Annotated in this window: 205 protein-coding genes, 2 tRNA genes, 1 pseudogene and 1 CRISPR repeat array (2 of these 209 cut by a window edge); of the genes and pseudogenes, 126 read left to right on the top strand and 82 right to left on the bottom strand. The window is 56.2% G+C overall.

Annotation, left to right across the window (positions count from 1 at the left end; translation table 11 throughout):
• From ACAW74_RS18855 to ACAW74_RS18820, 8 genes are all read left to right on the top strand, one after another.
• Nucleotides 1–1,179, top strand: partial view of a hypothetical protein gene (locus ACAW74_RS18855; protein WP_370699772.1) — the 3' portion only. It extends 576 nt beyond the left edge of the window; the window shows 1,179 of its 1,755 coding nt (coding positions 577–1,755); the start codon falls outside the window, past its left edge; it ends in the stop codon at nt 1,177–1,179.
• A gap of 73 nt (nt 1,180–1,252) precedes the next feature.
• Complete coding sequence (locus ACAW74_RS18850) at nt 1,253–9,508, top strand: hypothetical protein (RefSeq protein WP_370699771.1); 8,256 nt, start codon at nt 1,253–1,255, stop codon at nt 9,506–9,508.
• Between the two features lie 2 nt (nt 9,509–9,510).
• Nucleotides 9,511–11,652 (top strand): fibronectin type III domain-containing protein, encoded by a 2,142-nt coding sequence (locus ACAW74_RS18845; RefSeq protein ID WP_370699770.1) that lies wholly within the window; start codon nt 9,511–9,513, stop codon nt 11,650–11,652.
• Between the two features lie 23 nt (nt 11,653–11,675).
• Nucleotides 11,676–14,624, top strand: a complete 2,949-nt coding sequence (locus ACAW74_RS18840) for a fibronectin type III domain-containing protein (RefSeq protein ID WP_370699769.1) — start codon at nt 11,676–11,678, stop codon at nt 14,622–14,624.
• Nucleotides 14,625–14,737: 113 nt separating this feature from the next.
• Nucleotides 14,738–15,151: a hypothetical protein gene (locus ACAW74_RS18835; protein ID WP_370699768.1), complete on the top strand. Its 414-nt coding sequence runs from the start codon at nt 14,738–14,740 to the stop codon at nt 15,149–15,151.
• Nucleotides 15,152–15,312: 161 nt separating this feature from the next.
• Nucleotides 15,313–17,490 carry a prolyl oligopeptidase family serine peptidase gene (locus ACAW74_RS18830; protein WP_370699767.1) on the top strand — a complete coding sequence of 726 codons (2,178 nt, stop codon included), beginning with the start codon at nt 15,313–15,315 and terminating at the stop codon, nt 17,488–17,490.
• 27 nt (nt 17,491–17,517) lie between these two features.
• The gene (locus ACAW74_RS18825; RefSeq protein WP_370699766.1) at nt 17,518–18,159 is read left to right on the top strand and encodes a hypothetical protein; all 642 of its coding nucleotides are present in this window, start codon (nt 17,518–17,520) and stop codon (nt 18,157–18,159) included.
• Nucleotides 18,160–18,434: 275 nt separating this feature from the next.
• Nucleotides 18,435–20,178: a CRISPR direct-repeat array (repeat unit 37 nt; unit sequence CTTCGAAAGCTAATCCACTAGTAAGGAGGATTGAAAC).
• Nucleotides 20,179–20,408: 230 nt separating this feature from the next.
• Nucleotides 20,409–22,805, top strand: coding sequence for a TonB-dependent receptor domain-containing protein (locus ACAW74_RS18820; protein WP_370699765.1), 2,397 nt, complete (start codon nt 20,409–20,411; stop codon nt 22,803–22,805).
• Nucleotides 22,806–22,872: 67 nt separating this feature from the next.
• Here the strand turns inward: ACAW74_RS18820 and ACAW74_RS18815 are convergent, their stop codons facing one another.
• A complete protein-coding gene (locus ACAW74_RS18815; RefSeq protein WP_370699764.1) occupies nt 22,873–23,430 on the bottom strand; it encodes a pentapeptide repeat-containing protein in 558 nt (185 codons plus the stop codon).
• A 76-nt stretch (nt 23,431–23,506) separates the two neighbouring features.
• Here ACAW74_RS18815 and ACAW74_RS18810 point away from each other — a divergent pair, with 76 nt between their 5' ends.
• The 3 genes from ACAW74_RS18810 (at nt 23,507) to ACAW74_RS18800 (ending at nt 27,169) form a co-directional block, all read left to right on the top strand.
• Complete coding sequence (locus ACAW74_RS18810) at nt 23,507–25,702, top strand: TonB-dependent receptor plug domain-containing protein (protein WP_370699763.1); 2,196 nt, start codon at nt 23,507–23,509, stop codon at nt 25,700–25,702.
• A gap of 233 nt (nt 25,703–25,935) precedes the next feature.
• Nucleotides 25,936–26,892, top strand: coding sequence for an endonuclease/exonuclease/phosphatase family protein (locus ACAW74_RS18805; protein ID WP_370699762.1), 957 nt, complete (start codon nt 25,936–25,938; stop codon nt 26,890–26,892).
• A 70-nt stretch (nt 26,893–26,962) separates the two neighbouring features.
• The gene (locus ACAW74_RS18800; protein WP_370699761.1) at nt 26,963–27,169 is read left to right on the top strand and encodes a hypothetical protein; all 207 of its coding nucleotides are present in this window, start codon (nt 26,963–26,965) and stop codon (nt 27,167–27,169) included.
• 112 nt (nt 27,170–27,281) lie between these two features.
• On the opposite strand, the gene ACAW74_RS18795 is transcribed toward ACAW74_RS18800, so the two are convergent.
• A complete protein-coding gene (locus ACAW74_RS18795; RefSeq protein ID WP_370699760.1) occupies nt 27,282–28,319 on the bottom strand; it encodes a spore photoproduct lyase family protein in 1,038 nt (345 codons plus the stop codon).
• Nucleotides 28,320–28,662: 343 nt separating this feature from the next.
• Here ACAW74_RS18795 and ACAW74_RS18790 point away from each other — a divergent pair, with 343 nt between their 5' ends.
• The 5 genes from ACAW74_RS18790 to ACAW74_RS18770 all read left to right on the top strand — a co-directional run bounded on the left by ACAW74_RS18790 (nt 28,663) and on the right by ACAW74_RS18770 (nt 33,534).
• On the top strand, nt 28,663–29,394 hold the full coding sequence (locus tag ACAW74_RS18790) for a hypothetical protein (protein ID WP_370699759.1): 732 nt from the start codon (nt 28,663–28,665) through the stop codon (nt 29,392–29,394).
• Nucleotides 29,395–29,538: 144 nt separating this feature from the next.
• Nucleotides 29,539–30,402 (top strand): bifunctional helix-turn-helix domain-containing protein/methylated-DNA--[protein]-cysteine S-methyltransferase, encoded by an 864-nt coding sequence (locus tag ACAW74_RS18785; protein ID WP_370699758.1) that lies wholly within the window; start codon nt 29,539–29,541, stop codon nt 30,400–30,402.
• Nucleotides 30,403–30,420: 18 nt separating this feature from the next.
• Nucleotides 30,421–30,699 carry an Ada metal-binding domain-containing protein gene (locus ACAW74_RS18780; protein ID WP_370699757.1) on the top strand — a complete coding sequence of 93 codons (279 nt, stop codon included), beginning with the start codon at nt 30,421–30,423 and terminating at the stop codon, nt 30,697–30,699.
• A gap of 120 nt (nt 30,700–30,819) precedes the next feature.
• Nucleotides 30,820–32,547 carry a glutamine--tRNA ligase/YqeY domain fusion protein gene (locus ACAW74_RS18775; RefSeq protein ID WP_370699756.1) on the top strand — a complete coding sequence of 576 codons (1,728 nt, stop codon included), beginning with the start codon at nt 30,820–30,822 and terminating at the stop codon, nt 32,545–32,547.
• A gap of 201 nt (nt 32,548–32,748) precedes the next feature.
• Nucleotides 32,749–33,534, top strand: a complete 786-nt coding sequence (locus ACAW74_RS18770) for a hypothetical protein (RefSeq protein WP_370699755.1) — start codon at nt 32,749–32,751, stop codon at nt 33,532–33,534.
• A 100-nt stretch (nt 33,535–33,634) separates the two neighbouring features.
• On the opposite strand, the gene ACAW74_RS18765 is transcribed toward ACAW74_RS18770, so the two are convergent.
• The 4 genes from ACAW74_RS18765 to ACAW74_RS18750 form a co-directional block, all read right to left on the bottom strand.
• Nucleotides 33,635–35,011 (bottom strand): cystathionine beta-synthase, encoded by a 1,377-nt coding sequence (locus ACAW74_RS18765; RefSeq protein WP_370699753.1) that lies wholly within the window; start codon nt 35,009–35,011, stop codon nt 33,635–33,637.
• A 77-nt stretch (nt 35,012–35,088) separates the two neighbouring features.
• Entirely contained in the window at nt 35,089–36,831 is a 1,743-nt protein-coding gene (locus ACAW74_RS18760) for an alkaline phosphatase D family protein (protein ID WP_370699752.1), read from the bottom strand.
• A gap of 130 nt (nt 36,832–36,961) precedes the next feature.
• Nucleotides 36,962–39,268, bottom strand: coding sequence for a B12-binding domain-containing radical SAM protein (locus tag ACAW74_RS18755; protein WP_370699751.1), 2,307 nt, complete (start codon nt 39,266–39,268; stop codon nt 36,962–36,964).
• A gap of 134 nt (nt 39,269–39,402) precedes the next feature.
• Nucleotides 39,403–39,546: a hypothetical protein gene (locus tag ACAW74_RS18750; protein ID WP_370699750.1), complete on the bottom strand. Its 144-nt coding sequence runs from the start codon at nt 39,544–39,546 to the stop codon at nt 39,403–39,405.
• Nucleotides 39,547–39,736: 190 nt separating this feature from the next.
• On the opposite strand from ACAW74_RS18750, the gene ACAW74_RS18745 reads away from it, so the two are divergent.
• The 3 genes from ACAW74_RS18745 to ACAW74_RS18735 all read left to right on the top strand — a co-directional run bounded on the left by ACAW74_RS18745 (nt 39,737) and on the right by ACAW74_RS18735 (nt 43,088).
• Nucleotides 39,737–40,837 carry a carboxylate-amine ligase gene (locus ACAW74_RS18745; protein ID WP_370699749.1) on the top strand — a complete coding sequence of 367 codons (1,101 nt, stop codon included), beginning with the start codon at nt 39,737–39,739 and terminating at the stop codon, nt 40,835–40,837.
• A gap of 112 nt (nt 40,838–40,949) precedes the next feature.
• Complete coding sequence (locus ACAW74_RS18740; protein WP_370699748.1) at nt 40,950–41,771, top strand: type 1 glutamine amidotransferase; 822 nt, start codon at nt 40,950–40,952, stop codon at nt 41,769–41,771.
• A 90-nt stretch (nt 41,772–41,861) separates the two neighbouring features.
• Nucleotides 41,862–43,088, top strand: coding sequence for a hypothetical protein (locus ACAW74_RS18735; RefSeq protein ID WP_370699747.1), 1,227 nt, complete (start codon nt 41,862–41,864; stop codon nt 43,086–43,088).
• A gap of 4 nt (nt 43,089–43,092) precedes the next feature.
• On the opposite strand, the gene ACAW74_RS18730 is transcribed toward ACAW74_RS18735, so the two are convergent.
• Complete coding sequence (locus ACAW74_RS18730) at nt 43,093–44,208, bottom strand: hypothetical protein (protein WP_370699746.1); 1,116 nt, start codon at nt 44,206–44,208, stop codon at nt 43,093–43,095.
• 100 nt (nt 44,209–44,308) lie between these two features.
• Here ACAW74_RS18730 and ACAW74_RS18725 point away from each other — a divergent pair, with 100 nt between their 5' ends.
• On the top strand, nt 44,309–45,562 hold the full coding sequence (locus tag ACAW74_RS18725) for an aspartate aminotransferase family protein (protein ID WP_370699745.1): 1,254 nt from the start codon (nt 44,309–44,311) through the stop codon (nt 45,560–45,562).
• Between the two features lie 107 nt (nt 45,563–45,669).
• Here the strand turns inward: ACAW74_RS18725 and ACAW74_RS18720 are convergent, their stop codons facing one another.
• Together ACAW74_RS18720 and fbaA are read right to left on the bottom strand one after the other, a co-directional pair.
• Nucleotides 45,670–46,062 carry a hypothetical protein gene (locus tag ACAW74_RS18720; RefSeq protein WP_370699744.1) on the bottom strand — a complete coding sequence of 131 codons (393 nt, stop codon included), beginning with the start codon at nt 46,060–46,062 and terminating at the stop codon, nt 45,670–45,672.
• 302 nt (nt 46,063–46,364) lie between these two features.
• Nucleotides 46,365–47,444, bottom strand: a complete 1,080-nt coding sequence (gene fbaA, locus ACAW74_RS18715; RefSeq protein ID WP_370699743.1) for a class II fructose-bisphosphate aldolase — start codon at nt 47,442–47,444, stop codon at nt 46,365–46,367.
• Between the two features lie 129 nt (nt 47,445–47,573).
• Here fbaA and ACAW74_RS18710 point away from each other — a divergent pair, with 129 nt between their 5' ends.
• A complete protein-coding gene (locus tag ACAW74_RS18710) occupies nt 47,574–48,239 on the top strand; it encodes a hypothetical protein (protein ID WP_370699742.1) in 666 nt (221 codons plus the stop codon).
• Between the two features lie 25 nt (nt 48,240–48,264).
• On the opposite strand, the gene ACAW74_RS18705 is transcribed toward ACAW74_RS18710, so the two are convergent.
• The gene (locus ACAW74_RS18705) at nt 48,265–49,695 is read right to left on the bottom strand and encodes an aldehyde dehydrogenase family protein (RefSeq protein ID WP_370699741.1); all 1,431 of its coding nucleotides are present in this window, start codon (nt 49,693–49,695) and stop codon (nt 48,265–48,267) included.
• A 179-nt stretch (nt 49,696–49,874) separates the two neighbouring features.
• On the opposite strand from ACAW74_RS18705, the gene ACAW74_RS18700 reads away from it, so the two are divergent.
• Complete coding sequence (locus tag ACAW74_RS18700; protein ID WP_370699740.1) at nt 49,875–51,038, top strand: helix-turn-helix domain-containing protein; 1,164 nt, start codon at nt 49,875–49,877, stop codon at nt 51,036–51,038.
• Between the two features lie 180 nt (nt 51,039–51,218).
• On the opposite strand, the gene ACAW74_RS18695 is transcribed toward ACAW74_RS18700, so the two are convergent.
• Nucleotides 51,219–51,881, bottom strand: a complete 663-nt coding sequence (locus ACAW74_RS18695) for a thiamine diphosphokinase (RefSeq protein ID WP_370699739.1) — start codon at nt 51,879–51,881, stop codon at nt 51,219–51,221.
• Nucleotides 51,882–52,032: 151 nt separating this feature from the next.
• On the opposite strand from ACAW74_RS18695, the gene ACAW74_RS18690 reads away from it, so the two are divergent.
• The gene (locus tag ACAW74_RS18690) at nt 52,033–52,500 is read left to right on the top strand and encodes an FKBP-type peptidyl-prolyl cis-trans isomerase (RefSeq protein WP_370699738.1); all 468 of its coding nucleotides are present in this window, start codon (nt 52,033–52,035) and stop codon (nt 52,498–52,500) included.
• A gap of 102 nt (nt 52,501–52,602) precedes the next feature.
• Here the strand turns inward: ACAW74_RS18690 and ACAW74_RS18685 are convergent, their stop codons facing one another.
• Nucleotides 52,603–53,088, bottom strand: a complete 486-nt coding sequence (locus ACAW74_RS18685; protein WP_370699737.1) for a nucleoside deaminase — start codon at nt 53,086–53,088, stop codon at nt 52,603–52,605.
• Nucleotides 53,089–53,220: 132 nt separating this feature from the next.
• Here ACAW74_RS18685 and ACAW74_RS18680 point away from each other — a divergent pair, with 132 nt between their 5' ends.
• From ACAW74_RS18680 to ACAW74_RS18655, 6 genes are all read left to right on the top strand, one after another.
• Complete coding sequence (locus tag ACAW74_RS18680) at nt 53,221–53,520, top strand: hypothetical protein (RefSeq protein WP_370699736.1); 300 nt, start codon at nt 53,221–53,223, stop codon at nt 53,518–53,520.
• A 181-nt stretch (nt 53,521–53,701) separates the two neighbouring features.
• On the top strand, nt 53,702–54,547 hold the full coding sequence (locus tag ACAW74_RS18675; RefSeq protein WP_370699735.1) for a hypothetical protein: 846 nt from the start codon (nt 53,702–53,704) through the stop codon (nt 54,545–54,547).
• Nucleotides 54,548–54,644: 97 nt separating this feature from the next.
• On the top strand, nt 54,645–55,091 hold the full coding sequence (locus tag ACAW74_RS18670) for an HYC_CC_PP family protein (RefSeq protein ID WP_370699734.1): 447 nt from the start codon (nt 54,645–54,647) through the stop codon (nt 55,089–55,091).
• A 72-nt stretch (nt 55,092–55,163) separates the two neighbouring features.
• The gene (locus ACAW74_RS18665; protein WP_370699733.1) at nt 55,164–57,386 is read left to right on the top strand and encodes a TonB-dependent receptor; all 2,223 of its coding nucleotides are present in this window, start codon (nt 55,164–55,166) and stop codon (nt 57,384–57,386) included.
• Between the two features lie 150 nt (nt 57,387–57,536).
• Nucleotides 57,537–58,097, top strand: a complete 561-nt coding sequence (locus tag ACAW74_RS18660; RefSeq protein ID WP_370699732.1) for a helix-turn-helix domain-containing protein — start codon at nt 57,537–57,539, stop codon at nt 58,095–58,097.
• Nucleotides 58,098–58,186: 89 nt separating this feature from the next.
• Nucleotides 58,187–59,425, top strand: coding sequence for a hypothetical protein (locus ACAW74_RS18655; RefSeq protein WP_370699731.1), 1,239 nt, complete (start codon nt 58,187–58,189; stop codon nt 59,423–59,425).
• Nucleotides 59,426–59,427: 2 nt separating this feature from the next.
• Here ACAW74_RS18655 and ACAW74_RS18650 read toward each other — a convergent pair whose 3' ends face one another.
• Nucleotides 59,428–60,024, bottom strand: coding sequence for a SanA/YdcF family protein (locus ACAW74_RS18650; RefSeq protein ID WP_370699902.1), 597 nt, complete (start codon nt 60,022–60,024; stop codon nt 59,428–59,430).
• A gap of 190 nt (nt 60,025–60,214) precedes the next feature.
• Complete coding sequence (locus ACAW74_RS18645; RefSeq protein ID WP_370699730.1) at nt 60,215–62,869, bottom strand: DNA gyrase/topoisomerase IV subunit A; 2,655 nt, start codon at nt 62,867–62,869, stop codon at nt 60,215–60,217.
• 301 nt (nt 62,870–63,170) lie between these two features.
• Here ACAW74_RS18645 and ACAW74_RS18640 point away from each other — a divergent pair, with 301 nt between their 5' ends.
• Nucleotides 63,171–64,991: an ABC transporter ATP-binding protein gene (locus ACAW74_RS18640; RefSeq protein ID WP_370699729.1), complete on the top strand. Its 1,821-nt coding sequence runs from the start codon at nt 63,171–63,173 to the stop codon at nt 64,989–64,991.
• Nucleotides 64,992–65,094: 103 nt separating this feature from the next.
• On the opposite strand, the gene ACAW74_RS18635 is transcribed toward ACAW74_RS18640, so the two are convergent.
• Nucleotides 65,095–66,219, bottom strand: a complete 1,125-nt coding sequence (locus ACAW74_RS18635; protein ID WP_370699728.1) for a spore photoproduct lyase family protein — start codon at nt 66,217–66,219, stop codon at nt 65,095–65,097.
• 325 nt (nt 66,220–66,544) lie between these two features.
• On the opposite strand from ACAW74_RS18635, the gene ACAW74_RS18630 reads away from it, so the two are divergent.
• The 3 genes from ACAW74_RS18630 to ACAW74_RS18620 all read left to right on the top strand — a co-directional run bounded on the left by ACAW74_RS18630 (nt 66,545) and on the right by ACAW74_RS18620 (nt 71,210).
• On the top strand, nt 66,545–68,602 hold the full coding sequence (locus tag ACAW74_RS18630) for a TonB-dependent receptor (RefSeq protein ID WP_370699727.1): 2,058 nt from the start codon (nt 66,545–66,547) through the stop codon (nt 68,600–68,602).
• 141 nt (nt 68,603–68,743) lie between these two features.
• Complete coding sequence (locus ACAW74_RS18625; RefSeq protein ID WP_370699726.1) at nt 68,744–69,739, top strand: DUF2027 domain-containing protein; 996 nt, start codon at nt 68,744–68,746, stop codon at nt 69,737–69,739.
• A 163-nt stretch (nt 69,740–69,902) separates the two neighbouring features.
• The gene (locus ACAW74_RS18620) at nt 69,903–71,210 is read left to right on the top strand and encodes a DUF4403 family protein (RefSeq protein WP_370699725.1); all 1,308 of its coding nucleotides are present in this window, start codon (nt 69,903–69,905) and stop codon (nt 71,208–71,210) included.
• A gap of 6 nt (nt 71,211–71,216) precedes the next feature.
• On the opposite strand, the gene ACAW74_RS18615 is transcribed toward ACAW74_RS18620, so the two are convergent.
• Nucleotides 71,217–73,157, bottom strand: a complete 1,941-nt coding sequence (locus ACAW74_RS18615) for a tetratricopeptide repeat protein (protein WP_370699724.1) — start codon at nt 73,155–73,157, stop codon at nt 71,217–71,219.
• A gap of 135 nt (nt 73,158–73,292) precedes the next feature.
• Here ACAW74_RS18615 and ACAW74_RS18610 point away from each other — a divergent pair, with 135 nt between their 5' ends.
• Nucleotides 73,293–74,033, top strand: coding sequence for a universal stress protein (locus ACAW74_RS18610; protein WP_370699723.1), 741 nt, complete (start codon nt 73,293–73,295; stop codon nt 74,031–74,033).
• Nucleotides 74,034–74,158: 125 nt separating this feature from the next.
• Here the strand turns inward: ACAW74_RS18610 and ACAW74_RS18605 are convergent, their stop codons facing one another.
• The 3 genes from ACAW74_RS18605 to ACAW74_RS18595 form a co-directional block, all read right to left on the bottom strand.
• The gene (locus ACAW74_RS18605) at nt 74,159–74,689 is read right to left on the bottom strand and encodes a DUF4494 domain-containing protein (RefSeq protein ID WP_370699722.1); all 531 of its coding nucleotides are present in this window, start codon (nt 74,687–74,689) and stop codon (nt 74,159–74,161) included.
• A 134-nt stretch (nt 74,690–74,823) separates the two neighbouring features.
• The gene (locus tag ACAW74_RS18600) at nt 74,824–77,355 is read right to left on the bottom strand and encodes a PspC domain-containing protein (RefSeq protein ID WP_370699721.1); all 2,532 of its coding nucleotides are present in this window, start codon (nt 77,353–77,355) and stop codon (nt 74,824–74,826) included.
• 14 nt (nt 77,356–77,369) lie between these two features.
• Complete coding sequence (locus tag ACAW74_RS18595; RefSeq protein WP_370699720.1) at nt 77,370–77,828, bottom strand: PadR family transcriptional regulator; 459 nt, start codon at nt 77,826–77,828, stop codon at nt 77,370–77,372.
• Between the two features lie 227 nt (nt 77,829–78,055).
• On the opposite strand from ACAW74_RS18595, the gene ACAW74_RS18590 reads away from it, so the two are divergent.
• A complete protein-coding gene (locus ACAW74_RS18590) occupies nt 78,056–78,400 on the top strand; it encodes an ArsC family reductase (RefSeq protein WP_370699719.1) in 345 nt (114 codons plus the stop codon).
• Between the two features lie 136 nt (nt 78,401–78,536).
• Nucleotides 78,537–79,178: a hypothetical protein gene (locus ACAW74_RS18585; protein ID WP_370699718.1), complete on the top strand. Its 642-nt coding sequence runs from the start codon at nt 78,537–78,539 to the stop codon at nt 79,176–79,178.
• A gap of 426 nt (nt 79,179–79,604) precedes the next feature.
• Here ACAW74_RS18585 and ACAW74_RS18580 read toward each other — a convergent pair whose 3' ends face one another.
• Both ACAW74_RS18580 and ACAW74_RS18575 read right to left on the bottom strand, forming a co-directional pair.
• Nucleotides 79,605–80,054, bottom strand: a complete 450-nt coding sequence (locus tag ACAW74_RS18580) for a hypothetical protein (RefSeq protein WP_370699717.1) — start codon at nt 80,052–80,054, stop codon at nt 79,605–79,607.
• A 264-nt stretch (nt 80,055–80,318) separates the two neighbouring features.
• A complete protein-coding gene (locus ACAW74_RS18575; RefSeq protein ID WP_370699716.1) occupies nt 80,319–83,021 on the bottom strand; it encodes a sodium-translocating pyrophosphatase in 2,703 nt (900 codons plus the stop codon).
• Between the two features lie 170 nt (nt 83,022–83,191).
• Here ACAW74_RS18575 and ACAW74_RS18570 point away from each other — a divergent pair, with 170 nt between their 5' ends.
• Nucleotides 83,192–84,469 (top strand): N-acetylmuramoyl-L-alanine amidase, encoded by a 1,278-nt coding sequence (locus ACAW74_RS18570; protein WP_370699715.1) that lies wholly within the window; start codon nt 83,192–83,194, stop codon nt 84,467–84,469.
• 159 nt (nt 84,470–84,628) lie between these two features.
• Nucleotides 84,629–87,109 carry a PIG-L family deacetylase gene (locus tag ACAW74_RS18565; RefSeq protein WP_370699901.1) on the top strand — a complete coding sequence of 827 codons (2,481 nt, stop codon included), beginning with the start codon at nt 84,629–84,631 and terminating at the stop codon, nt 87,107–87,109.
• A gap of 122 nt (nt 87,110–87,231) precedes the next feature.
• Here ACAW74_RS18565 and ACAW74_RS18560 read toward each other — a convergent pair whose 3' ends face one another.
• The gene (locus tag ACAW74_RS18560; protein WP_370699714.1) at nt 87,232–87,930 is read right to left on the bottom strand and encodes a DUF2461 domain-containing protein; all 699 of its coding nucleotides are present in this window, start codon (nt 87,928–87,930) and stop codon (nt 87,232–87,234) included.
• A 29-nt stretch (nt 87,931–87,959) separates the two neighbouring features.
• Nucleotides 87,960–88,112, bottom strand: coding sequence for a hypothetical protein (locus tag ACAW74_RS18555; protein WP_370699713.1), 153 nt, complete (start codon nt 88,110–88,112; stop codon nt 87,960–87,962).
• A 189-nt stretch (nt 88,113–88,301) separates the two neighbouring features.
• On the opposite strand from ACAW74_RS18555, the gene ACAW74_RS18550 reads away from it, so the two are divergent.
• Together ACAW74_RS18550 and trpF are read left to right on the top strand one after the other, a co-directional pair.
• Nucleotides 88,302–89,480: a cysteine desulfurase family protein gene (locus ACAW74_RS18550; protein WP_370699712.1), complete on the top strand. Its 1,179-nt coding sequence runs from the start codon at nt 88,302–88,304 to the stop codon at nt 89,478–89,480.
• Between the two features lie 53 nt (nt 89,481–89,533).
• Entirely contained in the window at nt 89,534–90,154 is a 621-nt protein-coding gene (trpF, locus tag ACAW74_RS18545; protein WP_370699711.1) for a phosphoribosylanthranilate isomerase, read from the top strand.
• A gap of 142 nt (nt 90,155–90,296) precedes the next feature.
• Here trpF and ACAW74_RS18540 read toward each other — a convergent pair whose 3' ends face one another.
• The 15 genes from ACAW74_RS18540 to ACAW74_RS18470 all read right to left on the bottom strand — a co-directional run bounded on the left by ACAW74_RS18540 (nt 90,297) and on the right by ACAW74_RS18470 (nt 107,714).
• The gene (locus tag ACAW74_RS18540; protein WP_370699710.1) at nt 90,297–91,625 is read right to left on the bottom strand and encodes a Gfo/Idh/MocA family protein; all 1,329 of its coding nucleotides are present in this window, start codon (nt 91,623–91,625) and stop codon (nt 90,297–90,299) included.
• Nucleotides 91,626–91,690: 65 nt separating this feature from the next.
• On the bottom strand, nt 91,691–92,449 hold the full coding sequence (locus ACAW74_RS18535; protein ID WP_370699709.1) for a 3-keto-disaccharide hydrolase: 759 nt from the start codon (nt 92,447–92,449) through the stop codon (nt 91,691–91,693).
• Between the two features lie 2 nt (nt 92,450–92,451).
• Entirely contained in the window at nt 92,452–93,330 is an 879-nt protein-coding gene (locus tag ACAW74_RS18530) for a sugar phosphate isomerase/epimerase family protein (RefSeq protein WP_370699900.1), read from the bottom strand.
• Between the two features lie 252 nt (nt 93,331–93,582).
• Nucleotides 93,583–94,929: a DUF937 domain-containing protein gene (locus ACAW74_RS18525; protein WP_370699708.1), complete on the bottom strand. Its 1,347-nt coding sequence runs from the start codon at nt 94,927–94,929 to the stop codon at nt 93,583–93,585.
• A 262-nt stretch (nt 94,930–95,191) separates the two neighbouring features.
• On the bottom strand, nt 95,192–95,380 hold the full coding sequence (gene xseB, locus ACAW74_RS18520) for an exodeoxyribonuclease VII small subunit (protein ID WP_041258143.1): 189 nt from the start codon (nt 95,378–95,380) through the stop codon (nt 95,192–95,194).
• A 123-nt stretch (nt 95,381–95,503) separates the two neighbouring features.
• On the bottom strand, nt 95,504–96,049 hold the full coding sequence (locus ACAW74_RS18515) for a DinB family protein (protein ID WP_370699707.1): 546 nt from the start codon (nt 96,047–96,049) through the stop codon (nt 95,504–95,506).
• A gap of 86 nt (nt 96,050–96,135) precedes the next feature.
• On the bottom strand, nt 96,136–97,347 hold the full coding sequence (locus tag ACAW74_RS18510) for an exodeoxyribonuclease VII large subunit (protein WP_370699706.1): 1,212 nt from the start codon (nt 97,345–97,347) through the stop codon (nt 96,136–96,138).
• Nucleotides 97,348–97,445: 98 nt separating this feature from the next.
• A complete protein-coding gene (arsM, locus tag ACAW74_RS18505) occupies nt 97,446–98,414 on the bottom strand; it encodes an arsenosugar biosynthesis arsenite methyltransferase ArsM (protein WP_370699705.1) in 969 nt (322 codons plus the stop codon).
• Nucleotides 98,415–98,434: 20 nt separating this feature from the next.
• Entirely contained in the window at nt 98,435–99,481 is a 1,047-nt protein-coding gene (arsS, locus tag ACAW74_RS18500) for an arsenosugar biosynthesis radical SAM (seleno)protein ArsS (protein WP_370699704.1), read from the bottom strand.
• A 73-nt stretch (nt 99,482–99,554) separates the two neighbouring features.
• Complete coding sequence (locus ACAW74_RS18495; RefSeq protein WP_370699703.1) at nt 99,555–99,887, bottom strand: arsenosugar biosynthesis-associated peroxidase-like protein; 333 nt, start codon at nt 99,885–99,887, stop codon at nt 99,555–99,557.
• Nucleotides 99,888–100,025: 138 nt separating this feature from the next.
• Nucleotides 100,026–101,084 carry a phenylalanine--tRNA ligase subunit alpha gene (gene pheS, locus ACAW74_RS18490; RefSeq protein ID WP_370699702.1) on the bottom strand — a complete coding sequence of 353 codons (1,059 nt, stop codon included), beginning with the start codon at nt 101,082–101,084 and terminating at the stop codon, nt 100,026–100,028.
• A 137-nt stretch (nt 101,085–101,221) separates the two neighbouring features.
• Nucleotides 101,222–103,423 carry an ATP-binding protein gene (locus ACAW74_RS18485; RefSeq protein ID WP_370699701.1) on the bottom strand — a complete coding sequence of 734 codons (2,202 nt, stop codon included), beginning with the start codon at nt 103,421–103,423 and terminating at the stop codon, nt 101,222–101,224.
• 84 nt (nt 103,424–103,507) lie between these two features.
• Nucleotides 103,508–104,521: a threonine aldolase family protein gene (locus tag ACAW74_RS18480; protein WP_370699700.1), complete on the bottom strand. Its 1,014-nt coding sequence runs from the start codon at nt 104,519–104,521 to the stop codon at nt 103,508–103,510.
• A gap of 241 nt (nt 104,522–104,762) precedes the next feature.
• Nucleotides 104,763–105,476: an MBL fold metallo-hydrolase gene (locus tag ACAW74_RS18475; protein ID WP_370699699.1), complete on the bottom strand. Its 714-nt coding sequence runs from the start codon at nt 105,474–105,476 to the stop codon at nt 104,763–104,765.
• 12 nt (nt 105,477–105,488) lie between these two features.
• Nucleotides 105,489–107,714, bottom strand: coding sequence for a PAS domain-containing sensor histidine kinase (locus tag ACAW74_RS18470; RefSeq protein WP_370699698.1), 2,226 nt, complete (start codon nt 107,712–107,714; stop codon nt 105,489–105,491).
• 664 nt (nt 107,715–108,378) lie between these two features.
• Here ACAW74_RS18470 and ACAW74_RS18465 point away from each other — a divergent pair.
• Nucleotides 108,379–109,716, top strand: a complete 1,338-nt coding sequence (locus tag ACAW74_RS18465) for a serine hydrolase (protein WP_370699697.1) — start codon at nt 108,379–108,381, stop codon at nt 109,714–109,716.
• Nucleotides 109,717–109,804: 88 nt separating this feature from the next.
• Here the strand turns inward: ACAW74_RS18465 and ACAW74_RS18460 are convergent, their stop codons facing one another.
• Complete coding sequence (locus ACAW74_RS18460) at nt 109,805–111,193, bottom strand: GntP family permease (RefSeq protein WP_370699696.1); 1,389 nt, start codon at nt 111,191–111,193, stop codon at nt 109,805–109,807.
• Nucleotides 111,194–111,413: 220 nt separating this feature from the next.
• Between ACAW74_RS18460 and ACAW74_RS18455 the strand changes: the two genes are divergently transcribed.
• The 6 genes from ACAW74_RS18455 (at nt 111,414) to ACAW74_RS18430 (ending at nt 119,606) form a co-directional block, all read left to right on the top strand.
• On the top strand, nt 111,414–114,245 hold the full coding sequence (locus ACAW74_RS18455; RefSeq protein WP_370699695.1) for a M16 family metallopeptidase: 2,832 nt from the start codon (nt 111,414–111,416) through the stop codon (nt 114,243–114,245).
• A gap of 42 nt (nt 114,246–114,287) precedes the next feature.
• Nucleotides 114,288–115,022, top strand: a complete 735-nt coding sequence (locus ACAW74_RS18450; RefSeq protein WP_370699694.1) for a cytochrome b/b6 domain-containing protein — start codon at nt 114,288–114,290, stop codon at nt 115,020–115,022.
• A 5-nt stretch (nt 115,023–115,027) separates the two neighbouring features.
• Nucleotides 115,028–115,837, top strand: a complete 810-nt coding sequence (locus ACAW74_RS18445; RefSeq protein WP_370699693.1) for a molybdopterin-dependent oxidoreductase — start codon at nt 115,028–115,030, stop codon at nt 115,835–115,837.
• Between the two features lie 70 nt (nt 115,838–115,907).
• On the top strand, nt 115,908–117,359 hold the full coding sequence (locus ACAW74_RS18440) for a leucine-rich repeat domain-containing protein (RefSeq protein WP_370699692.1): 1,452 nt from the start codon (nt 115,908–115,910) through the stop codon (nt 117,357–117,359).
• A 133-nt stretch (nt 117,360–117,492) separates the two neighbouring features.
• On the top strand, nt 117,493–118,464 hold the full coding sequence (locus ACAW74_RS18435) for an aldose 1-epimerase (RefSeq protein WP_370699691.1): 972 nt from the start codon (nt 117,493–117,495) through the stop codon (nt 118,462–118,464).
• Between the two features lie 44 nt (nt 118,465–118,508).
• Nucleotides 118,509–119,606 carry a sensor histidine kinase gene (locus ACAW74_RS18430; RefSeq protein WP_370699690.1) on the top strand — a complete coding sequence of 366 codons (1,098 nt, stop codon included), beginning with the start codon at nt 118,509–118,511 and terminating at the stop codon, nt 119,604–119,606.
• Nucleotides 119,607–119,623: 17 nt separating this feature from the next.
• Here the strand turns inward: ACAW74_RS18430 and ACAW74_RS18425 are convergent, their stop codons facing one another.
• Nucleotides 119,624–120,742, bottom strand: coding sequence for a L,D-transpeptidase family protein (locus ACAW74_RS18425; RefSeq protein ID WP_370699689.1), 1,119 nt, complete (start codon nt 120,740–120,742; stop codon nt 119,624–119,626).
• Nucleotides 120,743–120,924: 182 nt separating this feature from the next.
• Between ACAW74_RS18425 and ACAW74_RS18420 the strand changes: the two genes are divergently transcribed.
• Together ACAW74_RS18420 and ACAW74_RS18415 are read left to right on the top strand one after the other, a co-directional pair.
• A complete protein-coding gene (locus ACAW74_RS18420; protein ID WP_370699688.1) occupies nt 120,925–121,794 on the top strand; it encodes a universal stress protein in 870 nt (289 codons plus the stop codon).
• Nucleotides 121,795–121,805: 11 nt separating this feature from the next.
• Entirely contained in the window at nt 121,806–122,681 is an 876-nt protein-coding gene (locus tag ACAW74_RS18415; RefSeq protein WP_370699687.1) for a universal stress protein, read from the top strand.
• A 47-nt stretch (nt 122,682–122,728) separates the two neighbouring features.
• Here the strand turns inward: ACAW74_RS18415 and mtaB are convergent, their stop codons facing one another.
• The 3 genes from mtaB to ACAW74_RS18400 form a co-directional block, all read right to left on the bottom strand.
• Complete coding sequence (gene mtaB / locus ACAW74_RS18410; protein WP_370699686.1) at nt 122,729–124,075, bottom strand: tRNA (N(6)-L-threonylcarbamoyladenosine(37)-C(2))-methylthiotransferase MtaB; 1,347 nt, start codon at nt 124,073–124,075, stop codon at nt 122,729–122,731.
• Between the two features lie 174 nt (nt 124,076–124,249).
• Nucleotides 124,250–124,777 (bottom strand): hypothetical protein, encoded by a 528-nt coding sequence (locus tag ACAW74_RS18405; protein ID WP_370699685.1) that lies wholly within the window; start codon nt 124,775–124,777, stop codon nt 124,250–124,252.
• 146 nt (nt 124,778–124,923) lie between these two features.
• Entirely contained in the window at nt 124,924–125,913 is a 990-nt protein-coding gene (locus tag ACAW74_RS18400; protein WP_370699684.1) for a phytanoyl-CoA dioxygenase family protein, read from the bottom strand.
• 141 nt (nt 125,914–126,054) lie between these two features.
• Between ACAW74_RS18400 and ACAW74_RS18395 the strand changes: the two genes are divergently transcribed.
• Together ACAW74_RS18395 and ACAW74_RS18390 are read left to right on the top strand one after the other, a co-directional pair.
• A complete protein-coding gene (locus ACAW74_RS18395; protein ID WP_370699683.1) occupies nt 126,055–126,897 on the top strand; it encodes an AraC family transcriptional regulator in 843 nt (280 codons plus the stop codon).
• 350 nt (nt 126,898–127,247) lie between these two features.
• Nucleotides 127,248–128,270 carry a glutamine synthetase beta-grasp domain-containing protein gene (locus ACAW74_RS18390; protein ID WP_370699682.1) on the top strand — a complete coding sequence of 341 codons (1,023 nt, stop codon included), beginning with the start codon at nt 127,248–127,250 and terminating at the stop codon, nt 128,268–128,270.
• A gap of 161 nt (nt 128,271–128,431) precedes the next feature.
• Here the strand turns inward: ACAW74_RS18390 and ACAW74_RS18385 are convergent, their stop codons facing one another.
• Nucleotides 128,432–128,764 carry a PIN domain-containing protein gene (locus tag ACAW74_RS18385; RefSeq protein WP_370699681.1) on the bottom strand — a complete coding sequence of 111 codons (333 nt, stop codon included), beginning with the start codon at nt 128,762–128,764 and terminating at the stop codon, nt 128,432–128,434.
• Nucleotides 128,764–128,982 (bottom strand): DUF8507 family protein, encoded by a 219-nt coding sequence (locus ACAW74_RS18380; protein WP_370699680.1) that lies wholly within the window; start codon nt 128,980–128,982, stop codon nt 128,764–128,766. Before ACAW74_RS18380 ends, ACAW74_RS18385 begins: the two co-directional genes overlap by 1 nt.
• A 205-nt stretch (nt 128,983–129,187) precedes the next feature.
• Between ACAW74_RS18380 and ACAW74_RS18375 the strand changes: the two genes are divergently transcribed.
• Both ACAW74_RS18375 and ACAW74_RS18370 read left to right on the top strand, forming a co-directional pair.
• The gene (locus tag ACAW74_RS18375) at nt 129,188–131,377 is read left to right on the top strand and encodes a glutamine synthetase III family protein (RefSeq protein ID WP_370699679.1); all 2,190 of its coding nucleotides are present in this window, start codon (nt 129,188–129,190) and stop codon (nt 131,375–131,377) included.
• A 336-nt stretch (nt 131,378–131,713) separates the two neighbouring features.
• Nucleotides 131,714–132,205, top strand: a complete 492-nt coding sequence (locus ACAW74_RS18370) for a hypothetical protein (RefSeq protein ID WP_370699678.1) — start codon at nt 131,714–131,716, stop codon at nt 132,203–132,205.
• Between the two features lie 225 nt (nt 132,206–132,430).
• Here the strand turns inward: ACAW74_RS18370 and ACAW74_RS18365 are convergent, their stop codons facing one another.
• Complete coding sequence (locus ACAW74_RS18365; RefSeq protein WP_370699677.1) at nt 132,431–132,847, bottom strand: hypothetical protein; 417 nt, start codon at nt 132,845–132,847, stop codon at nt 132,431–132,433.
• 470 nt (nt 132,848–133,317) lie between these two features.
• Here ACAW74_RS18365 and ACAW74_RS18360 point away from each other — a divergent pair, with 470 nt between their 5' ends.
• From ACAW74_RS18360 to ACAW74_RS18350, 3 genes are all read left to right on the top strand, one after another.
• Nucleotides 133,318–133,701, top strand: coding sequence for a DUF4260 domain-containing protein (locus ACAW74_RS18360; RefSeq protein ID WP_370699676.1), 384 nt, complete (start codon nt 133,318–133,320; stop codon nt 133,699–133,701).
• Between the two features lie 108 nt (nt 133,702–133,809).
• The gene (locus ACAW74_RS18355) at nt 133,810–134,103 is read left to right on the top strand and encodes an SIR2 family protein (RefSeq protein ID WP_370699675.1); all 294 of its coding nucleotides are present in this window, start codon (nt 133,810–133,812) and stop codon (nt 134,101–134,103) included.
• Between the two features lie 84 nt (nt 134,104–134,187).
• Nucleotides 134,188–134,559 (top strand): hypothetical protein, encoded by a 372-nt coding sequence (locus ACAW74_RS18350; protein WP_370699674.1) that lies wholly within the window; start codon nt 134,188–134,190, stop codon nt 134,557–134,559.
• A gap of 801 nt (nt 134,560–135,360) precedes the next feature.
• Here ACAW74_RS18350 and ACAW74_RS18345 read toward each other — a convergent pair.
• Nucleotides 135,361–136,647 carry a hypothetical protein gene (locus tag ACAW74_RS18345; RefSeq protein ID WP_370699673.1) on the bottom strand — a complete coding sequence of 429 codons (1,287 nt, stop codon included), beginning with the start codon at nt 136,645–136,647 and terminating at the stop codon, nt 135,361–135,363.
• Nucleotides 136,648–136,864: 217 nt separating this feature from the next.
• Here ACAW74_RS18345 and ACAW74_RS18340 point away from each other — a divergent pair, with 217 nt between their 5' ends.
• Nucleotides 136,865–137,377: an ATP-grasp domain-containing protein gene (locus ACAW74_RS18340; RefSeq protein ID WP_370699672.1), complete on the top strand. Its 513-nt coding sequence runs from the start codon at nt 136,865–136,867 to the stop codon at nt 137,375–137,377.
• A gap of 368 nt (nt 137,378–137,745) precedes the next feature.
• A complete protein-coding gene (locus ACAW74_RS18335; protein ID WP_370699671.1) occupies nt 137,746–138,552 on the top strand; it encodes an alpha/beta fold hydrolase in 807 nt (268 codons plus the stop codon).
• 98 nt (nt 138,553–138,650) lie between these two features.
• Here the strand turns inward: ACAW74_RS18335 and ACAW74_RS18330 are convergent, their stop codons facing one another.
• From ACAW74_RS18330 to ACAW74_RS18320, 3 genes are all read right to left on the bottom strand, one after another.
• Complete coding sequence (locus tag ACAW74_RS18330) at nt 138,651–139,814, bottom strand: TlpA family protein disulfide reductase (protein ID WP_370699670.1); 1,164 nt, start codon at nt 139,812–139,814, stop codon at nt 138,651–138,653.
• Nucleotides 139,815–140,341: 527 nt separating this feature from the next.
• A complete protein-coding gene (locus ACAW74_RS18325) occupies nt 140,342–141,613 on the bottom strand; it encodes a site-specific integrase (protein ID WP_370699669.1) in 1,272 nt (423 codons plus the stop codon).
• 330 nt (nt 141,614–141,943) lie between these two features.
• Nucleotides 141,944–142,387, bottom strand: coding sequence for a helix-turn-helix domain-containing protein (locus ACAW74_RS18320; protein ID WP_370699668.1), 444 nt, complete (start codon nt 142,385–142,387; stop codon nt 141,944–141,946).
• A 431-nt stretch (nt 142,388–142,818) separates the two neighbouring features.
• On the opposite strand from ACAW74_RS18320, the gene ACAW74_RS18315 reads away from it, so the two are divergent.
• From ACAW74_RS18315 to ACAW74_RS18270, 10 genes are all read left to right on the top strand, one after another.
• Nucleotides 142,819–143,187, top strand: a complete 369-nt coding sequence (locus tag ACAW74_RS18315; RefSeq protein WP_370699667.1) for a hypothetical protein — start codon at nt 142,819–142,821, stop codon at nt 143,185–143,187.
• 2 nt (nt 143,188–143,189) lie between these two features.
• Nucleotides 143,190–143,414, top strand: a complete 225-nt coding sequence (locus ACAW74_RS18310; RefSeq protein WP_370699666.1) for a hypothetical protein — start codon at nt 143,190–143,192, stop codon at nt 143,412–143,414.
• Nucleotides 143,389–143,622, top strand: coding sequence for a hypothetical protein (locus ACAW74_RS18305; RefSeq protein ID WP_370699665.1), 234 nt, complete (start codon nt 143,389–143,391; stop codon nt 143,620–143,622). Before ACAW74_RS18310 ends, ACAW74_RS18305 begins: the two co-directional genes overlap by 26 nt.
• 7 nt (nt 143,623–143,629) lie before the next feature.
• Nucleotides 143,630–144,016 carry a hypothetical protein gene (locus ACAW74_RS18300; protein WP_370699664.1) on the top strand — a complete coding sequence of 129 codons (387 nt, stop codon included), beginning with the start codon at nt 143,630–143,632 and terminating at the stop codon, nt 144,014–144,016.
• Nucleotides 144,017–144,255: 239 nt separating this feature from the next.
• Nucleotides 144,256–144,323, top strand: a tRNA-OTHER gene (locus tag ACAW74_RS18295).
• Between the two features lie 453 nt (nt 144,324–144,776).
• Nucleotides 144,777–145,502, top strand: a complete 726-nt coding sequence (locus ACAW74_RS18290) for a hypothetical protein (RefSeq protein ID WP_370699663.1) — start codon at nt 144,777–144,779, stop codon at nt 145,500–145,502.
• A gap of 119 nt (nt 145,503–145,621) precedes the next feature.
• The gene (locus tag ACAW74_RS18285) at nt 145,622–145,756 is read left to right on the top strand and encodes a hypothetical protein (protein ID WP_370699662.1); all 135 of its coding nucleotides are present in this window, start codon (nt 145,622–145,624) and stop codon (nt 145,754–145,756) included.
• A gap of 5 nt (nt 145,757–145,761) precedes the next feature.
• Complete coding sequence (locus ACAW74_RS18280; protein ID WP_370699661.1) at nt 145,762–146,130, top strand: hypothetical protein; 369 nt, start codon at nt 145,762–145,764, stop codon at nt 146,128–146,130.
• An 86-nt stretch (nt 146,131–146,216) separates the two neighbouring features.
• Nucleotides 146,217–146,444, top strand: coding sequence for a hypothetical protein (locus ACAW74_RS18275; protein WP_370699660.1), 228 nt, complete (start codon nt 146,217–146,219; stop codon nt 146,442–146,444).
• Nucleotides 146,445–146,643: 199 nt separating this feature from the next.
• Nucleotides 146,644–147,051: a hypothetical protein gene (locus ACAW74_RS18270; RefSeq protein WP_370699659.1), complete on the top strand. Its 408-nt coding sequence runs from the start codon at nt 146,644–146,646 to the stop codon at nt 147,049–147,051.
• 134 nt (nt 147,052–147,185) lie between these two features.
• Here ACAW74_RS18270 and ACAW74_RS18265 read toward each other — a convergent pair whose 3' ends face one another.
• Both ACAW74_RS18265 and ACAW74_RS18260 read right to left on the bottom strand, forming a co-directional pair.
• The gene (locus ACAW74_RS18265) at nt 147,186–147,545 is read right to left on the bottom strand and encodes a hypothetical protein (RefSeq protein ID WP_370699658.1); all 360 of its coding nucleotides are present in this window, start codon (nt 147,543–147,545) and stop codon (nt 147,186–147,188) included.
• A gap of 189 nt (nt 147,546–147,734) precedes the next feature.
• Entirely contained in the window at nt 147,735–148,103 is a 369-nt protein-coding gene (locus ACAW74_RS18260) for a hypothetical protein (protein ID WP_370699657.1), read from the bottom strand.
• 109 nt (nt 148,104–148,212) lie between these two features.
• Here ACAW74_RS18260 and ACAW74_RS18255 point away from each other — a divergent pair, with 109 nt between their 5' ends.
• The 7 genes from ACAW74_RS18255 (at nt 148,213) to ACAW74_RS18225 (ending at nt 151,609) form a co-directional block, all read left to right on the top strand.
• Nucleotides 148,213–148,584, top strand: coding sequence for a hypothetical protein (locus tag ACAW74_RS18255; protein ID WP_370699656.1), 372 nt, complete (start codon nt 148,213–148,215; stop codon nt 148,582–148,584).
• Between the two features lie 88 nt (nt 148,585–148,672).
• The gene (locus tag ACAW74_RS18250; RefSeq protein ID WP_370699655.1) at nt 148,673–148,846 is read left to right on the top strand and encodes a hypothetical protein; all 174 of its coding nucleotides are present in this window, start codon (nt 148,673–148,675) and stop codon (nt 148,844–148,846) included.
• 211 nt (nt 148,847–149,057) lie between these two features.
• Nucleotides 149,058–149,546 (top strand): hypothetical protein, encoded by a 489-nt coding sequence (locus ACAW74_RS18245; protein ID WP_370699654.1) that lies wholly within the window; start codon nt 149,058–149,060, stop codon nt 149,544–149,546.
• A complete protein-coding gene (locus ACAW74_RS18240) occupies nt 149,547–149,918 on the top strand; it encodes a hypothetical protein (RefSeq protein ID WP_370699653.1) in 372 nt (123 codons plus the stop codon).
• Entirely contained in the window at nt 149,893–150,531 is a 639-nt protein-coding gene (locus ACAW74_RS18235; protein WP_370699652.1) for a hypothetical protein, read from the top strand. The genes ACAW74_RS18240 and ACAW74_RS18235 overlap by 26 nt, the downstream gene beginning before the upstream one ends.
• A gap of 6 nt (nt 150,532–150,537) precedes the next feature.
• Nucleotides 150,538–151,110, top strand: coding sequence for a hypothetical protein (locus tag ACAW74_RS18230; protein WP_370699651.1), 573 nt, complete (start codon nt 150,538–150,540; stop codon nt 151,108–151,110).
• Nucleotides 151,111–151,345: 235 nt separating this feature from the next.
• Complete coding sequence (locus ACAW74_RS18225) at nt 151,346–151,609, top strand: hypothetical protein (RefSeq protein WP_370699650.1); 264 nt, start codon at nt 151,346–151,348, stop codon at nt 151,607–151,609.
• A gap of 193 nt (nt 151,610–151,802) precedes the next feature.
• On the opposite strand, the gene ACAW74_RS18220 is transcribed toward ACAW74_RS18225, so the two are convergent.
• Both ACAW74_RS18220 and ACAW74_RS18215 read right to left on the bottom strand, forming a co-directional pair.
• Nucleotides 151,803–152,459, bottom strand: coding sequence for a hypothetical protein (locus tag ACAW74_RS18220; protein ID WP_370699649.1), 657 nt, complete (start codon nt 152,457–152,459; stop codon nt 151,803–151,805).
• On the bottom strand, nt 152,456–153,514 hold the full coding sequence (locus tag ACAW74_RS18215) for a GmrSD restriction endonuclease domain-containing protein (protein ID WP_370699648.1): 1,059 nt from the start codon (nt 153,512–153,514) through the stop codon (nt 152,456–152,458). The genes ACAW74_RS18220 and ACAW74_RS18215 overlap by 4 nt, the downstream gene beginning before the upstream one ends.
• 384 nt (nt 153,515–153,898) lie before the next feature.
• Between ACAW74_RS18215 and ACAW74_RS18210 the strand changes: the two genes are divergently transcribed.
• The 28 genes from ACAW74_RS18210 to ACAW74_RS18075 all read left to right on the top strand — a co-directional run bounded on the left by ACAW74_RS18210 (nt 153,899) and on the right by ACAW74_RS18075 (nt 170,473).
• Nucleotides 153,899–154,120 carry a hypothetical protein gene (locus tag ACAW74_RS18210; RefSeq protein WP_370699647.1) on the top strand — a complete coding sequence of 74 codons (222 nt, stop codon included), beginning with the start codon at nt 153,899–153,901 and terminating at the stop codon, nt 154,118–154,120.
• Between the two features lie 94 nt (nt 154,121–154,214).
• Entirely contained in the window at nt 154,215–154,925 is a 711-nt protein-coding gene (locus ACAW74_RS18205) for a hypothetical protein (RefSeq protein ID WP_370699646.1), read from the top strand.
• A 75-nt stretch (nt 154,926–155,000) separates the two neighbouring features.
• The gene (locus ACAW74_RS18200) at nt 155,001–155,333 is read left to right on the top strand and encodes a hypothetical protein (RefSeq protein WP_370699645.1); all 333 of its coding nucleotides are present in this window, start codon (nt 155,001–155,003) and stop codon (nt 155,331–155,333) included.
• Nucleotides 155,327–155,731: a hypothetical protein gene (locus ACAW74_RS18195; protein WP_370699644.1), complete on the top strand. Its 405-nt coding sequence runs from the start codon at nt 155,327–155,329 to the stop codon at nt 155,729–155,731. The genes ACAW74_RS18200 and ACAW74_RS18195 overlap by 7 nt, the downstream gene beginning before the upstream one ends.
• Before the next feature lie 7 nt (nt 155,732–155,738).
• Nucleotides 155,739–156,323 (top strand): hypothetical protein, encoded by a 585-nt coding sequence (locus tag ACAW74_RS18190; protein WP_370699643.1) that lies wholly within the window; start codon nt 155,739–155,741, stop codon nt 156,321–156,323.
• A gap of 5 nt (nt 156,324–156,328) precedes the next feature.
• Nucleotides 156,329–156,826 carry a hypothetical protein gene (locus ACAW74_RS18185; RefSeq protein ID WP_370699642.1) on the top strand — a complete coding sequence of 166 codons (498 nt, stop codon included), beginning with the start codon at nt 156,329–156,331 and terminating at the stop codon, nt 156,824–156,826.
• A 6-nt stretch (nt 156,827–156,832) separates the two neighbouring features.
• Nucleotides 156,833–156,982: a hypothetical protein gene (locus tag ACAW74_RS18180; protein ID WP_370699641.1), complete on the top strand. Its 150-nt coding sequence runs from the start codon at nt 156,833–156,835 to the stop codon at nt 156,980–156,982.
• Between the two features lie 2 nt (nt 156,983–156,984).
• Nucleotides 156,985–157,419, top strand: a complete 435-nt coding sequence (locus ACAW74_RS18175) for a hypothetical protein (RefSeq protein ID WP_370699640.1) — start codon at nt 156,985–156,987, stop codon at nt 157,417–157,419.
• On the top strand, nt 157,419–157,571 hold the full coding sequence (locus ACAW74_RS18170; RefSeq protein WP_370699639.1) for a hypothetical protein: 153 nt from the start codon (nt 157,419–157,421) through the stop codon (nt 157,569–157,571). Before ACAW74_RS18175 ends, ACAW74_RS18170 begins: the two co-directional genes overlap by 1 nt.
• 2 nt (nt 157,572–157,573) lie before the next feature.
• A complete protein-coding gene (locus tag ACAW74_RS18165) occupies nt 157,574–158,071 on the top strand; it encodes a transglycosylase SLT domain-containing protein (RefSeq protein WP_370699638.1) in 498 nt (165 codons plus the stop codon).
• Between the two features lie 89 nt (nt 158,072–158,160).
• Nucleotides 158,161–158,307, top strand: a complete 147-nt coding sequence (locus ACAW74_RS18160) for a hypothetical protein (protein WP_370699637.1) — start codon at nt 158,161–158,163, stop codon at nt 158,305–158,307.
• A gap of 62 nt (nt 158,308–158,369) precedes the next feature.
• Nucleotides 158,370–159,026: a phage tail tip lysozyme gene (locus tag ACAW74_RS18155; protein WP_370699636.1), complete on the top strand. Its 657-nt coding sequence runs from the start codon at nt 158,370–158,372 to the stop codon at nt 159,024–159,026.
• Nucleotides 159,023–160,093, top strand: a complete 1,071-nt coding sequence (locus ACAW74_RS18150) for a hypothetical protein (RefSeq protein WP_370699635.1) — start codon at nt 159,023–159,025, stop codon at nt 160,091–160,093. The genes ACAW74_RS18155 and ACAW74_RS18150 overlap by 4 nt, the downstream gene beginning before the upstream one ends.
• Nucleotides 160,094–160,096: 3 nt before the next feature.
• A complete protein-coding gene (locus ACAW74_RS18145) occupies nt 160,097–160,360 on the top strand; it encodes a hypothetical protein (protein WP_370699634.1) in 264 nt (87 codons plus the stop codon).
• A gap of 103 nt (nt 160,361–160,463) precedes the next feature.
• Complete coding sequence (locus ACAW74_RS18140) at nt 160,464–160,700, top strand: hypothetical protein (protein ID WP_370699633.1); 237 nt, start codon at nt 160,464–160,466, stop codon at nt 160,698–160,700.
• The gene (locus ACAW74_RS18135; protein ID WP_370699632.1) at nt 160,697–160,825 is read left to right on the top strand and encodes a hypothetical protein; all 129 of its coding nucleotides are present in this window, start codon (nt 160,697–160,699) and stop codon (nt 160,823–160,825) included. The genes ACAW74_RS18140 and ACAW74_RS18135 overlap by 4 nt, the downstream gene beginning before the upstream one ends.
• A gap of 13 nt (nt 160,826–160,838) precedes the next feature.
• Nucleotides 160,839–161,492 (top strand): hypothetical protein, encoded by a 654-nt coding sequence (locus tag ACAW74_RS18130; RefSeq protein WP_370699631.1) that lies wholly within the window; start codon nt 160,839–160,841, stop codon nt 161,490–161,492.
• A 2-nt stretch (nt 161,493–161,494) separates the two neighbouring features.
• Nucleotides 161,495–162,028 (top strand): hypothetical protein, encoded by a 534-nt coding sequence (locus ACAW74_RS18125; protein ID WP_370699630.1) that lies wholly within the window; start codon nt 161,495–161,497, stop codon nt 162,026–162,028.
• A complete protein-coding gene (locus tag ACAW74_RS18120) occupies nt 162,028–162,606 on the top strand; it encodes a hypothetical protein (protein ID WP_370699629.1) in 579 nt (192 codons plus the stop codon). Before ACAW74_RS18125 ends, ACAW74_RS18120 begins: the two co-directional genes overlap by 1 nt.
• Before the next feature lie 20 nt (nt 162,607–162,626).
• Nucleotides 162,627–163,949, top strand: coding sequence for an SGNH/GDSL hydrolase family protein (locus ACAW74_RS18115; RefSeq protein ID WP_370699628.1), 1,323 nt, complete (start codon nt 162,627–162,629; stop codon nt 163,947–163,949).
• A 274-nt stretch (nt 163,950–164,223) separates the two neighbouring features.
• Nucleotides 164,224–164,430 carry a hypothetical protein gene (locus ACAW74_RS18110; RefSeq protein ID WP_370699627.1) on the top strand — a complete coding sequence of 69 codons (207 nt, stop codon included), beginning with the start codon at nt 164,224–164,226 and terminating at the stop codon, nt 164,428–164,430.
• Nucleotides 164,431–164,455: 25 nt separating this feature from the next.
• Nucleotides 164,456–164,590, top strand: a complete 135-nt coding sequence (locus tag ACAW74_RS18105) for a hypothetical protein (protein WP_370699626.1) — start codon at nt 164,456–164,458, stop codon at nt 164,588–164,590.
• A gap of 1 nt (nt 164,591) precedes the next feature.
• On the top strand, nt 164,592–165,200 hold the full coding sequence (locus tag ACAW74_RS18100) for a hypothetical protein (RefSeq protein WP_370699625.1): 609 nt from the start codon (nt 164,592–164,594) through the stop codon (nt 165,198–165,200).
• Nucleotides 165,201–165,259: 59 nt separating this feature from the next.
• Nucleotides 165,260–166,249 (top strand): LPD1 domain-containing protein, encoded by a 990-nt coding sequence (locus ACAW74_RS18095; protein WP_370699624.1) that lies wholly within the window; start codon nt 165,260–165,262, stop codon nt 166,247–166,249.
• A gap of 1 nt (nt 166,250) precedes the next feature.
• A complete protein-coding gene (locus tag ACAW74_RS18090; protein WP_370699623.1) occupies nt 166,251–166,646 on the top strand; it encodes a hypothetical protein in 396 nt (131 codons plus the stop codon).
• Complete coding sequence (locus ACAW74_RS18085) at nt 166,647–169,418, top strand: DUF2793 domain-containing protein (RefSeq protein WP_370699622.1); 2,772 nt, start codon at nt 166,647–166,649, stop codon at nt 169,416–169,418.
• A gap of 107 nt (nt 169,419–169,525) precedes the next feature.
• Nucleotides 169,526–170,023 carry a hypothetical protein gene (locus ACAW74_RS18080; protein ID WP_370699621.1) on the top strand — a complete coding sequence of 166 codons (498 nt, stop codon included), beginning with the start codon at nt 169,526–169,528 and terminating at the stop codon, nt 170,021–170,023.
• A gap of 78 nt (nt 170,024–170,101) precedes the next feature.
• On the top strand, nt 170,102–170,473 hold the full coding sequence (locus ACAW74_RS18075; protein WP_370699620.1) for a hypothetical protein: 372 nt from the start codon (nt 170,102–170,104) through the stop codon (nt 170,471–170,473).
• A gap of 60 nt (nt 170,474–170,533) precedes the next feature.
• Here the strand turns inward: ACAW74_RS18075 and ACAW74_RS18070 are convergent, their stop codons facing one another.
• From ACAW74_RS18070 to ACAW74_RS18055, 4 genes are all read right to left on the bottom strand, one after another.
• A complete protein-coding gene (locus ACAW74_RS18070; RefSeq protein ID WP_370699619.1) occupies nt 170,534–170,944 on the bottom strand; it encodes a type II toxin-antitoxin system VapC family toxin in 411 nt (136 codons plus the stop codon).
• Nucleotides 170,941–171,111 carry a hypothetical protein gene (locus ACAW74_RS18065; protein WP_370699618.1) on the bottom strand — a complete coding sequence of 57 codons (171 nt, stop codon included), beginning with the start codon at nt 171,109–171,111 and terminating at the stop codon, nt 170,941–170,943. Before ACAW74_RS18065 ends, ACAW74_RS18070 begins: the two co-directional genes overlap by 4 nt.
• A 55-nt stretch (nt 171,112–171,166) precedes the next feature.
• Nucleotides 171,167–172,366, bottom strand: a complete 1,200-nt coding sequence (locus ACAW74_RS18060; protein ID WP_370699617.1) for a hypothetical protein — start codon at nt 172,364–172,366, stop codon at nt 171,167–171,169.
• A gap of 224 nt (nt 172,367–172,590) precedes the next feature.
• Nucleotides 172,591–172,675: transfer RNA gene (locus ACAW74_RS18055), tRNA-Ser, on the bottom strand.
• A 183-nt stretch (nt 172,676–172,858) separates the two neighbouring features.
• Between ACAW74_RS18055 and purL the strand changes: the two genes are divergently transcribed.
• The 3 genes from purL (at nt 172,859) to ACAW74_RS18040 (ending at nt 176,582) form a co-directional block, all read left to right on the top strand.
• Complete coding sequence (gene purL, locus ACAW74_RS18050; protein ID WP_370699616.1) at nt 172,859–175,150, top strand: phosphoribosylformylglycinamidine synthase subunit PurL; 2,292 nt, start codon at nt 172,859–172,861, stop codon at nt 175,148–175,150.
• A gap of 77 nt (nt 175,151–175,227) precedes the next feature.
• Entirely contained in the window at nt 175,228–175,989 is a 762-nt protein-coding gene (gene truA / locus ACAW74_RS18045; protein ID WP_370699615.1) for a tRNA pseudouridine(38-40) synthase TruA, read from the top strand.
• Entirely contained in the window at nt 175,986–176,582 is a 597-nt protein-coding gene (locus tag ACAW74_RS18040) for a nucleotidyltransferase family protein (protein WP_370699614.1), read from the top strand. The genes truA and ACAW74_RS18040 overlap by 4 nt, the downstream gene beginning before the upstream one ends.
• Nucleotides 176,583–176,681: 99 nt before the next feature.
• Here ACAW74_RS18040 and ACAW74_RS18035 read toward each other — a convergent pair whose 3' ends face one another.
• From ACAW74_RS18035 to ACAW74_RS18020, 4 genes are all read right to left on the bottom strand, one after another.
• The gene (locus tag ACAW74_RS18035; protein WP_370699613.1) at nt 176,682–177,644 is read right to left on the bottom strand and encodes an AAA family ATPase; all 963 of its coding nucleotides are present in this window, start codon (nt 177,642–177,644) and stop codon (nt 176,682–176,684) included.
• Between the two features lie 127 nt (nt 177,645–177,771).
• Entirely contained in the window at nt 177,772–179,235 is a 1,464-nt protein-coding gene (locus ACAW74_RS18030) for a peptidylprolyl isomerase (RefSeq protein WP_370699612.1), read from the bottom strand.
• 99 nt (nt 179,236–179,334) lie between these two features.
• Nucleotides 179,335–181,662 (bottom strand): peptidylprolyl isomerase, encoded by a 2,328-nt coding sequence (locus ACAW74_RS18025; RefSeq protein WP_370699611.1) that lies wholly within the window; start codon nt 181,660–181,662, stop codon nt 179,335–179,337.
• 124 nt (nt 181,663–181,786) lie between these two features.
• Complete coding sequence (locus tag ACAW74_RS18020; protein WP_370699610.1) at nt 181,787–182,464, bottom strand: hypothetical protein; 678 nt, start codon at nt 182,462–182,464, stop codon at nt 181,787–181,789.
• 122 nt (nt 182,465–182,586) lie between these two features.
• Here ACAW74_RS18020 and ACAW74_RS18015 point away from each other — a divergent pair, with 122 nt between their 5' ends.
• From ACAW74_RS18015 to ACAW74_RS18005, 3 genes are all read left to right on the top strand, one after another.
• The gene (locus ACAW74_RS18015) at nt 182,587–183,351 is read left to right on the top strand and encodes an exodeoxyribonuclease III (protein ID WP_370699609.1); all 765 of its coding nucleotides are present in this window, start codon (nt 182,587–182,589) and stop codon (nt 183,349–183,351) included.
• A 120-nt stretch (nt 183,352–183,471) separates the two neighbouring features.
• Nucleotides 183,472–184,131: a pseudouridine synthase gene (locus ACAW74_RS18010; RefSeq protein ID WP_370699608.1), complete on the top strand. Its 660-nt coding sequence runs from the start codon at nt 183,472–183,474 to the stop codon at nt 184,129–184,131.
• On the top strand, nt 184,082–184,642 hold the full coding sequence (locus tag ACAW74_RS18005) for an AAA family ATPase (RefSeq protein WP_370699607.1): 561 nt from the start codon (nt 184,082–184,084) through the stop codon (nt 184,640–184,642). The genes ACAW74_RS18010 and ACAW74_RS18005 overlap by 50 nt, the downstream gene beginning before the upstream one ends.
• On the opposite strand, the gene ACAW74_RS18000 is transcribed toward ACAW74_RS18005, so the two are convergent.
• The 6 genes from ACAW74_RS18000 to ACAW74_RS17975 all read right to left on the bottom strand — a co-directional run bounded on the left by ACAW74_RS18000 (nt 184,604) and on the right by ACAW74_RS17975 (nt 190,776).
• Complete coding sequence (locus ACAW74_RS18000) at nt 184,604–185,194, bottom strand: hypothetical protein (RefSeq protein WP_370699606.1); 591 nt, start codon at nt 185,192–185,194, stop codon at nt 184,604–184,606. The genes ACAW74_RS18005 and ACAW74_RS18000 overlap by 39 nt on opposite strands.
• Before the next feature lie 36 nt (nt 185,195–185,230).
• Complete coding sequence (locus ACAW74_RS17995) at nt 185,231–185,659, bottom strand: nuclear transport factor 2 family protein (protein ID WP_370699605.1); 429 nt, start codon at nt 185,657–185,659, stop codon at nt 185,231–185,233.
• A 6-nt stretch (nt 185,660–185,665) separates the two neighbouring features.
• A complete protein-coding gene (locus ACAW74_RS17990; protein WP_370699604.1) occupies nt 185,666–187,630 on the bottom strand; it encodes a DUF4350 domain-containing protein in 1,965 nt (654 codons plus the stop codon).
• Nucleotides 187,631–187,685: 55 nt separating this feature from the next.
• Nucleotides 187,686–188,450, bottom strand: coding sequence for an SDR family oxidoreductase (locus tag ACAW74_RS17985; RefSeq protein WP_370699603.1), 765 nt, complete (start codon nt 188,448–188,450; stop codon nt 187,686–187,688).
• Between the two features lie 158 nt (nt 188,451–188,608).
• Nucleotides 188,609–189,448, bottom strand: a complete 840-nt coding sequence (gene kduI, locus ACAW74_RS17980; RefSeq protein WP_370699602.1) for a 5-dehydro-4-deoxy-D-glucuronate isomerase — start codon at nt 189,446–189,448, stop codon at nt 188,609–188,611.
• 14 nt (nt 189,449–189,462) lie between these two features.
• Nucleotides 189,463–190,776: an MFS transporter gene (locus ACAW74_RS17975; RefSeq protein WP_370699601.1), complete on the bottom strand. Its 1,314-nt coding sequence runs from the start codon at nt 190,774–190,776 to the stop codon at nt 189,463–189,465.
• 410 nt (nt 190,777–191,186) lie between these two features.
• Between ACAW74_RS17975 and ACAW74_RS17970 the strand changes: the two genes are divergently transcribed.
• Entirely contained in the window at nt 191,187–191,441 is a 255-nt protein-coding gene (locus ACAW74_RS17970; RefSeq protein WP_370699600.1) for a hypothetical protein, read from the top strand.
• A gap of 74 nt (nt 191,442–191,515) precedes the next feature.
• Here the strand turns inward: ACAW74_RS17970 and ACAW74_RS17965 are convergent, their stop codons facing one another.
• From ACAW74_RS17965 to ACAW74_RS17940, 6 genes are all read right to left on the bottom strand, one after another.
• Nucleotides 191,516–193,381 carry an alkaline phosphatase gene (locus tag ACAW74_RS17965; protein WP_370699599.1) on the bottom strand — a complete coding sequence of 622 codons (1,866 nt, stop codon included), beginning with the start codon at nt 193,379–193,381 and terminating at the stop codon, nt 191,516–191,518.
• A complete protein-coding gene (locus ACAW74_RS17960; RefSeq protein WP_370699598.1) occupies nt 193,378–194,367 on the bottom strand; it encodes a purple acid phosphatase family protein in 990 nt (329 codons plus the stop codon). The genes ACAW74_RS17965 and ACAW74_RS17960 overlap by 4 nt, the downstream gene beginning before the upstream one ends.
• A gap of 31 nt (nt 194,368–194,398) precedes the next feature.
• Nucleotides 194,399–194,653: a hypothetical protein gene (locus tag ACAW74_RS17955; protein ID WP_370699597.1), complete on the bottom strand. Its 255-nt coding sequence runs from the start codon at nt 194,651–194,653 to the stop codon at nt 194,399–194,401.
• A gap of 471 nt (nt 194,654–195,124) precedes the next feature.
• Nucleotides 195,125–195,868: an LCIB family protein gene (locus ACAW74_RS17950; RefSeq protein WP_370699596.1), complete on the bottom strand. Its 744-nt coding sequence runs from the start codon at nt 195,866–195,868 to the stop codon at nt 195,125–195,127.
• A 20-nt stretch (nt 195,869–195,888) separates the two neighbouring features.
• On the bottom strand, nt 195,889–196,896 hold the full coding sequence (locus ACAW74_RS17945; RefSeq protein ID WP_370699595.1) for a bestrophin family protein: 1,008 nt from the start codon (nt 196,894–196,896) through the stop codon (nt 195,889–195,891).
• Nucleotides 196,897–196,902: 6 nt separating this feature from the next.
• Nucleotides 196,903–197,571 (bottom strand): potassium channel family protein, encoded by a 669-nt coding sequence (locus tag ACAW74_RS17940; RefSeq protein ID WP_370699594.1) that lies wholly within the window; start codon nt 197,569–197,571, stop codon nt 196,903–196,905.
• Nucleotides 197,572–198,332: 761 nt separating this feature from the next.
• Here ACAW74_RS17940 and ACAW74_RS17935 point away from each other — a divergent pair.
• The 5 genes from ACAW74_RS17935 to ACAW74_RS17915 all read left to right on the top strand — a co-directional run bounded on the left by ACAW74_RS17935 (nt 198,333) and on the right by ACAW74_RS17915 (nt 207,804).
• Nucleotides 198,333–202,379, top strand: a complete 4,047-nt coding sequence (locus ACAW74_RS17935) for a hybrid sensor histidine kinase/response regulator transcription factor (protein ID WP_370699593.1) — start codon at nt 198,333–198,335, stop codon at nt 202,377–202,379.
• A 204-nt stretch (nt 202,380–202,583) separates the two neighbouring features.
• Nucleotides 202,584–204,662: a tetratricopeptide repeat-containing sensor histidine kinase gene (locus ACAW74_RS17930; protein WP_370699592.1), complete on the top strand. Its 2,079-nt coding sequence runs from the start codon at nt 202,584–202,586 to the stop codon at nt 204,660–204,662.
• A 78-nt stretch (nt 204,663–204,740) separates the two neighbouring features.
• Nucleotides 204,741–205,478: a response regulator gene (locus ACAW74_RS17925; RefSeq protein ID WP_370699591.1), complete on the top strand. Its 738-nt coding sequence runs from the start codon at nt 204,741–204,743 to the stop codon at nt 205,476–205,478.
• A 477-nt stretch (nt 205,479–205,955) separates the two neighbouring features.
• Nucleotides 205,956–206,357 (top strand): curlin repeat-containing protein, encoded by a 402-nt coding sequence (locus ACAW74_RS17920; protein WP_370699590.1) that lies wholly within the window; start codon nt 205,956–205,958, stop codon nt 206,355–206,357.
• A 67-nt stretch (nt 206,358–206,424) separates the two neighbouring features.
• Nucleotides 206,425–207,804 (top strand): hypothetical protein, encoded by a 1,380-nt coding sequence (locus tag ACAW74_RS17915; protein ID WP_370699589.1) that lies wholly within the window; start codon nt 206,425–206,427, stop codon nt 207,802–207,804.
• A gap of 76 nt (nt 207,805–207,880) precedes the next feature.
• On the opposite strand, the gene ACAW74_RS17910 is transcribed toward ACAW74_RS17915, so the two are convergent.
• The 6 genes from ACAW74_RS17910 to hisC form a co-directional block, all read right to left on the bottom strand.
• A complete protein-coding gene (locus ACAW74_RS17910; RefSeq protein WP_370699588.1) occupies nt 207,881–208,840 on the bottom strand; it encodes a methylenetetrahydrofolate reductase in 960 nt (319 codons plus the stop codon).
• A 27-nt stretch (nt 208,841–208,867) separates the two neighbouring features.
• A complete protein-coding gene (locus ACAW74_RS17905) occupies nt 208,868–210,943 on the bottom strand; it encodes a glycoside hydrolase family 97 protein (protein WP_370699587.1) in 2,076 nt (691 codons plus the stop codon).
• Nucleotides 210,944–210,958: 15 nt separating this feature from the next.
• Nucleotides 210,959–211,819: a phosphatase PAP2 family protein gene (locus ACAW74_RS17900; protein WP_370699586.1), complete on the bottom strand. Its 861-nt coding sequence runs from the start codon at nt 211,817–211,819 to the stop codon at nt 210,959–210,961.
• 47 nt (nt 211,820–211,866) lie between these two features.
• Nucleotides 211,867–215,319, bottom strand: coding sequence for a UvrD-helicase domain-containing protein (locus ACAW74_RS17895; RefSeq protein ID WP_370699585.1), 3,453 nt, complete (start codon nt 215,317–215,319; stop codon nt 211,867–211,869).
• Nucleotides 215,320–215,434: 115 nt separating this feature from the next.
• Nucleotides 215,435–215,968 (bottom strand): hypothetical protein, encoded by a 534-nt coding sequence (locus ACAW74_RS17890; protein ID WP_370699584.1) that lies wholly within the window; start codon nt 215,966–215,968, stop codon nt 215,435–215,437.
• A gap of 93 nt (nt 215,969–216,061) precedes the next feature.
• Nucleotides 216,062–217,132 carry a histidinol-phosphate transaminase gene (gene hisC / locus ACAW74_RS17885; RefSeq protein WP_370699583.1) on the bottom strand — a complete coding sequence of 357 codons (1,071 nt, stop codon included), beginning with the start codon at nt 217,130–217,132 and terminating at the stop codon, nt 216,062–216,064.
• A gap of 107 nt (nt 217,133–217,239) precedes the next feature.
• Between hisC and moaC the strand changes: the two genes are divergently transcribed.
• Nucleotides 217,240–217,722, top strand: coding sequence for a cyclic pyranopterin monophosphate synthase MoaC (gene moaC, locus ACAW74_RS17880; protein ID WP_370699582.1), 483 nt, complete (start codon nt 217,240–217,242; stop codon nt 217,720–217,722).
• Nucleotides 217,712–218,137 (top strand): annotated as a pseudogene (locus ACAW74_RS17875) (NTP transferase domain-containing protein); the annotation flags it as partial. The gene moaC and the pseudogene ACAW74_RS17875, both read left to right, overlap by 11 nt.
• A gap of 6 nt (nt 218,138–218,143) precedes the next feature.
• Here the strand turns inward: ACAW74_RS17875 and ACAW74_RS17870 are convergent.
• Both ACAW74_RS17870 and ACAW74_RS17865 read right to left on the bottom strand, forming a co-directional pair.
• The gene (locus ACAW74_RS17870) at nt 218,144–219,643 is read right to left on the bottom strand and encodes a hypothetical protein (RefSeq protein ID WP_370699581.1); all 1,500 of its coding nucleotides are present in this window, start codon (nt 219,641–219,643) and stop codon (nt 218,144–218,146) included.
• 15 nt (nt 219,644–219,658) lie between these two features.
• The gene (locus tag ACAW74_RS17865; RefSeq protein WP_370699580.1) at nt 219,659–220,468 is read right to left on the bottom strand and encodes an SDR family oxidoreductase; all 810 of its coding nucleotides are present in this window, start codon (nt 220,466–220,468) and stop codon (nt 219,659–219,661) included.
• Nucleotides 220,469–220,591: 123 nt separating this feature from the next.
• Here ACAW74_RS17865 and ACAW74_RS17860 point away from each other — a divergent pair, with 123 nt between their 5' ends.
• The 9 genes from ACAW74_RS17860 to ACAW74_RS17820 all read left to right on the top strand — a co-directional run.
• Nucleotides 220,592–221,134, top strand: coding sequence for a hypothetical protein (locus tag ACAW74_RS17860; protein WP_370699579.1), 543 nt, complete (start codon nt 220,592–220,594; stop codon nt 221,132–221,134).
• A 293-nt stretch (nt 221,135–221,427) separates the two neighbouring features.
• A complete protein-coding gene (locus tag ACAW74_RS17855; protein WP_370699578.1) occupies nt 221,428–222,552 on the top strand; it encodes a hypothetical protein in 1,125 nt (374 codons plus the stop codon).
• Between the two features lie 117 nt (nt 222,553–222,669).
• Nucleotides 222,670–223,560, top strand: a complete 891-nt coding sequence (locus ACAW74_RS17850; protein WP_370699577.1) for a hypothetical protein — start codon at nt 222,670–222,672, stop codon at nt 223,558–223,560.
• A 79-nt stretch (nt 223,561–223,639) separates the two neighbouring features.
• Entirely contained in the window at nt 223,640–225,175 is a 1,536-nt protein-coding gene (locus tag ACAW74_RS17845) for a phosphatase PAP2 family protein (protein ID WP_370699576.1), read from the top strand.
• 85 nt (nt 225,176–225,260) lie between these two features.
• A complete protein-coding gene (locus ACAW74_RS17840; RefSeq protein ID WP_370699575.1) occupies nt 225,261–227,441 on the top strand; it encodes a TonB-dependent receptor family protein in 2,181 nt (726 codons plus the stop codon).
• A gap of 45 nt (nt 227,442–227,486) precedes the next feature.
• Nucleotides 227,487–228,701, top strand: a complete 1,215-nt coding sequence (locus tag ACAW74_RS17835) for a DUF3179 domain-containing (seleno)protein (protein ID WP_370699574.1) — start codon at nt 227,487–227,489, stop codon at nt 228,699–228,701.
• A 59-nt stretch (nt 228,702–228,760) separates the two neighbouring features.
• Nucleotides 228,761–229,183 carry a type II 3-dehydroquinate dehydratase gene (gene aroQ, locus ACAW74_RS17830; RefSeq protein WP_370699573.1) on the top strand — a complete coding sequence of 141 codons (423 nt, stop codon included), beginning with the start codon at nt 228,761–228,763 and terminating at the stop codon, nt 229,181–229,183.
• Between the two features lie 119 nt (nt 229,184–229,302).
• Entirely contained in the window at nt 229,303–230,319 is a 1,017-nt protein-coding gene (locus ACAW74_RS17825; RefSeq protein ID WP_370699572.1) for an aminotransferase class V-fold PLP-dependent enzyme, read from the top strand.
• A gap of 186 nt (nt 230,320–230,505) precedes the next feature.
• Nucleotides 230,506–230,686 carry the 5' portion of a MarC family protein gene (locus ACAW74_RS17820; protein WP_015332793.1) on the top strand. The gene runs 401 nt beyond the window's last position, so 181 of the gene's 582 nt are visible here — the first part of the coding sequence; it begins with the start codon at nt 230,506–230,508; its stop codon lies beyond the right edge, outside the window.

The raw sequence follows: 230,686 nt of genomic DNA, 5'->3' as shown, positions 1-230,686 counted from the left end.
ATGCTGCGCGCCAAAGACGATTCGTCGTCGATACCCTCGGTACCACAGTCAGCTACGCAGATCGTGACGCCCGCCGAAAACCTGGTAGTTGGCGTTACGTCGCGACTGCTGATACTAAAGGCCTTTACGGTAGAACTCGACGCCGCCCTGAGTGCCTACACACGGGATGTCCGGGCCGGTATGGTGTCGGCCGAGGGGCGCAACCCGGTGGTGCGATTATTCGGGAACTTCTACACGCCGCGCCTTAGCACGCAGCTCACGCAGGCGGTACAGGCGTCGGTGGGATACCGGGCCGACTGGGGTGGACTGAAACTGCAATACAAGCGCATCGACCCGAATTTCCAGACGATGGGGGCCTATTATTTCCAGTCCGACATCGAGAGCTACGCGATTGCGCCGTCGCTGAATCTGCTCGACAATACGCTCCGGCTGTCGGGAAGCTACGGGGTACAGTTCGACAACCTGGCCAACTCGCGCAGCGTCCGCACGGGTCGGAGCATTGGCTCGCTGATCGTCAGCTACAACCCGGCCACGAAATTTGGTGCCGACCTGCAACTAAGCAACTACGGCATTAGCCAGCAGGCGGGTTTGCGGCCTGTCATCGACACGTTGCGGCTGGCGCAAAACAACCTGTCGGCTACTCTGAATCTGCGCTACCTACGGCAACGCGAAGAGATCATGCAGAGCTACCTCCTGACGACCACCTACCAGCAGCTCAGCGATCTGAACGCCCGCACGGCAGCCCAGACGGAGAATAAGAACCTCAACGTCAACCTGACGTACCTGTACCAGCAAACCGTAACGGGCTGGGGCGCCACCGCCATGCTGACCTACACGCAAACCAACCTGCCCGTGGCGGCCACGCTCGGCCTGCGCGATAGCACAGGTACGTTGCTGCCTACCAACGATGGCATCGTCCGGTTTTATGGCCCTACTGTGGGGATGAATCAGGCGTTTTTCGACAAAAAACTGACGACGGCTTTCAACGCCAGCTACCTGGTGAACCAGCAGATGGGCGTAACGGGCAAGGTGATCACGGCTTCGGTGACGGGAAACTACCAACTCGCCAAACGCCAGACGCTCAATGTGTCGCTCTATTACCTCAACACGGATACCGGCGTGGCCGAACAACGATTCAATGAACTCAGAGGCAACCTTGGCTATGGCATCTCTTTCTAATTTTTCAAACGCAAAGACGCGAAGGAAGGGCGCAAAGGACGCGAAGATTTCCTTACGCTTATCGGTCAACTTCTTGACTAAACCCTTAGCGGTCTTCGCGCTTTTCTTCGCGCCCTTTGCGTTGAAAGAAGCCGCCGCGCAGAACGATGTGCAGATCACCATCAGCGTGTTGCCGCCCTACAGCGCCTACTTGCAGGATTACGCAGGCGCTGGTAAGCAGGTGCAAGTGTTCGTGCGAAACACTACCGCCAACCGCTTGCAGGTACGTTTGCAGGGAAGCGTGACCGGCGACAACGGCGTGCTGATTCAGACCTTACCCAACTACCGCCCGCCGGTTCCGCTCGCGCTGGAGCCGTTTCAGAACCGGCTGCTCACCTACGCCGATCTCTCGGGGCTGTTCGACCTGAATCAGATCGACGTGCAGGGTGTTGATCGGAACAACCTCTACAAAGGCCTACCGCTGCCAGAAGGAAGCTATCAGCTCTGTATCCGAGCGTTTGATAATGCCACGAGCCGACCCCTCTCGCCCGAGAACCCGCTGGGTTGTTCGCCGCCGTTTCAGGTCCGGGCCGTTGAGCCGCCCATCCTGATTGCGCCCCTCTGCGATGCCGAGGTGCAACCCCTGATGCCGCAGAACATCGTCTTCACCTGGACGCCGCCTATAGGTGTGTCGCCCGCTACGGTCGATTATACGCTGCGTATCGTTGAACTGCCGCTCGAAACCGCCGACCCCAACGTGTTTATCGACGCCGTGGTGCTGCCCAAATCGGGTATCGAAGTAAAAGGCCTGAAAACCAGTACGTTTCTGTATACAGTGGTGCATCCGCAACTGATACCGGGTAAGAAATACGCCTGGCGGGTGCAGGCGCGCGACCTGAGTGGCAAAACCAATTTCCTGAACGACGGCAAAAGTCCGGTTTGTGCCTTTCAGTACGGTCCGCTGCTGTCGGCGGGCCTTGATTCGCTCAAAAGCGCGCCTATCGTGGTCCGGAGTGGGAAAATCAGCCGGGCCGTGCTGGTGGCCTGCGACGACCTGAAAGCAACCGCTCCGGCTACGCTCACGGCCGGCAACGGCAGTAGTATCGCCCTGTCGTGGAAGCCTGATCCTACGTTTCGCAAACGGCTGGCACAGCAGATGGGCTACGGCGCCGATAGCGCCAGTGTACGCGGGGCCATCCAGAAAGCGGGCGGCCAGTATAAGCTGACGGTATTTGATCACGAAGGGGGCAAGATCGCCTGGGCACCCACACCGACCAGCAAGGAATTCATCGCGGGTAATCCCGATCTGCCCGGTTTCGCGCTGGCCTACGACAAGCAATACGACTATCAGGTTGAGCTGGTCTTACCCAACGCCGTTCGGAAAGCGCTAGGCGACGATGAGTTGAAAAAGTGGCCGCTGACCTCGAAAATGTGCTCATTCCGCCTCAAAAAGCAGGTTAGTGCGGGCTTTATCGTGCGCGGACAGATCCGCTACAAGTTTACTGGCGACGGGATGACGGGCGATTACCCGGCCAACAACACCGACGTTAAGATCAGTTTTTCAACCCAGTATGTTAAACAGGGCGTGGCCGATTTGCTGGCCGACAACAGCAAGAATGGCGGTATCAAGCCGTCGGCTAATACGGGTAAGTCGCTCTCGCCCCAAGAGAAATTAGCGGCAGTGGGCAACTCGAAACCAAAGACGCCTACGGCTGGCACTGGTTCGGGCAGCAACGTACCCAAAGGGAGTAAATCCAGCCCGCCGCCTGCCTCGGGCGATCTACCCTATACCTACTACGGTAAAACCGACGCCAACGGGATTTATGAAATTCCCATCGCCTGGAGCGATCTGCCCGCTCTATTGCAAATGGGCTCGATGGTAGGCCAGACAACCATCCAGAAGGCCACTGCCGGTGAAAACGGTGGCTCGACCGAAACGACGGTGGTGCCTCAAACGGCCCTCAACTACACGCTCAACCTGCCAAGCGGTTACTACCAGAATACCACCGAGGTACGTTCGCTGACCTATACGCCCGGCAGCACCAGCACCGTCGTGGGCCTGACGAAGGTGAATGTTTACGCCTATTCGGCAAAAGTGCAGGTGACCAAGGATTTTAACCTGTCGTATACCCTCACCACCGCCGACGGTAAACCGACGACAGCACAGGTGGGATACGAAAACGGTAAAACGAAGGTGCAGATGGAGCAGTCGATCAATCAGGCGCTCGACGGCATCGTCATCGACGTGTACCGCAAGGGTAAAGACGTCAGCATCCCGGCCGTCGAGGGTGATATTGACGGCGGGGCGGTGCAGGCGCAGCAGAAAGAGCTTAACAAAGCCAGCAGCGGACTGGTGCTGATTGCAACGGGCAAAACGGTCATCGAGACGATCAACGGCAAACCACAGGGCGTGGTGGTATTCGACCGCCTGCTCTGCAACGCCAACACCGGCGATGAGTATTACCTCTCGGCCCGCCCCGATCCGGCCAAAGGGATCGCTACCGCCAAACAGGTCATCGGGAAATACAATAACAAACCTACCGGCGACCTGACCACCGCCGAAGCGAATTCGACGTTTGCCGCTCCCGAAGACACGCTCTTCTTCGAGGTGCCTAAGCCCACACTAGCCAACGGATATGGGCTGCAAAACGGCTCGAAAAGCTATTTCAGCCACAAGGTCAATTACAAACTGCGTTCATTGCTGCCGCCCACCTCGACGCTGTCGGGCCGGATGCTGTATAGCTGGCCCAACCAGCCCGAGAAGTTCGTGATGGCGAATATGCCCTTCGTGGTGAAGGTCGGGTACGCGATCAACAACAACTACGAGTCGACGGTGACGGGCGGTGGCACGGGACAGAAAATCAAGCAGACGTTCTACAAGTTCGACAACGTGACCTATACCGGCGCGGACGGGCAAAAACATGCCTACTCCACCGCCGATCAGGGGATCGTCATGGGGACGGGCAAGACCGACAAAAACGGCAACTTCAGCATAAACGTGGTGAACCTCAATTACAAGGGGACGATCACGGTTACCGGCAAAGTGAGTGAATACTCGACCGAATACGATGATCCGGGGGCGAATGGTTTAGCCGAAAATAAGGGGACTGACCTCGGCGGATTGAAAGCGAAGAAAGACCAGGTTACTGACCCTGATTTTGACGGGACGGGTATGTTGAATTACGGTGTCCTGGAGCAGATGCAGATGGACAACGGCATTAGTGGGCAGCTAAACACCAGTCCGGGGGGGATGCAGGGGGCCTACCAGCAGGCTTCGCTCGATGCCGCTGCTGCCTTTGGCGTACAGGCTGCGGGTACTCAGGCCGGGAGCAAGGCGACGAAGCAGGTTGGAGCGAAAGCTGGGGGGGGACCGGCGGAGGCCGATGAAGCCCTGCGGCAGGTGTTGTTCAGTGAAGACCTGCCTATACTTGCCCAGACAACCAGCCCCGACGACGTCACGACCATCAGCACGATCACCCGGTTCTATTACTTTGAGTTGCAGCAGGGAGCGGGTTATTACAACACAGCACCCGCCTCCAACACCGTGCTGGTGCAGGCCTTCGGTAACCTCGACATGGGCGAAATTGTGCATGCCGTCAATAAATACCCCTTCAAGGTTCGGGTGACGAAAGCCGATCCGGTAAAAAAAGGAGCCTCGGTGGGGGTGATGGGGGCACGGGTCATCATTTACCGGGAAAGCAGCAAAGGGCTGGTTCAGCTTCCCGAGAAAGAAGGCAACGGCAAAAACAAGTTCGAAACCCTGCCTACCTCATCGTATAATAAACTCTGGACGCCTTACGGTAAACCGTTTCCTGGGCCTGACGCCGTTGAATACTACGCCGAGGGCGAAACCGACAGTGAGGGATACCTGACGAAATGGACACCCGGCAAAGACCCTAACCTGCTTTTCTTCGGCCAGTATTATTTCTACGTGCTGCCCAGGGAAGACGCCACGGATTATTTCGAAGCCAGGGTGGTTACGCGCGCCACCAACTTCGGCACCGATCCGAACGACGTTTACTTCTCGGCGCTGGGCAAAATCGATGACAAGTCTAACCTCATCTACGACGAGATTACAGTGAAGGCGGGGCCGTCGCGGCTCATCGTCAAGTTTGTCGACAAGTCGTCGGATAAGAAGCTCAAAGGAACCCTGTCGCTGTTCGAACTGGATGCGAAAGGTGTCCCCAAACCGATCTATACGGTTGACGCCAAGGGCAATAAAACGACTGTCAACGCGGGCCTGACGTTCCTGCCGACGCCCGCTTCGGGGTATTACGAACTGCCGGTGGGGAATTACTTTGCCAAGGGCGAGGGCGCCAAACGCTTTTACCTCATGGCCGACGTACCTGGCTATCGCCTCGATGGGCAGAAAGGAGGCGGCTATGCCGAGTTTAAGACGCAACCCGTAAACCCGACGGGTACGTCGTATAACATCCCGCTTCAGTTTGTCCCCGGTGCCACCGTAACGGGCATCGTGAAAGGGCCTGAAGTGGTACCCGATCCTCAATTTGGTTATAAGAAAACGGGGAAGACGGTGGGTATACCGGCATTCATCCGGCGCATGGCCGACAGTTCGGTGGTGGAAACCAAAGCCGATGGGTCGTTCACCATTGCTGTCGCGTCTGGTGGCGATCAGCAACTGATCGTGGAACCAATCGACATCGGTTACTGGGCCGACACGTTGCTGCTGAAAGGACTGAAGCTGGACGAGAACCGAAACCTGAACACGATCTCGGTTGAGCGTGTACAGCACCGGATGCGGTTTCTGGTCAAAAATGCCGCTACCAACCAGCCTATTCCCGACATCTGGGTGACGGTAAACGGCGATCTCGACAAGAAAGAGAAAACCGGCAAGGAAGGTATTGCCAGCATCGAATTCGAGAACGTGTCGGTCGATAACTACACGGTGAAAATCAACGGCGGAGCCAACAGCGATTTTATCCCGCAACTGGTTGAGGTCAAAAATAAAGAGTCGAAAAACTGGACGGTCTACACCGTGCTGATGAAAGCCGGAGGGCGCATCGACGGCCTGGTGACGCTCGACGGTGAGCCGGTGAAAGGAGCGAAGGTGTACCTCGATTACGCGCAGAGCCTGAACGAGACTGAACCGGCATCTGTATCGGCGGGGAATGTGGGCGGTGACAACACCGGCGAAACGCTCATCCGCACCTATTCGGCCAACGGGCAGTTTGGCACCACGCTGGGTACGTTCAGCCTGCGCGGCCTGCCCCTTACCGACGGCCCCGTGAAAATCAGGGCTACTCTCGACGGGCAGGCCAGCACCATCGTAGGGGCCGTAGCGACCGTAACGCTCAAGAACGGGCTGGCTACGGGCGTAACCCTGAAACTGACGACCTACAAAGGGATGCTCGTGCAGAGCGCCTACGGTTTCCCGCTGACGGTCGAGAAGCTTGACCCGCAGGCCGATGGTACCGTGAAGGTGACCGGGCAACTGGACCTCCGCAAGAGTCAGACGGCCTTTACCTGGCTGGCTACTGGCGACGTGGCCCGGCTGCGTGAGGTGGTATTCAAAGCAACCGACGGTGCCGGAGGGCAGCCAGTGGGGACGCCCGCCGCCGAACAGGTAGCCCTCGACGGCGTGGCTGACCTCAAATTCCAATACGCTAAACGGTATAACGTGCTGGTACGTCACCCCGACCACAAACCCGGCGACGCGCCCAAGGCGCTGACCATCAGCCGCAGTACCGATGGCCGGGGGATAATGGCAGGCAAGGTGCAGATCGTCGATAACTCGTTCGATTACCCCAGCACGTACCTGAGCTTTGCCAACAAAGGCGACGAGAATTTCTACCTCGCCAGCACCAATGGTAAAACGCAGATGCAGCAGCAGGAGGTGGTTATCAACGGAAAGAAAACGATCACCAACGTACCGGTTACGATCACCGACAGCCGCATTGAGGTGCTCAAAGCGCTCTCGGCGGACGCGGCTTTCAACAAAAAAGCGGAAACCCCCGCTCCGACGCCGACGAAGTACGCCCTTTCCGATGAAAAAGGCGGGCGCATCCGGTTCAGTCTTCTCCAGTTCCCAGCCGATGCCGATCCAGGTACGTCGTACATCGACCCCGCGGATGCCAAAATTCACCTCTCGGTCGATCTGAACTGCCACATCGACAATATGCAGCCAGCAGACTTCAAGGTGCATATCGATGATCTGGTGCTCGACGACAAGCTGATTTACCCCAAGAAAGGCAGCAAGCCGCTCGAACTGACGTTTGAAGACTGGACGCTAACCGTGCGCGACTGGACCATCGACCCGCAGGAGGGCGGCATCGTCAGAGAGCGGCCACTCGCAATGGCTCAGATGGGGCCGTCGGCCAACGACCCAATTTTGATGAAAACGGGGGTAGCTGATATCGCCTTCAAGAAATTCGTGCTCCGCCATGACCTGTTCCTGCTCGAAAAACCGATGCTCAAAGCCCTGCCCATCGGTGATGGCATCGCTGAACTGGCGATCACAAACCCGCAGGATGCGTTCTTCAGTTTCGACACGGGCTTTGATGGGAAAGGCCACTGGAAGCTTGGTGCATTTGGAAAAGATGATGGGCCCGCGGGTGTACTGACCCTCACCAACCCCGGCTCAGCGGGCGACCTGCTACTGTCGAACCAGGGAAACAAAAAAGACAAAACGGCCATTCGTTTCGACTACGTACAGTTGCTCAGCAATAACGTCAACATCCTGACGGTCAGTCAAAATCAGTCGTTCCGGGTGCGGGGCAATAGCCTGACCGAATTTACGCCGGGGGGCTTCACGAGCGGCAAAGGGTTCTTGAGCCTCAAGGGTGGTTTCAAACTCCTCGGGGTACCGCGTGCGGCCCCGCTGGAAATGAGCATCAACTACACGAAAGAGGCGCAGGGCGTGACCGGTACGTACTCGGACATTACAGCGCCCTGGGGCGTTGATCTGCTCGGCAAAACCAGGTTCACCACCACGCTGGGTAAGCCTAACCTCAGCATTACGCCTACCGATGTGGTCATCGACGGCACGTCGGTGGAAGAAGGTGCCATGCCGGTGTTGAAAACGCTGCTCTGTGCCCGGTCGGGTAGCGCGTCGCCCGTCTGGTTGCAGGTGGTACCACAAACCGTGTCGATGACCGGCAAGCACAAACTCGATGTGCTGGGCATCGTGGGCGCGCAGGTTAAAAAAGGAGCCGCCGACTGGGAGGCGCCGCTGACGTTCTACGGTGAACTCTATGACAATGAGGGGATGAAAAAATCGCCCGACCCAGCCAAAGCCTGGTACACGCAGTATACCGTCTACGGCGATATGCACGTGAAAGAGCTGGATACGAAAGGGCTGGCTATCGACAGCCTGACCAGCAAAGGAGGTAACCTGAAAATTGACGATAAAGGCAAGTTCAAGCTGGACAAGCTATCGCTGCTGGGTTCGGGGAAAGATGCCAACGGCACGGTATCCATCACCAACACGGGCATCCGGATTGATAACCTGACCACACCGCTGGGTGAAGTGAAACTGCTGGTGGACTTCACAAAGCCGGCGATCATCGGCTCGATTGACATCAGCGCGCCGGTAGAAGCGGGCTACGATGACCTGAGCGACCCCGATATTTTCCCCGGCACCAACGGGGGATTCCGCAAGCCCATCGGGATTGGGCCCTTCAAGTGCCGGGGGCAGGGCAGTATGCTGATTGATAAGCACGGGTTCTACCTGGTTGCGTCGTTGCAGGCAAAAGGTGAGCTGCCGCCGCCCATTCAGGGCCTGCAAATGGGCATCGCCATTGGCTACCGGAACATGTATGAATCGGACGCCGTGACCATCCTCCGAGGCTCGTCAAAAGACCCCTTGCTGCCCTGCAAAATCACCGAAACGACAGGTATTCACGGCTTCTTCATGGGCGGGGGCATTACGGTGCTCCACAAGGAACTCAAGATCGATGTCGTGGTGGCCGAGGCCTGGGCCAAAGCCGATGTGTCGTTGTTTGCGTCGAGCGAGCTGAACATCAAAAAAGGCCTCAGTGTCACGTTTGGGGCTGGTGCCGTTGCGTCGGGCGATATCGGTGTCCGCATTGTCTGCGCTAGCGCCTCCGCCGATGTGCTGGTGCTGGGCGACATGGTCGGGACCCTATCAACCACCGACCCGAAAATCTGCATGGGAGCCACCGTAGCGACGAGCTTCGAGGCCAAAGTAAGTGCCTGCGGTGTGTTTGACGACGTAAGCGTATCTAAAACGCTGGGCGTCAAGGCAGAGGTACACTGGCCCGGTTCGCCCGTTTTCTCCTTTGATTTCATCGAGGCCAACGGCTTCCCCGGTAAAGATTGCAGCATCCCCATCCAATGCAACTGCGGTACGCCGCTTCCCCCCGCTCAATAGCCATGACCCGAATACACACGTACCTGCTCGGCGGTATGGCGCTACTGAGCAGCCTGCTAACCCAGGCCGTCCTAGCACAGTCGAGCCCGAATGGGTGGCGGACCGCCAGACCAACGGCCCGACCAGCACAGGCAACGCCGAACCGGCCTGCCACGGCACCAGCGAAAGCGGCCCTGACGGAGCAGTTTACGGCGCAGCCCGGCGTAGGCGGCATTTTTCTGTCCTTCGGTCGTGAGCTACCCAAAACGTTCCGGTACCGCCTGGAGCGCAGCCCGGCCGGTGGCGCAGCTTATGAGCCCATCGCCGAGCCGGCATTTCCAACCCTGCCCGAGGGTTTCGCGGGTCGGCTCAACGAAGCCATCGCGCAGATGCCCCCCGTGTACCTGAAGCTGCCTGATCGGGCCATCGTCGATGCCCGCTACCAGGTGCTACGCCGCCACGCCACCGCCGACTCGCTCGCCAACTTGATGGTGACGCCGCAGTACCGGATAGCCGCCGGTCTCGGCCACTGGGATGCCACTGCACAGCCTAACCTGCTCTACGATTACCGCCTGAGCCGCCTCAGCGCCGACGGCAGCACGACGCTGGTAGGTGACGTGCGGGGCGTGTCGGTGTCGGTCGCATCCATGCCGGGAACGTACCCACCTACGGTTCTGCGCATCGACACGGCTTATGCCAAAGGCCCCACGGCAACCATCGAATGTGAGGTCGTCAGTGGTCCCGCGCCAGAGGTACTGCACCTGTACCGCGCCTATTACCTGCGCGGTGAATTCGAGCCGGTCGTCGCCTCATACTACCCCGTCCGGTCGAAAAACGGACGTATCCGCTACCAGCTTAATGATGCTACGGTGGTGGATAAATTAAGCTACGCCTACTATGTGGTACCGGGCGACTATGTGGGCAACCGGGGCACGGCGTCGGCGGTTTACAATGTCTATAATGCCCGCCCCAACGAGATCACGTTCATACCCAATCAGTTTCGGGTGAACAGCATACGGGCCGAAAAAAGGCTCCGCCTGAGCTGGCGCGTAGCCCCGTCGCGGGAAATCACGTCGATCGATATTTTCCGGGGCAACGAGTTCGACAAAACGTTTGTGCGGATCGGCAGCGTGAGCCCCGCGGATACGGTTTTCCACGACGCCAACGTGCGGCCCGTGCAAACGTACTTCTACACGCTCGTCGTCAATACAGCCTACGGCAAAACGTACCCCTCAGCCCGTGTTCCGGCGCTGCTGGAAGGGGCTGAGACCAACTACGCCCGCCCCGAAAACGTGCGGGGTCAACAAAACGGACGCACGGTAACGCTGACGTGGGATCGCCCCGCCGGACCGGTAACGGGCTACTACCTCTACCGCGCCCGCGACTATGATCAAAAACCCGAGCAGGTGGGTCGCCTCATCGCCAACGCTGCCACGACCGTCACGGTCACCGACACCTTGCCCGACCGCGACTCGGAGGTGTGGGTGTATTTGGTGGCCTCGGTAAACACATCGTATAACATCAGTCCGCTGTCGGCTCCCGTAACGGTCGTGGGCAAAACCACCGTGCGCCCCCCGGCCCAGCTCACGGCTCGCCTGCGCGACAATACGCCCCAGCGCCGGGTTGTGAACCTCTACTGGACCAACCTGGTTGAAGCCCGGCAGCGCGCGGGCGGCTTTCGGGTGTACCGCCGCCTGGTCAATGCCGACAATACGCCCACCGACTGGCAACTGCTTACCCCCGGTACGTTGCGGGCCGAAACGAATTTCTGGGCAGACACGACCATCCGCGAGGGGAATTCCTACGCGTATATGGTCAGGACGGTAGGGGCGGGTGAACAACTCAGCGCTCCCAGCGTGGAAGCTCGTTGCACCGTTACCGAAACCTTCCCGGCGGGCGTCCGGAACGTGCGCCTGCTGCAAAGCGGGCCGGGCGTGGTGGTGCAGTGGGATGCCCCGCTGGACCCAACCGTTGAACGCTACGTGATCTACCGGGCGGAAGCTGGAAAGCCGCTGCAAAAACTGACGACGCTCCCCCGGACTACCGCTCAGTTTGTCGACAAAACTCCCTTGCTGAAAAAGACCAACTATTACCAGATTCTGGCCGAAGACAGCCGGGGACACGCCAGCCGTAACCCCGACACCGTTGGCCTGTATGTGGAATGATCAGCCCGCTAAACGCCACACCCATGAATCGGATTCGCTTTTTTTTCGCGCTAACGTACCTACTGCTCCTGCTGGGCGGAATCGGCCCGTTGCTGGCACAATCCAATGCCCCAACCAACCTGAACGCCAACGTCAGCTACGGCGGGTCGATCTGCCTGCAATGGACGCCCAACGTACCCAGCTCGATCCCCTACGAGATCGAACGGTCAGACGACGGGCGTACCGGCTGGAACAAGGTAGGCGAGTCGCAGCCGGTGGCCTCCGGTGCGCTGGCGACCGGCAACTACTGCGACCAGAATCTGGCGTCGTCACGTACCTATTACTACCGGGTACGTGGGTCGTTGGGCCGAAACACGTATACCAACTATTCAAATACCACACCCGGTACGACTAAGGCTGCGCCGCCTACGCCGCCTGCTCCCACACTGTCGGAGGTGGAAACAAACGCGATCCGGGTGACCTGGACGACGCAGCTGTCGACCACCTACGAGCTGGAAATGCAACCGGCTGGTGGGGCCTGGCAGGTGGTCAACACGCAGGCGTCGGGCCGGAGCAACAGCCTGAGCTACAAGATCAATACCTTATCGGGCGGCGTCAATTACTGCTTCCGCGTCCGGGCCAAAGACCCCGAACAGGGCACCTCGGGCTATTCGCCCAACGCCTGCCAGACCACACCGCTGGCGGCGTCCAACGTCCGGAATTTCAACGCCACCGCCACAGGTACCACCTCGATCAGGCTAAACTGGACGGGCTACGGCAAAGAATCGGGCATTACCATCGAACGCAGCGACGACGGCCAACGTACCTGGAACAAGCTCAAAGACTGGCTCGCCGATGGGGGTGAGTATACCGATACGGGTCTGCAACCCGACAAGCAATATTGCTACCGCATCCAGGAAAGCGGCCATCAGGTATCGGAAAGTAAGTGCGCCACCACGCAGGCTGCCCGGCCCAATGCTCCAGCCCGCCTGTCGCTGGCCGTGCGGTCCGATACGCAGATCGACCTGCAATGGGCCGATCTGAGCGACAACGAAACCGGCTTCGAGGTGCAGCGCAGCGAAGACGGCGGCGCTACCTGGACCAACCTCCCGAACTACCCGCCCAACAACACCGGCACCGTGACGTATGGTAGTACCAACCTGAAACCCGGCACCCGCTACTGTTACCGCGTCCGGGCCATCAACAATGCCGGTGCCAGCGACTGGACGCCGGGCTTAGTCTGTGAAAGCACACAGGCTGCGCCATTGGCTGCTCCTGCCAACTTTGTCGCAACGCCGCTCTCAGACACGCAGATCAAACTCACCTGGACAAGTGTAGCCGGCGCGGCGAGTTACGAACTCGATCGCAGCCTCAACAACACCGATCCCTGGGAGCGCGTTGCGAACCCCGCCGCGGCCGCCACCGAAGTCACCGACGGCGGCCGCGCCCCATCTACGCGTTACTACTACCGCCTCCGGGCCGTGGGGCATACGGGGGCAGCCGGGCCATATAGTACCGCCAACAATAGCACCAATGCCCCGCCCGTAACGGGCCCGGAGAAACCGTTCGAGTTTGCCGCCTCGGCCCAATCGAGCACCGACATCCGGCTGACGTGGAAACAGAATGGCAGCAATGTCACTCGGTTCGAGTTGCAACGGTCGTCCACCAGCAATGGCCCCTGGGAGAACGTCGACACGAACATACCGGCGGCCAGCCGCGAGAAAACGGATGGTGGCCGTGCACCGTCGACGCGCTATTTCTACCGAATCAGGGCGGTGCTGGTCACCACGGCGGGAGCGGTGTTGAACAGCGACTGGTCGGATGTGAAAGAGGCCACCACGCAGGCTCCGCCGCTGACACCCCCGCGTCCGCCATCGAACCTGACCACCACGCCGCAGTCGCACACGGCGATCCGGCTGACATGGGTTGATAACAGCGACAACGAATCGCGCTTTGAAATCTGGTGGGCCACGAGCCAGACGGCCGTGTTCGTCAAGCTCACCGACGTCGAGGCCAATCAGCGCGAATACGTTCATTCGGGGCTTAATCCCAGCAGCCAGTACTGCTACAAGGTGTTGGCCGCCAACGATGCGGGATTATCGGCGTTTGCCGGGCCGGAATGTGCCACCACCAACCCACCACCCCTAACCGCGCCGCCCCCGCCAACCGGTTTTGTAGCCAACGGCACCACCGGCCGTATCGACCTGGTCTGGACTGACGTCGCGACCAACGAAACGGGCTACGAGTTGCAGTGGAGCTTTAGCAGCGCGGGCCCCTGGCAGTCATTAACCTTGCCTAATCAGGGCCTGAACGCGACCGGCTTTGCACACACGGGCCTCACCGCCAACACCCGCTACTACTATCAGCTCCGGGCGTTCAACAGCGCTGGGCCATCGGCCTGGGTAACGGCCAACGCGCTCGTGCCCGCCCTGCCCGTGCCCTCGACAACCACCGACCTGAAAGCCGAACTGGTCGACTATGACCGGGTGAAGCTGTCGTGGAGCGCCATCACCAACGGACCCACCAGCACAACCATCGAACGTTCGACCAGCCCGACGGGCGGTTTCCAGCAAGTAGAGCAGGTGACGGGTAGTACCACCACGTACCTGGACCAGAATCTGACCGCCAATACCACCTACTACTACCGCATCCGTAGCAGTAACGCCAATGGCTCATCGGGCAACAGCAACGTGGTGCCAGTCACAACCGGCGAAGCCATCATTGCTGTGCGCCCGCTGCCCCTGCCCGAAGGCATGTATGCCCACGTGGACGAACGTACCCAGACACTCGTCGTGACCCTCAACTGGACGCAGTTTCAGGAGGCCAACCTGATGCTTGTAAGCCTGAGCGGCCGCACGATACTCACCGACCACTGCCGCATCAACGGCGGAACGCGCTTCCCCTACGACGTGGCTCAACTGCCCGCCGGTCTCTACATCCTCAGCATCGACACCGACCAACACCGTTATACGAAGAAGATATGGATACCCTGAAGAGGAATGTACAATGGACAATGAATACTGTACAATGGATGATGGAGAATGTAAAATGGGTGATATGGTGCATCTGGCGTGCGGTACGGCGGAGCCATTGTGCATTATTCATTGTGCATTGTACATTAATCCTTTCCTGCCAACCCAAGCCGGTGGCGCCGCTCAACATCAACCGGGTGTGGCAGGCGCAGACGGTGAAAGAAGGTACCGCCTTGGTCTATACGCAGGGTGGCACGGCCAACGTGAAGCCGGGGTACGTTAATTTCCGGCTCGACCTCACCGACCCCGCCGTGGTGAAGCTCATCGACATCGACAACCGTACGCTCACGGGTACGTGGTCGGTGTCTCCCGATAACAAACGGCTGATTTTGGAGAACCTGAAGCCGCAGCCGACCAATACCATCGGTACGATCGAATACTACATCGTAGAGCCCCCCACGACCAACAGCCTGTCGTTGCAGCGGACGGCCGAAAGCCGCAAAACCGGTAACACAGTTAATGACTATCGGTTGATTCCAGTTGACTAATTTATGATCTGTAACCCGCTGATCGTGAGTGCGTCAGTGTAAGGCTTTAGGGCGAATAAGCGATGCATGGCTCCGGCCGGAACCCCATCATCATGGGATAGTGCGAGGCTGGTAAACCCGGCAATTTTGCGTAATCAACTCGTTAAAACCTCTCCTTTATCATGAAAACGAATCTCCTGGTGGTATGCCTGCTCGCGTCGTTGCGGGCGCTAGCCCAACCCGCCCCGCTACCGGCTACGCCCAAACGGCCTGTCACGGATACATACTTTGGCAAAACCGTCGTCGATAATTACCGCTGGCTCGAAGACATGAACAGCGACGAAACCAAAGCCTGGTTTAAAACGCAGGGTGACTATACCAACGCCCTGCTCGATCGGATACCGGGCCGCGACAAGCTGATCCAAACCTTTGTCGACTATGATAAACTGCTGGCCGTGCGCTACGGGGAGATCAAACGGCGGGGCAACACCTATTTCTACCGCAAGACGATGCCCAGCGAAAAAGCGGGTAAGCTCTACATGCGGCAGGGCAAGACGGGCCCTGAAACGCTGCTGTTCGATCCTGAGGCCTACGAAAAAGGCAAAACGTACATGATGACGGCCTTCAACCCGTCGTCTGATGGGAAGAAACTGATCGTCGGGATGCAGGAGGGGGGAGCCGAGCTGTCTACTATTCGCACGATGGACGTACCCACGGAAAGCGGAATGCCGACCGCCTTCAGGCCAGAGAGCATTACGGCGGTGTTTGGCGGAGAAGTCACCTGGTTGCCCGATAACAGCGGGTTTCTCTACACGCCCAACAACTCGATGGATACTAAAGACCCCAATGGTAACCTGAACACGAAAGGACGGCTGCACAAACTGGGTACCGATCCCGCCACCGACCCCGAGCTGTTCTCGATCGCCAAAAATCCCGATTTCGGCATCCAGCCCGATCAGTACCCGGTCATGTTTTACTCCGACGATCAGACGCAGGTCTACGGCTATCTGGGCACGGTCGACCGGCGGGCCACGGCCTGGGTGGCGCCGGCCTCGGAAGTCGGTAAACCAACCATTGCCTGGAAACGGGTTTGTGCCGTCACCGACAGCGTCAATAGCTTTCTGAAGCTGGGCAACCGGCTGTTTATGCAGAGTGTAAAAGGTGCACCGAACGGGCAGATTCTGGTAACTGATGCCAACAATCCCAACGTAGCATCGGCCACCGTGCTCCTGCCTGAGAGCAAGCTGAACATCACCCGCATCGCCTCGTCGAAAGATTATCTGTTCGTGATCCTCAGCGATGGCATCAACGAGAAAATTCGGCAGTTCGACTCGCGCACCAACCAGTGGGCCGACGTACCCATGCCCGGCACCGGCACGATGGGCATTGAGTTTTACGATGCCCCCCATTCCAACGAGGCGCTGGTGTATTCGACCTCGTGGAACGACCCAGGTACGTTATATGATTACAATCCGGAAACCCGCAAGCTGGTCGTCAGCCCGTTCCACGTACCCATGAATTACCCCGGCGTGGCCGATCTGGTGGTCGAGGAAGTGGAGCTGCCCAGCCATGACGGCACGATGGTGCCGCTGTCGATTGTCTATAAAAAAGGCCTGAAACGCGATGGCAGCGCGGCTTGCCTGATGAGCGGGTATGGTGCCTATGGCATATCGGGAACGCCCTACTTTAGCCGCCGCAATCTGGCCCTGCTCAACATGGGCGTAGTGCTGGCCGAAACCCACCCGCGCGGCGGTTCCGAGAAAGGGCAGGCGTGGTATAAAGCGGGTTATAAAACCACCAAATCCAACACCTGGAAAGACTTCATCGCCAGCGGTGAGTACCTGATTAAAAGCGGCTACACCAGCGCCAGCAAGCTTATTGGCATGGGTACGTCGGCGGGTGGCGTGCTTATTGGCCGGGCCATCACCGAGCGCCCCGATCTGTTTGCGGCGGCCATCAGCAATGTAAGCTGCTCCAACGCCCTGCGCATGGAGAACTCGCCCAACGGCCCCATCAACGCCGCCGAATTTGGTACCGTGAAAGACTCTACCGAGTGCATGGCGCTCTACGAAATGGACGCGTTTCAGCACGTGAAAGAAGGCACCAAATACCCTGCCGTGCTGTGCGTGGGCGGCATGAACGACCCCCGGGTCATCGCCTGGCAACCGGGTAAACTGGCCGCCGCTCTGCAAGCCGCCAGCACATCGGGTCGCCCGGTGCTGATGCAGGTCAATTACGACAACGGCCACTTCACCGAAGACAAGCAGGTGACGTTCCGCAACTTCGCCAACATGTTCGCGTTTGGCCTCTGGCAGGCGGGCCACCCCGATTTTCAATCGACTGGCGTAGCGAAGAAATAAGCCGTTTCCTAAACCTTCGATCGAACCATGAAATACATCCTCGCTCTGCTGTTGTTCGTGGGCCTGCTGGCATCGCGACCCAATCCAGCGCCGCGCGTCGCCACCGACGACATTATCACGAACCCCTGCAAAACCATCGACGGCAAAGACCGCCCGTATCCCTGCGAATTTCAGTTGCATACCATCTGGTTTATGGGCAAAAACAACGAAGTGCTGGCCCAAAGCAGTGCTCAGACCCAGGTCGTCAAGCTGCCCAAAAGCAAAGCGGTAAGCAGTACGAGCAGCCCGCAAGGGGGAACGCTCTACTACAACGTGTCGGTCGATTTTAGCCGGATTAACAAGCCGTCATTTCCGACCACGACCTATACGCTCAGCCAGGCGACGCTTTCGACCACGCCCATGACGGCGGGCGAAAAGTCGTCGTTGCTCACGGATATTGTGGTAAGCCCCAGCCTGCCGCCGCCGTTTGCCCGGCCCAACCGGGTGACGTTCAAGCTACAGCTCAATTACGCCGGTTCGGGCAGCGCGACAACTCTCGTTGCCCCTGTGCCGAAGTTGCTCATGCTCGAAAACCCGGTCACCTACGCTAAACTGTCGAACCTGCCCCAGTACCGCGACCGTACCGAAGTCTGGCGGATCCTACAGGTATCGGTCGATTTTCTGCACTAAAGTCGCCCGGTTATTCGTCGTTGTGTGGGTACGAAAAAAAGCCAATGCCTGTGTAACTTAGCAAACCGAATGACCGGCGGCTCCTGCCGATCGCCAACCTATTACGAGCCAGGCAAAAACAGCTTTTATGTGGTTGATAGATAAGGAGTTCGCTTTACGGAAAATGTTGTCAATAGCGTGTTGTATAGTTCTTTGATCGACCGGAAATTGCCAAAACGAGTATTCGTTTTAATGGGGTACGACTCTGATTGCCAGCGATATGTGTTAATAGACGTCTTCGAAAGCTAATCCACTAGTAAGGAGGATTGAAACTTTCATGCGTTCGAGCTGTTCGGCCTGTTGCGCCAGCCTTCGAAAGCTAATCCACTAGTAAGGAGGATTGAAACGGATAACCTGAAAAGCTGGCAGCGCGCGGCCCAGAACTTCGAAAGCTAATCCACTAGTAAGGAGGATTGAAACGAGCAGACAGCAAAAGAGGGTGAATTGGATAAGTGGTCTTCGAAAGCTAATCCACTAGTAAGGAGGATTGAAACGAGCTACAACACCATCAAGGCGTTCAACGAGCAGTACTTCGAAAGCTAATCCACTAGTAAGGAGGATTGAAACAAAACACAACCCCACGAAACAACAGATTGACCGTTCCTTCGAAAGCTAATCCACTAGTAAGGAGGATTGAAACTGACCCGTCGACGGATAGCTGGTCGCCAATGGCCTGCCTTCGAAAGCTAATCCACTAGTAAGGAGGATTGAAACCAGGACACCCAGAACCGTTCCCAGCGTATCACGCACCCTTCGAAAGCTAATCCACTAGTAAGGAGGATTGAAACTCGCTGGTGTAAAATACCCGCGTGACGCTGACGGGCCTTCGAAAGCTAATCCACTAGTAAGGAGGATTGAAACACTTTCTGCACGGCCGATGAAGGAAGGGGCACCGGCCTTCGAAAGCTAATCCACTAGTAAGGAGGATTGAAACATGCTGTGGCGATACTCCCACCAGTGTCCTGCACTGACTTCGAAAGCTAATCCACTAGTAAGGAGGATTGAAACATGGTGCCCGCCGCGTACTGGGTAGCCACCTGGCGTCTTCGAAAGCTAATCCACTAGTAAGGAGGATTGAAACACAAATTGCCCTGCTTTTCGCGCACAATTAGCGAATCCTTCGAAAGCTAATCCACTAGTAAGGAGGATTGAAACTTCTTTGTCGGAAGGCTGATCTGTACAGCGAACCCTCTTCGAAAGCTAATCCACTAGTAAGGAGGATTGAAACATCGTATAGGTTTCGAGCAGGTCAGGCGCGTAACGGGCGCGGTCAGCCTTCGAAAGCTAATCCACTAGTAAGGAGGATTGAAACCGGTTATAGTCCGGTTTGTCGGCGAAGTGCCGAGTGACTTCGAAAGCTAATCCACTAGTAAGGAGGATTGAAACTTGCCCACCTTGCGCCCATATGCATTGTAAAATGTCCTTCGAAAGCTAATCCACTAGTAAGGAGGATTGAAACTCGGGTGGGGTCATTAACTGAAGGCATCAAGAGTGGCTTCGAAAGCTAATCCACTAGTAAGGAGGATTGAAACAAGACGATCGCCCGCCCCTTGATGACGGTAGCGGTACCACTTCGAAAGCTAATCCACTAGTAAGGAGGATTGAAACCTGTTACCGTCCAAATGTCAATCAGGCACCCATTGCCATCTTCGAAAGCTAATCCACTAGTAAGGAGGATTGAAACCGTATCTTATAGGAGGATAAAGACAGGGAATTATGACTTCGAAAGCTAATCCACTAGTAAGGAGGATTGAAACAAGCCCAGCGTAGTAGCCGAGCTGAGGCCGACATGGCTTCGAAAGCTAATCCACTAGTAAGGAGGATTGAAACTAGGTCGCCCATGCCGCCGCAATGCTGTCTTTGCCGCCCTTCGAAGACTAATCCACTAGTAAGGAGGATTGAAACGAAAACTTTCGCAATATTTGCCTCTGCCCTCACTTAGGCTTCGAAGGCTAATCCACTAGTAAGGAGGATTGAAAAGGAACGTACCTGAGCGATTGACTTTATCGCCTTCCTGGTGACGTAAACCAGGTTTTTCAGCCGGTTTGTGTCGTGGGTTTTCGAGGCGCAACATGGCGTTATATCCCCTTCGTTCTCCGTTCAACGACTATTCTGCGGTGTTCAGCCCAATTTAGTTGGATACAAGAGGCAACGTACCTGAGGTTTACCGTATCAATGTTGGGTCACTACCCACGTTTGCGACACCTCTTATGCGTTTACTACTACTCACCTCACTGCTTCTACTTGCCTTTCTGCGGCCGGTTATGGCCCAACAACTGCGGCCCGTGCGTATCTGGCTGACCGATGCCAATCGGCAGGCTCTGCCCGGCGCGGCTGTCCGGCTCGTCAACCGGGCCGATTCAACCCAACGGGTCAACGCCATCGCCGATACGGCTGGGATCGTTGCCGTATCGCTGCGGATGAGCACGCCCTACGACCTGCTCGTAACGGCCGTGGGTATGAAATCACTGCAACGGGTCGCGCGCTTCACACCGGAACAACCCACGCTGCGCCTGACGCTCGACACCGACACCAAAAGCCTCGACGCCGTGACCGTCACGGCGAAAAAACCACTATTGCGGCAAGAGGACGACAAGCTCATCGTAGACCCTACACCCATTGCCGACATCAGTACGAATGCGTTTGAACTGCTCGAACGAACCCCCGGCCTGTTTCTCGATCAGGATGGCAACGTGTACCTCAGCAGCGCCACGCCGGCCACGATTTACATCAACGGCCGCGAGCAGAAAATGAGCACGGCCGACATTGCTTCGCTGCTCAAAAGCCTGCCGCCGGGTAGCATCGAGCGGCTGGAAGTGATGCGCACCCCCTCGGCCCGTTACGATGCGTCGGGCAGTGGCGGGGCAGTCAACATTGTGTTGAAAAAAGGCGTGAAGCTGGGTCGGACGGGTGCCATTACGGCGTCGGCCAATCAGGGCCGGTTTGGTAATCAGGGCGTGGGTATTAACCTCAACGAAAGCGACGGTGGGCGTACCAAATACCTGAACCTCAACTACAACCGCCGCCAGACCTACGAACTACTCACGACCACGCGGCAGCTTACGGGCGGGCGCACCATCGGGCAGGAAGCCTACACTCGTTTCCCCGGCGAGGGGCTTTTTGCGGGCTACGGACTGGGTTACGAGCTATCGCCCAAATGGAACCTGAACTTCGACGGGCGGCTGTCGTATGGCCTGAATAACTCGACGGCAACCAATCAGACGGCGATTCGGCAGGTGGAAACGGCCGCTACGGTGTCGGCCAATAGCAATGACCTCCAAAACCGCAACACGGCCTTCAACCTGTCGCAGGATGTGTCGGCCAGGCGCAAAATCGACTCGCTGGGCAGCGAATGGACCATCGACGCCTCGTATACGTACCTGCGCGGCAACGGCTCGCAAACGTACCTGACGCAGTACCAGCTCCCCGTTGCCAACCCCATTGCGGGCGACGGTGACATCGATACGCGCCGCCACATGGCTCAGTTCCAGACCGACCTGCGGCTAAAATGGCCTTACCGCATTACGTTCGAAGCGGGCCTGAAATCGGCCCTTCAGCAGTTTACGAGCCAGACGGCTTTCAGCACCACCACTAACGGCCAAACCCGCCCCGACCCGTTCCGTACCAATACCTTCGACTACAACGAGGCTATCCACGCCGCCTATGCGCAGGCCTCGAAGGGGCTGCCGGGCGGTTTTCTGCTCAAAGCGGGCCTGCGGGCCGAAAACACCAATATGGACGGTCATCAGCGCGTACCCAGCGATACCACCTTCCGGGTACGTCGTACCGACCTGTTTCCCTACGTGTACCTGACCCGGCCGTTGATGAAAATTTCGGGCTTCGAGCTGAAAGGGTCGCTCATTTACCGCCGCTCGATCGCCCGGCCTACCTACGATAACCTCAATCCCTTTGCCCGTTATATTGACCCGTATCTATACGAAACGGGTAACCCCGGCCTGCAACCGCAGTTCACCGAAACCTACGAAGCCAATATCAGTGTCGACGACTTTCCGCTTTTCGCGATCGGGCGCAACCATATTCAGAATATCTTCACGAATGTGCTCTACCAGGACCCGCGCAACCCGGCGGTCTCGTACCGTACTTTCGATAACCTCGGCCAGAATCGCGAAACTTACTTCCGCATGGTAGCCGGGATGCCGCCCGTGGGCAAGTACTTCTTTGTGCTGGTGGCGCAGTATAACCTTACCGACTACGACGGGCGCTACGAAAACCAGCCGCTGATGTTCAGCCGGGCATCGTGGCGGTTTTTTACGTACCAGCAACTGCGCCTCGGAACCCGTTCGACGCTCACGCTCAACGCCTTTTACCTGCGCGGCGGGCAGCAGCAGTTCTACGCCCTCGGCGATTTCGGCAACCTGAACCTGAGCATCAACCGGCTGTTCCTGAACCGCAAACTCACCGTCGCGCTGAACGTCACCGACCTTTTTTACACCAACCGCAACACCTTTACCCTCAATCAGGGTAACATTGCGGCCGTGGGTGACCGCCGCGCCGATACCCGCCGCGTGGGCCTCAACCTCCGCTACAACTTCGGCATTCGCAAACGCGAAGAACGCAGCAACCCCTTTAACGTACCTACGGAGTAGAACACAGGTCTGTTCACGACAAGCAGGAAGAATCAACAGCCTCTGGAACGTACCTGAGCGGCTACACTCACCCCACCTCGATGCCGTATTTGACCAGCAATCCCACTAAGCCCGGCCACGCAAACCGGGCTTTTTTCAGGCGGTTCCGTTCGGGGTCGAGGGCATAGTGGCGCGCCGTGCGGAAGTCGGCGCGTTCCAGCACGGTATAGTCAAACCGCGCCCCGTCGAGGTCGCATTCATCGAAAACGGCTTCAGTCAGGTCGGTTTGGGTAAAATCGACGCGGTGCATCACCGACTGGCCGAAGTACGTTTCTTTGAGGCTTAGTTTTTCAAAACTGGCCTTTGTTAGCGTGCAGCGTTTGAACCGCAGGGCCAGCAAAAACGGGTCGCAGTGGTCGAAGCGCAGGCCGGTCAGGTCGCAGCCCACAAAGGTCACCTCGCGCAGGGCCGTCCGGTTCAGCTTGGCCCCAACGAAAGTGCAGTCGGTAAAGGTACAGTCGTAGAACGCGCGCTTCGAGAGGTCGGCGTTGGTGAAGGTGCAGCGAGTGAAGGTGCACAGCTCGTATTCGTCGTTGGGCAGGGGTTGGCCCGAGAAATCGATACCTTCAACTAAATTCGGGGTCATTTGTCGCCTATTTTCGGGCCAGTTTCTTCCTGATTGCCAAAATAAGGGCCATTTTCCGGGAAGATCGACCTGCCTGATGAAATACCTCTCCCTGTTACTGCTGCTGCCCTTCGGAGCAAAGGCCCAGTCTGACACCATTCAGCTCAACCAACTGACGGTGGCCGCCACCCGATTCGAGCAGCCTGCCCGCCGCTCGCCGTTTCAGATTCAGCCCATCACCCGCGAGCAGATCGCCTTCCGGAACAACCAGAACACCGCCGATCTGCTTCAGCAAACCGGCAACGTGTTTGTGCAGAAAAGTCAGGGCGGCGGGGGTAGCCCGGTGCTGCGCGGTTTCGAGGCGAGCCGGGTGCTGATCGTGATCGACGGGGTTCGGATGAACAACGCCATTTACCGGGCGGGTCACCTTCAGAATGTCCTGCGCATCGACCCGGCTATGCTCGACCGCGCCGAAGTGTTGTTTGGCCCCGGCTCTACGCTCTACGGCTCCGATGCCCTCGGCGGGGTTATGTATTTCCAGAGCCGCAACCCCGATCTGTCCAACTCGGCTAAAGTCAGCATACGCCCGTCGGCCTACGTGCGCATTGGCTCGGCTACGGGCGAACGTACCGCCCACGCCGACGTGAGTATCGGTACGCGCCGACTGGGTTTCCTGACCAGCATCACCGGGGCCAGTTTTGGCGATGTGGTGCAGGGAAACAACCGCCGCGCCGACTACCCCGACTTTGGTAAGCTGACGCAGTACGTAGACGTGTCGCCGTCGAATCCCGTCGGGCTGGTCGTGACGAACCCCGACCCCAACAAGCAGATCGGCTCGGCCTATCAGCAACTCGATCTGTTGCAGAAAGTGCTGTTTCAGCCGTCGGAAGGCGTTCGGCACATACTCAACGTGCAGTATTCGACCAGCAGCAACGTACCCCGCTACGACCGGCTAAGCGAAGTCGCCAGCGGCAAACCGCGTTTCGCCGAGTGGTATTATGGTCCCGAACGCCGCCTGCTGACGTCGTACCGGCTGGAGGTAGCCCGCCCCACGGCCCTGTTCGACCGGCTGAACCTGACGGCGGCCTACCAGAACCTGGAAGAAAGCCGCAACAGCCGCCGCCTCGATGCCGCCAGCCTTAAACGGCAGGTCGAGCGGGTAGGGGTGTGGTCGCTCAACGCCGATCTGCAAAAACGGCTGGGTGAGCATACGCTGCAATACGGCCTCGAACTGACCCACAACGACGTGACGAGCACGGCCACCTTCCTGGACGTACGGACGAAGGCCGTTACGCCCGCTGACACCCGCTACCCCGACGGCGGCAACACGCTCAGCACCACCGCCTTTTACCTGACCGATCAGCTGACCCTGTCGCCGCTCGTGACCATCAACGGGGGGCTGCGCTACACCCTCACCAACCTGAAAGCCATCTTCCGCGACAAGACGTTTTTCCCGTTCCCCTTCGATGACATCAACCAGTCGCCTTCGGGGCTGTCGGGCAATCTGGGACTGGTGCTGACGCCCACCGAACGCAGCAAAATCAGCCTGTTGGGCTCAACGGGCTTCCGCGCGCCCAACATCGACGACCTGACTAAGGTCTTTGAATCGAGAGCGGGGTCGCTGATTGTACCGAACCCCAACATCCGCCCCGAGCAGACCTACAACCTCGAACTGTCGGTCAATCAGTGGGTGGGCAACCGGCTCCGGCTCGATGCCACCGTTTATAACACCTGGTTCAACAACGCGATCGTCGTTGATGCGTTTACGCTCAACGGGCAGTCGACGGTCAACTACGGCGGGCAGCTAAGTCAGGTGACGGCGGCGCAAAATAAGCGGCGCGCGGTGTTGCGGGGTTATAGCCTCGGGGCGTTGGTGCGCCTTACCAACCGGCTGTCGTTCAGCGGCACCATCAACGACGTGGCCGGGCGCATTCTGGCGGTGGGTGGTTTCGATACCAAGGAACTCCCCCTCGACCACGTACCGCCCACCTTTGGTCGGTTGTCGCTGCTCTATCAGTCGCCGCGCTTCACGGTCGAAGCCTATAGTTTGTTTAACGGCTGGAAACGCATCGCCGATTACAATCCCGAAGGGGAAGACAACGCCCAGTATGCCACGCCCGCCGGTATGCCTGCCTGGATGACGGCCAACCTGCGCGGCAGCCTGCGCGTAAGCCGCGTCCTGACCGTCCAGGCCGCCTGCGAAAACATCACCGACCTGAACTACCGCACCTTTGCCAGCGGTTTCAGCGCCCCCGGCCGGAATTTTATGCTCACCCTGCGGGCGGGCCTGTAAGGCTGGTTGACGGTCTCGATGGATGCTGTGGATAGGCTTCCGAACAACCGTCTTTTTTGTCATTCCGACGAGAGGAGGAATCTTGACATACCCTTGCTCGTGGGTTGGAAAAGTCAGGATTCTTTCTGTCGTCGGAATGACAAAAATGATCTAATCGCTTTAATCAGTGGCTTATACGTACCCGTAAGCACATTAATCAGACGTGACGCTTACATCGCGTCGTTCTCAACGTAATGCCTTCAATCCGTCAACGGTTTAAATCGATCCTTTCCTGGCTGCTGCCGCTTGCCTCACTCGGTTTGCTGGCGGCTGTTGTGGTTGGGCAGCTGGCGGGGCCTTATTTCTTTCTGTTCGATCTGGCGGGGCAGTTTGCGGTGCAATATGTTGGGCTGGGTACGTTGCTGCTGGCGTGGAGCATGCTTGCGGGGCGATGGCGCTGGGCACTGGTCAACGGCCTCAGTGTCGGGTGGCAGGCGGCGCTGGTGCTTCCGTGGCTCACGGCCCAACCGCCCCTGCTGACGCCCGGTCGACCCGGTTTTCGGGTGATGCACGCCAATGTGCTGTTTACGCGGCCAGACATCCAGAATACGCTCGACCTGGTAGCGCAGCAGCAGGCCGATCTGATCGTCTTGCAGGAAATGACGGTGGAGCAAATTCCGCGCGCCGCCGCCTACTTCCAGGCAACGTACCCACACACCGACACCGTTCGGGCCAAGGGCCTGAGCCACATTATGGTACTGAGCCGGACGCCCTTCCGGGTCGACGCGGCCGCGAAACAAAGCCATCAGGTCATTCACCTGACGACGAACATCCGGGGGCATGCCGTCGAGCTGATGACGGTGCACCCCCGCCCGCCCATTTTCCCCGGCTGGTTTGCCGACCGAAATCGGAAACTCGCCTTCGTGTCGGAGCGCTTCCAACGTACCCGGCAACCGGCGCTGCTGATCGGCGATTTTAATATCAGCCCGTTTGCGCCTTTATACCGGCGCTGGTTTCAGCAGCCGGGTGTGCACGCCTGCCGATATGGGTTTGGGCTACAACCCACCTGGCCGCGCTTTCTGCCCGTGGCCTATCTGCCTATCGATCACGCCTTTGTCAATGATCGGCTCAGCACCCGGCAATTTACCGTACTGACGCAGCGCGGCTCCGACCATCAGGCCGTGCGGGTCGATCTACAGTTTCGCCCCTGAAAACAGACGAATTGGTTAAAACACCCTACTCAGTTAATGGGTTTAGTGGGTAGTTAAACCAACCAACGTTATGGCAACGAAGAACGACAAGGCCCTCGATCAGGTCGAGCACGAATACGACGAACAGAAAGCAGGTGGCAAAGCCGACAACGGCGTTGGTCACGGCAGCAGCGGTGCTGGCCGGAATAGTACCTCACACAAAAGCGCCAAGCATTCAAAAGGGGGTAGTAGCGCCGGCAAAGCGAGCGGCGGCACCAAAGGCGGGCATAGTAACTAAAGGCAAGGAATGGCGAGGTAGCTGCGTGCAGGGAATGGCAGGGACGTACCCAGCTATCCCCTGCGCGTAGCCACCCTGCCGTTCCCTGCACGCAGCTGCCCCGCAGCGAAGCCTAAAAAATATACCGAATACCACACCAGGGGATTTCTTCCTGCACCAGCCGCTCGAAAATGGCGATCATCTTGCTCTTGAGCTTATGATCGTAGCGGATGTTCCAGCCCCCAAACTGACTGCGCTTATTCTCCTGCAACTCGGGCACCCATAGCAGTTCTTCGGCCTTCGGGTTGATCTGCAAATTGGCCTGGTGCTGAAACTGATTGTGCGTCAGAAAAATCACCTCGCAGTGTAGCTGCGCTTTCACCTCCGGCCGCAGCGCTTCGTCGAGCTGTCGAAACAAGGCTCGGTAGTCGTCGCGCCACTGTTTGCCTCCATACACAATCACCGGCGAGAAGTTTACGTGAACTTCATAGCCCGCGTCGTAAAAATCGTTGATAGCTGCCAGCCGCTTCTCGATGCTGTCGGTGCGCACGTCCACAAGCTTGCTCACATGCGCGGGCATCAGGCTGAACCGAATGCGGATCTTGCGTTTCGGGTCGAAATCGAGTAGGTCGGGGTTGACAAACTTGGTGGCAAACGTCGCCTTGGCTCGCGGATGATCACGGTAAAACGCAAAGACGTCGCGCAAGCCCGCGTTCAGGCTATAATCAACGGCAATGTCGGAGTTGCAGCCGATGTCATACGTCCAGTAGACGGGGTCGGTCTGATTGGCGGGTTTAGGCCAGTCGAGCGTGTGCACGTGCCGGTCGACCGTCGCCGTGATCTCGTCGGTATTGGTGAAGAGCGTAATGGGGTTGACCGCCTTATGCCGATCGACGTAACAATAAGCACAGCCTGCAAAACAACCGTTGGCCAGACTCGGCGCAATATAGTCGGAGCTACGCCCGCTCCATTTACAGTCCTGCGTCTTCAGCTTCCCCAGCACCAGCACATCCGACTTCACTTTATAATGATTCATGCCCAACTCGGGCAGGCGGTTATGCTGCGTGATCTGTAGCGTTTCGGCGTTGGGGTATTGGGCTAGAATGGCCTCGCCCTGCTCGTTCATGGCATCGGCTGTATAAAGCACCACAGAGGGCTTGAAATCGGGCATGCAAGGGTGTTGAGTGGTCTATTAAAACAACAGCTTCAGCGCCCGATTGGTTCTTTATGTTATCTGGTTAACTTATTGATATTTAGGAATTTACATATAAAATGGACGTGGTTTTACGAATGTATTATACATATATGGTGATAATAGCATAAGTCATGCCGACCCAATTGAAAACAGGTTGAAAATTAATTGAGCGAGCCATCCTGAAGCAAGTAATTGATTGAACGACAAAGTTTTATCAGCTCATAAAAAAATTGTACTTTAACAATATAGATACCACGAGTGGGTTGGCATAGCTCGTGCATTATTGAGCACTGAACTGCTTTATCCAACTTTTTTCCTTATGCGAAAACTTGTACTTAGCCTATGTGTAGGAGCAGGGCTATTAACGGCCTGTCAGCGCACGGCTGACGATCCTTTGCCCGCAACGTTGCCAAGTGAGGCGGCCCGGGTCGCGGCTAAACCAACCAAGTGTTCGACCCCGTTGTCGGTGAAAATTAAGAGTAGCGTCAAAGACATGGATCGGCTGTATCTGTTCGAGGCCATGTATGTGGGGCGCAACGGCAAAGATTCGGCGGTGGCCGGATCAACGTACCAGGATCTGATCAACGGCGACCAGCTTGACTTCAGCGGGTTGGCCTACGATAAACCGGTACGACTACGGCTGTACGAAAACGAACAGGACAAAACGAAATTTGTCTCGTCAGGTACGTTCTCATCCTGCGGGCAGGGTGGGGCCGAGTTTGATCTGCGGTCGTTCAAACTGTCGACGACACCCACGCCCGTGACGTTCCAGGTCAAATTCCCCTGCGCCGATGTCGAGCAGAAAAAACTGCCCGCTACGGTAGCCGTCGAATTCCGGGCCGCAGGCACCAGTCAGTGGTTTCCGCTGCTGACGCTGAAGCGCGAAGATGTGAAGAAAAACATGCTGGTGGCGAGCACCTACCGTGTGGTGAAAGGCAAAGCCTACGATGTGCGTATGAATGTCTTCTTCCTGCCGTTGTCGCAGAACAACACCCTGGTTAGTAAAGACGTCCTTGAAGTACCCGTCAATACGTCGATTTTCTGCAAGTAGTACGTTTGCAACCCGATCCCATCCCTCGCCCCCGGCCACAACCGGGGGCTTTTTTATGGTCTGTCGTTTGGCGATTCCGCAAGAATCGGGTTGAGGGTGGCGGGCGTGTTGTCGACCTTTGTGTGAGTCAACCAACAAGCCGACATGAACACGCAACCGCCGCATACGTACCTGCAGATAGCTGACGCCATCGAACACCTGATCGCGCATCAGCACGCGCAGCCGACCCTGGCTGAACTCGCCGAGCGGGCCAACCTGAGCTCCTTTCATTTTCAGCGGCTGTTCACCGAATGGGCGGGGGTTAGTCCGAAGAAATTCGGGCAGTACCTGACGCTTGATTATGCCAAGACGCAACTACGCAACGGGGCCGTGCTGAGTGCCGTGGCCGATGAAGCGGGCCTGTCGGGGGCGGGGCGGCTGCACGACCTGTTTGTCAGCATCGAAGGTGTTACGCCGGGTCAGTTCAAGCAGGGGGGGCTAGGGCTGCTGTTGCACTACGGCGTATTCGACAGCCCGTTTGGCCCGTTTGTGCTGGGCAGTATTGGCGGCAAAGTGGCGCTGCTACACTTCCTGACCGACGACAACGTACCTGAAACGCTGCTAACCCAGGCGTGGCCCGAAGCGACGCTCGTTTGGGAGCCAGCGGTGGTGCGCCCGCTGGCCGAGCAGATTTTTCCACCCGTCGGCGTAATGGGTACGTCTGCGCAACCCCGCCGGCTTTCCGTACTGATGCGTGGTACGGCGTTTCAGCTAAAAGTGTGGGAGGCATTACTCACTATCCCAGAAGGCCATCTGGCGAGTTATGACCAGATCGCGGCCACCATTGGGCAACCAACGGCCACGCGGGCGGTAGGCACGGCCATCGGGGCCAACCCGGTCGGTTATCTGATTCCCTGCCATCGGGTGATTAAAAAGACGGGCCTCTTTGGCGGGTATCGGTGGGGCACGAGCCGCAAGCAGGCTATCCTCGGCTGGGAAGCAGCCCGGCGGGAAGCTGTGTTGGTATAGATAGTCCTCTCAGCAGCCATGATTCGTCAGATCGACCTGGGAACAACGCGAATGGCACAGCTGCGGCAGTTAGTCGTTCTGGTCCGGCAGGGGAGGCTGACGCTGGGAGGGTATGGCCCCGGCAACATCTACGGGCGACTTAATTGCCGGGCGGGCAAGCGGATGTTGTCACGCAATCGGGTCTTTTTTCGGGATAGTCAGGAGGCAATTAAAGCGGGTTTTCGGCCCTGTGCCGTCTGTATGCCAACGGATTACAAAGCCTGGAAAGCTAATCGTGTCGCCCCGGTGCGGGGCTAAGTGCCGTGGCAAGGCCACCTGTTGCCTGCCTGTAGCGTAACCACCGCCCCGCTTCTGTTTGCCAAACCCGGCCGGGTACCGTATTTTTGAGGTTTACGGACGCGACAACCTGACCGTCACATGACACCAGCAGCCAACGAATCGCCCGCCGAGAGTAACCACGCGGGCGGTCTGAATTTTATCGAACAAATCGTCGAGGAAGATATCTCGGCCGGCCTCCACGACGGGCGCGTGCTGACCCGTTTTCCGCCCGAACCCAACGGATACCTACACCTCGGGCACGCCAAATCGATTTGCCTCAACTTCGGGCTGGCGCAGAAATACGGCGGCCAGACCAACCTGCGTTTCGACGACACGAACCCCGTTACGGAAGACACCGAATACGTGGATTCGATCAAGGCCGACGTGCGGTGGCTGGGCTTCGACTGGGCGCAGGAACTCTACGCGTCTGACTATTTCGAGCAGCTCTATCAATTTGCCGAAACGCTGATCGAGAAAGGGTTAGCCTACGTGGACGACTCGACCTCGGCCGAGATTGCGGCCCTGAAAGGCTCGCCCACAGTGCCGGGCCAAAACAGCCCGTACCGCGACCGGTCGGTGGCCGAAAACCTCGACCTGTTCCGGCAGATGCGGGCGGGAACGTACCCAGACGGTGCCAAAGTGCTGCGGGCCAAAATCGACATGGCCTCGCCCAACATGCACTTCCGCGACCCGATCATCTACCGCATCAAACACGCGCATCACCACCGCACGGGCGATACCTGGTGTATCTACCCGATGTATGATTTCGCGCACGGACAGTCCGATTCGATCGAGAAAATTACGCACTCGATCTGCACGCTGGAATTCATTCCGCACCGCCCGCTCTACGACTGGTTTATCGAACAACTCGACATTTTTCCGTCGAAACAGTACGAGTTTGCCCGGCTGAACCTGACCTACACGGTCATGAGCAAGCGGAAGCTGAAAAAACTGGTGGAAGGCGGCCACGTAAGTGGTTGGGACGACCCCCGCATGCCGACGCTGGCGGGGATTCGTCGGCGCGGCTATACGCCCGACAGCCTGCGCGAGTTTTGCGACCGCATCGGCGTGGCCAAGCGCGACAACCTCATCGACGTAGGCCTGCTGGAATTCTGCATCCGCGAGGAACTGAACCGCACCACCGACCGCGTCATGGCCGTGGTGGACGAAAAGCCCATCAAGCTGGTGCTGACCAACTACCCCGAGGGGCAGGAGGAGACGCTGCACATTGAAAACAACCCCGAAGATGCCGACGGCGGCACTCGCGAAGTGCCCTTTAGCCGGGAGGTGTACGTCGAGCGCGACGACTTTATGGAGAATCCGCCGAAGAAGTATTTCCGGTTGGCGCCGGGTCAGATGGTGCGTCTCAAAGGCGCGTACATCGTGCGTTGCGACGAGGTCGTGAAAAACGAGGTGGGCGAGGTAACCGAACTGCACTGCACCTACGTACCTGAAAGCAAAAGCGGGCAGGATACGTCGGGTATCAACGTTAAAGGCACAATCCATTGGGTATCGGTGGCCCACGCAGTGCCGGCTCAGGTACGTCTTTACGACCGCCTGTTTGCCTCGGAAAACCCCGCCGCCGACGAAAAAGAACTGGATTCCGACGAAACCGACGCGTTTTTGTCGTTGCTGAACCCCAACTCACTCGTAACGGTGCAGGCGTTAGTCGAGCCGAATCTGGCGCATCGCGCTGTGGGCGACCGGGTGCAGTTCATGCGCAAAGGCTACTTCTGCGTCGATGCCGATTCAACCGACGAACAACTGGTCTTCAACCGCATCGTAACGCTCAAAGACGCCTGGGCCAAAGAGGTGAAGAAAAATTAGTGATAAGCCAAGGTCGATAAACGATACGTGGTGCATGATTCGCTTGGTGATCATGCACCACGTATCGTTTATTACTCAGTACTTTACGCCGTTTACCACATTTAATACACTTGTTACAACCTGCGCTGCATTTTTGTAGTCATCTGGTCATTAAACCAGTACCCGCTTCGTGACTCAAAGGGGAAACCAATCGGATGGATTATGAAAACAGGAGCTTTACGTGTCATTGGTAGTCTGTTGCCTGCGCTGTGGCTGCTTAGCAGTTGTGCCACGCAGTATTACCAACTACAGCCCGTTTCGGGCGATGTCGCGCAGATCGACGGTCGGCGCGTGACTAAAACTATAGCCGATAGCGTAGAAGTCGTGGCTTCGTTTGAGCGCGAAGACATGGACTACATCGCCCTCGACGTGGAGGTGAAAAACCGCACCAACCGCACGCTCGACATTGATCCGTCGGCCTTTCGGATGACGTTGCTCGACGCCAATCGGCAACCGCTGGCGCAACCCGGCACGGTGGATTTCAAGCAGGCCGCCGACCCGGATTATGAACTCGAACGGGTACCCCAGAAAATCAGGCAGGAAGAAGCCCGCCTCAAGCGGAACAAGATTCTGAACACGGTGCTGATGGTAGCGATTGTTGCGGCCGACGTGGCCTCAACGACAGCTCCGAAACGCAACGGTCGGGAGTTTAGCCAGTACATCAACACGCAAAATAACCTGGCTGTCGCCTACACGGCCCTTCAGGCCAAACGGGTGATCGACCACGGCACCTTCGCCGACAAAATGCAGCGGTTTCGGTTTGAAGAATACCGTTGGCGCGAACTGGCCATGAAACGATCGCAGGTTGAACCCGGTCAGTCGGTGCGTGGGTACGTCTACCTGCCCAAGGCCCGCGCGGCAACGTACCTGAACATCACGTACCCCACCGGCACCAACACCCTCGAACTCCTCTTCGAACAACGCCTGACCAAGGTGAGGCCGCGGTAAGTGAATGCACAATGAATAATGTACGATGTACAATGGGCTGGCGCAAGCATTCTACCGCGCCAGCCCATTGTACATCGTACATTATTCATTGTGCATTCACTTACCGGCTCACGGCTGCTAGCAGATCGGCTTGGGTGATGACGTGGATGTGATCCTGTTCGTCGCGGACGAGCAGGGCTTTGTTGTCGCGGTCGATGAGCGACGAGAGCACGTCGAGCGTATTGTCTAACCCCACAAATTTGAAGGGCTTGTCCATCACCGTTTCCACCGCCTGATCTTTGATCGTCGGGTCGTCGATAAGGCGCGTCAGGATCGATGAGTCGGTGAGGCTGCCGACAATGTGGCCGCTCGTGTCGGTGACCGGCATCTGCGAAATACCCTGTTGGTTCAGCAACTGAATGGCCTTGCTCACCGGCATCTGCTGCTCCACGGTCGTCAGGCTGCTGCGTCCGTTTTTCGATCGGACGATGTCGCGGGCCGTTGCAAACTGGCGCGACTCCAGGAAGCCGTGGTCCTTCATCCAGGTATCGTTGTAGATTTTGCCGAGGTAGCGCGTGCCGTGGTCGGGGAGGATAATCACCAGCACGTCGTCGTCCTGCAGGTGCTCACGAGCCCATTCCAGCGCCCCGTGCGCCGCCGACCCGCACGACCAGCCCACAAACAGGCCTTCTTCGCGGGCCAGCCGCCGGGCCATGATCGCCGCGTCTTTGTCGGTGACTTTCACAAAGTGGTCGATCACGCTGAAGTCGACGTTTTGCGGCAAAATGTCTTCGCCAATGCCTTCGGTAAGGTAGGGGTAGATCTCGCCCTCGTCGAATACGCCGGTTTCCTTATACTTCTTGAACACCGAACCGTAGGTGTCGATACCCACCGACACGATGCCGGGATTTTGTTCTTTCAGAAATTTGCTGGTGCCGCAGATGGTGCCGCCCGTGCCTACGCCCGCCGCAAAGTGGGTGATGCGCCCGTCGGTATCGCGCCAGATTTCCGGGCCGGTGGTTTCGTAGTGCGCCGCCGTGTTCGACAGGTTGTCGTACTGGTTGGGATAGAGCGAATTGGGAATCTCCTGATTCAACCGTTTGGCCACCGAATAATACGAGCGGGGGTCGTCGGGCGTCACGTTGGTGGGGCACACGACCACTTCGGCACCCACCGCCCGCAGAATGTCGATCTTCTCCTGCGACTGCTTGTCGGCCATCGTGAAGATGCATTTGTAGCCTTTGCCGATTGCCGCCAGCGCCAAACCCATACCCGTATTGCCGCTCGTGCCTTCGATGATGGTGCCGCCGGGCCGGATAAGTCCCGCTGCTTCGGCGTCTTCGATCATCTTGATGGCGATGCGGTCCTTTACCGAGTTGCCGGGGTTGAAGTATTCGACCTTCGCCAGTACCGTGCCCCGGATGCCTTTCGTGACTTTGTTCAGTTTCACCAGGGGCGTGTCGCCAATGGTGTCGATGATGGAATTGTAGTAGTTCATGTTGATGAGGTATTATTAAACCTATAAGGTCTGAGAGACCTTATAGGTTTTGAAAAGTACTAACTTTTCGATTGCCTTTACCCCGTAATGGTTTCGGTACGGCCCACCGTCGTGGTCGTTGTTGGCGACGTGATGCTGTCGACATACCGCCATTCCGAAACGGCCCGGCTCGGGCTGAAGGTCATCATCGAATATCCTTTCTTCGAAATATTGGCGTATTGCAGATCGTCGATCAGCAGCATCAATGCCTGTTCAAAGAAGCCCAGGATCGTCGCGTTATTACCGACGATGCCTTCAAAGCCAGGTGAGGTAACCGAGGGCGTAGCCACTTCTTTACCAACGAGTGACCCGCCGTTGGCCAGCAGATCAGAATACCAGGCGTTGTGCGTGTCGCCGGCCAGCGCAATCAGTTTTTTTCCTTTTGCCAGCGCGTAGACCGCCTCGCGTTCGGCCGGGTAGCCATCCCAGGCGTCCAGGTTGTAAGGCAGGACAGTATTCACCCGGGCCAGTTCCTGCGGGGTCAGGGTCGGGTCTTTCGCCAGTGCCCGCTGCTTAAGGGCCGACAATTCCAGTACCTGACTCTGCACGCGCTGAATCGTAGCGGGGGTGACAGAGCCCTGCGTACTTTCGGCTTCGGCCTGCGTGATGCTCAAGAGCAGTTCGATGGGCAGGTACATTTTGGCCATCAGCACCTGTTGACCCAGCACCTGCCACGCCGCCGTGCCCGACCCCAGTGCCTGCCCCAGCCAGCTCAGCTGCTCACTGCCGAGCATGGTGCGCTGCGGATTGAGCCAGTCGCGCTGGAAGGCGGTCGCATCGAGTTGGCCCGCGCTGTTCAGGTACGTGGTATAGTCGAGTTGCTTATCCCGCCCGATCAGGCGCGTATCCAGCATGTGCAGGTCCAGGATGTTGCCAAACGTGAAGCTGCGGTAGATTTTGGCGTCGACCAGCGTACGGATGCCGATGTATTCGTGGTAGGCTTTCAGCGCGTTGGCCTTGCGGGTACTGAAGGGCCCCTCATTGGCCTGATGGTTCTGCGCACCGTCTTTCCAGGCGTCGTTGGCTACCTCATGGTCGTCCCAGACGCAGATAAATGGCTTTTTCTGGTGCGCCAGCTGTAGCTGCGCATCGGTGCGGTATTGTTTGAAGCGCGTCCGGTAATCGTCTAGCGTCAGAATCTCGTTGGCGGGCAGGTGCGCCCGGTTTAGCCCCGCTGTGCTGGTGTTGGAGCCATACTGACCCGCGCCGTATTCGTAGATGTAATCGCCCAGGTGCAGCACCACGTCGGCATCAGAAGCGGCAATGGCACCGTAGACGTTGAACAGGCCGGCCGGGTAGTTGGAACACGAGCAGAAGGCAATTTTTACCTCGTTGCGCTCGGCACCTTTGGGCAGCGTTCGGGTTTCGCCCACCACCGAAGTCGTATTGGTGCCGGTGATGGTAAAACGGTAGAAATAAGCCGTGTTGGACGACAAACCGCTCAGGTCGATGCTGACGGTAAAATCATCATCGGCCAGTGCATCCACCGTTTCGGTCTTAACGACCGTCCGAAAACCGCTGTCGGTAGCCAGCTGGTACGTCAGTGAGACTTTGGTAGACGAGGCATTGGCGGGCGAAACGCGTGTCCAGAGGATGATCTGCTTGTCGGTCGGGTCGAAACTGGCGACACCGTGGGCAAAGCTGCCCTGCTGATTGGGGTCGGTGGGGCCGGGGTCCGGATCTTTAGTGCAACTGCCTACCAGTACGGTAGACAGAATGAGGCTACCCAGGGCCGATTTTTCAATGAAGTCGCGGCGGTTAATTGTCTGCTTACTGGCCATCAGAACATGGATTTTAGAGCGGATTGCTAACCTACGAAGGTACATCCGACGGCGATTCGACCGGCGCTAGGTACGTTATCTGTGCGTTAAGGCCGCGAGTAAATTGATTCGCCGGTGGGCTGTTTGTTGGCTAAACGACCAGCAACCCCGCTTCGCGCCAGTCGGCCCAAACCTCTGATTGGATGAAGGCCTCGAACGTACCCGCCGATTCGGGTCGTAAGGACGTACCCAGGTCCGCAGCCTCAAACTCGGCTTTGAATTGGGCGTAAGTGAGTGGAGCCAGCGCCTGAGTACTTAGTTTGGGCCACATCGACAGTAGCCATTCCCCCAGTTCGGCGGGCATGTCGACCACCAAGTCGTCCTGCCGCCGGGCGAGCAGCAACTCGGCCTGCCTGATTAAGCGTTTGCCCTGTCGCTGAGTCAGTATAGCCAGATCGGGTTTGCGACCGGGCCAGACAACCAGCGCATTGGCGCGGGGTTTGGGCACGTCGGGCTCGGCGATGGCCTTTTCAATGAATCGCTTCGGCACCGACGTACCTGGAATTGGGAACTCGAACCAGCTTTTGAGCGGAAAATCGAGCCCCACGCCGTGCATGAAATTGAACAGCGATTTCCGAAGTCCTTCGGCAAACTGATCGTGGTCGGCACCCAGCGGGTCGAGGTGGTCGAGGTCGTTGTTGGCAAAGGGGCCAAGGCCATCTACCGCCCCTGGTGGGTCGATGCGTGTCACGTCGAAATCGGCGGGGTGCAGGCCCACGGGGCTGTGGGCGGTCATGGCAAACCGATGCCAGAAACCCGACTGCACAACGCCCGCCGCAAACAGTTGCCGCACCATTTCGAGCGAATCGACAGTTTCCTGGGCAGTCTGCGTCGGGAAACCGTACATCAGGTAGGCATGAACCATGATGCCCGCCTGCGTGAAATGGTCGGCCACGAGGGCCACCTGCGCCACGGTAACGCCCTTTTTCATCTTAGCCAGCAGCCGATCGGAAGCCACTTCCAGCCCGCCCGATACGGCAATGCAGCCCGACAGTTTCAACAGCTGGCAGAGATCGGCCGTAAACGCCGACTCAAACCGAATGTTGGTCCACCAGACGACCGTGAGGCGGCGGCGCAGAATCTCGAGCGCTACGTCGCGCATGAGGGCGGGCGGGGCGGCTTCGTCAACAAAGTGAAACCCGTTCTGCCCCGTCTGAGCAATCAACTCCTCCATGCGGTCGCAGAGGAGGGCCGCCGTGACGGGTTCGTAGCGGGCGATGTAATCGAGCGAGATGTCGCAGAACGAGCATTTACCCCAGTAGCAGCCGTGGGCCAGCGTGAGCTTATTCCAGCGGCCATCGCTCCAGAGGCGGTGCATGGGGTTGGTGACTTCAATTACCGAGAGGTAGTCGTTCAGCGGCAGGCCGGTGTAGTCGGGCGTGCCCACTTCGCGCTGCGGTATATCCTTTTCAATGGCGCCATTGCAGAAGATCACCCGCCCATCGGCATTGCGCACGAACGTCCGCTTCAAATCGGTTTGGGGGGAGCTTGCCCCGCCGTGGCGGGGTTGCCCCAGCAGGTGTTCGATCAGCGATCGCAGCGGCGCCTCACCATCGTCGAGGCTGACGAAATCAACGTAGTCGAACAGGCGGGGTTCGGCCAACGTGCGGAGTTCGGTGTTGGCGTAGCCGCCGCCCAGCACCACCTTCACGGCTGGGTACGTTGCCCGGATGTGCTGCCCGCACAGCAGCGCCCCAAACAGATTGCCCGGAAATGGCACTGATAGACAAACCAGATCGGGCGCAAACGTGGTCATATGCCGGTCGAGCTGTTGCAGCAGCAGGTGCCCAATCAGCGACTTGGGGGTTTGCAGGGCCTCATGCAGTTCGTCAAAATGAGCCGCCGACCGACCCAGCCGTTCGGCGTAGCGGCTAAACCCGAAATGCGGGTCGAGCGCTTCGACGATCAGGTCGCTGAGGTCTTCCAGATACAGCGTAGCCAGGTGGCGGGCTTTGTCTTGCAGGCCCATCGTGCCGAACGCCCATTCAAGATCGTCGACTTCGGCAAAGCGGGCGGCTTCGGGCAAGTAGCTCCGTCCGGCGATGGCGTGGGCGAGCGTAGGGTTGCGGTGCTGCAAAAACCGGATAGTGGGGCCGATGGTGGCGAGATAGTCATCGCGCAGCCGTACAATTCGCTCACTGTTTTCAGACAAAGAAAGCGCCTGCTGAACCGCCTCGTCCACGGCGTCGAACACCTGTGCCAGGCCGGTGGGAGAGAAGAGCGCCAGAATCGTTTCGATACCCAAATCGGCCTGTGCCGTGCTGATGGGCAGGGTCGGTACGTCGCCCGTCGCCACGGATGGCCGTCCCAACGTGTTCAGGTAGCCTTTCAGGTACGCTGTGGCGGGGTAAGGCGTGTTGAGTTGCGTAAACGGCGGCGTAAGCAGGAGGAGGCGCAAAATGGGTTCACAGTTTAACGTTTGGTGTTTAGCGTTTAAAGTTGGTTGACGCACGATTACTGACGCGTCAGCCAACTTTAAACGCTAAACACCAAACGTTAAACTGCGAATTCACTGGCTTAATTCCGTATTTGCTATCGATCCGGGGTCGTGATGACGGCGGATTGGGCAGGCGTTTCGCTCGATTTATCCGCGTTGCAACTGACCACAGCACCCGTGGCCGCCAGCGCCAGCAGCACGCAAAACCGGACACCATTCATTTTCGGATAGTTTGTCATAACGTTTTTTCGGTAACCAATACACCTGTAACTGTATCGACCTGCCGACTGTTAATCGAAATCTACTGTTTTGGTAGTTTTATGCAAAAAACCGTGACGATCGTTGCGACTCTTGTGCCAATGACATAGTTTCAACTTTTGCAACGAAAGTTGGTAACCCAAAGCTTGTTCGTATTCAACGCGCACCTATATGCCTGTATTCACCCTCGGTATTGAAGAAGAATTCCAGACAATTGATCCCGTAACTCGTGAACTGCGCTCCCACATGTCGAAATTGGTCGACGGGGGGCAGATAATCCTTCAGGAGCGCGTAAAGGCCGAAATGCACCAGGCGGTGGTCGAAGTGGGCACCAACATTTGCCACAATATTCAGGAGGCCCGGCAGGAGGTTACTTTTCTGCGGCGCGAGATTATGGAACTGGCCGACCGCCAGAATTTGCACATTGCCTCGGCCGGCACACACCCCTTCTCCGACTGGCAGGCGCAGCTGATCACCCCCAACGAGCGCTACGACCGGCTGATCGAAGAAATGCGCGACGTAGCCCGCTCCAACCTGATTTTCGGGATGCACGTGCACGTAGGCATCGCCAGCCGCAACGAAGGCATCCAGATCATGAACGCAGTGCGCTACTTTCTGCCGCATATCTACGCCCTGTCGACCAACTCGCCATTCTGGTGCGGGCGCAACACCGGCTTCAAATCGTATCGGTCGAAGGTGTTTGATAAATTTCCGCGCACGGGCATTCCTGATTTCTTCAGCAGTGCCGCCGAGTACGACGAGTACATTGCGCTGCTGGTGAAAACGGGCTGTATCGACAACGGGAAGAAAATCTGGTGGGACATCCGCCTGCACCCGTTCTTCGACACCATCGAATTCCGGATCTGCGACGTACCTATGCGTGTCGATGAGACGGTTTGTCTGGCGGCGATCATGCAGGCGCTGGTGGCCAAAATTTATAAACTCCAGAAGCAGAACCTCAATTTTCGGCCATATCGCCGGGTGCTCATAGCCGAGAACAAATGGCGGGCGGCCCGCTACGGCATCGAAGGCAAACTGATCGATTTCGGGAAGCAGGAAGAGGTACCCACGCCCAACCTGATCCTCGAACTGCTCGATTTTGTGGATGACGTGGTCGACGAACTGGGGAGCCGCGAAGAATGCGAATACGTGCTGCAAATCCTCAAAAACGGCACCGGAGCCGACCGTCAGCTGGCCGTTTTCAACGAGACCAATGACCTCAAAGCGGTGGTCGATTACATCGTCAAGGAAACTTCATACGGTATCAGGTAGTTGATAGAGTAATGCACAATGTATAGTGTACGATGTACAATGGGTCTGTTAATGAGCCATTTACTATGCTTCGTAAAATCATTGTTCATTGTACATTATACATTAATTAGAGATGAGAATTGCAATCCTTGATATGTATGACAACCATGCCAATGAAGGTATGCGTTGTATTTGGCAGGCGATCCAGCTAGTCGAACAGACCGAAGGCCTAACGTTTGAAGCCGATGTGTTTAATGTACGGGCCAATAACCACGTACCTGATCTGTCGTACGATGCCTATATCTCGACGGGTGGGCCGGGTAGTCCGTTGCCGTCCGACGAGCCGTGGGAAGTGCCCTATTTCGCCTTCATCGACGCCCTGTTTGCCCACAACCGGATGCATGAGCAGAAAAAACATCTGTTTCTGATCTGCCACTCGTTTCAGTTGGTGTCGCGGCATTTTAACCTCGGTACCCTGAGCAAACGCAAATCGACGTCGTTTGGCATTTTTCCGGTTCACTCGACCTGCGGCGACCTCGCGGAACCGTTGTTCGAGGGGCTGCCCAATCCGTTCTACGCTGTCGACTCGCGCGATTATCAACTGACCGAACCCAACGACGAGGCGTTTGAGGCAATGGGTGCCAAACTGCTCTGCCTCGAAAAAATTCGGCCGCACGTGAACCTCGAACGGGCCATTATGGCGATTCGGTTTTCCGACGAAGCCTTCGGCACGCAGTTTCACCCCGAGGCCGACGACGAAGGGATGCTCCGGTATTTTTTGCAGGACGAAAAACGCCGACAGATCATCGACAACTATAGTCAGGCGAAGTACGACGAAATGGTCGCCTACCTGCGCGATCCCGACAAGATTGCGCTGACGGAAGCCGTCATTCTGCCCACATTCCTGCGCACGGCGCTGGCGGCCCAGACTCCCAACGTACTGGAAACCGCGTAACATCGTATTCAGGCCCCAGTATACCTATAAGGTTTCCAAAACTTTATTGGTCTACTGGGGCCTTTGTAGATCTTCATTACCCAAACCGTTATGATCGAAACCCTCCGTAAGCAATACAATCAGGCCTTTACCACTGATCGGTATCAGGCCATGCTTGGTCAGATTCAGACCGATTGGCCCGATCAGCTTGATTTCCGGATTGCCGAAACCCCCGTGTTCGTCGGGCGTGACCTGACCCGGAAAATGCAGCAGGCCTGCGCCGATATTGTCCGGACGATTACCGCGCCTGATTTTAAACAGAAAACCGAAGCGGCTATTCCGGCGGGGCAGCGGGTGCCCAATGAAGACGCCCACACGACCTTCATGGCCGTGGATTTTGCCGTCTGCCGCAATCCGGAAACGGGCGAACTGGAACCCCAACTGATCGAGTTGCAGGGTTTTCCGTCGCTGTATGGGTTTCAGCCGTATCTGACGGAGACATTTCGTACGCATTTCCCGATCAGCGACAGCGTTAGCCACCTGTTTGGTTTATCATCCAACGCCGAATATGTACAGCAACTGCGCGAACTCGTGGTGGGCGACTGCCAGCCCGAAGAGGTGATTTTGCTTGAGATTTACCCCGAAAAGCAGAAAACCCGCATCGACTTTGCGCTGACGAAACACTACCTCGGTATCGACGCGGTCTGCCTGACGAAAATCAAAAAAGAAGGCCGGACGCTGTACTACGAGAAAGACGGTCGTCAGGTACGTATCCGGCGGATTTATAACCGGCTGATTTTCGACGAATTGGCGGCTATACCCGATCTGAAGACCGATTTTCACCTGACCGACGACGTCGATGTGAAGTGGGTAGGGCACCCCAACTGGTTCTTCCGCATCAGCAAATTCACGCTGCCCCTGCTCGACAGCCCCTACGTACCCAAGAGCTATTACCTGAACGCGCTGCCGGGCGGCGACAGCCCCGACGGTAACGTACCCGGCGCTACTGATCTGGACAACTACGTGCTGAAGCCGCTGTTCTCCTTCGCCGGTAGCGGGGTGAAGATTCACGTCACGGCCGCCGACATCGACGCCATTCCGGTCGATGAGCGGGGTAATTACCTGCTACAGCGCAAGGTGCAGTATGAACCCATCGTTCAATCGCCCGACGGGCCTGTGAAGTGCGAAATCCGGCTGCTGTTTATCTGGCCGAAAGACGCCGCCGAGCCGCAGTTGGTCATCAACTTGGCCCGTCTGAGCCGGGGCGAGATGATCGGCGTGCGGTTCAACAAGGATTTCGACTGGGTTGGCGGTACGGTGGCACTGTTTGAGCAGTAGGGCGTTACTGCCCGAGCCGCAGTTGATAGGAGGCGGTGGGGAAAAAGATAAAGATATTGCCTACCCGATTGCCCAGATAAAGGGGTACGTTGCCCGTAAGGTCGAAGGAATGGCGGCGACGATCGAAACGGACACCACCACTTAGTTTGAGCAACGTACCCCCAGAGACATTCACGAAAAGCTGATTTTCGCTGATAAACGTAACCAGCGGCCCAACCTTCCGCACAATGCCCACCGTCAGCAGTTGGGCCGCTATACCGCCTTCAGTGCTCATGCCTATCCCCAGCGTAACGTTGTTTTGCGGCTCGCCCAGCGAGAGCAGCCCCTGAAGGTAAGCGGTGCCAAACTGAGCATCGGCGAACGTAAAACCGCCAAAAAAGTATTGTGCCTGTGCGCCAATGCGGGCGCGTGGTCCCAGCGGTACCGATAGCTTGGTCGACAACCAGCCGACACCCACGAACGGATACAGGAAGAAACCCGCCCCAACACTCCAGTTGTCGGTGAGGCCCGCGTCGAGTTGGTTGCCATATACCATCGTATTTCGGTAATAAACGCGGCCACGTTCGGCCTGATAGGCTGTAGGCGTGAAATTCAGGTACTGCGGAAACAGGTTGGGGTAGCCTTCGGCCGGGTGCAGGCCCGGTCTGGTTTGCCGAACATTGCCACGTTCCATGCGAACCACTTGCGCGGCAGGTACGTAGACCGTGCCAATATTGGTCGTCTTTACGAACACCCGATCGGTATCCTGGCTCAGTACTTCACCTCGTAAAACAGTGCCATCAACCAGCGTAATGACATACTGACCTGGCGAAACGGTCGCCGACATTACGCGGGTCGACTGTGCGTTGTTGATGTAGTAAACAGTCGAGTCGGCCGAGACGGGTGCAATGCCACTGACGGCCTTGAACAGCTCCTGCTCCACGTAGGTAAGTTGCCCGCTGCGCATCTTCACGGTGTACATAGTGCTGTCGCGCCGCACAATACGCCCGAAAATATGGCTGCCATCGTTAAGCAGAATGTAATACGGTTTACCGGTCGTGGTATCCACGGGCGTCACCTGCGCCTGAGCACCTGCCCAACTCATCAGCAGAAGCAGGGTACTGAATAGAACTGATTTCATAAACGGAGCGGTTAAGGATAAAAGACAAGCGAAGTCATTCAGTTTAGTGCCAACAAGTAACAAAGAATGGCCACGAATGACAACCAATATTGTATAAAGAGTGACACATCGACAACTATTCTTTCAGCACCTGGCCCAAACGTCTGACTTCCCCTTGGCGCTGGAAATCGACCGGGCCGAGGGCGTTTTTCTATACGATACGGCGGGGCGGCGCTACATCGACCTGATCTCGGGCATTGGTGTCAGCAACGTGGGGCATCGGCATCCGGCAGTGCTGGCGGCGGTGCAGGCGCAGCTCGACAAATACATGCACCTGATGGTGTATGGCGAGTATGTGCAGGGACCCCAGGCGCAACTGGCCCACGCCCTCATCGAGAGTCTTGAGGGTGCCACCACGCCCTACGGTCCCATCAGTAATGTGTATTTCACTAACTCAGGCACCGAGGCCGTGGAAGGGGCCATGAAAGTAGCTAAACGTTTTACGGGCCGTACCGAACTGATTGCCTGCCATAACGCTTACCACGGCTCCACGCAGGGCGCGCTGTCGCTCAGCGGCGACGAGAATTTTAAACGAAACTACCGTCCGTTGCTACCCGACGTGCGCCACATCTGGCATGGCAACCACGACGATCTGGCGCAGATCACGACGCGTACGGCGGCGGTGATCATGGAAGTGGTGCAGGGCGAGGCAGGTGTGCGCGTGCCCGATCCGGCTTATCTGCGGGCGGTTCAGGTACGTTGCCGCGAAGTAGGCGCGCTGCTGGTTTTCGACGAAATCCAGACGGGTTTCGGTCGCACAGGTACGTTCTGGGCATTCCAGGGCTTTCACCATAGCATCGACCCGGCGGGCCCCATTGTGCCGGATATTCTGTTGAGCGCGAAGGGAATGGGGGGCGGCATGCCCATCGGCGCATTCATGGCACCGGAGCCTATTATGGCGGTTTTTAAGAATAACCCCATTCTGGGCCATATCACCACGTTTGGCGGGCACCCGGTTTCGTGCGCGGCTTCACTGGCAACGCTCCAGACTATACGCAACGAACGGCTCTACGCCGACGCCCAGCGAAAAGGGGATCTGATCCGGTCGCTGCTGGTGCACCCGGCGATCCGGCAGGTACGTGGTAAAGGGCTGATGATGGCCGTTGAGTTCGACTCCTTTGCGTTATTGAAACCCATTATCGACCGGGCAATGGGCCTCACCGCCAACGGCCCATTGGCTCAGACACACGTCATCACCGACTGGTTTCTATTCTGCGACAACTCCATGCGCATAGCGCCCCCGCTCACCATCACCGACGACGAAATCCGGCTTGCCTGTGACATACTAATTCATAGTCTGGAAAGTCGGTTGTAAAAGGAAGTACGGAGTCTGGAAAGTCGGTTCGTGTTGCTTGCGCACACCTACAAAACTGACTTTCCAGACTCCGTACTTCCTTTTATAACCGACTTTCCAGACTTAACTCACTGCACATACGGCGTGATGAAGGCGTAGAACTGCTGCCTGACTGTGATGAATTGTTGTTCGAGCATCTGATAACCGCTGCGCATACGGCGGTGGCGCTCGTCGATCTCCTGGCGGCGTTGCCAGTTGGGCATACCTTGCTGCGACGCTTCTTTCTCCTGCTCGATTAGTTCGCACAACTGCGCCATCTGCGAGCGCAGTCCGACGAACCACTGCCGGAATGACCCCGACCGGCTGACCACTTCGTAGTCGGCGGTGGTGTCGCAGACTCGTGACAGGAGCGACTCGAAGTAGCTCTCCTGATCAGTATAAAAAGCAAGGGCGTTGAGCCATTGCTGATGTTCGTGCTCATACAGCGCGAACCGTTCGGTCGGAAGTTGAGTAGGAGCCATGACACACACCAGTCAAGACGATAAAAGAGGAAGGTTACCGAAAAGTGAAAAAGCTTAACGGATTAGTAAAAATACATATCTTCCCCTGAAATCCTATTAACTCCACAGATTATCCTTATGTTATTTGATGGAGTGGCATTGTTACCTAGCGGTACGAAATAAGTTGGCCGAATTGGTACAAAAGCGCAGGGGAAAGTCCTTCGATCTGTATAAAAAGAAAAGCGTCCTGTCGCTGATAAGTAGCGCCAACGGGGCAACTACAAACCAATGACAGGACGCTTCCTGCTGCCGAGTCGGTTAAATTAACCCAGCCGGTTGATGCAATTGAGGTCTTCGAAAGCGGTTTTCAAACGAGCAACCATGCTTTCTTCGCCTTTACGCAGCCACACACGGGGATCGTAATATTTTTTGTTGGGCGAATCGGGGCCTTCGGGGTTGCCAAGCTGGCTTTGCAGGTAGCCTTCTTTCGCTTTGTAGTAGCTCAGCACACCTTCCCAAGTCGACCACTGCATATCCGTATCGATGTTCATTTTGATGGCACCGTATTGGATGGCCTCGCGGATCTCTTCGCGGCTTGAGCCTGACCCACCGTGGAACACGAAATTCACCGGCAGCGGACCCGTGCCGAAGTTCTGCTGAATGTAGTCCTGCGAATTTTTCAGGATGATCGGCGACAGCTTCACGTTACCCGGCTTGTAGACGCCGTGTACGTTACCGAACGCCGCTGCGATGGTGAAGTTGGGCGAAATCTTGCTCAGGTGCTCATACGCGTAGGCCACTTCCGAGGGCTGCGTGTAGAGTTTCGAGTCGTCGACGTCGGAGTTGTCGACGCCGTCTTCTTCGCCGCCGGTTACGCCCAGCTCAATTTCAAGCGTCATGCCCATTTTGGCCATCCGCTCGAAGTATTTGCACGAGATTTCGATGTTTTCCTCGATCGGCTCTTCCGACAGGTCGAGCATGTGCGACGAGTACAGGGGTTTGCCCGTCTGGTCGAAGTGCTTCTCCGAAGCGTCGAGCAGGCCGTCGATCCAAGGCAGGAGTTTCTTGGCGCAGTGGTCGGTGTGCAGGATTACGGGAACGCCATACAGAGCGGCCATCTGATGCACGTGCAGGGCACCCGAGATCGAGCCGGCAATAGCGGCTTTCTGACCTTCGTTCGACAGGGCTTTGCCCGCGTAAAAGATGCCACCCCCGTTTGAGAACTGGATGATCACCGGCGAGTTTACGGCCTTCGCGGTTTCCAATACGGCGTTTACCGAACTGGTGCCTACTACGTTGACTGCCGGAAGGGCGTAATCGTTTTCGTTCGCGTGGCGAAAGATCTCAGAGACTTGATCGCCCGTGACAACGCCGGGCGCAAAACGGGTGGCTACTTCACTCATGGAAGAGGATTGTTTAATTATGCCTGGAAAAACTTTTATTTAAGAAAGTTTTGACGAAGCGCATTGCTAACTAGTTTTCAAAAGTACGGTTTTTCACGGAATGACGGGCGAAACTCAGGTGAAGGCCGTTTGGAAGGAATGGATATGCGAAAATGGGTTAGTGTTCTTAGTCTGATACTGAGCGCTATTCAGACGTTGTTGGGTCAACCGGCACCAGCGGTTGTCCCTTTGCCGGATTACGAGGTGTATGCCACACTAATTAATCAGTTGGCCTTCAACAGACTAGAGCGGCTGCCTATTCTGTCTAATCGGACAGCGCGTCCAATCTTCATCGATGAATACACTACAGCACTATCATCGCCCGGTTTCAACGTTGATTTTAACGATCTCCGCTCAAGATCTTTTCCGCATTCGAAAATAGACAGCCTGCTCAAACACACGGAATGGACCACTTTTATTGCATCGGCTGATCAGGCGCAGTTCTCCCGGTGTCGGTTGGAAAAAATACCCTCGCTACCCAGCTACGAAGCCAGGCTATGGACGGCAGCGTTCGAAGAGCGTTACTTCGGAAAAAAGGCTACACGGCCTGGCTTTTTTGGCTTACGGGCTGATTATCCCGAGTTTGCTGGTATTATTTCTTTATCAAGGGTCGCTTACTCGCCCGATGGACAAAAAGCTATATGCTATTTTTCAAAGGTAACTGATGGTGAGGCCGGGGAGGGGTCGCTCGTTTTTGTGGAAAGGATTGCAGGGCGTTGGAAGGTAGTTGGCCTGCTTACACTTTGGATATCGTAGAGGAAAACGAACGTACCTGAACGAGCTAAAAATACTTTACGGCCCAGCCAATGAGTTTTTTGACGCGGTCGGTGTAGGGCGGGAAGATGAATTTCATGGTGCCAAAGTCGCGGCGAAGTACCCCCCGGCGGTGCGACAGTTCCTGAAAACCAAAGTAGCCGTGGTAGCTGCCGATGCCGCTGTTATTGACCCCGCCAAACGGTAATTCGGGGTTCGAGAAGTGCAGCAGAGCGTCGTTGATCACCGTATCACCCGCCGATGTCTGGTTTAGCACCTGGTTGATTGTCTTTTGATTACGGCTATGGATGTAGAGCGCCAGCGGTTTGTCGCGGCTGTTGATCTGCGCCAGCGCCTCGTCCAGATTCCGCACGCTCACGATGGGCAGCACGGGTCCGAAAATCTCTTCCTGCATAATCCGCATGTCGTCGGTGACGCCGTCGATGAGCGTAGGCTCCACGTAGTTGTCGGCGGCGTTGGTGCGGCCACCGAGCCGGATGGTCGCGCCTTGCTGCACGGCATCGTCGATCAGGCTCTTGACGCGCTCAAAATGTCGATTATTCACGATTCGGGCGTAACTGTCAGACGCAGCGCGGGCGTTGGCGTCGGCTCCATACATCCGCTCGACCGCCTTCTGTACCTCGTTGATGAGCGGCGTTTTTACCGACTCCTGCACCAGCACGTAATCGGGCGCAATGCAGGTTTGGCCGTTATTAAAGTACTTCGACCAGGCCAGAATTTCGGCTGTTTTGGCGAGGTCGGCGGTTTCGTCGACCAGAAACGGCGATTTACCACCCAATTCAAGCGTGACCGAAGCCAGGTGTTTGGCGGCCGCTGCCATCACCACTTTGCCCAGCGCGGGGCTACCCGTGAAGAAGATATGGTTGAACGGCAGGGCGAGCATCGCCTGCGCTACGTCGGGTCCGCCTTCAAAGAGGGCGACCTCATCGGGTGAGAAGAGGTCGGCGATCATCCGATTCATCAGCGCCGCCGTGTGGGGCGTCAGTTCCGACGGTTTTAGCATGCAGACATTGCCCGCCGACAGGGCCGTGGCCAGGGGTCCCACCAGCAGATTGAACGGGTAATTCCACGGCGCCATCACCAGCACCACGCCTTTGGGTTCGTATTTCAGATACCCGCTTGTGCCAACCATCGATAGGGGCGTGGGCACGCGTTGCGGCTTCATCCATTGCTTCAGGTGCTTGATCGTGTACCGCAGTTCGCCCATCAGCGCGGCCAGTTCGCCCAGATCGACCTCAGCGGTTGGCTTGCGGTAGTCGGCATACATCGCCTCGTAAATGGCAGGTTTGTTGGTGTCTATCCATTGCATCAGGCGTTTCAGCCGGTCGATGCGCTCGCGGGCGGTGGTTTGCGCCATGGTTGGGGCATATCGCCGTAGACGGTCAAAGGCCGTCTGTAGGGTAGCCGATAGGTCGGTGAGAGGCTCCTGCGCGATCATAAGGATAGGATTATGTTTGGATGAAGTTACGAAAAAAGGGCGTGGGGCAAGAGGGTGGAGGCACGGGGCAAACCGGCCGACGCTTACCCCAGGCCCTTAGCCCCGTGCCCTCTGCCAGTTTGCTCGTTTCGAAAAAAAGGGTTGTTTTACTAAAAATTTTGTCAAACCCGATACCGGTCATGTCGCTCGTCAGCAACAACATCAAGTATCTCCGCAAATTGAATGGCTTAACGCAGGAGCAGTTTTCGCAACGAATAGGCATTAAACGCTCGTTGTTGGGTGCCTACGAAGAAGCCCGCGCCAACCCAAACTGGAATACGCTCATCACCATTGCTAAACTCTTCAACACCTCGGTCGATCAGTTGTTGAAGCAGGACCTGCGGAAGATTCGTGAAACGCCCGACCTGAGTCTGCCCATCGGCCGCAACACGGCCCCGACGCGCCCATCGACACCGCCCATTTTTGATGGCGACGACAGCGACGATGATTTCATTTCGTCGCCCCCGCAAATCAGCGATCCGGTGCTGCCCCACGCCCCCGCCGAGCCTTCGCTGCAACCGCAGCCATTGGTCAATGTGCTGGAAAAATACTACAAACCGCCAACGGAACGCCCTGATCGCCAGCCCAGCCCTTCGGAACGTACCCAGCCCGACCGCGCTGCTCAGCAAGCGGCTCCGGTTGGGGTGTTGTATGAAGAAGTGCGGACTCGGGCCGGCCATGCGCCGGGCTCGGCACCCGCGTTTACCGTAAGTCGGGGGCAGGACGACTTTGCCGCGTCCGGCGAAACACTGCCGACCTTCAATAATCATTTTGAGAAAGCACCGAACGTACCTGCGGCGGCTCCGTCGGCTTCGGCAAGCACCGACAATTCGGCGCAGGCGATTCACTACGTCGGGTTGGGTCAGTTTGGTGAGTATCAGCAGCGATTCCAGCAACTCGATTACCTGAACCGCCTACCTACCATGCGCCTGCCCATGTTGGCTACGGGTCAGTACCGGGCGTTTGAGGCCGACGGTGACTTCACGTTTCCCGGCGCGTGGCTCATCGGGCAGTTTGTCCGAAACTGGTTCGATATCACCGACGGGCAGTTTTACTTGCTCTTGGTGCAGCACCAGGGCATTTTGGCGCGGCGGGTCGTGAATCAGGTGAGCCAGAAAGGCACGTTGCTGCTTACGGCCGACAAACCGAACGTACCCAACCGCGAAGTCGCCCTCAAAGACGTACTCGAAGTGTGGGCCGTGCGGGCCTTCGTCAGTCAGCAGATGCCGCCGCCCCCGCCTAGCTATGACCGCATCCGCCAGCTCGCCGACGAATTACGGTTCGAAGTCGACAGGCTAAAGTAGAGCCGCAATCCCTTGCGGCTCACAGGCGTCAGCAATACACCTTATGCAACACGTGAACGGAAAGGCTGACGCATACAACCCCTTGCGGCTCACAGGCGTCAGCAATACACCTTATATAACAGGTGAATGAAAAGGCTGACGCTCATGAGCCGCAAGGGGTTGCGGCTCTACGGATACGCATCAATCATGGCACTCCATAATCAGTAACGCGCCTGATTCGGCCGTGATCCGGACAAAGCCGTCGGCGGCGGCTTCGTTGCTGCTGCCCGAACGTACCCCCAGCGTGAGCGATTCATTGTCGAGCGGATACAGCAGCCCCTCCGTGCGGATGCCGTCGACCGTACCGACCGGGATCAGCGAGAGCGGTGTGCCCTTGGCAAACCACTTTTCGTAGCGCCCCACCAGCGGGTAAATGACCGAATAATCGTCGATGAGCGTGATTTTGATCTGATGCCGGTAGCGAACAATGTTCGTTAGGTTAGTAATGGTATGGTCCATTCGTCGGCCTGTTGCCCAGACAATATTGACGGCCGGAAAGCCGCGTTCGATCAGAAATTCGATGCCTTTGTCGAGGTCGGTTTTGTTCTGATCGGGCGTATGCACGATCTCGATCGGGTACTGGGCCGCCCGGATGGCATCGACATCAACGTCTCGGTCAAAGTCGCCCAGCAGCACATCCACCTTCAGGCCCATATCCATCACCCGGTGAATGGCATGGTCGAGCACCACCACATAGGGCGACCATTCGAGTAACTGACCCAGTAAATCGGGCTGACAGGCTTCGCCATTGGCAATCAGCAAGGCGGGTTCCTGTTTATCGCGGACAATATGATGAGAAGACAAGAGGCAGTTTCCAGTTTAAGGTTTACGCGTTTCTGGTTCACAGTTTGGCGAACAAACCGTTCACGGATGCGCCCGCGAACTGAAAACTGGAAACGCACAAACTCTAAACTCATTTTCGAGGTTGGTAGAAAACACAAGTAAGAAAAAAGACATGCACATCACAAAACACAAGGTGGCGGCTATCCACTACACCCTGCGCGACGATGCAGGTAAGGTTATTGATTCAAGTGACGGCCGTGAGCCGCTCTACTACCTGCACGGTGAAGGTAACCTGATTCCGGGTATGGAAGAAGGACTGGAAGGCCGCCAGCCAGGCGATAAAATTCACCTTGATGTTGGTCCCGAAAAAGGCTACGGCCTGCGTCGCGACGATATGATCGAGGCCGTACCCCGTTCTGCATTTGGCGGGCAGCCTGTCGAAGTGGGCATGCAGTTCTCCGCCGGGCATGGGCAGATCGTGACCGTTGTGGCGGTAAACCCCGACACGATCACGATTGACGCCAACCACGAATTGGCGGGTCAGAACCTGCACTTCGACGTGGAGGTCGTTGACGTCCGCGATGCCAGTGTCGAGGAAATCGCCCACGGCCACGTACACGGCCCCGGCGGCGCGCACTAGTTGGGTTTAAGGTTTAATGTTTGAGGTTTAGGGTTTAACGTTGGCTGACGCATCCTACTCGTGCGTCAGCCAACGTTAAACCCTAAACCTCAAACATTAAACTCAATAATGCTGTCTATCCTCTTTACGTACCCATTCTTCGAAGACGGTTCGGGCTTCGGGCCGTAGCGCCTGATGAGTAGGGATACTACGTTGTGGGTAAGGCTTGGCCAGTTCCGCATAAATAAACGAATCGTCGAAACCGGCAATGGCGGCGTCGGTATGCTCGGCAGCATAGACTACGCGGGCCGGTCGCGCCCAGTAAATAGCCCCCAGACACATGGGGCAGGGTTCGCACGACGTATAGAGCGTACAGTCATCGAGTTGGAACGTACCCAGCCGCTGACAGGCATCGCGAATCGCCATCACCTCGGCATGCGCCGTGGGGTCATTGGTCGAGGTAACCTGGTTGCAGCTTTGCCCGACCACCTGCCCATCCCGAACGATAACTGCCCCAAAAGGACCTCCTTTTCCGGTATTCATGCCCTCTCGGGCGAGGGCTATAGCCATGCGCAGAAACTGCTCATCCTGTGTTGAATTACGTGTCATCCGTTGAGTATAATGGCTTTTTAATCGGTATTGGCTCAAGTTATTCTAACAAAAATTCCCGGTATGTAGTCTATGTAGCAACGTTCGGGAAGCACCCGACGAACATAATCGCATACCTCAATTCACAACGCAATGAACACGAAATGGTTATTCAGCCTGGCAATCGGCTTGATGCTCTCTGCCGGCGCATACGCACAGACAACTGCTGAACAAAAAGTTGACAATACAGCACAAGACGTCGGCAACGCTACCGAAAAAGGAACGCGGGCTGCGGGCCGTGGTGCCGTGAAAGCCGGAAAGGCAGTTGGTAAAGCCGGTAAGGCTACGGGTCGGGCCGTAGGCAACGCTGCCAAAGCTACGGGCCGTGGTGTATCGAAAGCCGCTAAAGCCACCGGCCGCGCTATCAGCGGTGAGCCGAAAAAAGAAGACTAAACTTCCTGCATACAGGAGCAGTTGACCAAACCGGGTACAGGCGTTTTTGAACGGTCTGTACCCGGTTTTTTCTGGTATATGCGCATACCGATGAGTAAGAAATGCGCGAAATTAGGCTGCAAGGGCGGTGTCGCTCGGTCGGAAATACTTAGCTTGGTGACTTTACCCACCCAAGTAATCTATGACCAATTCGTTTAAAGGGTTTTGCCTGTTACTCATCCTGTTTGGGATTTTATCCGATGAGCTTTCAGCGCAAACAACAAGTGACCGACCTGATATAATCTACAAAATCGATAATACCAATATTCTGGCTATTATCAATGAAGTAACCGATACGGAAGTTGTTTATCGCCGGGCCAGCAACCCTACCGGGCCCCTTTTTCGAACGCGCCGGAGCGAGATTCAATCGGTCCGTTATGCCAACGGCGAGACAGAAGAATTTACCAAAATTTCAGTGGTTGCCGCTGCCCCACACGTAGCGCCCACGCGCTCGCCATACGAACCGCTCAAGCCTACGCGCTATGAACCGCGCCCGGGTTATAAGCTGACTGCTCGCCGCCCATCGTCGGGCGGTTACGCGTTTGAACGAGGGCGTCCGGTTTTCTTTGGGGGCATCATGTTCCCCAGCGAAATTACGCCCTTCACGGCAGGTGTAGAATTTGCGGCCAGTAACGTTATCGGCATTGGCGGGCGTATCTGGTACTGGTCTAAAGGCGGTACATCCGACATTACGGTGCAGGCCATTGCTAACTACCACCTGGCGCGGGCTTTCAACGCCCAAAACGCCAAAGTGGACCCGTATGTGGGACTAGCCATTGGTAAAACCTTCGCCTCGTATCAAGGTGGTGGCAGCGAGTCGGGCGATATCGCCGCCAACCTGCAACTCGGGTTTCGCTATCTGGTAAACGAAAAGGTAGGCCCTTACGCTCAGTTGGGCTTAGGCATCGTCAACAAAGACCAGACGTTTATGTATGGGAACAGTTCAGCGGTTTTTGAACTGGGCATTGCCGTTAAACTAGGTCGTTAACACGCACCAACAGATGCGCAACGCGTGCCGTGGGCTGCAACACACAAGCAGTTTCGGCACGCGTTGTTTTTTGCTAAAAAGCCGCGACCTTTGCCCTATGAAACTGGCCTTACTCCGTTTTCTGCACCTGTTCATGGCCGTGGTCGTGTTGCTCAGCAGCATGGGCTTCGGGCTGGTCGAACATGCGTGTCAGTTACGGGGTAAACGGGTTTATTCGGTCTACACCCAAACAGAATCGGGCTGTGGCCTTTGTGCCGTACGGGCCAGCCACAACGTACCCACCACGTCGGTACAGGCAACCGACTGCTGCCAGGATAACATCCGATACGACAAGGTCGATACCGGCTCGTCGCTGAGTCAGTTGCTGGCTAAGTTCATCAAGGCAGTAGCGGAGCCGATGGGGGCGGGTATGGCGGCGCTGTTTATGGCGCTGTTCGACGGTTTCTTTACCCGGCTCACCAGCGTGGCCGTTGTTGAGTACGAGTCGCCACCACCGCTTGGGGGCCGGGCGCTGCTCACCTTCGTGCAGACCTTCCTGATTTGATCGTGTATGCATCTCCGCTTGCCGGTGTCGGGTTCGACATCGGCTTTTGGTGCTTACTTTACGATCCAAATCATGAAAAAACTACTAATAATCAGCTTGATAGTGTTGCCAATGCTGACGTCGGCCCAGACCCTCTCGGGGCGGGTGCAGGCCGACGATAAAGGCAAAACCAGCCCGTTGCCCGGCGCTACTGTCTACTGGTCGGGCGGGCTGAAGGGCACGGTGGCCGATTCTACCGGCCAATTCCGAATCGATACCGTCAGCGCCACCAATCGACTGGTGGTTAGCTACGTCGGGTACGTACCTGATACCCTCACCATCACCGATTTTACCGCCCCGCTGACCGTGACGCTGCGGGCCACCCAGCAACTGGCCGAAGTGGTCGTAACGGCGGGCAACACGCAGATCGACCGGCTCAATCCTATCCAGACGGAGGTACTGACACAACGTACCCTGGCCAAGGCTGCCTGCTGCAATCTGTCGGAGAGTTTCGAGACCAACGCCTCGGTCAATGTGTCGTATGCCGATGCCGTCACGGGGGCCAAACAGATTCAGTTTCTGGGCTTGGGCGGGCAATACGTGCAAACCAACGTCGAAAACATCCCGACGATACGGGGGCTGGCCACCACGTTTGGCCTCAACTACATTCCAGGTACGTGGATCACCAGTATCGACATCGGCAAGGGGACGGGGTCGGTGGTGAACGGCTACGAAACCATCAGCGGGCAGATCAACGTGGAACTGCAAAAGCCCGATTACCGCGGCGAAACCAAACTGCCCAATATGCTGGTCAACGGGTACGTCAACGCCTTTGGCCGGGTAGAAGGAAATGTCAATTACTCGCAGGCGCTGTCGGAAAAATGGAGCATCGGGGCGCTGGGGCACGTGAGTACCCTTCGCACGGAGATCGATCAGAATGGCGATCGGTTTCGGGATTTGCCGCTCTACACGCAGTATAACGGGGTGCTGCGGGCCAAATACAGCTCGGAGCGCTGGATGTGGCAAGGCGGACTGAAAGCCCTGTCGGAAAACCGCGATGGCGGGCAATTGAGCAGCGTGGGAGCGTACCGGTACGGATTTACCAACCAAACTACCCGCACCGAACTGTTTAGCAAGCTGGCGCGGCTGTTTCCCAACAAACCATACCGCGGCCTCGGCCTGATTCTGAACGCGACCTGGCACAAACAGGCGTCGATGTTCGGTCTGCGGCCCTACAACGGTGATGAACAGTCGCTGTATGGTAACCTCATCTACCAGACCATCATCGGCAATACCAACCATACCGTGAAAACGGGCATGAGTTACCTGATGGACAACTTCGCCGAAACCTTTGTGACGCAGCCGCTGAACCGGCGGGAGTCGGTGCCAGGCGCCTTTTTTGAGTATGCCTATACGTACCCGGAGCGGTTTGCGCTGGTGCTGGGTAACCGCATCGATGTGCACAATCTGTATGGCACCTACTGGTCGCCGCGGCTGCACCTGAAGTACCACGTGCATGGGCAGATCACGTTGCGGGCATCGGCCGGGCGGGGCTGGCGCGTACCTAACCAGATCGCCGAGAACTATGGTTACTTCGTGTCGTCGCGGCAGGTTTTCCTGAACAACAACGTCCGTCCCGAGGTGGCCTGGACCTATACGGCGGGCCTGACCAACGAGTTTCTGCTGTTCGGTAAAAAAGCGACGCTGACCCTCGACGCCAGCCGCACCGATTTTCAGAATCAGCTGGTGGTCGATGCCGATCAGCCGCGGAATCTGCTGTTTTACAACCTCGTCGGGCAGTCGTTTGCCAACAGTTTTCAGGCCGAGCTGACGGTGAATCCCATCAAACGGGCGGAGGTAAAACTGGCCTATCGCTTTTTCGACGCCCGGCAAAGCATGGGTGCTTTGCAGTTTGAGAGTGTGCTGATGCCCCGCATGATGATCAGCCGCGACCGGGTGCTGCTCAATGCGGCGTATGCCCTGCCCTACGACAAGTGGAAGTTCGACGCGACGCTGCAGCTTAACGGACCCAAACGGCTACCGGTCGACGACGCCAGTCACACGCACGTAACGTACTCGGATATGCGCTGGACGTATTCGCCCTGGTTTGCTAACCTGAACGCGCAGGTTACGCGCAGTTTCCGCACCTGGCAGGTGTATCTGGGCGGCGAGAACCTGACCAACTACCGGCAACCCAACCCCATCATTGGGGCCGCCGATCCGTTCGATACCAGTTTCGACGCAGCCGGGCAAAACTGGGGCCCCGTAACGGGCGCGCTGATCTACGCCGGTTTCCGATTCACGTTAGAGCCGTAATAGGCTGCGCCGTCATTGATGGTCATTTGCCTTCGGCGTCATTCATTGTCATTGATGCGGTCCGCCGCTGCGAGTCATTCGTGGTAAAAACAATTAATGACGCGAAGCAAATGACCATCAATGACGGCGCAGCCTAATAACAACCTAATTATGCTACTTCACATCAAAAATATGGTTTGTGACCGGTGCCTACGGTCGGTGCGGCGGGTGCTTGACGACGCCGGGCTCACGGTAGATTCGGTCGAACTGGGACGGGCGGAGGTACGTACCTGGCCCGACGCCATTAGTCGCGAGGCGGTGCAGCAGGCATTACAGGCTGAAGGATTTGCCCTGCTCGACGACCCTAAAGCCACCCTGACCGAGCAACTGAAGGTGTTGCTGATCAACGACGTACACCACGCGCACGAACGACCCGCGCACCAGAACGTATCTGATTTTCTGAGCCAGAAACTGGGCTACGACTATACGTACCTGAGCCAGTTGTTTTCGACCCAGACCGGGCAAACCATCGAGCGCTTCCTGATCAGCCAGCGTATCGAACGGGCCAAGGCGTTGTTGCAGGAGGGGGAATGGACTATCGCCGATATTGCTTATCAATTGGGCTACAGCAGCGTGCCGCATTTCACGAATCAGTTTCGGAAAGAGGTTGGTAAAACCCCTGCACAATTTCGGAAAGAACCAACCGGCCGCCGGACACTGGATGCAGTGTAGGCGTTGGGCAACCGATGGATTAATTGGACTTGCGTTGATAGCAGGTTGGCGAGGATATTCGCCCCAATCACCTGCTACACACGTACACCATGCGATTTGTCGGTTGCCTACTCTTATTTGTTTCGGCGCTGATGGCGACAGCCCAAACTCGTTTCACTGTTGCCACGATTCGGTCGAGTCAGCGAGATCCCAACACACCCAACACCTGGATTGTTGATGCGATGATCAAGGCAACAGCCGGGCCAGTGAGCGCCGCCCAGCGGGCTTATGAGTTTGCCCTGCCAGGGGGCGACAAAGCCTATGTCGACGTCGAACTGTTTGACGAACTGAAAGCAGGCCAGACAGCACAGGCCATCCTGAAAAGCTACAATGGTGAGCCCAAAGCTGGGCAGGCGCTGAGCCAGCGAGGCTCGTCGCCGGTGAAAGCGCCCGCCAACCGAACCTTCGAGGGCGTAATCAGTCAGGCCTTTATGGGTGATGGTAAAGACGTTTATAACGTCTTTCTGAAGCAGTTCAGTGGCTATCTGTTGCCTGGCGACGTGTTGCAGGCGACGGGGCCTGCCGGACAGCGTTGCGCGACCACAGTTGTTTCGCTGGATCGGCGGCAACCAGCGGCAGTCGATATGCTCACCCCGACCATGACCGACGTAAGTCTGTCTGTAAAAACGGCAGGTTGTGTTCTGAACGAAGCGTATAAGCTGGCTTTGAGTGGCGCTAAAACCATGACGGCCGAACCTCCGGTGGCCAAAGCGGCTGGCTCAGGTACGTTCAGGGGTAAACGCGTGCTGACCCCAGTAAACGCGCAACTCAACGTCGGTGGCGTCGTAATGACTGTCAACACGATCGCCAAATACACCCCAACGCCCGGTCCGTTCGTTAAAGTCGACCCCAGTCTGGATTATTACGTACTCGATGTAAGTGTCGAAAACCCAACTTCACAGCCGGTCGACGTGGGGGAACTGACGCTCCGGCTTAATTTTTTCGACGCCCAGGGAAATAGTGCGGATGACTTCAGCCGCTTGTTCAAGGCCGATGGAAAGCAAGCCAATGAGCCGTCGCGGCAGGCCGATGCGATCGACAAGCAGGTATTTGGCGGCACAGGTACGTTGCGTTTTGCGCCCATTCAGATTGCGTACTCGCAGGATTTGCCCGGCTATAGTCAGGCTACGTACGATCAGCTTTGGGGGAAGATAGGACCGGGACAAACAGTGCGCTGCGAGGCCATAAAAGTCATCGGCGTGCCTAAGTCGCATCGGCCGACAAGCGTAGGTACGTGGCAGGGCAGTCGACGCCAACTGGTTACGGCTCCGATTACGCTCACTAAATAAGGCTATTTAATCGGCTTGTTGCCCGCTTCGGGTTGAGGGCGCAGCACATGTACGTCGAGCAAGGCGAGGGGGCGGGCGAGGTATTCGCGCAGGAGCGTCTTCCACGAATAACCGTCAGGTACGTCCTGCGCGGCAAAGGCCACCGCGTTGATGCCCTCGTGGTTGCCGATGTATAGCGCCCGGATGTTGTGGAAATTCTGCGAAATAATCGTGATGTGGTGCTGCCGGAACACGTCTTTGCAACGCAACACCGAGTCGAAGGTGCGGTAGCCGGCATAATCGGGAATCATGGCGTCGGCGGGTACGCCCAGCTTGAGCAGTGCCTTCTCCATGTCTTCGGGTTCGTTGTAAAAGGCCGAGTCGTTGTTGCCACTCAGAATGAGGTATTTCACCTTGCCTTCTTTCCAAAGCAGGGCGGTAGCTTCCATGCGGTACTTGAAAAACAGGTTTTCCTTGCCGCCTTTCACGTACTTGCTCGTACCCAGCACCAGCCCCACGTCGTTGGTGGGTAGCTGATGGAGGTCGAAGTAAATCTGGCTTTTGGTGTTATAGATCACCCACCAATTGCTGGCCAATACGACAAGAAGTCCGCCAAACATGCCCCAGATACCACCCTTGACCACACGCTTCACCTGCCGCACCGTCAGTCGGCGCGACAACCGGCGGCGAGCCGCAACACGGTCAGCAGTGGGTCGGGCGGTAGTCATGCGTTGTCGTTTACTGTTTACTGTTTATGGTTTGATGCTGCCTGATAGGAGCCTTAAACGTCAAACCATAAACAGTAAACCTCTAAAAAAGCCCCAATTGCCCATCGGCTACGGCTTCGGGCTCGTCGATATCATCTTGAGTAACAACCGGAGAAGTCTCCGTTAGTTTACTATCAACGACGATGGCTGCGACTTTCGGGGCTAGCAGTTTCACTTCTTTTACTTTGGCAAAGGGCAGTGGTTTGCCGAGTGCCTTCCAGCCCCGGACATCGATGAAGCCCGAAGGCTCCAGCACCATCTTTTCCAGGGGACCGCGTTCTTTCTCCTGATACTGAACCTCGATGCGCGGGTGGGCGTCAATGCTGGCAGCGGCCAGTTTGGACCCTTTCGCGTCACCAATAAACATAAACTTCTTGTCGATGGTGGTCGTCTCGATGCGGAACCGCTTCACAAACCACTGTTTCTGATTGGCTTCGTAGTAGACTGTCGATACCACCGTTTGCGGGTCGAACTTTTGCAACGCAATAACGTCGTTCGGCTCATACCGGTTGGTTAAGTCGAAGGTGGTGAGTTCATACTCACCCGACTTATAAACGACCAGAATGCTGTCTTTCGAGTCGAAATTACCCAGCAGGCGACCCCGCTCGTCGCGGTTGAGGCGACCCAGGTGATCGTCGTACCAGATATCCACGCCGCCGAGCGTCGACGTACCTGCCGACTTCTGCACGATTTTCCGGATGTTGTATTTCGTCAGGATGTTGCCCTGCGCCGCCCGGTTTTTGATGCCGACCTGCGCAAAATCGAAATCGAACTGCTTTAGCTTGGCCGCACTCTGCGCCGTCAGGTTCACCGTGATAACCTCGGCTTCACCGTTGTCGTTAGCCGTAAAATAAAGCACTTTCGACTTAGGGTTGCCCATCGTCAGATCATATTCGCGGTCGCGGGTAACGGCGGTTACGTTGAACCGTTTGGCCATCGAAATGCCCGACTTGCCATCGAGGTAGACCATGTTGTAGACCTTGCGTTCGTCGTTTTTCTTGAACACCGACACGTGAATGATGTCTTTGCCTACGAACGTCTTCTCCTGAATCTTGGTCACCACGCATTTGCCATCGCGCCGGAACACAATGATATCGTCGATGTCGGAGCAGTCCGACACAAACTCATCTTTTTTCAAACTGTACCCGATAAAGCCACCTTCGCGGTCGACATAGAGCTTCTGGTTGGCGGCGGCAACGACGTTGGCGGCAATGGTGTTGAACGCCCGGATTTCGGTGCGGCGGTCGCGGCCTTTGCCGTATTTCTTTTGCAGGTCTTTGTAATAGGCAATGGCGTAGCGCGTCAGGTTGGCGAGGTTGTCTTCGGTCTCGGCCAGTTCCTGTTCCAGGCGGCGCATTAGCTCGTCGGCTTTGAAGCCGTCGTATTTCGAGATCCGCTTGATCCGGATTTCGGTCAGCCGGATCAGGTCATCCTGGGTGATGTCGCGGTAAAAGAGCTTCTTGTGCGGCTTTAGGCCCTTGTCGATGGTTTCGAGAACGGCCTCGAAGGTTTCGCACTCTTCGATTTTCCGGTAAATGCGGTTTTCGATGAAAATCTTCTCCAGCGAGGCGTAGAGCAGCTTTTCCATCAGTTCCCGCCGCCGGATGTCCAGCTCCTGCTTCAACAGCGACACTGTTTGGTTGGTGTTGTAGCGCAGGATTTCCGTGACGGTTACGAAGTGCGGCTTATCCTGAATGATGACGCAGGCGTTGGGCGAAATGCTCACCTCGCAGTCGGTGAAGGCATAGAGCGCGTCGATGGTGACGTCGGGCGATACACCGGGTTGCAGGTGTACGATGATCTCTACATCTCTGGCCGTGTTATCGACCACGGCGGCAATGTTTTTACCCGGCGACTTGATCCGGATCTTGCCCAACTCAGCCGCTTTCACGATCGAATCGCAAAGGGTCGAGGTGGTCACGCCATACGGTACGTCGCGGATGGCGAGCGTTTTTTTGTCGATCTCTTCGATGCGGGCACGTACCCGGACCTTACCGCCCCGAAGGCCGTCGTTGTAATTGCTGACGTCGATGTAGCCGCCGGTCTGGAAGTCGGGGAACAGCGACACCGGTTTGTCTTTCAGAATGGCGATCGAGGCGTCGATCAGCTCGTTAAAGTTGTGCGGCAGAATTTTGGTCGAGAGCCCTACGGCAATGCCATCGACACCCATCGCCAGCAACAACGGGAATTTTACGGGCAGCGTGACCGGCTCTTTTTTGCGGCCATCATACGACAACTGCCACTCGGTAGTGTCGGCATTGAACACCACGTCGCCGCCAAACTTCGACAGCCGCACCTCGATGTACCGGGCGGCCGCCGCCCCGTCGCCGGTCCGGACGTCGCCCCAGCTACCCTGGGTGTCGAAAATCAATTCTTTCTGCCCGATGTTCACGATAGCCTCGTTGATGGAGGCGTCGCCATGCGGGTGGTATTGCATCGTTTGCCCGATTACGTTGGCTACCTTGTTGAAGCGGCCATCGTCCATCTCTTTCAGGGCGTGCAGAATGCGGCGTTGCACGGGTTTGAGCCCGTCTTCGATCGCCGGCACGGCCCGTTCGAGGATTACATAGGACGCATAATCGAGAAAGTAGGTTTCGTAGAGGCCCGACACCACGGTTTGGTCTTGCAGGACTTCCTTGACTTCATTTGTATTTGTTGTTAGGTCATCAGTTGGCTCCTGATGTTGGTCATTCACCATGCGGTTGTACGAGGTTTGTGAACCCGGTTTACTGTGAAAAAATGGGTAGGATCGCTAATGGCAAGAGCAGCGCCTTGCCCCCTTAAAGATACAAAAAAAACGCCAAAAAACCGGCTGGAAGGCAGAAAATGGCCCAACAGAAGGGTGTGGGCAGTGGTCGGTAGGCCCGGTATCCGCCTGCTGAGTGGTCTTGCTGCCGGGTCAGAAATCGGGTCAGATTAAATTTTCTACTAAGCCTATGGCGTAACCCTATCCGCACGAAAATTGCCCCAATTTCGCAGTACCGTAACGTACTACATCCATGAATAATCCTTACGTAGCCCTGCTGCGTACGGCCTGGCACTATGCCCGTGAGCAGCGAGGCCGCTATCTCTTTGTGTACCTGCTATTTATCGGGGCCAACCTGGTGCTGGCTTGTCACCCCCTGCTGTTCGGCTGGTTTGTCGACCACATTCAGCGTGATTCGGGCGAGGTACTCACCACAACGCTCTACTATGCCGCCGCTTTTGTGGGCCTGAAACTGCTCGAATGGGCGTTTCACGGCCCCGCCCGTATCCTGGAACGGCAACTGGCCTTCGACCTGAGCCGTAACTTTTTGCAGGAGCTGTACCATCAGACGCTGCACCTGCCCGTTTCGTGGCACAAGCATCACCATAGCGGGGCCACCATCAACCGAATTAACAAGGCCTACGTGGCGCTGAAAGCCTTTTTCCAGAATGGCTTTACGTACCTGCACGTGGTAGCCAAATTCGTGCTGTCGTTTGGGGCGATGATCTATTTTGCCCCGCTCTACGGCACTATCGGCCTGTTGCTGGGCGCTTTCACGGTCTGGGTGATCCGGCGGTTCGACAAACCGTTTGTGGCGGCATTGGAAGAGACCAACGAGCGCGAGCATCAGATGGCCTCGTCGCTGTTCGATAGCCTGTCGAACATCATCACCGTGGTGACGCTACGCCTCGAACACCGGATGGAGCAAAGCCTCTCGGGGCGGGTGGCCGACATCAACGTGCCGTTCCGGCGCGAGATCCGGATCAACGAGTGGAAGTGGTTTGTGGCCACCATGCTCATTGCGCTGGTGTACCTCGTCATCACGGTTGGGTACGTCTATGATCACCACGTACCCGGCACGGTTTTCTACGTGGGCGGGCTGGTGACGTTACTTGGGTACGTCAATCAGTTTACGAGTGTGTTTACTGACGTGGCCTGGCAATACACGCAGATCGTGCAATACAACACCGACGTGCAGACAGCGCGGGGCATTGGCGACACCTTTCGGCAGTATCGGGGGCTGGTTACAGACCCGCCCGCCCTGCCCACCCGCTGGCAGACGCTGTCGATCCGTGATCTATCGTTTCAGTACCGTGCCCCCCTTTTGCTGGTCGATGAGGCCAACCCGGCGCACCCGGTTCGTCGGCCGTCGTCGTTGAACCGGGTAGCGCTTCAGTTGCAGCGGGGGCGGCGGGTTGCGCTGATCGGGGAGTCGGGTTCGGGCAAAAGCACGCTGCTGAGTCTGCTGCGGGGCTTGTATGAGCCCGATGCCGTGACCTGGGCGGTAGATGACCGTAGCGAAAGTTTGCCGTGGGCATCGATCGGGGAGACGGTGACGCTGTTTCCGCAGGAGCCGGAAATCTTTGAAAACACCGTTGCCTACAACATCACGCTGGGCCTGCCCTTCGCCGACGACGACGTGCAGCAGGTGTGCGAACTGGCCCGCTTCTCCGACGTGGTCCGGCATTTGCCCAACGGGCTGGGTACGTCCATGCAGGAGAAAGGCCTGAACCTGTCTGGGGGGCAGAAGCAGCGGCTGGCGCTGGCGCGGGGCATTCTGGCTGCCCGCCAAAGCGACATCGTGCTGATGGACGAACCGACAAGCAGTATCGACCCGAAAACCGAATACCTGATTTATCACGGCCTGCTGGCGCAGTTTGCCGACAAAGTGGTAGTGTCGTCGTTGCACCGGCTGCACCTACTACCCATGTTCGATTACATCTATATCCTCCGCGATGGGCAGGTCATCGACGAGGGTACGTTTCCGCAGCTACGCGAGCACTCGACGCTGTTCAACGACATGTGGCAGCATCAGGCCGAAGCGATGGAAGGGGCGAAGGAGTTGGTGAATTGAAGTATAAGTCCAACGTCCAATGGCCAAGGTTCAACGTGGCTGACGCGCTCTATTCTGGCGTCAGCCACGTTGAACCTTGGCCATTGGACGTTGGACTTATACCTCACGTCCAGTACAATACCGGGGCGGTGGGGAAGCGGCGGGTCCATTCGTCGTAGAAGAACCGTTTGAGGGCCTGCATGTCGGTGGGCTGGTAGACATACTTGGTGCCGCCGAACTTGTTGCGTTTCTGCGACCGCGTAGCCTCGTCCATATCGAGCGACGTGTTGGGGTACCACTGCATCAGCACGTCTTTGGAGCCGGGTGTAAACCGATGACTGATGAACTCGACGTTCATGTTCAGCTGATCGGCATTGTTGGCATAGTCGAGGACCTCATGGAGGCGGTCGAGCAGGTGGGTGTATTCGTCACGCCAGTTCGGAATGGGCATGATCGGGGCAATCACCACGCCGATGGGGTAACCGCCACCGCCCTGCGCTACGGGCAGCGCCAGCTTGCGGAGCGCCTGAAGCCGGGCCTCCACCGAGGCGGTACCCCCTTCGAGCCGCCGCGCCACCGACTCGGCGTTAAGGCTAAAGCGGGCGCGGGTCTGCCCATTGTGCGCCAGACCAAGCAAGCCATCGACCTGATCGTATTTGGTCACGAACCGCAACTGACCCATATCGCGTTGACCGAAGTACCGGATGCACTCGGCGAGGCTGCCCGTCAGGTGTTCGATGCCCAGCACGTCGGTATAGCAGCTCACTTCGAAGGTGGTGGGGCGCTGCGCGTTACCGGGCGTGTTCTGCCAGCTGGCGTTGGGTGGGTACGTTCCCTCGTAGGCGGCGGTGCTCTGCAACATCGTCGGGAGGTTGGCATACACGCGCACCACAGGCGGCCCTTGCAGGCTACCGGCCAGATAGCAATACTGGCAGTGGGCGGGACACCCTTCGGCCAGGTTCATCTGCCAGTCGGCAGAGGGGGGGATGGGTTGCAGGCGCAGGGCGCTCGGCGGGGCGTTGACCACCGCCAGCGTATTTTTGGCAATGCGGTACGTCTCCCGGTCGTCGGCGCCGCGCAGGCCCGAAAGCCGGTTTGATTTCATCACGTCGATGGGCAGATTCAACGCCTCGACCCGTTCATAAATCTGTTGCCCGAAGGGTTCGTTCAGGGCGTCGGGCGTAAAGATCACCCGCTTTGGCATCCATACCCGCGCCGACCGAAGGTCTGCTTTGGGGGTTATTTCCACACGATTCAACCGCACATCTGTCATCCTATAGAAAACACCAAAATGGCCCGAAACAGTCCCGAAAAGGCGGATAGATAGGGTTTAAAGTTTAACCTTTCGTGTTTGATGGTTATGGTTGGATGATACGTTCTATGCTGGCGTCAGCCAACCATAAACATCAAACACGAAACGCTAGACACAACAGGTTTCAGGTTGCTAATATGAAAAAGGCGTCCTTTTTAGAACGCATACGTTGCATCTTTTCTACTTTTACCGCCCCATGCATATATGTACTTTACGAAACGGCTTCTTGTGGCTTTTTTCGTTACCAGTCGCGGCACAACCGTTGACCCTGGCGTCTGAGGTGGCTCAGGATACCTTAACGGCCCGCCCGCTAACCGAAGTGGTGGTGCGCGCCTATGAATCGAACCGATCGCTGCTCGCCACCGGAGCCGCCATTGGTGTGCTGTCGCAACGTGACCTGAATCAGCGTTTCGCCACGCCCACGCTGGTGCCTGCTCTTAACACGCTGCCCGGCGTTCGGATGGACGAGCGCTCACCGGGCAGCTACCGGCTTTCCATCCGGGGTAGCCTCATCCGGTCGCCGTTTGGGGTGCGCAACGTCAAAGTGTATTACGACGAGATGCCGCTGACCGACGCCGGCGGCAACACGCCGCTCAACAGTCTGGACCCGCGCATGTTAGGCCGGATCGAAGTGATCAAAGGGCCGTCGGGGAGCTTGTATGGGGCCAATACGGGCGGCACGGTGCTGCTGGGTGGTCCCAGCGCCACGCCCGGCACGCAGTTGGCCGAGGTGGGGTATCTGGCCGGAGCCTACGGGCTGCGGGGTTTTTCGGCGCTGGCCCAAACGGCGGGCGACCGCTCCAACGCGACCGTGTCGGTCAATCACCTGCAAAGCGATGGCTACCGTACCCAGAGCCTGATGACGCGCGACAACGTGGCCTTTACGGGTAAGATCGGTCTTGGCGAAAAACAGTCGCTGTCGGCCCTCTTGCTCTACACCGACCTGCGTTACCAAACGCCTGGCGGCCTCACCGAAGCGCAGTTTCGGGCCGACCCGCGAGCGGCGCGACCTGCCACCCGCACCCTGCCCGGCAGCGTGGAACAACAGGCCGGCATTTTTCAGAAAACGGGTTACCTGGGGCTGGTGCATCGGGTGATGTGGTCGGCCAACTGGCAGACGAGCAATGTAGTCTACGGGTCGATCACCAACCTGACAAACCCGTTCATTACCAACTACGAAAAACGCGACGATCGGGGCCTGGGTGCCCGCAGCGTTACCCGGTTTACGCATACATTCGGGCCGGGCGTATCGGGCGTGCTGAGCGCCGGGGGCGAGTGGCAGACCAACCGGACGTTATCGCGGAACTATGGTAACCGCGGCGGGCAACAGGATACCCTGCAAACCGACGATGCTCTGTGGGCAACGCAGTGGAATGTATTTGCGCAGGAAGAGGTGCAACTGGCTCGCGGCCTGATCGTGACGGCGGGCCTGAGCCGCAACCAGGTGGCTTATGATTTTACCCGGTACCAGCTGGGCCGTCTGCCCGGTCCGGGGCCGCAGAGCCGCACGTTTAGCCCTGTTTGGCTGTGGCGGGCATCGGTGTTGAAAACGCTGGGTAGCGACGCCTCGCTGTATGTTAACCTGAGTAGTGGCTATTCGGCCCCTACGAGTCAGGAAGTGCTGTCGTCGGCGGGCTTCTTCAACGCCAATCTCAACCCCGAACGTGGCCAACAGGCTGAATTGGGCGTGCGTGGCCGGTTGCTAAACCGGATTCAGTTCGATTTGGTCGGTTATACGCTTCAACTGCGCGAAACCATCGTCCGCCGCTCACTCGACAATGGAGCTGAATTCTTTGTCAACGCAGGCCGCACCGACCAGTATGGCCTGGAAACGTACCTGAGCTACGACCTGCTGCGGCCCGAACCGGGGCAGCGGGGTACGTCGCTGAAACTATGGCAGAGCCTGACGCTGAGTAACTACCGGTACCGTGAATACCAACAACTGACCACCGATCTGTCGGGCAATCGGGTGCCGGGTGTAGCACCGGTTGCGGGTGTGTGGGGGCTGGATGCGGCGCTGCCCGCGGGTTTCTACGCCTACCTGACCTTCCAGTTTCTGCCGCCTTTTGCTCTGAACGACGCCAACACGGCCATGAGCGACCCGACGCGGCAACTTCAGGCGACGATCGGGTATCGCCGAGCCATTGGTAAACACCTGATGGCCAACCTATATGCGGGCGGCGATAACCTCCTCGACCAGACCTACAGCATCGGATACGACCTGAACGCCGTGGGCAACCGGTACTACAACGCCGCCCCCCGCCGGAACTTTACGGTTGGGGTGAGGTTAACTGTAAAGTCTGGAAAGTCAGTTTTGTAGAGAGTACAGGGTCTGGAAAGTCAGTTTTGTCAGTAGAACAAAGGCAACTTTTTGCCGGTGCACCAGACGCTGTACAACATGTACGAATAACGACTATCCAGACTTTGCACTACTCAAAAACTGGCTTTCCAGACTTAGAAAATGAACATCGGCGATAAAGTACGCATGGTACGGGCTACTGAACAGGGGGTGGTCACCCGCTTTTTGTCGGGGGGGCGCGTCGAAATTGAGATTGAAGACGGTTTCCGCATCCCTGTGTTGCAGTCGGAGATTGTGGTGGTGTCGCCGATGGAAGCTGAACGGTTCAAGCCGTCGACAGCCGCAGCCGAACTACGGGAAACCATCGCGCCTCAGCGGTCGGCCGCTACGGCCGCTGGTCAGATTCTGGCGAATGTGGGGCTATACCTGGCCTTCGTGCCTCAGAATGACCGCGACGTAGCGCTGTACCTGGTCAACAATACCGACTGGGAGATTCTGGTGAGCCTGGCCGAAGAGCGCGAAGGTCGATACCGGGGTCTGCAAAGCCTGACGCTGAAAGCCAAAACGCAAACCAAACTGCTTGAGCAGTACCAGATGGAGCGCTTCGAGCAATGGCCCACGCTGCTGGTGCAGGCCGTGTATTTTCGGGCTGGAGTGGGGCAGCCTGCCCGCATGCCGCTGGTAAAACGCCTGAAACCCCGCGCCCAGCAATTCTACAAAAACAAGCAGAACGTACCGGTGCTGAACCAGCCGGGCCATGTGTTCCTGCTCGACGAAGAAGTGGGAACGACAACGATTCCCAGCGAACCGGAACAGATCAAAGCAGCTATGCTGTCGCCCACCGTTGAGCAACCCATCGTGGCTGTCGACCGGCCCACGTCGGTGGTGGATCTGCACATCGAGAAGCTGCTGCCAGCGGGGCCGGGCAATCAGTCGCCGGGGCAACTGGTGGATATTCAACTGCGGGCCTTCGAGAAAAATTTAGAAAATGCCATCGCGTCGGGGATGGGCGAAATTACGTTTATTCACGGCGTGGGGAGCGGCAAACTGCGGCAGGAGATTCACCGGCAACTGAGCCGTCACCCCAACGTTCGTTTTTTTGAGGATGCCCAGAAACAGAAATTCGGCTACGGTGCCACTAAGGTTACGCTTAAATAGCAGGGGGCGGGGCGTAGCAGGGATTGCAGGGGGCTTTGCAACTCACCCTGCACGCAGTACCCTGCTTTCCCTGCTAATCCCTGCGCTTTTTCTGGCCTGCCAGCCGAATCGCACGGGCCGATTGAACCCGGCTGCTCCCAAGGCGGCCTATACCACCACCATCATGGACGTTCGAAATGAAGCCCTGCTCTCGACGGTCAATATCCCCGTGGGGATTGCCCTGACCGATGTAGAGCGGCAAATCAACAATCAGGTCAACGGGCTCATCTACGAAGACAATACGTTCGACGATGACGGTAGCACCCCGTTTATGACGAAAGTCTGGAAGCGCGCACCCATCGGCGTGAAGGCGGGGGTGGTGCAGGGCGACAGTCTTTTCTATTTCAACGTACCCCTGAAAATCTGGGCCAGAGCAGGCAAGAAGGTACTGGGCCTGATGCAGACCGGCGAAACCACGTTCGAGATTGACATTCGGTTTGCCACGCGTTTTTCCATCGACCCCGACTGGTCGGTACGTACCCAGACCAAAGCCGACGGCTACGACTACATCACCAAACCGACCCTCCGCGTCGTTGGCCTCGACGTACCCATCACCGGGCTGGTCAGCAAGGCTATCGACAGCAACCTCGGCACCATCACGCAGGCGCTCGACAAGCAGGTACGTACCCAGATCGACCTGCGCACGCCCGTTCTGCGCGCCTGGAACCTCATTCGGGAGCCTTACCTGCTTTCCGACGAATTCAAAACGTGGCTGTCGGTGGTGCCGCGCCGCGTGCTCATTACGCCGCTGCGCTTCGAGCAGGGCGAAATCCGGACGAGCATCGGGCTGGAAGGGCATACGCTCACGACGGTTGGTCCCAAGCCAGTGGTTCGCCCCGCCACTGCCCTGCCCGACCTAACGGTGGTGAACAGCGTGAAAGACGATTTTCGGGTGGGCATCATTGGCGAAGTAACGTACCCGGAGATTGCCGCGCTGGCTCAAAAACAGGTGGTAGGCAAATCGTTCAGCTTCCGCGACGGGGCTTATTCCATTACGGTGGCCAGCCTGGATCTGTATGGGCAGAACGATAACCTCATCATCAAGGCGGGCATTACGGGCAGCGTTACGGGCGATATCTACCTGCGCGGCCAACCCTATTACGACCCCGCCACGAAAACGGTGTCGCTCAAAAACCTGGTCTACGACCTCGATACCAAAAACCTGTTGCAGCGGGCCGCGAGCTGGCTCTTGCAGGGAACCCTGGCGCGCACGCTGGAGAAAAACCTGAACTTCCCCGTTGGAGATCAGATCGACGCCGTGCGGTCCTCGGTGCAGGAGCGACTCCGCAATTACCAATTGGCGAAAGGCGTCACGCTGAAAGGCACACTCAACGAAATCCGCCCCGATCAGGTATACCTGACGCCCACGGCGCTGGTGGCGGTGGTGTATGCCAGCGGCAAGGTCGACATGAAAGTGGCCGGGCTGGAATAGACAGGATCACTGCCAGATGCGTGCATCCACAGTCTGCCCAAGTTGTTTGGCTAGCACGGCTTCCCGCTTCGCTTCGTCGGGCTGCCCGGCTTTCTGGAGCGCGTAGCACGCGTAGAGGTGAGCCGGTCCGTTGTTCGGGTTCAGGGCAATGGCCTGCCGACAGGCCTTGATGGCATCGGCATACTGCCGGCTCTGAAGGTAAGCCGCCCCCAGATTGGTCCAGTGTTCGGCGTTGTTGGGATCGCGGCGGATGGCCTTCTGGTAGAACGGAATGGCTTTGTCAAACTGACTGCTCATAAAGTAGGCCGACCCCAGGTTCACCAGCGTGTTCAGGTACGTTGAATCGAGCGCGTACGACTTCTGAAGCAGGCCGATCGCCTCCGCAAATTGTCCTTTCCCCACCAATGCCGTGCCTTTAATGGTGAGCGCTACCGCGTCGTCGGGGTTTTGAGTGAGTAGAAAATCGGCATCGCTGGCTGCCTCGGCGGGGCGTTTTAATTTCGACAGCAGATAAGCCCGGTTAGCCCGAAACAGCGGTCGGGCGTCGATCTCGACCGCCTTGCTATAGTCGGCAAGCGCGTCTTCGAGGCGGTCGTTCTGTTCGTAGTAAAGCGCCCGGTTGCTGTAGGCCGTAGCCGAAAAAGGTTGTGTTTTCAGCACATCGGTCCAGAGCGTTTCCGAGTTTTTCCAGACGCCGATGCGCTGAATGGACAGCAGCGCGCAGGCGATTGAAAACAGCCCGGCCACGGCAAGCAGCGCCCAGCGGGTCGTTGTCGCGCGGGGGCGGTCGAGGGTCATGGCGATGGCGAAAAACAGGCCGGTATACGCCATATAGGTGTACCGATCGGCATAGGCGGCGCTACCCACGGCTTTCACCAGTTGCAGCGTCAGGAGCAGATTCAGCCCGAGAAAGGCCAGTCCGAAAAACCACAAGGCCGACCGTCGATAAAGCCAGATTAGCCCTGCCACAGCCACGCCGCTCAGGAGAGTGTAGGCGAGGAAAATTGTGGGGAACGACGTACCGGCGCCCGGACGGCCATAGAGCGCCGACAGGCCAACCGGCCACACTAGTTTCAGCAGGTAGTTGATCAGGCCATAGCCAGCGAGTTGGGTACGTTGCCACAGCGAAAACTCATCGTTGATGGCGGTGGCTGATTGCTGGGCCCAAAGCGTAATGTAAGCAAACACCGCCGACATGATCACGAAGGGGATGGTACCCCACGCTTGCCGCGCCAACTGGCTCAGCGACGTTGGTTTGTGATGCCACCAGGTGAGCAGCAGCAGCACAGCGGGCAGAATGACGGCTGCCGGTTTGGCCAGGTTGGCCAGCAGGCCCGCCAGCAGACTAAGCAGCAGCCAACCCCATTGCTGCCGGTCCAGAAACAGCCAGTAGAGACAGAGCGAGAGCAGAAAGAAACTACCGTAGAGCACGTCTTTTCGTTCGGCAATCCAGGCGACCGATTCCACGTGCATGGGGTGAATGCCAAACCACAGGGCCACGGCAAACGCAACCAGCCGTTTGTAGCCCGACAGCAGCCACGCCAGCCCGAACGTCAGCGCCACGTTGAGCAGGTGCAGCATCAGGTTGGTGCGATGATACTGATGCGGATCGGTGCCTCCCAACATGTGGTCGAGGCTCAACGAAAGCATCGTAAGTGGATGCCAGTTGCCCGACACAACGGTGGTGAAGTAGGCCCGCAGGGGTGTTTTCCTGAAGTCGAGGAGGGGGTTGTTGGTCAGGTAATCGGGGTCGTCCCAGTTGGTGAGGCCGTTACGGAGCGACGGCCAATAGACGGTAGCGGTAATGGCTAGCGCAACAGTGAGCAGCCAGTACCAGTCAATGGGAGGGACAAGCGTAGTGACCGGACTGGCCGGTGATGTGGGCTGGGAAGCAGCCCTCCGGGTAGGCTTCTCGGCCAACAGAGTCGGGGCAGGGCGGGACTTCATAACGGATGGGTTCAGGTAAATCTATTCAATTTACGTGCCAGATGACATGCAGGATTGTATAACCATCCGCTACTTTTTAGGGTTTGGTTACTAATTACGCCCCGAACGGGCTACTGCCCGAACTCACTTTTGGCCATGAAGACGATCCTGTTCCCCACGGATATTTCCGATAATCACACCATTGCGTTGAACTACCTGCGCCTGCTGGCGCGCGGCTGGAAAGCCCGTGTGGTGGTGGTGCATGTGTACCAGCCGCTTATTTCGGCCAGTGCGCTGCCTACGTTCAACGACCCCACGCTGGCGACGCCGGCTTTCGATACACTCGGCTCGGCCACCACTGAACTCGAGCTGGAGTCGATCAGTCAGCAACACCTGAACCGGTTTGTCGACGAATTACAGGCGGAAGGGCTGGATGCCGTTGGTGACTGGCGGATGGGTACTGTCGACGACGAGGTGGTCGAGGCTGCCCGGCAATACCAACCCGATCTGCTGATTACGCATCGCACCCCCGCCGCGGGCTTTTTCGACCGGCTGGCGGGTAGTTCGGCGGACGACATTGCCCGTGCGGCCCCCTGCCCGGTGTTGTATATTCCTGAAACGACCCGCAAAGAGCCGCACATTCGGTCGGTGGTGTATGTGTTGCAGCAAAACATTACCCAGCAGACGGTAAGTGCGCAAACCGACTTTATCGTCGATACATTCGATGCCCACCTGACCGTTGTACCGCCCGAAGACATCGACGATTACAAGCCCGACCTGTATATTATTCAGCGCCGTGATATAGGCTTTCTGGATGGCTTGCTCAGCTCCGACCCGACCGAAAAGCTGCTGTCGGACTCAAAAGCACCCGTACTGGTTCATCATGAACTGAAGTAGGGGCGAACTGTGACCCACGCGTCAGCCGCGTTTTCGGTCAGGTAAGCCGCATACAACAAGAGGGCCATCAACCCGCTTTTCTAGAAAAGCGGGTTGATGGCCCTCTTCAGTTGACCGATTCGTAACTAGGCGTTCACCTCGGCTTCGGCCTGCACCTGCGCCAGTGGTTTCAGATTAGCCGGGATCTCCGGTTCCAGAGCGTCGTAAGGCACCACTTCCAGAATCGGCGTGAGGTTGATGTCGGTGATTTCGACCGGCACCAACATCGTGCTCAGGTTATCAACCAGCCGCTGATGGGCCTCGCGCAGGTTGGCCCCGTTGATGAGCATGTTGCTGACGATCTTCTTCTGCCGACCCTTATCATCTTCGGTCATGTAATAGGTCTTGCACTTGTACCAGTTGTCGCCGCCCTCAACATGAAAAACGTCGCTGAGGCGCATGGGCCGGATGGCCGTAATCTCAAATTCGGGCGTATTGTCGGCCACGACACGGTACAGCCGGGCTTCGGCGTCGGTATACGAAACGGCGTCGAGCAGGTACGTCTCGTTGATGGTTTTCATCTTCGGCGCTTCGGGTGAGCCGTCTTTCTGCGTATCAACGGCCACCGAATCGTCGGTTTGCTGGTAGCGAATTTTGCCGATAAACCAGGTTGGCATAGGAAACAATTTACAGTGTGCAGTATACAGTATGCAGTGGTCAGCTGGCAATAACAGGAGCGCTGCTCAGGTACGTTGGCTGGCAAGGCAACTGTCGATTGACGGCTGACCACTGTATACTGTAAAGATAGCCCCTATTTCCCGGTTTCGCGCTCGATTCGGCTGGTGCCGTTGGCTTTCTGGGTCAGGTTGGTTACTTCGCTCAGGCGGACTGCGGCGGCACCCGAGGCGTTGACATCGGCTTTCTGGAGGCGCATCTGCGTGGCGTTCAGGCGGCTGGCCCCCGAGAGGGTTGCCTGCATCTGATCGGCTTTCCCACGCAGGATGAGCTTCGTTGCCCCGGTCTGATCGGTGGTGAGTGAGCCAACGGTCGCTTTGAGCAACAGTTCGCTGCTGCCCGACAGATCGACGGTCAGGGCCGTGAAACTGTCGAACTCAGTCAGGCGGGCGTTGGAATTCCCCGACAGCCGGACCGTCTCAAGCGAGGGCAGCGTGATGGTGAGGCCCACCCGGCGCTCGTTGCCGTCGTTGTTGCGGTTTTCGACGCGCAGCGTGCCGTCTTCGTTGGTGGCCGTTGTCTGATCGAGCACGAAGCCTTCGCCATCGGCCACGACTTTAAACTGCGTGCCTTTCTGGAAACGGACGCCGAAATTGCCCGACACCGACACCACTTTGGGTGCTACCGTACCTACGTCCAGCGTCTTGGTTTGCGGGCCGTCGGTATCGACCGTCACATCGTCGTCGTTCAGTATGTCGTCGTCATGGTCGTTACCCTCATTGTCGTCACGATTGTAGGTACGTTCGAAACCCACGCCTTGGAGGCCCTGGCTGGTAAACTGCCACAGGTTGTTGGGCATGCCGTCGAGCTCGGTATCGTCGAAACGATTGTCGATAAAGCGGCCAAAATCTTCGGTCATGCGGAAGGGCTTGTTGAAGGGCACATACACCGTCAGGCGAAGCTCCTGATCCCGGAAGCGGGCGTTTTCGGGCAGATCAAACTCTTCGGCAAAGTCGACCGTCGAATCTTTCACCACGGGTTTGTAGCGAATCTGCCGGGCGTTGGCCTGCGCATCCTCTCGGGTACGTCCCCGCGCCGATGCCAACATGACCACTTTGATGTCGGCGCCATTATAGCCTTCCAGTTCGATATGCGGGCGGATATTCAGTTCGCCGTCGTTGTAGCGCTCGTTCATCGTGAACGTGGGCGTGCCAGCCGGCGTAACCACCGTGGTCGTTTCAACGCGGCCGTACCGTCTGAATTCACCTACCACCTGCGGAACGGTAGTGGCCAGAATCACCCCGCTGATGACCCAAACGCCAAACAGCGTGAGCACCGTGTTGCCCGAGATCAGCGCCCGGCGAGTGATCACGAGCAGCCCGGTGAGCATGATGGCAATGCTGGGCAACAGGCCGACAATGAAACCGGCGATCAGGGTCAGGATGCTGATGTCTTCACGCAGAATCGATACGGGAATGCCGTTGCTATCACCAAAACTGGTGCCCGCCAGAATGCCGAGACCAGCGCCGAAGACCGTGAGGCAGGCGACGGTAAAGCTAAACCCGATGACGAGCAACAGCAGGCCAAACAGGACCCGGAGAACGGTGCCTAATCCGCCCAGCGTTTTGCCGAAGAGCTGCCCCAGCGCCCCGAAGATGGCCGCGATGGCCCGGAACGGAAACAGCAGCAACTGGGTGAGTCCGCTTTCGGGAGCCGTAGGGGCAACGTTCAGATTGCTTTTGACACTGGTTTCAATATTGCTGAGTGTAATGGGCTTGCCCATCATCTCCATTTTTTCGGTGACGCTGCGGGCTTCCGGGGCTACCATCCACAACACGATGTAGGCTAGTATGCCAAAGCCAAAGACAAACACGCTGGCGACAAGGGCAATACGGATCACGCTGGTGTCAACACCGAAATACGCGGCCAGGCCTGAGGCTACGCCACCCAGCACTTTGCTGTCGGGGTTGCGGTAAAACTTTTTGATGCCTTTTTCTTCCTGTAAATCGTTGCTGCCGGGTAGAATGATCCAGAGCAGGATGTAGGCGATCACGGTGAAGCCACCCAGCGAGCTGAAGAACCCCTGTCCGTCGCCCATGCCGTCGCCGATAACCGGGAAACCGATGACCATGCTGATCAGCAGCACGCGCACCCAGACTGGGTCGATCTGGAAATAGTGCGCCAGGCCAGAAGCGACCCCGCCCAGCGTTTTCCGGCGAGTATCGCGCGTCAGTTTACGATCGCGCGGAGCCGTTGGGTTTTTCGGAGTGCTCTGTTGACGCTCATACGAGCCTCCGGCTGAACCGAAAGCGGGTTGGCCAATCGCAGGTACGTTGCCGGTGGCGGCTTTCTGCCGGGTACCACCCGCTACCAGAATTTCTTCCTTCTCGACGGCTTCAAAGTCGGCTACCGTACCCATGCGGGCAATCAGGCCATTGACATCCTCGAGCGTAACGGCCTGGCGGGTTGGCGTTTTTTCGTCGCCTTTGAGGGTCGCCAGGAGTTTTTCGGCAATGCGGTTTTCGATGTCCGTAACAATCTCCTGACTGTCTTCGTAGGTCGAAAAGTATTGTTGAATGGAGGTGAGGTACTGTTTGAGTTTTTCGTAACCGTCTTCCTCGATGTGGAAGATCACCCCACTGATGTTGATGCTGATGGTCTTTTTCATGGTCTGGAACGCGATTACTGCGGCTGTTTAGGTTCAGGCAACACAATGTCAAGATTAGGCGTAGGAGCAGGCGTCGTTGGGGCGGGCGCTACCGGAACCGGCTGAACGGGGGCCGAGGCTTTGCCCGTTCCGTGGCCGTTGCCATTCCGATGGTCGATGATCATCCGGACCGAGTCGGCGAGTTCCTGCCAGGTTTCGTTCAGGGCTTCGAGCGAGTTGCGGCCCAGTTCGGTCAGCATGTAATATTTGCGTGGTGGCCCCGACGTCGACTCGACCCACTTGTAGTCGAGCAGGCCGGCGTTTTTCAGGCGCGTGAGCAGTGGATAGAGCGTTCCTTCGACCACCATAATACGGGCCGAAGTTAGTTCATCGAGCATATCGGAGGCATATATCTCGCCGCGCGATATGATGTGGAGAATGCAGAATTCGAGGATGCCTTTTCGCATCTGAACCTGCGCGTTTTCGATATTCATAGGCCAACGTGGGAGAACGGTCAATGGATGATACAAACATAGGCTAAGGTACTTTGTGATGCAAGGTACTTGCCTATAAAGTTGCGCAGGCTGGTACGAATGGTAGAATAGTCGGATAAAAGGAGTGGTAAATTTCGTGATGGCCCTGTCTGGAATCCGATAGTTGAGTTAGCCAGCAAGCCGCCCGTGTTGCTTTCTTTGCAACGTTTCGCCAAAACTGGACCTGTATGTATACACTCTATGCCATTCCAAACTGTGATACCGTCAAGAAAGCCCGTGTGTGGTTGGCTGAACACGGGGTTAGCTACCAGTTTCACGATTACAAAAAGCAGGGTATCGACCGGGCTACCTTGACCCACTGGCTTACGCAACGCCCTTGGGAGGAGCTGGTAAACCGTGCCGGCACCACCTGGAAGAAACTACCCGACACCGACAAGCCAACCGACGCCGAAGGAGCCATCGCACTAATGCTGGAAAAACCCTCGGTCATCCGCCGACCGCTCATTGAGGCCGATGGCCGAATCGTCGCGCTGGGCTTCAAATCCGACAATTACGAGGCGACGTTTCGCTGATTGAGGTACGTCAGCGACCGGTACGTATAGACAAGCTTACTTTCGGAAGGCTACTGCTCTTCTGATCTTTCCGACACTCGATTAGCACAGGCTGTAGCGTTGGCTAACATTTATACAGACAGGGGGTTGTACTCTCATGAAACGAACGGTGATTGGGGTAACGGCTGTGCTGTTTGTCGGCTGGATTCTGGTTGACCTCTACTGGCCTCGCCGGATCGACCTGCGGCAATTCGATCCGGCTGAAGTAGCCCGGCTCGATGCGGCCATGTGGCGATCCTATTACGACCGTAAGCCACTGGCGTTGTTCTGGCAGTCGGCGCAATTATGTCGGCATCAATTGAGCGCGCCGTTCTGGCGGTCGTTTGTCATTGCGGGCCATGCTGCCAAAGCCGCGTTTATTTTTAAAGACGGTCGGGGTCGCCCCGATTATGCCCGCGCCCTTCCCGATCTGGAAGCGTTTTATGGGGCTATCGCCAAGTTGAGTAACCAGCCACTGAACGTACCTGAGGCCGCCCGCGATGAACTGGAGTGGTGGGTGATCCGGCGTGAACGGGACCAATACACCCCCGACGAATGGGCAGCCCTGCAAACCCGAATCGTGGCCGGAATTTACCACGTACCCGTCGCGCAATGTACCGACTATGGTCGCCTACGTACCGAGGCTATGCTCTTGCGAGACCGAAAAGGCAAAACCATTACCGAGGCCGACTGGACACAGGTGGAGCAACTATTAGTGCAGGCATGGCAGGCGCTGGCTATTTGCAGTAGGAGGGAATGATTGAGTCCGGAATGTAGATTAACTCTAATGTCAAAAGTAATTCATCTAGGCTGCTCCTGAATTCCTGAAACATTGCGTCAAGTTCTAATCAAGCGCCTGGTTTGGTGCTGCCATGTGAGGCGTATCCAACGTAGAGATCTTCAAATCTGCTTGATTATCTTCTTCCTGACATTTAGCATGATAGAAAATAGAGAGGTTTTAATCGAAGTCGGTATTTGGTACGCTAAAAATAAAGCATACGGATACGTTTGCTGAAATTAATTAATGGGCGATGTTTGTGGTTGAAATTAATAAATGATACACTTCCTGCCTAAACAACAAACCGACCAGCTTCCTTGCAGGAACTGGTCGGTGATATATGACTAAGCCAAGTGACAAATTGCCATTTATTAGTAAGGCGAAAATGTAGAAAATTGTAGGTAAGAATTATTTCGTAGCTTGGTCGTAATATCTACGAAGTTCCTGTCTCCAATTAGTACGAATGATTCGAAACGTCATCCCGCGTTTTTGATCATTCCATTTCCAAATACATGCTTGAACAAATAATGCTGCTAGTTGGCTGGACGTTTGTGCCTCGGTAATAGTTAAGCCCATGGAATTATGCATGAACTTACCCAGTCCTTCTCGTTCCGTCCCATCGGCTAGCTTCGATACACTATTCCCCAGTGCTACTTCACAATTCTGTGCCACATAATCGGCAATTCGATCGAGCTGTTCAGCAGTAAATTTGATATTGCCATTTTCAAACGGTCGATTGATGTGAAGCGTAAAGGTGTCATCCAGTTTCCATTGAAAAGCTTTGGCCTTACCACCTAGTGTGATATTATCTCCCCACGAATCATCATCAATCTCAGAAGAAATGAATAGATCTGTCATAGTAGCGGTACGTTTTTAAGTCAGAAAGAATGTTTTATGTAACTTGTGCTGATTACGCATTGTTAATGCACCTCAAAGTGCTTTTAAATATAGTAAACTTGTTCTAGTAAAATAAATATATTCATTGCTTTATAATGTTCATGTATAACTTTTTGAGTAATTATTTTGTGTTACATTATTACTAGTTCAAGATGTTATGTCCTATAAAAGAAAAGCGCAAATCCAATTATGAATTTGCGCTTTTCTTTTATAGAAAAAACTTAGTTACTTCTTCGTCACGCGAATTGAGATGCGGCGGTTTTGGGCGCGGCCATCTTCGGTGTCGTTGCTGGCAACGGGGTGTTCCTGTCCGTAGCCTTCCGATTCCAGTCGGCTATCGGCGATACCCATTTTCACCAGTTCGGCTTTCACGCTGGCGGCGCGGTCGTTCGACAGCTTCAGGTTCTTGTTGGCGTCGCCAGTGTTATCCGTGTAGCCACCCAATTTGATGTTCACATTCGGATAGGCCTTCAGAATGGCAGCGATGTTGCTCAACTGCTCCTGCGACTCAGGCTTCAGCGTGGCGCTGCCGGTTTCAAACGTCAGCCGGTCGAAATCGAACCAGGTGTCTTTGTCGACGGCCTTGTCCGACTTAATGAAATTCAGCAGGTTGGCTTCGATCCCGTCGATATCGACACCTTTCAGCGAGGTGCCGCCGTCGAGTGTCAGATCCGTTGGGGTGAATTCTCGGTTGGGGGTGGCCACGTTGGCGTTGTCGGCGGCAGTTGATTTTTCCAGATCAACACCCGCAACCCCACCCGCTGCCGTAATGTTCTCGCGGGCATGAGCACCCTGATCGCTCGATTTGATAGCGATGTAAGGGGCAATCACCAGCGACACAATCGACATCAGCTTGATGAGGATGTTCATCGACGGGCCTGAAGTATCTTTAAACGGATCACCAACGGTATCGCCCGTTACCGACGCCTTATGCGGCTCCGATTTCTTGTAGAACATCTCACCGTTGATCAGCACCCCTTTCTCGAATGATTTCTTGGCGTTATCCCAGGCACCACCGGCGTTGTTCTGGAAAATCCCCATCAACACACCCGACACGGTTACACCGGCCAGCAGACCGCCAAGTACCTCGGGGCCAAAGATGAACCCGATGATGATGGGTACCGACAAAGCAATCGCACCCGGTAGAATCATCTCCCGAATCGACGCCTGGGTAGAGATGGCTACGCATTTCTCGTATTCAGGCTTACCGGTCCCTTCCATGATGCCCGGAATCTCGCGGAACTGACGACGTACCTCTTCTACCATCGACATGGCCGCGCGACCTACCGCCGCAATGGCCAGCGATGAGAAAATGAACGGAATCATGGCCCCTACGAACAGGCCTGAAAGCACGTCGGCTTTGTAAATGTCGATGCTCGAAATGCCTGAGATACCCACAAAGGCAGCAAACAGGGCCAGCGCCGTGAGGGCCGCCGAGGCAATGGCGAAGCCTTTACCCGTGGCGGCGGTGGTGTTGCCCACAGCGTCCAGAATATCGGTACGGCCACGTACCTCTTCGGGCAGATAGCTCATTTCGGCAATACCACCGGCGTTATCGGCAATGGGGCCGAAGGCATCGATTGCGAGCTGCATGGCTGTGGTAGCCATCATCCCCGCGGCCGAAATCGCCACACCGTACAGACCGGCGAAATGATACGACGTATAGATACCCGCCGCCAGCACCAGGATGGGCAGCACCGTCGATTCCATACCGACCGATAAGCCACCAATGATGTTGGTCGCTGCGCCCGTGGCCGATTGCCGGATGATCGACAATACTGGCCGACGGCCCATCGCCGTGTAGTATTCGGTGATCGTCGACATCAGCGCACCCACAGCCAGACCCGTCAGGATGGCGTAGAAGACATCGCTTCGGGTAAACTCTACGCCGCGAATCTGCATGGTTGTATCGGGCAGGATGGCGTTTACGAGGAAATACGACGCCACGACCGTCAGAATGATCGACCCCCAGTTGCCGAGGTTCAGCGCACCCTGCACGTTGCCGTTATCGTCTTTCACGCGTACCAGGTAGCAGGCTAGAATCGAGAAAATCAGCCCCATACCGGCAATCAGCACGGGTAACACGATGGGTGCATGCCCCACAATCGAATCGTTGGGAACGATGATTTCGCGACCGAGCACCATTGTCGCCAGAATCGTAGCGACGTATGAACCAAACAAATCGGCACCCATACCAGCTACGTCACCCACGTTGTCGCCTACGTTATCGGCGATGGTGGCAGGGTTGCGTGGGTCATCTTCGGGAATGCCAGCTTCTACCTTACCCACAAGGTCGGCACCCACGTCGGCCGCTTTGGTGTAGATACCACCACCTACGCGGGCAAACAGGGCAATCGACTCAGCACCCAGCGAGAAACCCGCCAGCACTTCGAGGGCTTTTTCCATCGGAACGCCATTAACGGCCATGACGCCGTCAACCGGGGCCACGCCCGCCACGAAGTAGTTATAAAGAATAATGAACAGCACACTCAGGCCCAATACGGCCAGGCCGGCTACCCCGATACCCATGACCGAACCGCCCGTAAACGAGACGTCGAGGGCGCGGGTGAGGCTGGTGCGGGCGGCGTGTGCCGTGCGGACGTTGGCTTTGGTAGCCACTTTCATACCGATGTATCCCGCAAACGCCGAGGTGAATGCCCCGACCGCAAACGCGATTCCGATGGTCCAGTGTGAATTTTCGACCTGCGAACCGGCAAAGGCCAGTACTACGCCTACGATCAGACCGAAAACGATTAGCACCCGCCACTCGGCTTTCAGGAACGCGATGGCACCGTCGGCGATATACCCAGCGATTTCCTGCATGCGGGCGTCACCGGCTTCCTGTCGGTTCACCCAACTAAACTTGGCGATCATCACCGCCAATCCCACTAATCCGAGCAAGGGGACGATGTAAAGACTATTCTGCATACTAAAAGGAAAAAAGGTTGTTTGATTGGTCGCAAAGATAGAATTTGCCCTTGCATAACCATGTTTGTTTTGACTTTTAACGAGGTTATTTTGCGTCTTTTCAATACAATTCGGCGTGCCTGGAGGACCATTCGGTCGAGCTGTTGCTCCTAAAACGGTCACAATCAGTTATGAAAAACTTAATCTGGGTTGTGTGGCTGATATGGCCTGCTTCGTTACAAGCGCAATCGCATCGGTCAATGGCAAAATGGCCTGTTTCGCTGGTTACCGAGCGGCCCGTCCGGGTGCTTTTTGATCAGCCTTATTCGAGTGCGCTGCTAAAACTGCCCGCCGGTCAATCACTCACCGGAATCTACTTACTGGCCGATGGCGATACGCTGTTGCTTCGCCCCGAACCGCACAGCGACGTCGGCACCACATCGGGCCTGTGTGTGTTTCGGAAGCCCGTCAGGTACGTTACCCTGCTGGCTACCGAAACCGCCTGTCCATCGGCTGAATTAATCACCCTCTACGTGCCGCCGCTGCCCGCCGGGTACGTGGCGACGCAGGTACGTGCCGCCCGCGCGGGTGCTGCCGACTGCGATAAGCCGACGGTTGTGTCGGCCTCGGTATGGCGAAAAGGGCTGGCCCCCCCCAAAGAACCACCAACCCCGAACAAGGTGCAGTTTGTCATTGTGCACCACTCCGCCACCAGCAACACCGCGACCAATTACCTGGAAGAGGTGCGTAACATTTACCTGCAACACACGACCGTGAACGGCTGGAACGACGTGGGCTACAACTTTCTGCTGGGCCGCGATGGGGTGATCTACGAGGGCCGCGACGGGCAGGGTGTGCTGGATGGTGATAACGTACTGGGCGCTCATTTTTGCAGCACCAACACCGGCACGATGGGCATTTGTATGCTTGGTAATTACAACGACGTACAACCCAGCGATACCGCGCTCGCGGCCATCGACCGGCTGATTGGCTGGAAGCTGCGGAAAGAAGGGCTGGAACCCGTCGGGCAGGCACTGCACGCCAGCTCAAACAAGGTGCTGAATCGGATTGCGGGCCATCGCGACGGTGTTTGCGCGACCGAATGCCCCGGCAATAACCTGTATGCCCGGCTGGGGGCCGAGCGGCTGGCAGTGGGGCAGTTGTGTTCGTTTACATCGGTGGTGGGCGTAACGCCGCTGGCTACCGAACCTACTGCCGATTGGGTAGTTTACCCGAACCCCGCCGACGGGCCACTAACGGTGCAGCACCGGACCACGACCCCCGAACAGGTCCGGTTCGACTGGATCGACGGGCAGGGGCGGAGTTGGGCAGGGCGGGTTATCCAACTGACGCTCAGTAGCTGGCGCGTTGAGCTGCCGGTGGGCCTCAAACAGCCGGTATGGCTGCTTCGCTGCACCGATGGGAACCAGCAGATTGTCCGGAAAGTACTACGCACGGATACCGACTAAATCGAAGCGTAGACTAATTGGATGCCCATGTCCCTTTTTTGTTACTCGACATTGCGCTGCAACTGTACAGCCCGTTTATTTGTCTTGTAACCCTGTTCTGACCACTTTGTGAAAAAGCGATCTATACTCACCATTCTTGGCTTGTGCGTTGCGTTGTCTATGGCTGTTCGGGCGCAGGTTCCGTTCGGAAAGCCGCGCCCGGCCACACCCGGCGACATTCAACTAGGCATTAAACGGCTGGCCGTACTGGGCAGTGTGCTGTACATCGCTGCCCACCCCGACGATGAAAACACCCTACTGCTCACGTACCTGCACAACGAGCGCAACCTGCGCACCGCCTACCTGTCGCTGACCCGGGGCGACGGTGGCCAAAACCTGATCGGCCCCGAACAGGGCGAAAACATCGGAGTGATACGTACCCAGGAATTGCTGGCTGCTCGCCGGATCGACGGACCCGAGCAGTTGTTTTCCCGCGCCTACGACTTTGGCTTTTCCAAATCGACCGACGAAGCCGTGAAGACCTGGGGGCGCGATCAGGTGCTCAGCGACATCGTGCTGCTGATCCGTAAGTTCCGGCCCGATGTGATCATCACGCGCTTCCCGCCCGATCCCCGCGCCGGTCACGGCCACCATAGTGCGTCGGGTTTTCTGGCCGAAGAAGCTTTTAAGCTGTCGAATGATCCCCGCGCTTACCCCGAACAACTGCGCTACATAAAACCCTGGCAGGCCAAACGGCTCTTCTGGAATGCCTTCACGCCCGGTCGCTTTCAGTCGAACGAGAAGCCGAGCGAAAGCGGTACGTTGCTGGGTCTCGAAACAGGCCTGTACAATCCGCTGTTGGGGAAATCGTATGGTGAACTGGCGGCCGAAAGCCGGAGTCAGCACAAGAGTCAGGGCTTTGGCGTGGGTGCCAACCGGGGCGCTCGTATGGATTACCTGCTGCTGAAAGGTGGCGACAAACCCCAGGTCGACCTTGTGGAAGGCATCGATATGAGTTGGAACCGGGTGTCCAACTCCGAGCGGGTGCAGGAACTGATCTACCAGCTGAATTCGCAATTTGTGCCCGCCCAGCCAACGAGCATTGTCCCGACGCTCGTAACGCTCCACCGCGAAATTAGCCAGCTCGATACCACTCAACTCTATGTCCGTACCAAACGGCAGGAAGTGGAGACCCTCCTTCAGCAATGCCTCGGGCTGGTGTTTGAGGCGCTCCCTCTCGACTACGTAGGCACACCCGGCGGCACCATCGACATTCGACTGACGGGCCTGGGCCGTACCAATTTTCCGGTAAAACTCACGCGCCTCTGTCTACCACAAATCGGCCGCGACACGGCCATGGCGATGCCGTTGAAGGCCAACGAACAGCATCTGTTTACGATGTCGGCCAAGTTGCCCACAAACCTGCGGCCCTCACAACCCTACTGGCTCGAAAAGCCCATCGAGCGGGGCCTGTTTAACGTGACCGATCAACGGCTGATTGGCCTGCCCGAAAACCCACCTGCCCTTACGGCCGAATTTACGGTGGAGATCGAAGGTCTGTCGTTTACGTTCACGCGCCCGTGGCTCTACAAATACACCGACCCGGTTGAGGGTGAGCTGTACCGCTCATTTGAGGTGCGCCCCGTGGTATCGATCAATCTGCCCGAACGGGTGTATGCGTTCGCCGATAACCAGGCCAAAACGGTGGAGGTGCTGGTAAAAGCCAACCGGCCCAACGTGAGCGGCACGGTATCGGTCGACGTACCCACGGGCTGGCGCATTTCGCCCAATTCGGAAACCTTTACGCTCGCCGACAAATACCAGGAGCAACGCTTCACGTTTTCGCTCACGCCCATGAGCAGCACGGCTCCCGACGGTCGGCTGCGGGTGAGCGCACAAACGCCGGGCGGGCGGGTCACCACCGGCCTCCGCACCATCAGTTATCCGCACATTCCGCCGCAGTCGTTGTTTCCGCCCGCCGAAGCCAAAGTGGAGCGGCTCAACATTGTGGTGAAAGCCAAAAACATCGGCTACATCGCGGGGGCTGGCGACGACGTACCGGCCGCCCTCCGGCAAATGGGCTGTACCGTGACCATGCTCGATGAAGCCGAACTGAGTAAAGATCTGTCTCGCTTCGACGCCATCGTGGTGGGTGTGCGGGCTTATAATACTGAAGATCGGCTTCGGTTCAACCAGGACAAGCTGATGAGCTACGTGCAGCGCGGTGGTACGTTGGTGGTGCAATACGCCACGCCCGGCGGCGGTGGCGTCACGCAGTCGGGCCTGAAGGTTAATCAGATTGGGCCGTTTCCGTTTACGGTGGGCCGCGACCGGGTTGCCGAAGAAGATGCTGCCGTAACGATGCTCAACCCCGGCCACGTGCTGCTCAATCGCCCGAACAAAATCACGGATGACGATTTCAAAGGCTGGATTCAGGAACGTGGCCTCTACTTCGCCCAGGATTACGATCGCTCGTACGAATCGCTTTTCTCGATGAATGATGCCGGCGAATCGCCTAAACTTGGTAGCCTGATCTACGCCAACTACGGCCGCGGCCATTTCATCTACACAGGGCTGGCCTTTTTCCGGCAATTGCCCAACGGCGTTCCCGGTGCCTATCGCCTGTTTGCCAACCTGATTTCGGCAGGAGCGAAAAAATAAGCCTGGTTAGCCATAACACAGACATAGGCCGAGGGCCACCGAGATGAACTGAGAACTGACTTCTTTGTGCATCTCGGTGGCCCTCGGCCTATCTCTGTGTTACAGCTAACTTTCTACAATCCTTACCTGGCGCTCACCTCACCGAATAGCTCGTTCAGCCAGTCGCAGTAGGGTTTGATGAGTTGGCAACCACGCACCACTTCGTCAGCAAAATTGGCTTTTAGCACTTCTTTGTCGGTGTAGCGGTGCATGAAAAAGAGCTGTTTTCGCTTGAGTAAGTCAATGTCGGGGTGGTCGGCCGAGTAGCCTTTCGGGGCAGTTTTGGTGGTTTCACCCCAGACATCGGGGAAATACGCCCGGAACGTGGGATTGTCAATGATCTGTTTCAGCGAATCCACATTGTAGTCGATCTCCTGCCTGAACTGCGCCAGTTGAGCGGGCGTTGCCTGCCACATCCCTGCCCCCAGAAACGACTCGTTGCCCGGCTGAATGTGCAGGTAATAATCGATCTGCCCGGAATGCCGGCCACCGGGCCCGACGGCTATGGCAAAATTGGGTTTGTAGGGCGCCTTGTCTTTCGAAAACCGGATGTCGCGGTTGATCCGGAAGATACAGTCTTTGGGGGCGGTATTGGGCAAGGGCTGAAAGGCCGAAACGCCCTGAATCAGGCGGATGGTAAGTCCTTCAACTTCGGCTTTGGCGGCGTTGTAGCGCGCCCGATTGGCCTGAAACCAGTCTCGATTGTTGTTTTGGACCAGTTCGGTCAGGAAGGTAAGCGTGGGGGGCGTAATGGCCGTGGGGGTGTTGTTCGCTGTTCGCATCGGGCAAAAATACGCCCTTTCCGATTCGTTCAGCGCCAATAAACCAGCCAGATCAGCAGGCCGGTCAGGTAGAAGAGGGGACAACGCCGAAACAGCACCCGAATGAGCCGCCTGCTCGCCGCCGCATCCAGAACGGCGACCCGACGAGCCACAGTAAACAGATGGTATACGGTCTTTTGCATGCGGTAAGCTAGGAAGCCGCTGGCAATCAGGTATGCTCCCTTTAAGGAACGGTCTTCTGATTTGATGAAACGGTGGTTTCGACGGATAAACTGATGCCGCTGCGCGGCCCGGACTGAACCCACCCGGTACATGAGGTGGTTAAGTCGGAGGAGGATTCGTATTTTTGTGTCCCGATTTCTTCACAACCTATGCAACGCGTTTATTTCGATAATGCCGCCACCACCCGGCTTGACCCGGCTGTGCTGGAAGCTATGCTGCCCCTGATGCAGGACAATTTTGGTAATCCGTCGTCCATCCATGGACACGGGCGTGTGGTCCGGTCGGCCATCGAAAAGGCGCGTAAAACGGTAGCATCGCTGCTCAACGCAGCCCCTGCCGAAATCGTTTTCACCTCGGGCGGTACCGAGGCCGATAATATGGCGATTACCGGGAGTATCGACACGTACGGGCTCACGCACGCCATCACCTCGCCGCTGGAGCACCATGCCGTGCTGCACACGCTGCAACATCTGGCCCATGCGGGTAAGATCAAACTCGATCTGGTGGAGGTTGATGCCCACGGCCGCATCAACTACGATCACCTGGAAGCCCTGTTACAGACCGGGGCCGCCATGGGGGGGACGCTGGTATCGCTGATGCACGGTAATAATGAAATCGGAAACCTGCTCGACATGGGCCGCGTGGGTACGTTGCGGAAGCAATACAACGCGGTCTGGCACTGCGACACCGTGCAGACAATGGGCCATTATCGCCACAATGTGCAGGAACTTAACGTTGATTTCCTGGTAGGTGCCGCCCACAAATTTCACGGCCCCAAAGGCGTAGGGTTCCTCTACGCCCGGCCAACGGACCGTAAGCCCATTCAGCCGTTTATTCATGGTGGTTCGCAGGAGCGTAACCGGCGGGGAGGCACCGAAAACGTTTATGGCATCGTGGGCCTCGCCAAAGCGCTGGAAATCGCTTATGCCGAGATGGAGGCGCATCGCCGCCACATCGAAAGCCTGAAACAGCGCATGATCGATCAGCTTCGCGCTCAGTTCGACGAGCGTGCTGGTGGCCCCGTGCTGTTCAATGGTGATTCGGCCGATCTGGACAAGAGTCTGTACACCGTGCTGAGCGTCAGCCTGCCGCCTTCCGATATCAACGACATGCTGCTGTTCAACCTCGACATTGCCGGTATTTCGGTGTCGGGAGGATCGGCCTGTTCGAGCGGCACCGATGTGGGCTCACACGTGTTGAACGCGCTGCCCGGCATCGACCCGAACCGGGCCAACGTGCGGTTTTCGTTCGGCAAATACAATACCATTGAGGAGGTTGACTACGCCGTTGCCAAAGTAGCCGAGTTGTATGCGGGTGTGAACGTATAAACGGAAACGAACGTACCTGACCCGACCAAACAACCCCTTGACCTTTCTACAGCATGGCGCTACAGACGACGGTAAAAATCAGTAACGTAACCAATTTAAGCGATGCCCGCTACTGCGCGGGAATGGGCGTCGATCTGCTCGGCTTTTCGATGGATGCCGAATCCCCCGACTACGTCGACCCGACGCGTTTTCATGAGATGCGTGGCTGGGTAGCGGGTGTTCATATCGTGGGCGAAACGCAGAGCGACGACCCCGAAGTCATTGAACAACTGATGGCGACCTATCAGCCCGACGTGTTGCAGGTGGATGAAGCCGCGCTGTTGCCCTACCTGGGTACGTTCGGTAAGCCCCTCATCCTGCGCGTCGAGTTGAGCGGCACCACGCTGGACCAACTGGATACGCTCGCCAACACCGAACTGCCCGGCATCGACTACCTGCTGCTCGAAAGCCCATCGCCCCTTCATCTCGACGAGGACCTGACAGCTTCGTTGACGCGCCTGTCGCGACGGCATCCCGTGCTGCTGGGCATTGGCATTGCCGCCGACGCCGTTCACGCCCTGCTCGACAACGTACCTGTGGCCGGTATTGCGCTGACGGGTGGAAACGAAGAACGCCCCGGAAGCAAAGACTTCGGGGCGCTCATGGATGTACTGGAAGCGATTGAAGAGGACTAAATAAGAGAGTCTGGAAAGTCTGTAAGAAAAGAAGTCCGGAGTCTGGATAGGCGTTTTGAGGTAAAAGCTTCGCGTAAGCAACACCCAAAACGACTGTCCAGACTCCGGACTTCTTTTTATAAACGACTATCCAGACTACGACTTACGACACCACAATATCTGACTTCTGGTTGTCCCAGGTGACGCGGCGACCGGTCTGGTAAGCTTTTGTGGCCATGATGTTGGCGACCGAGTGGTTGAAACCAACACGGGCTGGGGCATTGGGCTCGTTGCGGCTACGCACGCATTCCATCCAGTTGCGCATATGCAGCGAGGTCATCGGGTCGCCGCCGGTATTGGCACCCGTTTCCATTTTGGCTGCTTCGCCGAGCGACATCGTTGGCAGCAAGTTGGCTTTCATGTTCATCTCTTTGGCGTAGCGCTCCTCCAGACCACCCTCTGGGGTAATCTTGTTGGTGTCGAGGTTGATCATACCCCCGTTTGAGTAGTAGTATTCCTTGGTGCCGCCTGCCTCGTTGTGCATCCGCGACGAGTAGAGCACCTGGAAACCCTTCGCCTTGTCGTTGTCCGGGCCGTAATCGAAAACGGCCGTGAACGTATCGGGGTTGACGCGCCCATCTTTCCAGACGTACACGCCACCGTTGGCCACCACCGACCGGGGATGGTCGTAGCCGCTGAACCAGTGTACCGTATCGATCTGGTGCGACATCCACTGACCCGGAATACCCGACGAATACGGGTAGAACAGCCGGTATTCGAGGTATTTGCGCGGATCCCACGCCTCGGCGGGCCGGTTCATCAGGAAGCGTTTCCAGTCGGTATCTTCCTGCCGGATTTCCGACACCAGTTTGGGCCGGCGCCAGCGACCAGGCTGGTTGACGTTCCAGGTCATTTCTACCATCGATACGTTGCCAAACTTGCCCGATTTGATGTATTCGTTGGCCGCGTGGTAGTTGGGGGCCGATCGCCGCTGCGAACCCACCTGCACAATCTTCTTCGACTTCTCAACGGCTTTCAGTGCCTTTCGAGCATCTTCCATCGATTCGGCGAAGGGCTTTTCCACATACACGTCGCGGCCCGATTCTACCGCTTCGGCGCAATGAATAGCGTGCTGAAAGTCGGCGGTGCTGATGATGACGGCGTCGATGTCTTTGCGATCGAGCAGTTCATCGTTATTGCGGTTCATCGAGAAATTACTGGCGTCCGCCCAGCCTTTGCCCGTCAGGAACGCTTTTGCCTCGTCGCGGCGGCGGCTCCAAAGATCCGACACCCCTACAAAGGCAAAATTCATCTCTTTATAGTGGTTGGAAAAGGCGGGAGCCAGCGATTGCCGGAACCGATCGGAGAAGCCGATAACGCCGACACGTACCCGCTCATTGGCACCCAGAATACGGGCGTAGCTGCTCGCCGAGAAGCTCATGCCCAGGCCGGCGAGTGCCGACGATTTAATAAAATCACGACGGTTTTGCATAGAAGTAGCCCGACGCTCCAGCGCCGGTGTTCGTTAAGGGTTTTACCGAAGCTGGAGCGTCGGTGCTACAACGATTTAATCTTGATGTTACGGAATTCGACGTGATCGCCGTGGTCTTGCAACAGGATGTGCCCTTTGGGGGCTTCGCCAAAACGCCCGTTGCTGTTGTACTGCGGGGCGGCATATTTACTCTTGGCTACCAGTTCACGAAAGGCGTCGCTGCCCCGCTCATACTCAACCACCTTGCTGCCGTTGAGCCAGTGTTCGACATGGTTGCCGCGGACCAGTACCCGGCCATTGTTCCACTGCCCGATCGGATTCACTTTTTTGTCTTTGGCCGTAATCAGGTCATACAGCGAGCCTACAGTGCGGTTACCATCGCGGCCCATCTTGGCGTCGGGGTGGCGTTCATCGTCGAGCACCTGGTATTCGAGACCGAAGGCTGATCCCGCCGGTTTGGGCGACTGCTCGGCCACGAAGTATTTCAGGCCGCTGTTAGCCCCTTCGCTCAATTTGAAGTCGAAACGCAGGTCAAACTGGCTGTACTCATCCGTCGTGACGATGTCGCCGAAGTTTGTCGATTCTGATCCGTCGGTTTTCTGAATCGACAGCGTGCCGTCGCTCACCGTCCAGCCCCGTTGCGGGAAGGTTTCCTTATAAGCCCCGCGCCAGCCTTTCGTGGTCTTGCCGTCGAACAGCAGTTTCCAGCCATCGCGTTGTTCCTGCTTGGTCAGGGTATTGGGCGCATCGGGTGCGGCAGCGGGTTGAACAAGGACTGCCACGGCCAGAGCCGCCAGAGGAACGTATTTTGTTACGTTAAGCATAGTTAAAGTTTGACCTTCAGGGTCTGTGTGATATACTCTTTGTTGGTTTGGGCGCATTGTAGCGCGGTACGTCCCTGATCGGGCACGCCGTCGAGTTCAACGATGCCCCAGCCGTTAAAATTGATGTCGCTCAGGGCCTTGAATACCGCAGGTACGTTCACATTGCCGCGTCCCAGCTCCACGAATTTGTAGGCATTGGGGTCATTGGGCCGGTCGGGCAGGGGCGACTTGGTATCTTTCAGATGCAGCGAGTGCAGGATGTCGCGGTATTGCCGGACGGCCTTTTCGGGTTGGCCACCCCCTTGCCGGTAGTGGGCAATATCGAGCAGGAGCTTGACGGAGCTGGGGTTCATAGCCTGGACGATTACATCGACTTCGGCCGGTGTTTCGCCCAGTTGGTGCATGTGGTTGTGGTAAACGGCCTGCACACCCAGATCGGCCGTTTGTTTGCCAATCTCGTTCATCACCGTGGCGAGCCGCTTCAGTTCGTCGGTGGTGGGCTGCCGATCTTTGGGCCGGGCCGAGTTGGTTAGCTGAATGGCCGACCCACCCAGTGCCTTCACAAACGAGGCGTGGGCTACGTGCTGATCGATAGTACTCTGGTATTTGGCCGGATCGATTTCAACATTACCGCTCGAAAACATAGCGAGCTGTAGGTTATGCTGTTCCAGCAGGGCCCGCAGTTCCGAGGGTTTGGTACGATAAGGCCCGAAGGTATTGGCGCGTAATTGAATGCCCCGATAACCCAGCCCCGACAGATCGGTGATGGCCTGCTGATCGTTACCGCCCCAGGTGATGGCTGAGTAGGCGATCTGTACACCCGACTTGGCTCGTGAGTAGGCGAAGCTGTCGGCACCAGCCCCGATGGCCAGCGCCGACAAACCTGCCAGGGAAAGGAACTGCCTGCGACTGAGGCGTTCCTCTTGATGAGGTTCGGGAATAGTCAGTGCCGGTGACGTTTCGTACACTTGACGCACTAAAGTTATGTTTTTTGCCTGATCTTTCACATAGCATCAAAGAAAGCTATGGATAGTTCCTACTAAACGGAATGGGCAAAATACGAGAAAGCGGTCGATGGCGGCACGGGGTCTATCCAACCTCGGTGCCGTCATCGACCGCTTTCAGCGCGTTAATTATTTCGAAATAATCTTGACGTTGATCTTCTTCTGCGGCTGCTTGCCCAGATCGCCGGGTTTTACGCCGGTGCCCAGTCCGATGGCATCGACCCGCAGGTAGTTGATACCCGCCAAAACCAACTGTTGCTTAACAATATTGGCCCGCTTAAACGATAAGGCTTTGTTGGTCAGGCCGAGACCGGGTGCGTCATTGGCGTAGCCCTGTAATTGCACCTGCATGGTGGGGCGTGCTTTGAGTTGCTGAGCCAGGGTGTTGATCTGTCCCTGCGCGGCGGGTGTGAGACTGACCGAGGCGGGCGCAAAGGTGACGCCAGTTAGCTCAAAAATACGGCCTTTGGGCTGTGTGGCATCGCTCAGGTAGGCTGTAAGCGCCGTGTTGAAAGCGGCATCGCTACCCGCCGACGGCGTGGTGCCGATACCGGTCGCTGTCGTGACCGACGTGGCTGCTGCCGTAGCCGTCGCAGGCCGGGTCGCTGCCGTATCGACAGGAACGGCCAAAGACCGGGCTACCGTGTCTGACTGGGCGGTATCGCTGGACACCAGGGCACCATCCATGCCGGTATCGGTCGAGGCTGAGTGTTGCTGGGTATTTTGCCAGGCGTAATAGCCCAGCCCGCCGAGGGCGGCCAGAATAATCAATCCAATGAGCCACTTGCTGAGCGAGTTGCCTCCATCTTCATCCGGGTCGGGCTCAAACGATACCGTCGATGGCGGAACGGGCCGCGTGGCGGTACCTGCGCTACGGAGGGGGGGCGATTGGGCCACCCGTTTGGCTGGCGTGGCTACCCCCGCTACGATTTGCTGAATCCCTACTTTCTCAACTAGTTGTGGGAACAACCCTTCCGGCACGGCATTGATAAAGGCTTCGCGCTGATCGAAGAGTGATGCTGCCAGCCCATCGGCATCCAGTTTTTTCTCACGTACCTGTTTCCCCAGCACATCGAGCACTACAGCCGCCGTAAGGCCCAGCAGCGAAATGGCCGATGAGTTGCGGATACCGGCGTAGCTGGAAATCATGCTCGCGATGGAGCTTTTCATGGCGGGCAGCAGGCGGCTGATGGCCTCGTTGCCGTTGGTGATGACCGTATGCGTTTGGGTGGCGTCTTTCAGGACGGCGTTCAGATTGGCCGCCAGCGAGCCGTCATACCCACTCTTTTGAAGTTGACTAAACAGTTGATTGACGCCAATCTCGGTGGTGGTGCGTTTGAGTAATCCTCCAAACACAGTGTGTACTAAGCCTTCGACGGCTTTTGTGGTTTTCTCCGCAGGTTCGTCCTCATACAAGGCAATTTTAGCCAGTATTTCAGGGGTCAATACCTCGTTGAATGCACCAAATAATGTCATGATGGTTGGTCAGTGTATACAGTTACGCTGCGAATGCCCTCTTGTCGTTCCCTCTCGATGCTGATCTGCACTGTTCTTGCTGGGACGTTCGGCTGGTGCAAAATGAATTTATGCCGATAAAATTAGCCAGACTTGCCTTTAGCGACAACTGAACCCTCTGATAAATTTAGCGGGTCGTGGGTCGTCGTTGCCCGGCAGGGTGGCTAAGGCGACCTGAGCGAATCAACCGGGTGGCGGCCTGCGGGGGGCACAACAGCGTGCCTTATCGTTTCTGTAACTGTTGCAGGGCCAGTTGATAATCGTCATCAACGGCCCGCAATCGCTGCTGGCAAAAAGCAATGAGTTCGGTTGCCTGCCTGATTTTTCCCGGTAATTCATCCAGCGGAACCGTTTCGTTTTCTATCTCGTCAACGAGTGATGTCAATTGTTCGTATGCTTCCTGATAAGTCATGAGAGGTAATATACGAGTGAATCGTGAAGAACAGTTCGCCACCTTCGCCAACAAACCCCGCCGAGACGGCAGGATAGGGGGATTTGCCTACAAAAAAGGCCCGCAGTAGCAGGCCTCTTGCAATCAGAATAATTTTTCGTTGGGGGGTTTAACGCCTTTCAGCCGGATATACACCGTACACTGCCCCCGGTGGTGAGTCTGATGCTCGAATGCTTTGGCCAACAGCACCTCCCGGCTCATTTCGCGCTGCCCCATTTTCACCGATTCGGCAAGCTGGGCATCGGTCAGGCCTTTGACAGCGTCGATCATGAAGTCGTAGCTGTCCATAACTGCCTTGGTCAGCGCGGCCTTCGTTTTCATATCGTCCATCTTTTCCAGGCTCTTGCCCTGCATCGGGTTGGGTTTGCCACTGACCATCGCCCCAAAATTGTAATTGGCGTTGGCGAGGTGAAGCATCTGCTCGGCAAAGCTGCGGATCTCCGCCGTAGGCTTAAACCCGACGCCGTCTTCGGGCATAGCGTCCAGATACTCTTTGGTGTAGTCTTTGGCCCGCTGCCAGTCGGCGGTAAGCTGGGCGATGGGAGTGATAGGCCGGGCTGCCTGCGCTGCGCCCGTGAGCACGAGGGCCAACACCAATAGGTTGAACCGGATCAGGAGATTTGTTTTCATGAGATTGATATTGAGGGGGTTAAGAATGTAAAGCCGAAAGTAAGGTTTTCCGCCCAATTTTGGGCTTGGTCAAGGGTAAATCCCCCTTAGGTGAGGGGCTCGGTCGATTCCGAAACGGTGAGGTTAACCACGCCGTCGGCCAATTGAGCCTGTACCGCCGCGCCGGGTTCAAACTGCGCGGCACGGGTCAGGATTTTGCCTTGCTGGCTTAGCATAACGTACCCACGGCGCAATACGTTGATGGGGTCGAGGTGGCGCACGGTGGTCGCTTTTTCGGTAAGATCGATGTGGCGGTTGCGCAGGTACGTTTGCGTGCCGTGCCGGAAACGGTCGGTGAGCCATTCTACTTCTTCGCGGGCATTTTGCAGGGCGTTGCGGCTGGCTTCGGCTACCCGATAAGCCATTTGCAGGCAGGTTTCTTCAAAAATCCGGTTTTGCTCGATCAGGAAAGCGGCAGCTTTCGTAGGCGTTTTCACGCTCAGATGGCACAGCATATCGGTAATGCTTACGTTGCGATCGTGCCCGATACCCGCCACAATAGGGTAGGGAAAACTGGCTACGGCCACGCCCATACGCAGGGTGTCGAAAGCGCCAAAATCCAGCTGCGAACCACCGCCTCGCACAATCACGACGCCGTCGTAGGGTACGTCGGTGCGGGCGATCTGTTCAAGTTGAGCGCAGATGGCTTTGTCGGCCCCCTGCCCCTGAATCTGCGTGAGGTATTCGTCGACCACAAACCGATAGCCCCAGGGGTTGTTGGCCAGTTCCTGCCGGAAGTCGCGCCAGCCGTCGGAATTGGGCGCGGTGATGAGGGCAATGCGCTGCCAGACCGACGGGCGGTCGAGCATCTGGTTGGTGGTGATATATTGGCCCTGATCCATCCAGACAAACTGTGAATGATCACGGACGAGCGTGTCGAGCACGGCCTGCCGTTCGCGTTCGAGGTTGCCCAGGGTGTAGGCGTGGTCGATCTGATGCACCTCCAGCCGCAGCCCGTAGGTGGCATGGTAGCTCACCGACACCAGTAGCAGCAACTGAATATTGCGCGCAAACGCCACGCTGGTGGCGGCTTCGAACTGCCGGATGATGGGGTAGTTTTTTCGCCAGATGGCCGCGTCGAGCTTGGCGACGGTTTGGTTGCCTTCGCGCTCCACGAGCGTCAGAAAGCAGTATTGCCGGTCGGGATAGTTTTTGATGTCGCTGGTTTCGGCGACGACCCACATGGCCTTTCCGCCGAAGCTGTCTTCCAGCACGGCATCAATCGTGTAGGCCAGATCGGAGAGGCGGATGGGAGACATAACGTTCAGGATACGGTTTTCAATTTACAGTAGGCAGTTGCAAACCTACTCAGGCGTGGGCCAACTGCCTATTGTAAACTGAAAACTGTATCCTGATTTTAACAGCACCCGCCGCCGTCGTAGAAGTACGTTGACGGTGAGATGAAGATATCATCGCGGCCCAGCGCGGCCAGCGCACCAGCGGTTTTGTCGCAAACCGCCAGGGGCTGGTTGGGTAACAGCACGTGACCTTTGTGGTCGTCGAAATGGTCGTCGTTGCCGAAGTAAATAGCCGTGCGACCGGTGAAAATACAGGGGCCATCGGCAGGCATCGGGTCTTTGATGGCGCAAATCTCGACGCTTTCGATGTAGATCAGCTCATTGGTGGGGTAGTGGTTGGGCGACAGCACCCGGTAGGCCCGCTTGGCACGTACCTCAACGGTGCCGAAACCAATGCCGGTGATCACGTCCAGGTACGTTTGCAACGGCAGTGAGCCCGTCAGGCAGAGTGCCCGCAGGCGATCGTCGTTGCGCAGTTCGTCCGACATGGGCTGTTCGCAGGTGGGGTCCGACATCACAAGCCGGCCGTGGGGCTTCAGCACCCGGTACATCTCCTGCAGGGCCACGCGCAGGTCGTCGGCCTTGAAGATGTTGAACAGGCAATTCTGCGCCGCCACGTCGACGCTATTGTCGGCCACGGGCAGATCGAGGGCGCTGCCCTTGCGAATGTCGATAAACGCGCGCCGGAACCAGTCGTTCTGGGCTTCGGCTTCGATCAGGTTTTCGCCGCAGGCGGTCAGCATTTCGTCGACCACATCTACGCCAATGACTGCCCCCGGCCGACGGCTGAAATAGGCAAACTGGAGCAGCTCCATACCACCGCCGATACCCACATACAACACGGTCGGGTCGTTGACCAGATCGCGCGGGTTAACGGTGCTGCCGCAGCCGTAGTTCATGTCGAGCATCCGCTTCGGCATGTGCAGGCCCGGTAGTTGCCAAACGGGATTGGTGGTGCAGCAAAGGCCAACGTCGGGCGTTTCGGCGGCTTGCTTATAGACGTCGATGGTCGTATCCAGGTAAGACATAGATGGGGCGAAGTAAAAGGCTAAGCCGTCGTGCCGCCGCAGCTCGATCCGGCACCGGCGGTGCAGGCGTAGCAGTGCTCGCTGACGATGATATTCCGTTGGGTAATGGCTTCGGCGTCGAAATCGCGCACGTGGCGGATCGGACTGTTCACGTTCAGGTCGAGCATCTGGTTGAAATCGCAGTCGTAGAGTTGCCCGTCCCAGCCGATCGAAATCGTATTCCGGCACATCACACCCGCCGCTGCTACCGGATTGAACGCGTTGACCAGCTTTTCCATATAGGCGTCGTAGTTGCCCGACGACAGCAGGTAATCGAGGTAGCGACTGACGGGGATGTTGGTGATGGCGTACAGGTCGTTGAAGGTCAGGTCGAATTCGTCGGCCAGTACCCGCTTGAACTGCCGTTTCAGGCCCTCCTGACTACCCGGTAAAAAGGCGCCGTTCGGGTTGTAAACCAGATTCAGCAGCAGGCCGGTGCCTTCTTTACCATACCCTACGGCGTTGAGCATGCGCATGGCCCGGATCGAGTCGGCAAAGACGCCCTGCCCACGCTGCCGGTCGGTTTTGTCGGCATTGTAAAACGGCAACGAACTAACCACCTCGATCTGGTTATCCCGGAAAAACTCGGGCAGGTCGTGGTACTTCGGATTGGCCACGATGATCGTCAGGTTACAGCGCACGATGATGTGGCGACCCTGTTTGCGCAACTCCGTGACAAACCAGCGAAAATCGGGGTTCATTTCGGGCGCTCCACCGGTGAGGTCCACCGTCCGGATATCGGTAGGGGCCAGCGCGTCGAGGCATTGCTGCATCGTTTCGCGGGTCATAATCTCCTTCCGATCGGGGCCGGCGTCGACGTGGCAGTGGCGGCAAACCTGATTGCACATCTTGCCCACATTGATCTGAAAAATGTCGATCTGGGTTGGGCGCAGGGGAAAGAGCCCAAGGGGAGCAAGCTGATCGCGAAACGTAGGTAAGCCTAGTTTGCTAAAGGCATCGCCTTCAATAACATCCAGTTGCGCTGCCGCACTGGCCAGGGTATGGTTGGAAGCTCGGAGTGATTTCATGAAAAAAGGTAGCGCACCGCTCCAGCGGTGTCGATACGCTCAAACAGCACCGCTGGAGCGGTGCGCTACTACATTACATACTCAATTCTTTGGCTTTGTTCATCATCTGAACGCCGTGGACTAGCGAGGCCCCACCACGGATGGCCGCCGCTACGTGAACGGCCTCCATCATTTCGGCTTCCGAACAGCCTTTTTCGAGCGTATCGGACGTGTAGGCATCGATGCAATAGGGGCATTGTACGGTATGAGCCACTGCCAGCGCAATGAGTGATTTCTCGCGGGCTGTCAGGGCGCCTTCCGCAAATACGGACCCGTAATAGCTGAAAAACTTGTCGGCCAGTTCTTTCTGGAACTCACCAATCTTGCCAAACTTCTTCAGATCGGCGGGGTCATAATACGTCTGCATGGAGAAGGACTTTTGGGTATATACGTAAAAAGGGAGAATTGGATGAGGAGAACGGGTGAAAGTATGAATGAGTGAAAGATCGATCAAGCTTTTGTCAAAGGATTACTTCTTCACTCATTTATGCGTTCACTCATTACTTTACAGTCCTTCAAATTGGCGCAGGAAGCGGACGTCGTTCTCGAAGTAGAGGCGCAGGTCACGTACCTGGTATTTGAGCATGGTGATGCGCTCGATGCCCATCCCGAAAGCAAAACCGGTGTATTCGTTGGGGTCGATGCCGCAGTTTTCGAGCACGTTGGGGTCGACCATGCCCGAGCCGGCGATTTCGACCCAACCCGTGTATTTGCAGACGTTACAGCCGCTGCCCCCGCAGATCTGGCACGAAATGTCGATTTCGGCGCTGGGCTCGGTAAAGGGGAAGTACGACGGCCGGAACCGGATTTTGGTGTCTTTCGTAAACAGCTCTTTCACAAAGTGATAGAGCGTGTCTTTGAGGTCTTTGAAACCCACATTCCGGTCGACATAAATGCCTTCGACCTGGTGGAACTGGCAGTGCGCCCGCGCCGAAATGGCTTCGTTGCGATACACCCGCCCCGGCATGATCGACCGGATGGGTTTGAACCCGCCGGGACTGTTGCGGACGTGTTCCATCAGCCGAATCTGCACGTTCGATGTGTGGGTACGTAGCAGCACGTCGGCCGATGGGTTGTCGGCTGATTTTTCCACGAAAAACGTATCCTGCATTTCGCGGGCGGGGTGGTTGTCGGGGAAGTTAAGGGCACCGAAGTTATACCAGTCGGTTTCGATTTCGGGACCATCCGACACGTTGAAGCCGATGCGCTCAAAAATCTGGATGATCCGCTGCCGCACAATACTCAGCGGGTGCTGCGTACCGGTGAGGTTAGGAACCACCGGCAGCGTAAGATCGACGGCGGGCTGCGCGGCTGCGGCCTGCTGCTGCGCCTCTACGGCCTCCTGAAAGGCCGCGAACCGCTCCTGCGCCCGGTTCTTCAGTCCATTGAGTTGCTGCCCCAGCGCGCGTCGTTCGTCGGCGGGGGCGGTTTTCAGGCCGTCGAACAGCTCCGTAACGGCTCCTTTTTTACTCAGATAGCGCAGCCGGTACTGCTCCAGCTCGTCTTTGCTGGTTACGGTTGCCGCATCGATTTCGGCGTATAAGTCGGTGATTTTGTCAAGCATGGTAAGCAAGTTTGACGGTTAACGTCGACAGTCTGATGTTGCCCAAAAGATAAAATTCCGTTCAGTCGGGTACTACAAACCGTCAACAGTAGGCGTCAAACGTCAGACTATTTTCCTCAAAGATAACCGCCCGGCCTTTAGTTGCCGAGGGTGGGAGGCTCGTCGACGGGAATCGTGATGATAAAAGTCGTGTATTCGCCGGGTTGGGTATCGACCGACAGCGTGCCCCCGTGGCCTTTGGTGATGATGTCGTAGCTGAGGCTAAGACCCAGCCCCGTGCCCTGTCCGGTGGGTTTGGTGGTAAAGAACGGCTGAAAAATTTTGCGTTGCAGCTCAGTCGGGATGCCGTTGCCGTTGTCCTGCACCCGGATCTCGATGTGCCCATCGAGCTGCCGCGTGTAGAGCCAGACCGTAGGATGATACTGGCCGTCGGGGTCCGTGCGGGCTTTGTCCCAAACGGCGTAGAAGGCGTTGTTGAACAGATTGAGCAGCACCCGGCCAACGTCCTGCGCCACCACCGTTACGGGTTCAAGGATGGGATCGAGGCTGGTGTGCAGGGTCGCGTTGAACGTCTTGTCTTTCGCGCGCAGGCCGTGGTAACTGAGCCGCAGGTATTCGTCGCCGAGGGCGTTGAGGTCGGTGCGGTTTTTCTCGCCGGTGCTGGCGCGGCTATGTTGCAACATGCCCCGCACGATACTGGCCGCCCGCTGCCCGTGGTGACCGATCTTGCTGACGTTCTGGTGGATGTCGTTGAGCAGTTCGGCCTCCAGCTCCGGGTCGCGCTCGTCGGCGGGGCGGGCCTGTTCCTGCCGAAGTTCGTCGAGCAGTTCGGCCGATACTTCCGAGAAGTTGTTGACGAAGTTGAGCGGGTTCTGAATTTCGTGGGCGATGCCGGCCGTCAGTTCACCCAGCGACGCCATCTTTTCGCGTTGCACCAGTTGCGTCTGGGTTTCGCGCAGTTCCTGCAACGACTGGTTGAGTTTCTGGGTACGTTTGGCCACCTGCCGTTCGAGCGTCTCTTTCTGTTGGGTCAGGATCGCCTCTTTTTCGCCCGACAGCTTTTCGACTTCGGCGAGCCGTTTTTGCAGGTCCGAATTGGTTTGGTCGTGTTCTTTCGCCAGCAGGAAAGCCAGCGTAACGGGAATGCCAAAGCCCGCCACCGTGCGGAGTACGTCGAGCGCTTCGTCGGCCAGAGTGGGCGTTTTCCAGAACACAACCAGCACGGCGATGGCCCCCAGCACCAGCACCGCGACCAGCGCTGAGAAGCTAATCAGGATGATGATGGCTTTTTCGCGGGTACGCGCCTGCCGCATGGCCACCGTGGTGATGCGCAACCCGTCGATGATCAGAATCAATGCTCCGATACCCAGCCCAATGCGTGGTAGCTCGGAGAGGAAACCACTTTTCTGGTAATCGGCTCTGTACATCACCAAAAGGCAGAGGATGGATACGATCGTGACCGACCAGAATATCCGCCCGTGTTTGCGCTGAAGGTAGAGGTAATACGTAGCCGACAGCATGAGCGGGAAGGAGTAGCTGCACAGACTGCCAATGTAGTCGATCCAACTGGCCAGATGGAGCGAATGCATGTAAGGAACCGCGTTGTTGGCGACACCATCGAGGCAGTACAGCAACGCTGTGAGTCCAAATACGAGGTTGATTGTCTGGCGGCGGTAAACGTAATACAGGAAGTGAATGGATCCCAGCATCAGAAACGACCCGATGAGCAGGTATTCGATCAGCGTATCGCTATGCGTTTTTGTAACCCGATGCCGCATGTAAGACGCTGGCTCGCAGAGGGTCACCTCCAGGGTTTCTTTGGTTTCAATATAGGCCGGAATGTACCAGGGAGTGGGGTGGGTCGAAAACCGAACGGCCAGCGTGTGGAGGCCCGGCGTTAGTTTCGGGAGCATCAACAGGTCGCCCCGTACCCGTTTGTAGCGCTGTTCGTCGGCGGCCGTTGCGCTGACGCGTCCCAGTTGCTGGATCAGGGTGCCGTCGAGGTAGAGATCGGCGGCACCGTTCAGAAATACGTCGAAAGCAAGCGATTCGCGAGCCTGTGCGGAGTCGAGCCGGAATGCCAGCCGAAACCAGCTGATGCCGGCCTCGGCCACCTGCGGCAGGCGACCAATACGCCGGGTCGGCTTGACGGTCTCCCACCGGCTGTCGTCGAAGGTCGGGCTGGCCCAGGCCCGGTTGTCGCCCGCCCGCCACCGCCAGTCTGTTTTGAAGGCCAGTCCATTCTTCGGGATCGAATCGACCCGAAAAGGCGTCGTTGCCCGCTGTGCAACGCCGTCAAGCCCAAGAAGCAGTAGGCAGAAGAGGAAAAGTGATCGCATACGGCCGCAATTTCTGTAAACATAAAGCCCCGGTCCGAAAACCGGGGCAAGAGAAGCCGTGCTTTTGCGGAAACTTCTGATTCTTTACACCCGCATGGCGGTTTCAAACGCAGCCATGTCGGCGTCGGTCAGGTCGAGGTGGGTGACGAAACGCACCAGCTGCGGCCCAAACGACACCGCCCGGATGCCCCGCTGCGCCAGCCGCTCAACGTACCCGGCGCTGGTGATGCCCTCGACGAGCCGCACAATCACGATGTTGGTATCGACGGGCAAAACCTCTACCACCTCGGGTTGCTGCGCCATAATCTGACCTACCTGCCGGGCGCGCGAATGGTCGACTTTCAGGCGTTCGACGTGGTGGTCGAGGGCGTAGATGCCCGCTGCCGCCAGGAAACCCGCCTGCCGCCAGCCGCCGCCCATGAGCTTACGAAACCGCCGCGCCTGCGCAATGAACGTACCTGAGCCAAGCAGCAACGACCCCACCGGGCACCCCAGTCCTTTCGACAAACAAATGCTGATCGAGTGAAACAGCCGCCCGTAGGCTTCGGGCGCATCGCCGGTTTCGACCAGCGCGTTGAACAGCCGGGCACCGTCGAGGTGGAGCGTCAGGCCGCGTTCGTCGCAAAGCTGGCGGATGGCGGCAATTTCCGGGACGGTGTAATAGGCACCACCGCCTTTGTTGACGGTATTTTCGAGACATACCAGCCGCGATATGGGCCGGTGCACATCGGCCGGATTGTTGATGGCGGGCGCAATGAGGTCGGGCGTGAGTTTGCCCCGCTCACCGGCCAGCAGCGCCACCGAGGCCAGCGCATTGACGGCAATGCCGCCGCCTTCGTAGAGGTATACGTGTGAGAGCTGATCGCAGATCACCTCGTCGCCGGGGCGCACGTGCGTGCGGATGGCGAGTTGGTTGGTCATCGTACCCGAGGCACAAAACAGGGCGGCTTCCATACCAAACAGGTTGGCGGCTTTCTGTTCGAGGGCGTTGACGGTAGGGTCTTCGCCAAAAACATCATCGCCAACGGGGGCGGCCATCATGGCGGCCAGCATAGCGGGGGTTGGGCGGGTTACGGTATCGCTGCGAAAATCGGGCATGAGTATTGATGAACAAGGCACAACGGATAATGTACAATAGGGCTGCTAAGATACCAGTCAGCCCGTTAGGCGAGCCATGCGAAAGAGCACCATTGCCCAAACCGGGTACGTATAACGTACCTGATCGTTGGCGAAAAACCAGCGCATCGGCGACTGTTGTTTCGTATTGCCGCAAGGTATGTGCCTTGGGCTTCCGTAGCCTGACGGTTTTCCCAATGATGAACGCTCGCCGCGATGCTGGTTACCGTGACACCGTGCCGAACTTCGCCGTCAGCTTTTCATTGGCTCTCGGCGCCAGCAACCGGCCATGGCCAAATACGGCTTTGTCGAATGGAAGCTGAGAAACCGCCAGGAGACTGTTTATTCCAAGGGCCCGGTCTTCATACAAGGTGCTGAAATCCAACCCAGCAACATTGGCGCACAGGTCACCGGCAATCAAGACGCTTTCCTGCTGTAACCACAATGCAATGTGTCCGCTACTGTGCCCCGGTGTGTGTAGCACCTGTAGGCCGCCCGCAATAGGGAGTACTTCGTTGTCGGTCAGCTGCCGGTCGACGGTAATGGGGTCAATGGCAGAACTGCCTCGTTTGATAAACAGGTGGTAGATAAACCAGTTGATCAGGCCCGGCGACAGATGAATCGGGGCTTCACCAGCCATGCCTTTTTCGAGCAGAGGCACATCCAGATGATATGCCCAGACGGGAATCTGCTGCTCGGTGCTGAGGGCTGCCGCGCCGCCGGCATGGTCGGGGTGGCTGTGTGTCAGGATGATCCGCCTGAGAGACGCCGGGTCTTTACCTGCCTTGCGAATGGCCGAAACAATGGCCCCGTTACTGCCTTTGTAACCGGTATCGATCAGCGTCAGCCCCTCGGCGCTGTCGTCGATGAGAAACACATTGACCACGCCCAAACTGAGCTGGTAGAGCGAGGCCGTCAGTTGTTGCAGGGAGGCCATGCGGTAGCGGGGTTAGTGAATTGGTAAATAAACGGTAAACGTAGCCCCTTCGCCAGGCCGACCGGTTGCGGTGATCAGCCCGTGATGATTTTCGACTACCTTTTTGACGACAGCCAGTCCAATGCCTGTTCCGGTGTACCTGCTGCGGCCATGCAGGCGATGAAACAACTCAAAAATTCGCTCCTGATAGGCTTCGTCAAACCCGATGCCCTGATCGGCAATGCACAGGCTTACCCATTGGCTGCTGGCCGACGGCAGAACTGGCTGTGGCAACTGATCGGCCCCGAGTAAGCTGGCCGTGATACGTACCTGAGGCGACTCGCCGGGCCGGGTAAATTTGAGGGCGTTGGTAAGCAGGTTTTGCAGCAATTGCCCCATCTGTGTCTTATCCGCCAGAATGGTCGGCAGCGCGTCGCCCCGTTGCGTGATGGTCGCGTTGGTGTCCTGAATAACGGTTTCCAGATCGTCCAGGGTAGCCCGAAGCAGTTCCTGTAACGAAACTGGCTCGAAAGGAGTCTGTATCGTGGTCAGGCGCGAGTAGTCGAGCAGGTCCTTAACCAGCGTCTGCATCCGTATGGCCGCGCCCTGCATCCGCTGTAGCAAATCCTGTCCGTTCGCATCCAGCACAGGGGTGTATTGTTTCAGCAGCAGGTCGCCGAAAGCGTAAATTTTGCGTAAGGGTTCCTGTAGGTCATGCGAGGCGACATAGGCAAACTGCTGGAGGTAGTCGTTTGAGCGGATCAGTGCCGCATTGTTGGCTTCCAGTTGCTGCTGGTAAGCCCGTAGCGGCGTAATATCAGTGGTGATCATCAGCACGCCCGTCTGAAAAGGCGAGATGGCATAATCGTATGTAATGCCCAGCTGCGGGTAGTCGACGGCTGCCTGAAGGGGCTGGCCAGTGGTGACCACCGAAGCCAGTGCTTTGAACAGATCACGTTCCCGAATCGCCGGAAACAGTGTCAGCATGGTTTGCTGTAGGATTGCCTCTTGCGTGAAGTCACGGCCAACAAACCGGGCAAATAAAACCTGCGTGGCCGGATTCGCCAGGTTGATCCGAAAATCCGTAAGCTGGTGAGCCTCGTCGTATAGTGGATCGAGCACCAGAATACTGGTGGCCGAACTGTTGAGCACCTCCGTAATCAACTCTGACTGGCGTTGCTGGGCCAGTTGCGCCCGCTTAAACGGGGTAATGTCCAGGTTCGTGATCACAAATCCGTTGCCGTGCGGCACCGCCGTACTGTCGAACCAGGCTGTGTTGGCTGGACCTTCGTAGCTTGTTTCAAAGCGCTGACTTTCACCCGATTCCACTACGGCGACGTAGCGCTCGAAGATGCCGTTTGTTTTCAGGTGGGGATACAAATCCAGCAGCCGCCGCCCGATGGTAGACGGATACGGGCGAAAATCACGGTAAGCCGCCAGTTCGTTGCCGGTGCTGGTCATGAAATCGACGATCTGCCCCGACGAATCGCGGATGGCTTCGTAGTACCGAACCGCCGCCGGGGAGCTGTTCATTACGCTGGCCAGCAGTGATGCGGTTTTTTGCCCGACGGTAACGTCCTGAAACGATACCAGCAGCCCATCGCCATACTTCACCACCGATACGTCGAGCCAGAGGTCCAGCGTGGGCAGGTGCAACAGTTGGTCGTGTGGCTTACCTGATTCAACGACAGCTACATACTGATGAAAAAACGCGTATTCCTGCATGTTTTCGTAGCGCCTGCTGATGGGTTGCGTCAGGATCGTTTCCCGGCTCTGCCCGACGATGTTCGCCCCAAACTGATTGCAGAGGATGGCCTGAAAATCAATAATCGTCTGCTTTTCATCCCGAATGGCCCGAAAGACGATGAGCCCGGCTGGCATCGTTTCCACGATATCGGCCAACGCCAGCGGCCCGTTGGGGACGGATTCTTGTCGTTCCAGCGAAAGTACCAGCCGCCGATCGTCCACCGGCATGACCTCACAATGATAGGTGTGGGTTACGTCGGGATGGGCAAACGTAAACTGGCCCGGTAGGTTATGAACGACAGCCGCCTGAAGCTGGTCAAGCAGGGCGGGGGCGCTGAATGGCAGGGGTAACTGGTCTAGCCGGGCCCCTAGCAAGTCGCTGCTTACTGCCTGACCCGATACCGTAGCCTGAACAACCCTAAACCCACTGGGATCTTGGCCGAGTTCAAGCACCAGCATAGCCTTTTTGATGGTATCTGGCTGGTTGGTAACAGGCAGGAAAAAACGATTCACAGAACCAGATTTGAAAAAGAGGAAGTAGTAATGCAGTTAAATATACTACTAAATATATGTACTAGATTATGGTTAAGTACTCACCCTGATGTATCGACTGGCGAGTGGTTTGTTTAGTGACAAGCAATCAGCCAGTTATATGGTGAACTGCTCATAGTGAGGTAGTAATGTTTAACCAGTTTTTTTAAATTCACGAAGGGCCAGTAGTGTAGCTAAATAAGCTACATATGGTGATGACTTCTGTCGGTTAAACACTCAGCAGTAGTAGGAGAATCACCCTGGTACCGGTTAACCAAACGCATTCGCGGGTAAGGTGACCATAGTGAACGTACCCAGCAGAGCGAAGATTACTAATGGATTAGCAATCAATTAGTTGAGGCGCTTAGAGATCCTAATTTACACTAACTTAGGCTGTAAAACTGCCTGATCGTTAGCGGATAGTTCAGGAGATAACCGTAAGGCAATTTGCTCGACGTTATAAGAACGTACCCAGCCAGTAAAATCTGGTAGAGTATAAGGTCAGTAACCGCTGAAAATCGCATTGTGTATATACCTTTATAATGAGAAAGTTATGCCCATTATGAGAATGATTTTGTTGCTCTGCTCGGTACTGTTCGGGCACGACTTACTGGCGCAAAATAAGGTCGATAGGTTGTCAAACCTGATGAAAACTTATCATAAGTATACTATGTTTGACGGTACTGTTTTGGTCGCAGAAAACGGAAAGGTTATTTACAAAGAGGCATATGGATTAGCAAACAGAGAATGGAACATTCCTAATTCGGTTGATACAAAATTTATGATTGGGTCCATTTCAAAATCACTTACCGCGACATTGCTGCTAATACTGGTCCAAAAGAAATTGGTATACCTGGACAAAACGCTTGATGACTATTTGCCCGAGTTTAAAAACAAACCAGCCGCAAAAGTGACGATCAGGCAATTGCTCAACCACACGTCAGGGATTCCCAACTATGATATTATTAAAGACTTCTTTCCCAGGATTAGTCGCCAAGGTTTTACCCGAGGTGATTATGTAAAAATATACTGCGACTCTGCACTGGCATTTACGCCCGGAACACGATACATGTACAGTAGTTGGGGGTATTTTACATTAGGATACATCATCGAGAAAGTAACGGGAAAGACCTACGCGCAGGCAATGCATGATGAGATTTTTAGTAAAATACATATGCAAAATTCAGGCTCGTACCTACATACACAAATAGTCCCTAAACGGGCGTCAGGCTATGATTACGGGTTCGGCAACTACGTAAGCGCCGATTTTAGAGACCAGTCAAATACCATGGGAACAGGTGATATTTATACCACCGTTGATGATCTGTTTAGGTTTCATATGGCTATTGCCAACAATACGTTACTCAACAAAGACTTGACAAAGGCCATGCTGACCCCAGGCGTCAGACCCGCTCGATATGGCTACGGTTGGTTTAATCAAAATTTCAGATACACACCCACAGACAGCGTTACGGCCAATTACCATTTAGGATCTACAGAAGGCTTTATCTCCTTTATGATTCGGATGCCTGAAACCAATGATATGGTCGTTATTTTGTGCAATAGTGCGCCAACTGATTTCTTCGGCATTACAAAAAATCTAATGCGTATTTTATATAATAAGCCGGTTGTCTTGAAAGAGCCTGTCCATAAACGAATGGAGGCTATTATCGCAACCGCCACTACAGAAAAAGCGGTAGCAGCTTATGCGCTCATGAAGACGGATACAGCACGTTATTCCGTAGACTGGTTGCAGCTATATTACCTTGGCGAAAAGTTATTGAGCCTGAAGCGTTATGAAGATGCACGACTGGTTGCCGAAAATAACGTACGGGAATTCCCGGACCGCGACCTCATTACTTTATCAATGGCTAACATCTATTTAGCGTTGAACCGAAAAGAGGACGCGCTGACATTTTACAGAAAAACGCTACAATTAAATCCTGACAACGAAGAAGCTAAGAACAGGTTAAAAGAATTGTAGTTGAACAGAAAGTTGCGAACAGACAGCGGGTGGGTGCCGCCTGATGCGCAGGATCAGTGGGTGGGCCAGGCCGGTCTGTTTGGCGGGGTTACAGGCCTGCGGTAAACAGGCTCACCAGCCACAACGCCCCAAAGGTGGCGAGGCCCATCAGCAGGGTCATCAGGCTGTAGGAGCGGACCATCGTGGGCGTGTCGATCTGGCCGAAGCGCGACACCACCCAGAAATAAGCGTCGTTGGCGTGCGAAACGCTCATTGAACCCGCCCCCATCGCGCCCAGCACCAGCAACCGGTCGAAGTCGGTCTGAACACCCAGCGCGGGCAGTAGGGGCAACACAATGGCACTCACCGACATAATGGCGACGGTCGATGAACCCTGCGCTGTTTTGAACACCACCGTCAGCAGAAACGGTAACCAGAGCGGAATATGGCCCGCCGTGCCACCCGTCGAGGTGGCCCAGTCAGTAATGGTCGATTCAAGGCCGATGTGTTTGATGATTTCGCCGAAGGCCCCGCCCCCCGCCACAATCGCCAGCACCGGCCCGGCCTTGTGGATGGCGTCGTCGAGCACGGCATTGACCGTTTCTTTGTCGATGCGGCGGAAGAGCGTCAGGGCAATCAGCATCCCGATCGCCAGCGCCATCACCGGGTCACCCACAAACCGGATGACGGTCAGCAGCAGGGGCGGGAACCGGTCGGGTGCGAGCAGGAACAACGGTTTGGCGGCAATCAGCGCGATCGGCACCAGCACCGCGCAAAACGCCCCTACGGGTACCGACGTGGACGATTGAGGCGGGACTGGATTGGCCGCCTGAATGGGTACGTCGATCGGGGCGAGCGGCTTGACATCGCCCCGATCGACGTACCTGGCCCACAGATAACTAACCAACGTACCCGGCACGGCCAGCAACGTACCCAGAAGCATCATTTGCCCCAGGTTATCCTGTCCGAGGTCGGCGTTGAGAATGCCCACGGCGGCGGTCATGCCGGGGTGAGGCGGCACCAGGCAGTGCACGGCGTAGAGCGATCCGGCCAGATTGAGCATCAGCCGTAGGTGATACCGACCCAGCCGCTGCGCCAGCGTCAGCACCAGCCCGCTGAGCACGATAAAGCCCGAATCGCAGAAGATGGGCAGGCCGATCAGAAAGCCGATCAACGTGACGGCCAGCGGCGTGCGGTCGGCGCGCCCGGCCGATTCGCCCACCGTGCGCAGGATGAAATTGGCCAGATCGGTGGTGGCATGAGTGCGGTCGAGCAGGCTGCCGAGCATGGTGCCCAGCACAATCAGCAGCCCGACTTTTTCGAGCGTATGCCCGAAGCCCGTGCGGATGTGGGTAAGGACGGTTTCGCCGGGGATACCCGCCAGCAGGCCCACCAGTATGGCCAGGCCCAGCAAGACCACGAAGGTGTTAAGCTTATACCAGGAACTCAGCAGGATAATCGCCAGAATAGCAAAGGTTAGTAACAGCAGGGGCGGCATGGCGGGGGCAGGAAACGGTGGTTCGGGGATTGCAAGGTACAATCACTTTCGATACGGCGTACCAGGCGGCGTAGTGCCTGGGTACGTTGGGTAGCAGACCGTTAAAAAAGCCTAAACATAGGTTAGACGGTCGAATGGCGCGGCAACCAATCAGCTCTTTTCCGGACCTTGTGGAAGAGGACGGGTGTGTGCATCCAATCCATTAAACTCGATCTGTTTTATGAAAACCAAACCCTACCTGTTCCGCAGTCTGCTGGCGGCCTCCCTCATAGCCGGTTGCCTGTCGGGATCATTCACCGAGTCCATCGCCCAAACAGCTCCCCCGGCCTTGCCCGAAGGCATGACCCGCGTAACGTCGGTGGAAGGGATCACCGAATACCAGCTTAAAAACGGTCTGCGGGTGCTGCTTTTCCCCGACGTCTCCAAGCCAACCGTGACGGTTAATATTACCTACATGGTAGGCTCGCGGCACGAGGGCTACGGCGAAAGCGGCATGGCCCACCTGCTCGAACACATGGTATTTAAAGGGTCCACGCGCCACAAGAATATTCCTCAGGAACTGACCGAACATGGCTCGTGGCCCAACGGCACGACCTGGTTCGACCGCACCAATTACTTCGAAACGTTTTCGGCTACCGACGAGAACCTGCGCTGGGCACTTGACCTCGAAGCCGACCGGATGGTGAACAGCTTCATCGACAAAAAAGACCTCGATACCGAGTTTTCGGTGGTGCGCAACGAGTTCGAGATGGGCGAAAACTCGCCGCAATCGGTGCTCATGGACCGCGTGCTGTCGTCGGCCTATCTGTGGCATAACTACGGCAAATCGACCATCGGCTCGCGGGAAGACATCGAACGCGTACCCATCGAAAACCTCAAGGCGTTCTACAAGCGCTTTTACCAGCCCGACAACGCCATTCTGCTCGTGGCGGGTAAATTCGACGAAGCCAAAACGCTGGCGATGATCAGTGAGCTCTACGGCTCCATTCCGAAGCCAGACCGGGTGCTGTCGAAAACCTACACCGTCGAACCCGTACAGGATGGCGAACGCGCCGTGACCCTGCGCCGCGTGGGCGATACGCAGGGCATTGCCGTCGCCTACCACACGCCCGCCGGTGCCCACCCCGACTATGCCCCGATGGACGTGCTCATGGACGTACTGACCAACGAGCCGTCGGGTCGGCTGTATAAAGCGCTGATCGAGGATAAAAAAGCCGCCTCCCAGTGGGGATGGACGCCCGCCCTCTATGACCCCGGTTTCGCCTATTTCTATGCCGAACTGCGCAAGGAACAATCGCTCGACTCGGCCCGCACCGTCATGCTGGGTACGTTGGACGAGATGGCCAGAAGAGCCGCCACGGCCGACGAAGTAGAGCGCGCCAAAACCAAACTGCTCAGCCGCATCGACATGCTATTCAAGCAGGTCGACCGGGTGGGGATGAACCTCAGCGAATACATGGCGGCGGGCGATTGGCGGCTCATTTTCCTCTACCGCGATGCCTTGCGGAAGGTGACGCCCGCCGACGTGCAGCGCGTGGCGCAGGCCTACCTGAAACCCAGCAACCGCACCGTGGGTACGTTCATCCCCGACCCGAAACCCGACCGCGCCGAGATCCCCGCCACGCCCGACGTGATGGCGCTGGTGAACGGCTACAAAGGCGAGGCGATGGTGGCCGCCGGTGAAGCCTTCGACCCATCGCCCGCCAACATCGACACCCGTACCAAACGGGGAAAAGAAGCCAACGGGTTGAAATACGGGCTGTTACAAAAAAGCACGCGGGGCAACTCGGTGAATATGCGAATCCGGCTGCGGATGGGCGACGCACAAAGCCTGATGAACCAGAGCAAGGCGGCCAGCTTTGCCGCGTCGATGCTGGAACGGGGCACCAAAACGCGCAGCTTCCAGCAAATCCGCGACCAAATGGAAAAGCTCAAAGCCGAGGTGTATGTCTACGGCTACGGCCAAAGTGCGATAGTGAGCATCGAAACCCAGAAAGAGAACCTGCCCGCCGTGCTGGCGATCGTTACGGATTACTTGCGTAACCCGACCTTCCCCGAAGCCGAATTCAAGAAGTTGAAAGAAGAAAGTCTGGCAGAGGTCGAGTCGCAGAAGCAGGAACCGCAGTCGATTGCTCAGAACCAGATCCGGCGGCGGCTGAGCCCGTACCCCAAAGGCCACCCGTTCTACGTAGAGACATTCGACGAAGAAATCGACAACATCAAGAAGCTGACGCTCGACGAAGTGAAAGCGTTCTATAAAAATTTCTACGGCGGTCAGCAGGCGGTGGTGTCGGTGGTGGGTGCGTTTGATGAAGCCGCGGTGATGAAGACCATCAAAGGGCTGGGCAGCTGGAAGGCCCCCAAAGCCTACACCCGCGTGCCTTACCAGCTCTTTACCGATGTGAAAACTGGTACCGAGGCCATACAGACCGACGATAAGGCCAACGCCTCGCTCTCGGCGGGAATGAAGTTTCCGATGCGCGACGACCACCCCGACTACGCGGCGCTGTACATGGCTAACTATATTCTGGGCGACGGCTTCCTGAATTCCCGGCTCGCTACCCGCATCCGGCAGAAGGAGGGCGTAAGCTACGGCGTGGGGTCGTATCTGTATGCCGACGACAATGACCCCGTGGGTACGTTCGGTTCCTATGCCATCTACAACCCCGAAAACTCGGATCGCCTCGAAGCGGCCTATAAAGAAGAAATCGAGAAACTGGTGCGCGACGGCGTAACGGCCGACGAACTGAAAGCGGCCAAAGCGGCGGTGTTGCAGAACAAGCAGGTGGAACGGTCGCAGGATGGCCTGCTGGCCGACACCTGGGCGCAGTACCTGACCAAACCCGAAGGGCGTAGTTTCGCTTACGATGCTGAACTCGAAAAGCGCATTGCGGCCCTTACTCCCGAGCAAGTAAACGCAGCCGTCAAAAAATACATCGACTACAACAAGCTGGTGATCGTGAAGGCGGGCGATTTTGCCAAAGCCAAAAAAGCAGTGGCCGACAAGCCCGCCGTGCCGCCAGCCGAGCAGGGGAGTGGTAAAAAAGAGTAGAACAACGTACCTTACCGCTAGATCAGAGCAGCCTCCCTTGCCATGAAACAAATCGTTGAAAAACACCCACTGGCGATCCGGTGGTTTCACTGGGTAAACTTCCCCGTGTTGTTTGCCATGATCTGGAGCGGGCTGCTCATCTATTGGGCCTACCATCCCTACAAGATTCAGATCGGTGGTTACACGCTCATTTCGTTTTTTCCGGACTGGGTGTTCAACGCGTTGCACCAGAAACGCCGGTTGGCCGAAGGCATGGCCTGGCATTTTGCGCTGATGTGGGTCTTTGCCATCAACGGCGTGGCCTATGTGCTCTACACGGCAATTTCGGGCGAATGGCGGCAACTGGTCCCCAACCGCCATTCGTTCCGCGATGCCATCCGGGTCACGCTGCACGACCTGAGGCTGCGCAAAGGCCCGCTGCCGCCGCAGCAGAAGTTCAACGGGGCACAGCAAATTGCCTACACGGGCGTAGTGTTGATGGGCGTCGGCTCGCTGCTGACCGGGCTGGCCATCTACAAACCTATTCAGTTTTCGTGGCTGACGTGGCTGTGCGGCGGCTACAAAACGGCTCGCCTCATTCACTTCGCCCTGACGATGGGTTACCTGCTGTTTTTTGTGGTTCATATTGCGCAGGTAATCCGCGCTGGTTGGAACAATTTCCGGGCTATGGTGGCGGGTTTCGAGCTAACCAACGTACCTGAGAGCCCGCCATCCGGCCCCTCGGCCGGGTTGTCACCGCGTACCGATTCATCGCCCCTACAACCGTCAACCGATTAGCCCCTATGAACGTCGACCAACCCGTTCCGAATCCGCCCGCCGATGAGCAAACGGTTGAACAGCAGGCCCGCCGACGCACGATCAAAGCCTTCATCGGGCTTGGTTTGGCGTCGCTGGTGCCAGTGGGTGTGTGGCGTTGGGTACGTACCCAGCCCACACGCGGCGGCGCACCGCAACCGTTGCTGGAGACCCACAAGGTCAATGCGAAAGTCTTTGAAGGGCTGATCGGTCCCGAGCGGCTGGCCCCTACGTTCCCCGAGTCGATGGCCGCTAACCCCGCGCGGGTCAACGGCGGTATTGGACTGAGCCCGGCCACACCCGCGACCGACTGGCAACTCCGGCTGGAACGAAGCCCCACCGACAGCCAGTTGCTGACGATGGATGACATCCGCGCGTTGCCGAAACACGAACAGGTGATTGAGTTTAAATGTGTGGAAGGCTGGAGCCAGGTACAGCATTGGGGAGGCGTGCGGCTAGTCGATTTTCTGGATCGTTACGGTGCTGGTGCCCGTACGGGGCAGCCCGTCAGCAAGGTCGATCCGGCCAGTCGATACAACTATGTCGGACTGGAAACGCCCAATCGGGGCTATTACGTGGGTATCGACATGGCCAGTGCCCTGCACCCGCAAACCTTGCTGGCCTACGAACTGAACGGCGAGCCCATTTCGGCCAAACACGGTGCACCGCTACGACTGCTGATCCCGATTAAGTACGGTATCAAAAACCTCAAATGCATCGGCCATATCTTCTTCGCCGACGGGCCGCCCCGCGACTTTTGGGCCGAGCAGGGGTACGATTATTTCTCGGGCCTGTAAAAAACGGTAGCTACCTTTTTTGTGGAAAATGGGCACCTCGTGCATCGCCTAATAAACTAAACGCTTAGGTATGGTACGTGCCCTCCTTGTCGCCCTGCTGCTGGCTGGTAGTCAGCTTACGTTTGCTCAACAAACCATCACCGTCGGCGCTGCCCCGGCGCCACCTACGCGGGTACTGCTGTGGGCCGATTCCGCCGCGCACAACATTAGCCCCGTCGAGTTGCTCCGCACCTACGCGCCGATCGAAACGAAACTGGACGCGTTACCGGCCGCGAAGCGAAAAGAGCATACCAATGCGCTGATGGAACTTAGTCAGGAAAAGAAGACATCCGTCGAGAGCCAGGGTGATCTGCCCGCCGACGGATTTTTTTATGAAGTCACGGAGCTGTTTGCAGCCAGTGGCCGGGCCGACTGGATTATCGTCAAGCCGATGGGCGAGCCAAATCGGAAAGCCCTTGACGATCTGCTACGCCGCCTGGCTGTCTTCTACCAAGCTGATCGATTTGCCAAACCGATGGCTGCACCCTATAGCAATGGGTATTTCACCAATTTCGGGCGACCGCGTGAGAAACGGACCGTGCTCACCGGCGACAGTATAATCAACACTTTAGAAGCTGCTGCTGCTACTACCCGGCCCGACACCGTCAAGTACCTTTATTTCAATCATCTGGACCTGAAGGACGTGCCCAACGTGGTCTATCGCTTCCCGAATCTGGAGGAGCTGGATCTGTCGAAAAACCGCCTGACGCAACTGCCCGCCCGCCTCACGGCTGATCTGCCCCAACTGCGGCGGCTCAGTGTGTTGTTCAACCAGATTAGCAACGACAGCGTGTTCATTACGCCCAACAAACACCTGCTGGCCCTCACGCTTCAGGGAAATAAACTGACCCGCATTCCAACGAGTGTGCGCAACGCCCGAAACCTGGAAAGCCTCTGGATGGGCAACAACAAGCTGAGCGAGCTGAATATAAAGGCGATTAAGAAGCTAAAACACCTCTACGACCTGAACCTCTACAACGCCGGGCTGACGAGCTTGCCGAAGCAGATCAGGAAACTGAAACACGTGCGGGTATTAGATTTGTATTATAACGAACTCACCGGGTTGCCGAAGCAGATCGGAAAAATGCGCCGGCTGGAACAACTGGCCGTAGCGCACAACAAACTGACGAGCCTACCCCCGCAACTGGCCAAACTGCGCTACCTCGACACCCTTTACGTGCACCATAACCCGCTGGCTACTCTGCCCACCACGTTCAACCGGTTTAAGGCCATTCGCCTGCTTGACCTAAGCTACAGCCGCCTCAGCGCCTTCCCCGCCGAACTGACAACCCTGAAAACGCTGGAGACGATCGACCTCAGCGGCAATAACATTCAGGTGTTGCCTGCCAGTGTTACGCAGCTCTCTGGCCTGAAGCATCTGTACCTGCGCAGTAACCCCGTCACGCGCGACGATGCCAAAATTGGTCCCTATGCAAAAGTGATCGATCAACTCGAAGCGCAGAACACGGCGGTGTATTATTAGTTAGGTAGGAAAGTGGCGGTGATGATCGTGTAGCGGTACCGGGCAGATGGCTGCTCGTACCCTACCAAAAAAACAACGTGCCAGCCTCTATACGATCACACCAAACTGACTATCGCAACTTACTTTCGCTTCCATGTTCACGATTGAGACACGCCAGATCGGGCCAATTGAAGGCACCGAGACCCTCACAGACTACATTTTAAGTAACCCCGACACCGGCGAATGGGCAGCGGTGCTACCCGGTTTCGGCGGTATTCTGCGCCAACTGGTGCTGCGGAAAGGCGATACGCGCTACAAAGTGGTGGATAGCCCGGCGTCGGCACAGGCGCTGCTGGCCGACGAGACCTACGCCAGTGCGCTGATGTTCCCTTTTGCGAGCCGGGTTCGGCATGGCATCTATCAGTTTGAAGGCATCGACTACGTACTGCCCCTAAACGAGGTCATGCGCGACAACGCCTTGCACGGGTTTGTGCATCAGAAACCGTTTCGGGTAATTCATCAGGAAGCCAACCTGCACCATGCCTCGCTGACAATTCAGTTCAACTACACGGGCGACGTACCTGGCTACCCATTCCCGTTCTCGCTCGTGGTGACCTACTCGCTGTCGGCGCAGGGGCTGGGCGTTACGTTCAAAGCCAGCAATACCGGCTCGACCCGCTGCCCGGCGGCTTTCGGCTGGCACCCGTATTTCACGCTCAACAACGCCCCCGTCGATGAGATGGAACTGACGCTGCCTGTGCGGGCTATTGTCGACCTCGACCAGCACATGATTCCGACCGGGAAGCGGCCCGTTCCGGCCGACCGGCTGGGTATGTTCGCCATGCAGGATGTCCAGCTCGATACACCCTTTGAAGCGCAGTTCAGCGAAGAAAATGGCAAAAAAGAGGCCGTTACCACCCTGCGTTGGCCCGAAGAAGATGTTGCCCTTGAACTAACGCAAAGCGACTCGTTGCCCTACATTGTGGTCTACACGCCGCTACGCCGGGATAGCATCGCCATCGAGCCCCAAACGGCCAATGTTAATGCCTTCAACAACGGCGAGGGACTAACGGTGCTGAATCCGGGCGATGAGCTACAGGGAAGTATCAATGTGCGATTGATATAAACTAGAAGTTACCTATATTCACAGGTTGTTTCATTTCGTAAAAAATGATTCGCCCTCAAACTCTGCTACGAAAGCTAAAGGCACCGTATCCACAACCGTTTGATGTCAGCAAAGCCTTTCGCAAAGCGCTGCTGGCTGGTATTCTGGTTTCGCTGGTTAACCTGACGTTTCAGCCGTTTGGGTTAAGCTCCTTTGAGCACCCCTACAAAACGTGGGTGTTGCTGGGGTTTGGGGTTCCTGTTTTTTTCTGGGTGGGCGTGCTAGGTGTGTTGGTACCGATGTGTTCCCCGTCGTTCTGGGGGCGGCAGCAGGAACACTGGACCCTCTGGAAACAGCTTCTAATTAGCTACCTCATCACGGTCTGCATCACCGTGTCGATGTATTTCTACGCCCAGTGGATCGAGTTCGCGCCGTTTGCGTCGATCGGTTATCTGGTGGTTTGCTCCTTTTTTTTCGGCGCGCTGGTGTCGCTGTTTTTCCTGTTCTTCGATCAGAACACGTACCTGGCGGAAGTCGACCGCCGGTCTACGGCCGAGTCGGAAGAATTGAAAATGCTGATTCGGGAAAGCCACCACCGCATGCGTAATCACCTGCAGGTCATTGCGTCCATTCTGCGGCTCCAGACCTCTTCGATCACGGATGAACGGGCGCTGGAGGCCCTGCGGACGAGCGAAAAACGCCTCGAATCCATCGCGATCCTGCACGAAAAACTGTACTGCAACGAGAGTGTGAGCCGGGTTGATTTGCGGGCGTACCTGGAAGAACTCATTGAAATCATCGCCCGCCACCATGCCGAACTAACCCCCAACGTGGCGATTCAGGTGGAGGATTATGCCGCCCTGCGGGTGCCGCTCGATACAGCCGTACCGCTGGGATTAATCGTGAATGAGCTGATTACCAACTCGTTTAAGCATGCGTTCCGGACGATGGATAACGGTGCCATTCAACTGATCCTGGACCAGTCGGCCGACGGGCGTAATCGCCTGATCGTGCGCGACAACGGGCCGGGCGTTCCCGATGAGGTAGTCGACCAGCCAGGTACGTCGCTTGGCATGCGGCTGGTTAAGGCGCTGACTCAGCAGCTTAAAGGACAACTCAGCTACAGCAGCAACGGTGGCGCCGAGTTTGTCGTGCAGTTCTGATCGGCCCCGCCGCCCGCTTACAACAGCAACCGCCACCAGCCATAGCGATCGGGATACACCCGAATGGCCCCGTCGTCATCCACGTCGACGACATTGTAGGTGGTAATCACAGGCACAGGCCGGGGCAGGGCTATTGGTTTCGGGCTGGCATTGACCGGGCAGCGGGTGAGGTAATCGGCACCAAACTGCGTATAGCCCAACAGACGGTTGGCGAGGTCGGCGGGGCGCTCTACGCGGATACAACCGTGGCTCAGGAATCGGTTTTCCAGGGCGAAGGCCCGCCGCACATTAGTGTCGTGCAGGTACACGTCATACGGGCTGTTGATGGTGAATTTTAGCAGGCCCAGTGCGTTGTCGCAGCCCGTCGACTGACGCAGCCGATACGGAAACGCACTAACCGGCACTGTCCAGTCGACCCGGCCGGGATCCACCAGTTGACCTTTGGCATCCAGCACCTGAAGCCCGAACTGATTCAGCGCTGCCGACGGGTTTTTTCGAATCTTGGGCAGGTATTCTTTCAGAATCGAGCGGGGAATGGTCCAGTAAGGATACATCACCAGGCCGGGGATATAGGCCGCAAAAACGGGCGTCGGCGTACTGGGCTTGCCCACAACCACCCGGCTGCTAAACTGCGTGTTGCCCGCCCGATCGATCAGCCGCAACGTAGCCGACGGAATATTGACAACTACACGTTGCGGGGCCGAAAACCGGTTGAGCCAGCGGTACGTATTGAGCGTTTCGTGCACCTGCCCAATTGTCAGCGAATCACCCATATAATCGTCGATGAGACAGCGCAGGCAATAGGCCGTCAGTTGTCGGTACCGGCGGTCGTGCGATTCCATCGAGTCAAGAAGCGGACACCAGTCGGCACCCGCCAGAAAGAGGGTAGTCAGCCGATGAAGCCGGGCGGTATCGAGTTGTTCAGGCACCCCCTGATAGCCCATGCGCCGGGGTGTTCGACCATACACAAGCTGGGTAAAATAGCGCGTCAGGCAGGCAGCGTCGGGTTGGGCGCAGAGGCTATCGACACCAATCGAATGGGCATACTGGCGCAGACGTACCCAGTCGCCGGGTGTTTGGGCAGTGGCCAGATGTACGGTCAGAAATAGCAGGAAAACAGCGAAGGAGCGGCGCATAAGTAGGGCAGATTCGTTGCTGGCAAAGGTGGTTGGTTCGCCGCGCTGCCCGCCTGATACCGTTCAGGTAAGTGGTTGAATTCTATCAGGTTAGGGTTTGAGTGTGCTCATGGGCGGCATCGATAGGGCTTGCCAACTTTGCCAGAGCAGGGGCACTTTCCTGCCTGTAAGCCCCTTGAGTTATGAAAAAGATTCTGTTGCTCACCGACTTTTCTGACGCCTCGCGCCATGCCCTTCAGTTTGTGCGCTCGTTGTTTGGCGATACAGTTGCCGACTTTCACCTCATGTGCGTGTACCCGGTTGAAGCCGATGCGTTTTATAGCCGTAACTACGTAACGCAGGCCGCCCACACCGCGTTTGCCGACCAACTGCACGAAGTGGTGGCGCAATTGCGCCACGAAGCCCCCACCGACTGGCACACCTTCCGCAGTTCGGCGCATCCGGGTACGTTGCTCGAGGTGGCCACGCAGGCCGTTGACAATGAAACCTATGACTGGGTGGTTATTGGCGCGAAAAAAGACGGCACCAACGCCTTGTTTGGCAATAGCGCCACCGCCCTGATCCGGCAACTCAAAGCAAACGTGCTGGTGGTGCCCGTCGACGTACCCATCCGGCCCGTCTGGCAGGTGGTGCTGGCGGCCGATTTTGCCAGCCTGAAAAACTGCAAGCTGCTCAGCCCGCTCAAAGAACTGGTTACCCTGAAAGGGGCAAACCTGACGCTGCTGACGGTAAAAACGCCCGATAAAAAGATTGTCTACGCCGATCAGGAAGCCCGCATCCGGCAGTTTCTGGCGCCCATCGAACCGGGCGTGACGCAGGTGCAGGCGTCAGACGCCCGGGAGGGCATCGACACGTACCTGAACGACCACCCGGTGGATCTGCTGGTGACCATTCCCAAACACAAAAGCTGGTCCGACGTGCTGGCCAACAACAGCGTAACGCGCGCTTTGGCCTACAGGCCATCCGTGCCGCTGATGGTGCTCTACGACGATAGCCACAGCGACGAACCCCGGCTGATCGATGACCTGTCCAATTTGGATTACGCTCTCTAAATCAATCCATCATGTATAAGCTCTTGCTACTGACCGACTTCTCCGCCGCATCCGAGCACGCTATAGCGTTTGCTCAGACGCTGTTTGCCGACACCGCAACGGATTTTTGTCTGTTGCACACGTACCCAATCCGTCTCGAAGAAAGCCATGCGGGGGCCATGCTGCTGGCCGAGGACCGCAAAATTGCCGAAACAGCATTGGAGCAACTGAAAGAAAAATTGACGCAGCAACCCGTTCCGAACTACCACACCTACCGCACGATGGTGGCGCTGGGTGGGCCGGTTGGCGTAGTCGACGAATTGATCTCTGATGAATTTTTTGACCTGATCGTCGTGGGCGCGTCGGGTACGGGCTTTGCCGAATTATTTGGCAGCGTGGCGACGGGGTTGGTACGTACTGCCAAAACAAATGTACTCGTGGTGCCTAAGCAAGCACCCATTACGCCGTTGCAGGAGGTTGTGCTGGCAACCGATTACCGGTCTGTCAACGACACCGAATCGCTTACATTTTTGAACCAACTAGCAGGTCGTAAAGGGGCGAATCTGACTCTCCTGACCATTGAAAAAGGAACGCCCGGCGATTCGATTTCGTCATTGACGCGCGACGTGGTCGAACAGGCACTCAATAGCGTACAGGCCAATCCGTACTATATCTACGATGACGATGTGCTGCACGGAATCGACCTGTATCTGGACGAGCACCGCACCGACCTGCTGGTTCTGGTTCCGCACCACAAAGGTTTTTTCGATGTGCTACTTCAGAACAGCGTCACCCGCTCGATTGCCTTTGCGCCTCGTGTCCCGCTGCTGACGCTGTATGATGCTGAGCAGGTAACAACCAAACTTAAGCGGGGAGCCGAGCACCCCACCGCGCTGCCTGCGTTCTAGCGCATCAGCTGATTGGTAACAAGTGGGTTGTTTGCTGCCGCGCGACCCTAATGCGTCACCAGTACATTGGCGTCTTCCACTTCGACCAGGCCGTCGGCGTTGATGGCGGTGAGGTGCACCGGCACCAGCTCATTGATCCGAAGCGGGTCGTAGTTGGCGACCACGCGGACGTAATTTTCCGTGAAACCCTGCATCCGGCCCGTTGCTTCGTCGACGTCGTCTTCAAACAAAACGGTGGCGGCTCGCCCTACCTGTGACTCGTAGAATGCCCGCCGTTTTTTGTCCGACAGGATGTGGAGCATCTTGCTGCGTTCGGCGCGGACGTGGCCCGGTACTACAGGTTTGATTGTCAGGGCCGTAGTGTTGGGGCGTTCCGAATAGGTAAATACGTGGAAATACGACACCGGCAGTTCGTTGAGGAACTCGTACGTTTCCAGAAATAGCTCGTTAGTTTCGCCGGGGTGCCCAACAATCACGTCGACACCGATGCAGGCGTGGGGCATCAGGGCTTTGATGGTCGCTACCCGATCGGCATAGAGGTCGCGTTTGTACCGACGGCGCATCAGGCCCAGCACCTGATTGCTACCCGATTGCAATGGAATGTGGAAATGCGGCACGAACCGTTTCGACCCGGCCACGAAAGCAATGATCTCGTCGGTCAGCAGGTTGGGTTCGATGCTCGAAATCCGGAACCGTTCAATGCCGTCGACCTCGTCGAGCGCCTGAATCAGCTCCAGAAAGGTTTCGTTCCGTCGCATCATCGGGCCGCCGCCGCTAACCAGACCAAAATCACCGATGTTGACGCCCGTCAGTACAATCTCCTTTACTCCACGCGCTGCGATCTCGTGGGCCGCCCGCACCACGTTCTCGATCGTGTCGGAGCGGCTCTTGCCCCGGGCCAATGGGATGGTACAGTAGGCGCAGGGATAGTCGCAGCCGTCCTGCACCTTCAGGAAGGTGCGCGTGCGGTCGTTGAGCGAGTACGCAGCGTGGTAATCGACTACTTCTTCAATGTTGGCGTTGAGTACCCGGCCCGGTTGCCCGCTGGGCGCTTTGGTAAAGGTGGGCATCAGCTCGGCCAGCCGGAATTTCTCGGCAGCGCCCAGCACGGCATCCACCCCCGGAATCTCCGAAATCTCGGTGGGTTTCAACTGCGCATAGCACCCCAGAATGGCCACAAACCCATCGGGGTTGATCTTCTGTGCTTCACGCACGATTTTGCGGCACTTCTTATCGGCATTATCCGTCACCGAGCAGGTGTTGATAATGAAAATATCGGGCTGCTGATTGAACTCGACGCGCTCGTAGCCCTGCTGCTCCATCATCCGGGCGAGGGTCGAGGTTTCCGAGAAATTCAGCTTGCAGCCAAGCGTGTAAAAGGCCACTTTTTTCATAATCGACGCGCATTCTATCCCGCAACGGGGCCATCTGTCCTGCAAAAATACAAAAGTCCAAGGGGAAAGGTTTGAAGTTTACGGTTTGATGTCTAATGTTTAAGGTTGGCTGACGCGTCTTACTCGGGCGTCAGCCAACCTTAAACATTAGACATCAAACCGTAAACTCCCACCTCACTTCAGCACCTCCGTCAGGCGTTTGCCATCGGCATAAACGATGTCGGAAAGGCGCCACCGGCCCTTCTCGATAAGCTCGGCTTCGCAGCGCATGGCCTGTTCCTTACCGGTGGTGGCGTCGTTGTAGGTGACAAAAATCACGGCTTTGTCGCCCGCCACGTTACCCGGCATCACCCACATCTTCGTCACCTGTTTGTCAGGTACGTTGTAGAGCGGGTTGATGGTGTGACGTTTCTGCTTGCCCAGCGTCGCCGCTTTGGCCTGCACGAGTTTGGCCGTCGACGCAGTAAAGTACTGGGTCGCCAGCGTGGGGTTGTCTGCCTCCAGAAACGGGTTCTCCTCCTTATCATGCTCAAAATACAGCGCGCGCACCATCCGGTCGGCGGCCGAGCGCGGCGCATCCCGACCCGGCATCTTGTTCAGGTCGACAGCCACCGTATCGGATTTCGTCGTGGTGGTTTCAGTTGTTTTGGGTTTGGTCTGGCAGGCAACCGCCAGGGCCAGCAGGAGTAGGAGAGGACGCATGGGAATGAATAATGAATAGTGTGTAATGTACGATGGATAATGTACAATGAATAATGCACGATGTACAATGGGCTGACGCACAAACCAACTGTACTATTTCACCATTCATCGTTCATTGTACATCGTGCATTATTCATTGTGCATTCTCAACCTTCCCACCGTTCCAGGCCGAGGAGTTTTTTGCCGAGGTCGGAGAGGTCGGCTGTTTGGTAGCGGGTCTGTTCCCAGTTGCGGGGATCGCCGGGGAAGGCGTAGCCCTCGGGGGCCTGCCGGTCGCGCCACGACCGGATGCGCCACTGCCGTAGAGCCTCGTTGTCTTCCTGAGCGGGCATCATCGAAATGTACTGGGCAATGCGGACCTTATCTTTCGAGTAATTGGGCCGGATGCCGTGCGGGAGTGTACTGTTGAAGATCAGCAGGTCGCCCGCTTCTAGTTTCACCTTCACAAAGTCGAAACCCGTCGTATCGGGCTTAAAGCGGTCGCGGTCGGCGGGTTGGGTTAACTTCCAGGTGTCGTAGGTGCGGTAGAGTTCGGGCAGGCACTGGAAGCCGCCCATGTTTTCGTCGGTCTGATCGGCCAGCGCCAGCACACCCTGCACGTTTTGTGGGCGGGTTTCTGGGTCGTAGTCCCAGTGGATGAATCCCTTGAAGGGTTTGTTGGGATCGGCGGGGAAATTCAGGTTAGCGCGGTCGATGGTCACCCACAGCTTTTCGGTACCCCACACATCGACGAACGCATCGTACAGGCGCTGCGTCTGCCGGTTGTCCCACTCGTGCTGATGGTTGTAGAGCTCGACCATGCCCGACCCAATCAGTTCTTTCATGCGCATCTCTGCACGGGGCGGGGCATACCAGGTGCTGGGGTCGTTGGGGTCTTTTTCCTCAAATTCCCAGATTGTCTGTGCCAGTCGTTCGGCTTGTTCGCGGGGCACGGCCTGCTTAATCACCACGTACCCATTGTTGACCCAGAACGCCCAATCGGCTTCCGACAACACCCGCAGGGGCACACCGTTGGACCGGTCGTTGAGCGGAATCTGGCTGGTGATGGCCGTCGATGGGTTGCCGGGAATGTCGGTATGCGCATTGTCGGGGATCATGGTGGGCTGCATGGTAGCAACTGGTTCGGTCGGCTGCATGGGGTTTTGTTTTTTGGTGATTGAATAGGACAAAGCTATGGCTAGAAAAGCGCGACGTGTTAGCACAACTCTGACCCGTTTTTGCACTATTTTGCTCCTGAATCGGCTAACCATTCGTTTATGAGCCAGATTTGAGCAAAAATGAAAGTTGCCCTCGAACAGATTCGCCCCGATACCGACAGTTCGTTTCACCTGCTGCTGACGCCGCACCTGAACGAGGTGTTTTTCTGGCATTACCATCCCGAATACGAACTGGTCTATATCGTTGGTGCGAGCGGAACCCGGCATGTGGGCGATCATATCTCGCGCTACGAAGGCAGCGATCTGGTGTTTATCGGCCCCAACCTGCCGCATCTGAATTTCGACTACGGCGTCACCACCGACTACCGCAAGGTGGTGATTCAACTGGCGCCGGGCTTTTGGGGCGATGGCTTCTGGCAGGCCCCTGAGCTCGCCGCCATCGCCGACCTGTTTGAGCGCGCCCGGGCGGGGTTGTCGTTTAGCGGCGCGACCAAAGAAGCGGTTGGGCGGCAACTGGAAGAACTGGTGGACCTGCCCCCCTTTGGCCGAATGATGGCCCTGCTGAGCATCCTGCAACAACTGGCCACCAGCCCGGAGGTCAGTTCGTTGCAGGGCAAACCCATTGTGGGTACGTATAACCTGGCCGAACAGCAGCGGCTCCGGCGCGTGTATCAGTTTGTCGAAGCCAACTACAGCCGCCGCATTGGCGTGCCCGAAGTGGCCAGCCTCGTGAGCCTGACCGAGGCAGCGTTTTGCCGGTACATCAAACGCCTGACGGGCCTCACCTTCACGCAGCTGCTGAACCAGTACCGGGTCAATCAGGCGCAGAAATTACTGTTGGCGAACCATACCGTAACGGAAGCGGCCGAGGCCAGCGGGTTTGAGAGCCTGTCGTATTTCAATAAAATCTTCCGGCGCGTCACGGGCGAGAACCCGCTTCAGTTTAAAAAACGAATGAGCTGATAGGTGCGTCGAAGCCGAACGTACTTGGACGGACGGTGGTAGTTCGGTTTTTAGTGAATTTGAGTATAAATCTTGCCGATCTGGCCGTAGGTACGTGATAAAATGGCAGGTATGGTTACCAAAATTTGCTTTTTTGCCCTGATCTGGTTTAATCCAAATTCATATGCTAACCAAACCATAATTGGTGAAAATAGGATTTAACGGATAAATAGTTTAATTGTGCTGATTTGGTGGTATAAAATCCTGTTAAAGGCTTGAAATGCCTATTATTCTTTTGTTAAAGCCGCCTATATTTGAGCCCGACAGTAGTACACCGAAACACGTATCTCTTTAAACGACCTCTACAAATCATGGCAAAGTCCAAGTTGGAGTACATCTGGCTCGATGGTTATAAGCCCACCCAAAGCCTGCGTTCAAAAACCAAAATTGAAGGTGATTTTTCAGGTAAGCTCGAAGATTGCCCCATGTGGTCGTTCGACGGCTCATCAACCGAACAGGCCCCCGGTGGCTCATCAGACTGCCTGCTGAAGCCTGTTTTCATCTGCTCTGACCCGCAGCGTAAAAATGGCTTCCTGGTGATGTGCGAAGTATTGAACGCCGACGGTACGCCCCACGCCACCAACGGCCGCGCCACGATCGAAGACGACGACAACGATTTCTGGTTTGGTTTCGAGCAGGAGTACTTCCTCTACAACACCGAAACCAACAAGCCACTGGGCTTCCCCGAAGAAGGCGAACCCGGTCCGCAAGGCCCATACTATTGCTCGGTAGGTGCTAAAAACGCGTTTGGCCGTAACATCATCGAAGAACACCTCGACGTGTGCCTCGAAGCTGGTCTGAACGTAGAAGGTATCAACGCCGAGGTTGCCCCCGGTCAGTGGGAGTTCCAGATTTTTGCCAAAGGTGCCCGTGAGGCCGGCGACCAAATCTGGGTGGCCCGCTACCTGCTGGAGCGCATCGGTGAAGAATACGGTGTCTGGATCAACTGGCACTGCAAGCCCCTGGGTGTCGATGCCGACTGGAACGGCTCAGGTATGCACGCCAACTTCTCGAACTCAACGCTGCGTACGGCCGGTTCGAAAGAAGTATACGATACCATCTGCGAAGCGTTCCGCCCGGTGGTGAAAGAACACATTGAAGTATACGGTGCCGACAACCACCTCCGCCTCACCGGCAAACACGAGACCCAATCGATCGATCAGTTCTCGTTCGGTATCTCAGACCGGGGTGCGTCGATCCGTATCCCCATCGCTACCGTAGAGCGTGGCTGGAAAGGCTGGCTCGAAGATCGCCGCCCCAACTCGGCTGCTGATCCTTATAAAGTAGCTGCCCGGATCATCACGACGGTGAAATCTGCCGAAGTACCTGCTTAATATCAGCATACAACCTGTGAATAAAACGGCCTGTCAGCGATGACAGGCCGTTTTTTGTTGCAGGTTCTAGTAACTAGAAACCTGCCTGTTGATTGATCAGCGATTCAAACTGGGCAATGGTCCGCGTCTCCACCTTCGGGAAAGGAAGGCTTTTAAGTACATTAAAATGAGTGTCTTCCGTAACGATGCGAAAGGCGCCAGCTGCCCACTGCACAGTCAACAAACTTATCATCGTCTGGATCATTGGTAATAGCGTGCCAACGATAATAACGTGTAATCAACTCAAGATTAGGCAGGTTATCAAACACACTCAGGACCGCCTCGGACGCATCGGTCCCTAACTTCGAAGACATAATTTCGGCATACTCCTCCAAAATTTCAGTTGTGACGCATAACGTGAGTGATCCGTTCAAAATGGCTTGAAAGATCCAGTGTGACGCAGAACGCCGGGAAACGGACACCCATAGTACATTCGTATCAACCACAACCCGCATTAGTATGTCGACTTACGGTTGTGTTCTGCTGACAGCCGGGCAGTATCCTGTTGGGCCCAGTTGTTTTTATCCCAAACGTCGTCAGCCAGGTTCATTGCCTTTTGGGCGAAGTAATCGGCCAACAGTTTACGAATCGCCAGAACATCTTCATCTGAAACTTGCCGGGCGTATGTACGTAGCAGTTCTAACTGCAAATTGCTAAGTGTCTGCGCTTGCATACGATTGAAAACGATTTGTCGGGAAGGTAACGAATAATCCGACTTATAAAGTTTGATTCAAGGGTCTACAACGTACCTGAGTGCCGTCGTAGCGGTAGTTGTTTTTTGTATGTTTGGGACAGATGAATCCAACGTTCAGCGTCTAAAGTCCAAAATCGGGCCGAGAAAACACGGATCGTTGACTCCTGCACTTTGAACGTACCCAATGGCTAACCTTCGCTTTTCCGCCCTCACTACCGCTCAGAACCGACAGGCTATTCCGGTAGCTCCCCCTGCCGAGCGCATCGCCGATTACTACGGCATCTACACGTTTAACAAAGAAACCATGCGGACGTTGCTTTCGGCCGATGCCTACAAACGCATCACCGAAGCCATCGACAACAACGCCCGCATCGACCGCGACATCGCCGATGAGGTAGCCAACGCCATGCGGTCGTGGGCGATCAGCAAAGGCGCCACCCACTACACGCACTGGTTTCAGCCCCTCACCGGCTCGACGGCCGAGAAACACGATTCATTTTTCGACCTGGCCTCCGACGGCAAAGCCATCGAAAAATTCAAAGGGTCGGCGCTTGTGCAGCAGGAACCCGACGCCTCGTCGTTTCCGAGCGGCGGGCTGCGCAACACCTTCGAGGCCCGCGGCTACACCGGCTGGGACCCGTCGTCGCCGGCTTTTCTGATGGATAATGGCGCGGGCGGCAAGACCCTCTGTATCCCGTCGGTGTTCATCTCGTATACCGGCGAGGCGCTCGACTACAAAACGCCCCTGCTCAAATCGCTCGCGGCGCTCGACAAGGCCGCCACCGCCGTCTGCCACTACTTCGACCGCAACATCGACAAGGTAATCCCGACGCTGGGTGTAGAGCAGGAATATTTTCTGGTTGATAAAGCCCTTTACGTTGCCCGTCCTGATCTGGTGATGGCGGGCCGCACCGTGTTTGGGCATCAGCCCGCGCGAGGGCAACAGCTTGAAGATCATTATTTCGGCTCCATTCCGCCGCGCGTCAACGCCTTCATGGTCGATTTTGAGTTCGAAGCGCTCAAACTGGGTATCCCGGTACGTACCCGGCACAACGAAGTGGCCCCCGGTCAGTTTGAAGTGGCCCCCACCTTTGAGGAAGTCAACCTCGCCATCGACCACAACGCCCTGCTGATGGACCTGATGGACAAGGTGGCCGAGAAACATAGCTTCAAGGTGCTTTTCCACGAAAAACCGTTTGCGGGCATCAACGGCTCGGGCAAGCACAACAACTGGGCGCTGGCTACCGATACGGGCATCAACCTGCTGGCGCCCAGCAGCAAGCCCAAAGAAACACTGCGGTTCATCACGTTTGTGGTCAACGTGGTCAAAGCCGTTCACGACCACGCCGATCTGCTCCGGGCCAGTATCGCCTCGGCGGGCAACGAATACCGGCTGGGGGCCAACGAAGCCCCGCCGGCCATCATGTCGATCTTTTTGGGCGAAACACTCACGAAGGCGCTCGAAGACCTCGACAACAAATCGGAAATCGCGCTCAACAAAGGCGACAACGTCTATTACAAACTCGGTCTGAACCGCGTACCGGCCCTGATCCGCGACAATACCGACCGCAACCGCACCTCACCCTTTGCCTTTACGGGTAATAAATTCGAGTTTCGGGCTGTGGGCGGCGGCGCCAACTCGGCCTCGACCATGATTGTACTCAATACCATCGTGGCGAACCAACTGGTGCAATTCCGTAAGGACCTCGAAGCCCAACTGGAGCAGTTCGACAAGAAAGAACTGGCCGTGGTGGAGGTGCTGAAGCAGTATTACCGCGCTTCGAAACGCATTCTGTTTGAAGGCAACGGTTACTCCAACGACTGGGTCGACGAAGCCGAAAAGCGTGGACTTTCCAACATCCGCTCGACCCCCGAGGCGCTCAACGTCTACACCCAACCCGAATCCTTAGCGCTGTTTGAGCGGATGGGCATCATGAACCACGCCGAAGTGGAAGCCCGTTACGAAATCGAACTGGAGAAATACATCAAGAACGTACAGATCGAATCGCGCGTGATGGGCGACCTGGCCATCAACCACGTGGTATCGACGGCGCTGAAGTACATGAATCAGCTCACCAGCACCGCCAAATCGCTGGTCGATCTGGACATGGTCAACGAAGCGCAGCCGGTGAAAGGCATCATCCGGGAGTTGTCGAGCCGGGTCGTGACGATCAAGAAAAACGTGGAAGCGATGATCGAGGCGCGCAAACGGGCCAACAACGTACCTGACACCACGGAAATGGCGCGGCTGTATGCCACCGAAGTCAAGGACTATTTCGATGTGATCCGCTATGAAGTCGACAAACTCGAACTGCTCATCGACGACGAAGACTGGCCGCTGGTCAAATACCGGGAGCTACTGTTTGTGAAGTAGTATTGTTTTGATAGTCAATTAGTTAAGTCCGATGCCGTTGACGTGCCGGGCTTTTTTTTGACCAGCCCACTTCGGAGCGTGTGGCCAGCCAGTAGCTGAATTGGGAGCGGGTTGACACTACTTGCCGTTGCTGAAGCGCTGTTTACGGGCGTCTGAAAGATGGATAAGTATATTTACTATAGAAAATAACTATTGCTTATCGTGGTGACTTTTTACTGGGTGTAAATGTCTATAGTATTAGATTGTTCACTGAGGGATTTTATTGAGTAATACACATAATCCCCTAGTGCACATATCGGTCTATCGCTTTCTTCAACTTAGCCAATAATTGCCACCATGCGCTTGTACGCTTACTTCATCGCCTGTAGTGCCATCACGCTTTCACTGACTAGCTGCCACGTAGAACCCAGCCTTACCCCCACGTCTGCTTATGTAGGTAATTACGAGTGCACATTGGTCAACAAAACAGCCCGACTAGCCGAAGCGGCTGAACAGGTTGAAACCAAAACCTACGCCGGCAACGTGACCGAAACCGGCGAGCGGTCGCTGGAACTGAGCCTGACAGCTGCCCAGGGGGTCGGGGGGCTCACAATTCCGATCCAACTCGTTGGTGAAGCCGTAATCATTCCTCAATTCGAAACGGCAAGTAGCTACACCTCGGGCGGCACCACCACGTACCTGTCAAACTATTATTCGGGTAATGGTCGACTAGATAAAAACACCCTTGCGATCAACCTGAACTCGGCCAATTACCGGATCATCGGCACCAATGGCAATCAGGCGCAGATCGGCAATTCGGATGTAAGCTGCAACTGCGTCAAAAAATAGATTGAAAGCTCGCTTCGGGCGTTCAAGCGAAACGGCTGTCGGCCAGTCAATCAGGATACTGTCAAATGGTATTCTGATTGACTGGCCGACAGCCGTTTTTTGCGCGTTGGCTTATTGGTGTTTTTCGCTGACTAGTTGCCAACTAAGCTTATCTGATGAGAGCGGTGCGGATTGTTGTAAAGTCGAATACTACCCTTGGCAATGGAATGAGTCAAGTCGTCGATATTACTTTACCCGTGCCCATACTTCGCTGTAGGGGCCCGTCAGTACCATGGTGTCGCCCTTTACGTTGATTTTGTACTTGAATGTACTTCCTAAGTATCCACCCGTGCTTGCATTGGCATACTCTATTGTTTCTGCATAGCTATCGCCATCCAAGAGATAGGTGCCTCCATGGTGAAAGAGCGTGAGATTAGTGCTGGGATCAGCTTGGGAAAACATCCAATGCTTGTCGAGTATGATTTTCGTTTTCTTATCGGTAGAAGCCGGTTCGCCAACGTTCCGTACAAAAGACCAGACCCCAACAATGCCACTTGAGGGCTGCGTTGTTGGGGGAGCCGACTTCATGTTAACCTGCTTCGAACTTGAGCAAGCACTCAGCCCCAATACGCAATAGATAAGTAGGGTTAATTGTGTTTTCATGTAAAAAATCTGTGTTATATAGAGGCGTAAGTATACTAAAAAGCGTTAGACGAACAATATACTGCCGTGAAAGGAAACAGGAACAGAGAATAACTCGGAGGTGATTGCGCCGCTGGTCGACGCATAAACGCAAGGTGCAACTAGTGGCTGCGGCTACGAATTCACAGTCATAGAGGCTTATTTATTCAGGCTCCGACTAGCCCGGTTGGGGCTTTTTTGCGGCCCTTTTCCGCCTTGACTGCCTTCATCCCGTCGTACTGGTTAGCGTGAACCGGAGTGGGTTGGCTGTCTGACACGAAACGAAACATCACGGAATTAGCCGGGCTCGTTCAGCACGTCTTGCGGGTATCTTCACTCCGTATGTATTTCTGGTTACAGCGTTTCAGGCGAATTCCTTATCCTTTGTTAACGAGTTGAGCTTTAGCACCCGGCTACCTTTGTCGGGTCATCAAACCATACTATTCGCAGCTATGAAAACGCTCGTCAAAGTTGAAGAAGCCGCTCAATTCGCCCTTTCGGTTCTCCTATTTTCCAAACTACCATTCGTTTGGTGGCTGTATCCCACCCTACTGTTGCTCCCTGATGTGAGTATGATCGGTTATTTGATTAGTGCCAAAGTGGGGGCTTATCTGTACAACTTGGTTCATCATAAGGCCTTCGCCATCGCTGTTGGCATGGTTGGTCTGTTCTTAGCCAACGATTATTGGCTACTAGCGGGGGTACTGTTGTTCGGTCACTCGTCTATGGATCGGATGTTCGGATACGGACTGAAATATGCAAAGGGCTTTACATTTACGCACCTGGGTGACATAGGGCAGCCACAGAAAGCAGGGCAGACAGTGGGCATAGCCTAAGTACATGAGCGTTCTTTGGGCCCCACCCGTTTAGCTAGTTTCGGTGCAGGGCTTCCAACCCCAGGCAGCAAAAAAGAGTCTATGACTGCGAACTAAACAAACCGCTGCATGCGCCCTTTACGTTTACTGTTTGGCTTGTCATTCGCCACGTTGAGTTGCCGGACTGAGGTTGAACCCCAGGAGAAAGCGGCGCTGGTGGCTATTCTGGACTTTTCCCAATGTGCTAATTGCGGTGGCTGGGTTATCAAGGTGGACAATGAGACGTTCCGATCAGAGTTGCCTGCGCAGTACCAAAGACCCAGCACCCCCGTTTGGCTTCGTTATCAGCGTGATGAAAGCAGTGAGGCGAAGAAAGCCGGAAACTGGATCACCATTCTATCCATCAGAGAACGGTTACCCTAGTGTGTTGAAGTCGATTAGGGGCCAAGCTCAAGTCGTGTTTGACGCTATTTCATTTGTTTGTTTTACCTTCTATTCCTGGACATCATGAGAAAAATTTCCCCAATCGCTGTCATCCTGATTTACGTGCTGTCAACAGCTCAAATGTGTAGCTCCAAGCAGGACGTTAGTCCCGAAGAAATAGCCACGTCCTGCTTCTCCAACGAATCATTGACTAGCGTTTCCTGGCAGAAAGACCAATTGACTGCCTTCCAACAACCGAAAAGCGGACCGTTGACGGTTGTGGTTTACTCATACAAAAACGAACACTTTCTAGCCTTTGAGAATGGCTTTGACAGTGGGCCAGCCAGCCACATATTTGATTGCTCAGGTGTCACATTAGGCAAGAGGGCCATCAACTACAATGAGTTTTACGGCAACAACAAAAGAATCAAAATACTCCTCGAGGGTAAATACTAGGCCTGCGTTTTCCGCCTGCGCCCGCATCATACGCTGAGGGTAGTTTCTGTTTCATCAGACGTACGTTCGCCGTCTTGATGCTCCATGCGATTGAGTCGCGCCGAAGCATGCACATCAAAACAAGGCGTTGGGTACGTTGACCGACGCTGGACAAGCGGTCGCTAGCCTGCTCAACTTCATTGATCCGAAACTGCTGTTTCGACGTTGCTGCCTACGGTAGCTGATCATAAGGGACAAACCAGTTCGTTTCGGGTATTACTTGCGCGCTATTTTTTCTAGGTGGTTTCGTGGGGTCAATCAAACGGATGCGTAGATTTACATCTGTTCCAGTGACTAACTATACTCAACTGGTTTTAGTATGGCCGTAAAACAACGAACGAAACTGCCTACGTGTCCCGCGTGCGACGATGTCGCCTGGGTTTCCCGCGTTAATCGTTCCCCCTTTATCAAACGTTTCTTACCCTTTCTGCCTATTCGTCGATTTTACTGTAGACAGTGTGTTCATACCTTTTCAACGTGGCGCTGACGCTACCGGTTGTCTGGTTGTCTTTCTGCCCCGTTCCAAACGAGGGAAAAAATCGATCGCGCATATAGGGGAATGGAAATTGGCGATTGCCAAAATGCTAAAGGACGGGGTCAACTTACAGAAAAGCGAGACTTGAGCTTGAGATGGGGGATACCTTGTAATTGCCTGTCAGTCTGGTAATTCGCTGGATGAAAAGGTGCAACTTTTTTAGGGCATCCGCCAGCTTTGCTAAGCAGCTCTGAAACTGGCGGATGCTCTTCGCACAACAGCTATACTTATCTGTCCTCGACGAGCCGGAGCCTAAATTTGGCGCTGATCGTTCGGGTTCGAAGATGGCAGTTGTCGTCCACGTGATGCAGCTTAACGTTTAGCGTACCGCTCACCACATCTCCCTCCACGGTGTCAATGTGTACCTCACCGGGTGATAAGAAGATTTCACCCTCACAGGTGGTGTAGTAAGGAACCCAAGCTATTTGCCCCTGGCCGCTGGCGCCCTCCGTAAAGAGCACATTTTCCATTCCCGCAAGGGGGTATGTCGTCCCTGCCTTAAGTTTTTGTTCACTCATATGATACCAGAAAGGCCGGAGCGTCCCGTTTGGGCTGGTAATGTTAGCCGATATAGTCGTACCACGTTCGTCTACAGTAGCCGTCCCTTCACAATCATAAGTCACCCCGTCTAGGGTAGCCTGGAAGGAATTACCTTCAATGCTGATGGACGTCAAGACGGTGGCCTTACCCGTTGCTCCCTTGCGGGGTTGAAATTTAGGAGGCAGAAAGTTATAGATATCGACGGCCACCAGTGCCTTACCGCCTGTAGCATCTACGGGTGCTGAATAGGTCGCTTTCACCTGTGACGCATCGGCCCGAACAGATCCCCTACCAATCACTCGCCAGTTCTTGATATTGGTAGGGTCATCCAAGACCGCTTGTTGGGTTAATTGTACCTCTGCGTTAGCCAGTGACCCCGCAAAGTCCGCGTAGCCCTGTAAGGCCAGCAGCGTGGAGCCACCCGGCTTGACACTATAGTTAGCGGGCACAAGTTCGAACTCGGCAAAGGCGCCCCAATCACTGAAGTGAGTGGTAGTCACCGTCAAGGTACGTGCTGTTTCGTCTAGTTCAGTGCCGGGTAGGGCCCTCCAGATGCCATCGTTGCTTTGGTAGGCCATGAATAGCAGTTGTGCGGAGGTATTGGCCAGGTCCGTCTCGCCATATTGTAACTGGATCGTGACGGGCTTGGTGAAGTTCATCCCTTCTGGCCGTAACCGGTACGATTGGCGGCCGACCAGACCGGGCAACGTGGGGGTCACCGGTTGTACGCTGAAGGTAGTGGCTTGGCTAACGGCTCCTGCCGGAATAGTCATCTTGAGACTACCATCAGCCGAGGCCAGCGTGCCTCCTTCGGCACCGATGACCTTCTGGACGAGTTGCCCGGTGGGTGTCCCATGCTCATAAACAGCCCCTTGCTCTTCAGGCGGCAACACGGGGGGGATGAGGATAGAATCGATGGGTTTCTGGCAGCCCAGCAAGCCAATGACGAGGACGATCGATAGGAGTCGGCGCATAATTCGGAAGGTTCTTGATTGTCGAGCCAAAGTTGAGCGGCGACCCCACTGCGTTCAATCGGCATGACGATCAACTGAGGATATTGCTGACTGAATTGACATATTGACCCTCAAATGTTCGGTCATTGCCCCGAATCAATCACCGCCATGAGCCAGGCCCAAGCCATTTTTACGCGACAGGTTAATCGCGACTCCATATAAAAAATCTTTGTTCTATGTGAGCGTAAGTATACCAATCAGCTTTGGACTATCGCAAGGGGGCAAAGCCCAAAAAGTGTATCTAAGTAAAAACGAAAAGAAAATCTGTGTCAACGCCGCCAAAGCGTTAGGGCTTGAGTTTGCAGGCGTTGATCTAATGCGCGAACGTGGCAAGCCTTACGGTAAAACGGAATCCTGCTATGTAACGGAAGTGAACGGCAATCCAGGGACAGGCATCATTGATGTGACACAGCATAACCACTTCCTTGACTTAGTTGAGCACGTTGCTAAACGGAAAGCCAACAAGGCCAAATTGAAGCCCCAAGATTCTGATAGTGGCAGTAATGCCGGTGCGTTAAGTTCATACCCAGCAGATATGATACACACCGGTATGAATCCACAACAGGCCGTTGAAGCTTTTGCAGGATTGATTCTGAATGATGCTACCCCCGAAAAGGTAATGAGTTTAGAAGATGTGGGATATTTTCAGCTATTCGCCAAAAATGGAAATTGGCGATTGCCAAAATGCTAAAGGGCGGGGTCAACTCACAGAAAAGTGAAGATCAGGAGGGGGGTGACACTCCATAATTTCCTGTCAATCTGGCAGTTGGACAAATCAAAAGGTGCAACTTTTTAAAAACATCATTTGGAAAGAACAACCAGCGAAAAACACAAACAACAGCCTGTTTGCTCACTTGTATTTTTATACTGATTACTAGATAACCTAGCTTAGGTTAAGCAAATTATTTGTATACCTCTCTGTTCATCTTTCTTAACATGAGCATTTTTTGAGATCAAGTGGTTGGCTTACCACTTGAAGATTCGTAGTTTGTACAATCTATCCCGCCCAGGGGTGACTCTATCAACTTATGAGCGTGTCGATAAACTCGAATAGATCAAATGAAGCATTTTATATCGATCATTTTCCTAGTACTATCCCAGCTTATGGGCCTTAACGGCAAGGCTCAACACCTTGACACCATCGTTGACGCTCGGCCCTATCAACTTCATTTTCGCATTTTAAAAGGCCAAAAGCCGCCAATCCTCTTTGAAGCCGGGGGCGGACAGGATGCCTCCCAGTGGGACTCAATTGCCACCGTCGTACACAAGCGCCTAGGGGCCACCGTCATTACCTATGATCGGGCGGGCTTTGGCCAGAGTAGTTTGGACACTGTGGGCTACACCATTCTTCAGGAGATCAAAAGTTTAGAGTCAGCTTTGCGCCAACTTGGCTACCACAATACTAAACTGCTGCTGGTTGGCCACTCCTTGGGGGCATTTTACAACTGGATCTATGCCGCCCGGCATCCGGCTCAAGTGAAGGGAATTGTGTGGGCCGATCCTAGACTACCTTCCTACGCCGATATGCGCTTCGCCAAGACCTATTTTCAGGGGCTGAACCGGAAAGACTACGAAGCGGAATACATGAGTTTGTATTACTTGCTCGCTCGCATGGAGCGCACCAGTGATTTTGTCCGACAGGTGACTCTGCCAGCAAATATACCGTTGCTGGATCTGATGGCTGAGAAGGGGCCTTCTCCAGATGCCGAAGAGAATGAACGATTTAAAGCCGACCAGCGCAACCTAGTAAAAGGGCATTCCAATCGGCGTCTAGTGTATCTAAAAGGCACTTCCCATAACATTCCTTATGATCAGCCAGGGGTACTGATTGAACAGCTAGTAACCTTCTATCTGCAACACATTTGATTTAGTAGCTGCGCTTTGACGTCTACAACTATATTCGATTGAAACCGCGTTAGTTCGGCTTCGCTTCATCTTTGGGAAGGCCTCATAAGCCTAGCTTATCAATAAGTAATTTCTCTGAGTTTCTTACGCAGTGCTTCACCACGCAGGTTTTTACTAATAATTATACCGTTTGGATCAATCAATACTGAAGTTGGGTAGCTAGTTATATGATAACGTTCAACTAATCTGTTGTTTTGATCAGCTAGAACCTGCGGCCAACTAATTCGTTCCTTTTTAAGATAGCTCCTTAATCGATCAGGCGAATCATGACAGACAATGCCAATAAACTTAATTTTCGTTGTGTCGAGTTCTTTGTGAATGCTCTTTAAGGCAGGCATATCCTCTATACAACCTGCACACCAAGTCCCCCAAAAATCGATGTAGACGTATTTGCCTGTTTCACTCGGCAGAGAGACGGGGCGGTTGGTCCCAAACTCAAACCCTTGAAATGGTTGAAGAGGGTAACCGATCTGCAATGAGTATGGAGATTTCTCGGAATCAATAGGGTCGAGATTCAACCAATTGTTGAATCGATCAACCCCTTTATTTGTATACGTAACTCGCCCTAATTCTATATTACCCCCAATCTCAATTAATTCTCGAGAATCGATCTTAGGCATAGCTCGATTTATCGAACCAAATGCGATGTCTGTACGCTCGAAATCAGGCCTGATAAATCCTGAGGAGATGAGTAGTTCATAGGTTTGCTTACCTCGCTTCAACGAGGTGACGGCATATTGAGGGAAATTGTATAGAAACTCACTACCCATCTTCTTAACAACCATAGGCAGTGTGGCAGACCTGATTTTTCCTTTCTGATAGACTTCATAGCGAACCGATTGTGGATCCTTATAGTGAAACTGACGGTCTTTAAAATCTACTTCCTGGGGATAAAAAGGGACCTCATCCTTAAAGTTGAGATCGTTATTTGTATCAACCATCACGGCCCATTGGTGTCGCTTTTCGTCAAATCCTTTGATTACATACACGTAGCATTTGATGGGTTTGGCAGAAAGTTTAGTGGTGTCAGGTAGCCATTTCCACTGCTGTTGAAGATAAGTATATTGCTTAGGGGTAATGTTTCCCAGCAAAACATTCTGATAAACAAGTTGATGAGCGTCTAACCAAACCATTGATTTGGCCAAGCTACTCCAATGTTTAGGTACCCCCCGAATCGATAAATAAATCTTTCCCCACAGTGGATCATTCGAATGATCGGGCATTAGAGAGCCGTAATAGGGGTTGAATGGGCCATACCCTTCTTTGAGTGTTAAAGGTAAATGAACTGAACTAACCTTTTGCTCTGTATGCTGGCAGCTGGCTACACCTTGGTAGATTATTAATATGATAACGTAATGATATAATCTCATTTCTATCGCTTACTGATTGTCATTAATCTACTATATCTTCGTCAAAAGTCATTTACAATAATACTTTACCCATAGTTGCCGAAGCGAGTGATAGCCACAGTGGTTGAACAAGCCGTTTTAATTTAATGCCCGTTTGGGGCGAGAGTCGCCGAATTCCCAAAGATTGAATTAATTTGGCCTACAAATAGTCTCAAATTATTATCTCACGAATCAACGTGTAATTCTTAGTGATAGAGCTGAGTTTATAAGACTAATTTTTCTCCCAAATGACGAGCGCGCCGTTATATGATCTAACACTACGTTAGAAAAGCTTCAGGTCAATAAGCTACCGCTGCACTAAACGAATGTGAATGGTGGGTTAGATACAGTTAATCAGTTACTTAAGCGGCCTTCGACAACTGACTCCAACTGACTAGTAGCTTTGACAAGCGTTGGCGTCGCGGACGCACGTAGTGCTTCAGCCGTTTGGTACTGGTCAGGCCCAGCATCGTAGCCACGTCATCAGCGGCAATCAGCATCTCATTTAGCGCCAGATCGGCGAACGTCTTGCGGGCAATCTTGGTGCTCAGGTTGTAGGGAAGCTCCACGTACAAGGCGATGAACTTGAGCGTGTCATTGCGCTTCTGATTCGACTTGACTGGCAGGTTGGCAAGATCTGAACCGTAGCGCTGAAAGATGGCCACCGCTGGCCCCAGCAGCTTTAGAAAGAACTCCTTGCCCGTTTTTCTTCGCTTGCCTGTCAGCCAGTGATCCCCCGCATCATCAACTTCGATGGTGTAGGCCTTAGACGTATAATCGCAGTGGTGCATTCCGGTGAAGCAGTTGAAGGCGAAGGCATCCCGCTCCTCTTTCAACGCAGGCACCGATAGTACGTTGATGCGCCCTTCATCCGCCAGTGCTTGGAAGTCGAAGTTGATCAACCGCTGCAACTCGTCGATGCTCAGGTGAGTGGTGTCAGGCTGTTCATCGTAGCCTTCCACCACGTACTCCGCCAGCGGGTTTTTGGAGATGTAGCCTTTGGCCAGGCTCCACTTCATCACCTGCTTGACGAACTTCAGGTGCTTCTCAATGTGACCTCCGCCGAACTCCTCCACATCCGCCAGGTGCATCTCCAGATGCTCCATGAAGTCATCGTTGAGCGAGGTGGCTGGCAACTTATCACGTCTGTGATGAGCGAAGTAGTCGGCGATGTTGGCGGCATAGTTAGCCTGGATGTCCAGCGTAGCTTGGGTGATCTTGCCTAGCTTGTGGCGCTTAGACTGAGACTCTTGATGCAGTTGCGCCAGTTCGTTAAAGGGAAAGATGGTGCGCCGGTGCACAATGCCAGTCGTCGGGCCTCCGGCTTTGGCGGTGCGGTGCTGCAGGGCAAAAAAATTCTTGATCAGCGCGGCGGTCAGTTCATGCCCATCTCTTTCCAGATTCTCCACCAGCGCATCGACGCGTTTGGTGAGCTTGGCCAACTTGGCGTTTTGCTCCTGGGCCCAGACGGACTTTCCCTTGAAGCATTGATTGGGTTGATCCCACTGCGATTTTTTACAATCGATGTGGGTGGAGCCGAGTTCGGCTCGTTCGGCATTGTAGGTCAGTCGCATCTGGATCTGACCAGCGTCGGGTATTGTTTCGGATTTTCTAAACCAGAACAGGAGAGCCATTCGGTCAATATTGTAAATAGGATAGACTAGATTGGGTAATCTAGTCTATCAGTTTACTATACTAATGGTGAGTGCTATATATGATCCTACGAAACTTAAATATTGTTAACGTAGTAAAGGGCTTGCCGTAACCGCGAGGGGTTGCCGTAACCTGGGACGTAACCGGGTTAGATCGGCTTTGGCGGTTCAGATTTGCGGTACAAAAAGGCCCAAACGAAAAAACCACGCGGGTTTCGCGTGGTTTGGTCTCAATATCAACCTTCTAAAAAACGGCTCTTGCAGAGAGAGAGGGATTAAAACCCCCTTTGCAATTTCTTGTAATTCAGCCCTTTACTGCATTGCAGTACGGCGTGTGGTCGCAGGTGTAGGCAAATCAAGCAAAAACTGCTTGATCTTACTCGTTACACCTTGGGCTGGCGTCACACGCTTAAGCTCTCCCTGGAGTTTCGCGTAGGCTCTCAGAAGCCCTTTTATCGTGTCCTCCTTCTCAGCGAGTATAGCTTTAGTCTGGGCAAGCTCCAGCTCAAGTTGCGGGTTAGTTTCAAACATATCCCCCGTGCCATCTACCAACCAGTTGGCATTAACTCCAAAAGCTTGTTTCAAGCTATTCACAAACTGAATTGTAGGGTTGTCCTGAGACCCCTGTTCAATCTTTCGGATGGTAGGTAAACTAATGTTAGTCTTATCTGCCATCTCCGCTGCTGATATGCCCAACGACTTCCTAAGTCGTTTAAGGCGATCTGCCAGATTCGATGATACTACCTCATTTTCCATACTTTCAAAATTAAGGATAATAAATTACCGTAGAAAATTTGCAAAGAATAATTTGTTATCACTATCATTGCATCAACAATGACGAAAAGTAAGGGGGTTCAGTTCCTGGCAGAGCATCCCCCCTTACCCAAAGGTCATTAAAACTAGCCAACGCCTTTGTTCATGCAAAGTAATGCATCGACGGATCAATTTCCGTCTAATTCTGCCCTATTCAGGGTCGATGTTCAACTAGTTCAATCCCCTGAGCCATGTCTGAACTAGATCCATTCTCAACAGGGCTTACTTGTGGCTTCGGTGCTGCACTGGTACTTATCGTGATGCTCGCCGCCTGTATAGGCTACATCATCCAACGCCCCCGCGCTGATCGTTCGACTGAAGCCCCACGGCATCGGACTTTTAGCGAGCTATAGCTACTTAACGCAACCACCGCTATGGCTCCTGAATCCACCACCACCCCGAACCTGGATCTTCGACAAGAAGACCAATTACTCGACTACCTGAACGGCATTAACCAGGCTATTGGCCGGGCCGCTCAGGTTCAGCCCGTCGCTACGCCCTCCGAGCGTCTTAGCGGCCCCTCGTATCAATCCCTCATATTCGTCAATCTGAGAGATACACCCGATACTGAGATTCCAGGTAGTAACTACGCTCTTGCTCTCCAAGAAATAAGCGCCAAAAAACTGGCCTACGCTCTGTTACGCGATGCCCCCGGTTTCGCGGTGCAGCTGGTCGAACATTTGGCCCCTGCTCTGGCTGCTATGCCTGCCCCTACAGTTCCCCGCGATGTAATTGAAGACTAGCTATGTGGCAGCATTACGTACTTCCCTTGCTGTTCTGCCTGTTTTGTGTGTCAGCACAGATCGTCATAGGTCGCTACGTGGCGGTCCTGCGCGATGAAAACGCCCGGATGCGACACCTGCTCAATACCAAGTTCGATGAACTGACAAAGGAGCAAACGCGCGAACTACTCGACCTCATACGTCAGAGCCCCACCAATCAAAATGACAACGAGAGCCAGTCAAACTAACCGCGCCTACTACCTGGCCCAACTTGACGTGCTGGAGTCGCAGCGCCTAACGCTGTACACCGAACTGCAAGCTATGCAGGGGCGGGCCTGGTGGTGGCAATTGCTCAATTGGGGCCGGATCAGCGCCGTGAGTAAACGGATAAGCTGGGTTCAGCAACAATGCGACAGCGTTACCCGCCTGCTCAACAATCCGAAATTTCAAGATTAATCATCCTATGCCAAAAGTCATCAATTACGCGGCCGTGAAAGCCGCCTTCAACCCCGAACATCACCTGGTTGTCGTGGGTGGGGAGCATTACACGCTCCAAGGGTTCAAAGATCTGAATTTCAGGACCAAAACGTTTGAATACCTGCCCGGCACGGTGCAGCTGTACGATAAGCGCAATGCGACGTTTTCAGACGTGCCCCCTGTGACGGATCCGACGCCGAAAAAGACGCCTGGCCAGCCCGTCGACGAAGCTCCCGAGCAGATCGTACCCGACTTCAGTAAGCCGCCCGCCGGGTTCGTGCCCGGCCCGCTCCCTGAGCCAGCGCCGGCCGTTGCGCCGGTGACCAATCCCCCGGCACCTGACACCACGGCCGAACCATCGCCGCCGGCGTGAAGCCACTATTAGTTGGATAGAAAAGTCAGTAGAACCCGGCGCACTCGCGCCGGGCCTCTCTTACACCCGACTGAAGCAAACAGTAGAACGAGGTGTATTACCCACTGAAGCCAGCGTTAGACCGGCCTGGATCCAATGGTATACCGCCCAAAATCCGTTCGACCAACGCTGGTCTAAGTGCCCTTACAAACCCGTTTTACTGGCCAGAATCGCGTTCTACGGCCTTTAGAACACCCCCTGCGACGGTACCGTAACTGGTACGGCTGGCCAGTTGGCCAATGGTGGGTTCGACTCCCGCCCGTCAGCGCAAAGCTTCGTAGTGAAGCTGATGGTGGTGGTAGTGGTTAGACGGGTGGCGTTGCTGCCCGTCTGCCTTGTTCCTCACCGATGGTCTTACCCCGTTTAGAACTCATGCTGCACCCCAACGATCCCGCCCGAGCCCCGTAGGGCATCCCCACTATACCGCCCCCGGTTGCCGGGCCAGGTTGCAAACTGGCCTGCCTATCCCTTTGTGCCGCAACCGCACCCGCTATGTGCCAAAATTTTCAGGTTTTGGCGACTGACCAGGAATCATACGCCCCGGCTGTTTCGGGGCTTTCAAAACCGAACTGATGCAGTTATTCGGTTAGGAGTGCCTATGTTCCATTCACTTCAGTGAATGAAGTTACTCTATGGTTAATCCCTGGGTTAGTCTAACTGTTAGGACGCGCAAAAAATCGAAAAAATGACCCCGCTTTCATCGCGGTAAGATCTCCTTCTAATGGTAACTACAGGCACGTCACCACGTACCCATAAAGCAGTAAAGTTTAAATCCGATCCGCAACAAAGTACCTTCCGGTGGGAATGCGATATGACCAACGACGGTACCAACCGGGTGCCTCAGATTGAAGGTTATTCCAAAGGAATGGGCTTTGAGTGCACCAATAAGGCTGAGTTATTGATCCGTAAGCTGCAAAACCCCCTCGGTCTTTATCTGCAAAAGACTGATGAAATACGGATCTATGAGAACCTGTTAGAACTGCCATCCGGGCAGTTGATCCAGCGGACCAAGGATAGCCAGCCGTTGATTCTCACCATGACGCGGACGGGCTATCTGGCTCACAGTTGGGTAAAAGAAGCTGAAGCGGTGTTATACCATTTGCAGCGGTTATACGACACCCTGAAGAACGCTGCTGGCTCCCCGCTGCCCCGCGAAACCGGCCGGCGTAGGAACGTCTGGTTCGATGAGCTCAACCACGCCAACTATACGTTCAAGTCGCTGGAAGAACTACGAACCTTCTGTTCGTCACTGGTGCCTACCTACGGTAGACCCTGTATGCTCAAATGGTGGACCGCTCACTTGGCTATTCAGCCCGAGTTGGCCGAACCTGAAGCCATCGGCCAAAGTATCCTGCAAACGCCTGGTCTAATACCAGAGCAGCAAGCCACTCAGAATGCCGTTCAGGGTATGCTAAACCGGCATACATCGCCCAATTCACGGCGCTAATCATCACAAAAAAAGCCCTGACGGTGCAGCGAACACCAATGCCAGGGCTTCAAAAAAATTCGACAATGACAAATGTAAATCATGGGACCACTACGGCCCAACCCTCCGAGCGTTTTTTGATGCTCCAACGCTACGGCAAAGTCCACCGCGCCCGGCTTCAGCACCGCGATAACGGCCGACACATCCGCGCTGAACTGTGCAACCAGTGGTTGCAGCAACTGAATCGTAACCTGAAAACGTGCCGGATCGGCTAAGAGCTATGCGTAAGATAGATTATCTCGAACTGATGGATTTTGTCAAAGCTAAGCAAGCCTTTTCGCTTCGCTGGATCAACCGCTATAACCTGATGAACAGACTTTATTGGGCTAAGATGCAGTTGATTCGCTCTGATATGCAACGTTTGTGGTCACTCGACCGCACTTTATCTAAGGCAGAATACGCACAGCTGCAATTATTGGAAAACGATTTAGATCATTTCCGTGACAAGCTCGAACGCTGCCGAACCAGGCGGGATGTGCTGATGCGATATGGCCAGTATTTTAGTCAGTTACCCTTTAGGCTACTTGATAAAAACGGCAAGATTCCCGATTGCTTCTGGTACGTACCGGATCCGATCAATAATCAGTAACGTACCCAACTTGCCCCCGGCCCGAGCGGTCGGGGGCAAACCTACCTGCCAGAATGGTATCACAAACTTTTACTTCCCGTATACCCATGAATCCAGCTGAAGCCGCCCGGGTGGAAACCTTTAAGAACCTGTCCGCGGCCGTCGCTGGCCTGGTCAAAAGAGCCGGCTTCAGGTCGCACACCCTCACGGTACTGACTGATAACGGACAAGCTCATACGGCCGTCGATATGCAGGATGATGTAGACGCGCTGATTATGATTGAGAATGGGCGTAAGACCACGTTAGACTTGATCGATCAACGAAAATCAACCTAGCTAATGGCAAAAACACCAAGGCCAAAAAGGCCACATGGCAACATCAAATGCGACTGCGGCCATACCAGAAAAGACCATTATAACGGTGAAGGTTGGTGTCATCATAGCCAGCACCCACAGGCCGGCCAATGTGAATGCGCCTGGTTTCATCCTAACGTCCGTTATACCCGTCGCAAACAGAAAAATAAGCTAGTAATCCATGAATGAAGCCAACCGTTTCCAATTCGATCTGGCCAACGTTGTGCACCCTGGCCAGCCTGATAACTTGTTGTGGCCGTCTGAATCCGACTTTCGCGTTGATGTGGTCGAACTAGCCTGGTGGCGTGTATTGCTGTGGCCGAAAGAACGCAATCACAGCATCCCGGAACCACCCGCGCAGCTGCTGTATCAAACGTTTCTAATCGGTAACTCGGGCCTTGCGCTTAGTGTCCAAGGACGTTATCGAAGATTATACCAGCTGTTCAGTGGGTATACACACAGTCGGTATTGCAAAGCGGGTGGCGTGTTCTACCGCTCGACGTCGGAGCCGGCCGTACGTGAACTGTATCTGCTGCTCAAATTCGGTAGCCAGTGGGTAGGGATCAAAACCAAGGTCGTCGAAACATGAGCCAGCCAGGTACATTGGGCTTTCCAGAAGAAAACAGCCCCTGCGGCCAGGCCGGCACCTTGCGGCTTGTCAATAGTTACGCTCGTACGCCTGACGCCCCGGTCCCGTTTATACTACATCTGTCTCCGGTTGGCTCATGAAATACCTACTGCCAGATAATCCTTTAGCTCTTGTTCCGTAGCAAATAGAATTCTCGTTGTTGATTCCAGGTCAATGTTCAATGGCACTCGATTGGCCCCTTTATCTATACCCACCGGCCTTAGATCATAGATCAGGTTTGTGATAGCCAGCTCATGGGTGGCCTTTGGCTCAGTGACAACCAGATGTGGCCGCAATCCTTCCAAAAAAATACGCACGATTGTTGCCTCAAAATAGCCTCTATCAACGATCGTATTATCCGATTTAGACGTGTCCAGACTGCAATATGGCAGGTTAACGAAGACAGTATCACCAACATTGAATGGCGTCTCAAGCAGTTGCAGGGCTATTTTCATGGCTTTTTTTGATATAGCCCGGTGCGATGTGGAAGCTGGCTAAAGGTAGAACCGCCAGCCCTAAAAATAGTTGTCGCTAAGTTCACGTGATAAACCGAGTTTATCACGTGAACTTAGCGCTGTAATCGCGCTCGAAACAACCAAATGAAATGGAATTTACTGCCTGCTACTCGACTAAGCCCTAGGTGTTTACGAACCAACATGTTCACCGTTTAGCAAGTAGTTGGTTAACTCCTGCTCGGTAGCGAACAATAGTTTCCTCGTTGAAGCCAGATCGACAACTAGGGGTACCCTGTTATTTCCTTTAGTCCCTTCGACAAGCTTGAGGTCATACACTAAGTTGGTAATGGCTAATTCATGGAACTCTTTTGATGTGGCAACGACAGTAGGTGATTGCAAACCTTGCAAGAAGATACGGACGATTGTTGCTTCAAAGTAGCTTTTGTCGTCGAGCAAGTAACTTTGCTCAGATGTATTAAGGCTGCTGTATGGTAAGTTGACAAAGACAGTGTCTCCAACCCTAAACGGGATTTCCAATGGCTTCAAGGTAACTTTCATAAAACGAAGCTGGGATGATCTATTTTGGAATTACCTACAGCTAGGAGTAAAAGTAGCAGGATACGGAGAAGTAATACTCACTAGGCAAATTTAAGTTTCATTAATTGCAATGAATAATCTTTATCCCGTTACGATCTACCTGGCACCTGTCGAATATGAGGCGTTGCACGACTTTTGCCAGTACTACGCCAACCAGGTAGTAAACGGCTCGGTGGCCGACATTCGCAACGTCGATCTGCTCTTAGCCGACTTCTACAAACGCACATTTACTTACGCCCGGATCCAGGCGTTCACAGCTCCCAAGCGTCGACAGTCGGGCAAACGCTATGCGCTAAAAATTGGCTTGATTTATGCCCGGATACTACGTGAGCAACTCTACGAAACCTACCAGGTGACGGGTCCACTGGTGCACGTTGACAATGAATTGAATCGGGCTCTACTGGAGATCGGCGATGTAGGAGGCATTAAACGCTTGTCATAAGTTAATTTATTTACATCGGCTGCTTATTTTTGAAGAACAGCCAGCCGCCACTACTCCCACCATTCCGATCTAACCTCTTGAATGACTCATGCGTAAAAAGGAATTGTTAGCTGTGCTGTCGACTGGCAACCAGCCCATTACGTACAAGACTCTGCGGAATTGGTTTGCTGTGGCCAATCTCTACGACGAAATACCGGATCTGAACCGACGACGAATCTTTACGCCGGCGGAAGTGGCCAAAATCAAAGCCCGCCTGAACTAACACCCAGTACCCCGACCCTTTAGGCCGGGGCTTTTTTTTGCGCTATCTGTCCCTACCTGTCCCTATCTGTTACCTGAGTACAGCGCGTAGTGTAGGTTTCGATCAATAACGATTCGATTCTCAAATTAAGGATGACCGTACGCCGGGGTTGCCTTGCGGCCCCGGCCGTATTGTGAAAATACGGGGGTCATTCCTGCAAACCTGCACTTTTATGGCTCAACGGCCCCAAACGCTCACCTGCCGCCCGGATCCTGCCAAATACCCGGATCTGGTACCCAACCTGACGGCTCAGGCCAAAGCCGCCGGCATGAGCCTAAACGCTTATCTCCCCGAACTGCTGGCCGGCCTGGCAAACCCCGCTGCCCAGAAACAGAGCGAGTATCAACAACGCATCGACGAACTGGAACGTCAGCTGGCCACTGTCGCCGGCACAGGGCAAAACCTGGAGAGCGCCCGCGCTGAGCTGGCCACGCAGCTGGAGCAGAAAAATGCATTGATCGAGCAGCTGCAACAGAAACTGGCTGGCCAGGCCGGTGAGCAGCGGATCCACCAGGCGCAGGCGCAGGAACTAGCCGATCTACGCACCGAACGGGTAGGCCTGCTGGCTGAAGTTGGTACCCTAAATGCCCGGATCGGACGGATCATTGATCTGGCCGTTAAGAACTCATTTGTCAGCCGCAAAAAGTACGAAAGTCTATAAATGGAAAATGTAGCCTTACAACCTGCCGTGCCGGCGGGAAATGAGCCCGCAGCGTTGGGTGAAGATTTTGTAACGATCAAGCGGGAACAGCTTGACCGACTGAAAGCCGCCTATAGTCAGGTTGTGCAGGAAAAACAGGTCATGCAAAAAGACATTGGCACCCTGCTACGGATCTGCAATCGTTTCATGGGCTTGTTGAATGGGAAGACCACCAAGCTCCAGGTCGTTAAAGAGATCGGCAAGATCTTCACGGATCCAACCCCGTTCGTGGCCGACACCAACGAAATGATGGCGCTGATGGCCAAATACCAAGGCCTCATGGCCCCCACCAACTTACTGCCCGCCAATGCTGCCGCAGCCGACACCCACTGAGTCCAGCCCGCCGGTCGATGACATCGACGCGCTGTTAAGTCAGGACACCAACTACATTCCGCCGGCACCCACCACCGACGACGGTACGTTTGTGCCACCGCCCGACGCCAAGCCGGTGGATCCGAACGACTTCGACGATTTGGACGAAGCGGCCCCGGATCCTGACGCCCCGGACGAGCCCCAACCCAAAGGTCGGGCCTTTTTCCGCCGGCAAGCCACGCAGCTGGTCCGCACCTTCGACGTCGCGCAAAAGACCCTGCTACGCTCATGGGTCTACCCGCGTACGATCCTGGAGCCCGGCGACCGGGAACTAGTTACCGAGTACCGCACCCGGGCTAAAGCCGCCAAAAAGACGAAGCAGCTTCAGTTGCCGGATCAGGATGATGATCTATGGAATGCGTTAAATCGGTATGAGCAGCTGGACAAAGCCTGTGAGGAACTGCCCCTGACCGATGACGAAAAAGCGGATCTGATAGCCCCGTTGGCCGACGTGCTGGAGAAACACCAGAAAGGGGCATTGAGCCCCGAAATGGCCTTATTGCTGGCCGTGGCTATGATCATGTTACCGCGCCTGGAGCCCGTTTTTCCTAAACTGTTTTCCTCATTCAAGTAGCGTGTTATGACTGATGTACGGCACAACGTGGTGATCCTTCGCGCCGGTGCGCCACGTACCGGAAAGACCACCCACACGCAAAAACTCATTGAAGCCGCCAGCAAGGTTCGGGGTGTGTTGATCTTCGACGTCAACAATGAAAAGGCGTATGCCGACTATCCCCTGATGACGGTGCAGCAACTCCGTAAATGGAAGTCGACGGGCATTTACCGGCTGTTTGGCGATGACGACGAAGCGGTATTATCAGCCATCTACCGCCACGCCTACAACTGCATGATCGTGTTTGAAGACGCCACCGCCTACATCAAGCCGAACGTGCAGAGTGAAATACGCCGGTTGTTGGTGAGTCGACGCCACCGCAACTTGGATATGCTCTTTACGTTCCACTCGCTCAACCGCGTACCGCCCTTGCTCTACGAAATGACTAATTACCTGGTACTCGGGAAAACTAACGACGGGATCGAGAACGGGGGCACACTTCAGAAGGTGCCCAACTTCGCCCTTGTGAAAGAGGCTTGGGCACGGGTGCAGGCCCACGCCAGCCCCTACTACTACGAACAAATAGCCATTCAGGCATAAAGCCGTTGGCATAACAACAAGACCGGTGATCAGTGAGGGAAGGAGCTACACACTCAAACAGTTACGGGATGCCTACAGCGCCAGCGAAAAGGTATTTCGGGGCTGGTTGCGTCCGTGTATGGTCCAACTCTTTGATGAAGGCTACGAGCCTGGCCAACGGCTGCTGACGCCCAATCAGGTAAAAGTCATTTTGTCTCAATTAGGCCACCCCGAACAACTCAAACCCCACTAACGTATGCGTATTCTGTGGATCCCTAAGCTGGTGAATTTTTTAGTCGACACAGCTATTGCCAGCTGCACCGCCACCGGTGCCTTTCATCTGATGATGAAGGCCACCGGCAACCCGAATATGGCAGCTGTAGTCTGTATCGTCATGGGCGCTGTTGGCCACGTCGCCGCCATCTGCCTGTTGCATGAGGCTAGAAAGTGGCTAATTGTCTACCATCCTGACGTAATCGACCCTCCAACCGATGCAGTACCTGGCAATCGATCTGACTAGTTTTTGGTGGGGGCTGGCGCTGGTGGTGTCAGTGGTGATCTGGTTGATCAGTATAATTCATGTACTGCTGGTACCACGAAACGCCGCTCCTGGATGGTACAGAATGGCCCAAACGCTTTGCCTAATACTGACCGCTATTGCGATATTCTGCCTAATCTCTTGTTTTTTTTAAATAACAAGCTAGTAGTCTAATTCAAATTCCTTCGCATAGTAACTCCATCGATAAAGATAAGTCGCTTAGTAAGTCAAGTATCAATGGTCTATATGGATTTCCTAATGGGTAAGAGTATAAAATTTCTGTAGGTGAAAGAGAACGTGGAATTCCATAATAATAAGCCAAATTCTTTACATTCTGAACCGTTGATTCATTTCTGTGAGCGTAATAGTTTCTTATTGTTGGTAAATCTCTATAAGCTCTTGTGCCTATAGAAAGTGCTGTGTCTATATCTATTATATAAGAGCAATTCAAGGCTTGACAAGCGTTACGAAACATTGTTAGGTTGTGCCAGCTAGGTTCATCCCTTCGATTCCATGTGCCAGATGTTGGAGGATTTCTAGGGAAACGACTATTAGCATTTATTGCAATTCCTATTGCAGCATTAAAGCTTGGGATTGGAGGTGTTGCAATGATTTTCTTTCCTTTTGTTGATCTTGCTTCTATTGTTAAAGATAAGTAGAGAGATCTTAAGAAATTATTCCAAGTGTTTAAAGCTTCAATGACAACAAAGGACATTGTTTGGTCGCGATCCTTTGCAGAGAGGGCTAAGGCTAAGTTAACCTTTTTTTCAAGTCTACTTATTTTCTTGCAACCCGTTTTCTTTAAAGAAGATAGCCTTTTTCTTGGTATCATATAAAATTTGTTTCTGGATCTAAAGCCTTGCAGTAATATTTGAAGCGAGTTTCTCTTTGAACTATGCGGTTTGTTCCAGATGAGCAAGCTTCAATAAATTCCTTATAGTCAGGATATGTATTGCTGTCTTCATTCTGTATAAATGATAAAAATTGCAAGTTGCGTATTAGTGTATCACGATCGAAGTTTGTTGGCCTACTGAGGTTATATAGGGTTTGGAATTTTGCTACAGGAGATAAATGATGAGTTATTGCGAGAGTCAACGAATAGAAATTGTAAGGCTTCATCAACGCAGTATTCCATAATTCATTTAAAGAAAACAGGTAATCAAATATTTTCTCTATACGATTCTCGCAGTCATCTTTTTCTGGGAATTGTTTGTCTCTGGAAGTGTAAAATTTATTAATCTGCACATCACTAGCACTAAAAATTCCATCTATCAAACTTTTTGTGATTTCTGTAAATAGTGTGGAATCGTTCATTCTGACTAACAGTTTTTCTGAAAAAACTCCTAAATCTTTTAACGATTGAGAATACTTTTTGGTAAGATCAGACACGAACCATTTAAATACGCCCTGATGTGTTGCATATCTTGTCTCAGCAGGATTCAGTGGTACAGTATATGAGTTCATACGCCTAAATACCTCTCTAATGTCTGCGTCGGATGCTGCTGAGAATAAATCGACGCCTAGTTTATAATTAATAAAGTTAAGTTGATATTCTTCGTCTAATTGAGAAAATTTTTTACCAGCAAATATACTTCTAGATCCAACTGATATTGAAAATTTGTCATTGTAAAAGTCGTAGATAGCTGTGCTCCTTTGCTGGCCATCTACAATTTCCTTCCTAGTAGTACGAGTTTTAATATCGGTTTTAATCGATAGAGACAATTTGGGGATCGGATATCCAAGTAGTACTGTCTCAATTAAGTATGATCGAGCTGATTTTGGCCAAACGCCATCTGATCTTTGATATTCCCTATTTACTATAATTTCTGAATTTTGCATTTGACGGCAGTAATCAGCTATAGGGTAATTAGATGGAGTAACTTGCATCTTGTGGGTTGTCTTTTAAAGCAACAGTTTAAGTATAACAGTCCTTAAAGTAAATGAATTACGGTTAATACTTATGTTTTCTTCGAATCTGTTTATTGAATATCGTAACAATTTGTGTTTGTAGAGAATTTACCCACGCGGCATTGAGTGAGCCCCGACTACCCCGGTCGGGGCTTTTTTGTGTCATTTATCTTGCCCTACCTGGCTTTATCTGGCTTTATCTGGCCTTATCCGGCTTTATCTGGCCGTATCTGTCCCTATCTGTTACCGGCTTTTCGGCACTCGCCCAACTTTCAGCCCACGAATGGAAAGAAACCGAAGGGTTGTCAGCGGTGCGCCCCGGATCCTTCAGGTTTCTCTAGTCAACCCAAACTACCTAACAACATGATTGAAAAAGGGCAATTCAATATCGGGCTAACCGTCAGTATCGTGGTTGGGCTGCTGATCGCCTACGTGCTCATTTCCCTGCTGCATTCCGCCCGCAACCGCCCGGCTCCTGCACCGGCTCCAGCGCCGGCCGCATCCAAAAAGCAACCGATCGGCTTTGATCAAACGGCCGCAGCGGCCGACGCCGACCCCGCCGACGAGAGCGGCGAGAATGACTAACGTATACAAGGCTTTTGGCCCCTTTTCAGACAATGACCTGTTGGCCATCGCGTCGGGCGATTTCCCGATTTTTTCTAACAATCATACTACGACAATGACAACGAACGAAACCGTTGACAAGTTAGGGATCGGAAATCCCATCCTGAATTTTGGCTCTGAAACCGTGCATTTTGGCTCAAAATATGACGCCGGCCGCACGTTTTCGTTTCAGATTATCAATACGGCCACGGCGGTCAGCGGCGATAACGGCGTCCGTCAAGCCCGGATCTTCGCTGGCCTGGATCAACTGGTTGGTGCTGGTACGGTACCTGGCTTGGTGAAAGATGGCACCTTCAGCGATAAGAACGCCGCTACAGGTTTGAGCGCGTTATCACTCGAAGGAAAATCAATCCTGTCGCTGCAAAAGTACCTGTCCATCACGCCAACCTTGCTGCGTGGTATGCACGTCCAGTTCTCCGATCCAACGCAGGCGGGCAATGCCTTCAAGTTCGTATACGACGATCCGTTTGGCGTCAAAACTGACCGGATCCTTCGCCCCAGCACCGCCTACAACCAGAACACGCAGAACACCAACTATCTGCTGTTGCCCAACATTGACGAAATCATTACCGGGCAAAATTCGCTGGATTACACCATCAGCCCGAGCGTGACGGTGACCATCACCATGTATTTCGGGGCCAGCATCGATCTGAGCAAGGCGCTGGCTAACTACAAGCTGGCCGCTGACGCGCAAATCTCACTGGTCGGTGCGGCGGCAATCGAACGCATGGACACGATCGCGCTGGCAGGGGGCGCAACTCGCTAAAAGAAAAAGGTTAAGGGTTAGGTAGTCAAAATGCGGGCCGGGCCGTCGTGCCTGGTCCGCATTTTTTATAGGCAGATGGAGTACGCACCGGGCCTTACAGCCATTCAATTCGTCGACGACGTACCCACGGCGCAAACCGACGCTGATACGGGCCTAACGTTAATCAACAGGCAGTTGTGGGCTTCGCTCGACACCGCTCAACGCTACTTTCTGCTGCTGCACGAACAAGCCCACCTGACGGGCCAAACCGAAGACGAACTAACCGCCGATCGGCTGGCCATCGCTCAATTCCTACGCCGGTTTCCGGGCAATCCGGCTCCGCTCACGCTCCTACAACGGGTACTGAATCCGAACCTGGCCCGCGCCCGGCTCGACCAGTGCCGTAAACTGATCATGGCATCATGCTAGAAAATTGGAAAAGCCTGGCCACCTGGTCGTATCAGCCGATTCAGGTGCAAAAGGTCGGCACCAGCACCTTCGTGGCCGACTACTCGAAGGGGACCACACAGTACACCCAGGTTACGGGTACGACGAAGAAGAAAGTCACCTTTCAGGAAATCGTCAACTACGCCTCACAGCTGGGCGATACGGCCGTCAAGATCATTTCCGCGCTGAAGTCGCCACAGTCGGCCGGTACGGGCCTGAGCCTGTCGGGGCTGTCGGCCGATGAAGCGGCCACCGTAGCCGCTATGCAGGCCGAAGCTGAAGCGACCACCAAACGCCGGCAACGAAATATCCTAATCGGTATTGGGGCCGCGCTGCTGGTCGCCGTGGCCCTGGTATTAATCTACAAATCGAAAAAGTAACAGACCAATGAATATCCCAAAAACAACGCTTTACGCCGCCGCGCTCCAGCAAGCAACGGGCGGTACGGTTTACCTCGATGGGGGCAGCAAATACGGCTGGTCACACAAACAGCAAATCGGTTGGCACGGTCAGGGCTACGCGCTGTACGTGTGGATCATCGATGGCAACTGCTACCTGGTCGGTGAGCAGGTGGGCAATGATCCGAACCGGCCGGTTGGGTCGTTGGCGGGCTGTGATCTGTCGTTTATCGGCGGTTGTGAGCTGGCCTCGAAGATTCCCAACCTGACGAGCTATTTTAACTCGTTCCCCGGCGGCTACGCCCTGCCAGCGACGGCCGCGGGCGCAGGCCTGGTACGTACCCTGTCGTACCCCAATTTCGTGGCCCCCAACAACTCGACCTACACCCCGCCGGCAAACACCGGTGGCGGCGGCTCGACGGGTGGCGGTGGTTCGACCGGCGGCGGCGGCTCGACCGGTGGCGGTGCCGCCACGGTACCCGGTTTCTTCAGCCAGTACAAAACGCCCATTATCATCATTGCAGCGGTAGTCGCTGTGGCGCTGGTGGGCTGGGTTGTCTGGAAAAACCGGTAGACGCCATGACCACCAAACTAAACTGGTGGTGGGTCGGTGGCCTGGCGGTGGTGCTCTCGCTGATCGGCGTAGTCGCTCTGGCGGCGGGCCGCAGCGGGAACACCACTCCGGGCGCTGGTTCGGGCTCCGGTAGTGGATCCACTGCCGGCGGTAGCTCGGGCAATGGCTCGGGCAGTGGCTCCGGGGGCTCTGAACCGCCCATTGAGCCGGCTTGCCTGATCCTGGCAGACGGTACCACGGTGCAGATCGGGCAAACGCTCTACTCATCCGGCTACACGCCAATGGTGCTCAACCCGGACAGCAAAGCCCCCATCATCGAAAGCCGCTATACGGGTGAAGCGGTTGGCACTTTCACCGGTCGCAGCTTCTACAACCCCAACTACTTTTCAACCGGTAACTGCTTCATTCAGGTAGCCCCGGCCGGAAAGGGAGCCAACGCAACCACGTTGCCGCTAACGCTCTGGATCCATCCTAAGCACGTCACGGCCAAACAACCAAGCTAACCGGCCATGTCAGAACTAAAGCAATTACCCCTCAAATACGCCCTGTTGGGTCTGCTGGTGCTGGTTATTCTGGGCTGGGTGGTGTGGCGCACTGGATCCGCAGCGGGCGAGCGGGCCGCAAAAAGCGACTGTGTAAACAACATCTTCAACGACTAGCCATGACCCTGACTGGAAAAGCAATAACAGGATCCGTGCTGGCCCTGATCGGGCTTTATGTGCTGGCGTTTTTCTCCAGCCGTAACCGGATCAAAACGGGCGTTCGGTGCGCCGATATGCTGGATCTGCCGGAGAAAGGAAAGACGCTGGGTACGTTCACGCAGCTTCAGGCGGCGGCGCTGGCCCGGGAAGCGAAAGACGCCTTCGACCGGTGGTTGTCGTCGGGCTCGACGTCGGACGCGGTGGCGGGCCGGCTTATGCAGCTGACCAATGACCAGTTGTACGCGGTGCAGTACCTGTATGATCAAACGTACGATACCCCCCTGATCGACGAAATCACCAATGATTTTGCCTATTACGGGCTCGACTCCCTGGCCGGTGGGCCGGCGTCGCAGCTGGTTACCCGGCTACGGACGCTAAAAACCGGCGTAAAGTAATGCTCTCGAACCTACTAAACGGAGACGTGAACGCGAATGTAAACGTGGACGTCAAGCTCGACACCACATCGACCATTAACCTGACCATCGCCTTTGTGGTGGCCGGCCTGGCTATCGTGCTCTTTGCCCGGGTAGCTACCAAACTGATCTAACCATGAAACTGCCTTACGATCACCTGATTGGTCCGCAGCTGCTGGCCGCCATTATTGACTTGGCGCAGTGGCTCGGGATCCGGCCGGAATGGCTGCTCATTGTCATGCACAAGGAAAGCAGCCTAAACCCCAAAGCCATTAACAAGCATAGTGGCGCTTCAGGCCTGATCCAGTTCATGCCTGGTACCGCCAAAGGGCTGGGCACGACGGTTGAAGCGATCCGGGTAATGACGGGCCTTCAGCAGATGGATTGGGTACGCAAGTACTACGCGCCCTATCGTGGCCGGATGCACAACCTGTTTGATACCTATTTCGCCGTGTTCTATCCGGCCGCTATTGGCAAGCCAGTTGACTTCGTGCTGTTTGCCAAAGGCTGCAAGGCCTACGCCTGGAACAAGGCGCTCGATATGAACCACAACGGGGTGGTCACCGTGGGCGACGTCAAGGCCTGGCTGATGAATTATCTGCCGGATGACTTCGACCCCTGCGACTGTCACTAAGCCGTTTGGCTTGACATTAAAATGCATTTCTGATCAAAAACACATTTTAATGTCAAGCCAAACTGAAGTGCCAATCCATCACTAACAACATGGAACTGAACGGAAAAACAACCTTGTACCTGGCCATCGCCCTGGCGGTGCTCGTCGGAACCCTTTTAACGGTCGACCAGTACCGCCGGCGCGTCCGGTCGGAGAAAACCACTACCACGCCCTGCGGCTGTGGTGGCCACGCCTAAGCTGACTCATGTTACTGGAGCAAAAACTACCCACCTCGGAACGTGCTGCTTTCGTTCGTCGAATGAAAGAGATCTGCACGGCGCTGGCCATCGATCCAGACTGGCTTATGGCTACGATGTGGGTAGAAAGTGGCCTGAAGCCGACCGCCTACAACCAAAACGGGGGTGCGTCGGGCCTGATCCAGTTTATGCCGTCGACGGCCCGCCGCCTGGGGACCACCACGGCGGCGATCCGGGCGATGACGGCCACGGCTCAGCTCGACTACGTACTGAAGTACCTGGCCAGCTGGAAAGGCAAAATGCGATCGGCGTTTGATGTGTACCTGGCGGTGCACTTCCCGGCCGCGCTCGGTAAGCCTGATTCGGAAGTGCTGTACTCAAAAACCAGCACCGTGGCCCGCTGGCGGGAAGCCTACGCCAACAACGCCAACATTGATACCAAGTACGGCAACAATGACGGGGCCGTATCGGTGGCCGACGTGAAGGCGTTCTACTACGCCCTGCTAAAAGGCGTCGTCGACGCGCCAAAACCGCCGCTGCCTGAAGTGGTCAGGACCACGCCCGACGAGCCGCCGGCGATCGTCGACGAGCCCCGGCCGCGCCCGGTCCAACCGCGTGACTGGTCCTGGGTGCCCTACGTGACGCTGGGCCTGGGCCTGGTGATCCTGATCGTGACGCTGACCACCAAAAAGATTTCTCTAAAAGCCGCTTTGCCATGAACGAATTACGCTATCAGATTTTCAATCTTCGAAACGAAATCACCGGCCAAACGCACCGGGCCTATGGGGTGCCGGCCGCGCAATCGTTTGCCTGTCAGCTCAACCGCCCGGGCGGGTTGGTCACCTTTCACATGACGGTTTCTGAAGCCCTGGGCCTAGCCTATCCGGGCGATTCGGTCATGTTGCTACGTGACTGCTACGAGTACATTGTCCTTCGTAACCAGGTCAACATCAACGGCAACGGCTTCAGCCTGTTTTCGGCCATCAACGGCCCACTGATGACCGACGCTGGCCAAACGGTCAATTGTCAGGTAACCAACTTTCTGGTTATGTCGTCGACGTATGTCGGCGGCGTGTCTGAGTGGAACGCGCTGATTATGTTGACCGGCACGGATTCCAACGTACTGGTGCAGGGGAACGCCCTGCGGACGCCGGCGGCAGCTCAGAACTGGAACGGAAAGGCCGCGATCGTATCGGGTGCCGGTGCCATCCTGACCCTGCGCGTCAAACGCATTCAGGCCAACGCCGTGGAAGTAGGGGGCAGCAACACCCGGATCTACGTTGAAGACGGTTTGTTTATCAGCCCCAACGCGGCCAGCTATGCGTACCGCGTCGATGCGGGCGGGCGTGGGTACGTCTTCTTTACCAACATGGACATTCGGGTAAAGAATATGCTGACCTATGATCAACGCTGCAACGTCACCTGGAACAACTGCAAAATCGTATCAGAGCGTGACGGGTTCATTGCCCGGACGGACTGCCGCTACACGCTGATCAACTGCCAGACGCTTACTCAGACGTCGGCTACGTACCAAGCCGAAACCAAGCCGATCCACCAGTTTACGGACGCCGGGCAAGTGCTCGAGCTGATCGGTAGCAACGTGTTTGTGTCCCGGGGCTCAGCGGCCAGCTGGATCGGGTTTGCCAATGCCGGCACGGCTCAGATCATGGGCAAGGTGGTTTCCAACAAGCCCACGCCTGGCAGCAATTTCAACCCGGCCGTAGGCACGGCCGCCAACGGCTCTATCCTGGTCGATGCCGCCGCTGACCTGAAGTTTTTGCCCTAGAACATGGAAATGGAATCAGTAGCCGAAACGATGATTGACCACGACACCGTGAAACTGACGGCGTTGGCCTGTGCGGGCTGGCTGCTGCAAATCTTGCCATTCACCTACGACGTGCTGGCCAAGAGCCTGACCGTCGTAGGGCTTTTTCTCTACATCATCTATCTGGGCTATTCGATCTGGTGTAAACGACTGGAGCTGAAGCAGCGCCGCGCGGCCATGATCGATGTGCTGGAAGATGATTCTGAAGACCCCAACGTAGTGCCATGACAATCAACTGGAAAATCGTAACGCTGATTCTGAGCATGGTATTCCTGGCCACAGGAATCGCCCTGAACGTGCGTCAGCTGACAACGAAAAACAACGACTAACCATGCCCGTAAAACGACAGTCAGCGGCTCGGGCCGGGGTACTTAAGCAGTTGGGCGACCACGTAATGAAAAACGGCATGACGACCATGTTTGGCCTGTGCACAGGATTGCCAACCGCAATCGATGGGTATCAATCTAAAGATTGGCACAAGGTCGGTCAGGGTGTGTCGGAAGTGCTGCTAGGTATGGGTTGCTCTGACCGCTTTGGTATCAAGAAAAAGGACGCATCAGACGCATGAAAACGCTCAACAAATACGGCCTGCCGATCGCCATTGCCCTGGCCGTGGTAGGCCTGGTCGGCTGGTGGTTGCTGGTCGAAAAACCTAAAAACGACAAACTCGCTACCACGTACGAGTTTGTATAAATCTCTTTAAACGATGGCCAACGTAGTAATCCGTAAGCGAATGACTGAGCAGGGGCATTATACGCCACTCCAGGCGCAGGCCAACGCGCAGGCGGTCGCACAGATCCGGGCGCGGTTCGGGCCGTACATCGAAGCGGCCGCACGGCTCACCAACGTACCTGAGCCCGTTATCACCGCCTTTATCTACATCGAAAGCGCCGGCGACGCCAGCGCCAATACAGGCAGCATTGGCCTGATGCAGATTGACCACATTACGGCCTCAGAGGCCATCTACCTGGAGAAGAAAAAAGGCCGGCTGACCGAAGCCGAAAAGACCGTTTTGTATCGGTTTTTGGGTGCCCGGCTCGACTGCATCCTGAAGCAGAAAAGCCGGGGGCAACGCCTGGCCTGCAACAACCAGACGGGGGTAAGCATCAAACGCTCGGAGTTGTTGAACCCGGAGTTCAATATCCTGTGCGGATCCATCTACTTGGCTACGCTGATCAACGAAGAAACCCAAAACGGGGTGCTCCGGCTGGATAAGGTGGTTGCCCGCTATAACCGCAGCTACGACTACCGGCCGGTAGGGGCAACCGCTGATGACGTGATCGACGAAGTGCCGGCCGTCACCCGGGCGTACATCAAAAAACTGGTGGGCGTAAACGGCCTGCTCGAAACCATCGCGTAGTTATGGCAGAATTTAAGAACGGGCAGGTGGTAGGCCAGGTCAATTCACCCTATAAATGTGGACCAAGTGTTTGCCTTCCTTGGGATACCAACTGTGGTGCAATGTGCATCGAGCGTTATGTCTTTCGGGTGCGCCTGATTAATGGGTTGCTGGTGCTTACCCAATCGTCAGACCGCCCGGGCCTGGCAGAAAAGGGCGAACGGGTACTCAACGAGACGTTTTACAAAAACAACCCGCCGCTTTACGCTGACTTCTTGCTGTCGCCACTTTATCAAAAGCTGGCCTCAGACGGTACGCTGAAGGGGGCGATCCTGTACGGTGACGATAAGTGGCTACCGTCTGAATACACTCGGGATAACGAAACCATTCTGAACCCGAGCACCATCAATAATGGGGTTACGGGCCCGGTTGTGACCTTGCCTGGTAACGATACGCCCGATAACGGCCTGACGCTCGATCAACTGTTGCCTTACATCGCGGGTAGTATCGTGCTGATCGGTATTGTCCTGATCATTACGCTTACCCGACGTCGCTAATGGCTACCGATGCTGTCTATATCGCCCGGCTGGCCAGTTGCGAGTTTAACCCGTACCTGGTCAATCCTACCGAAGCCTATACATCGGCTTGTGTGTCGGTGCGTCGCATTGTCGACCAGATCAACCTACCCTATACGGGTAGCACGTCCTACGACCGGCTGGCCTTTTTGAAGCGTCGTAAAAACTACATGACCGCCCGGGCCGCAGTGATCCAGGGGGCATTGGTTGAACTTTCCGGTACCGACGTCAGCGATAAAACCGCCCAAACGATTAAGGGGTTTGGTGGCCTGGCCGTGCAGCTGGGAGCCGCTATTCCCGGCATTGGTACCGTGGCCACGCTGATCGGCACCGGCGCTCAGCTGATCGCCGGTCTGTTCGACAAGACGGCCGACAACGAAGCCCGGAAAGCTACGGAAATAGCCGAACTGCAAAACGATTTGGTAGGGCTCAAAACGCTCTACGACGATACAAATACCGAAATCCAATCCCTAATGCTGCCCCGCTACCTGCTGTATGGGGCGGCGGGCCTGGTGATCCTGGCCGTCGTGGTGGTGCTCATCCGCCGGCGACGCTCATAAACCCAATCTTTCGACGAACCATGACGCCAACCATCGACATAACCCAGCCTTACGAGCACCTGGTCTTTCAACGTGATAACGCCAACCGGGCCGCTGTGCCGATCGTGGGCAAAGCGCCGGTAGGGACAGACACCATTGAGGTCGTGCTTACTCCGCTGAAGGGAAAAACGGCCACGATCGCCAACCAGCGAATCAAACCCGACGCTGTGACAGGCAAATTTTCGGGGACCATCATTGCCCTGGGCGGCACGTACGAACTGACGCTGACGGCCAAAAAAAACGGCCTGACGGTCGCTACGGGTAGCGTTGGCCGGGTGAACGTCGGTGAAGTGTTCATTATCTACGGCCATAGTGTCGCGCAGGGTGGCCAGCATTCCGATGTGGCCACGTACGGCAACACCGCCGGCCCCGGGGCCAACGATGACCGGGTGATCGTCGACGCCGGCCCGGCCCCGGATCCATTTGCTGAATCAGCCCTGGGCAAGCCTGGCAACTTCAAGCCGCTGACCGTGGGTAGCAACATACTGCCGTTTCACGGTGCACCCTACGCCTACGGCTACCTGGGCGATCTGCTGGTAAAGCAGCTCGACGTACCCGTACTGTTTTTGGGGTGTGCGTTTGGTGGCTCCAACCTGGACGGAGCCGTGAAGGTGATTCAGGGGATTCCCTTTGAGCATCCATTTGTCAAATACGACCAGCGGATGCCGATCCGGCCAGTCGAAGCCGCTTTGTCGGTATACGGCCCGTTGACGGGTGGCTTCCGGGGTGTGCTGATGAACCACGGTGCCAATGATAAGGGCTACGGTATCACGACGGACGCTTTTTTAGAGCGTATGCGTGTTGTGATCAATTACATACGCCAGAAAGCGCAGCGGGCCGATCTGACGTTTTGGGTGGCCGTCGACTCAGATAGTAACCCCGAGTTTGTGCCCATCATCGCCGGGCAGGAAAAAGCTATTGCGACGCTGCCCAACCTGCGACGTGGCGCGGATCTAAAGAAACTGTTGCCCACCGACCGGCCGGATAACGTGCACCTGAACCAAGCCGGGCTCCCTCACTACGCGCAGGCCTGGGCCGACGTGCTCACGCCGGCCGATCTGGCGGCCGTGCCTATGCCGGCCGTGGTGGGTGAAAACAACACCGGCCTGGCCAACCTGGCCACTACGGTGGTCGACGGTTTAGACCGCTATCTGCCGGCGGCGCTGCTGGTGGTGGCCGTTGTGCTGCTAGGCCTGACCGCCTGGAGCCGTCGACGGCCGCTGGTGCTGGTATCGGCCGGCCTGGCGGGTGTGGCCGGTACGCTGGTGATCTGGCGCTCAATCAAACCGACGTCGACGACATGAAGCCCCCTTTGAAGCCTGGTGATATTGTGTTCTTCACTCACAAGTCGCGGGAGGAATGGGCTGGCGTTGTGATCCGCAGTCGGAAAGATGAAAAGGGACTTGTGTACGATGTAAAGTCCTACATATCACAACCCCCGGGGTCCAAGTCGAAGAAATCAGGCTTCTATCTGCCTGGTGATTTTTTCGTCGCTCGAGCGGGTAAGCTCATCCCCGCACGTCCGAAAGAGTTACAGGCTACCAGTTTCAAAATGCGTCTTAAACCATTATCGAAAGAATGCCAACCAAAGTCAAAAAAACGGCCGCTAAGCCCTCGAAACGCAAATTGACTCCCAAGGGTCGAACGTACCTGGATAAGCTGCACACGCTCACCAAATCGATCCACAAGGCCAGCGACACCGGCGAAACCAAAGTACAGAAGGTGTACGGCCTGTCATGGGCGCAGGCCGAAAAGCAGGCCATCCGAAAGTTGAAAAAGAAGTAGTCACATAAACCAAACAAGCACAATCATGGCAACAAAGCTCAGCGCCAAACAGAAAGCCGCCCAGAAGCGGTTCAAAAGCAAACTCGTCAAGGCAAAGAAGATCTATAAAGCCAAGCCTGGTATGAAGTGGTCGACGGCTGTAAAACAGGCATTCAAGTAAGATGAAACTGACACCTACTAACGCATTCATTGGGCTGCTGATCGTGGCCCTGCTGGCAGTCGGTTACGGGCTCTGGACCCGTCGCCGGACAGACGGGGGCGTGACGGTCGACGACATGGCGGGTATGGTCAACATTGCCCCTCTGGCCAACCTCACCACGTCGTCGACGTACGAAAACCCCACCGCCTTTAAGGCCACGAAGACCATTCTTTCCGACATTCTGCCGACGCCCTACAACTGGGATATGTCGAGCGGCTGGAATGATAATACCCGCAGCGTCTTCCCGGATTGGGTGGTACTGGAGTGGCCGACGTCGGTTAAGATCGGTCAGGTAACCGTTACCTCACTGGCTGGCAAAGAGGGGGGGAGCTACCTACCCGGTACCGGTGCTGCCGGTGGTAACCTCGGCCTCAAAGATTACGTGGTGCAGATCTGGAACGGCACCGACTGGCAAACTGTGTCGACGGTGGCTGGTAATGATCGGGACCAGGTGACCAGCAACCTGGCCAGTGTGGTGACCACGCAAAAACTGCGGGTGTACATCACAGCCAGTCAGGACGGTACCTGGAGCCGTATCACGCAAATACAGGTCAAAGGGAAGGTGGCCTAACAAACCCAACCAGATAAGCCCCGGCCACGTCGACGTGGCCGGGGCTTTTTTCTAACGCTATGAAACGGAGAACACCAATCGCCAAGCTTAATCCGGCCGAACAGCGGCTGGGCTTTACGCCGTCTTACAACTCAGCCAAATTTGCCGTCGACACCGATACGCGGGTTTCGATCGGTAGCCGGCTGGATAAATATTACAAGCAAAACGGCTTTGTGCCGCTCTACAAGGGCTTTTCCAGGACCAACCGGGAAATTACACCGGCCGACATAAACGCGGCGCTCGAACGCTACAAACTCAAGGGTATTGAGTTCGGCCGCTGGGTGACCAACGAAGACGCCTACAACTACCTGGCCGCGCTGGTGGTGGCGCTCGATGACTTCGCCAAAATAGTGGGCTGGACGAACATTGGTCTGGACCGGATCATAGGCATTGCCTTTGGTGCCCGCGGCATGGGCCGGGCGCTGGCTCACTTTGAACCAGGTACGTACATGATCAACCTGACCAGGTACAAACGCCACCTCACGGATCCGTTTACCGGGCAGGTGGTCAAAACGGCCAAAACCAAACGGTTTTCGTATACCGGCGGCGTCGGCTCCCTGGCTCACGAGTACGGCCACGCCCTCGACTATTTCTTTGGTGCGTACATCGATCAAAACACGAAGGCAATGGCGCTGTCGGGTGGTCGCTTTACGGCCCTGATCGAGAACAACCCCTGGAAAAACGGTAGCCTGCGCTGGCAAATGATCAACGTGCTGAAGGCCTACCAGCAAACGGGTAGCTATAAGAAGCTGCGCGAGTACCTGGGCAGCAAGGGGGAATACGATTCGTACTGGCTGCGGCATAACGAGCTATGGGCTCGGCTGTTTGAACAGTGGATTGGCCTACGGATGAGTGAAAAGGGAATCGATAACGATTTCCTGCACCAATCGAAGTATGAAGCGCTGGCCAACTCAAAAGCGCCGGTGTACCTGACGTCCGCTGAGCTGAAAGGTATCGCGCCGGCCGTTTCGTTGCTGATCAAGTCTATCGCCGCCGAAATCAAGAAATAAGATGCTCCAGCTGAAATCGCTTTTCGCCAAACTGCTGGCCAACATGGGCACCATTGCCCTGGTTGGCCTGCTGGTTTATGTGGCCTTTACTGAGTTTATCCGGCCATCGATGACAGCGGCCGCAGTAGATGAGAGCTTGGAAAACGTCAAACAGGCCGTCGACGAAACCGCTCGGATGCGGGCTGACGTCGACGCGGGCCTGAAACGGCTCGACCGGGCCACAAGCCTGAACAGCGGGTTGCTGCAGCAGAACAAAAGCCTGGTCGACACCCTGCGGCTACTCCAGGACGATTTGCTCACCAAAAAAGCCGCGCTCGACGTGCGGGAACAGCAGCTGCGTACCAGGTACGAGAGTCAGAAAACAACCATTCGCAACGCACAAAAACAGGTCAAATAGATGGGCTGGCAGACAATTACAAACCCTGTTACCGGGGAACAAACGACGGTAAAGTTTAATGATACGACCATCCAGGATCTGCCAACGGTAGCGTCCCTGAGTACCTTCAAACGCAATGATTCGTTGTCGGTACTGGTCAAGGACACCCAACGGGGTGGGCTGTTCACCTACGCATCGACGGGCTTTACTGTCGACAACGGGAACGTCTTTCCGGCGCTGGGTGGCGGGTATTGGGTACGTCTGCCGGAGACGTTTATTGATCCGGTCAAATTTGGTCTGTCGACGGCTGCGGCCGACAATACAGCGGCAATGCAGGCGGCGGTCAACGTGGCGCAGATCCTGAACAAAAAAGTGGTGGTACCCGGCGGAATTTACCTGTTTTTGAACACGGTAGCCGTGCCGGTCGGGGTGGTGATTGAACTGGATGCTAAGTGCACCCTGAAGCTCAATACCACGGCTGTGAACCTGGTACTCCTTCGGATGCAGAGCAACACAGCCTTACGGGGTGGCACCGTGCAGGGGCTGTACGACAAGGCAAAAGACGAAGCGCAGCCAATGACGCTCAACGGCGTAACGACCGGTAAAGCCACTATACCGGGCTGCAATCTGATAGAAGTGCGGCAGTCGGTCAGTACCATTCAGCCCGTTACCGACGTGCTGATTGACGGGGTTTCGTTTGTGAATGCGTATTCAGATGCCGTCGACGTCTGGTACCAGGCGGAACGGGTGACCATCAATAATTGCCGGTTTGAGAACAACTACGCGCACCTGATTGTACGCGGTGGCTCAGCGGCCGAACCCGGCAACCTGAGCAAGAATATTACGATTACCAACAACTACTTCGGCTATTCGCACCATACCCATACCAGCGCCAACGCCGACTATGGCGGTACGATCGGGAACGCGGTTTACCCGGGCGGTGGTAACGCCCTGACCACGCACGGCGGGATCTGGTACCTGAATGTGAGTAATAATTTCTTTGGGGATTGCGGCCGGCGTTCATTTGAAGGCTACCCCAATGACGTATCAAATCCGGCCTACACCCGGGACCAGCAACGATACGGGGCTATCCGTTACGCAACCATCAACTCGAATGTATTCCTGGATGCTGTGGCCCGGACGTTCACCCTGTTTGTTGTGGATAGTTCTATATCGGGCAACACCATCATACAACAGAAAGGCTCGATCGAGGCGACCTGGATTAACACCAAGTTCACCAACAACCACGTCGAAATGGCGGCGGGCCTGGATGATTCCCGAGGCTATTCGGGCAGCACCATTGGCGATTACATGGCCATTTTTAACACGTTGAGCGGCACGGCCGGCAATAACTGCGTCTATTCCGACAACACGTTTATCATTGGCAAATACTACGCTGATAACTCGATCGCTCCGGTCGGTGGCGCTGGCTTTGCTCTGAAAATCAATGCATCATCGGGTTGGCAGTTCGTTCGTAATCGGGTAACGGTCTACGGGCAGTTGTCGGCCAGTGTCGTAATGTCGTTTTGTTGCTCTGACTTCAAGATCGCTGACAACATTGTAGCCTACCGGCAAACCGTGGGCCTGGCCTCCAGCTTTATGCAGGAGTTTTATTGCCGCAACTTTGACGTTTCGGGCAACAAGGTTACTGTTTACGATGACAATGCAGCGGCGGTTGGCTTGCCTAAGCTGGCTTATATCGGTGCCTGTGAAAATGCGCGTTTCGTCGACAATCTGTTTGAGATTCGCGGGCCGGCGCTGATCACTAGCAACAATTACTCGTTTATTGAACTCTACAACAATACGCCGGCGGATAGTCGGTACCAGGTGCTCACCTACGCGGCCAACGGCATAGATTATACCCTGAAGCCCATTAAAGGAGTAGCCAACGTACCGCCGGGCAGTAACGCGATCGATGACGTGTACATCGTGGGTGAGCTGGCGGCTACTGGAGCCTGGGCCGGCCAGGAAAACCGGTTAGCGACCTGGACGGGTAGCAGCTGGAATTTTACAATTCCTAATGACCTGATCTGGGCTCGGTTTGGCGATCATAATACAATCGCTGAAGACAGCTTTTTGAGAACCTATCACGCCGATCCGGTTTATAGCCAGCGGCTTGATCTGCGGAAAGGAAACCCGGTCCAGAATCCTAGTTTCGGCTTGGCTAACAACGTCTACGTGGTGGGGACGGGGTGGCGAAACCTGACGGTTGCCCGCAACAACTTTGAGTTCAATATTCCGAGCGGCACGTTTCCCACCCGCATGGTCAACGGCTTTAGCTGGGGATCACAGACGCAACCGTTTGTGCTGGCCAGCCTGACCATTGAAGACAATACGATATTTCCGACGCTGGACAGCCGGGGCAACATTACCTTTTTGGGGGTAAACAAATTCAAACTGCCTGATATACCCTTAGCCCGTCTGAACAACATCGCCGGTCAGTTCAAGTTAGTTAAGGGCGCGTACGTCGACGTGCGAACAACAGGGCATGGCCAGCCTACCCGCTATGTCTGTAACGGATCGGCATTCGTGCCGGTAGCAGCTGCCTACCTGACGACCACGGCGAGTTACACACCTGGTACGCTGGCCACAGCCTCAGTCGTAAATACAACGGTCACCGTAGCCGGCGCAACGGTTGGCCAGTTCGTCGAAGTCACCTTTAACAATCCGTTGCAGGGGTGCCGATTGTGGGGCGAAGTGACGGCCGCGAATACTGTTACTGTCTATGTCCGTAATGACACAGGGGCCAGCGTAACGCTGAATGTGGGCACCCTGACTATTCGCGTCGATTAGGCAAAACCAAATACTATTCTGTGCCGGCAGTGGTCGGCCCCGGGTATACGCCCGGGGCCCGGGCCGGATCCGGCAGATATCGTCGACCATTCACCCCATTTTTCACCATGGCAACCAAATTATATTTCGTTTGGCTTCTGTTGCTGGCCATCCCGTCGTTGGCCGATTCAGGCGATACATTGCGGCCTATTCCCATCCGTCAGGTACGTTCGGCCGACAGTGTAACGATCGCCCGTTATGACCTGGCTAAACTCGAATTGGCCCGGCAAACCCTACTTAGTATTAACCTCGATGACATAGACGAACTCATCGACGTGCTGGGCCAGCAAGCCCAACTATCCGAGCACGGCCGGCAGCAGCTGGCAGATCTGACCACGCGGTATCTGCAACAGCAGCAGGACAGTTTGCGCCGTCAGGGTAAGGAGCTGAAGGCCGCTCAACAAGTTATCCGGAAGGCCGCTAACCATGCCAATGGCGTGCAGGGGCTGTTGAGCAACTTAACCGACGATCTAAAGGTCATTCGCCGCCGGGCCTGGTGGGAGCGGGCTAAAGGTGGGCTGGTGGGGGCTGCGTTGGCTATTGCCCTGAAGTCCTTTGTAAAGTAGGGACCGTATACTAAACATTGCCCAACCAATCAAGATGAATAGTATACTTGCGGCTGGAACATATTTCCATCCACAAATATGAAGTTTCTATACTACACAGCAGTATTTAGCCTGGTTATGTTGGTAACTGGCTGTAAAAAACAAGCCGTCGACCCGGTGTCCACTGGCTCGGGTGGCAATCCCGTCAACACCACTACCGAACCTTGCAAGCGTGATAGTTTCGGTTGGTTTCGCTTCTCGAATAACTCCAATAACCCGTACGATGTATACATCAATAACGTGTTTTGGGGGCGCGTGTCTGCTAAAACGGTTACTAGCCAGGCAAAAGCTAATGTCGGTCCTTATAAACTTTATGCCAAACAAGTGAGTGGGTACGTTCTCTATGCTACCGAGCGTGAGACAACGGCCGCTATAACCAGTTGCTCAGAATATACCTGGCAATTTCCATAAATTGCCAGTGACTGCTTTAAGAAATAGCAAAAGCCCGGTCGACGTCGACCGGGCTTTTGTTTAACTGATAACCGTTACGTTGCTATACTTAGGAAACGCTTTATCGGTCGACAAAATAGGCAGTTGCTCAAACTGAGCCTGAGCCAATATCAACAGATCGAACGGGTCACCGTGGGTCTTGCTGTTGTGCGTGACCTTCTGCACGTCAGGTATGGCGCTGTAATGAGCCGCCACCGTCTGGAGTAGCTTAATGCCTACACCCGTACGGAAGTCACTCAGCCGCTTCATACTAACGTGCCGAAAGTCGGCCCGGTCCTGTCGGATCTTGATAGCCAGTTCAAACAAACTAGCTTCAGACAACAGAAAGGAATGGGCAGGATCGCTTAGAATTGCCCGTTGAGCGGCGCTCAGCTGGTGGGCTTCTTCACTGTACAGAAACAGCAAAACGTTAGTGTCCAGTAGGTACGTCATTTACGGCGTTCATGGGGCTCCAGCAGCCGGCCAACTTCTGCCGATCGGGCTTGCTGGTCTTTCGGTGACAGCTTGCTATTGGCTTGCTCGACGCGCTGGAGTAAACTTTTGCCCTGACTTTTGGGCGTCGATTTGGCCCCTGAATGGGGCTTGGTTGTCGTTTTCATGGCGTGTCGGTTTACAGCCACTTAGTAGTTCTAGTAGGCCATAAATATAACAAATTTATGCTTCGATTAGATCGGCCGGTTCCACCAGGCGCAGCGCCCGGTGGTCAATATCGCCGTAGTGATCGAGAAACCGGGTGCTACTTAACCCGAGCATTTTACGTACCTGGTCTTTGCTCCACTTCCGTTCATTTAGAAAATAGTCGGTGAACGACTTGCGGCCCACCTTGCAGGTAAGGTGCGTTTTCACGTCGGCCGCTATCATTACCAGCTTTAAGGTTAGGTTGAGTTTAGCGTTAGCCATACGTGGCATATTGGCCAGGCACCCGTATTTAGTGAGCAATCGGTCAGCCAGGCTAGTGACGGGAACAATTAGCTCCTTACCCGTTTTCTGTCGATCCTGAATGAAAAACCGCTGACCGTCTAAGGTGTAAATGTCTGCGTCGGTTAGCTTTTTCATTTCGGCGTAGTGCATACCAGTGGCACACATGAATAGAAACAGATCCCGCGCCCGGATCATCCGCTCACGATAGACAAGTAGCTCCGGTTTGCTGTTCAGGTCATTGCCGGCCAGCTGCTCGATTTCGGCCTGAGTTAGATAGATCGGCTTGCCTGGCTTTTCGCGTTTGGGTTTCCAGCCGTGCAGCCGGTTGGCCATGATCAGTTCCATCATCACCCCGTAATCAAGTACCTGCTTCAGTAGATCGAAGTGCTTAGCTACGTAGTTCACCTTGTAGGTTTTGAGCAAGTGCGCCTGCCACTCGACGGCAAACGCGGCGCTGGTGGCATCGGCCAACAGGGTGTTGGTCTTTCCAATCGTTTCCAGGTACGTGGTCAGGTTGCCTAGTCGATCCTGGTAGGCTTCGTACGATGTTTTGGTAATGCCGCCGGGCTGGCCAATGCTTCGCTTTTTGTGATCGAGAAACCGTTCCACCAGTTGCGCCAGCGTGTATTCTAAGCGGCGTTTACCGGTGTAGGTTTCTTTGATCATGTCGGCCGTGACGGCGCGTCCTTTGGCTTCAAAATGGTGGTAGATAGAAAACAGTTTGGCCCGGATCCATTCGATCCGCTGGTTGTCGGTTTGCGCCGACGTGCTGCGGCCTTTGACTTGCTGAAGCCGGGCGTTCCAATCGGCTTTGTTTAACTCGATGCCGGTGGAGAAGGCACCGCCCCGGACGCCGTTTACTGAAATTCGCGCCTGGATGGTGCAGCGGGTTTTGTGGATTTGGCTGGTACGTGCGATAAATCGAACGTTCATGTGCTTTTGATCATGGTTTGGTACCTATCGCTTTAATGATAAGTAACCGTGTATCAACTTATTCGAAAGGACGTAAGCAGACCACGTAGCCTAGGTGTGGGCAATTTATTAGACGGTAGGTGGTGGCGTAGGCAGAAGTTTTCAGCCTGTACGGGCTAGTTTGCCCACATGGGCAAAAAAAAAGCCCACCAGGTAGGCGGGCGGGCTGAATTACAAGTATGGTGCAGAGAGAGAGGGATTCGAACCCCCGGACCTGTTACAGTCAGCGGTTTTCAAGACCGCCGCAATCGACCACTCTGCCATCTCTCTGGGTGAATGATGATGCAAAAGTAGGCGAAATCTGGTCGTTTGTCAAGCACTACGCCGAAAAAAATGCCCCCGAACGGCTAAAAAAGGCTATTTTTGCGGCGTCAAGCCGGTGGTCAGTCACCGTAAAATCTTGATAACGAACGACTCATCAGTCGCCGTGTAATCGCTCTCTCATCTCAATTTTTGCCCCACGTGAACGCCACAGAACAACCGCAGATCAACCTCGATCCCCTGCCAACTGTCGAAACCGCCCGTAAACTGGGTGTGCTGCCCGATGAGTTCGAGCGGATCATTGCCATCCTCGGTCGCCAGCCCAATTTCACCGAACTCAGCATTTTCTCGGTGATGTGGTCGGAACACTGTTCGTATAAAAACTCCATCGTGTGGCTGAAGACCCTGCCCCGCGACTCGGAACGCATGCTGGCCAAGGCAGGCGAAGAAAACGCAGGTCTGGTCGATATCGGCGATGGCCTGGCGTGCTCGTTCAAGATCGAATCGCACAACCACCCCTCGGCGCTTGAACCCTATCAGGGCGCGGCCACGGGTGTCGGTGGGATCAACCGCGACATTTTTACGATGGGCGCCCGCCCAATTGCCCAACTCAACTCGCTCCGTTTTGGCGACCTCAACCTGCCCAAAACGCGTCGGCTGTTGCGCGGCGTGGTGAAAGGCATCGGCGACTACGGCAATGCCTTCGGAATCCCGACGGTGGGCGGCGAGATCTATTTCGATGAATGCTACAACACCAACCCGCTCGTCAATGCGTTCTCGGCGGGGATCGTCGAAGTAGGTAAGGTCGCGAAAGCAACGTCGTATGGCGTTGGCAACCCGGTCTTCATCGTCGGGTCGGCCACGGGTAAAGATGGCATCCACGGCGCTACGTTCGCCTCGGAAGATATCACCGCCGCCTCGACGGATAAGCTGCCTGCCGTGCAGGTGGGTGACCCTTTCATGGAGAAGCTGCTGCTCGAAGCCACGCTCGAAATCATCGCGACGGGCTACGTTATCGGTATTCAGGACATGGGCGCGGCGGGCATTATCTGCTCGACATCAGAGATGAGTGCCAAAGGCGAACATGGCATGATCATCGACCTCGACAAAGTACCGACGCGGCAAGCCAACATGGCGCCGTTCGAGATTCTGCTGTCGGAATCGCAGGAGCGGATGCTGGTCGTGATCGAAAAAGGAAAAGAAGGCATCATTCAGGGCATCTTCGACAAGTGGGATCTGCACTGCGCTCAGATTGGCGAGGTGACGCCCCCGGCTGCCGATGGGATTGGTCGGCTGCACTTCTACCGCTACGGTCAACTGGTCGCCGACGTACCTGCGCATGATTTGGTGCTAGGTGGCGGTGCGCCCCAATACCGCCGCGACTACAAAGAGCCCGCCTACATCAACGACTTCAAGAAGTTTCAGATCGCTACGGTGCCCGATGTACCCGCCAGTGAACTGTCGGCGGTGGCCACTCACCTGCTCAGCCACCCGAATATCTGCTCGCGGCAATGGGTGTATCAGCAGTACGACTCGATGGTGGGTACCAGCAACCGCACGACCAACGCCCCGTCTGACGCGGCCGTGGTGCGGGTGAAAGGCGCGGGCATCCCCAAAACCGATAAATCCATTGTCATCACGGTCGACTGCAACAGTCGGTACGTGAACGCCAACCCCTACGTTGGCGCGCAGATTGCCGTGGCCGAAGCCGCCCGGAATATCGTTTGTACGGGTGGCGAACCGCTGGCCGTGACCAACAACCTGAACTTCGGCAACCCCTACGTACCTGAAGTGTACTGGCATTTTGTAGAGGCTGTAAAAGGCATGGGTGAAGCCTGCCGCCGGTTCGAAACGCCGGTGACGGGTGGTAACGTGAGCTTTTACAACCAATCATCGGACGACGGTCCCGTTTTCCCAACGCCGACGATCGGTATGCTGGGCCTGATGGAGCAGCCCACCAACCGCATGACGCTCAACTTCCGGCCGGAAGGGGGCGACCTGATCTACCTGGTCGGTTCGCCGCAGAACGACATCGCTTCGTCGGAGTACTTGTATTCCTACCGGAAAGTGAAAGCCTCACCCGCGCCTGCCTTCGACATCGAGCAGGAACTGGCCGTGCAGGCAACGGTGAAGCAACTGATTACGAAAAAGCTCGTTGTCTCGGCCCACGACATCTCCGACGGTGGCCTGTTTGTAGCCGTGGCCGAATCAGCGATGGCGGGCAACACGGGCTTTGCCATCACCACCGACGGCGACTACCGCACCGACGCGTACCTGTTCGGCGAAAGTCAGAGCCGGGTGGTTGTGTCGGTCGCGGCCGATCAGCAGGCAGCGTTCGAGCAGTTCATGGAACGTACCCACATCGCCTACAGCCAGATCGGTAACGTAACCCCCGCCGATTTTGTAGTGAACGGGCAGACCGTGCTGACTTCGGCTGAAGCCGCTCCGCTGTACAACAACGCACTGGGCAAGATAATGGCGTAAATTTAATTAAACAGGCTTGCCGGATGTTTATGCTGTCAAAGGCGATATCCGGCAAGCCTGTTTTTGCCCCGTAATACATGCAGCGTTATTTTATTGAGTTAGCGTATAAAGGCACCGAGTTTCACGGGTGGCAGTACCAGCCGAATGGCATCAGTGTACAACAGGTGCTTGAAGAAACGCTGACGAAACGCCTGAGCCGCCCGATTTACGTGGTGGGTAGTGGGCGCACCGACGCGGGTGTACACGCTGCTCAGCAGTTTGCGCACTTCGAAACCGACGGTGAACTGCCCGACATCGACCTGCTTGTTTATTCGCTCAACAACATGCTGCCGGATGGCATCGCCATCTACGATATCTTCCCTGTTGGCCCGACCGACCACGCCCGGTTTTCGGCTACGGCGCGCTACTACCAGTACCATATCTGCCGACAGAAAAGCCCGTTCGACACGCATCAGACGTATATCTTCCGGCCAGCGCTCGATGTTGACGCAATGAACGAAGCGGCTGCCACGCTGCTCCGCTACAGCAATTTTCGTAGCTTTAGTAAAGTCAGGACGGAGGTCAACCATTACCATTGCAAGCTGATGCGGTCCGAGTGGACCTGGCAGGGGAATCACCTCGTCTACCACGTTAAGGCCGACCGGTTTTTGTATGGCATGGTGCGCTGCCTGGTCGGAACGATGCTGGACGTAGGGCAGGGGCGTATGACTCTAGCCGACTTTGAGGCTATCATTCAGGCCGAAGACCGCACCCGCGCTGGCCGCGCTGCGCCACCCAACGGCTTATTCCTGACCGAAGTAAGCTATCCCGAATCGGTTTTTGAGAAACGACATTCATGACAATAGGCATCATTATACTCGCCGCAGGTTCTTCCAAACGATTTGGGGGTATCAACAAACAATTACTCAGTATCAACGGCACGTCGCTCGTCAGAACGGCGGCTGAGGTGGCGCTGGCTGCTCAGTTAGGTGGGCCGGTGGTGGTGGTGCTGGGGCATGAACGCGAAGCCGTCGCGGCCGAACTCGATGGGCTGGGCGTTACGCTGATCGATAACCCTACCTACAGCGAGGGCATTGCGTCGTCGGTGAAGATGGGCATGGTGGGTCTGTTTATGATGCAACCCCACATTGAGGCCTTCATTATCATGCCCTGCGATCAGCCGTTTCTGACGCCCGCCCTGTTGCAGCAACTCGTTGCCACGCAGGACGAAAGTGGCAAAGGCATCGTGGCCACGCGCTACGCCGATCAGGTACACATGCCTGCCCTGTTCCGACGTACCTACGCCGACGCGTTGCTGGCCCTCACCGACGAGAAAGCGCCCAAGTGGGTGATCATCAAAAACAAAGCTGACCTGGCGCAGATCGGCTTTGAACCCGCCGCCGTCGACCTCGACTACTGGGCGCAGGTGGAAGCGTTGGAAAAACAAGTTTAACGTTTGATGTTTAGCGTTTGATGTTGGCTGACGCGACAGCAATACTTGTGCGTCAGCTAACATCAAACGCTAAACATCAAACGTTAAACTTGTTTTTCCTTACATCAATTTCTTCACCAACTGCTCGACGGTGATGCCTTCGGCTTCGGCTTTGAAGTTACGGACGATGCGGTGACGCAGGATGGGCAGCGCTACGGCCCGTACATCTTCGATATCGGGTGAATATTTGCCGTTGAGCAGCGCGTTGCATTTCGACGCCAGAATCAGCGATTGCGAGGCTCGTGGACCTGCACCCCATTCCAGATACTGGTTGGCATCGGGGGCAGCTAATTCGGTGTTGGGGCGCGTTTTGTGCACCAGCTTTACGGCGTATTCCACCACGTTGTCGGCAACAGGTACGCGCCGGACCAAGTGCTGGAACTCCGAAATCTCTTCACCCGTCAGAATGGGCTTCACCTGATACCGCTCATCGGTGGTCGTGCTCTTCACGATCGCCAGTTCCGATTGGTACGACGGATAATCCAGGTAGATGTTGAACATGAACCGGTCGAGCTGGGCTTCGGGCAGTGGGTACGTGCCTTCCTGCTCGATGGGGTTCTGCGTGGCCAGAACGAAGAAGGGGCGGCCCAGCGGGTAGTTCTGCCCGGCAATGGTCACCTTGTATTCCTGCATGGCTTCGAGCAGGGCCGACTGCGTTTTGGGCGGCGTCCGGTTGATCTCATCGGCCAGAATGATGTTGGCGAAAACGGGGCCTTTGATGAACTTGAAGTTCCGGTCCTGATCGAGTGTTTCGGAGCCGAGAATGTCCGAGGGCATCAGGTCGGGCGTAAACTGAATCCGGTTGAAATCGAGGTGCAGGGCGTTGGCTATCGTCTGAATCAACAGCGTCTTGGCCAGTCCCGGCACACCCACCAGCAGGCAGTGTCCCTGACAGAAAATAGCGGTAAGCAGCAGCCGGACGGTTTCATCCTGTCCGATAACGACCTTACCAATTTCGGTACTAAGCTTTTTATAAGCGTCTTTCAGGGCTTCAGCAGCCGCCACGTCGGAAGTGTAAGGCACTAGTAGTTGGGTTTAAGAATGAAGGTGTAATGGACAATGAATGATGCACAATGGGCGGCTACCTCGTAACGGCCAGGTACGTCACCTGAGCACTCCCATTGTACAATGTACATCCGTACATTATTCATTAATTATTACTCGCCTGGGCGCCGCTCGTCTGCGTTGTGCCGAAGATGCGGCAGCCTGTGTATTGCGGGTCAACGGTAATATAGACGTCACTGACTGATTTACGAAACCACTCATCGATGGCTTTGTTCTTCTTGTTCTGCAAAACGATGTTCTGTAGTTTCTCGAAGTCGATTTTGTAGTCGGCCGTGTGGGGCTGGATTTTGGTTTTGTAGTACAAAATCCGCACGCCCGTTTTGCCGTCATCGGAACGGTAGGGGAGTACCGGCGTGATTTTGCCGACCGTCATGGTGTCGAGAATCGTAAACATAGCGTAGTCCATTGAGCCGTCCATCGAAAGCCGCGAGCCTCCCGATTGCTGATCACGAATAATGCCACCCGCGTCGGCAGTCGCCTTGTCTTCCGAAAAATCTTTGGCCGCCTTGTCGAATTTGACGCTGTCGATCTCGATCTGATGCTTCAGGCTATCCAGAAAGCGGGTCGGCTCATTTACGTCGAGGCGGGCGTATTCAGGGCGCAGCAGAATGTGGCGGGCGTGGTACTCGGCCCCGCGCGTTTCGATCAACTGAATCAGGTGATAGCCGAAGTCCGACTCGACCACGTCTGACATTTCGCCCGGCTTGAGTTTCAGAGCAGCGCCTTCAAACGGTGCCACCATCATGCCGCGCTTGGCATAACCGAGGTCGCCGCCGTTCTGCGCCGAGCCAACATCTTCCGAATTGGCCTTCGCCAACGCAGCAAAGTCGGCCCCACGCGTAACGCTGTCGCGCAACGAACGCAGCCGCTGAATGAGCTGGTCTTTCTGGGCCTTGCTCACTTTGGCATACCGCACGATCTGCCCGACTTCTACCTCGGCAGGCATGTAGGGCAGGCTGTCTTTCGGGATGCTGTTGAAGAATTTCAGTACGTCGCGGGGCGTCACCTTGGTTTTGGCCGTGATCGTCTCCTGCATCTTGCGGGTCAGCATCTGGTCTTTCACCTGGGTACGTACCTCGCTCTTGAGCATCTCCAGGCTCTTGCCAAACTGCTCGACAATGTTTTTCTCCGAGCCATACTGCTGAATCATGTACGACATCCGGCTGTCGAGCTGGCTATCCACCAGCTTGTCGTCGACCACCACGGAGTCGATTTCGGCTTTGGCCAGCATCATTTTGTTGATGACGAGGCTTTCGAGCAGCTGGCACTTCTGAGGGGCCTGCTGCCCCTGCGCGGCATACGAGTTGTACGACTCTTCCAGGTCAGACTGCAACACATAGTAGTTGTCGACCTTCGCGATGATCTTATTCAGGACGACCGCGTTGGGGTCTTCGATGGTGTCGCGCGCGGCTACCGCCGACCGGAGCGGCTGCGGCAATACGGCTTTCCGCGACGCAAAACCGCCTGTGCTGAAAGCTGTGCTAAAAGCCTGAGCCAGCGTTAAGGTAACGCCCAGCAAGCTCAGGGAAATGGTTTGACTCTTGTTCATGGATGTCTGGTCAAGGTTCAATGGGCAAGGTCCCGAGCCCTACGTTGGTCAGTGATCGTGCGCCAGCCAACTTTAGACTTGAAACGTTGGACGTTGAACTTACTTTACTAGTCTCTTTAACTCGTCCTCGTTCACCTGAACGGGGTATTTCTGGCGCAGACTGGCAATGAATTGCTGCTCCAGGTACGCCTGATAATCATTAATAACAGCGCCCCGGGCTTCGGCAAAGGTGCGCGGGCGGGGGGCGTCAATCCGGCTAATGATTACCTGCACCACCCGGTTATTGGCCGTGAAGGTGCTGGTGCCTTTCTGCCAGGGCAGCTCATCGACCAGTTTGTTCTGACCCTTGGCGAAAATGCCTTCGGTGATCACAACGGCGTTGGGCTGCTGACTGCTCAACACCCGCGCCACATCCTGCTTCGATGTGCTGCCATACGTAAACGTGACCCGCCTGGCGGCTGCACCGTTGGCATTGGGCCGGAAAGCCTGCACATCTTTTTCGGTGATCCGGGCCAGCTGAACCCCGTTTTTCGTGAGGTAGTTGACCACCGTCCGCAGGCGAGCCGTAGAGGCTGTATCGCTTTCGGAGGCTTCGCGCGAGGCCGTTACTTCCACGACATACGCCGGGTTTTTGACCATCGTTACCATCACCTCATACAATACTTCGTCGCCTTCCGCTGACAGCGTCGTTTGATTGGGGTTGAATTGGAGGCCGGGGGCTGACCGCTTCAGGGTATAGGGGCTGGTAGCCAGCCGGGCTTTGGCCTCGGTCAGCAGTTTGTCGTCGGCGGCGTCGATGATGGTAGCGACGGCCCGCTCCGGGTATTGATACTTGGCCCGATTTTTCTCGTAAAAGTCTTTCTGCCCCAGCGAATCGGCCATCGACCGTTCCCAAACCTGTTCTTCCATGACCTGCGAGAGCAGCACGCCATCGCGAACCTCGTTAAGCAGGGCTCGGAATTCGGGATATTTTCGATCCAGATTGGCTTCTTCGGCAGCCAACAACTGATCGCCTTTGAAGCGGTTGTAGAACCGGCGCATCAGGCCCCGTGGCGTACCGCTGGGTTCCATCCGGGCCGATTGTTTCTGTTCTACGTAATCGAAAAATTTCCGGGCTGGAATCGCCTGATTATCGATAGTCAGCAGGGGTTGGGTGGTTAGCGCGTCATCGAGGAATTTGCCCGCCCGCCATTTGCCCATAAACAGGCTCGAATCGCCTTTAGCCAGCGCCGCCTCCCTGACCGCCTCGTTTTCGACCACCTTGTAGTCGCGGCTTAGGCGCGCCAGTGTGGCTTGCCGGAGCACATCGGCGCGGGAATCGGTGACGACCTTCTGCCGGATGGCGGGGGCCAACTCGGTGAACGACTCCATCGGTTTGCGGCCAATGAGCTGCACGATATGCCAGCCGTAATTGGTTTTGAACGGCGAACTGTAGCTGCCGGGCGTGGTAAGCGCAAAAGCGGCCTCTTCAAACGCAGGTACGTTCTGTCCGGTGGCAAAGGCCGGTAGCTTACCGCCCGCCCCTTTGCTTTGCATGTCGTCGGAGTAGGCACGCACAATCGTTTCAAACGATTCGCCTGCCTGTAATTTGGCGTAGGCTTCGTCGATGCGGGCTTTGGCGGCAGCGGCACCTTGCGGCTCGGCGGTGGGGGAGAGCCGCACCAGAACGTGGGCTACCTGCACTTTTCCCCGCGAGGGGCGGCGATCGTTGACCCGTAGAATGTGGTAACCAAACCGGGTACGTATGGGCGCCGACAACGTACCTGGCGACTGGGTATAGGCTGCCGTTTCGAGCGGGTATAGCGTCTGGAAGGCCGTGAAATAGCCCAGGTTGCCACTGTTCTGACCCACCGACGGGTCTTTGGACACCTGCCGGGCCAATGCCTCGAACGATTCCCCTTTCTGAAGGCGATCCCGCACGGAGAGGGCTTGCTGGTAGGCCGCGAGTGTGTCGGCTGGTTCGGCGTCTTCCGCCACGCCAATCAGGATGTGTGAAGCGTTGACTTCCTGCTGCATCCGCTGGTAAGCTTCAGCCGTAAGCTGATCGACCAGCGCTTTGTCGGTTAGGTACGACTGGGCCAGCTGTTTCCGGTAGGTCGCCATCTCTTCCCGGAACGCCTCCGTGGTGTCGCGGCCCTGCTTTTCGGCGGCCAGCACCTTCAGTTTGAGGTTTGTGTACAGATCGAGATAGCCGCGAATATCGGTGCGCTGCGACGAATCGGCCGAGAGCTGATTTTTTGTGAACGAATCGAAAAACTCGTCGCTCGAAAAGGCTTTCGTGCCACCGAGCGTCAGCACGGCCGGTTTGGCGGGTGCTGGTGGTGGGGCCGTAGTCGCGACGGGTGCCGATGTCTTACAGGCCGCCGCCAGCAACAACAGAAGGGCGGGGCCGGTCAGCCGGGCAGAATGAACGAGTGAGTTACGCAAAGGGAAAATGCTCAATTTCCAGTTTTTAGCGTTTTCAGTTGCCTGGCGAATCCATCCGTTTTGTGGTCGATAAACTAACCAAAAAACCAGAACGCATCAACTGAAAACTAACTTACAAAGATAGTCAATCTTGCCCAGATGGCTTGATTTTGACGTTTTTTAACAACACATCGTAGGTCAGTTCGTAATCGAACGAATCGCGCAGGTGGGTGCCCGTAAACCGGACCGGTACGCGCATCGATCGCTTACTCGACTGCTTCAACTGGGCATCGGTCAGCTCGACGCTGCTTTGCCCCAAGACATCGTCGTCGTCGAGCTGATTGGCGAACTGAAGTCCGAACCCGGCAGCCGCCAACCCTGCCGACACGTATTTCAGGGGCGTCAGTGCTTCAATACCCGATAATAAAACGCCCGCCGGTACGCTAACGATGTTGTTGACCCGCTGAATTTTGCCTACCAGGATGGACGCCTGATTGTAATCGTCGACTTCCAGCAGCACCAGCGAGGCCACAATGCGTCCGTTTTGCGGCATCGTCAGTTGAATCGTCTGAGCCGTCGAGAGATCGGCCAACTGTCCTTTTTTCAGCGACTGTACGCCCCAGCCGCCATTAACGACCCCCACAGCCTTGTTTTTGGCATCGTAGCTCACCAGCGAATAGGCCAGCATAACCTCGTCGCGGCGGCTGAGGGTCTCTTCCAGGTTGTTGGCTTTGAGGGAGTTAGGTTTTAGCTCGGCCACGAAGGTTTTCGGGGCGGCACAGGAGGCGAGAAAGAGTGTGGCAGCAATGACGCAAAGGCGCATGAACGTACGATTAACAGGGACAGCATTGCGTTTGTCGTAATGGAGACTACCATCCGACAAACTGTATATCCCAAACGGCCTTTCGCCCTGTAAAATTCGATTGCGCGTATCTTTGCCCATCTATGCGCTTGCTTACCTACAACGTCAATGGCATCCGGGCAGCCATCAAAAATGGCCTGATCGACTGGCTGCAACAGCACCCGACCGATGTCCTCTGCTTTCAGGAGGTAAAGGCTACGCACGACGTGGTCGACCTGGCCCCGTTTGAGGCGCTGGGGTATACGTACCACTGGCATGCGGCCGAAAAGAAAGGGTATTCGGGCGTGGCCACGTTCTCCAGGCGCCCGGCCGATTATGCCGTGCTGGGCTGTGGCTTAGCGCATTACGACTGCGAAGGCCGCATCCTGCGTACCGATTTCGACGACATTACGGTGCTGAACTGCTACTTCCCATCGGGTACGTCGGGCGAAACCCGGCAGGGGGTGAAGATGCAGTTTCTGGCCGAATTTTTCGACTACGTGCAGGAGCTGCGGCAGTCGCGACCCAACCTGATTGTGGTGGGCGACTACAATATTGCCCATACCGAACGCGACATTCACGACCCCGTTCGCAACAAAAACACAACGGGATTTTTGCCCGAAGAACGCGCCTGGATGGATCGGTGGTTTGCCAGTGGGTTTGTCGATGCCTTCCGGACGAAAAACCCCGACGCTGTGGAATATAGCTGGTGGAGCTACCGGGCCGGGGCGCGGGCCAACAACAAAGGCTGGCGCATCGATTACATCTCCGTTGCCGAGTCTATCGCCGACCGCCTTCAGGCTGCCGGCCACCACCCCGAAGCCGTCCACTCCGACCACGGCCCGGTTTGGATAAAATTAGCGAGCTAATAAGGTTCACCACGGAGATGCCGCGAACACCGAGGAAATAAATACGGCGACTCTGTGACTCATTGATCCGTAAATCACTCCATGGGCTTTGTGGCTCTGTGGTGGATAAATTCTTCTTTAGTGACATACCTCATCTATAAACCCTACCTGATGCTGTCGCAGTTTTCGCCGGAGGGGGATAAGCAGACGCTGGCGGATCTGCCGTTTGAGTTCGCGAAAGACGTGTATCCGGTAGGGCGGCTCGATTCGGATAGTGAGGGGCTGTTGCTGCTGACGAGCGACAAAACCATCAACCACCGCCTGCTCGATCCGCGGTTTGCCCACCAACGTACCTACTACGTGCAGGTCGACGGGGCCATCACCGATGAGGCACTGCGTCGGCTGGCCGAGGGCGTGACGATCAGCGTGGATGGCAAAGCGCACCGTACCCGCCCGGCCATTGCCCAACGGCTCACCGACGAACCCGATCTGCCGCCCCGCAACCCGCCCATCCGATTCCGGGCCAACATACCGACTTCCTGGATTGCCCTGACGCTGACCGAGGGGAAAAACCGGCAGGTACGTCGGATGACGGCTGCCGTTGGGTTCCCGACCTTGCGGCTGGTGCGCTGGTCCATCGGCCACCTGACGGCGGCGGGTATGCAGCCCGGTGAGGTACGTTTGGTAGATAACGACGATATTTCGACGCTGCTGAGCGCCCCGATGGGGCCTCAGGCTGGCGCAATCCCCCATGCCCGACCCGCTAAAAATTTGCCTCTACGGCCCCGAAAGCGTTGGTAAGACTACGTTGGCCCAGCAACTGGCCGACCACTACCACACGGTATACGTACCTGAAGTCGCCCGCGACCTGATTCTATCGGGCGATTTGACCAACGTGGAGTTGAGTAGCAGCGATTACGCCCGTATTGCCGTTGCCCAAACGGAAGCCGTGGCGCGCGCGTTACCGCTGGCCAACCGCGTACTGATCTGCGATACCGACCTGATCACCACCCAACTCTACGCCGATGTGTATGGCGTAGCGCATCCGCCCATCCTGACTGAACTGGCGGCGAAGGAGCAGTTCGACGCCTATTTTCTGCTGAACACCGACGTACCCTGGGTAGCCGACGGTCTGCGTGATCTGGGCCATCGCCGCGAGGAAATGTACCACCTATTTGAACAGGCGCTGACCCGGCGCGGTATCCGGTACGTAGTCGTGTCGGGCAGCGAGTATGCCGCCCGCAAACAGCAGGTCATCAACGCGATTGATGTGCTATTGGGCGAGAAAAAGGAGCAGACCGCCAGCACTTAACCCGAGTACGCCGCCCACCATTAATTCGGCGAGCGTGTGGCGGTCCAACTGAAACCTTGACCAGCCAATCAGCGGGACAAAAGCCAGCAGTATCCAGCCCGCCTGTGAATCGAATAAGTAGAGCAGGCAGGCCAGGTACGTATTTAGCGAGACATGTAAGGAGCTTTTGATGAGGGGGTTAAGCAGAAGAGATGTACCTAATAAAAGCGTAGCACAAACGAGGCTGATCCGCACCGGATAGGGCTGATTCGTCATAAAAACGAGCAGCGAAACACCCGTCAACAAGCCCAGGGCCAGCCAATACCACCGTTGCCGCTGCGCCTGATCCGATACGTCGAAGTTGGTGTAGATACCCTTGGCCTGATTGCGATACATGACGATCGCCAGGGGAATAAAAAGGCCGCCAACCAGCAATGCCAACAGGCCAATGGCCCAGTCGATTGGGCCGTGGCACACCAAGAGGGCCGACGCACCAACGGGCAGAGTCAGTAATGGGTGCCCCGCTACCGAAATCAACTGGGCCAACAAGGTAACCGAAGGTCGGTTAGTCAACGCGCTGGGTGTGAACGGGATGAATACCTGATGATGCTAAGCTCGTTTTACGGCTTGGCGGGCGAGAAGCTTCCAAGTGCCGCGCTGATAAACCCAAACGAGTAACACCGATAGGTTGGCGGTACCGGGCGTGCCTTTGTTGACGGTTTCGGCCTGCAAGATATGCCGCACCATCGCTACCTGATCGACCACCGTGATGGTCTGGTCAGTTATGGTGATGGACTTGAAATCAGAGTCGTTGCTGAGCAGTGCTCGCATAAATTCGGCTTTGTCTTCGACTTTACCACTCGAATGGCCATAGCTGAGCGAATCGGCGACCAGCGCCGAGAGGCGGGCTTCGGTGGGATCGATGAGGGCCAGTCGAAGCTGCTCGACGGCTTTGGCCACACCGGCCTGGGTACGTTGCGCCACGGAGGCGGAGATAGACAGCCCAATCAGGGCAACGGTCAGAAAAAAGAGACGCATAGACAATCAGGGTTTTGGGGTACGTGATGAGACTATTGGGCGACGTACCTGAGCGAGCAGCCAGTCGGTCAGTTCCTGCGCCGCCAGGCCATTCTGGAAGGGAGCCGCTACGCGCCGTCCGTCGACATACTCGTTGTAGATCCAGGGGTCACCAACGGCAAAAACGGTGCCTTTGCCATACGTAGCCACCGCCATGATTACGTCCGACTCGGCAGACACGAGGGCGCGGGCGGGGGGCTGCACGGCCAGCGTAGCCAGCTCTTTCAGGTACGTTACGCGGGTAGTGGGGAAGACGGGATTTCCCGTCGGAATGTTGATCGCGCCCTGCTCAAATTTGGTCCCCTGCACCATGTTGCGGCTTTTGTTGGTGAACCGGATACCGAATTGACCCGCCAGTTCATTGAAATGTGGAATCTCGCAGTTGGCCGTATCGTTGGCCATCAGCACCAGCACCCCGCCCGCTTTTACCCACTCGGCAATGGCCCTGCGATCGGCGGGGCCGATGTAGTTGGGTTGCGGCGATTCTTTGGGCGTATCGGGGTCGACGATTATGTACACATCAACGCCGTTCAGGCTTTGGGCGGTTGGCGCGCCTACCGACACCGTTTTGGCACCCCGGCTTCGGAACAGATTGCCCCACCACCAGAAGCCCGAGTGCATGCGATCCTCCCAGGTGTAATGATATGGCTCGCGCTCGGGCAGGGTGGTGTTGGTTGACGGGCGGTTGGTCGCCAGCACGTTGGCCCGCGATTCGTGATTGAAATACGTGTCGACCCCAACGGTTTTGCCACTGCCCATGCGCAGACCGGGCATCAGTTCCACCTCCAGGCTGGCCAGAATGAAAGGGCCAACGCCTTTCAGGTCGTTTTTACGAAGGGGTTCGCTGAGGTAGTAGTCGTAGCTGCCGTCGCGGTAAGGACTTCCGCCCAGCCCCCCGACGCTCACCGTCCCGTTGAGGCTTAGGGTGCCGTCCGGTTCGGTGGTAACGAAGGTCTTCAGGATACCTGCGAACCCGGTGCGGGCATTTTGGGCGAAGGTGGGCGCGATGTATCCCAACCGGGCGGCTTTGGCCAGCGCATACACGAACATGCACGAGGCTGAGGCTTCGAGGTAGTTGCCCGCGCGGGTGCCCTGGTCGATAATCTGGTGCCAGACGCCCGATTTTGCATCCTGGTGCTTCGTGAGCACGGGAGCCAGCCGTTGCAGGTAGCTCACCAGTTTGGCGTGCTGCGGGTGGCTGGTGGGTACGTAGTCGAGCACGTCGACGAGCGCCATCGCGTACCAGCCCATCGCCCGGCCCCACACGTTGGGCGACTGCCCCGTTTGCGGGTTGGCCCACTTTTGTTGCCGACTTTCGTCGTAACCGTGGTAGAGCAGGCCCGTTTTGGGGTCGGTAAGGTGTTGCTCGATGAGGGCAAACTGCTTACCGATGTCATCAAAATTGGCCGTTTCGCCGTAAACCTGACTGTATTCGGCATAAAAAGGCTCGGCCATATACAGACCGTCAAGCCACATCTGGTTGGGGTAACGCTGTTTATGCCAGAAACCACCCGACTGGGTACGTGGCTGCACGGCTAGTTGCTGACGGAGCGTCTGAGCGGCCAACTGGTATTTTTCGCGCCCCGGTATACTCTGCCGGGCTAGCATAAGCAGCACCCGGCCGGGCGTCATGTTGTCGAGGTTGTAGTCGTCGGGGCGGTAGGTTTTGATCTGTCCTTTGGGCCCTACAAACAGATCGAGGTCGTGAACGATGTAGTTGACGTAACGGGCGTCGGCGGTGCGTTCCCAGACCCGTTGCAGCGCCAGCAGCATCAGCCCTTGCTCGTAATCCCAACGGGTCGTTTTCTGGTTGCCCACCACAATGGAATCGGGGTGCCAGCGCATGAACGAATCGGCCATACGCTGCGAATAAGGCAATGGCTGCGCGTGGAGAGCGGTCGAGAGCAGGAGCAGAGCGAAAAAGAGCCGCATACAGGTAGGTTTTGAAAAAGACGGTAGGTAACTCGCTGAACAGAAATTCGTTGCGTTACCGGCCCATCCACCCGCCATCGACGGTCAGGATGGTGCCGTGAACGTAGCGGGCGGCGTCGGACGCCAGAAAGACAGTTGGCCCTTTGAAATCGTCGGGCTCGCCCCAGCGTCCGGCCGGGATTCGCCCCAGAATGGCGGCGCTGCGGGTTGGGTCGTTACGGAGTGCTTCGGTATTATCGGTCGAAATGTAGCCCGGCGCAATGGCATTCACGTTGACACCCTGACCAGCCCATTCATTGGCAAAGGCTTTCACCAGACTGCCAACTGCGCCTTTGCTGGCGGCGTAGCCAGGTACGTTGATACCCCCCTGAAAGGTCAGCAGAGAGGCGGTAAAAATGACTTTCCCCGAACCCCGTGCGATCATGTCGCGGCCCAGTTCGCGCGTCAGAATGAACGGCGCAGTCTGGTTGATGGCGATGACCTCATCCCAGTAGGCATCGGAATGCTCGGCGGCGGGCTGCCGCAAAATCGTACCGGCGTTGTTGACCAGAATATCGATTGCCGGGTGGTTGGCACGTACCTGCTCGATGAACGCCCGCAGGGCATCGCGGTTGCCAAAATCGGCCTGATAGGCGTAGAATCGGCGGCCCAGCGCCGTTATGGCCTGCTCGACGTCGGAGCCCGACAGTTCGAGCGACGCCGAAACGCCAATGATGTCGGCACCGGCTTCGGCCAGCCCTTCGGCCATGGCTTTACCAATACCGCGGCGGCATCCGGTTACCAGCGCCACTTTACCCGTCAAGGAAAACGCTTGTTGCATAGGAAGGGGTGGAAATGAATAATGCGGTCCGCCGCCGCGGTACAATGCACGATGAACAATGCATAATGGAGTCTGGAGGCGCATCACCGACGCTCAAGTAAGCTTACGCCATTCCATTGTTCATTGTACCGCGGCGGCGGACCGCATTATTCATTCAATTATCGTAGCTCCGTGATGGCGCAGAAATCCATGTCGCCGTAGTCGAGGTTTTCGCCCGCCATACCCCAGATGAAGGTGTAGTTCGACGTGCCGGCTCCCGCGTGAATCGACCAGTAGGGCGAAATCACAGCCTGCTCGTTCTGCATCCAGATGGGGCGCGTCTCCTGCGGTTCGCCCATGAAATGGCAGACGGCCTGCCCCTCGGGTATCTCGAAATAATAGTAGACCTCCATGCGCCGGTCGTGGGTGTGGGCGGGCATGGTGTTCCAGACGCTGCCCGATTTCAGTTCGGTCATGCCCATCTGCAACTGGCAGGTCGGCAATACGCTGTTGACCAGCAGTTTGTTGATGGTCCGGTGGTTGGCCGTGGCCGGGCTGCCCAGCTCGACGACCTCCGCATCGGCGCGGGTGACGAGCCGGTTTGGGTACGTGGCATGGGCGGGCGTGGAGTTCAGGTAGAACTTGGCGGGGGTGGCGGCATCGTCGGACTGGAAAACGACCGACTGCGTGCCCCGGCCCAGATAGAGCGCTTCCTTGTAGGCCATTGGGTACGTTACCCCGTCGGCCACCACCTGCCCGGCGCCCCCCACGTTGATGATACCCAGCTCACGCCGTTCGAGGAAATAGTTGGCTCTGAGTTCGGGCGGGTTGTTCAGCGGCAACGGCTGATGGGTGGGCATGGCGCCACCGGTCAGATACCGGTCGAAGAACGAGAGCGTCCAGTAGCAGGCGTCGGGCGCGAAGAGTGTCTCGATCAGGAATTGCTGCCGAAGGGCTTCGGTCGTCAGGCCGCGCACCTCGGCGGGCGAGCAGGCATGGCGTTTACTAAACTGTGTCATGGTTGAAACCCGAATCAGGCAACGGTCGTGGGGTGTTGATTGGGCAAGACGACGGGTTTCCCCGAGCGCGTGAGCCAGTACATCAGGCCCCAGGCGATCAGGTAGGCGCAGCCGCAGAGCGTGAAAAGGAGGTTATAGCCGCCGTTGAGGTTGCCCGCTGCTTTGTAGGTATCGAGCAGGTAACCGATCAGGAACGGAAACAGGAAACCACCAATCGACCCCGCCATACCGCCAATACCGATGACCGAACTGATGGCCTGCTTCGGAAAATAATCCGACGCGGTGGTGTAGATGTTGGCACTCCAGGCCTGATGGGCGGCGGCGGCAAGGCTAATAAGCCCCACGACCTGCCACATGCCGGTAGCAAACTGCGCCAGTACGATGGGCAGCACCGCCAGCGCAAACAGGAACATGGCCGTACGCCGCGCCCGCACCGGCGACCAGCCCCGGTTGATGAAATAGCCCGACAGATATCCCCCGCCGATAGAGCCGATGGTTGTGGCCGTGTAGATGACCACGAGCGGCAGGCTGGGTTTTTTCAGGTCGAGTTTGAAGGTCGTTGAGAAGTAGCTGGGGAGCCAGAACAGGAAGAACCACCAGATGGGGTCGGTCATGAATTTACCCACCACAAATGCCCACGTTTGCCGGATGCCAAAGAGCTTTCCCCAGCCAATGGCTGGCTGCCCGGCTACGGCGGCTTCGTCGGCATCGCTGTGGATGTAAGCGCTTTCTTCGGGTGTCAGGCGGGGGTGCCGGGAAGGCGCTTCGTAATAACGTAGCCAGAAAAAGAGCCAGATGAAGCCAATCGCCCCCGTGGCAATGAAGGCTTCTTCCCAGCCATATGCCCCCAGAATCCAGGGCACCATCACGGGCGTAACCACGGCCCCGATGTTGGCCCCCGAGTTGAAAATACCCGTGGCAAAGGCCCGCTCCTTCTTGGGGAACCATTCGGTGACGGCCCGGATGGCCGCCGGAAAGTTGCCCGATTCGCCCAGACCCAGTACCGACCGGGCTACGGCAAAACCCAACAGCCCGCCCGCAAGCGCGTGCGCCATCGCGGCCACACTCCAGACCACAACCGAAATGGTATAGCCGAGTTTGGTGCCGATTTTGTCGATGATACGCCCAAAAACCAGCAGCCCCAGCGCATAGGAGAGCGTAAACGCCTGCACAATGCGGCTAAAGTCGGTTTCGGTCCAACTGAATTCTTTTTCGAGCGTCGGCTTTAACAGGCCAATGACTTGCCGGTCGAGGTAGTTGATGGTTGTGGCGAAAAACAGCAGCGCAACGATGGTCCACCGGTATTGGCCAGAAGGAGTGGTGTTCATACTAGTTCAGGAGAAAGGCGGAACGACAGATTAGTAAAGGGCAGCCCCGGTTCACCCGCGTAGGGAGGTAACCAGTACCAGACGGCTCAGTACACATGCCGAACCATTGCCTAAGCCCAATTGTGGCCGTTTCTACTAGTTGGGCTTAGGCTGGCGGTAACGAAAAGCGTTGATTGGAGCAAGGTCGCCGCCGGGACAGCCAGCAGATCGGCAGGTTGGCAGGTTGTTCGTTACAAACGGGGAGAATTAGCGAGCGCCCTGTTTTTAAGAGAAAAATGCTGTTGCCTGCCTATCTAGGAGTTAACGGGGCCGGAAGTAGCTTAGGCTGGGCAGGTACGTAGCTCAGGTAGAAACAAGCCAACTTGTTACCCGCTGATGTTCAGTGGAATTGGTACGTCTCATTCTTACGCATGAAATCGTTACTTCTCTGCCTGGCTCTGGGCTTATTCGTGGCGCTGCTGACGACCGAACCGACTGTGATGCACGTACAGAATAGTCAGGAGATTACGCTCGATGGCATAACGTACCCAAAGACCGCCGAGCGGCTGCTCAAACTCTCGGGCGACCGAACGAAAGGCGTTCGCCTGACCAATACCGACGTACCCGGCCAGAAACAACTGGTCGAACTGGGCAACCACGTACCCAAAGGGGCGCTGATTCGGTAGGTGCCGAGGCCGTAGATCGATACGGGCCTTTCCGATAGCGGACGGTTTAAACCGCCCGCTACGGGGAAATCGCCCTATTTCCTGGCGGGTTTCGTTTTGTATTGCTTCAGGATCGTCATGATCCGGGCGAAGATGTCGGTGTTTTCGTAGACACCTCTGAAATCCAGCGAGTGGGGGCCGTAGGCAAAAACAGGCACCATCACGCCGGTATGGTCGTTGGTGCTGAACTGTCCATCGATATACCCCTTTTGTAGGTTGCCATCCAGCAGGGTCAGACCGCCGGTTTCGTGGTCGGCCGTCACGACTACCAGCGTCTGACCATCGGCATCGGCGAAGCGCATCGCCGCCCCGATCGCGTCGTCAAAATCGAGCATTTCGCGCACGATGTAGCCTAGTTTGTTGGCATGACCGCCGTAGTCGATCTGCGCGCCTTCAGCCATAATGAAAAAACCGGCCGGGTTAGGGCTTAATTCGGTCAGTGTTTTTTGCAGGCTGCTCGTCAGTACGTGGGGCCGCCCGGCTTCTACCGAAACCACCGCCTTGTCGTCGAGTAGCACAAACGGCGCTTTTAACTGCGCCAGCTGGCTGTATTGGGTGCCGATGCCATACCCCCGCCGTTGCAGCGAATCGAGCAGGTGCTGCTCCTGAAAATGGCGCAGGCCGCCCCCAATGAGAATATCGGTGGTGTTGGCCGGAAAGTCGGCAGCGATTTCCCGCTCGAAGGCGCGGTCGGGCTGGTGGGCGTAAAAGGCCGCCGGGGTGGCGTCGGTAACGCTGCCCATCGAGATCAGCCCGCTTTTCATGCCCCACTGCCGCACCAGCGCCGGTATGGCCCGCAAGGGTCGGTTCAGCGTATCGACGCCAATGGCGCGGTTGTTGGTTTTCTGGCCCGTCGCCATGGCCGTTGCACCCGCGGCCGAATCGGTGATGTAGGTATCGGCCGCGCTGGTTTTCGAAAAGCCGATGTTGAGCATCCGGCTCAGGTTCAGGTTACCCCGGTTGGCGGTGAGGCCCGCATAAATCTGGGCGAGTCCCATGCCATCGCCAATCAGCAGAATCACGTTACGGACCCGGCTGCGCGCATCGTTGTTGCGGTACGTTGGCTGGTAGAGGGGTTGAACGGTCGGCTGGGCGTATTCGGCCGTTGGTCGCGACGTCAGGAATGCCGCCAGCGGGCCGATCTGATCGGTGTTGATGTAATCGACGCCCAGATTGATCAGTGCTTTCCAGGTATTGATGTTGTCGGGGGTGGCCCAAAGCCGAACCTTTTTGCCCAACTGATGCCCCTGCGCCACGAATGCCCGCAGTTTTACGGCTTCCTGTTTAACGACGAGCCCCTTCCCGTTCCAGCGGCTAAAGGCCAGAAACGACTGGCTGATGAGGCCAATGTGCCGAAGTTGCTCCTGGGTGTAATCGACGCCCGGACGTCCATCAAAGAGCAGCCAGTCGGGGTATTGACTAAACTGATCCGGTTCAGGTACGTTGCCGCTGACCACCACCCGCACGGGGCCGTTGGGGCCAAACACCGCCGGGTAGGCCGCCAGCTTGTTTACGAGCAGGGGCAGCGTCTGAGCCGCCGGGGTTTTCAGGTCGACCAGCAGTTGCAGGGGTTCACCGCCTTCGTAGATACGGCCTTTATGCTCCCGGACTTTCTGGAGAATGGGCTGAATGTACAACTGATCGAGCGTGCGGCTGCTGTCGATGGCCGACGCATCGTGGGCGACGTAGAGCTGACCCCGGTAGGCGTGCACGTCGGCTTCGATAGACCCAAAATGGGCGTAGTAGGCCGTCCAGAAGGGAATCGTCTGCTCGTAATCGTTGTGCGAATGGGCTTGCGGGGTGGTGTAGACCCCCACGGGCTGAGCGAGGCAAAACGAATGCACAATCAGCCCGACGAGAGCGATCAACCCGGCCCGCTGCATCAGCAGAAAGCGAATCATGATTTGGGAATGAGGCGTGAAAAGAGAATGGCTCCTTTGCTGTCGATAATCTGCACCAGCAATTGGGTGGGTTGCACGGAAAACGTCATGAACCCATTGACACCCCGGTAAAAGACGTTCTCAGGCGTTTTATGCGGAACGTTGCTCAACTCAGAACCCGCCCCCGACAGGAAGTGATGCGTTGGCCCGGCGGGTTTGTTGTACTGCAAGTCGTGGTCGTGTCCGCAGAGGTACAGGTCGACTTTATACTGGTTCAGGATCGGTTCCAGGCTGCGGCGAACGGGCCCGGTGATGGCGGTTCGCTTCCCGGCGGTATAAACCGGATGATGCCCCACCACGATGCGCCACCGGATGGTGGAGTCGGGGTCGCTCAGGGTTTCGTGCAGCCAGCGTAGTTGCGCCGTTGTGTCCTGCTGACTAAGGGCCGGGGCCAACTCGTCGTTGGTGTAGTAGTCGGGTTCCAGGCCGTTGGTATCCAGAAAGACAAACTGAATGCAACCGTTGCCCGACAGCTTCTTTTTGAGCGAATAATAGCGGGCAGGCATGTGCCAGCGGCGGCTGATTTTCGAATAGGCGATCTGCGCATCGACGTTACCGGCATAATCGTGGTTTCCCAGAATGGCGTACCAGTCGCGCTGGAGCCAGGCGTAGTGGTAAATCTGCTCGAAACTGCCCTGCCAGAGCGGGTCCTGCGTGCTCATCACACCGCTGGGATAGAAATTGTCGCCCGTCGAGATGATGAAGCTACCACCCAGCCCGGCCATGGCTTTGGCCATTTGCAGCGCTACATCGCGCTGATGAAACTCGCCCTGTCGACCCCAATCACCAATCACGGCAAAGTGCAGCGCTTTATCGAGCGTTTGCAGACCCGGAATCGGACCCAGCTCATAACCGGCGGCGAGTTGGGCGCTGTAATCGGCTGGTCGCTGAGCATGGACCTGACGGCTCAGCAAGACGATAACGAAGAGCAGAAATCGGAATGACATAACGTACCTGTCGGCGGAAAGGAAGGGGTATTTAGGCTGGCGAAGCGTCGGGTACGTTGGTCTCGACCCGCTGCTGTACGACCTGCGCAAACCGGACGCGATCGGCTTTCCGATACCGATCGGGCGAAGGCGCGCCGGAGGGGGGCGTAAACTCAGCGGCCACCTGGTTGCAGACGGTCCACAGGCGCGGATTCATCCGGATTTTATAGCGGCGAATGGGCGTATCGGCCCCAAACCAGAGTCTGATAATGTTAGCCGTCGTGAGGCGTAAGATAGGATGGCCCATCGGTCGGTGTCGCGGGGAATTGGGCGCGATTAACGACCGCAAAACTAGCGGGTTGCTTTGTACTGGCTGTTAACCTAAGATTAAGGTTCGTAACTGGTATAAACGGTCCTGTATCAGCGTTGCCTGTTGACTCGACGTCAAAACTGCTTCCAGACGTTTTCGCCTTCGGCGGTGTCGACGTCGAGGTGCCGAGCATAGGTTTCCGAGCAGGTCGGTTCCCATGTACAGAAGCTGTAGATCTATAGTGCACAGCGTCAGTTGTTTGGCCAGCTGTGGATACGCCGGGTACGTGTGCTGTCGAACTGATTGAGCTGAAAGGGGGCCAGATAACGGTCAAAGCGCCATTCAAGTCGTTTACTCGCTTCTTTATCGGCGGCTAGGCATAGGTTGAAATTGGTTTGTGCCGACCCGCTGCTGATTACAACGATGTGATCCTGACAGGGTATCTGCTGACTCTGGTTTTATTGCCGGTTAGTTAACGTGTGCCAGTAAATTCTGGCGTTCGTTGGTAGCCAGGTCGATGACATCAAAGCGTTTGGTCGACGTATAAGAGCCCATGTCGCTGTCGCTATTGATCAACACGGCGCCCATCAGAATGACGTATTTACAAGTATAGTTGGTCTGGGCAACCAATTCGTTGATACGTTTGTCGATGGCCTCGTAGATAACTTCGGTAGCTTCAAAAAGTGGTGTTTCGGCCTGCACAATCCGGTCTTTCTGTTTCCACAGAATCTGTTCGATGGTATTCATCTGGTAATCAAGCTCGGTGATGTTACCTTCCACAATCTGGTTAGCCAGCAGCTTGGCCAGCGCACCTTTGGCAGCCCCGCAGCAACCGCTATTTTTGTGTTGCCCCAGCCGATGAATTTCGCCGATGACACCCGTCTTGGTGATACCGATATGCGGGCCGTAGTAGATAAAGACAGCGCCACTGTCGGGTACATGGCTGGCAAAAGCGCCCATGCCGGTCAGGCCGGTAAAGGGGAAGCCATCCAACCCGCCCATTTTGAAGGGTCCCAAAAATTCCATGGCTCTGGCCGGATATTGAATGCTGTTAACATCGTCGCTACAAATGCTGTCGGCAAGCATAATTTGAGTAGGCTCGAGTCCGAGCGTTTCCTCCACAAAGTCGATCAGTTTATTTACGCTGTCGATGGTCGTTGTCGCATTAGGGTACCACGTTCGAATGATAGCCAGTTTTTCTTTTTTTAGCATGACGTTAATTCAGAATTGTGTTAGAGAATGATGTCGTGTTTAGGTTGCAGGGCGGGGGGTAAATCGGTTTCGCCAAGCATCTCGCGCAAATCAATTTCGATGGTACGGCTTAGCTGCGAGATAGGTACGTCGTTGGCACTGCCTTCAAACGGGTTTTCGGTGCTTTCACCTACCTGCTCCAGCGAGGTGTATACCCACGAAATGAGCACGCTGAACGGAATCACGAGCCAGACCATATGGCCCTGCATGATACCCGTCATGCCATTGTTCAGTTTGTCGAATTCGTTCAACATGCCAAACGGTAATAGAATGCAGAAAAGCTTGATGAACAACGCGTTAATTGTGGCGAACTGGCGCGGATACGGAAAGTTTTTTATACGCTCGCTACGGCCTTGCTGATCAAAAAAATCCTTGATCATTCGCTGCATTTCCACGAATTGATAGCTGTCTAATTGATTGTTGTCAAACAGCTGTTTCGTGGTCTTGCTTTGCAAACTCATAAGCTGCGCTGCCCGGTTTTTGGTTGTCAGGATATACGCTAACTCGTCGGGTGGCAGGTATTTGGCCAGTTCGGCTTGGAGCGGCGTTTCCTTTTCCGGAATGCTATAGAATTGTTGGTATTCAGCATTGTAGATTTTGCTGCTGGTTTCCCAGACCCGACTGTCCCGCATCTGATAACGGAGGGCCGTAAGCCAGGCGAAGTGACGGTAAATCAGCTCTTTGGACGCGCTGGTATCAGATATAAAATCGCGGCACATGGTCCCCCAAAACCGACTGCTGTTCAGGATGGCGCCCCATATCTGCCGGGCTTCCCAAGTACGGTTATAGGTTTGGGTATTTTTAAAACCAACGATAAAAGCCGTGGCTGTTCCCAGCAGTGCAACCACCGTCCACGGGATAGCCAGCCATTTGAACCCCGCTACCTGATATAATACGGTCGGCAGTATACCAATCCCTAACAACCAATAGATGGTGCGGCGTGTCCAGCATAAGAACTCCGAAAATCGGTATGATTTTCCTGCATGCATAGCTCGCTATTTTGTTGCGTTTGACGTGAATTTACTGATTAAAATGCCAACCAGAACGACCGTGTAAAACTGTCCGATTACACCAAAAAGTGAAGTGATCAATTTAGTTTGGTACGTGTTGGGGGTAATGTCGCCAAACCCGATGCTGGTTATGGTTATGCAGGAAAAATAAACTAAGTCGATAAATGTATTGGCCGGGCTACTACGGTCAATTCCTTTGAACGAATCTGGATTTATGTATTGGAAGAATTGTAGCAGAAAAATAGATATCTCAATTAATAGAAAAAAGCCACAGGCTGCTGCCGATATAATGTCCGTATTGATGTAACTTGGCTTGAGTAGAAAGTTGATGACTTCTAGAAAAATAAAAACAAAAAAGGCGACGTAAAGACCATTCAAGGCTAAAAAATAATGGGGTAGGTATCCAAAGAAGGGTAAGCCAATGGGTAGTAGTAAAACAAATAAAAATAGCATATCTCTAACCCGGTTTTTCCATCGCCCTTTTTCGCTGAAAATGCCAACACTGGCGATGCCAAGCACCAACATATTGATGGGCCAGATGATGCGGGTATAAACAGCTAAATCGGAAAGAAAAATGCCGATAAACAAATGCTGAACTAGTGCCGCAAGCAGGACTTCGTATTTTCTGGTCTGTAAATATCGACGCGCAGTCATGTTAGCGGCGGAGCGAATGGTCGGTAAGGAGAGGACGCTGACGAAATGAAGAGTTACCGCCTCACTGGATCATCAACCGGCTTTCATAAAGACACCGGATTTACCTATAGTAGTTGGTCTTTACTATGTTGAAGGTATGGGTAAATATACGGAATTATATTGTATTGAATCGACCCATCATAGGGCTGGACCAGTTAAACAAAGGGCAACCCTTAGTTGAGTCGCTATCAGTAGGCGTCGCGATGCCTATGTGCTAACGGGAACGAAGGCGTAGTTGGACGGGCGAAGCGTCAGGTACGTAGGCGCTCACCTGCTGTTGGACAACCTGCGCAAAGCGGGCCCGATCGGTTTTTCGATACCAATCGGGCTAGGCTGCGCCAGAGGGCGCGTAAACTCAGTGGCCGCTTGGTTGCTGATCAGCCAGTGCAGAGACGCCAGTCAGTATGTCGTCGGTACAGATGGTGATATGCTGACAAATTGATCCCGACTGAAACAAGCAGTATCGGGTCGACGGAGTTGTTCGTTCGCAACCCAGACATCGACTTCGGCGCGTAGCTGACCCTCTGCTGCCACGCCCAATCAATATCCCCGCCAAACGGAAACAAAAAAAAGGATGGAGGCTTCTAGGAAAGCCGACGAAGCGATTTGTGCCTATATAGGTCCATAATCCATTAAGTCGGTATATTAGCTTACTCGATATGCCCAGTAGTAGCCCACCGTGTCGTTTAGTGCTCTGTAACGTACCCAGACCGTTTCGTTGGTTGAGTCGCATCACTGCTGTTGTTGGCGCCTGGCTAGCCTTAACGGCGGCGCAGGCGCAGTCGTTGGTGGGTTATCCGCCAACGACGGTCCTCAACGTAGATCGCGGATTACCTCAGGCCTTTGTCTCCAGCGTCGTTGACGATGACGACGGCTTTATCTGGATCAGCACGCTGGGTGGGCTGGCCCGCTACGACGGTCGGCAGATCCTTCCGCTTTACCATCAGGCCAACAATCCGGCTTCGCCGCTCAACAGCACCATCACTACCCTGGCGAAAGGCAAGGCTAACCAACTCTGGCTGATCTACGAAAGTGGGGAGGGGAGCCCGGCAAATACGCAGGTAGGACGGATGAACACACAGACAGGCCAGAGTATCTATTTTCCTCAACTGGTGCGGGCGCTCCGTGGATTGCCGCCCGCCCGAAAGATCCATATAGATCGCGGGGGCGACGTGTGGGGCGTGCTGCTGAATCACGGCATTTTTCACTACAATGTCCGGTCGGCACAATTTACCCACATGAGCCGCGCCGCCAGAGGACGTATCGGGCCGGGCCGGTACCGGGCGGGGTTGGTCAGCGACACCGTCAATGTAATCACCGAAGACGCACAGGGGCACATCTGGGTCGTTACCCCCGCCGGTCTTACGCAGATTGCCGACGACAATGGCCCGCTGCGCTCGTTTCGGTTCCATAGCCCGTTGGCAAACTTACAGGCCATGGCCCTGGCTGGCGCCCGTATGCAGGCTTATGTTCGTCCCGATGGCACGCTATTGCTCAATACCCGGACGGCCCTTATGTTCATTGATCCGGATAAGGCAGGCGTTCGCTCGGTGCCTTGCCCGCCGCACCCACCGGCGGATGAGTCCATCCTGTATCGGCATACCGATGGTACGCTGTACGTCATCATTGGCAGCAGGCTGTACCACTACACGGAGGAGAAAGGGTTTACAATCATCTGGCAGTATGTAGCCCCGAGCGAAACCCAATTCAATGATTTCCTGGCTACCAGCCTGAGCATCGATCGGTCGGGTGTGCTGTGGCTTGGCGCCAATACAAAGGGGTTGTTTCGGATTGATCTGGCCGCGCCGCCGCTGTATGCCTATCGCTACCAGACCATGTTTTGTACCGACGTGGTTCGTTCGGCGCTCGGCTTATCGCTGAGCGAGTTGTTTCACTGGCCTTTCGAGAGCCTTAAAATGCCCTCGTCCTACATCTTTCGCCATACCTACGACCGGCACGGGCGACTTTGGATGGGCATCGATAACGAGGTAGGGTATTACGATTTCGCGGCCCGCCGGTTTACCCGGCTTCCGCCGCTTCAGACCGCCCGATCCAGCCACGTCGATGGCTTTCTGAAGGGTATCGCCGTTGATTCGGCCCGCACGGCGTGGGTCGTGTCGAAATCCGGCACGCCGATGCAGTACGACCAATCGGCGCGCCGCTGGACGCAGCCCTTCGGCACGCTGTCGATGCAAGCCAACGAGATGGTGGCCGACGCCAGCGCCTTGTGGGTTACGACGGTCAGCAACGGGCTGGTGCGGTTTGATAAGACCACTCGCCGCCACTGGTCGGTTCGTTTTCGGGCGCATTCCGCCGACCGGCAGGAAGATCAGCTGATGGACATTCATCAGGACAGGCGCCACCCCGACTGGCTATGGATCAGCAGTTATCAGGGACTGCTGTGGTACAACAAACGAACGGGCCGGTATCAGCGCTTCACTACCGCGCAGGGCCTGCCCAATAACACCATATATGCTATCCTGTCCGATTCGAACGGGTATCTGTGGCTCACCACCAACCGGGGGTTGTGCCGGTTTCATACCACGACGCACGAGGTAGTTACCTTCGGGCGGTCGGATGGATTGCCGGGCGAAGAATTTAACCGGTTTCACCGACTGACGTTGCCCGACGGGCGGCTGGCGTTTGGCGGGGTCGACGGCTGGGTGTTGTTCCGGCCGGAAGCCATTCGTCCCGATACGACGAAGCCCGTTGTGGCGCTGACTGGCCTGACAATCAACAACGAACCCATTAACCTGACCGGGCAACGAACCTCCGAACCGTCGCTATTGACGACGCTGGCTGATTTGCACCTGACGCACGAGCAGAACTACCTGACCGCCGAGTTTGCTGCCCTTCGGTATCATCAGCCTGACCGGGTCACCTACCGGTATCAATTGGCCGGGTATGACGACCGATGGACCGTTAGCCGCCAGCCGACCGCCAGTTATACCAAACTGCCGCCGGGTCGGTACACCTTGCGGATTAATGCTGCCAATGGGCTTGGGCAGTGGAGTGAGCAAGTGAGGGAACTGGCGATTACGATAGCACCACCGATCTGGGCGAGCAGGTGGGCCTACGGCTTCTACATCGCCGGTACGTTGTCGCTGCTACTGGGGCTGGTGCGGTTCCGGGTCCGTCGGGCGCAGGAGCAGCAGGCCATCGCGCTACAGGAGCAGCAGGCCCATGATCTGCGACAACTCGACAAGGCGAAGAGCCGGTTTTTTGCCAACGTATCGCATGAATTGCGAACGCCTCTCAGCCTGATGCTGGGCCCACTGGACAGCGTACTGACCCACCAGCAGCTGACCAGCCGGGACGAACAACTGGTGCAGATGGCCCGTCGCCATGCGCGGCAATTGCTGGTGTTGGTCAACGACCTGCTGGATCTGACCAAACTGGAAGCGGGCAAACTCGAACTGCACCCGCAACCCGTTCCGCTGAAAGCCCTGCTTAGTGCACAGATCGCTGGCTTCGAGGCCCATGCCCGACAAAAAGGGGTTGCACTGACGGGCGACCTGCCCATACCTGCTCAACTGACCCTGGAACTGGACGAGCGAAAAATGGGCCAGGTCCTCACCAACCTGCTGACCAATGCGCTTAAGTTTACGGCCGCTGGTGGCACCGTGCGGGTACTGGCGCAGTATGAAACGGGTCAGCTACGGGTGGCCGTGTCGGATACAGGTCGGGGTATCCGCCCCGGCGACCTGCCCCATATTTTCGACCCGTATTTTCAGTCGCAGGCCGCCGACGTACCTGCCGAAGGCGGAACGGGCATTGGGCTGGCGCTGTGCCAGGAACTGGTGCAGTTGATGAAAGGCAACCTATGGGTCGATAGCGAGTGGGGAAAGGGAAGCACCTTTACGCTGCTTATACCAGCCGTAGAACGGCCGGCCGCTCAGCCGTTTGAGGCCGACCAATATCCCGACGCCCAGCCGCTGAGTGACCAACTCCCGGACCTATTGCCGACGGAGGTACTGGAACCGACGGGCCAGACCAACGACGCCATTCTGGTGGTAGAAGACAATCCCGACCTGCGAACGTACCTGACCACGATCCTCGCGGCATCGTTGACGGTGAAAACGGCGACCAACGGTCAGGAGGCCCTGACGACCCTCGCGGCGATGGATCCGCTGCCGACCCTGATCATTTCTGATATCATGATGCCGACGATGGATGGCTTTCAACTGCTGGAGGCCCTGAAAAGCCACCCTCAGTATCGCCAGATTCCCGTGATTATGCTCACGGCCCGAGCTGATCTGGCCGATAAGCTGCGGGCGTTACGGCTGGGCGTCGACGATTATCTGCTAAAGCCGTTCGAGCAGGCCGAACTCACGGCGCGTGTTGCGGCGCTGTTGCACAATCAACGTGAGCGAGCCGCCGCCTTCGCCCTGGCGGCGGGTGAGGAAACCGAAGAGCAGGAGGCTCCCACCGCCGGGCCGCTCTACACCCCGGACGAGCTAAAGTGGTTACAGCGGCTGGAGGAACGAACGAATGACCGGCTGGGTGATTTCGAGTTGACAACCGACGAACTGGCCGCGGAACTAGCGATGAGCCGGTCTACTTTCTACCGGATGTGCAAACGCCTCACGGGCCTGACGCCCGCCCAATACCTGACCGAGGCCCGGTTCCGGCAGGCCCGGCTGTTGCTCGAAACGCGGCAGGTATCGACCGTCAAGCAGGTTGCGCATCAGGTGGGCTTCCGGCAGGTGAACCACTTTGCCCAGCTGTACACCCAGCGTTTCGGCCGCGCCCCCATCGATTACCTGTAACGTCCCGTAGGCTGGCGACCCTGAAGTACTCTGTAGCACCAAAAAGGGCTTAAACGGGCCTGTTTGGCACGCTCGTGCTGTCTTTTGACACGCTCATGGAGCCGACTTTGGCTTATTTCGGGCAGTCCCTTGTCCCCGCTCGCCCAGGTAAGAATTAGCTAGGCGGGCGCATTGACCGGACCACTTTTGTAAACGTTACCACCCATGAAGCCCATTTTGCGGTATGGCGCCAGCGCGCTGTTTCTGTTGATTATCGCCACCGCGCCCGCACCCGCGCAGCAGAAACAGATCGACAGCCTCAGGCGCGTACTGACCCTGCCCATAGCGGACACTACCCGGATTCACACCCTCTACGATATCGCCAACGCTTTCTACAAACTAGGCCAGACCGACTCTACCGGGCGTTACCTGAAGGGTCTGTGGCAACGCAGTCGGCAGATCAATTACCAGCCCGGCCTGGGCGACTACAACCGGTTGCAGGGGGTTCTACACATGCATCGGGGGCTATACCGGGAGGCACTTACCTACTACCAGGCGGCCATAATGAACTACAACAGGGCTTCCATGCCCAAAGCCACCGCGCAGGTGTACAACAGCATGGGCTGGCTCTACAAAATGATGGGCGACAGTCAGCACGTGCTTAGCCTTACCAAACAGGGGCTGAGTTACGTTCAACAGGCCATCGCGATTAACCAGCGGTTTCGCCCCTCAAACCCGCTTGTCGATAACTACATCAACGCGGGCATTATCTACGAAGACCTGGGTCAGCCCGAACTCGGGCGAAGCTACTTTCTCAAAGCCATCGCCATCAACGATGAGGTGGGAGCGCCGCCCGGCGACTACCGCGTGCTCTATAATAACCTCGGCAAGAATTACCACACAACGGGGCAATACCGACTGGCGATTGGCTACCTGCAACAGGCCCTGGCGATCAACCTGTCGATAAAAAAGCTGAGCAGTCTGGCACACAACTACCGGAATCTGGCGAGTGCCTACCGCGGACTAAAACAGCCCGATTCGGCCGTTTATTTCGCCGAAAAAGCGCTGGCGGCCGTGCGGTCGGCCAAAGAGTCGCCTCTGACCAGCTCGGTATACGGCGAACTGGCGCTCTCGCATGCCGCCGCGGGGCACTACCAAAAAGCCTATGAGGCGGTGGCCAAGCACAAGCAGGTGGAAGACTCCCTGATGACCCTCGACAAGACGCGGATGATTGCGCAGCTACAAGGGCAGTACGAAAGCCAGCAGGCCAACACATTGGCCACGATCAAAGCCAATCTGGAACTGGCCAAAACCCGGGAAATCGCCCTGGTTGAAGCCCGCAAGGCCCGCGCGATTGCGCTGATTCAGGCGGAAAAGACCCGCCGCATTGCGCAGATCGAAGCCACGGCGGAAGTCGAAAAGACCCGTGCCGTAGCCGATATCCAGACGAAATACGAAACCCAAAAGAAGAGCCATCAGATTGCCCAGCTCGATCAGCACAACCAGCAACGGGCGCAGCAGATCAAGTACATGACGGCCGGGCTGGGTGTGTTGCTGGTGCTGGTGAGTGGGTTGATCGTTCAGTATTCGACCATCCGCCAGACCAACCGGCGGCTGTCGGTTCAGAATGGGATCATCACCACCAACAGCCAGCAACTGGTCAGCCAGGCCGATCAGCTGCGCGTACTGATGAAAGAACTGCACCACCGCGTCAAGAACAACCTGGCGATTGTGTCGAGCCTACTGAAACTCCAGCTGAACCGGCTTGACGATGAAAAGGCGATTCAGGCGGTGCGGGTGGGGCAGCAGCGCGTCGAGGCCATGTCGCTCATCCACCAGCGCTTGTACCAGACCGATCAGCTGACCACCGTGAATATGGCCGAATACCTCGATGATCTGGCCAATAGCCTCATCCGGGCCTACGGCTATCAGCGCGAAGCCTTCGATCTCCAGCTCAACGTCGATCTGCCCGAGCTGGACGTAGACATGGCCATCCCGTTGGGGCTGATCGTGAACGAGCTGGCGACTAACTCGTTCAAATATGCCTACCAGACCAGCCGACGGCCCTTGCTGCGCATTGATCTTCAGCAAAACCAGCAAAAAGGCCAGACGGGCATCACCCTGGAAGTGCAGGACAATGGGCCGGGCATCGCCGACTGGCCCCAGCTCAATCGGCGCGACTCGTTCGGCAAACGGCTGATCATGTCACTTAGTGAACAACTCGATGGCAAAGGGGAGTGGCTCCACCAGAATGGCACCCTTTTCCGACTGTCTATTCAACATACCCGGCTGGCAGTGGCCTAGCAGTAGGCAATACGCCTGCGCCAGTGCCCAACCCGGCCACAGACTTGATTTTGTATGACCATGAACGTACCTGAGCGAATGCATATCCTCATCGTCGAAGATGAACCCATCCTGGCTATGGACCTGTCGGACAGCCTGGAGGCAGAGGGGTATTGCGTGGTGGGTGTCGCCAACAACGGCCGGAAAGCCCTGGAACTGTTTTTAAGTCAACAGGTCGACCTGGTGATCTGCGACATCATGATCAAAGGCGACTGGGACGGCATCGAGACCATCCGGCAGCTAACGACCGAGCGGCCCGTGCCCGTGGTGTACCTGACCGCCCTGAATGACCGGGATACGCTGGAACGGGCCAAGCAAACGTACCCGGCTGCGTTTCTGACCAAACCCTGCCAGTTGCCCAGCCTGCGGACGGCGGTAGAACTGGCGATCCACAACGCGACCCTGCGCACTGCCCCCGCGCTGGCCGAACGCGACGGGGGCGGCCGCGAGGCCCTGCTGCAAATCAATAACTACTTCTACATCAAGCAGAATTATCAGTTCGTTCGGTTCGACATGAACGACCTGCTCTACCTGGAAGCCGACAACACGCACACCAAGCTGGTAACGGCGACGCGCAAGTACATTCTGCGCCTGACGTTGAGCAACATGCTGGAGCGGATCAGCCAACCGTGGCTGGTTCGGATTCACCGGTCGTATGCCATCAATATCAATTCCGTCGAGTCGTTCAACGACGTGGAAGTCAGTATCGGCCAGCAGTTGCTGCCCCTGAGCCGGAGCTGTAAAGATGATTTCATGCGCCGCTTTTCGTATCGGTAAAGGCGGGCTGCTTGGGCCTGTTCTTCGGTTTGTATAGCGTGTAATGGTCTGATGGTGTTGGTATAAAGATCTGAGAGTCAGTTTATTGTTTTAGGGTAAGGTAGCTCTGTCGGGCTAGCCTGAATCGCTGTTGCCTGCCCCTCCCGACCCGGCTGTAGGTACGTTCGGTGCCGCTCCCGCAAGGCCTTTATCCGTCGCGTCAGACGGCCACCAGCCAGTTGATCTATCCTGCTGGAAAACCACTCGTTTCCGTTCCCTTCCAAATCCCGTCGGCTCACATACGCCTGACCGTCACTCACTGCTCTTCCCCGGCACGGCCTTGACGAGCCGGATACTTTTGATCCGTCGATTCGCCAATCCCCGGTCAGTACGACGCTCGTATCCGTACCGGTTGTGCCCGGCAACGGAATAGACCGGGAAGAGGCTTCACCGACAGCCAGCAACGTACCTGATAACCCAGTCAATCATCACTCAATCATGGATAAACTCCTTCTAACCATGCTTGCCACGCTCTCGGCCGCCACCGCATTTGGGCAGAACAGCGTGACCATCGTCCAGTCGGGTGGGGCGGGTAACACCGCATCCGTCTCGCAGTCGGGCGAGGGCAACAGCGTGAGCATCAACCAACAGGGAAGCGCCGGGGCCAATGGCCGGAAAGTGGGTAATCGGGTGAGCTTACACGTACCCAGGGGCACCGAAACGACCGTCAACCAGACCAACCCCGGTCCCAACGTCGTCGAGATTTCGCAGGAAGGGCAGGCAACCGCCACGATCAACCAGTCATCGGCCACCAACGACAACACAATCAACGTCCTGCCCGGCGCGACGCCAGACGGCGACAAGACCCGTTCGCCAAACCGGCGCAGGCGGCGTCAGTAAACCGCTTTTATCAATCGCATAATCAACGTTTCACCCAATCAATCAACGCTTACTTTCAGTCAAACCCATGAAAAAGCTATTTCTTACCGGCGCCAGCCTGATGGCCTTCGCCGCCGCCGGATTCGCCCAGACCAACACGGCCACACTTACCCAGAACGGCACGCGCCAGACCGCCCAGCAGCAGCAAACGGGCAATTACCTCAAATCGACGATCAATCAGGACCAGACCACCCGGACCAACGTTGGTAACTTTGCGGCTACGCGGCAGGAAAGCACCGGCTCGGCGGGCAATGAAGCGATCGTTCGCCAGGATGTGGGGTCGCGGGGCAACCGGGGCTACGTCACGCAGGTGGAAGGAACGGGCAACCTCGGGCTCATTACCCAGAGCAATTTCAGCGGCGACGGGTCACTTCAGGTGACGGAGGGTACCTCATCCGACGCCGTTCGGAGTGCGGGCGGTAACTGGGGGGGGATCTACCAGGACGGAACCGACAACAAGGACGTCTCGATCAACCAGAGTAACAGCAGCAGCAAAAACTTTGGCGAGATTACCCAGTATGCCCGGTCGACTCGGCGAACACAGATCGAACAATCGACGGTGTCGACGAACAACGAAGCCCGCATCTTCCAGGGAACCCCCGATGTGGAGGCGTATCTGACCGCGGCTACCATTCAGCAGAGTGGTAATAGTGTGAACAACCTGGCGACCATCACCCAGACGGGTGAAGGGAGTGTTGGTTCCATCGAGCAGAACAACAACTCGCGGGGTAACGAGGCCATGATCAGTCAGATTAATGGGGCCATCTACGAATATGCCTCTGTCCGGCAGAGCGACAACTCCCGCGACAACAAGGCCACTGTTACGCAGAACGGGTTTGGCGATGTGGTGAACGTGCTTCAGACCGACAACAGCGTGGGCAACACCGCTACGGTTGAACAAACGGGTACTCAAAGCAACGGAGCCACGATTCAGCAGCAATACAACGCGACGAACAACGAGGCGACGATTCAGCAGCAGGGCTACGGTAACAACGGGGGTATCAATCAGTTCAATGTAGCCAATAGCCAGGCCACCATTCGGCAGAACCTGGCGTCGGCGGCATTCGAGGGTTCCAACACGGCTCTGATCAACCAGGGCGAGCAGGGGGGCGCGCAATCGCGCAACAACACAGCCCTGATCACGCAGGAAAACAGCCAGAACCAGGCCCGATTGCTGCAAGTGGGGAACGGAAACGAAGCTAACCTGTCGCAACTAGGCAACAGGAACTTGATCCAGTCGGCCGACGGTAGCGCCGGTAGCTTCGCGACGCAACGGGGCAACAACAACACGCTGATGATAACGCAGGACTCAGGCACCGCCGCGAGCGGGTTTGTTTCGAACGTAGCCAACGTAAGCCAACTGGGTTCGGGCAACACGGCCACGATCATGCAGACGGGCCGCAACTAAGGCATCAGGTACGTACCTACACAACGAAGCGCCCCGCTGTCATCCAATACAGCGGGGCGCTTCGTTGTGTTGTGGCTCAAAACAACTCCCGGGCGATCTTCTGGACGTTATCGCCTTTGCCCATTGTATAGAAGTGCAGCACGGGCGCTCCGTTGGCGATAAGTTCGCGGCCCTGCTGAATGCTCCACTCGATACCAACCTGCCGGGCGTCGGCGTCGGTTTCGCAGGCCTGAACAGCCTTCACCAGGTCGTCGGGCATTTGCAGGTGAAACAGGCGTGGCAGCACCTCCAGTTGCTTGCGGGTGCTGAGGGGCTTAAGGCCAGGGATAATCGGGATATGGATGTCGTGTTCGCGGCACCGCTTCACAAAATCGAAGTAGCGGGCATTGTCGAAGAACATCTGCGTCACGATGTAGTCGGCCCCCCGGGCGATCTTCTGACGCAGGTACTCGAAGTCGATGTCGTGGTCGATGGCTTCGAAATGTTTTTCGGGATAGGCCGCCACGCCGATGCAGAAATCGGTGGGCGCCATGGGCTTGTCTTCCTCGTGCAGGTACGTTCCCTTGTTCATGTTGGCCACCTGCTCGACCAGTTCACTGGCGTAGGCATAGCCGTTTTCTTTGGCCTTGAACGTTTTGAAGGGTTTGGCCGGATCGCCGCGCAGCACCAGTACGTTGTCGATGCCGAGGTAATTCAGGTCGATGAGGAAATCTTCGGTTTCGTCGCGGTTGAAACCCCCGCAGAGCACGTGCGGCACCGGATCGACGTTGAACCGGTGCATGATGGCCGAACAGATGCCCACCGTACCGGGCCGCCGCCGCGTCACGATCTTGCGGATGGTGCCGTCGGGCTGGGGCTGCTCGATGTATTCTTCGCGGTGGTACGTCACGTCGATAAACGGCGGCTTGAACTCCATCAGCGGCTCGATGTTGTCGAGCAGATTTTTGAGCGTGTCACCCTTGATGGGCGGAATGACTTCAATCGAAAAAATGGGTTTGCCGTTGGCCCGGCGAATGTGTTCGGAAATCTTGGTCATTGGTCTCTGTAAGTCCGGGGGAGGGGGTTAGCGGCGCACCAACTGGATGGCACAGCCGCCGCCTTTCGCCAGCCGCAAGGTGAGGTTGGTCTGGGCCGATACCGTTTGTTTCTCAACAACGTAAGCGGCTGGATTAGTTGCCCAGTCAGCGGTATCGGCGTCGCGGTAAATGGTGGCTTCGTAGGTTCGGTCAGGTTCCAGAAAATCGAGCGATAGGGGTAGCTCGCGGCTGTTTTCGTCGGAGATGGCTCCCACAAACCAGTCGTGGCCTTTCTTAGCTTTGCGGGCCATCAGCACGTAGTCGCCGGGTTCGGCCGCCAGCACCTTCGTATCGGCCCAGTCGACCGGTACGTCGCGGATAAACTGGAAGGCGTCGAGGTGCGGCGCGTAGTTTTCGGGCAGATCGGCCACCATTTGCAGAGGGCTGTAGATCGTGATGTACAGCGCCAGTTGCTTGGCCAGCGTAGTCCGGACACGCTGGGTACGTGTGCTGTCGAACTGGTTGAGCTTGAAGCGGAACAGGCCGGGCGTAAAGTCCATTGGGCCACCCAACAGCCGTGTAAAAGGCAGAATGGTGGTGTGTTCGGGCGTGATACCGAGCGTAGGGGCGTTGTTGAATTCGCTGCCCCGGGCGGCTTCGCTAGCCATCCAGTTGGGGTACGTTCGGTGCAGGCCAGTGGGGTGCGCCGACTCGTGCGAATCGACCATGAGCTTGTACTGAGCGGCTTTCCGGGCCACCCGCTCGTAGTGGTTCACCATCCATTGCCCATCGTGGTGCTCGCCGCGGGGAATGATGCGGCCCACGTACCCGGTCTTCACGGTGTTGATGTCTTTCTTCACCATATACTCCATGGCGGCGTCCATCCGCCGTTCGTAGTTGGTGACCGAGCCCGACGTTTCGTGGTGCATAATCAGCCGGACGCCCCGCTGCCGGGCGTAGGCCGTCAGAGAGTCAATGTTGTAATCGGGGTAGGGCGTTACAAAGTCAAACACCTCTTCTTTCCAGTTGCCAAACCAGTCTTCCCAGCCCACGTTCCAGCCTTCAACCAGCACGCCGTCGAAGTTGTATTTGGCCGCAAAGTCGATGTATTTCATCACATTGCGGGTATTGGCGCCGTGCTTACCGCCCGCTTTCTCCCAAGTGGCTTTGCCGATGTGCATCTCCCACCACATACCCACAAATTTCTGCGGCTTGATCCACGACGGATCGGCGATGACCGACGGTTCGTTGAGGTTCAGGATCAATTTGGACGCCAGCAGGTCGGTGGCTTTGTCGCTGACGATCACCGTGCGCCAGGGTGTCTGGAAAGGCGTTTGCAAATAGGCTTTGTTGCCCACGGCGTCGGGCACGAGCTGGCTGGTGAGGGTGAGCCGCTTCTTGTCGAGTTGCAGGTGCAGCACGGGATAATTGATCAACGCCGCTTCGTAGAGGCTGATGTACAGGCCGTCACTAGTTTTTAGTAAGAGCGGCGTCTGCACGGCGTTGGGGCCGATCACCGATTTGAGCGCAATATCTTTCTCTTTCGCCGCTGCCGGGAGCGCACTCACTTGCGTCAGCCGGGTGGTGTTGTAGAGGTATTCGTTGGAGTCGTAGTCGCCGGGAATCCAGAACGTTTTGTGGTCGGCGGCGAGCGCAAACTGCGTCAGTTCATCGGCCACGACAAAGTGATTCAGCGCTTTCTGAAACGGCCATTCGTACCGAAAACCGAGGCCATCGTCGAAGAGACGGAAGCGAATCTGCAACCCAATACCCGACTTGCCTTTGTCCTGCAAGCTGATGGTCAGCTCGTTGTAGTGATTCCGGATCTGGCTTACCTCGCCCCAAACGGGTTTCCAGGTATTATCGGCGCGCGACGAGTCGATGCGGGCAACAGTGAACCGAGTGAGCATCGCCTTGGGCTTGCTGAGCGAAAAACCCAGCCGCGATGGCTCGATGACAGGCTTGTTTTTGTAGCGCAGCCGGTAAGTGATTTCACCCGCAGGAGTCGATTGCACCTGGAGCGTGAGTTGCCGGTTGGGCGACTGGATAGCGGCGACGGGTTGAGCCAGCAACGGCAGCCCGGATACAAGAAGCAGGCAAAGTAGGGGTAATGGTTTAGGCATGGTGGTGGCAGGACCTTACTGAACAGCCGGAGACTGGCTCGTCAGCTTCCAGCGCAAATATACCCCGCTGGCTAGTCCGTTGCTCCAGGGCGTTACGGTTACCTCACGCCAGCGAGCGGCTGCGGCCCCGGTGCGGTTCTGGTGTAGTTTGGGGATGCCCCAGCCCGCCAGTGAGCCGATGGCCGCCCCGGCCAGCAGGTCGGTGGGGAAGTGTTGCCCGGCATGGTAGCGCAGGTAGGCAGTGCTCGACGCCAGCCCCAGCGACCCGATCCAGACCCAGGGTTTGGCGGCCGAGTTGGGGTGATAATGCCGGAATACCTCGGCCGCAAACACCGCCGTAGCAAAGGCGTTGGCCGCATGACCCGAATAGAACGACCGTTGCGCGTCTTTTTCCAGCTTGTCGCTCAGGGGCGCTACGGGGTTGTAGGCGTAGGGCCGGGTACGTTCCACCGCGTTCTTGACGGCGCTCTTCACGCCGTTGGTGAGCAGCATGGTTTCCGCGTACATCATGCCCACGGTAAACAGATCGCTGTCGGTAAACGAGGCGTTTCGGCGGCTGGGCGAATGGCTGGTAACGATCACAGCGCCCGTCAGGCCGATCCCGCCGATGAGCGTGGCGTCGCTGAGTTTGTCGGCCCCCACCGAATAGTTGGTCGTGGCGCTGCGGTCGAAGCTGGGTACGTTGGCGGGGTTCAGCAGACTGATCTGTGCGGGCGTGAGCGGCTCAAGGTTTTTGTTGAACGCGTATGCCGCCCCGTAGGAAACCACCCCCGCGCCCAGCAGTACGGCCTCGCGGCCCGTTTTGAGCGAATAGGGTGTCTGGGCAAACAGGGTAAAGGAGGTAAACGTAAAGAACGAAAGAAGCAGGTTTTTCATGAAGCGTTACGCAGGGCTCCAGCCCCGGCGGATTGGATGAGAGGTACTTAGGCAGGGCTGGAGCCCTGCGTAACGGACGCGCTGATTCGTTCGACGGTGGGTTCGTTGGCAAGCCAGACAATCCGGCCTTCCACCCGCGGGTAGCCCATCTGACGATACAGCTCGATAAACGTTTCCAGGTGCGACTCCGACGGACCAACGACGCTCTCGTACTGGATGAGCACGATATGGCCATCGGGTCGATGGACTACGCGGTGGGGGGCTCCTTTGAGCACTTCTTTGGCGAGGTTACGCGTCAGGATGCTACGGTCGGTGTCGATGCGGCGGTCGTAACCGAAGGCGTCGGTGAGGTCGGGGTGGGCCACGATGGCGGTGAGACCGTCGCGCAGGTCGGGCAGCTCGGCGGCGCGGATAACCCCTTCGCGGATGAGCCGGGCCAGCGTTTTGTCGATGCAATCGATGCCTTTGATGAGGCTCAGCGCCGCGCATAACTTGCGGTCACGTTCGCGGTGCTGCTCGAAGGTACGCGTGTCGAATACCCGCTCGGCCAGGCGGCGCAGTTGCAGGTTCTGCGCTCGCGAACCGCTGTTGACCGCCCGAAAGTCGATGCGCTCGGTGGCCGTGTCAGGTACGTGCTTCGACGGTTTCGGCGTCGATACGTCCTGACAGAGAATGTATTGCTGCCGCCCCTCTTCCCAGCAGCAGCCCGCCTGTTGGGCCACGTCGCTGTCGCGCAGGAAACTGTGCAGCCAGTAGGCCGCCGTAGCCTGCGCGCGCGCATCGCTGAACTTCTTGTTTTCGGCAATGATATACAGCCGGTCGGTGGGGCGGGTAAACGCCACGTAAAGCAGGTTCATGTTTTCGATGAACGCCCGGCTTTTCTCCTCGGCATATTGGGCAGCGACCTCTTGCGGGGCACCGTCCAGCTCTTTCTTAAGCGTCACCTGCGCGTTGGGCAGTCTGGCCGTACCACCATCGGGCAGTTGTACGTGTAGTGGTGCGGCGTCGATACCGTCCAGATCCACCCAAATGGTATCGCGGGCGCTGGGCTCCACCGTCCAGTCGGCAAAGGGCACGATCACCACGGGGTATTCCAGCCCTTTCGATTTGTGAATCGTCTGGATCGTCACGGCGTTGCGGGTAAGGCCCTCGCTGACCGACACCTTGCCTTTAACGGCTTCCCAATGCAGCAGGAAATCGGCCAGGTGCCCGCTTTGCCGACCGCAGAACGTCAGGATTTCGTCGAGAAACCGGAACAGAAACGGCTGGTCGTGCGTGCGGTCGAAGAGCCGAAAGCCGTGGGTCAGCTTTTCGGCCAGTTCATACACGCTGAGTTGCACCAGCAACGGGGCGTCGAGCGCGTAACCTTCGCGGGCCAGGTAGTCGAAGGTGGGCCAGTCTTCGGTGGTGTCGGCCACCCGGCGCAGCTCTTCGGTTTGCTCGTCGTTGGGTACGCGGTTGTGCACCACGCTGTGGTAGAGGTACAGCACCTCATAATGCAGGGTTTTCTGGCCGGGGCGGCTCAACATCGTCAGCAGCGACACCAGAAACCGCACCGGTTCGGAAAACTGCAACGACAGCGAATCGGCCGAAACGAGCGGAATATTGAGGCGGTTGAGTTCGTTGGCAACGAGCTGCGCGTTTTTACGGCTGCGGGTCAGCACGGCCATATCGCCGTAGTCGTAACCATCGGCGCGGGCCTGCCGGATGTGCGCCACCGTTTGTTTCACCACCTCGTCGGCCAGGCTCCGGCCTGCCTGCGAACCCAGCCCGGCCAGCGGCGCGTCGTCGGCACTCAGAAAATTCAGTTGCAGGTGCGCGGTATCGGCGGCGCGGGGCGACGGTTTTTGCTGAAACGCCTTCAGTTCGTCGTACACCTCGTCGATGCGCCGGTTGTCGGCGGCGTAGCGGCGGGCCACGAAGTCGAAAAAGTCGTTGTTAAACTGCACGATGGGCCGCGCCGACCGCCAGTTGGTGTCGAGCAGTTGGGGCTGAATGTGCCCGCCCAGCGTGTCGATACGTTCGGCGGTCCAGGTGTCGGGGCCGTGAATGCGTTGCAGGTCGGTAAGCTGGTTGCGGTGCAGCGCCACAATCTGGTCCATGTCGCCGCCCCGCCAGCGGTAAATCGCCTGCTTGCCATCGCCCACGGCGAGGTTGAAATAATTGCTGCCCAGCGCGTTTTCGATAAGGGGCAGCAGGTTGGCAAACTGCAACTGCGACGTATCCTGAAATTCGTCGATCAGGATGTGGTTGTAACGGCTACCGAGTTTCTCGAACAGAAACGGCACCGGTTCACTTTCGACAATCGCCTTGATGCGTTTGTTAAACTCCGAAATGTGCACCCGGTTGTCTTTGCGCAACAACTCCACAAACTCGGCCCGGATCTGCTGCAACAGGGCCATTTTCTGCAAATGCGGGTCGATGGCCCGGAAGAGTGTCAGCAGCTTGCCGTTGGCGGTACGTTCCTGCTCGATCAGCGCGAAACAGGCGCAGAGTTCGTTGGCAATCCCTTCGATGACCGCCAACGTACCTGGCAGCGGCTTTTTACCCATCCAGTTGCCGTCGTCGATGGCGGCGCGGTGGTAGGAGTTGGGTTCTTTATCGACATCACCTTCCGCCACGGCCTTGAAAAACGCCCCGATGCCTTTCGACTTCTGGGCGAAATCATCGACGCCCAGCCCCGCGCGGGTAATGGCGCTCCACGCCCGTTGGCCGGCGTCCTGAATCCGCCCTTTCACGTCGGCCCCAAACTGAAGCAGTTGCTGCCGGATGGTGCGCAGCTGGGCGGGCGTGAGCTCGGCAATGCGGCCGATGGCTTCGTAATGCTGATCGGAGGTGAGCACGTTGCCGAAGTCGCGCAGGGCTTCGGCGATCATGTTCCAGCTACGACCATCGCGGGCGGTTTCGGCATAAATCTGGTGCAGAATGGCCGAGATGTCGTCCATTTCGTCGGTGCCAACGCGCTCGATGAGGTTGTCGACGGCCACTTCCAGCACCAGTTCGGTTTCCATTTCCACCTCAAACGAATAGGGGAGGCCCAGTTCGTCGGTGAAGGCCATCACGAGGCGTTGCGTAAACGCATCGATGGTGGTGACGGAAAAGTCGGAATACCGGTGCAGAATGGCCTGAAAGAGCCGTTTGGCCCGCCGCTGCACCTCAACGACCTGCGCCACCGTGAGTAGGCTGGTGTCAGGTACGTCGGCTAGCTCAGCCGCCAGGACCAGCAGAAACGGGGTGTCTTTTCGGGACTGAATAGCCGCGATGTCGCCCACATCGATCAGGTCCAGCTGCGCGATCTGGGCCAGTTCGCGCAGAATCCGGTCTTTCATCTCGTTGGCGGCCGCGTTGGTAAACGTGATCGCCAGGATGTGCCGGAAATATGTGCCCCGGTACGTCGTATCAGCCAACGGCAGCCCTTCCCCCAACGCAAGTTTGAGGTATTCTTTGGTCAGGGTATATGTTTTACCCGACCCGGCTGATGCGCTGTATATTTTGAACAAGAGAACAAGGGGGAATGGGAATGATGAGCTATGAATTACGAATTATGAGATATGAATTAGACTGCCGACTAGTGATCTCATAATGCATATTTCATAATCCATCATTCCTCATGGCTTATAGGTTAAACCGGATGCCCAGCCCCGTGCTGACATTCAGAAACAGGGGAGCCGGGATGACTTCGGCATACACGCCGACTTCAGCGAAAATGGAATAGGGCTTGTTGGGGACAAAGTATTCGATACCCGCCACGCCCGAGCCACCCAGCGAGATGGTGCTTTCGTATTCGTTAATGGCCGCCAGCCGATCGGGGTAGTAGCGACGGCTGTTGATCTGTCCACCGAAGCCGTAGTAGGCCCGGAGTGCTTCGCTGCTAAACAGCCGGTCGTGCCACAGATAATGCCCCTGAATGCTCAGCCCAATGCTTTTGTAACGACCCGACCGGTAATCGCGGGTGGTCCCGTACAGCCCGCCATACGTGCCGATGTTGAGGTCGAAGGCGTGGTTTTCACCGAAATACTTGCGGACGTTTACCCCCGCCGGTTCACCCAGCCGAAAGCCAAACGCAAAGTTGTTGTATTGGGCGGAAGCCGTCTGGGCTACGGCCAGCAGCGCAACTAAAAAGCAGAAAGAAAGGAAAATACGGCGCATATAAACGGGGTTCTGGGGCCAGGCTCGCCAAACGGGCCGGGCGCTTTGTAAACGTCTGTACCCCGTCAATTTGGCGAGCCTGCCTTAAAAAAATCAATTCAGGACAGCAATAGTCTGTAAAACGTCGAGTAAGCGAGCATTTTCGGCCGGTGAGCCAACCGTGATTCGCAGGCAACCTTCGCAACGCGTTACCGACGAGCGGTTACGAACGATAACCTTCTGCTCGATCAGTTGCTCGAAGACGGCATCGGCATCGTCGAAACGCACCAGCAGGAAGTTGGCATCCGATGGGAAGATGTGCTGCACGTTGGGCAACGTACCCAGCTGATCGGCGAGGTGTTCGCGTTCGGTCAGCGTGTCGGCCACCATCTGGTCTTTGGCGGCCACGTGGTCGAGGGCGTCGAGGGCCAGCGCCTGCGTGGGTGCCGAGATGTTGTAGGGCGGTTTGATCACGTTCAGCACGCCGATCAGTTCGGGCGAGGCAAAGCACATGCCCAGCCGCAACGCCGCCAGCCCCCACGCTTTCGAGAAGGTTTGCAGCACCACCAGATTGGGGTACGTACCCAGCTGGGCCGTCCACGACGTGTAGCCGGGACCGGCAAAGTCGATGTACGCTTCATCGACCACCACCAGGGCCGTTTTAGCCGCGTCGAGCACCTGCCGGATGGTGTCGGGGTCAATCAGGTTGCCGGTGGGGTTGTTGGGTGAGCAGATCCAGACCAGCTTCGTCTGGGCGTCGATGGCCGACAGCACGGCGGGCAAATCAAGCTGGTAATCGGGCGTCAGCGACACTTTCCGCACAGCTACGTCGTTGAGCCGCGCCGACACTTCATACATGCCGTAGGTGGGTGGCAGCAACACAATGTTGTCGATACCGGGGCGGCAGGTGGCACGAACGAGCAGGTCGATGGGTTCGTCGGAGCCATTGCCCAGAAAGATCTGGTTCGGCTGCACGCCCTTCAGCGGTGCCAGTTTGGCCTTGATTGCCGTCTGATGCGGATCGGGGTAGCGATTATACTGTCCCGACGAAGTGGTCGAGCCGAGCGCGTTTTCATTCGCATCCAGAAAAACGCCTTCCGTACCCGTGTATTCATCGCGGGCCGAGGAGTAGGGCGTCAGCGTGGCAATGTGGGGCCGAAGCACCGAAGCTAAGAACGTCGTCATTGGGTATTGGGTAACGGGGTTGGCTGCGCAGCCAACCCCGCAAAGATACGGCACGGAAAACTCTTTCTTTTCTGTGTAAGTTGCTCAGGAAGCGATAAGGTTCCGACATGCTTACACACCTCACACCCGAAGGCAACCCGTCGATGGTCGACGTAGGCGCCAAACAAGTTACCAAACGAACGGCCAAAGCCCGAAGCATTGTCACGCTGGGTGAGTCGATTCTGAGCCATCTGGATGCCAGCCTGAACGGGGGCGACATTCAGACGCGCAAAGGCCCCGTGTTCCAGACGGCCCGCATTGCCGGCACGATGGCGGCCAAACGCACCGACGACCTTATTCCGCTCTGCCACTCGCTGGGCCTTGATGGCTGCACGTTCGAGATTCGTACTGACGGCAGCGACGTTATTATCGAATGTACCGTATCGACGGAAGGCAAAACGGGCGTTGAAATGGAGGCGCTCGTCGGGGCGTCGGTGGCGGCCCTGACGGTCTATGACATGTGTAAGGCCCTCTCACACGACATCGTTATCCGCGAAACCCGGCTGATTGAAAAGACCGGTGGCAAACGCGATTTCCGGCATGACGGCTGAGCCACCGCTCTACGGGCTGGTGCTGATGGGTGGCCAAAGCACCCGGATGGGGCGCGACAAATCGGGTATCGTGTACCATGGGCAACCCCAGCGCGATCACCTCACTGAACTGCTCCGTCCGTTTTGCGAACAGGTCTACTGGTCAGTCAATCAGGCGCAGTTTGACGCCCTGACGTACCCACGAATGCTGTTGGATACGTACCTACAGGCGGGCCCGCTGGGTGGCCTGCTGACGGCCATGACTACGTACCCGGAGGCCGCCTGGCTCGTAGTTCCCTGCGACCTGCCCCGGCTCGACGGCCACACGCTGGGTACGTTGCTGGCCGGCCGAAACCGGCTGTCTGTAGCGACGGCCTTCTGGGACAGTGATCATCGCGGCCCCGAACCGCTCGTAAGCGTGTGGGAACCTGCCGCCGGTACGTTACTGCAAACGGCCTTTTTGGGCGGTGAGCGCAGCCCGCGCCGCTTTCTCCAGGTCAACGGAGTTACGCTGTTGGCCAGCCCCAACGGTTCTGTTTTCCTCAACATAAACAGCTCGTTGTGATTCCGGTACGTACCAGAAGGGGATGGTAGCTATGGTTTCGGTCGTGTTGTGCTTTGGGTCGAAAACGCCGACCTGAAGCGTATTTCGTCCGGTTTGAAGATTGCCCGGAATCAGCACCGTTTGCAGGCCGTGTTGTTCCTGACTGCCCAACTTCACGAAGACCAAACCGGTGTTGGCGCAGAGCGAATCATTGACACGGAAGCACACAAGTGCATTGATCTGCTGGTTACTCCAATTGGCGTATTGTTTCCTACGCACTTCCCTCGATAGCGTATCAGACCATTTGGGCTCGGTAGCCAGTCGGGTTAGCAGGGTGTCGAGGGCCTTGGGATAGGCCACAGATACGGTTAGATACGGTTCCCGCACTACCTTGGCCTGAATGGAGGCAGCATCGACGTACTCCCCGTCGGGGCGGAGGTTGTCGTAGGCGTTGGCATCAGCATAGAGGCTATCAACGCGGGCCGAGAACAGATGTCGGTCGTTAAGATACTGAGATCGTTTCTCAATCGCTTTTAAGTCGGCCGTATACTCGGTGAAGAAAATCACGAAGAAGATGCCCATGAAGACAGCCATGCCGCGCATCCGCTCGCCCGGCTGCTGATTGCTGGAAATGGTGTTCGCCAAAAAAGACATCGGTACGTAAAAACCCAGGTACATGAACTTCCCCAGCCCGGACATTTTCTTGGAGACCTGGTAGCCAAAGGACGATTCCTTTATTTTTTTGACCGACAGCAACGCGATAACCGTGTAGAGGGCTATAACCAGCAGTACACCGATAATCTTGATGCCCAGCCACACAGGAGATGGTACGTTGGGCTGCACGTAAAGCAGCAGAAACAGCATAAATAAAAAAAACACCATTGTCATTGCCATGATGAACACCATAAAAAAGGCATTGGCAAAGACGATGTTACACTTTTTGTCGAGCTTCAGGATATAGCGGTCGAGCGGGCCGAGTTGCTTGGAAAGCTCCCTTCTGGCCTGTTCCGACATGAAGGGCAAATTATCGTAGCGGATGCCTGCCGGATACACGGCCTGCAGGCCGACCATCCCCACCCAAAACGCTCGCATAATGAAGTTGACCAGAAAGGCCCCAAACAGTACGTAGCACATCACTTTCAACAAACTGTAGGCCATCGTGGGCAGCATAGCTAACAGCCCCTCGGCATGGGTCTGGTAGTTATACAGAATGAAGCTGTAGGCCGAGGCAATAAGGTCAGGCAGAAGCAGGATAGCGTACATCGCCACGCCCGAGATGGCCAGTTCAAGGTTCCAGCTTTGGGCGGTTAATTCGCGGAGTTTGGCTTGCTCGTCGGATGTAAGCGTGGTGTCGGTGGGTACGTCAGTATCAGGTTGGGGTACGCTGGTCTCTTGCATCGGCTACGTTCGGGACTAGACGGCCTCGATGGGCCGTTGCCCTAAAATATGCGATAACAAGCCGGGAATGAAACGTTTCAGATAAATTCCCAAGATTTCGCGACCACCGATGTATACTTCTTCTTTGCACTGTGCTACGGCACGTACCATCTTGCGGGCAAACTCGTCGGCGGGCATCCCTTCCTGCTGGGCTTTGTTCAACCGACCGTAGGCCTTGCCGCTGGCGTCGAGGGCTGAGGCCGAAATCGGCGTGCGGATGTAGCCGGGGCAGACCATCGTCACGCGTACCCCATCATTGGCAATTTCGGCGCGCAGTGAATCAAAGAAGCCGTGCAGTGCATGTTTGGATGCGCAATAGCCCGACCGCTGCTTGACGCCGATCTTGCCCGAGACGCTGCTGGTGACGACGAACTGCCCGCTTTGCTGCGCCAGAAAGTGGGGTAAAACGGCTTTAGCCAGCGCAATCACACCGAAGAAGTTGACCGCCATCAGCCGGTGGTAAACACTCAGCTCGGTCTCACTGACGAAACTGCGCTGACTAATGCCTGCATTCAGGAAGAGCATATCGATGCGGCCAAACCGCTGAATGACCGCCTGTACGTGTGATGGGAGGGAAGCTTCGTCGGTTACGTCGAGGGGCAGCACCAGCACCTGGGTTGGGTCAAGGCCGGTCGCCGTGGCCACGCGCTGAAGTTCATCAGGGCGGCGGGCCGACAAGATGAGCCGCGCGCCCTGCCGGGCCAGCTCAAGCGCGAGGGCTTCGCCAATTCCCGACGAAGCGCCGGTAACCCAGGCGACCTTCTGATGAAAAAAAGACTCAGGCATAATTTTGGGATATAGTCCAGTGAGCAACTATATTTTTCTATATTTGTTCCCGATATTCTGCAACCAGCCGAAACGGTCCGATTTTAGTTATTTTTGCGCTGATTTGCCCCGTCCGTCAATCCAATGAAACGCCTGCTGAGTCTGAGTTTACTGGCCCTGCTGCTTTACCACACGCTGGCAACGGTGTGGGTGGCGGTTGGTGTGTGGTGGCACGATCAGCGCGACCTGTCGAAACACCTGACCGTTTATTCGTCGGTGGATAGCATGGTCGAGTTTCAGGTGGTGTTGGGCAGTGATCAGGCGCAGCAACTGGCCGAGCAGACGACGGAAGACGGATTTGCCTACCACGACAAATTCTACGACGTGATCAGCGTCGAGCTACACGGCGATACGCTCCGTATTGCAGGCATGGAAGACAAAGCGGCCCGGTTCTGGCAGCAGGATCTGCTTTCGTTCATTAAAAAAACAATCAGCCAACCGACCGACGACTCGAGCCGAAAGGCCGGTCAGTGGCTCAAGCTCCTGTTGAAAGAGTATCATCTCTCAACACCCTTTACCTTATCCCCTTCACTCGTAAGCTGGCTCGTCAGCCTACGGATTCCCGACGCGTCGACGCAGCTCATTACGCGTGCGCTGTCGGTGGTGGCGCCTCCGCCACGTGGTTGAATGACATCCGGTTTCTGCCCTGTCAGCTAACTGATTGGCAGCACGATTTCATTCACCAACTCAAAGCCCCAAACTGGCTTTTCCGCTCCTTTTCCGACGATCTGGGTACGTTGTGCATTTTCCTATGCGCTCTGTCGATCTGTATACTATAGGCCCTTAGCCGTAGTGCATGCCCCTGATTACCCGGACCTTACGCCATCCGGCCCGGCTGCCCGCTCTGTGGGTTGGCTGGTGGCTCCGGCGCAGGCACACGGATCGTTGGAAGGCTGGAGCCACTCGGGCTCTTTCCTTACATGACAATAACTTTAAAGTATACCGGGCTGGCCATATTGGGCCTTGCTCTATCTACCCAACTGGCTACCGCACAGGGCTGCGTAGCTGTTCGGCACATGAGTTGCGCGGCTCCGGGCGGCGCTAGCTCGGCCGATTATTTCAAACAACGGTCGGGCCGCTGGCAGGTGTCGGCGGGGTATCGGTACTTCCGGTCGCACCGGCATTTTGTGGGCGATGTGGAGCAAAAACAACGCTACGAGCAAGGTACCGAGGTGATTAACGTCTCGCACGGGATCGACCTGGGCGTAACCTACATGCCGTCGCTACGCTGGCAGTTATCCGTGAATCTGCCGTTGCAATACAACGACCGGTCGTCGCTGTACGAACATTATGGCAACGCGGTATCGACCAACCCGGAGCAGAAGCGCTTCCATACGGGCTCACAGGGTATCGGCGATCTACGGATTTCGGGTAGCTACTGGCTCAAAAATCCGGCGTCGCTGCCCAAAGCCAACCTGGCCGTCGGCCTCGGTGTGAAACTGCCTACGGGCAACTACGCCGTAACCGACGATTTCCACAAGCGCACCAAAGAAGGGGCCGACTACACCATCAACAAACCCGTCGATCAGTCGATTCAACTGGGCGATGGAGGCGTGGGTGTGAGCCTCGAAGCACAGGGCTACTGGCAGGTGGGCAACCGGCTGTCGGTGTATGCCAACGGGTTTTACCTGTTCAATCCCCGCGAGACCAACGGCGTGGTACGTAGCCCCGAAGCGACCACCATCGACCTCGTGACAGGTACGTTCTCGGTGGCCGATCAGTTTGCGGCGCGGCTGGGCGTGAGCGAGTCGATCCGGCTGGTGCCGGGCCTGTCGGTCATGCTGGGTGGGCGCGTGGAAGGTGTACCGGCTATCGATGCCTTTGGCGGCAGCAGCGGCTTCCGTCGGCCGGGCTACATCGTGTCGGTTGAACCGGGTCTGGCCTACATGCGACACAAGTATGCCGCCGCCCTGACCGTACCGGTGGCGGCTTACCGGAACCGGACCAAAAGCTACTCCGATCGCCTCGACCCACTGGGCGTTCGGCAGGGTGATGCCGCTTTTGCCGATTACCTGATCTCGTTCAACGTAAGCCGTTGGTTTTAATGAACTGGCATTTGTCTTCGGCGTCATTCGTTGTCAAAAACAAGCAATGATTACCAATGACGCGAAGCCAATGACAACGTATGACTTCGAAGGCAAATGCCCGTTCTCCCTCTTTTTATGAAACGACAACTTTTTATCATTGTGCTGGTGCTGAGCAGCACGGTTAGCGCCTGGGCACAGATGCCGCAGGACGCCATTTACATGCCCAAAAAATCCATTTGCGTAGCCGCGATGTATGGCAAAAGCAACTGGAGCTGGTATTGGGAAAACACGCTGAAACGCGAAAACTACAACATCGGTACGCACACCACCCAAAGCGCCTCGCTGATGGCAGCGGTGGGCCTGAGCAACCGGGTGAACCTCATCGTAAACGTACCTTACGTCTGGACGAGCACAAGCGCTGGTAACCTGCTGGGGCAACGGGGCTTCCAGGATCTGTCGGGCTGGATTAAAGTAGAAGCCCTGCGGGTCAAGGAGTTTTCGCTGCACGGTATTGCGGGTGCCTCAACGCCCTTGTCGAGCTACGTACCCAACTTCCTGCCGATGTCGATCGGGATGGGCGCGCGCTCAGTCTCGGGGCGGTTGCTGGCCAACTATCGGGATACCAAAACGGGGCTGTACGCAACGGCACACGGCACCTATACCTGGCGGGGTAACATCCGCATTGATCAGGATGCCTATCAGGCCGACAATCGGGTATACAACACCGATGAGGTAGCCTTGCCCAACGCGGCCGATGCGGCGCTGCGCCTGGGTATCCTGCGTCGCACGTTCCAGACCGAGGTGTTTGTGGAGCGGTTTACTTGCCTGTCGGGCGATAACATTCGCCGCAACGACATGCCGTTTCCGACCAACAACATGCAGGCTACCACGGTGGGTTGGTATGGTAAATACCAACCCCATAACGTCGGTTTCAATGCGCGCGTCGGGTACGTAACCAGTGGTCTCAATATGGGCCAAAGCACGGCGTTTACGCTAGGGCTATTGTATCAGATTAACCTTAACTAGTTTGTTGTTTTACGTTGATAGTCAGTGTGTTATCGTTGATTATCAATTCGTTGAGAACAAACTAATCCGCTTTTGACTTATGAAACTTGCTTATAAATTAGGGATTGTGAGTGCGTTGTTGACGGGTGTCTGGGCCTGCGACAAGACCATTGAAGAACCACAGCGGCTTGGGTACGTACCCGCCAGCGTGGACGAAAAAGCGGGTACGTGGAAGACCTACGTGCTGACAAGCCCCACCGACGTAACCGTAGCAACCCCTTCGTCAACGACTTCGGCCGAGTATCAGGCCGAGCTGGGGAACCTGAAAACCTTATCGGCCAGCCTGAATGCCGAGCAGCAGGAGGCAGTCGTGTATTGGGGCGCTGGCGCAGCCTACCGCTGGAACGAAATTGCCCGCGAGCTGTCGGCCCGGTATAACCTGGCACCCGCCTCGAATGCCGAAGGTAAGTACCCGGTGCCCGACGTCGCCAATCCGCTGGCTGACCCCAAATTTCCGTTTGCCAACCCGCCCTACACGGCCCGGGCGCTGGCTTACCTGAGCGTGGCCCAGTACGATGCCCTGGTGTCGGCGTGGAGCTATAAATACAAATTCAACCGGGCGGCCCCCTCGAAAGTCGACGCGGCTGTGCGGGTGGCCCTGCCGGTGTCGGCCCTGCCCGCCTACCCGTCGGAAGATGCGGTCGTGGCGGCGGCATCGGCTGTGGTCCTGAAAGCCATGTTTCCCGGTGAAGTAGCCTACATCGACGCCAAAGTAGCCGAGCACCGCAACGCGCGGCTGTGGGCGGGTATGAACGTAGCCAGTGATCTGACGGCCGGTGCCGATCTGGGCGCACAGGTAGGCGCAAAAGTGATGGGCCGCGCCCGCACCGACGGGATGAGCGCCGCCAACAACCAGGCGCTCACGGCCGGGATGATCGAGAAAGCCAAAGGGCTGGGCATGAACGAGGTGTGGGTAAGCCAGGAAACGCCCGCCCGCCCGCCCATGCTGCCCAACTACGGAGCCGTTCAGAACTGGAATTTTGATGCCGCTACGAAAGTAAAACTGCGTCCCGAAATGGGGCCCGTGCCGGGCAGTGAGCAATTCACCAAGGAACTGAACGAACTGCGCGACATCCAGAAAAACCAGACCCGTGAGCAGGCCCGCATTGCCAACTACTGGGCCGATGGGGCAGGCAGCTACACGCCGCCGGGCCACTGGCACCGCACCGCCGCCAACACCGCCCACGAAGCCAAATACAGCGAAGTGCGCATGGCCCGTACGCTGGCGCTGGTTGGCACTACGCTCATGGACGCAGGCGTATGCTGCTGGGATACCAAATATTACTACTACAGCCCCCGCCCGCAGCAATACGGCGTGAAAACGTCGGTCGGCCTGCCCAACTTCCCGAGCTACACCTCGGGCCACTCGACGTTCTCAGCGGCCGCCGCTACCGTGTTGGGCAGCATCTTCCCCGACCGTAACGACGAGTTCTGGAATAAAGCGAAGGAAGCGTCAGACTCACGTGTGTATGGCCTGATTCACTTCCGTTCTGATTGCACGATGGGATTGGTCTGCGGGAAAAATATCGGCAACTACGCCGTCGCCAGAGGGAAAGCCGACGGCTCAGGCCTGTAACGAGGCGCAATACCTGCCCGGTGTGCGACTGACCAATTTGCGTCAGGCACCGGGCAGGTATTCGCCTGTCTACTCAACAAACAACATGCAGTCTATCGTACAATTGCTGGTGGCGGTTTCGCTGTTGGCCGGGCCGTGCATGGCTCAGGCGCAGACCGATACCCTGCGCACCAAGACGCTCGATACCCTGGAAGTAACGGCCAATCGCAACCGCGTGACGCTCCCCCTGCCCGACGTACACGGCACGTACCTGCTGGCCGGGCGACGGAGCGAGGTGATTCGGCTGGCCGATATCGACGCCGATATTGCCCAGAAAAACCCCCGGCAACTACTGGCGCGGATACCCGGTCTGTTTGTCTATGACATGGACGGTACGGGTAATCAGCTCAACGTAGCCACGCGGGGCCTCGACCCGCACCGGTCATGGGAGATGAACCTGCGCCAGAACGGCATCATCACCAATTCCGACATGTATGGCTACCCGGCAAGCCATTACTCGCCACCTACCGAAAGCATTGAGCGGATCGAACTGGTGCGCGGCACGGCGTCGCTCCAGTATGGCGCGCAGTTTGGCGGTATGCTCAATTATATAACCAAGCAGGCCGACACCACGCGCCGGATTGGTTTTGAGACCATCAATTCGATTGGGTCGTTCGGTACGCGCAGCACCTACAACGCCCTGAGCGGACGCGTGGGTCGGCTGACGTACTATGGCTATGCCTACTGGCGGCACTCCGACGGTTACCGCGACAACAGCCGGTCGGACGCTCAGGCGCAGTTTGCCCGCCTGCATTACCAAGTCAACACCCGGCTGGGTCTGACGGCCGAGGTAGGGCATTCGCGGTATGTCTACCAGATTCCCGGCCCGCTCACCGACTCCATGTTCCGGGCCAATCCGCGGCAGGCCACCCGCAGTCGTAACTTTTTTAATCCGAGCATCTGGGTACCGTCGTTCCGGCTCGACTGGCAACTGACCCCCCAAACGCGGCTGCAATGGGTGACGTCGGCGGTGCTGGGTGACCGCAATAGCGTACAGATCGATGCTTTTGCCACTGTCAGTGACTTGCCCGACCCGGTGACGGGGCAGTACCGGCAGCGGCAGGTCGACATCGACAACTTCAACAGCTACACCTCCGAGGCGCGGCTGTTGCAGCAGTTTAGGGTGGGTAGTCTCGCAGGTACGTTGGTAGCGGGTGTGCAATGGATGCACAACGACCTTCACCGGCGGCAGCTGGGCAAAGGCACCACCGGCTCCGATTTCGACCTTAGCCTGACCGCCCCCTTCGCCCGCGACTTGTGGTACCATACCCGCAACGGCGCCGCCTTTGTGGAAGGGCAACTCCGGGTGGGGCGGCGGCTAACCCTCTCGCCCGGTGTGCGGGTTGAAGATGGCGAAACACAACTGCGTGGTAGCATCAGCTATTATGATGCGGCCGAGCTGCCCACCAATATCAGCCACCGGTTTGCGCTGCTGGGCCTGAACGGGCAGTATCGACTCAACGATCGGATGCGGCTCTACGGCGGCTGGTCGCAGGCCTACCGACCCGTGTTGTTCAAAGACATTATTCCGACGTCGGTGTATGAGCGGATCGACAAAAATCTGCGCGATGCCACCGGCTACAATGCCGAACTAGGCCTGGAAACGCACTGGTCGGGTGGGCATCTGAACATCAGCCTGTTTGAATTGCTCTACCGCAACCGCATGGGTACGTTGGTGTTGATGGACGACAACAACCAGCCCTATACGCTCCGTACCAACATCGGCGATAGCCGCAATCAGGGTATTGAGGTATTGCTGGAAGGACAACTAGCTCGATGGAAAGGGCTTAACCTCAGCGGGTTTACGTCGACATCGTTTCTGGACGCCCGGTATACCAACGCCCGGGTATCGGTCAACGGGGAAAACGTCAGCGTGAACGGCAACCGGGTCGAGTCGGCCCCGCAGATCACCAGCCGTAACGGGCTGACGCTCCGTTACCGAACCGCCAGCTTAACGGTGCAATACAGCTACGTAGGCATGACCTACGCCGACGCGCTCAACACGCCCGTGCCGTCGGCCAATGGCGCCAAGGGGCCCGTCCCCGCCTACGGTCTGCTCGACCTGAACGCCACCTGGCGCGTGGGAACGCACCTGACGCTGCGGGGGAGTATCAACAACCTGACCAACGAGTCGTATTTCACCAAACGCCCCACGTTCTATCCGGGGCCGGGTGTCTGGTCGTCGGACGGCCGCAACGCCATGCTGTCGGTTGGGTATAGACTGTAAGCGAACGAGTGAAATAGTGAACGGGTTTTCGACCACCACCAGACAATGAATCGGAATTGGCTTTTCCTGGCTAGCGTTGGCTTGCTGCTGCTCATATTGCTCGAAGCGGCACGGGTGTATTTTATCATGCCGTTTCCCGGCAGTCAGCTCGACGATGCTGCCAACCTGAGTCGCGTGTCGATTGCCTATTGGTTGCATCGGCACGCAGGCTGGTTGCGGGCAATTGGGCTGGTGTTGCTGGCCTACCCGCTGGCTCGGGTGCTGTGGCGGCCCGTCCGGCAGAGCGACCGTTGGGTTGCGGGTGGATTGGCCATTGCCTACGGACTAGTGCTGTACGTGGTCAATCAGACGATGATGGCCGACCACATGTTCTTGCAGCCGACCACCAAGCGGATGCTGCCCATGGCCCAAAACAAGATCGGGACCAACAAACTGGTGTTGGGCGTGGTGGAGAACGGCGAAGCACGGGCGTATCCGATTCAACTCATCGGCTACCACCATCAGGTCCGCGACACGGTTGGTGGCAAACCTCTGATGATCACCTACTGTACGGTTTGCCGCACCGGGCGCGTGTTTGATCCCGTGGTGGCGGGACAACCCATGACCTACCGGCTGGTCGGGATGGATCATTTCAACGCCATGTTTGAAGATGATCGCACGGGCTCCTGGTGGCGACAGGCGACGGGTGAGGCTATTCTGGGAACCCTCAAAGGCCAAACCTTAACTGAGCTAACCGCCCGGCAGATGACGCTGGCCGAATGGGCCGCCGAACACCCCAACACCCTCGTGATGCAGCCCGACCCGGCTTTTCGGGAAGAGACCGACAGCCTCGCTACATATGACCTGGGCGTCCGTCGGGGTAAACTGACGGGTCGCGATTCGGCGTCGTGGCATACCAAATCGTGGGTAATCGGGCTGGCGGACAAACAAACCGCGATCGCCATCGACTGGAATGCGCTGGTCAAAAAACGGGTAGTGAATGCCCAAATGGGTCCCAAACCAGTATTGCTGACGCTGGCCCCCGATCGGCTCACCTACCGCGCCTTTGACCGTACCGTGGCGGGTCGCGTGCTCACGTTTACCCCGCTTGCCAACGGGCAGTTTACCGACCGCGAAACCCAGACGATCTGGAGCAAGACCGGGCAGGCAACCACGGGTACGTTGGCGGGGCAGCAATTGGCTAACGTATCGGCACATCAGGAATTCTGGCATTCGTGGCGGTCGTTTCACCCCACAACCAGCCAAACTGAAGGCGAATAACGGCGGACGCAGGTACGTCCAACGAGCGCACCTTGCGCTTTGGGCGTATCTTTACCGCCGTGAAAAAGATCCTGATCCTGAACGGCCCCAACCTGAACCTGCTGGGTAAGCGCGAGCCGACCATCTACGGCAACCGCTCGTTTGTCGACTACCTCAAAACGATCGAGGCGCAATTTCCTGACGTACAACTGCACTATTTTCAGTCGAACCACGAAGGTGAACTGATCGATAAAATCCACGAGCACGGCTTTGATTTCGACGGGATCGTGATCAACGCCGGGGCTTACACGCACACGTCTATCGCCATCGCCGATGCGTTGGGGGCCATCACCACGCCCGCTGTCGAGGTACACATCAGCAACGTCCACGCCCGCGAAACCTACCGGCATCACAGCTATCTCTCGCCCAAATGCAAAGGTGTCATCGTTGGCCTCGGCCTGACCGGCTACGAGCTGGCCGTGCGCTACTTGCTTGACTTATGAACTAGGAATTATGGATTATGAAATTGCTGCGCCCGTGCCGTCAGATGGCAACATCAGCGAGTCTATTTCATAGCTCATAATTCCTAGTTCATAATTCCCACCCAACAGCCCTCATTACCATGATCACCTTCTATCCTGGTCCGTCCAAAATTTACCCGCAGGTGGCGGCCTGGGCGGCGGAAGCCTGCACGTCGGGTATCGTCAGCATGAACCACCGTAGCCCGGAGTTTATGGCCATTACGGAAGGAGCCATGCGCGGGGTGCGCGACAAACTGAACGTACCTGACGACTACCACCTGGCCTTTGTTTCGTCGGCGACGGAATGCTGGGAGATCATCGCCCAATCGCTGACTGAGCAGACGAGCCTGCATCCCTACAGCGGCGCCTTTGGTAAAAAATGGATGGACTACGCCCATCGGATCAAGCCGCCGCAGCAGCCCGACGAAGCCGATGTGTTGTGCGTAGTCCAGAATGAGACGTCCAACGGAACTCAGGTACGTATGCCGGTGCTGGGTACGTTCCGGCAGGAATTTCCCAACGTCCTGATTACCGTCGATGCCGTGTCGTCGATGGCGGGTATTGCCTTCGACTGGACGCTGGCCGATGTGTGGTTTGCCTCGGTGCAGAAGTGCTTCGGCCTGCCCGCTGGCCTGGCGGTGTTCATCTACTCGCCCCGGGCGCTGGCCCGTGCCGAGGCAATCGGCGAGAACAATCATTATAACAGCCTGCTGTTTCTGCACGAAAATTTCAGCAAGTTCCAGACGCCCTACACGCCCAACGGGCTGGGTATCTACCTGCTCGACCGGGTGATGCAAACCGTGCCGCCCATCGCCGACACCGCCGCCCACATCCGGCAGCGCGCCGCCGACTGGTATCGATTTTTTGAGAACGAGATGGCCGGTTCGCCGTTCCGGTTACTGGTGGACGATGTCGATCTCCGCTCCGATACGGTCATTGCCGTGATGGGCAGCGAGGCCGACATCAAGGCCGTTAAAACCGCCGCCAAAGCCGCTGGCTTTATCCTGGGCAATGGCTACGGCGACTGGAAAATCACCACCTTCCGCATCGCCAACTTCCCCGCCATCACCGACGAGGAGGTCGCTCAGTTGCGGGCGTGGTTGAAGGGGTGGGGGTAATGGAGGATGTATAATGTACAATGTACGATGCACAATGAACGATGTACAATGCACCGCAGCGGCGGACCGTAATGGGTGTAGGCGTCGCTACCTTTGCGAATAGCCCTCATTATTCATTCCCATTACGGTCCGCCGCTGCGGTGCATTGTACATCATACATCGTTCATTGTACATCCCCTTCCTGCTATGCCACTCAACTTTAAAGAGATCATCTCGGTTACGCTCATTCTGTTTTCCGTCATCGACGTGCTGGGGTCGTTGCCCGTGATCATCGACCTGCGCCAGAAAGTCGGTACGATCGAGTCGGAGAAAGCAACGCTGGCCTCGGGTGTGCTGATGCTCACGTTTCTGTTTGTGGGCGAGCGCA

This window comes from Fibrella musci (assembly GCF_041321105.1).
In the GTDB taxonomy this organism is placed as follows: domain Bacteria; phylum Bacteroidota; class Bacteroidia; order Cytophagales; family Spirosomataceae; genus Fibrella; species Fibrella musci.
Note: the sequence above shows the minus strand (reverse complement) of the source record. Positions and strands in the feature narration are given on the sequence as shown.

Coding starts and splice junctions, on each gene's coding strand:
- ACAW74_RS18395 (WP_370699683.1), top strand. CDS start 126,055: ATGAAAGTTGCCCTCGAACAGATTCGCCCCGATACCGACAGTTCGTTT.
- ACAW74_RS18445 (WP_370699693.1), top strand. CDS start 115,028: ATGAACGTCGACCAACCCGTTCCGAATCCGCCCGCCGATGAGCAAACG.
- xseB (WP_041258143.1), bottom strand. CDS start 95,380: ATGACTTATCAGGAAGCATACGAACAATTGACATCACTCGTTGACGAG.
- ACAW74_RS18300 (WP_370699664.1), top strand. CDS start 143,630: ATGCCAAAAGTCATCAATTACGCGGCCGTGAAAGCCGCCTTCAACCCC.
- ACAW74_RS18305 (WP_370699665.1), top strand. CDS start 143,389: ATGACAACGAGAGCCAGTCAAACTAACCGCGCCTACTACCTGGCCCAA.
- ACAW74_RS18260 (WP_370699657.1), bottom strand. CDS start 148,103: ATGAAAGTTACCTTGAAGCCATTGGAAATCCCGTTTAGGGTTGGAGAC.
- ACAW74_RS18420 (WP_370699688.1), top strand. CDS start 120,925: ATGAAAAAGATTCTGTTGCTCACCGACTTTTCTGACGCCTCGCGCCAT.
- ACAW74_RS18015 (WP_370699609.1), top strand. CDS start 182,587: ATGCGCTTGCTTACCTACAACGTCAATGGCATCCGGGCAGCCATCAAA.
- ACAW74_RS18455 (WP_370699695.1), top strand. CDS start 111,414: ATGAAAACCAAACCCTACCTGTTCCGCAGTCTGCTGGCGGCCTCCCTC.
- ACAW74_RS17955 (WP_370699597.1), bottom strand. CDS start 194,653: ATGGGCCATCCTATCTTACGCCTCACGACGGCTAACATTATCAGACTC.
- ACAW74_RS18135 (WP_370699632.1), top strand. CDS start 160,697: ATGAAAACGCTCAACAAATACGGCCTGCCGATCGCCATTGCCCTGGCC.
- ACAW74_RS17860 (WP_370699579.1), top strand. CDS start 220,592: ATGAAACGCCTGCTGAGTCTGAGTTTACTGGCCCTGCTGCTTTACCAC.
- ACAW74_RS18020 (WP_370699610.1), bottom strand. CDS start 182,464: ATGCGCCTTTGCGTCATTGCTGCCACACTCTTTCTCGCCTCCTGTGCC.
- moaC (WP_370699582.1), top strand. CDS start 217,240: ATGCTTACACACCTCACACCCGAAGGCAACCCGTCGATGGTCGACGTA.
- ACAW74_RS18495 (WP_370699703.1), bottom strand. CDS start 99,887: ATGCAGACGTATTATGACCCCGCCGATCTGAAGAAGTTTGGCAAGATT.
- ACAW74_RS17905 (WP_370699587.1), bottom strand. CDS start 210,943: ATGCCTAAACCATTACCCCTACTTTGCCTGCTTCTTGTATCCGGGCTG.
- ACAW74_RS18750 (WP_370699750.1), bottom strand. CDS start 39,546: ATGACAAACTATCCGAAAATGAATGGTGTCCGGTTTTGCGTGCTGCTG.
- ACAW74_RS18680 (WP_370699736.1), top strand. CDS start 53,221: ATGAACACGAAATGGTTATTCAGCCTGGCAATCGGCTTGATGCTCTCT.
- ACAW74_RS18760 (WP_370699752.1), bottom strand. CDS start 36,831: ATGGCCAGTAAGCAGACAATTAACCGCCGCGACTTCATTGAAAAATCG.
- ACAW74_RS18475 (WP_370699699.1), bottom strand. CDS start 105,476: ATGGCCTCCCTGCAACAACTGACGGCCTCGCTCTACCAGCTCAGTTTG.
- ACAW74_RS18820 (WP_370699765.1), top strand. CDS start 20,409: ATGCGTTTACTACTACTCACCTCACTGCTTCTACTTGCCTTTCTGCGG.
- ACAW74_RS18705 (WP_370699741.1), bottom strand. CDS start 49,695: ATGATCGCGCAGGAGCCTCTCACCGACCTATCGGCTACCCTACAGACG.
- kduI (WP_370699602.1), bottom strand. CDS start 189,448: ATGACACAGTTTAGTAAACGCCATGCCTGCTCGCCCGCCGAGGTGCGC.
- ACAW74_RS18845 (WP_370699770.1), top strand. CDS start 9,511: ATGACCCGAATACACACGTACCTGCTCGGCGGTATGGCGCTACTGAGC.
- ACAW74_RS18780 (WP_370699757.1), top strand. CDS start 30,421: ATGATTCGTCAGATCGACCTGGGAACAACGCGAATGGCACAGCTGCGG.
- ACAW74_RS18385 (WP_370699681.1), bottom strand. CDS start 128,764: ATGCGGGTTGTGGTTGATACGAATGTACTATGGGTGTCCGTTTCCCGG.
- arsM (WP_370699705.1), bottom strand. CDS start 98,414: ATGTCTTACCTGGATACGACCATCGACGTCTATAAGCAAGCCGCCGAA.
- ACAW74_RS18065 (WP_370699618.1), bottom strand. CDS start 171,111: ATGAAAACGACAACCAAGCCCCATTCAGGGGCCAAATCGACGCCCAAA.
- ACAW74_RS17825 (WP_370699572.1), top strand. CDS start 229,303: ATGATCACCTTCTATCCTGGTCCGTCCAAAATTTACCCGCAGGTGGCG.
- ACAW74_RS18560 (WP_370699714.1), bottom strand. CDS start 87,930: ATGCGAACAGCGAACAACACCCCCACGGCCATTACGCCCCCCACGCTT.
- ACAW74_RS17995 (WP_370699605.1), bottom strand. CDS start 185,659: ATGCGTCTCTTTTTTCTGACCGTTGCCCTGATTGGGCTGTCTATCTCC.
- ACAW74_RS18170 (WP_370699639.1), top strand. CDS start 157,419: ATGCTCTCGAACCTACTAAACGGAGACGTGAACGCGAATGTAAACGTG.
- ACAW74_RS18040 (WP_370699614.1), top strand. CDS start 175,986: ATGACAATAGGCATCATTATACTCGCCGCAGGTTCTTCCAAACGATTT.
- ACAW74_RS18205 (WP_370699646.1), top strand. CDS start 154,215: ATGACAACGAACGAAACCGTTGACAAGTTAGGGATCGGAAATCCCATC.
- ACAW74_RS18605 (WP_370699722.1), bottom strand. CDS start 74,689: ATGCCAACCTGGTTTATCGGCAAAATTCGCTACCAGCAAACCGACGAT.
- ACAW74_RS18795 (WP_370699760.1), bottom strand. CDS start 28,319: ATGCCCGATTTCAAGCCCTCTGTGGTGCTTTATACAGCCGATGCCATG.
- ACAW74_RS17835 (WP_370699574.1), top strand. CDS start 227,487: ATGAATCGGAATTGGCTTTTCCTGGCTAGCGTTGGCTTGCTGCTGCTC.
- ACAW74_RS18650 (WP_370699902.1), bottom strand. CDS start 60,024: ATGTTTGGCGGACTTCTTGTCGTATTGGCCAGCAATTGGTGGGTGATC.
- ACAW74_RS18575 (WP_370699716.1), bottom strand. CDS start 83,021: ATGCAGAATAGTCTTTACATCGTCCCCTTGCTCGGATTAGTGGGATTG.
- ACAW74_RS17840 (WP_370699575.1), top strand. CDS start 225,261: ATGCAGTCTATCGTACAATTGCTGGTGGCGGTTTCGCTGTTGGCCGGG.
- ACAW74_RS18690 (WP_370699738.1), top strand. CDS start 52,033: ATGCACATCACAAAACACAAGGTGGCGGCTATCCACTACACCCTGCGC.
- pheS (WP_370699702.1), bottom strand. CDS start 101,084: ATGCTTGACAAAATCACCGACTTATACGCCGAAATCGATGCGGCAACC.
- ACAW74_RS17850 (WP_370699577.1), top strand. CDS start 222,670: ATGAAACGACAACTTTTTATCATTGTGCTGGTGCTGAGCAGCACGGTT.
- ACAW74_RS18815 (WP_370699764.1), bottom strand. CDS start 23,430: ATGACCCCGAATTTAGTTGAAGGTATCGATTTCTCGGGCCAACCCCTG.
- ACAW74_RS18665 (WP_370699733.1), top strand. CDS start 55,164: ATGAAAAAACTACTAATAATCAGCTTGATAGTGTTGCCAATGCTGACG.
- ACAW74_RS18770 (WP_370699755.1), top strand. CDS start 32,749: ATGAAAACAGGAGCTTTACGTGTCATTGGTAGTCTGTTGCCTGCGCTG.
- ACAW74_RS18315 (WP_370699667.1), top strand. CDS start 142,819: ATGGCTCCTGAATCCACCACCACCCCGAACCTGGATCTTCGACAAGAA.
- ACAW74_RS18660 (WP_370699732.1), top strand. CDS start 57,537: ATGCTACTTCACATCAAAAATATGGTTTGTGACCGGTGCCTACGGTCG.
- ACAW74_RS18810 (WP_370699763.1), top strand. CDS start 23,507: ATGAAATACCTCTCCCTGTTACTGCTGCTGCCCTTCGGAGCAAAGGCC.
- ACAW74_RS18685 (WP_370699737.1), bottom strand. CDS start 53,088: ATGACACGTAATTCAACACAGGATGAGCAGTTTCTGCGCATGGCTATA.
- ACAW74_RS18265 (WP_370699658.1), bottom strand. CDS start 147,545: ATGAAAATAGCCCTGCAACTGCTTGAGACGCCATTCAATGTTGGTGAT.
- ACAW74_RS18380 (WP_370699680.1), bottom strand. CDS start 128,982: ATGCAAGCGCAGACACTTAGCAATTTGCAGTTAGAACTGCTACGTACA.
- ACAW74_RS18250 (WP_370699655.1), top strand. CDS start 148,673: ATGCGTAAAAAGGAATTGTTAGCTGTGCTGTCGACTGGCAACCAGCCC.
- ACAW74_RS18180 (WP_370699641.1), top strand. CDS start 156,833: ATGTCAGAACTAAAGCAATTACCCCTCAAATACGCCCTGTTGGGTCTG.
- ACAW74_RS18280 (WP_370699661.1), top strand. CDS start 145,762: ATGCGTAAGATAGATTATCTCGAACTGATGGATTTTGTCAAAGCTAAG.
- ACAW74_RS18365 (WP_370699677.1), bottom strand. CDS start 132,847: ATGAAAACACAATTAACCCTACTTATCTATTGCGTATTGGGGCTGAGT.
- ACAW74_RS18775 (WP_370699756.1), top strand. CDS start 30,820: ATGACACCAGCAGCCAACGAATCGCCCGCCGAGAGTAACCACGCGGGC.
- ACAW74_RS17945 (WP_370699595.1), bottom strand. CDS start 196,896: ATGCATGCAGGAAAATCATACCGATTTTCGGAGTTCTTATGCTGGACA.
- ACAW74_RS18785 (WP_370699758.1), top strand. CDS start 29,539: ATGAACACGCAACCGCCGCATACGTACCTGCAGATAGCTGACGCCATC.
- ACAW74_RS18185 (WP_370699642.1), top strand. CDS start 156,329: ATGACCACCAAACTAAACTGGTGGTGGGTCGGTGGCCTGGCGGTGGTG.
- ACAW74_RS18720 (WP_370699744.1), bottom strand. CDS start 46,062: ATGGCTCCTACTCAACTTCCGACCGAACGGTTCGCGCTGTATGAGCAC.
- ACAW74_RS18130 (WP_370699631.1), top strand. CDS start 160,839: ATGGCCAACGTAGTAATCCGTAAGCGAATGACTGAGCAGGGGCATTAT.
- ACAW74_RS18730 (WP_370699746.1), bottom strand. CDS start 44,208: ATGAAATCAGTTCTATTCAGTACCCTGCTTCTGCTGATGAGTTGGGCA.
- ACAW74_RS17915 (WP_370699589.1), top strand. CDS start 206,425: ATGAAAAAGCTATTTCTTACCGGCGCCAGCCTGATGGCCTTCGCCGCC.
- trpF (WP_370699711.1), top strand. CDS start 89,534: ATGGCGCTACAGACGACGGTAAAAATCAGTAACGTAACCAATTTAAGC.
- ACAW74_RS18370 (WP_370699678.1), top strand. CDS start 131,714: ATGCGCTTGTACGCTTACTTCATCGCCTGTAGTGCCATCACGCTTTCA.
- ACAW74_RS18790 (WP_370699759.1), top strand. CDS start 28,663: ATGCGAAAACTTGTACTTAGCCTATGTGTAGGAGCAGGGCTATTAACG.
- ACAW74_RS18825 (WP_370699766.1), top strand. CDS start 17,518: ATGAAATACATCCTCGCTCTGCTGTTGTTCGTGGGCCTGCTGGCATCG.
- ACAW74_RS18230 (WP_370699651.1), top strand. CDS start 150,538: ATGACTGATGTACGGCACAACGTGGTGATCCTTCGCGCCGGTGCGCCA.
- ACAW74_RS18745 (WP_370699749.1), top strand. CDS start 39,737: ATGCCTGTATTCACCCTCGGTATTGAAGAAGAATTCCAGACAATTGAT.
- ACAW74_RS17975 (WP_370699601.1), bottom strand. CDS start 190,776: ATGAACACCACTCCTTCTGGCCAATACCGGTGGACCATCGTTGCGCTG.
- ACAW74_RS18615 (WP_370699724.1), bottom strand. CDS start 73,157: ATGAAGTCCCGCCCTGCCCCGACTCTGTTGGCCGAGAAGCCTACCCGG.
- ACAW74_RS18115 (WP_370699628.1), top strand. CDS start 162,627: ATGACGCCAACCATCGACATAACCCAGCCTTACGAGCACCTGGTCTTT.
- ACAW74_RS18400 (WP_370699684.1), bottom strand. CDS start 125,913: ATGCAGCCGACCGAACCAGTTGCTACCATGCAGCCCACCATGATCCCC.
- ACAW74_RS17970 (WP_370699600.1), top strand. CDS start 191,187: ATGAAATCGTTACTTCTCTGCCTGGCTCTGGGCTTATTCGTGGCGCTG.
- ACAW74_RS18290 (WP_370699663.1), top strand. CDS start 144,777: ATGGTAACTACAGGCACGTCACCACGTACCCATAAAGCAGTAAAGTTT.
- ACAW74_RS18200 (WP_370699645.1), top strand. CDS start 155,001: ATGGAGTACGCACCGGGCCTTACAGCCATTCAATTCGTCGACGACGTA.
- ACAW74_RS18620 (WP_370699725.1), top strand. CDS start 69,903: ATGGACGTTCGAAATGAAGCCCTGCTCTCGACGGTCAATATCCCCGTG.
- ACAW74_RS18700 (WP_370699740.1), top strand. CDS start 49,875: ATGTCGCTCGTCAGCAACAACATCAAGTATCTCCGCAAATTGAATGGC.
- ACAW74_RS17855 (WP_370699578.1), top strand. CDS start 221,428: ATGACAATAACTTTAAAGTATACCGGGCTGGCCATATTGGGCCTTGCT.
- ACAW74_RS18740 (WP_370699748.1), top strand. CDS start 40,950: ATGAGAATTGCAATCCTTGATATGTATGACAACCATGCCAATGAAGGT.
- ACAW74_RS17965 (WP_370699599.1), bottom strand. CDS start 193,381: ATGATTCGCTTTCTGCTGATGCAGCGGGCCGGGTTGATCGCTCTCGTC.
- ACAW74_RS18085 (WP_370699622.1), top strand. CDS start 166,647: ATGGGCTGGCAGACAATTACAAACCCTGTTACCGGGGAACAAACGACG.
- ACAW74_RS18405 (WP_370699685.1), bottom strand. CDS start 124,777: ATGCGTCCTCTCCTACTCCTGCTGGCCCTGGCGGTTGCCTGCCAGACC.
- ACAW74_RS18275 (WP_370699660.1), top strand. CDS start 146,217: ATGAATCCAGCTGAAGCCGCCCGGGTGGAAACCTTTAAGAACCTGTCC.
- ACAW74_RS18645 (WP_370699730.1), bottom strand. CDS start 62,869: ATGGTGAATGACCAACATCAGGAGCCAACTGATGACCTAACAACAAAT.
- ACAW74_RS18285 (WP_370699662.1), top strand. CDS start 145,622: ATGCTCCAACGCTACGGCAAAGTCCACCGCGCCCGGCTTCAGCACCGC.
- ACAW74_RS18580 (WP_370699717.1), bottom strand. CDS start 80,054: ATGACAGATCTATTCATTTCTTCTGAGATTGATGATGATTCGTGGGGA.
- ACAW74_RS18090 (WP_370699623.1), top strand. CDS start 166,251: ATGCTCCAGCTGAAATCGCTTTTCGCCAAACTGCTGGCCAACATGGGC.
- ACAW74_RS18120 (WP_370699629.1), top strand. CDS start 162,028: ATGGCTACCGATGCTGTCTATATCGCCCGGCTGGCCAGTTGCGAGTTT.
- ACAW74_RS18110 (WP_370699627.1), top strand. CDS start 164,224: ATGCCAACCAAAGTCAAAAAAACGGCCGCTAAGCCCTCGAAACGCAAA.
- ACAW74_RS18640 (WP_370699729.1), top strand. CDS start 63,171: ATGAATAATCCTTACGTAGCCCTGCTGCGTACGGCCTGGCACTATGCC.
- ACAW74_RS18125 (WP_370699630.1), top strand. CDS start 161,495: ATGGCAGAATTTAAGAACGGGCAGGTGGTAGGCCAGGTCAATTCACCC.
- ACAW74_RS18675 (WP_370699735.1), top strand. CDS start 53,702: ATGACCAATTCGTTTAAAGGGTTTTGCCTGTTACTCATCCTGTTTGGG.
- fbaA (WP_370699743.1), bottom strand. CDS start 47,444: ATGAGTGAAGTAGCCACCCGTTTTGCGCCCGGCGTTGTCACGGGCGAT.
- ACAW74_RS18485 (WP_370699701.1), bottom strand. CDS start 103,423: ATGCGATCACTTTTCCTCTTCTGCCTACTGCTTCTTGGGCTTGACGGC.
- ACAW74_RS18080 (WP_370699621.1), top strand. CDS start 169,526: ATGGCAACCAAATTATATTTCGTTTGGCTTCTGTTGCTGGCCATCCCG.
- arsS (WP_370699704.1), bottom strand. CDS start 99,481: ATGAAATCACTCCGAGCTTCCAACCATACCCTGGCCAGTGCGGCAGCG.
- ACAW74_RS18060 (WP_370699617.1), bottom strand. CDS start 172,366: ATGAACGTTCGATTTATCGCACGTACCAGCCAAATCCACAAAACCCGC.
- ACAW74_RS17900 (WP_370699586.1), bottom strand. CDS start 211,819: ATGAAAAACCTGCTTCTTTCGTTCTTTACGTTTACCTCCTTTACCCTG.
- ACAW74_RS18165 (WP_370699638.1), top strand. CDS start 157,574: ATGAAACTGCCTTACGATCACCTGATTGGTCCGCAGCTGCTGGCCGCC.
- ACAW74_RS18095 (WP_370699624.1), top strand. CDS start 165,260: ATGAAACGGAGAACACCAATCGCCAAGCTTAATCCGGCCGAACAGCGG.
- ACAW74_RS18510 (WP_370699706.1), bottom strand. CDS start 97,347: ATGTCTCCCATCCGCCTCTCCGATCTGGCCTACACGATTGATGCCGTG.
- ACAW74_RS18270 (WP_370699659.1), top strand. CDS start 146,644: ATGAATGAAGCCAACCGTTTCCAATTCGATCTGGCCAACGTTGTGCAC.
- ACAW74_RS18830 (WP_370699767.1), top strand. CDS start 15,313: ATGAAAACGAATCTCCTGGTGGTATGCCTGCTCGCGTCGTTGCGGGCG.
- hisC (WP_370699583.1), bottom strand. CDS start 217,132: ATGACGACGTTCTTAGCTTCGGTGCTTCGGCCCCACATTGCCACGCTG.
- ACAW74_RS18220 (WP_370699649.1), bottom strand. CDS start 152,459: ATGATACCAAGAAAAAGGCTATCTTCTTTAAAGAAAACGGGTTGCAAG.
- ACAW74_RS18160 (WP_370699637.1), top strand. CDS start 158,161: ATGGAACTGAACGGAAAAACAACCTTGTACCTGGCCATCGCCCTGGCG.
- ACAW74_RS18070 (WP_370699619.1), bottom strand. CDS start 170,944: ATGACGTACCTACTGGACACTAACGTTTTGCTGTTTCTGTACAGTGAA.
- mtaB (WP_370699686.1), bottom strand. CDS start 124,075: ATGAAAAAAGTGGCCTTTTACACGCTTGGCTGCAAGCTGAATTTCTCG.
- ACAW74_RS18005 (WP_370699607.1), top strand. CDS start 184,082: ATGCCCGACCCGCTAAAAATTTGCCTCTACGGCCCCGAAAGCGTTGGT.
- ACAW74_RS18565 (WP_370699901.1), top strand. CDS start 84,629: ATGGCTGTTCGGGCGCAGGTTCCGTTCGGAAAGCCGCGCCCGGCCACA.
- ACAW74_RS18555 (WP_370699713.1), bottom strand. CDS start 88,112: ATGCAAAAGACCGTATACCATCTGTTTACTGTGGCTCGTCGGGTCGCC.
- ACAW74_RS17990 (WP_370699604.1), bottom strand. CDS start 187,630: ATGCGGCTCTTTTTCGCTCTGCTCCTGCTCTCGACCGCTCTCCACGCG.
- ACAW74_RS18540 (WP_370699710.1), bottom strand. CDS start 91,625: ATGCAAAACCGTCGTGATTTTATTAAATCGTCGGCACTCGCCGGCCTG.
- ACAW74_RS18350 (WP_370699674.1), top strand. CDS start 134,188: ATGAGAAAAATTTCCCCAATCGCTGTCATCCTGATTTACGTGCTGTCA.
- ACAW74_RS18320 (WP_370699668.1), bottom strand. CDS start 142,387: ATGGAAAATGAGGTAGTATCATCGAATCTGGCAGATCGCCTTAAACGA.
- ACAW74_RS18375 (WP_370699679.1), top strand. CDS start 129,188: ATGGCTAACCTTCGCTTTTCCGCCCTCACTACCGCTCAGAACCGACAG.
- ACAW74_RS18765 (WP_370699753.1), bottom strand. CDS start 35,011: ATGAACTACTACAATTCCATCATCGACACCATTGGCGACACGCCCCTG.
- ACAW74_RS17985 (WP_370699603.1), bottom strand. CDS start 188,450: ATGCAACAAGCGTTTTCCTTGACGGGTAAAGTGGCGCTGGTAACCGGA.
- ACAW74_RS18595 (WP_370699720.1), bottom strand. CDS start 77,828: ATGAATATCGAAAACGCGCAGGTTCAGATGCGAAAAGGCATCCTCGAA.
- ACAW74_RS17845 (WP_370699576.1), top strand. CDS start 223,640: ATGAAACTTGCTTATAAATTAGGGATTGTGAGTGCGTTGTTGACGGGT.
- ACAW74_RS18480 (WP_370699700.1), bottom strand. CDS start 104,521: ATGCCCGATTTTCGCAGCGATACCGTAACCCGCCCAACCCCCGCTATG.
- ACAW74_RS17960 (WP_370699598.1), bottom strand. CDS start 194,367: ATGTCATTCCGATTTCTGCTCTTCGTTATCGTCTTGCTGAGCCGTCAG.
- ACAW74_RS18585 (WP_370699718.1), top strand. CDS start 78,537: ATGAAACGAACGGTGATTGGGGTAACGGCTGTGCTGTTTGTCGGCTGG.
- ACAW74_RS18235 (WP_370699652.1), top strand. CDS start 149,893: ATGCTGCCGCAGCCGACACCCACTGAGTCCAGCCCGCCGGTCGATGAC.
- ACAW74_RS18255 (WP_370699656.1), top strand. CDS start 148,213: ATGAATAATCTTTATCCCGTTACGATCTACCTGGCACCTGTCGAATAT.
- ACAW74_RS18570 (WP_370699715.1), top strand. CDS start 83,192: ATGAAAAACTTAATCTGGGTTGTGTGGCTGATATGGCCTGCTTCGTTA.
- ACAW74_RS18460 (WP_370699696.1), bottom strand. CDS start 111,193: ATGCCGCCCCTGCTGTTACTAACCTTTGCTATTCTGGCGATTATCCTG.
- ACAW74_RS18600 (WP_370699721.1), bottom strand. CDS start 77,355: ATGAAAAAGACCATCAGCATCAACATCAGTGGGGTGATCTTCCACATC.
- ACAW74_RS18800 (WP_370699761.1), top strand. CDS start 26,963: ATGGCAACGAAGAACGACAAGGCCCTCGATCAGGTCGAGCACGAATAC.
- ACAW74_RS18155 (WP_370699636.1), top strand. CDS start 158,370: ATGAAAGAGATCTGCACGGCGCTGGCCATCGATCCAGACTGGCTTATG.
- ACAW74_RS18435 (WP_370699691.1), top strand. CDS start 117,493: ATGTTCACGATTGAGACACGCCAGATCGGGCCAATTGAAGGCACCGAG.
- ACAW74_RS18105 (WP_370699626.1), top strand. CDS start 164,456: ATGGCAACAAAGCTCAGCGCCAAACAGAAAGCCGCCCAGAAGCGGTTC.
- ACAW74_RS17865 (WP_370699580.1), bottom strand. CDS start 220,468: ATGCCTGAGTCTTTTTTTCATCAGAAGGTCGCCTGGGTTACCGGCGCT.
- ACAW74_RS18325 (WP_370699669.1), bottom strand. CDS start 141,613: ATGGCTCTCCTGTTCTGGTTTAGAAAATCCGAAACAATACCCGACGCT.
- ACAW74_RS18355 (WP_370699675.1), top strand. CDS start 133,810: ATGCGCCCTTTACGTTTACTGTTTGGCTTGTCATTCGCCACGTTGAGT.
- ACAW74_RS18610 (WP_370699723.1), top strand. CDS start 73,293: ATGAAGACGATCCTGTTCCCCACGGATATTTCCGATAATCACACCATT.
- ACAW74_RS18245 (WP_370699654.1), top strand. CDS start 149,058: ATGGCTCAACGGCCCCAAACGCTCACCTGCCGCCCGGATCCTGCCAAA.
- ACAW74_RS18390 (WP_370699682.1), top strand. CDS start 127,248: ATGGCAAAGTCCAAGTTGGAGTACATCTGGCTCGATGGTTATAAGCCC.
- ACAW74_RS18840 (WP_370699769.1), top strand. CDS start 11,676: ATGAATCGGATTCGCTTTTTTTTCGCGCTAACGTACCTACTGCTCCTG.
- ACAW74_RS17950 (WP_370699596.1), bottom strand. CDS start 195,868: ATGCTAAAAAAAGAAAAACTGGCTATCATTCGAACGTGGTACCCTAAT.
- ACAW74_RS18225 (WP_370699650.1), top strand. CDS start 151,346: ATGCGTATTCTGTGGATCCCTAAGCTGGTGAATTTTTTAGTCGACACA.
- ACAW74_RS18415 (WP_370699687.1), top strand. CDS start 121,806: ATGTATAAGCTCTTGCTACTGACCGACTTCTCCGCCGCATCCGAGCAC.
- ACAW74_RS18330 (WP_370699670.1), bottom strand. CDS start 139,814: ATGCCCGATCATTCGAATGATCCACTGTGGGGAAAGATTTATTTATCG.
- ACAW74_RS17930 (WP_370699592.1), top strand. CDS start 202,584: ATGAAGCCCATTTTGCGGTATGGCGCCAGCGCGCTGTTTCTGTTGATT.
- ACAW74_RS18150 (WP_370699635.1), top strand. CDS start 159,023: ATGAACGAATTACGCTATCAGATTTTCAATCTTCGAAACGAAATCACC.
- ACAW74_RS18625 (WP_370699726.1), top strand. CDS start 68,744: ATGAACATCGGCGATAAAGTACGCATGGTACGGGCTACTGAACAGGGG.
- ACAW74_RS18535 (WP_370699709.1), bottom strand. CDS start 92,449: ATGCTTAACGTAACAAAATACGTTCCTCTGGCGGCTCTGGCCGTGGCA.
- ACAW74_RS18030 (WP_370699612.1), bottom strand. CDS start 179,235: ATGAACAAGAGTCAAACCATTTCCCTGAGCTTGCTGGGCGTTACCTTA.
- ACAW74_RS17870 (WP_370699581.1), bottom strand. CDS start 219,643: ATGCAAGAGACCAGCGTACCCCAACCTGATACTGACGTACCCACCGAC.
- ACAW74_RS18525 (WP_370699708.1), bottom strand. CDS start 94,929: ATGACATTATTTGGTGCATTCAACGAGGTATTGACCCCTGAAATACTG.
- ACAW74_RS18440 (WP_370699692.1), top strand. CDS start 115,908: ATGGTACGTGCCCTCCTTGTCGCCCTGCTGCTGGCTGGTAGTCAGCTT.
- ACAW74_RS18655 (WP_370699731.1), top strand. CDS start 58,187: ATGCGATTTGTCGGTTGCCTACTCTTATTTGTTTCGGCGCTGATGGCG.
- ACAW74_RS18425 (WP_370699689.1), bottom strand. CDS start 120,742: ATGCGCCGCTCCTTCGCTGTTTTCCTGCTATTTCTGACCGTACATCTG.
- ACAW74_RS17920 (WP_370699590.1), top strand. CDS start 205,956: ATGGATAAACTCCTTCTAACCATGCTTGCCACGCTCTCGGCCGCCACC.
- ACAW74_RS18215 (WP_370699648.1), bottom strand. CDS start 153,514: ATGCAAGTTACTCCATCTAATTACCCTATAGCTGATTACTGCCGTCAA.
- ACAW74_RS18210 (WP_370699647.1), top strand. CDS start 153,899: ATGATTGAAAAAGGGCAATTCAATATCGGGCTAACCGTCAGTATCGTG.
- ACAW74_RS18450 (WP_370699694.1), top strand. CDS start 114,288: ATGAAACAAATCGTTGAAAAACACCCACTGGCGATCCGGTGGTTTCAC.
- ACAW74_RS18735 (WP_370699747.1), top strand. CDS start 41,862: ATGATCGAAACCCTCCGTAAGCAATACAATCAGGCCTTTACCACTGAT.
- ACAW74_RS18805 (WP_370699762.1), top strand. CDS start 25,936: ATGCCTTCAATCCGTCAACGGTTTAAATCGATCCTTTCCTGGCTGCTG.
- ACAW74_RS17940 (WP_370699594.1), bottom strand. CDS start 197,571: ATGACTGCGCGTCGATATTTACAGACCAGAAAATACGAAGTCCTGCTT.
- ACAW74_RS18175 (WP_370699640.1), top strand. CDS start 156,985: ATGACCCTGACTGGAAAAGCAATAACAGGATCCGTGCTGGCCCTGATC.
- ACAW74_RS18465 (WP_370699697.1), top strand. CDS start 108,379: ATGAAAACTTATCATAAGTATACTATGTTTGACGGTACTGTTTTGGTC.
- ACAW74_RS18310 (WP_370699666.1), top strand. CDS start 143,190: ATGTGGCAGCATTACGTACTTCCCTTGCTGTTCTGCCTGTTTTGTGTG.
- ACAW74_RS18145 (WP_370699634.1), top strand. CDS start 160,097: ATGGAAATGGAATCAGTAGCCGAAACGATGATTGACCACGACACCGTG.
- ACAW74_RS17910 (WP_370699588.1), bottom strand. CDS start 208,840: ATGACCAAGATTTCCGAACACATTCGCCGGGCCAACGGCAAACCCATT.
- ACAW74_RS18515 (WP_370699707.1), bottom strand. CDS start 96,049: ATGAAAACAAATCTCCTGATCCGGTTCAACCTATTGGTGTTGGCCCTC.
- ACAW74_RS18195 (WP_370699644.1), top strand. CDS start 155,327: ATGCTAGAAAATTGGAAAAGCCTGGCCACCTGGTCGTATCAGCCGATT.
- ACAW74_RS17925 (WP_370699591.1), top strand. CDS start 204,741: ATGCATATCCTCATCGTCGAAGATGAACCCATCCTGGCTATGGACCTG.
- ACAW74_RS18590 (WP_370699719.1), top strand. CDS start 78,056: ATGTATACACTCTATGCCATTCCAAACTGTGATACCGTCAAGAAAGCC.
- ACAW74_RS18345 (WP_370699673.1), bottom strand. CDS start 136,647: ATGCGCCGACTCCTATCGATCGTCCTCGTCATTGGCTTGCTGGGCTGC.
- ACAW74_RS18190 (WP_370699643.1), top strand. CDS start 155,739: ATGAATATCCCAAAAACAACGCTTTACGCCGCCGCGCTCCAGCAAGCA.
- ACAW74_RS18140 (WP_370699633.1), top strand. CDS start 160,464: ATGCCCGTAAAACGACAGTCAGCGGCTCGGGCCGGGGTACTTAAGCAG.
- ACAW74_RS18335 (WP_370699671.1), top strand. CDS start 137,746: ATGAAGCATTTTATATCGATCATTTTCCTAGTACTATCCCAGCTTATG.
- ACAW74_RS18670 (WP_370699734.1), top strand. CDS start 54,645: ATGAAACTGGCCTTACTCCGTTTTCTGCACCTGTTCATGGCCGTGGTC.
- ACAW74_RS18075 (WP_370699620.1), top strand. CDS start 170,102: ATGAAGTTTCTATACTACACAGCAGTATTTAGCCTGGTTATGTTGGTA.
- ACAW74_RS18550 (WP_370699712.1), top strand. CDS start 88,302: ATGCAACGCGTTTATTTCGATAATGCCGCCACCACCCGGCTTGACCCG.
- ACAW74_RS18360 (WP_370699676.1), top strand. CDS start 133,318: ATGAAAACGCTCGTCAAAGTTGAAGAAGCCGCTCAATTCGCCCTTTCG.
- truA (WP_370699615.1), top strand. CDS start 175,228: ATGCAGCGTTATTTTATTGAGTTAGCGTATAAAGGCACCGAGTTTCAC.
- ACAW74_RS18100 (WP_370699625.1), top strand. CDS start 164,592: ATGAAACTGACACCTACTAACGCATTCATTGGGCTGCTGATCGTGGCC.
- ACAW74_RS18430 (WP_370699690.1), top strand. CDS start 118,509: ATGATTCGCCCTCAAACTCTGCTACGAAAGCTAAAGGCACCGTATCCA.
- ACAW74_RS17890 (WP_370699584.1), bottom strand. CDS start 215,968: ATGCGCCGTATTTTCCTTTCTTTCTGCTTTTTAGTTGCGCTGCTGGCC.
- ACAW74_RS18240 (WP_370699653.1), top strand. CDS start 149,547: ATGGAAAATGTAGCCTTACAACCTGCCGTGCCGGCGGGAAATGAGCCC.